Here is a 230,686-nt window from a genome sequence, read left to right as displayed (position 1 = left end):
CAGCCGCAGGGCGATGACCTCCAGCTCGCGCGCGCTCGTGCCGGGCGGGCGGCCGCGGCGGGTGCCTGTGCCTGCGGCGGGGGTGCGTTCGGTCATCCGAGTGCCGTTCCCTTCCCGGGGTTGTTTCTGGCACTACGTGACATTACTCTGCCTGATATTCGTCACAGCGTGCCGAAATCGTCTGAGTGCCAAGGGAGTCACGATGACCGAGCAGCCCGTCGAACAGCCCACCCCCGCCGAGGACACCGTGGTGGCCGAAGATCTGCTGGTCGAGGAGGTCTCGATCGACGGGATGTGCGGTGTCTACTGACCCCGGCCCGTTCGACCTGGACACGGCCTGGCGCCTCGACGAACAGGTCTCGATCCGGCCTGAGCGGTTCGGGGCGCTGCTCTACCACTTCGGCACCCGCCGCCTGTCGTTCCTCAAGAGCCCGGCGCTGCTGACCGTCGTCCGGTCCCTGGCCGAGCACCCGACCGCCCGCGCCGCGTGTGCCGGCGCGGGGGTCGGGCCGCCGGAGCTGCCCCGCTACCGCGCCGCGCTGGCCGCACTGGCCGCGTCGCGGATGATCCAGCCGAGGAGTCTCTGATGTCCCTCGTGGACGAATTCCAGTACGGGCTCGACGCGCCCATCTGCCTCACCTGGGAACTGACCTACGCCTGCAACTTGTCTTGTGTGCACTGCCTTTCCTCTTCGGGACGGCGGGACCCGCGCGAGCTCAGTACCGCCGAGTGCAAGGCGCTGATCGACGAGTTCGAGCGCATGCAGGTGTTCTACGTCAACATCGGCGGCGGTGAGCCGACCGTGCGCCCGGACTTCTGGGAGCTGGTCGACTACGCGACCGAGCACCACGTCGGGGTCAAGTTCTCCACCAACGGCATCAAGATCACGCCCGAGGTGGCCCGCCGCCTGGCCGCCAGTGACTACGTCGACGTCCAGATCTCCCTCGACGGCGCCACCGCCGAGGTCAACGACCACGTCCGCGGCCCCGGTTCGTACGCGACCGCGATCCGCGCGATGGAGCACCTCGCCGACGCGGGCTTCGAGAACTTCAAGATCTCGGTGGTGGTGACCCGGCACAACGTGGGCCAGCTCGACGAGTTCAAGGCGATCGCCGACCGCTACCGCGCCCAGCTGCGGATCACCCGGCTGCGCCCGTCCGGGCGTGGCGCCGACACCTGGGACGAGCTGCACCCGACCGCCGCCCAGCAGCGCGAGCTTTACGACTGGCTGGTCGCGAGCGGCGAGAACGTCCTCACCGGGGACTCGTTCTTCCACCTCGCGGGTTACGGCGAGGGTGACCTGCCGGGGCTGAACCTGTGCGGCGCCGGGCGGGTGGTGTGCCTGGTCGACCCGGTCGGCGACGTCTACGCGTGCCCGTTCGCCATCCACGAGACCTTTCTGGCCGGCAACGTCCGTGGCGGCGGGGGTTTCACGAGCGTGTGGCGCGAATCGGAGCTGTTCACCTCGTTGCGCAGCCCGCAGAGCGGGGGCGCGTGCACGTCGTGTTCGGCGTTCGACGCCTGCCGCGGCGGGTGCATGGCCGCGAAGTTCTTCACCGGCCTGCCGCTCGACGGGCCGGACCCGGAATGCGTGCGTGGCCACGGCGAACTTGCGCTGGCCGGCGTCACCAGCGTCCCGAAGCCGTCGCTGGACCACTCCCACCGGCGACGCCCGGTCCCGGTGACCATCGGCATGCGCCGCCCGCCGGACCGCGCCTGCGACGAGAACCCTCTCGCCGGGTTCAGGCCCTGACCGTGCGGCTCGCCGAGCTGGCCTCCCCGGACGTCGCGGAGCGTGCGGCGGCCGGGGCGATCCTGGCCGTGCCGGTCGGCGCGACCGAGCAGCACGGCCCGCACCTGCCGCTGACCACCGACACCGACATCGCGCTGGCCCTGTGCGACCGCCTCGCCGCGGCACGGGACGTCCTAGTGGCGCCCCCGGTGCCGTACGGCTCCAGCGGCGAGCACGCCGGGTTCGCCGGGACGCTGTCGATCGGCCAGGCGGCGACCGAGCTGCTCCTGGTCGAGCTCGGCCGGTCCGCGGCGGAGACGTTCCGGCGGCTGCTGTTCGTCTCCGCCCACGGCGGCAACGCCGGTCCGGTCACGCGGGCGGTCGCCCGGCTGCGGGCGGAGTCGCGTGACGTCGAGGTGTTCCGGCCGCAGTGGGCGGGCGAGCCGCACGCCGGCCACCCGGAAACGGCGCTGCAGCTGGTGTTGCGGCCCGGCAGCGTCCGGATGGACCGGGCGGTGCCGGGGGACCGGCGCCCGCTGGGCGAGCTGATGCCGCTCCTGCTCGACGGCGGCGTGCGCGCGGTGACCGGGACCGGCGTGCTCGGCGACCCGACGTCGGCGACCACGGTGGAAGGTGCGGTATTGCTCGACGAGCTGACCGCGGCGCTGGTGTCCCAGGTGGACGATTGGGGGAAACGATGACCACGCGGACCGCGCTCGTCACCGGAGCCGCCCGCGGAATCGGTGCGGCGACCGTCCTTCGCTTGGCGCGTCAGGGTTACGCGGTGCTCGCCGTGGACCTCGCCGCCGACGACCCCGCGCTCCCGTACCCGATGGGGAGCAAGGCCGAGCTGACGGCGGTCGCCGAGCAGGCGGGCGCCGAGGTCTTCGTCGCCGACGTGCGGGACTTCTCGGCGATGGAAGCCGCGGTCGCCGAAGCGGAACGGCGCTGGGGCGGGCTCGACGTGGTGGTGGCCGCCGCGGGTGTCGTCGCCGGCGGTGTCCCGTTGTGGGAGGTGCCGCCGGAGCAGGAGCGAGCGGTGCTGGAGGTCAACCTCAACGGCGTGGTCAACCTGGCCCGCGCCGCAATTCCCGCCCTGCTGCGGCGGCCGTCGCCTCGCTCCGGCCGGTTCCTCGCCGTCGCGTCGGCTGCCGCCACTCGGGGTCTGCCGATGCTCGCCGCTTACTGCGCTGCCAAAGCGGGTGTCGCCGGGTTGGTCCGCGCGCTGGGCGCCGAGCTGGGGGAGACCGGCGTGACGGCCAACGCCGTGAGTCCGGGCTCGACCGACACGCCGATCTTGGCCGAGAGCGCCCGGCTGTACGACCTGCCCGCCGCGGCTGCGTTTGCTGCTCAGCAACCGGTTCACCGGCTGCTCGACCCCGACGAGGTGGCTGCGGTGCTGGCGTTCCTGGCCGGTCCGGAGAGCGGCGCGATGACCGGTGCGGTTGTGCCGGTGGATGGGGGATTGGCGCTGTGAGGCCCTTACCCGCCGGCTTCCGGATCACCCTCGACCCCGACACCCGCCGCCTGACCGGCGAACTGATCTTCGGCGGTTCCCCGTCCCGTGTCCTCCGGCTCACCCCGGCCGGCCGGAAAGCCTGGCAGGAACTCGCCGACGGCCCGATCACCACGGCCGCCGCCGGGGCGCTCGCCCGGCGGCTCACCGACACCGGCCTCGCCCACCCGCTGCCGCCCGAACCCGGCACACCGCCGGACGTGACCATCGTGATCCCCGTCCGCGACCGGGCCGAGCTGCTCGCCCGTTGCCTCGCCGGGCTCGACGCGCGGCACCCGGTGCTCGTTGTCGACGACGGTTCCGAAGACGCCGTCGCCATCGCGGCCGTCGCCGCCGCGCACGGAGCGAAGCTCGTCCGCCGTGACGTCAACGGCGGCCCCGGTGTTGCGCGGAACACCGCTCTGGACCACGTCTTCACCGAACTCGTGGCCTTTGTGGACAGTGACTGCGTGCCGGCCGCGGACTGGGCCGACCGGCTCGTCGCGCACTTCGCCGACCCGCTCGTCGCCGCGGTCGCCCCGCGGGTGCGGGCCCTGGTGCCGGACAGCGCGGCCGGGCGTTACGCGCGTGCCGCGTCCAGCCTCGACCTCGGCGACCGGCCCGCGCGGGTCGCGCCCGGCACCCGGCTGTCGTACGTGCCGACCGCCGCGCTCGTCGCCCGGGCGGCCGTGGTGCGCGAGGCCGGCGCGTTCGACCCGGGGCTGCGGTTCGGCGAAGACGTCGACCTGGTCTGGCGGCTGCACGCCAGAGGCCTGCGCGTCCGCTACGCCCCGGACGTCACCGTCGGCCACCACGAACCCGCGTCCTGGCCGGCGCTGCTCGCCCGCCGGGCCCGGTACGGCACCTCCGCCGCCCCGCTCGCGAAGCGGCATCCGGGCGCGCTCGCCCCGCTGGTGCTGCACCCGTGGCCCACGTTGACCGTCGCCGCGCTGCTGGCCCGCCGGCCGCTGCTCGCCACGGCAGCGTTCGGCGGCTCGGTGGGCAGCATGGTCCGGACGCTGCGCGAGAACGACGTGCCCGCCGACGGTGTGGTGCGCGCGATGGCCACCGCCGTCCACCAGACCTGGCTCGGCTGCGGCCGCTACGGCACGCAGTTCGCGGCGCCGCTTCTCGCGGCCCTGCTGGTGCCCCGCGGCTGGGGGCGCCGCGCCGCTGCGGCGTCCCTGCTGCTCGGCCCGCCGCTGACCGCGTGGGCCAAGAACCGCCCCGGGCTCGATCCCGTCCGCTACACCGTCGCGGCCATCGCCGACGACGTCGCCTACGGCGCCGGCGTCTGGTCCGGCTGCCTGACCCACCGCACCCTCGAGCCGGTCCGCCCGGCGTTCGTCCGGCGCCTGCTGCGCTTCGACCCGAAGGGAAAACGATGAGCTCCACCTGGTTCGAATCGATCGCGGAGGCCCAGCGGCGCGCGAAGAAACGGCTGCCCGGCTCGGTCTACTCCGCCCTGATCGCCGGCTCTGAGAAGGGCCTCACCCTGGCCGACAACCTCGGCGCGTTCGACGAGCTCCGGTTCGCACCGCGCACCGCCGGGCTGTCAGGGCAGCGCGAGCTGGGCACCCACGTGCTCGGCCGGGACGTCGCGCTGCCGGTGCTGATCTCCCCGACCGGTGTCCAGGCGGTGCACCCCGACGGCGAGGTCGCCGTGGCGAGGGCGGCGGCCGCGCGCGGGACGTCGGTCGGCCTGAGCTCCTTCGGCAGCAAGCCGATCGAGGAGGTGGTCGCCGCCAACCCGAACACGTACTTCCAGATCTACTGGACCGGCACGCGCGACGACATCCTCCGCCGCCTGGAGCGCGCCCGGGCCGCCGGCGCGGTCGGCATCATCCTGACGCTGGACTGGTCGTTTTCGCACAGCCGCGACTGGGGCAGCCCGCACATCCCCGAACGGCTCACCTTCCGCGAGCTGCTGCGGTTCGCACCGGAAGGGCTGTCCCGGCCGGGATGGCTGCTGGACTACGCGAAGACGCGGCGGCTGCCCGACCTGAGCGTGCCGAACATGGTCGCCCCGGGGGAGGAGGCGCCGACCTTCTTCGGCGCGTACGGCCAGTGGATGCAGACACCACCGCCGTCGTGGGACGACGTGGCCTGGCTGCGTGCGCAGTGGGACGGCCCGTTCCTGCTCAAGGGCGTGATCCGGGCCGACGAGGCCCGCCGCGCGGTCGACGCGGGGGTCAGCGCGATCTCGGTGTCCAACCACGGTGGCAACAACCTCGACGGCACCCCGGCGACGATCCGCGCCCTGCCGTCGATCGCCGACGAGGTCGGCAGCCAGGTGGAAGTGCTGCTGGACGGCGGCATCCGCCGCGGCAGCGACGTCGTCAAGGCACTCGCGCTCGGCGCGAAGGCGGTGCTGATCGGCCGCGCTTACCTGTGGGGCCTGGCGGCCGGCGGCCAGGCGGGTGTGGAAAACGTCCTCGACGTCCTGCGCAACGGCATCGACTCGACGTTGCTGGCGCTGGGCAAGCGCAGTGTGCACGACCTGAGCCGGGACGACGTGATCATGCCGGCGGGGTTCGAGGCCGAGCTCGGGGTCGCCGTCGGGTGAGCCGGAAGAACACCGCCGACGCCAGGGCCAGGACCGCGGCCAGCGACACCAGGAAGATCGTGGCGCCGGTGAAGTCCAAGGGGTCGCGCACGTCCCACAGGGTGACGTCGGGCCGGTCGGGGTCGTAGCGGATGTGCAGCCGATCCCCGATCTTCAGCTGCGGCTCGCGGGGGAAGTCGTCGAGCCGGGCGGAGACCTCCCGGCCGGTCGCGGTCGTGAACTCGACCTGCAGGTTGTACCCCTGCCGGATCCGCAGGACGTCCGACACCGTCGCGGTCGCCTCCTGCCCGGCCGCGAGCAGCCGGGACTCGTACTGCCGCACGGCGACGGCCCCGAGCCCGACGGCCAAGGCCAGCACCAGGCCGGCCACGGTGACCCAGGTCCCGGCCGGCCCGCTCAGTCCCCGCCGCCGCTCGCTCATGGGTCCAGTATGGACACGGGTGTGGCCCGGGCGGACTCGCCCGGGCCACACCCGTCGAAACTCAGTAACCGTAGACGGTCTCGTAGACGCGCTGCTCCGGCGTGTTCGTCGCCGCGAGGCCGTTGGCCCACAGCGAGTTCACCCGGCTGCGCTCCGCCGAGTTGGGGACGGCGTTGGTGCAGGACGTGCCGGGGCCGCCGCCGGACATCAGCTCCGAGCACGGGCCCGAGTAGTGGTCGGGCAGCCCGAGGGCGTGCCCGGTCTCGTGCGCCGCGATGCGGGTCGGGTTGTACTGGCGGGCCTGGGTGTAGTCGATGAAGATGGTGCCGCTGCCGTGGCCGTTGGTCGAGGCGTAGGACCCGCGGGGGTCGTTGCCTTCGGTGTAGCGCAGGCTCGCGCCGGAGTTGCGCTCGACCAGTCTGACGTTGGTCACGCTGCGGTTCCAGTTGGCGGCACCGGCGTTGATCACCGAGCGGAACGTCGGCGCGCTGGCAGTGCTGTAGTACACCGTCGTGACGGCGGCTTCCTGCTGGGTGGCGGCCGTCGCGGTGCCCGCGGCGATCGGCGTGACGGCCAGGGCGAGCGCAACGGCGCCGGCCAGGGCGAACTTCCTCGACATCGGAAGACTCCTCGTGGGGACGGGGATTTGCCGGATTTGCGCGCGCTGTCGAGAAAGTTACTCGGTGTGCGCCCCCGCCGGAGCCGACTTAGGTAGGGCGGTGCAAGTGGTGATTTACCAACACTATCTGCGGGTTGACAAAAGCCGGGTCCGGCCTCCTGAGCCTCAGGCGTCCCGGGTCAGGTCGAGGAGCTGCTGTTCGAGCTTCCGCGCCGCCGCCACGTTGATGCCGACGCCCCACAGCGGGGCGGTGCTCGCCCCGTCGGCCGCCGCGACCACCAGGGTGACGACGTGGCCGGGCAACCCGTCGTTGTGGAGTTCGGTGTCCCAGCGCTCGGCGTCTGCCCGGGCGAGGTCCGCGATCTCGGGGATCGAGATCAGCTGCGCGATCAGGGCGATGTTCTCGCGCACGGCGACCTCGTCGTAGGACGTGTCGAGCGACGCCCGGACGTAGGCGCGGGTCAGCCGGCCCGGGTCGGTGTCCGCGGGGTCCAGCGCCGCGTGGACCTCGGCGCGGTAGGTGTCCAGGATGTCCTGCGCGAGCGTGCGGATCAGCGCGTCCTTGGCGGGGAAGTGGTACAGCAGCCCGCCTTTCGAGACACCGGCCGCCTTGGCGATGTCGTCGAGGGAGGCGGAGATCCCGCGGGTGCGGATCACGGTCCCGGCCGCGTCGAGCAGCGCCCGGCGGGTTTCTTCCGGGCCGCGCCCGGCTTTGCGAGGCATGCTCAGTCCTTTCCGGACGGAATCGTAGCCCAGGCGATCACCGCGGCGACGGCGGTGACGGCGGCGGCCGCGAGTGATGTCACCTGCATGGCGCCGGTGAACGCTTCCCGCGCGGTGTGGGCGAGCTCGGACGCCGAGTCGAGCACGTTCACCGCGCCGGCGAGGGAGTCGCGCACCTCACCGGGTGCCGCGGCCGGCAGGTTCGCCCGGTAGACGAGGGTGACCAGCGAGCCGAGCAGCGCGATGCCCAGCGCCGCACCGAGTTCGTAGGCCGTTTCCGAGATCGCCGACGCCGAGCCGGCCTTGTCCCGCGGGACGGCGGACAGCACCGAGTCGACGGTGAGCGTCAGCGCCAGCCCGACCCCGAGCCCGACCGGCACCAGCGTCAGGCCCAGCCACCAGTACTGCGTCGCCTGTTCGGCGATCGCGACCAGCGCGAGCCCGAGCGCGGCGACGGCGAGGGCCGCCGCGACCGCGCGGCCCCGGCCCAGCCGGCCGACGACCACCCCGACGGCGGCCACGACGACGATCGAAGCCAGCGTCGCCGGCATCTCCGCGAACCCGGCCTGCAGCGGCGAGAAGCCGCGGACGAGCTGCAGGTACTGGGAGAAGAAGAACAGCAGGCCCATCAACGCGAACACCGCGACGAAGCTGGCGAGGACGGCGCCGCTGAACGCCCCGTTGCGGAACAGCGTGACGTCGATCAGCGGGCTCTCCGCCCGCCGCTGACGGCGCACGAACAGCACACCCGAGACGACACCGGCGGCGGCCGCAACGGCGACCTGCGGGTCGATCCCCGAGCTGACGGCGTGCTTGACCGCGTAGACCAGCGGGACGATCGCGGCCATCGACAGCCCGGCCGAGAGCAGATCGAACCGGCCCGGGTGCGGATCGCGCGACTCCGGCAGCAGGAAGGCACCCGCGATCAGGAAGACGACGACGATCGGCACGTTGATCAGGAACACCGAGCCCCACCAGTAGTGCTCCAGCAGCAGCCCGCCGACGAGCGGGCCCAGCGCGATGCCGCCACCCGACCCGGCCGACCAGATCGCGACGGCGCGGGTGCGTTCGCGCGGGTCGGTGAACAGGGTGCGGATGATCGACAGCGTCGACGGCATGATCGTCGCGCCCGCGATCCCGAGCAGCAGCCGCGCGACGACGAGCACGCCGGCGGTGGGGGAGAAGGCGGCCAGCGCGGAGGCGACCCCGAACGCCGCCGTGCCGATGAGCAGCACCTTCTTGCGGCCGAAGCGGTCGGCGAGGTTCCCGGCCGTGACCAGCAGACCGGCCAGGGCGAGCGAGTAGACGTCGCCGATCCAGAGGATTTCGGTGGCGGTCGGCGCGAGCTCGCGGGTCAGCGACGGCACGGCGAGGTACAGCACGGTGCCGTCGACGGCTAGCAGCAGCACGGCGCCGACGAGCACGGCGAGCGCGGCCCAGCGGCGGCTCGAGGGCAGGTGGACGGTCTCCGGGGTCGGCAGGCTGGTGGTCATGCCGCTTACTATACCGTCCAGACGGTACAGTAAAGCTGGTGGAACTCGTCACACAACGGCGTTCGCCGAGGTCAGAGGTTCCGGTGGCCGCCCGGGGCGCGTGGGGCCAGCTCTTGGGCGAGGATCAGGTTGACGTGCACGGACGCGTGCCCCAGCGTCCGGCGGGCCACGCCGACCGCGGTCAGCAGCACGAGGACGGCCACGCTGATGAGCAGGCCGCCGACGGTGTCGCCGGGGATCACGGCGGCGACGGACGCGGCCAGCACGACCGGCGGCCACCAGCGCGCGGGCAGGGCATGTCGCGGCCGCCGGATCATCGGCCGCGCGGGGTGCCGGTGAGTGCTCATTGCCGCCTCCGCTCCACTGCTGCGCTGAGTGGTCTTGCATCATGACTGACTGGATCGTCCGGGTGACCGGCTATTCGCGTTACGTACACGATCGCCCGGAATGCACCGCCGAACGGCCTAACCCACCCGATGGGCGATGCGCTGTCGGTGGCTTCGCGTCACTAGATCGGGGCATGGTCGCCGAGGGTTCGAGGGTGCTAGCGAACAGTGATCAGAGCCACGCCGTCACTCTCGGAGCGCGCCTAGACTGGTGACATGACGGCCGAAGAGCTGATGATCGAGTTCGCCTTGACGCGCCTCGATCACCCGGACCTCGACATCGAGGAGCTGGCCGCGCTCGTCGTCCGGCGAGGCGGGCCGGAGCGCGAGCTGGAGTTCGCCTCCCGGAACTTGGCCGACCGCGGCGAGTTGCGCGGCGCAGTGTTCCCGACGGCGGTCGAGTACGTGTTGCGGGTGGTGCTGACGCTGCGCGGTCCGTCGGACTGAGCGCTGTGTAATACCCGGCTTCGCCGCCACGACTGTCCCCGGAAACGGGTGCTGAGCGGGGGGTGGCCATGGTGTCGGGTATGGAGCCGGTCCTGGCGAAGGTTGCCGGGGTCGCTGCGGAGACGATCATCAAGCGAATCCGCCGGATGGCGGCCAGGCGCGGCTATGTCAAGGACGCTGCCGTCGCCGTCACCGAGCGGAAGCTCGAAAGTCAGTACAGCGGCTACTGGCCGGCCTCGCTCATGCGGCTGCTGCCGTCCGGGCGGACACAAAAGGACATCGATCGGTTCATCCGCACGCCCGAGCTGCAGGCGTTCACGCGGCTGCTGATCGCCTCGCACATGCTCGGCGGTCGCAAAGAGCTCCGGAGCCGATTGTTCGGATCGCTTCAGGAGGCGTTGCTCGACTTCCTGCCGCCCGTCGGTGTGCCGGAGACCGGCGACCGCACGGTGAAGGACCAGCAGATAGCGCGGTACCGGAGAGCGTTGCACCGGTACGGCGAGAAGTTCTGTGAGCACCTCAGCGCCAGCTGTGCCGAGGCTGCCGAGGACATCAAGCAGCGCTCGGACGACCCCGCCACAGCTCAACGCTGGGCCTATAACGCGGTCGCTTCCGACATCCTCCAGGCCGTCGAGGATTCGCTGGCTCACCTCGCACGAGACGTCCGGCAGCGGTCCAGCCTGGACTGGGTGCCCCGGTACCGCGAGCTGTTCGTCGACTATCACCGTGAGATCGATTCACCGGACATCACGGACCGGCGGACGATCGACTACGAGGCCCTGTTCGTCGGGCCGACCGTGCTCCAGAGTGACCCGAAGACCCTGCGGCCCTACGACGACATCGACGTGCGCCAGGACGAAACGAGCTTCCGCCGGTTCTGGGCGACCCTCGACCAGTCGGTGCTCCTCGGCGACCCGGGCGCGGGCAAGTCGACGTCCAGCACGGTGGCCGCCATCGAACTGTGCCGCGGCATCGGCGTGGTGCCATTCGTCGTTGTGCTGCGCGAGCTGGCCGAGACCGACTTCTACCTGCCCGAGCTGCTCGCTGGTGTCCTGCGGCGGAAGTACGAAGTGGTGGCGTCGCCGGAATCACTGGAGAAGCTCCTCCGCGAAGGCACCTCGCTCGTGGTGTTCGACGGTCTTGACGAAATCGCCGAGACCAGCCACCGGGCGAACCTCGCGAGAAAGATCGAAGCCGTGGCCAGCGCGTACCCTTTCCTCAAGATCTTGGTCACTTGCCGCAAGGTGGGCTACCGGACGGCGGCACTCCGCGAGAACCAGTTCAGCGTCTTCCAGATCGGGCCGTTCTCCGAGGTGCAGACCGAGGAGTACGTCACCAAGTGGTTCGCCGCCCAGACCGGGCTGCGAGGCAGGGGCGTCGAGTACCCGGTCCACGACTTCCTCGCCGCGAGCAGCGAGATGCGCGACCTCACGCAGAACCCGCTTCTGCTCGCCTTCATGTGCGTGCTCTACCGCGGCCTGCGCACCATCCCGGCCGACCGCCCGGCGTTGTACGACAAGTGCGTCCAGCTGCTTCTCGGTGACCGGGACAAGCACTACGGGATCGTCAAGGACGTCCCCAGCATCGAAGACACCAAGACGGCACTGTCCCGCGTGGCGTTCGTGGAGCTGGAAGGCGAAAATCCGAACGGGCTGACCGTGTCCCAGCTCGTCGGCGATCTGGTGCCCTTCCTGTTGTCGACGGTGTTCGCCACCGAGCGCAGGGCGGACCGGTTCGTGCGCGACATGCTGACCTGGTGCCGCGGCCGGGCCTGGATGTTCACCGACTTCGGGCCGGACAAGGACCACAAGGACCTGTTCACCTTCACCCACGCGAGCTTCCGCGAGTACTTCGGCGCGCTCTACTTCGTGCGGACGAACCCCGATGTGGAAGGCGTGGTGGATCACCTCTATCCCCTGGTCAAGGAAGGCAAGTCCGAGATTTACGCGCAGGTCTGCTGCGCGCTGTTCGAGCAGGGGCGGCTGTCGGGGGCATCGACGGTCGTCACAACGATCGCGGACCGGCTGAAGGCCGATTTTCCGGTCCTGCTGGACCAGGACCTGCGGTCGATCTTTGAAGGGCGGAAACGTGACCAGGTCGACCAGGTCCGGTCGGTCGGTTCGGCGTACCTCGCCGGGATGGCCGACGGCATCCCGCTCAGCCCGGACGCGACGCGCTCCCTGGTGAAGCTGGCGCTGGAACAGACCGCACTCGGCGACAGCGCGGCCGTCGCGCGGTTGCTCGACCCGTCCTACCGGCACCACGAGTCCATCCTCGAGCTGATGGTCGAAGATCTGATCGCCAGTGTCGACGCCCTGCGCGTCGAAGCGTTCGCTCGCCGTCAGGTCTGGTTCGCCATTCACGCCCGTTACCTGCTCGCCGGAGCCGCTCAAGGCGTGCCGATCCGGCGCAAGGCGGTCGAGTCCTTGAACGGGGTCGTCAAGGCTATCGGCCCTTACCTCAAGCGGTACGACGGTGTGCTCGACATCGAGTACGCGATGCTGCTGCAGAGCGGGAACACCGATTCGGCGAACTTCGTGGAGCTCGACGGCGCGCAGTTCTGCCAGGTGTTCGCGTTCCTGTTCGAGCAGTACACCGTGCCGATCCCGGGGGTGGGTCCCAGCTCGACGATCCGGTGGGTGTTCGACTCCTTCCGCAGCGAGCATCGCGAAGCGATGCCCGTCGCTCGAGTCGCGGCCTTCCTCCGGGATTTCGGCGGTGCCATCGACGCGTGCCTCGACCGACTGTACGAGCTGCCGCTGCCCGCCCACGCGTCGATCGCGGACTTCGGCTTCGAAGCCGTGATGGCGCGGATAGTCACCTACTCGGTCGAGTGCCGGTCGACGCTGTTGTTCCTGGTGGCGGCCCAGATGGAGCTGAACGAACGGCTCGATCCGACGTCCAACTACAGCGTCGACCGTGGTGAAGTCGAGCGCTGGGCAGGGCAGGTCGGAGTGGGGGACCGGATCGGGCAGCTCCTGGCCCGGTGGGCTCGCGGCGAGATCGACCTGTGGAGCCCGCCGGCGCAGAACACCGGCTAGGCCAAGCCCGCCGCCCGGCTCAAACCCCGCCGGTCGAAGACCAGCTCCCGAGCCGTTCCCAGCGCCGTCGCGATCGCGCCCGCCAGAACCGCGTCCTCGCCGAGCTGACCCGCCACGATCTCCGGGACCACCGGAACAGTCGCCGCCAGGGCGCGGCGCATCGGTTCGGCCAGCAGGTCGGCGTTGCCGCCGATGCCACCCGCCAGCACGATCAGCCGCGGGTCCAGCACCGCCGTCACCGCCGCGATCACGTACGCCAGCTTCTCCGCCTCGTCCTCGACCACCCGCATCGCCCGCTCGTCCCCGGTGCGTGCCAGCCGGAAGACGTCCTTCGCGGACCGGGCTTTCGTGAGCCCCAGCTCGTGGGCCGCGTCGAGGACCGCCTGGCCCGAGGCCGCCGTCTCGACCGGGCCCGGGCGGTGCTCGACCGTGCCGGCCTGGAGGGGGCCGTACGGCAGGTCGGCGATCTCGCCCGCCGCGCCGTGGGCGCCGCGGAACAGCCCGCCGTTCACCAGCAGGCCCATGCCGATGCCGGTGCCGACGGTCAGGCACACCAGCACGTCGACGCCGAGCGCCGCGCCCAGCGCGTGTTCGCCGACCGCGCACAGGTTCGCGTCGTTCTCGACCACGACGTCCGAGCCGGCGACGGCCAGCGCGGCGACGAGCTCGTGCAGCAGCCCGGGCCGCTCCCAACCCGGCAGGTTGGGTGCGCGGTGCACCGTCCCGGTCGCCGGGTCGGGGACGCCGGGTGTGCCGACGACCGTCGCCACGACCTCGTGCGGGCTCAAGCCGGCCGAGGACACTGCGCGTTCGACGGATTCGCTCACCGTGCGCACCAGCGCGCTCGCCGAACGGCACCGGTTGGGCTCGTCGAACCGGGCCACGATGCTGCCTTCGAGGTCGGCCACGGCGATGCGGATCGCGCGCCGTCCGATGTCGACGCCGACGACGTGCCCGGCGTCCGGCGCGGCCTGGTAGACGACGGCCGCCCGGCCCGGGCCGGCCAGGCTGCGCCCGGTGGTTCGGACCAATCCGTGCTGCTCGAGGTCGAGGAGCGCCTGTCCCACCGTGGGTTTCGACAACCCGGTGTCGGCCGCGATCTGCGGTCGGGTCGCTTCGCCCTGCGCGCGCAGCCGGTCGAGCACCAGGCGCTGGTTCAGTGCCCGCATGCTCGCCGGGGTTCCCACCTGCGGCCCGTTTTGTCCCACGCATCCTCCTGTGTTGCCGCAAGTTTATCCACGGAACTCTTTCGACCCCGCAGGTTTTATGTTAAGAAACTTTACTAACTATCGGACGGAGGCACGCCGTGAGTTCACCCACCCGTTCAGGGGACCCCGGGCCCGCGCAGCCCACCCTTGAGCGCAAGATCGGCCCGCTGCAGGCCACCGCGATCAACATGACCCAGATGTGCGGTATCGGCCCGTTCGTCACGATCCCCTTCATGGTCGCCACCATGGGCGGGCCGCAGGCGATGTTCGGCTGGGTGATCGGGGCGATCGTCGCGCTGGCCGACGGGCTGATCTGGGCCGAACTCGGCGCCGCCATGCCGGGCGCCGGCGGCACCTACCTCTACCTGCGCGAAGCGTTCCAGTACCGCACCGGCCGGCTGATGCCGTTCCTGTTCGTCTGGAGCGCGGTGCTGTTCATCCCGCTGATCATGTCGACCGGCATCATCGGCCTCGTCCAGTACCTCGGCTACCTGATCCCCGGCGTCACCGACGACAGCGGCACCACGGCGCTGGGCAAGATCATCGGCGTCGGCATCACGCTCGTCATCGTGGCCGCGCTGTTCCGCAAGATCGGCCAGATCGGCAAGCTCACGACCGTGCTGTTCGTGGTCATGCTGATCGCCGTGCTCACCACGGTCGTCGCCGCGTTCACGCACTTCAGCGGCGCGCAGGCGTTCGCCTTCACCCCGGGCGCGTTCAGCTCCACCGGCACGGGCACCTTCTGGGGCGGCCTCGGCGCCGGCCTGATCATCGCGATCTACGACTACCTCGGGTACAACACGAGTGCCTACCTCGGCGGCGAAGTCCGCACGCCGGGCCGGACGCTCCCGCGGTCGATCCTCTTCTCGATCGTCGGCATCATGAGCCTCTACTTCCTGCTGCAGGTCGGCGTGCTCGGCTCGATCTCCCTGGAAGAGCTGAAGTCCGCCACCTCGGTCGCCTCCAGCGTGCTCGAACAGGCGTGGGGGACCACCACGGCGAAGATCGTCACGGTCTTCATCGTCGTCGCGGCCATCGGCTCGGTGTTCGCCGGCCTGCTCGGCGGCTCGCGCGTGCCGTTCGAAGCCGCGCGGGACAAGGTGTTCCTGCCGGTGTTCGCCAAGCTGCACCCGAAGCTGAACCTCCCGACCGCCGGTGTGCTCACCATGGGCGCGATCACGATCATCGGCTCGCTGTTCACGCTGACCGACGTCATCAACGCGGCCGTCGCCACCCTGGTCATCATCCAGTCGCTGGCCCAGGCCGCGGCGATCGTGACACTGCGCCGGCGCCAGCCGAACCTCAAGCGGCCGTACCGGCAATGGCTCTACCCGGTGCCGACGATCGTCGCGCTGGTCGGCTGGGTCTACATCTACGTCTCCGCGACCTGGCTCTCGATCGGGCTGTCGCTGGGCTGGATCGCCGTCGGCGCGATCGCGTACCTGGTCTACGCCAAGACCGAGCGCACCTGGCCGTTCGGACCCAAGGAGATCAAGGAAGCGTTCGCTTCCACCGAGACCGAAGGGGCTCAGGCATGACGAAGAAGCTCGCGGCGCTGGCCGCGCTGCTCCTGGTGCCGGGGGTGCTGAGCGTCGCCACGCCGGCCTCGGCGCAGGACGTCCACACCGAAGCGGCGAAACCGCACGGCCTGAGCACGATCGGCGCGCAGGGCTGGCAGGTCCTCACCACCGCGAGTGTCAAGGACGGCGGTGACAAGGTCTCCACACCCGGCTATGCCACCCGGGGCTGGCTGCCGGTGAAGCCGGACGACGCCGGCGCGCCCGGCACCGAGATCAACGCGCTGGTGCAGAACGGCAAGTGCCCCGACGTCTTCGTCTCCGACAACATGCGCAAGTGCTTCGGCTACGTCGACAAGCTCGGCCCCGTGGTGACGAAGCCGTTCTCCGATCCTTGGTGGTACCGCGCGGATTTCACGCCGGACTTCAAGAGCGGGCAGCGCGCGAAGCTGACCATCCCGGGCATCGTCGGCGAGGGTGACGTCTGGGTCAACGGCAAGCTCGTCGCGTCGAAGGACGTCGTCAGCGGCGCCTTCGCCGGGCACACCTTCGATGTCTCGAAGCTGGTCAAGCCGGGCAAGAACACGCTGGCGATCAAGGTCTACCCGAACGACCCGCTGAAGATGTACACCCTCGACCAGGTCGACTGGGGCCAGATCCCGCCGGACAACAACACCGGCATCCAGTTCCCGCCGACCCTGCAGGTGTCGGACGCGCTCACCGGCGACAACGCGCACGTCGTGCAGGACAACGCACCCGACCTGTCCAGCTCGTCGCTGACGGTGAAGGTCGACGTCACCAACAACGCGGCCGACGCCCAGACCGGAGACGTCGCGGCGACGATCACGCCGCCTTCGGGCGCGCCGATCGTCGTGAAGCGGCGTGTCACGATCCCCGCGAACACCAAGCAGACCGTCGCGTTCGCCCCGGTGAAGATCACCAAGCCGCGGGTGTGGTGGCCGTACTCGATGGGTGACCAGCCGCTGTACACGCTGACCACTGCGGTGTCGCAGGGCGGCACGCTGTCGACGTCGTCGAAGAGCACGTTCGGCATCCGCACGGTCACCTCGCGCCTGGTCGGCAAGTCCGCGCCGCTGCCCGAGGGCGCGCGGCAGTTCACCATCAACGGCAAGGACTTCGTGTTCCGCGGCGGCGGTTTTGCGCCGGACCTGTTCCTGCGTTACGACCAGGCCGACACCGCGCACCAGATCGCGCTGATCAAGAACATGGGCCTGTCCGGCGTCCGCCTCGAAGGCCACGACATGCCGCAGGACTTCTACGACCAGGCCGACCGCGCCGGGCTGCTCGTGATCGGCGGGTTCCTGTGCTGTGACGCCTGGCAGCCCGAGGACGCCTCGACGCTGACCGAGCGCGACTACCGGATCATGCACGACTCGGCGTACACGATCGCTCAGATGGAACGGAACCACCCGAGCGTCTTCAACTACGGCTGGAGCGACAACGAACCGGTGCCGCGCCAGGAGTCCGAGACGTTGAAGGCGTTCAAGGAAGCCGACTTCCAGGTGCCGGTGATCGCGTCGGCGGAGTACAAGAGCACGCCGACGCTCGGCCAGTCCGGCGAGAAGGAAGGCCCGTACGACTGGGTCCCGCCGTCCTACTGGTACGACACCTCGCACTTCGACGCGGACGACTCGTCCCGCACCAACGCGGGTGGCTCGTGGGGCTTCGCGAGTGAGCAGAGCGCCGGGCACACCGTGCCGACCCTCGACTCGATCAAGCGGTTCCTGTCGCCGACGGAACAGGCGAAGCTGTGGCAGGACCCGGCGTACAACCAGTACCACGCCAACTTCGAGCCCGGTCACGGCGGTTACGCGTTCGGCACGCTGTACACGCTGGACCAGTCGATCACCCAGCGGTACGGGAAGTGGAACTCGCTCAAGTCCTATGTGGACCTGGCGAACATCGCGAACTACGAGAACACCCGCTCGCAGTTCGAGGCGTTCCTGCACCACTCGACGGACAAGGACAACCCGGCGACCGGCGTCGTCTACTGGCAGCTGAACAAGGGCTGGCCGACGCTGCTGTGGTCGCTCTACAACGACGACGGTGACCAGGCGGGCGCGTTCTTCGGCGCCAAGAAGGCCAACAAGCCGCTGCACGCGATCTACGGTTACGACAACGGTTCCGTGACCCTGGACAACCTCGGCGCGGGCACCCAGTCCGGGCTTTCGGTGCAGGCGCGGGTGCTCGACACCGCGGGCAAGGTGCTGGACGACCAGACGGCGTCCGGGCTCTCGCTGGGTTCGCAGGGTGTGAAGACCGGCGTCCTCAAGCCGAAGGTGCCGGCCGAGACGAAGGCGCCGGCGCCGGCGCAGGTCTACTTCGTCGAGCTGCAGGTGAAGCAGGGCGGGAAGGTCGTCGACCGCAACGTCTACTGGCTCTCCACGCAGAAGGACGTCGTCGACTGGGGCAAGACGCTGGGCAACCCGCAGGCGACGCTGTCGCAGTACAGCAACCTGCAGGCGCTGCAGAACCTGCCGAAGTCGCAGGTCAGCGCGGTGGCGTCGACGCGCTCGAACGGCGGCGACAACGTCACCACGGTCACCGTGACCAACACGTCGAAGACCCCGGCGGTCGGGTTCTTCCTGCGGGCCGACGTCCGCCGCGGCACGCCGGACGGCCGCGAGGGGCCGGGCGACAACCAGCTCGTGAACGCGACCTGGGACGACAACGACATCACGCTGTGGCCGGGCCAGTCGCAGACGCTGACCGTCACCTACAAGGCGTCCGACCTGCGCGGCGCGGCGCCGGTGATCAGCGTCGACGGGTTCAACACCGGCCGGATCGTGGTGAAGGCGGCCGGCGGGTACGGCCACCACGGGGACGCGGCGGTCGCGCCGCAGATCGAGGGGACCAGGGAGTGACAGGGGAACGGATTCTCGGGATCGACTTCGGCGGCACGAAGGTGGCGCTGGGGCTCGCCGACCACGACGGGAACCTGCTGGCCACGCGCCGGCTGGACACCGACGCGCAGGCGGGGGCCGAGCAGGTGGTGGTGCGGGCGCTCGCCGGGGCGCAGGCGCTCCTGGCGGACGCGGGCGTCACCCCCACCGCGATCGGTGTGGTCAGCCCGGGGATCGTGCTGCCGGAGGAGATCCTGCTCGCGCCGAACGTCCCGGGCTGGGAGGAACTGCACCTGGCCGAGCTGGTGGCGGCCGAGTTCCCGGCCGTGCCGATCTCGGTGGGGACCGACGCGAAGGCGGCGGCACTGGCGGAATGGCGCTGGGGCGCGCTGGCCGGGGCCGACCCGGCGGTGTTCCTCTCCCTGGGCACCGGCATCGCGGCGGCGGTGCTGGTCGGCGGCCGGTTGCTGACCGGCGCCAACGGAGCTGCGGGCGAGATCGGGTACAACCTGCTCTCGCCGCAGGACACCGAGGGTTTCGCAAGCGGAGCGGCGCCGCTTGAAGAAGCCGTCGGTGGGCGTGGGCTGGGCGGCCGGGCGAGCAGTCTGCTCGGCCGCCCGGTCACCGCGGGGGAGTTGTTCGCCCTGGCCAAGGAGAACGTCGAAGCGAAGGAACTGGTGACGGCGGCGCTCGACGAGCTGTCGATGCACGTGGCGAACCTGGCGATCATGCTGGACCCGCAACGCATCGCGGTCGGCGGCGGGCTGGTGCGCTCGGCGGACGTCCTGCTGCCGGCGCTGGCGGATCGCTTGGCGCACGCCGTGCCGTTCCCGCCGGAGCTGGTGTCTGCCCGGTTCGACCAGGACGCGGCGCTGCTCGGCGCGGTGGCGCTGGCCCTCGGGGGGTAGCCGTCCGGGTGGCGTGCCGGTGCCCCGACCCGGCACGCCGCCCGGCATCAAGCGGCCTCGGCCGTCGCCAGTTCCGTGCGGCGGAAAGCTTCCGGCGAAAGCTGGAACCAGACGAGGACCGCGCTGAAGGCCTGGATCGCCGCGACCACCACCCACACGCCGCGCAGGCTCCAGTGCGCCGCGACCAGGCCGCCGGTGAGCGCGCCCAGCGGGGTCAGGCCCCAGGCCAGCGCACGGTGGCTGGTCAGCACCCGGCCCAGCAGCGGCGCCGGGGTGAAGCGCTGGCGGCTGGACTGCGAGCAGACGTTCCAGACCAGCACCGTCGAGGTCATGAAGACCAGCACCACGCCGATCAGCGGCGGCCACGGGGGCAGCACGGCCAGCAGCAGCGGCGAGACCGCGCCGAGGCTCTGCGCCCACCGCATCGACCACGAATACCCGAGCCGGTCGACGATCTTCTGCACCACGAACGACGAGGCCACCCAGCCGATCGCGAGGCAGGCGAGCAGCAGGCCGTAGCCGACCGAGCCGACGTGCAGCACCTGTGTCGCGTAGAGCACCATCATCGACTGGCCGGCACTGGCGGCGAACGAGCCCAGCGCGACGTTGATCGTGATCGACCGCAGCAGCGGTGTCCGGACCAGGTGCGTCAGCCCGGCCGACAGGTCTCGCAGCGGATGGGTGCGCGCGGCCACCACGGACGACGACGGGATGCGCCGCGCCAGCAGCAGGGCGAGCAGCGCGCAGGCGGCGGCCAGCCAGGCGGGCGCCCCGGCGGCGACCACCACGAGGAACCCGGTCAGCGGCGGCACGACGAACTGGACCACCCCGCGGTCGATCACCGTCAGCCGCGCGTTGGCGTGCGCCAGCCGATCCGGCTCGACGAGCTCGGGCACGAGCGCCCCGCTCGCGCCGTCCCCGAGCACCTGCGCGGAGGTGACGACGAAGGCGACGACGAGCAGCACGGGCAGGCTGAGCCGCCCGGCGGAAGCGACGGCGGCGAGCACCACCGCGGCCCCGGCCTGCACGGCGTAGGCCCAGGCCAGTACGGCGGTCCGCCGCACGCGGTCGATGAGCACCCCCGCGAAGAGGGAGAGCAGCAGCCAGGGCGCCTGCCCGGCGACGTTGATCAGCGAGATTTCCCGCGGATCGGTGGTGACGGAGACGGCGAGCAACGGCAGGGCCGCCAGCATCAGCCCTTCGGCGGAGGAACCGGACACCGCGACGGCTTGCAGCCGCACCCATCTGCTCGCCATGATCACCACCCTGCCAAACCGCCCGCCGAAGCCCAACCGGTTTTCCGGCGCGCGCCCGGCCGGGCCGGGGACCAATGGTCCCGGGTGACCCGGGCCCTAGGTCCCGAAATCGGCGTGAACCGTCGCGGGCGCATATTCCGGTGATATCCTTCCGGTGTCCGGACCGATCGGTTCCCGAATTCCCATCCTGGCGATTTCTCCGCCTGGCGAGATCCACCGAACGCACCTCCACGCGAACGTGCGCGTGGACCGATGTGAAGGGGAATGTCCATGAACGACACCGTTGTCGCCCAATCGGTCAACCTCAACCCGGGGCTCGCCGCGATCGGGTACGGACTCGGCGCGATCGGCCCTGGAATCGGCGTCGGCCTCATTTTCGCCGCCGTCATCAATGCGTCCGCCCGGCAGCCGGAAATGCAGGGAAAACTGAAGACGATCGGCTATTCGACCTTCGTGCTGTCGGAAGTGCTCGCGTTGATCGGTGTGGTCGTCTACTTCATCGCGTCCACTCGGTGAATGCGCGCCACTTGGAGCTTCCGCTGACCCCGCCTGCCCGGTGGGGTCAGCGGCGCACCCGGGTCGACTCTCGAACGACCAGCTCCGGCGTGAACACCACAGCCTGGTGCTCCACCGTCGTATCCGCCGTCTCCGCCAGCAGCAGCTCCGCCGCCGTCCGCCCGAGGCGCTTCGCCGGCTGCCGGACCGACGTCAACGGCACCGCCGCCGCACCCGCGAACTCGATGTCGTCGTAACCGACGATCGCCATTTCGTCCGGGACGCGGACACCCGCGCCGACCATTGCCTGCAGCACGCCCAGGGCCAGCAGGTCGTTCGCGCAGAACACCGCCGTGGGGCGGGGGCTGGCGCCGAGGAGGCGGGCGCCCGCGTCGCGGCCGGAAGACACGTCGAGGCCGATCGCCTCCAGCACCGTCAGCTCGGCCGTCGAACCGGAAAGTGCCGCGCGGACACCCTGTTCGCGGTCGCGGCACTGGGCGAGGATGGCGGGGCCGTTGACGAACGCGATCCGGTGGTGGCCGGTCTCCAGCAGGTGGCGGGCCGCGAGGGAGCCGCCCGCGATGTCGTCCACCGCCACCGAGCTCGCTTCCGACGTCGGCGCCTTGCGGTCGACGAAGACGTACGGCGTGCCGCTGCGCCGGAACGCGTGGAGGGCCTCGCCGGACGTCGCGACCGGGCTCAGCAGCACACCGCGGACGCGCTGCTCGGCGAACATCGCCAGGTACGACGCTTCGAGGTCGGACCGCTGGCTGCTGTTCGCCGTGATGACGTTGAGGCCCTCGGCGTGCGCGGCCTGCTCGGCGCCGCGGGCGACGTCGACGAAGAACGGGTTGCCGAGGTCGAGCACCAGCAGTCCCATGATCCGGCTGCGGCCCGCGCGCAACTGCCGGGCCGACTCGTCGCGGACGTAGCCCAGCTCCTCGATCACCGAGAGCACCCGGTTGCGGGTGGCCGCCGCGACCACGTGCGGCCGGTTGACCACATTGGACACCGTGCCGATCGAGACGCCGGCCCGCTTGGCGACGTCCTTGATGCCGACCACCGCACCCCCTCGCAGAGAAGGCGTGAGCCTATCACGCACGGTGAAACGTTTCAGCCAGATCCGATCTGGCGGCGCGTCTCGCACCTACCCAACGAGACGAGAGGAGGACGGCATGGACGAGACGTTGCGGGTGACGGTGCTCATCGGCAGCACCCGTGAAGGCCGCGCCGGCGGGCGCGTCGGCCGGTGGTTCACGGCCACGGCCGCCCGGCGGGCGGGGCTCGACCTCGACCCCCTCGACCTCGCCGACGCCGACCTCCCGGCGACCTACCCGGCGGCGCCGACCCCGGCACTGACCCGGTTCCGGGAACGCATCGCCCGGGCGGAGGCGTACGTCGTCGTCACGCCCGAGTACAACCGCAGCTTCCCCGGCCCGCTCAAGCAGGCCATCGACTTCGCCTACGACGAGTGGCACGCGAAGCCGGTCGGGTTCGTCTCCTACGGCTACCGCGCCCGCGGCCGCCACGCCGTCGAACAGCTGCGGGACGTCTTCCTGGAGCTGCACACCGTGACGATGCGTGACACGGTCGCCCTCGACCTGCTCGCGCCGTCGTTCGACGACGACCACGTGACCGCCCTGCTCGACGAGCTCACCTGGTGGGGGCTCGCCCTGCGCGACGCCCGCCGGACCCGCCCCTACTGCGCGTGAAAGGACCGCAGATGAACGCACCCGCGATCGAAACCACCGGACTGGTCAAGGTTTTCGGCGACACCCGCGCGGTCGACGGTGTCGACCTCGTGGTGCCGGCCGGCACCGTCTACGGCGTCCTCGGACCCAACGGCGCCGGCAAGACCACCGTCGTCCGGATGCTCGCCACCCTGGCCCGTCCCGATGGCGGCGAGGCCCGGGTCTTCGGCCACGACGTCGTCCACGAGGCCGACGCCGTCCGCACCCGGGTCAGCCTCACCGGCCAGTACGCGTCGGTGGACGAAGACCTGACCGGCAGCGAAAACCTGGTGCTGCTGGGCCGCCTGCTCGGCCACACCCGGGGCGCCGCGCGCGACCGGGCCGCGCAGCTGCTCGCCGCGTTCGGCCTCACCGAAGCCGCCGCCAAGCAGGTCAAGCACTACTCCGGCGGCATGCGGCGGCGGATCGACATCGCCGCGAGCATCCTGCACACCCCGGACCTGCTGTTCCTCGACGAGCCCACCACCGGCCTCGACCCGCGCAGCCGCAACCAGGTGTGGGACATCGTGCGCGCGATCGTCGCGCAGGGCACAACCGTGCTGCTCACGACCCAGTACCTGGACGAAGCCGACCAGCTGGCGTCGCGGATCGCGGTGATCGACCACGGCCGCGTGATCGCCGAAGGCACGAAGGGCGAGCTGAAGGCGTCGGTCGGCGCGGGCGCGATCCACCTGCGGCTGCGTGACGCGGGCCGGCGCGAGGAGGCCGGGCAGGTGCTGACCCGGGCGCTCGACGCCGCGATCCAGCACGAACCGGACCCGGTCGCGCTGACCGCGCGGCTCACCGCCGCGGCCGGCGACACGGACGCCGCGGAACAAGCCGCCCGCGCGCTGTCCGAACTGGCCGCCGCCGGGATCACCGTCGACACGTTCTCCCTCGGCCAGCCGAGCCTCGACGAGGTGTTCCTGGCCCTGACCGACCACACCGCGAGCGGAGAGGAAGCCGCATGAGCACCACCGCAGTCAAGGAGACCGAACTCGCCGCGCCGAAGGCCGAAGACCTGGCCGCGGTGCTCGTCGCCACCCGGCGGCCACCCCGGCCGGGCCCGCTTTCGACGTCGTTCACGTTCGGCTGGCGGGCGGTGCTGAAGATCAAGCACGTGCCCGAGCAGCTCTTCGACGTCACCGCGTTCCCGATCATGATGACGCTGATGTTCACCTACCTCTTCGGCGGCGCGCTGGCCGGCTCACCGGGGGAGTACCTGCAGTTCTTCCTGCCCGGCATCCTCGCCAGCAGCGTCGTGATGATCACGATGTACACCGGCCTCGCGGTCAACACCGACATCGAGAAGGGCGTCTTCGACCGCTTCCGGACGTTGCCGATCTGGCGCCCGTCGGCGATGGTCGGCTACCTGCTCGGCGACATCCTGCGCTACCTGATCGCGTCGGCGGTGATCATGGTGGTGGGCCTGGTGCTCGGCTTCCGGCCCGGCGGCGGGTTCCTCGGCGTGGCCGCGGGCGTGGCGCTGCTGATGGTGTTCTCGTTCGCGTTCTCCTGGGTGTGGACGATGTTCGGGCTGATGCTGCGCAGCGAGAAGTCGGTGATGGGCGTCAGCATGATGGTGATCTTCCCGCTGACGTTCCTGTCCAACATCTACGTCAGCCCTGCCACGATGCCCGGCTGGCTGCGGGTGTTCGTCGAGATCAACCCGATCTCGCACCTGGTCACGGGTGTGCGTTCGATGATGGCGGGCACGTGGGACGTGCCGGCGGTGCTGATCACGCTCGGTGCGTCGGCGCTGCTGGTGGCGGTGTTCGGCACGCTGACCATGCGGCTCTACAACCGCAAGTGACTGGTGAAGAGGGTGAACTCCAGCTCGTCGGGGGCGCACCGGGCGGCCTCGGCCCAGCGGGCGAGCAGGGCGCAGTACCGCTCGTAGGTCACGGCCGGCCAGGGCCCGCTGCGGTGGAGTGAGGCCCACCCGCAGCGTTCGCGCAGGGTGGTCGCGACCACCCGGTCGAGGATCAGGCACGGGTGGTCCGGCGCCCCGCCGCCGGCGAAGTACAGGAACTTCGTGAAGAAGGACGGGCCGAACGACCGGAACCTGTTGTGCCGGCCCGGGCGCAGGAGCGCGAAGGCACGCGCCGGGTCCACCAGCGACACCTCCGCCGCCTCGGTCAAGACGGCCCTGGCGGCCGGGACGTCGGCCTGGATGCTCTTCAGCCTCCGGACGTTCTGTCGCAGGTGCGACCCGGATCCCCAGGCCAGCGTCCGCCACAGCAGCGTGAACACGTCGTCGGACGGCACCCACACCTCGGCGCGGGTCAACGTCGGACCGGCCGGTCGTGCGCCCGGCAGCTCCAGCCGGTCGAGCGTTTCGCGCCACCAGTCCGCCTGGATGCGGATCCGGTGCTGCTCGACAGCCAGCCGCCGGGGAACCGTGGGCAGCGCCCACAACGGAAGCGGCAGGGCACTCAGGTCGGTCATTTTCATGCCGACCAGGTCGCTCGCCGTGCGCGGTTGTTACGGCTTCACAGCTGCCAGCGGGTTTCGGGGTCCGGGGCGTACCGGCACGACGAACCGGTCGTCACCGCCGACGTCAGGTGCTCCGCCAGCTCCGGGTGCAGATCCGTCAGCTTGCGGAGCGTGTCGCGGATCCGGGCGGTGACCGCTTTGCGGGCGCGTTCGGACTCGTCGCCGAGACGGCGGGTGCGGCCGCCCAGGCCCGCCGCCGTTCGCAGCTCCTGCAACAGGGCCTCGCGCTCGCGGTCCAGGGCGGCCGCCCGGCTGTCGTCGTCGCGAGCCGTGGCCCGGTCGATCTCCGAGTCGAGGTGGTCGAGACGACGGCGGTAGGCGGCCTTCGCCGTCTCGTCGAGGACGGGGTCACCGCCGAGGCGCCGGGCCGCGACCACCGGTTCGCCGCCTTCCGGCGACAGCAGGCGAACCGCGGGCACCTCGGAACCCGGGCTGCCGAGCAGGATGTGCAGGTCCCGCAAGCCTTTTGTGTCCGGGATTCGGACTTCGCGGCCGGCGAACCGCAGTGTCCACACCTCGGCGGTCCGGCGGAACTCGTTGTCCGGCAGCGAAACCTGGGCAGGTGGCCGGGAAGCGAGGTGCGGCATCTCCAGCTCCGCGGCCTCCGTCCGGACCGCCGCGGTCAGCGCCGCCGCCCGTTCCGCGTCACCCGGCGCGCCCCGGGCGGCTAGCACGGAAGCGAGCCGGCTGCGGATCTCGGCCGCCCAGGGCCGCATCCGCATCCGGTCCGCCGACGCGGCCGCGGCCGTCAACCGGGTGATCGCCTCGTCCCGGCGGCCGAGCGCGGCTTCGAGGAGCCCGGCCCAGAGGTCGACCGGACCGCTGATCTCACAGCCGTACAACGCCACCAGCCACTCACCGGAGTACGGCGTGAGCTCGCCCAGCAGCCGCTCACAAGCGTCCCGGTCGCCGGTCAACGCGGCCACCTGCGCCTGGCACCGCAGCCACATCGGCGCGAACTCACGGGAGTACGGCCCGATCGCTTCCCGGGCCGCGGCCGCGTCACCTCGCTGGGCGGCCGCGAGTGCGGCCAGCAGCTCCGGGTGCGGGTGGTCGCCGGCGGCCACCCGCGCGGTGTGGGCGGCCACGTCGTCGAACCGGCCCTGCAGCAGCAGGAAGCTCCAGCGCACCTGGTCGACCAGGTAGCCGAACTCGTGGCCGAACGCCGCCTCCACCTGCTCCAGATCCGCGTGCGCCTCGGCGAACCGGCCGCGCAGCGCGCGGATGATGCTGCGATCGAGCAGGCCCGCGAACTCGGCTCCGCGCAGGCCGCTGCCGGTGGTCAGCGCCTGGAACTCCCGGTACTGGTCGAGGTAGCGCGGGTCACCCTGCTCCAGCAGCGCGACCCATTTGAGCGACGACGCGAAGTACTCGTTCTCGCGATCGCCGGTCCGTCTGGCCAGCACGGCCAGCTCGTCGGTCAGCCGCTCCCGCTCCCGCGCGGTGCCCGGGCCCCAGATCAGGTCGTGCCGCGCCCAGAGCGTGAAGGACAGCTCCTGGTCGTCTTCGCCGTCGCGCGCCAGCACCGCGGCCCGCGCGGTGAGCTCCAGCGTGACGCGGTCGAGCGACAGCGGTTCGGCCGGTTTCCCCGCCAGCCGCTCGTGCGCCGTCACCAGCAGCTCCGACGTCAGCTCGAGGCGCGGCCCGGTGGGGGTGGTGCGGGACAGCGTGAGCGCGGCCCGGGCGAGCAGCGCGTCGTCGTCGAGCTCGCGCACCAGCGCGACGGCCTCTTCGAAGTGCCGCCAGGCTTCTTCCCCCTCGCCCCAGCGGCTCAGCACGGTGCCGAGGTCGAGCGCGATCACGATCCGCCGCCGCGGTTCGGCCGCTCGCTCGAGCGCCCGCCGGTAGTGGCCGATGGACTCGTCGATCGCCAGCCGCGCGCTCGCGTCACGCGCCGCGGCCACCAGCAGCTCGGCCGCGCGCCCCGGATCGACCTCGGCACCCGCGAGGTAGGCGTGGCGGGCGCGGTCGGCCGCGAACACCAGTGGCGCCAGCTCGGGTGAGGCGTCGAGCGCGTGGACGACCGCGGCATGCCGTCGCCGGACCTCTCCCGGGTCCAGATCCGCGTACCGCGACTCCCGCACGAGGTCGTGGGCGAAGGCGAACCGGCCGTCGCCGAGCGCGGTCACCAGCCGGGCCGCGGCCGCGCGGGTGAGCAGCTGGTCGACCTCCGGCACCGGCGCGCCGGTGAGTGCGGCGAGGATCCGGCGGTGGAACTCCCGGCCGAGCACCGCGGCGTCGGTCAGCAGCCGGGTGACCGGCGCCGGCAGCAGGGAAAGCCGCCGCTGCAACGCGTCCCGCACGCCGGGCGCGACCGCGGAGACCGGGCTGCCGCTGTGCCACAGCCGTGCGGTCTGCTCGACGAAGAAGGGGTTGCCGCCGGTCCGCAGGTGCACCTCGGCAGCGAGCGCGGGGTCCGGCTCGGTGCCCGCGGTGCGGCTCATCAGCTCGGCCACCTCGGCCGGCGCGAGCCCGGTCAGCGTCACCGTGGTCGCCTTCGCCACCAGCGGCAGGACGAGCTCGCGCAGCGGGTGGCCGGGCGCGTCGACCTCGACGTCGCGGTACGCGCCGACCAGCAGCAGCCGCTCGAACCAGGTGTGCCGCGCGGCGAACTCCAGCAGCCGCACCGACGCCGCGTCGGCCCAGTGCAGGTCGTCGAGCACCACGACGACCGTGCGGTCGTGGGCCGCGGCGGCCAGCGCGGTCGTGACCGCGTCGTGCAGCCGGAAGCCGTCCTCGGCCGGCGCGCCCGCCGACTCGCCGAGCAGCGCCGACAGCGTCGCCGTGTCGGCCCGCGCCCACTCCTCTTCCGGCAGCTCGCGCCGGAGCGCGCGCAAGACCTGGACCCACGGCCAGTACCCGGGTGCGCTGTCGGAGTCCCAGCAGGCGCCGGCGAGGACGAGCGCGCCACGGCGGCGCGCGTCGTCGGCCAGCCCGGTGACGAGCGTGGTCTTCCCGATCCCGGCCTCGCCGGTGACCAGGACCAGGCCGCCGTGGCTGGCGACGGCCCGGTCGAGCTCGGCCCGCAGCGCGGCGGCGGGGTGCGCCCGCCCGATGAGCGCGGCTGTCATGTCCGGTTCCTCCCGATTCCGGTGCCGAGCCTCTCACGCTTTCCCGCCGTTCGTCGCACGATTACCGCACTAGGCTGCGCAGCGGTGTGCCTGCCGCTGGGAGGAGTCCGGGTGCGGATCTTCACGATCGTCCTGTCCGTGGTGCTGACGTGGGTGCTCGCCGGGGCGGTCGCCTCGGCCGCGCCCATTGTGGAGGGCAGCACCGACAATCCCGTGACGCCGGCGCCGGCGGTCACCCGTCCGGACACCCCGCATTGCACCGTCACGCTGGCGGATGCCTTCCGTTCCAACACCACCGACGGCACCCCGCAGTTCTACGAAGGCACCCTCACGCCGCCGCCGGCCTGCGCGGGCCCGTGGGCGAAGGTCGTCATGGACCAGACCGTGACGGTCAGCGGCCGGCAGTACGACCGGATCGGCGACCTGAAGATCGGCGGCACCGAGGTCTGGTGGGGGACCACCGAGGAGCCCAGCGGCGAGGGCACCCGGCCGATCACCTACCACTTCGACAAGGACCTCACGCCCTACGCCGCGCTGCTGCGCACCCCGCAGCCCTTCCACGGCGGCATCGAGAACTACAACTCGCCGATCTACACCGGCGTCTACGCCCAGACCGTGACCCTCACCTACTACCGCGCGGACCGGAAGCACCCGGCGCCCGACACCGCCGACCACGTCGCCGGGTTCGGGCACGCCGACGCGACCCCGGCCGCGCCCACCGTCCACTTCACCGCGAAGGACCTGCCGCGCAACATCACCCGCGCCTACCTCGAAGTCACGCTCGAAGGCCACGCCTGTGACGAGCAGTGGTTCGACGACGTGCCCGACGACGTCTCGGCGAAGTACCCGGCGGCCGGGCTCTGCGGCAAGGGGCCCTACCGCGAGGCGAACTTCGCGATCGACGGGACGTCCGCCGGGAGCGCGTTCACCTTCCCGCACATCTACTCCGGCGGGATCGTGCCGCAGCTGTGGCGCCCGATCGTCGCGATCGACACCTTCAGCCTGCACGCCGAGACCTACGACGTGACGCCGTTCGCGGGTCGGCTCGTCGACGGCGGGACCCACGACCTGTCGTTCACCGTGCCGGACATCGGCGGCGAGTGGACGGTCGTGCCAACCCTGCTGCTCTACACCGACGACCACGCCGCGCAGACGTCCGGCGCGCTGACCCGGCACGACGTCGCCGCCGCGCCTTCGCGGCAGACGTCGGTCGAGGACATCAACGGCGGCGTGAACGTGACGGTCACGGCGAAGCGCCACGACGTCACCGCCGGCTACGTCGACACCTCCGCCGGGCGGGTGTACACCCGCGTCGAGCGCACCCGCGACTATCGCAACAGCGACGACGTCACCGGCGGCGGCTTCACCCAGCACGTCGTGCAGTCCGACGCGGGCCGGCAGACCTCGACGTCCACTGTGGACGGCCGGGTGCGCTCCGCCGCCCGGCACACCTGGTCCTACCCGCTCACCACGGACGCCACCGCGAACGTCACCGACGACCAGAACCTGCGGATCACCGGCTCGGCCGAGATGACGAAGGTCCTCGGCGACCTCACCGGCGACGGCCGGAGCTGGCGGCCGGTACGCGCGTCGCGGGAGTGGCTGAACTCGTCCGGCGTGCTGGCCCGCACGAACGGCGTCAACACCGAGGCCGACGGCCGGTCGAAGACGCTCTACACCGGCGCCGACGACCTCGGCCGGCCGTACTTCCACTACGTCGCGAGCGAACACGGGCTGATCACCGAGAACCGGGAGCTACCGCCGCGGAGGTGAACCCCGTCTCGCACCTGCTCACCCGATCGGGCTAGTGGGGTACTGTCGGAGACATGGGGAGTCTCCGCTCACGGGTCCTGGGCTGGGTCGGTCGCCGCTATCTCGCGCGCCAGTCGAAAAAGGGCTTCGACCTCGAGAAGATGTCGACCTTCCTGCCGGATTCGGCGCTGGTGCCGCTCAAGCGCGACGGCCTCGACCCGGTGGCGGAGATCGGCGCGCTGCGGGCCGAGGCGCCGATCAGCAAGCTCGACCTGCCGTTCGGGATGAACGCCTGGCTGGTCACGGGTTACGACGAGGCGAAGGCCGTCCTCGGCAAGGCGAACGGGTTCTCCAGCGACTTCACCAACCTGGTGGGCAGCGCGGGGGTCACCGAGGACCAGAACCCGGGCGGGCTCGGGTTTGCCGACCCGCCGGTGCACACCCGGCTGCGCAAGCTGCTCACGCCGGAGTTCACCATGCGCCGGCTCAACCGGCTGACCCCGCGGATCGACGAGATCGTCGCCGAACAGCTCGACGCGATGGCCAAGACCGAGGGCCCGGTCGACCTGTGGCAGGCGTTCGCGCTGCCGATCCCGTCGCTGACCATCTGCGAGCTGCTCGGCGTGTCCTACGAGGACCGCGAAGACTTCCAGCGGCTGAGCACCGCCCGGTTCGACCTCTTCGGCGGCGCGAGCGCGTCGCTGGGCGCGATGTCGGAGTCGCTCACCTACCTGCTCGAGATCGTGAAGAAGCAACGCGAGGAGCCCGGCGACGGCCTGCTCGGCATGCTGATCAAGGAGCACGGCGACGAGATCTCCGACCAGGAGCTGGCCGGCCTCGCCGACGGCGTGCTCACCGGCGGCCTGGAGACGACGGCCAGCATGCTCGCCCTCGGCGCTTTGGTGCTGCTGCGCGACGAGAAGGCGTTCGAAGCGGTTCGTGGGGACGACCAGTCCGTGCACCGTTTCGTCGAGGAGCTGCTGCGCTACCTGACCGTGGTCCAGATGGCGTTCCCGCGGTTCGCCAAGGAGGACATGGAGATCGGCGGCGTGCGGATCACCGAGGGCGACATCGTGCTGGTGTCGCTGTCCGCCGCGGACCGCGACCCCAAGCTGGGCGCGGACATGGAGACGTTCGACGCCGCCCGCGAGCCGACGTCACACCTGGCGTTCAGCTACGGCATCCACCGCTGCATCGGCGCCGAGCTGGCCCGGATGGAGCTGCGCACGGCGTACCCGGCCCTCGTCCGCCGCTTCCCGCAGATGCGGCTCGCGGTGCCGGCGGAGGAGCTTTCGTTCCGCAAGGTGTCCATTGTGTACGGCCTGGACGAGCTGCCGGTCCTCGTCGACTGACGCTCAGTGCGGCGGCGACCTGGCCCTGCACGATGCTCGGCCGGTCCGGGGTCGTGCGCTGCGCGTGGGCGACCGCGTCCAGGTACGCCCGCGCTTCCGGGGAAGCGGACGGGGATCGACAGCGCGCCGAGGTACCCGCCGTCCTGGTCGAGAGCGGCGAGGTTGTGCACCGGTCATGCTACGGGGATCCGGCAAGTCCTTTGTGGACGAGACCGGCCGGGTCGGTTCAGTTCACCCCGCGCGGGCGGAACTGGACGCTGATCCGCGGCCCGACCGGCTTGGCCGTCTTCGGGATCGAGTGCTCCCACGTGCGCTGGCAGCTGCCGCCCATCACGAGCAGGTCGCCGTGGCCCAGCGGGCGGGCCAGGGTTTTGCCGCCACCGCCGCGGGGGCGCAGCGCGAGGGTGCGCGCCGCGCCCACCGAGAGGATCGCGATCATCGTGTCCTCGCGGGCGCCCCGGCCGATGCGGTCGCCGTGCCAGGCCACGCTGTCACGGCCGTCGCGGTAGTAGCACAGCCCGGCCGTGCGGAACGGCTCGCGCAGCTCCCGCAGGTAGTGCTTGCTCAGCGCGTCCCGCGCCGCGGTGAGGGCGGGGTGGGGGAGCGGCACGTTCTCGCGGTAGTAGCTCAGCAACCGCGGCACGGCCACCAGCCGGTCGTACATCTTGCGCTTCTCGGCCTGCCACGGCACACCCTCGACCAGCGCGGCGAACAGCTCGTCGGCGCCCTCGAGCCAGCCGGGCTGGATGTCGACCCACGCGCCCGAGCCGAGGTCGGTCCGCTCGGGCGCGAGCGGGCGCAACGAGATCGAGCCCTGAGCGTCGAACAGCGAGGACTGGAGACCCGGGTTCATGCGCCCACCTTACACCAAGATCGAACACCTGTTCTAGTCAGTGGACGACGTCGTAGACCAGCTTCTGGATGCCGTTGCCGTAGGACTCGGTCGCCACGACCTTCAGGTTCTGCTTGTCCTTGTCGGTGTCGCTGAACAGCCGCTTGCCCGCGCCGAGCAGGACCGGGAACACCAGCAGGTGGTAGCGGTCGATCAGGCCGGCGTCGGCCAGCGCGCGGTTCAGCGTGGCGCTGCCGTTGACGATGATCGGGCCGCCCTCGGTCTCCTTGAGCGCGGCGACGTCGTCCAGCGAGCGCAGGATGGTGGTCTCGCCCCAGTTCGTCACCAGGTCGGACTCCTGGAGCGTGGTCGACACGACGTACTTCGGCATCGCGTTGTACCCGGCGAACTCCACCGTCATGCCCGGCCACACCGGCGCGAACGCCTGGTAGCTGACCCGGCCGAGCAGCAGCGCGGTGGCTTCTTCCTGCTCGCTGCCCTTCATCGCGTAGGCGGCGGGGTCGAACTCGACGTCCTTGAAGGTCCAGCCGGAGTTGCGGTAGCCCGGCTCTCCGCCGGGTCCTTCGACAACGCCGTCGAGGGAGACGAACGAGGTGGAGATCAAGGTGCGCATGGGTGCTCCTAGGTCGATCTTGCGTGCTTTCACCAGTGTGTCGAACGGCCGGCGCCGGATTCGACAGCACACGCGCGAAATCTTCCGACACACTCGGCGGGGAAGAAGTGGGACTTGTCCGTGGCCGCCCGGACTCGTACAGTCACACCCACGCCGGACAAAGGTCTGAACCTCTGTCCCGCCACCGCCGCCTCGGGTAACTCAGGAGGTTGGACGGTGCGCAGACTTCGCGGTGCGGGCGTGCTCGTGACGGTCGCGGCAGGGCTGGCGGTCCTCGCCCCGACGGCGGACGCCCAGGTCGGGACGGGTCCGTGGGTTTCGGATTCGCCGGGCTACTCGGAGCAGGAGCGGGGGTGCGGCGACGTCTCCGGCCTCACCTTCAAGCTCACCTGCTCGACGGCGAGCGGTGACCAGCGGGCGGAACGCCGGTACAACACCTACACCGGTGGCACCCACCAGTTCGAGGGCTCCTTCAAGATCACCAGCATGACCGGCTCCCGGATCAGTCTCAAGCAGACGTTCCGGGACGGCTCCAACGCGGGGCCGTACTTCATGCTGGCCGTCGAGAAGGGCGGCCGGATGTACGCCGTGGAGGGCGGGGCGACGCTGGGCAGCGGCGCGACCGTCGGCACCTCGGTGCGGGTCAACACGATCAACCAGGTCGGCAGCTCGCACAAGGTGTACCTCAACGGCTCGCTGAAGCAGACGATCTCGAGCGCGAGCGGCAGCTACTACGACAAGTTCGGCAGCTACCGCACCGCCAGCGGCGAGGGTCCGGTCACGGTGGCATGGAGCGGCGTCAAGTTCTGGCACAAGTAGGAGAGACAGGGGCCTGACCTGCTGTTTTGCAGCTGTTGATCTGGTCGGGCCGTCCCGGGATCTTCAAGCCGTGCCGCCCTCGTGTGGTGTGGCTTGAAGATCCCGTCGGCTGCCTCGGCGACGGGGGGACGCCGGCACCTGTCCTCGTGGCGACCGGGCCGCGGGCACGATGTCGGTGAGCAGAGAAGTCACGGTATCGGTGATGGTCGTCAGGTCGGTGTTGTCGTCGCTTTCCAGCCACTTGCGGTAGGCCGTGCGGAAGACCTGGCTTCCCGTACCGGCTGCCAGCTCTGCGACGTCGGGATCGACGCCACGCTCGCGGAGTGCCCGGCGGAACCCTTCGGCCATCTGGTGTTGCTTGATCAGATCGCGTTCCAGCAACCCGGAATTCGAGGCGATCAGCCGGCTTCGCCGGCGCAGGACGTCTCGTGATCCGAGTTTCTCCCAGTCGTACCCGGCCAAGGTCCGGACCACGGCCCGAAGTGGTTGCTCGAGGTCGGGCGTCTGCAGGAGTTCCTGGACGAGCGCCGCGTCGAGCAGGTCCGCGTCGGCGAAGAGGATTTCTTCCTTGTCGGGAAAGTAGCGGAAGAACGTCCGGGTGGTGACGCCGGCGCGTTCGGCGATCTGGACCGCGGTGGTGGCCTCGAAGCCTTGTTCCTCGAACAGCTCCATGGCGGACTGTTTCATCCGCTCTTCGCTGCCTTCTTCCCACCGGGGCATGGCGCCAGGGTACCCGGGTCGATGACTCGCCGTGACATCATCCCCGGAATGTGATGTCACGACGAGACATCAGTGCTACGGTGATGTCACGTCGAGACATCAGGGCGCACGATGCGCCCTCGAAAGGAGAAACATGCCTTCGGACCCCGCCGCGGCACAGACGTTCATGGTGGTCGGAACCCTCCGGGACGACACCGACCTCGCGGAATTCGCCGCGCTGAGAGAGGACGAGCACAAGCAGCTGGAGAGGTTGCGCGCACAGGGAAGGATCGGCGCCCACCACGTTTCCCCGGCGCGTCGGGCGACGTTCGTCGAAATCGTCGCCGCCGATCAGGAGCAAGTGGCGGAGACCCTGGCCACTTTGCCGTTCGCCCGGTTCTTCGATGCCGACGTCTACCCGCTCGCACCCCCGGATGCCCGCTGAAAGGACGCGATCATGAAGGAAGAGAGGAACGCTGTCGCTCCGCATGGCGTGCCGTTCATGACCGGCAGGGACACTGCGCCGGCGTACTGGGCGTTCGGTGTCCTCTGGGTCGTGCTGGCGGACTCGGGGCAGACCGGGGGAGCGTTCTCGGTGATGGAGCAATGGATGCCGGCGGATGGTGGGCCGCCGCCCCACGTGCACCCCATCGACGAGTGGTTCAACGTGCTCGAAGGCTCCATCGAATTCCGGGTCGGGGACGAGCCGCCGATGCGAGCGACGGCGGGTGACTCGGTGTGGATTCCGCGTGGAACGGTGCACAGTTTCACCACCCGGAGCGCCGCGCACGTGTTCAACGGCTACACACCGGGCGGATTCGAGCAGGTCATCATGGGGTTGGGTACTCCCGCGGAGCGGCGGGAACTGCCGCCGCCCGACCTCGGCTTCGATCCGCGCTCCGCGGCGCAGTTGATGGACAACCTGTGGTCGGCGAGCGCCGACACGGCCTGGGCCGGGAAGTGGGCCCACTGATGTCCTAGGTGCTGGCGCAAGTGACGCCCGCGGCGTCCCCGGTCCCGGCCGGGGGCGCCGCCCAGGCGGCGAGGCTGTCCCAGGCGGACAGCCGCAGCCCGCTGGTGAAGCGGCGGTGCGTCCCGGTCACCGGGTCGTCGAAGGCGAGGACCTTCGCCAGCAGCTGCAACGGTTTGGTGAAGTCGTCGAGGGGTTTCTCGCGCAGTTCCGGGTAGAAGTCGTCACCGAGGATCGGGACGCCGAGGCCGCTCAGGTGCACCCGCAGCTGGTGCGTCCGGCCGGTCGACGGCCGCAGCCGGTACCGGCCCAGGCTGTCGCGGTGCTCGACGAGCTCGACGTGCGTCTCGGCGTTCGGCGGGCCCGGCACCTCCTGCGCGGCCAGCACCCCGCGTTCCTTAACGATGCGGCTGTGCACGGTCGTCGGCAGCGCCAGCGCCGGGTCGTGCGGCGCGATCGCCTCGTACTCCTTGTGCACCTTGCGGTCCCGGAACAGCGTCTGGTACTTCCCGCGCAGCTCCGGCGTGATCACGAACATCACCAGGCCGGCGGTGACCCGGTCGAGCCGGTGCGCGGGGGAGAGGGCCGGGAGGTCGAGCTCGCGCCGCAGCCGCACCAGCGTCGTCTCGAGGATGTGCCGCCCGCGCGGGATGGTCGCCAGGAAGTGCGGCTTGTCGACGACCAGCAGGTGCTCGTCCCGGTGCACGACGGTGATGGTGAACGGCACCGGGACCTCGTCCGGTAGGTCGCGGTGGAACCAGATGAACGAGCCGGGCTCGAACGGCGAGTCGACGCCGAGCGGGCCGTCGAGGCCGTGGATGCGCTCTTCGCGCAGCATCTGCTCGATGCGGTCCGGCGTCTCGCGCGGCAGCCGGTCGACGAGGTGCGCCAGCAGGGTCGGCCACTCGCCCTCGGCGGGCATCTTCAGCCGGGCGGGCTCGAGCCCGTGGCGGGGCGGGATCGGCGGCCGGAGCTTGCGTCTCATCGTCCCCCGACTGTAGCTAACCCTCCGACGACGTCCGGTAGCGCGCGATGTAGCGGGCGGTCACGTCGGCGTTCTTCGCCTCGGCCGCCGCGGCGCGGATCCGGCGGCCGGTGTGGTGCGGGAAGCCCTGCCGGCCGAGCCGGTGCTCGATGCTCTCCTCCATGTACGCACAGGAGTAGAAGTACGCGACGAGCGCGGCCATCACGACCAGGGCGAACCGCAGCCAGAGCGAGCCGGGCATCAGCAGCCACCCGAGGCACAGCGGCGCGATGCCGACCGACCGCTGGAGCACGTACCGGGCGCGCCAGTGCTTCGCCGTCGCGTCGTGCAGTGCCCAGTCCTTGTAGCGGTCCGGGAGCCGGACGCCGACCGCGTAGCCGAACCAGCGGAGCACACCAGGTCGTTCCATGAGACTCACTGTACACTAATACTTAGTACACTAATCATTAGTGCGACCGAGGACACGGTAGGATCGACGCATGATCGACCTGGGCGAGGACCCGCTGAAGCTCGACCGGCAGGTGTGTTTTGCGCTGTCGGTGGCTTCGCGCAGCGTCATCGCGATCTACCGCCCGCTGCTGGAGCCGCACGGCCTGACCCACCCGCAGTACCTGGTGATGCTGGCGCTCTGGGAGCGGTCACCGCGGTCGGTGAAGGACCTCGGCGAGTCGCTCCGCCACGAGCCCGCGACGCTGTCGCCGCTGCTCAAGCGCCTGGAGGGGCTGGGGTACGTCACCCGGACGCGCAGCCGCGCCGACGAGCGTCAGCTGATCGTCGAGCTCACCGAAAAGGGGCGCGCGCTGCGGGCCGAAGCCGAGAAGATCCCGTACCGCGTCGTCGAGACGCTGGGTATGGACCTGCCCGAACTGGAGGCGCTGCACGCCGTCCTGACCCGGGTCATCAGCGCCACGGCCTGAGCGGCGGAATGCCCGGCCGGCTCGTGCGTTGTTGGTTGACATCGACTCTCTAGGGGGCAGTGTGCTGAAGATCAGGCTGGGTGTCGCGCCGGCGACGGGGACCGGGCCGGAAGAGTTCGCCGGGCTGGCGCAGCGGCTGGAGGAAGCCGGCGTCGACTCGCTGTGGCTGTCCGAGCTGATCTACTCGCCGGAGGTCGACCCGATGATCGGGATGACCCACGCGCTGGCGCGCACGGCCAAGCTCAAGGTCGGCACCGGCGTCGCGATCCTGCCCGGCCGGCACCCGGTGCTGGTCGCCAAGCAGCTCCTGACCTTGGCCGGCCTCGCGCCGAAGCGGGTGCTGCCGGTGTTCGGCCTCCGCCCGGCCCGCAAGGCCGAGCACGACCTGTTCCCGGTGCCCGCCGGTCGTCGCGCCGAGGTGTTCGACGAGTCACTCGTCCTGCTGCGCCGGCTGCTGGAGGAGGACGAAGTCTCGTTCGACGGCGAGTTCTTCCAGGTCGACCGGGTGCGGCTGGGTCCGCGCCCGGCCAAGCGCCTGGACGTCTGGCTGGGCGGAACGGCCCCGGCGGCCCTGACCCGGGCCGGCCGCCTCGCGGACGGCTGGCTGGGCAGCTTCCACACGCCGTCCGAGGCCCGGGACGCACGGATCGCGATCCAGAAGGCCGCGGAGGAAGCCGGCCGGGAGATCGAAGAAGACCACTTCGGGCTGAGCCTGGCGGTGGTGGACAAGGGGATGCCGGCCGAGCTGGCCGCGGTGGCGGCCCGCCGCCGCCCGGGCGTACCGGTCGAGGACCTGGTGGCGACGAGCTGGCCCGAGGCGCGGCGGCTGGTGGAGCAGCACATCGAGGCGGGCCTGTCGAAGTTCGTGATCCGGCCGGGGCACGGGGACTTCGAAGGGTTCCTGGAGAACTTCCAGGCGGAACTGATGCCGCTGCAGAACTAGCGTTGCGCTGATCGGGTGATCGTCCTCAACCGGTCACCGGGCCCGCGCGTTTCCGTCGCGACCCCGCTCGGAAACCCCGGAAGGACCTGCCGTCATGCGCCGCTTCGCCCGCCTCGGAACGATCCTCGGAATCTCGGCCCTGCTGGTGGGAGTGACCGTCGGCACCGCCGACGCGAGCCGAGCCGGTTCAGCGTCGCGGCGGTCCACGCCGCGGGCACGGGCGCGACGGCCGGGCTGCTCAGCGGCGGGATGAGCTGGTCGTCCTCCCTGAAGACCGTGACGCTGTCCGACGTCAAGCTGTTCGTCAAGGGCGGCGAGTGCATCAACTTCCAGCTCGACGGACGTCAGGGCTCGACCATCGTCGCCGGCATCAAGCGGCACCCGCCGCGCGGTGGCAACTACTGCCCGAGCGCGGACTACACGTATTCGTTCGGCACGATCGGCCTCACGGCGGACACCACGGGCGGGATCGAGTACGTCGACTTCGACATCACGGACTACGACCACGGCGTCCACGGCTGGGCCGTCTGCGACCGCGGCGCCGCCGCCTGCACCGGCGCCAACCACTGACGGGCGCTCAGAACTCCAGCTGCTCCGTCTTCCTCGGCATCAGCAGCAGCGCCACCACGGAAAGCGCCGCCACCGACGCCAACCCCACGAACACGTAGTGCGTCGCGTCCGCCAGCGCGCCGCGCACGAACGTCGCCACCGGCGAGTTGTCCGTGTGCCCGCCCAGCACCAGGCTCGTCGCGTCCACCGAAGGCGGCAGGTGCCCCGCCACCTCGGGCGGCGGTGAAGCGAAGCGAGAAGCCAGCGTCGCATTGGCGATCGCGCCGAAGACCGCGGCCCCGACCGCGCTGCCCAGCGACCGGCTGAACAGGTTCGTGCCCGTCACCACACCGCGGCGGTCCCAGCCGACCACCGACTGCACCGCCACCAGCGTCGGGCTCGACGACAACCCGAGGCCCAGCCCCAGGACGAACGCCGCGAGCGCCGCCGACCAGATCGACGAACGGGCGTCGAGCATGGCCACCAGGATGCCGCCCGCGATGATGAACACGCTGCCGATCAGGGCCGTGTCGCGGAAGCCGATGCGGAGGTAGATCTTGCCCGCCAGGGACGCCGAGAGCGGCCAGCCGACCGTCAACGCCGCCACCGCGAAGCCCGCCACCAGCGCGCCCGCGCCGAGGACACCCTGGGCGTACGTCGGCAGGTACGACGTCAGCCCCATCAGGACCGCGCCCACCACCACCGCCACCAGGTTGCCGCCCACCAACACCCGGCGCTTGAACACCCACAGCGGCAGCACCGGCTCGGCCGCGCGCCGCTCCACCAGCACGAACCCGACCAGCAGCGCCGCGCCCGCGACGAAGATCGCCACGCTCGGCAGCGACCCCCAGCCCCACGCGACACCGCCTTCGAGCAGGCCCAGGATCACCAGCGAGCAGCCCGCGGTGAGCAGTGCCGCGCCCAGGTAGTCGACCTTGTGCGGCTTGCGCTCCACCCGCTCGGCGAAGTTCCGGAGCAGCATCAGCACGGCGATCGCGCCCAGCGGCAGGTTGATGAAGAAGATCCAGCGCCAGTCCAGGTACTCCGCGAACACGCCGCCGAGCGTCGGGCCGACGACCGACGCGATGCCCCAGACGCTCGCGACGTAACCCTGCACGCGAGCGCGTTCCTCCACCGTGTAGAGGTCGCCGATCACCGTCATCGACATCGGCTGGATCGCGCCCGCGCCGATGCCCTGCACCGCGCGGGCCGCGATCAGCACCGGCATGCTCCACGCGGCGCCGCACAGCACCGAGCCGACGAGGAACGCCCCGATCCCGAAGAACATCACCGGACGGCGGCCGAGCACGTCGGCGAACTTGCCGTAGAGCGGCACCGTGACGGCCTGGGTGAGCAGGTAGATCGAGAACAGCCACGGGAACTGCGAAAACCCGCCGAGGTCGCGGACCACCGACGGGACGGCGGTCGCGATGATCGTGCTGTCCAGCGCGACCAGCGCCGTGCTGAGCATGACCGCGATCAGCACGGGGCCGCGTTCCGACCGGAAGCCGACCCCCTTCACGCTGGTGGCGGCGGGTGTCGTCATCGGCGGTGTGCTCCTCGGGACGGTCATGACCGGGGTCAACTACTTTGCAGACCTAAGCATTCCACCGGCCGACGCCGCACCCCAGCGAATTTCGGTCACAGTCCTCATCGCGGAAGATGGCTCGGATGAGCAACTGGATCCGGCCGATCGGCCAGGGCTGGGTGGTTCGCGACGCCGTGCCCGGCCCCGACGTCGACGAGTTCGCCGAGCCCGACCGCGTCGTTTCCGCGCTGGCCGCGCCGGGCGCCGCGGACAGCCTGCTGGCGGTGCAGCACCCGGCGCGCACCCCCGCGGCGCTGGCCCGCGGGCTCGACCTGGCCGACGCAGTCCCGGTCGCCCGCGCCGTGCTCGAACGGCTCCGCAAGCGGTACTACCGGGCGGTGCGCGAGATCGTCGCGCCCTACCGCATCGAAGGGCCCGACGGTGTTGCGCTCGGGCTGCTCTGCCTGGTCGACCCGGCCGCGGTGACCGACGACGGCGCCGCGCGGGTCCGGCACACCGAGGACGTCTACCCGGACGTCGTCGCCGAACGGGCCGCCGTGCTGGCCGGGCTCGGCTGCGCGACCAGCGCCGCGCTGCTCGTGCCCGCGGCCGGCGGCGAGCTGCTGACCGAGGAGGTCTCCCGGGCGTGCGACGACCTCGGCCTGCCCGATCTGTCCACTTCGGACGCGGCCGGGCGGCGGCACGAGCTGTGGGTGGTGCCCGCCGGGCCGCTGCAGGACCGGCTGCTGGCCGCGGTCGCCGGCGCCGACCTGCTGGTGGCCGACGGCAACCACCGCGTGGCCGCGGCCCGGGCGGCCGGGCACGGCGCGCTGCTCGCGCTGGTCACCGCGGGTCCGCGGCTGCGGATCGGCGCGATCCACCGGGTCCTCACCGGCACCGGCTTCGGCCCGGAAGAGCTGGTGTCCCGCTGGTGCGCGGCCGGCCTGGACGTGCGGTACGACGAGCACGCCGTGCCGGTCACCGGTGAGGTCGTGGTCCGGGCCGGCCCGGCGGTGCTGCGGATCCCGCTGCCGGCGCTCGAGGGGGCGCAGCCGGTGATCGACCACGAGGTCGTCGAGCGGATCCTGTTCGCCGAAGCGCTCGGCGTGGACCCCGACGGCCCGTGTGTCCGCCCGCTCCCGGCCGGCCGCCCGCCGCCCCCGGACGCGGACGCGGTCGTGCTGCTGGCGCCGGTGGACTACGCCGACGTCCTCGCGGTGCACGCGGCGGGCCGCCGGATGCCGCGGAAGGCCACCTACTTCACGCCGAAACCGCGCAGCGGGCTGGTGCTGGCGGCGCTCTGACGCGCGTCCCACCAGTTCAGGACCCGGGTCGCGAACAGCGTCAGCCACTTCGACGGCTTCCCGGCCGGGACGTCCACGTCGAACCACACCCGCCCCGTGTCGGTGCGTGACTGGAGCCAGGTGCCGTCGGGTTGCCGGGCCGCGCGGATCAGGTCGATCGCCTCCGCCATCCGCGGGTCCGGCCGCTCGGCGTCCCGGAAGTAGGACGCCGCGTTCAGCACGTCGTAGTGCCAGCGGAACGGGTAGGAGAACCGGCTCGCCCACGGCGCGATCGGCTCACCCGTCGAGAGCCGGCGGAACAGCTTGCGCTCCAGCAGGTACTCCTCGCCCGCCAGCCGGGCCGCGCGGGTGGCCGGTGTGCCGCCCGTCGTGGCCTCGAACGCGAGCAGGCCCTTCAACGCGTTGAGTGTCGAGTGGACCGACGAGCGCGTCGAACCCTCGACCCACTCGCAGTTCCAGCCGCCGTCGGGCAGCTGGTGCGAGACGAACCATTCGGCGATGCCCGAAACGTCCGCGCCGAGCCAGAGCCCGTTCATCAGGGTCCACGCGTTGATGCAGCAGTCGACCTCGCCACCCCAGTACGGCAGGTCTTCGTACTCCCAGCGGCTGTTCTCGGCCAGCAACTCGGCCGTGCCGCGGAGAACCGACGCGTCCAGGCCCCATTCGCGCAGGGCGTTCAACGACCACGTCGTCGCCGTCCACGGCTGGTCCTCGTCGCCGCGGAATCCCGCCGGGAAGAACGCGCCGCCCGCCCATTGGCCGTCGGGGTCCTGCAGCGCCAGCAGCCGCGCGCCGAACCCCTCCGTGGCGATCCGGGCCCGCGTCGCCTCCCAGACCTCCGGCGGCTCGCCGAGCAGGTCGCGTTCGACCTGCCAGCGCAGGGCCGGGTCGGAGTCGCACAGGTCCACTAGGCCCCCGTGACGCCGTCGATGGCCTCGCGGAGGAAGTCGGCGTGGCCGTTGTGCCGGGCGTATTCGTGGATCATGTGCAGCATCACCAGCCGCAGCGAGACGTCCTCGCCCCAGCGCGCCTGGTGGCCGGTGACGTCCAGGGACTCGGCCGCCTCTTCGATCTTGCGCGACTGCTCGACCTCGGCCTGCCACGCCTCGAAGGCCTCCGCCCGCGTCGAGGTGCTCGCGTCGTAGGCGGCCTGGAAGTCCCCTTCGGGTGACCACCGCAGCGGGACGTCCTCGGCGTTGATGACCCGCCGGAACCAGGTGCGCTCGACCTCGGCCATGTGCCGGACGAGACCGAGCAGCGACAGCGTCGACGGCGGGCTCGACGCCCGGCGCAGGTCCTCGTCGGACAGTCCGTCGCACTTCATGGCGAGGGTGGCGCGGTGGAAGTCGAGGAACGTGCGCAGCATTTCGCGCTCGCCCCCGACCAGCGGTGGTTCGGGGCGTTCAGTGGTCACGAGAGAGTGTGTATCACGCCCAGAAATGTCGGTGGGGTCAATTAGGATCGCCCGCGTGGACCTGCCCGTGATGCCGCCCGTGCGGCCGATGCTCGCGAAAGCCGTGCACGACGTGCCCCGCACGCCGGGGCTGCTGTACGAGCCCAAGTGGGACGGTTTCCGCTGCATCGTGTTCCGCGACGGCGACGAGATCGAGCTCGGCTCCCGCAACGACCGCCCGCTCACCCGGTACTTCCCGGAGCTGGTGGAGCTGCTGGCCGCCGCGCTGCCGCCGCGGTGCGTGGTCGACGGCGAGATCGTGCTGGTCACGCCGCAGGGGCTCGACTTCGAGGTGCTGCAGCTGCGGCTGCACCCCGCCGCGTCGCGGGTGCGCAAGCTCGCCGAGGAGACGCCGGCCAGTTTTGTCGCCTTCGACCTGCTCGCCCTCGGCGACACCGACCTCACCGGGGAGCCGTTCCGCGAGCGCCGCAAACAGCTGGAGAGCGTCCTGCGGACCGACGCCGAAGGGCTGCAGCGGGTCCACCTGACCCCGCTGAGCGAAGACCCGGCGCAGGCCGAGGACTGGTTCACCCGGTTCGAGGGCGCGGGTTTCGACGGGGTCATGGCCAAGCCCGCCGACCTGCCGTACGAGCAGGACAAGCGCGTCATGCTGAAGGTCAAGCACGAGCGCACGGCCGACTGCGTCGTCACCGGGTTCCGCTGGCACAAGGACGGCGCCGGTGTCGGCTCGCTGCTGCTGGGCCTGTTCGACGACGAAGGCGTCCTGCACCACGTCGGCGTGGCCAGCAGCTTCACCAAGGCGCGGCGGGCCGAGCTGGTCGAAGAGCTGGCGCCGCTGCGCGAGAACGCGCTCGAGAACCACCCGTGGCGGTCCTGGGCCGAGTACGAACCGGAGCCCGGCCGCCGGCCGGGCGCGAACAGCCGGTGGGCGCCGCAGAAGGAGCTGACCTGGGAAGCGCTGCGTCCCGAGTGGGTGGCGGAGGTGCGTTACGAGCACCTGCAGGGCGGCCGGTTCCGGCACGGCGGCCGGCTGGTCCGGTTCCGGCCCGACCGCACGCCGGAGTCGTGCACGTACGCCCAGCTCGACGAGGCGCCGCCCGCCGAGCTCGCGAAGCTGTTCGGGGAGGCGAGATGAGCGAGGCGGTGCTGCTCGACGTCGACGGCGTCGAGGTCAAGATCAGCAGCCCCGGCAAGGTCTACTTCCCCGAGCGCGGTGAGACGAAGCTCGACCTCGTCGAGTACTACCAGGCGATCGCCGGGCCGCTGCTGGCCCGGCTCGGCGGGCGTCCGCTGCTGCTGGAGCGCTACCCGGACGGCGCCGGCGGCAAGAACTGGTTCCAGAAGCGCGTGCCCAAGGGCGCGCCGCCGTGGCTGAGCACCACCGTCGTCTCGACGCCGAACGGCACGACGAGTGACGCGCTCGTGGCGAAGGACCTGGCCCACATCCTGTGGGCGGTGAACCTCGGCTGCCTCGGCTTCCACGTCTGGCCCTACCTCGCGGACACGCCCGAGGTCACCGACGAACTGCGCGTCGACCTCGACCCGTCACCCGGGATCGGTTTTGACGAACTGCGTGAGGCCGCGGTGCTGACCAGGGAGTTCCTTGCCGAGCACGGCATCGAGGGGCACCTGAAGACGTCCGGTTCGCGCGGGTTGCACCTGTACGTGATGCTCGAGCCGCGCTGGGACAGCTTCCAGGTGCGGGCCGCCGCCGTCGCACTGGCCCGGGCCTTGGAGCGGCGGCATCCGGCGAAGATCACGGCGCAGTGGTGGAAGGAAGAGCGCGGCTCGCGGGTGTTCGTCGACTTCAACCAGAACGCGCCGCACAAGACCGTGTTCGGCACCTGGTGCGTGCGGCCGCGGGTCGGCGGCCAGGTGTCCACCCCGATCGGCTGGGACGAGCTGGACACCGTCGAGCCGGCCACTTTCACGCTGAGCACGGTGCCGGCCCGGGTCGCCGAGCGAGGTGACCCGTGGGCCGGCGCGGGGGAGCGGCCGCAGTCGATCGAGCCGCTGCTGGCGATGTCCGAAGCGGACATGGCCGGCGGGCTGATGGACGCGCCGTGGCCGCCGGTGTACCCGAAGATGCCGAACGAGCCGCCGCGCGTCGCGCCGAGCCGGGCGAAGAAGGCTTGAGGTGGCCACGGTCGCGGAGTGCCCGGCCGACGACGGGCTGCTGCTGGCGCTGATGACCGCGATGACGGCCGAGCTGGTCGTCGCCCACAACCTGCCGACGGACGTGCGGCCCCCGCCGCTGGCCCCGGACAGCAGGTACCTGCTCGCCCGCGACGGCGAGCGGGCGATCGGCTGCTGCGCGGTCGAACCGGTCGAACCGGGCCTGTACGAGCTGAAGCGGATGTTCGTCGCCCCGGACGCCCGCGGGACCGAACTCCCGGGCGCGCTGGTGGCCGAGTCGGAGCGGGTCGCGCGGCGCCACGGCGGCGTCCGGATCCGGCTGGAGACGGGCGTGCCTTCGGTGATGCGCCTGTACGAGCGCGCGGGCTACCGGCGCGTCCCGAACTTCCCGCCGCACGAGAGTGATCCCGGGTCGGTCTGTTACGAGAAGGTCTTAGAGGCCGAGGTTCAGCGATAGCTGCCCGAGGTCCTCGCCCGCGGCGGCGCCGTGCAGCGTCGCCACGCACGCCGGGCACGGCGCGACCTCGGAGGTGGCCGGATCGACCGGCTTCCAGCTGCGCGACTCCCGGTCACCACAGGCCGAACGCCGGTAGCGGAGGTCGCCGGAACGGGTCATCAGGTGGGCCAGGGGGACGTCTTCGGGCAGCACGCCGACCAGGTACCAGCGTGGTGCGCTCACCGCGGTGGTCGTCATGCCGGCCAGTGTCCGTCGCGACGGACGGGACGGGAGCGCATTTGCCGATCTTCGGCGTGGCGGCCCGCTCAGTCCTCGTCGGGCAAGTACCGCAGGATGTGCAGCAGTCCGCGCTCGTCGACCACGCCGGGGTCCGGCGCCAAGCACCGCTCCAGGTCGGCGAGCACGGCCTCGGTGTCCAGGCCCGCGCCGATCAGGACCAGCTCCGTCCGCCGCGGTGCCCCGGACGGCCACGCCGAGCGCTCGAGCTGCACGAATCCGCCCACCGTGTGCAGGTGGAAGCGTGCCCGCGGGCCGACCGGGCCGAAGTCGGCCTGGCCCTTCATCCGATAGAGCCCGGCCGGCCTGCGCTCGAGGAACTCGACGAACGCCCGGGGCGCCAGCGGCGTCTCCGCGGTGAAGGTGACCGTCTCGTACGCCGCGTGCAGGTGCTGAGCGTGGTCGTCCTCGCGCAGGTCGTCGAACGACAGCTGGCCGACCCGATCACCGCGGGGTGCCGGGTCGAAGAACAGCCGCGGGTCGACCCGGCCGTGCGCGGTGACCAGCACCGGGCGGCCGGGCGCGAGCTCCTCGACGGTCGCGGTGACCTTCGCCAGCGCGTCGGCGCTCACCCGGTCGGCCTTGTTCAGCACCACGAGGTCGGCCAGCCGCACGTGGTCGGCCAGCTCGGGGTGGCGCTCGCGAGCGGCGTCGAACTCGGCGGCGTCCACCACCTCGGCCAGCCCGCCGTAGCGGATGTCCGGGTTCTCGCTGGCGATCATCAGCCGGATCAGGTCGCGCGGCTCGGCGATGCCGCTGGCCTCGACGACGATGACGTCGATGCCCGCCTCGGCCGAAGACAGCCGGCCCAGCATCGCGTCGAGCCCGCTCGCGTCGACCGCGCAGCACAGGCAGCCGTTGCCGAGCGAGACCATCGTGTCGACCTGGCCGGCCACCGCCAGCGCGTCGACGTTCACACTGCCGAAGTCGTTGACCACCACGCCGACCCGCGCGCCCTCGCGGTTCGCGAGCAGGTGGTTGAGCAGCGTCGTCTTGCCCGCGCCGAGGAACCCGGCGACGAGGACCACGGGAATCCGGCTCACCCGGCCACCCTAACGTCGTGCCCGCGCGCGTTGATACACGGGTGACCGGCGCCGGAGAAGGCCGTTCGGCGAATACCTTCGAAAAGACGCAGACGGCTGCCCGGGAAAGGATCACGCAAATTCACCGTAGGAACGTGATCGATTGACGGGAAATGCGCAGTGACATGTCCGGATAACGCTTGGTAGCAGTTATTTTTCCGGTGTTCTCCCAGGCGGAGACCGAATTCGATGATCGCCGGAACGCTGTTCCCGTCCGGTGGATTGCGTCCGGCGCGCCGTCGGGTATCCTCCCCGGCCTGGCTGGGGGTGCTGCGGTGGCAGCGACTTCCGGCCGTCGGCGTTGTCGGTGACCATCGGAGGAACGGTGAACCTTTCCGTCGGGATGCAGATCACGATTCCGGAGAGTGGGGAAGCGCGATGACGGTTACACCCGAGCGGGTGACGGCAGTGTTGCCGCTTTGCCCGCAGCGTGTCTCGGAGGAGCACGGCGTCAATTCCGCGGAAGCGGAGCAATTCCTCGACCGGATGTTCGCCGAGGGCGCCGCCGAAGAGGGGACGCGGTTCGAAACCCGGCTGGCGGAGGTCCGCGGGGAAATCGCCGAAACCGGCACCTATCGGCACACCCCGGCCGAGCTGGCGTACGGCGCGCGCGTCGCGTGGCGCAACTCGGCCCGCTGCATCGGCAGGCTGTACTGGAACAGCCTCCGGATCCGCGACCGGCGCCGGGTCACCGAACCCGCCGCGATCGCCGGCGAGTGTGTCGCCCACCTCCGCCAGGCCACCCGCGGCGGCCGGATCCGCCCGACCATCACCGTTTTCGCGCCGGACGCCCCGGCCGCGCCCGGGCCGCGCATCCACAACGAGCAGCTGATCCGCTACGCCGGGTACCGCCTGGAAGACGGCTCGATCCTCGGCGACCCGCGGTACGTCGAGTTCACCGAGCAGGTGCGAAGACTGGGCTGGCGGCCCCCGGAGCGACGAGGATCGTTCGACGTCCTCCCGCTGCTGATCGAGGCCGCGCCGGGCGATCCACGGCTGTTCACGCTCCCCGCGGACGCCGTCCTGGAGGTGCCGCTGACCCATCCCGACCACCGCTGGTTCGCCGGGCTGGGCCTGCGCTGGCACGCCGTGCCGGCGATCAGCAACATGCCGCTGGAGATCGGCGGTGTCACCTACCCCGCCACGCCGTTCAACGGCTGGTACCTCGGCACCGAGATCGGCGCCCGCAACCTCGCCGACGAGCAGCGCTACGACCTGCTGCCGGTCATCGCCGAGCTGATGGGCCTCGAGACGGCGTCGGAGCGCACGCTGTGGCGCGACCGGGCGCTGGTCGAGCTGACCCTGGCGGTGCAGCACTCGTTCGACGCCGCGGGCGTGACGATGGCCGACCACCACACCGAGTCGCAGCGGTTCCTCTCCCACCTGGACCGCGAGGAGCGGTCCGGACGCCGGTGCCCGGCCGACTGGAGCTGGATCGTGCCGCCGCTGTCCGGCGGCCAGACCGCGGTGTTCCACCGTTACTACGACGAGCCCGACCCGGCCGAGCGGCCGGCGTTCTTGCCGCCGGAGGGATCCGGCGGGTGAACCGCGGTCCGGGGAACCCACCAAGAGCAGCGTGGGAGCGCCCGTTCGGCGGATCGTGACCGGCCCACGGCGCAGCCCGGCCGGCGAAGGCCGACAATGGACCCATGCCCGCAGTCCTCGTCGCCTACGCCGGGCGCCACGGCGGAACCCGGCAGATCGCCGAGGTGATCGCCGCCGAGCTCGGCGAAGCCGGCCTGAGCGTGGACGTGCGCGACGCCGCCGACGTGGCCACCGTGGACCACTACGCCGCGGTCGTCGTGGGCAGCGCGCTCTACTACCACCGGTGGCGGCCGGAAGCCGTCCGGCTGCTGGAGCGGCACGCCCGGGAGCTCGCCGAACGCCCGGTCTGGCTGTTTCACAGCGGGCCTTGCGGCCCGGGCGCGGCCAGCCACCAGGTCAGCCTGCCGGCGAACGTGGCGCTGCTGGCCGCGCGCATCGACGCGGAGCGCACCGCCACCTTCGGCGGCAAGCTCGACCCGGCGACCGTGCGCGGGCTGATCCCGCGGCTGATGGCGTCGGGCCGGCGCGCCGGCGACTTCCGCGACTGGGACCGGATCAAGGCCTGGGCGCGCGACGTCGGCCGCCGGGTGCGCATCCGCGTCGCGCTCTGATCGACTCTTGCCCGCGCGGGGTGGTGAGTGCTAGACCGTGCCTGAGGTCTTCCGGTGAGAAACCGACGGGACGGGGCAAACGTGACGGATCGGCAGGCGGCGGCGGAACCGGCCAAGAAAGCGCTTACATCGGATCAGCGCAACGCGTTCCTCGCGGCGCTGCTCGGCTGGAGCATGGACTCGTTCGACTACTTCCTCGTCGTCTTCGTCCTGGCCGACATCGCCAAGGACAAGTCGTTCGGCGCGACGGCGACGCAGCTGGCGTTCATCACCACGGCCACCCTCGTGATGCGGCCGGTCGGCGCGCTCCTCTTCGGCCTGTGGGCCGACCGGGTGGGCCGGCGGATCCCCCTGATGGCCGACGTCCTGCTGTACTCGGTGGCCGGCCTGCTGTGCGCGTTCGCGCCGAACTTCACGGTGCTGCTGATCCTGCGGTTCGTCTACGGCATCGGCATGGGTGGCGAGTGGGGGCTGGGCGCGGCGCTGGCGATGGAGAAGATCCCGGTGGCGCGGCGCGGGTTCTTCTCGGGGTTGCTGCAGGTCGGCTACTCGATCGGGTACCTGCTGGCCGCGCTCGCGTACCTGCTGTTCCATTCGGCGCTGGACCTCGAGTGGCGCTGGATCTTCGTGCTGAGCATCTTCCCGGCGCTGATCAGCCTGCTGATCCGGGCGCGCGTCCGGGAGTCGGAGGTCTGGGAGACCACGCGGGAGAAGCTGCGCGTGACGCGGACGTCGGTCAAGGACGTGCTGCTGAACGGGAAGGTCATCCGCCGGTTCGGCTACCTGATCCTGCTGATGACGGCGTTCAACTGGATGAGCCACGGCACCCAGGACGTCTACCCGAGCTTCCTGAAGGCCCACGACAACGGCGGCGCCGGCCTCAGCGCGGCGACGAGCACGTGGATAGCGGTGGTGTACAACGTGGGCGCGATCATCGGCGGCCTGACGTTCGGCACGCTGTCCGAGCGCCTCGGCCGCCGCCGAACGATCGTCACGGCGGCGGTGCTGGGCCTCCCGGTGATCCCGATCTTCGCGGTCGACCACGGCGCGGGCATGCTGGTGCTGGGCTCGTTCCTGATGCAGGTCATGGTGCAAGGTGCGTGGGGCGTGATCCCGGCGCACCTGACGGAGATGTCTCCCGACGCGATCCGTGGTTTCTACCCGGGGGTGACTTATCAGCTGGGGAACCTGCTGGCGGCGTTGAACCTGCCCATTCAGCAGGCGATCGCGGAGTCGCACGGGTACACGTCGGCTCTGGTGTGGACGGTGGCGCCGGGGCTGGTGGCGGTCGCGGTGCTGACTGCGATCGGGAAGGAGGCTAAGGGGATCAAGTTCGGGGAGTCGGCGGTGGCGACTGCGCCGGCGAGTCCGACATCGATGGCGTAGGCCAACTGCACGGGCTTCTGACGGCCACGCCGTCAGGGGGAGTGAAGCGGGTGGGACCCGGCCAGAGGGCGGGTCCCACCCCGCATTCCTCAGCTGCAGTGCTCGAACTCGCTGTTGAAGGCCGCGCCGCCGGTCGCGCCGCCCCACTTCACGCACTTGTCCGCCGCGGCCGCCTTGACCGGGCCGGCGAACCAGGAGAACGAGCCGGAGTCGGTCTGCCGCGTCGAGCCCTGGACCTCCAGGTAGGCCGAGGTCGCCGTGGCCGTTCCGGTGGCCGCGCTCTTCATCGTGCTGACGCAGTTCTGGCCGTTGGCCGCGTTGTAGGACAGGTAAACCGTGCCCGCCGTGCCGAGCGGCTTCGAATCGAGCACGCTGAAGCCGCCACCGCACGCGGGGGCGCCGAGCGCGGCTTCGGTCACCGTGGCGTAGCGGATCGTGTCGTTGGCGTGGAGTTCCGGCCCCGCCTCGAACAGCACGCCGGCCGAGGTCTGCGACAGCTGCACCATGTCGGAGTACGCGGCGTCCTGGCCCCACACGAGCAGGCTGCCCGCGGTGCCCGTCCAGTTGGCGCCTTCGTCGAACGACGAGTGCACCCGCAGCTCCTTGCGACGGTCGCAAGTGGACGGTGCGGCGAACAGGATCCGGTTGTACTTGCCGCCGGTGTCGGTGGCGCTCATCCGAGCCGTCGAACCCTCCACGGTCGGGGCGACGAGGTCGGTGGCGAAGGCGAACTTCGAGCTGAAGGTCGCGCCGCCGTCAGAGCTGATCGCGAAGGCCCGGTTGTGCGTGCCGTCCAGCAGGCACTTGTTGCCGTCGTTCGCCTGGTTGCGCGCGGCGGCGTAGATCCGGCCGTCGTTGAGCTCGGTGACGCTGATCTCCTGCGGGTTCATCGTGCTCGCGGCCGGCTTGTCGGTGGCGCCGAGGTGCCAGCTGGTGCCGTTGTCGTCGCTGTAGACCAGCGCGCCGATGTTCGAGTAGCTCATGCCGGCGACGAGCCGTCCCTTGTGGGCGCCGCGGGTGAGCACGATCCCGTGCGACGGCCCGGTGGCCAGCCAGCTCGGCGCGGACGCGAAGCCCAGCTCGGTGGTCAGCACCTTCGGCGCGCCCCAGGTCTTCCCGTTGTCCTCGCTGATCGACACGCGCGGGACCCGGCCGCAGTCGGGGTTGGTGTAACACTGCATGGTCGACAGCAGCACAACCCGGTTGCTGCCCGGGATGACGATCGGCGCCGGGTTCCCCTTCGTGTCGCCGTTCGCCTTGATGACGGTCTGCAGCGCGCTCCACGTCTTGCCGTTGTCCGTGGAGCGCTTCAGCACGAGGTCGATGGCGCCCAGGTCGTTGCAGACGCTGGCGCCGCCGTTGCGGCCCTCGGCGAACGCGAGCAGCGCGCCGTCGTTGGCCTTGACGATGGTGGGGATGCGGTAACAGTCGTGGCCCTCGGTGTTCTTGGTGAACACCAACGTGCTGGCGACATCTGCTTGCGCCGTCGCGGTGCCGATGGCGGCCGGGACGGCGATGGCGGCGCACCCCAGCAGCCCGGCCAGCAGGCCTCTGGCGATTCGGGTGATCTTCACGGTTCTCCCTCAGGTCATCCTACGTCCTATGTCTTGGCGACAGCGTCGACCCGGCCCGTACAAGAGCCGTATAAACGGGCGTATAACGACCTATACCTGACCGGCAGGGAAACATCAGGTGAACGCGGCCAGCGTCCCGAACCCGGTCGCCAGCACCAGCAGCGTGGACAGGAGGCCCAGGAGCAGGGCCCGGCCGCCGCCGCGCAGCAGCGGGCCGAGCCGGACGGCACAGCCGAGCCCGAACAACGCGCCGGCGAGCAGCAGCGTCGACGCGGTCTTCGCGACGTCGAGCACGAACGCCGGGACGAGCCCGGTGCTGCGGACCGCGACCATCCCGAGGAACCCGAGGACGAACAGCGGCACCAGCGGCGTGGCCCCGCCGCGGCGGGTGCGTTCGGTGGCGCCGACGATCGCGACCACCGGGGCGAGCAGCACCACGCGGCTCAGCTTCACCACGATCGCGATCCCGACCGCGGCGGCGCCCGCCGGGCCGGCCGCCGCGACGACCTGGGCGACCTCGTGCACCGAGATCCCGGCCCAGCTGCCGGTCCTGGCCGCGTCCAGGCCGATCCAACGGGCGAGCAGCGGGAGCACGCCGAGGGTCAGGCTGCCGTAACAGGTGACGAGCGCGACGGCGGTCGCGACATCTTCGTCGTCGCGCTCGACCACACCCTCCATCGCGGCGATCGCCGACGCACCGCAGATGGAGAAGCCGGTGGCTACCAGCAGGGCGAGCCCGCGCGGCACCCGCGTCAGCCGGCCGAGGCCGAGCGTGCCGAGGAAGGTGACCGCGACCGTCACCACCACGGCGGCGAGCGTGCCGGGGCCGAGCGCGAGCACCGTGGGGATCGCGAGCTGGAGCCCGAGTAGGACGACTCCCGCGCGCAGCAGGCGTTTTGTGACGCGGGCGACGGCCTTCCGCTGGTCGTCGGTCAGCACCGGGGTGTTCCCGGTGGTGATGCCCAGCACCACGGCGACGGTGAGCGCGCCCAGCTCCGGCCAGGCGGAGCTCAGCACGTAGGCCGCGGCGACGCCGAGCGCGGTGATCGCCAGGCCGGGGAGGATCGGTTTCGCCGACGTCAGTGCCATGGCTCCAGCCTCGCCTTCTCGGCGTGGTGCGGGTAGCCGTCAGTCACGACGGAGGTCATAGACTGAGGCTATGACCGGACCGGATCTGGACTCCCTGCGCCTGCTGGTGCTCGTCGACGACCTCGGCAGCATCGGCCAGGCGGCGGGGGCGCTCGGCATCGCCCAGCCCTCGGCGAGCAAACGGCTGTCCACTTTGGAAAGGCAACTGGGACTGTCCCTGGTGGACCGGACCCGCCGCGGCTCGGCACTGACCCCGGACGGCCGGGTGATCGCGGGCTGGGCGCACCGCGTCCTGACCGAAGTGGACGGACTGCGCACCGGCGCGGAGGCTCTGCGCACCCAGCGCGGCGCGCAGCTGCGGGTCGCGGCGAGCATGACGCTCGCCGAGCACTTCGTCCCGGCTTGGATCGGCGAGGTCAAGCGGACCGGGCCGGACACCTACGTCGGGCTCGAGGTGGTGAACTCCGAGCACGTCGCCGAGCTCGTCCTGAACGGGCGCGTGGACCTCGGGTTCGTCGAGTCGCCGGGACCGTGGCCGGGGCTGGCCACCCGCCGTGTGGCGGTCGACCGCCTGGTGGTCGTGGTGCCGGCCGGGCACAAGTGGGCGCGCCGGCGCCGCCCGCTCGCCGCGGCCGAGCTGGCGGCGACGCCGCTGGTGGTGCGGGAGCCGGGATCGGGAACGCGCGAGACGGTCGAGGCGGCGTTGCGCCGGGCGGGCGCGGGACCGGTGCGGCCGTTGCTGGAGCTGGGGTCGGCGTCGGCCGTGCGGAACGCGGTGATCGCGGGCGCGGGGCCGGCGGTGATCAGCGACCTCGACGTGGTCCGCGAAGTCGCGGGGCGGCGGCTGGTGCCGGTGGCGGTGGACGGCGTGGAGCTGGGCCGGGTGCTGCGAGCGGTGTGGCCGGCGGGGCGGCGGTTGACCGGGCCGGCGGCGGAGTTGCTGACGTTGGCGGTGAAGTCGGGGTAGCGGCCGGGTTGGTGGTGAGGGTGCTGCCGCGTTGATGGCGCTGTCGGTCGGGGCGGGGTGAGAGGTGTTGCCGAGTTGGTGATGCTGCCTCTGGGGCTGGTGGGGCTGGTGGGGCTGGTGGGGCTGGTGGGGCTGGTGGGGCTGGTGGGGCTGGTGGGGCTGGTGGGATGTGCCGCCGCTGGGCGGTGGGGCGGGGTGAGTGGTGCTGCGCCGCTAGCGGTCGGGTGGTTGCCGCGGTGTCGGAGTCTTTGAGCAACGGGCTTGCGCGGGTGTGGCCATAAGTCGCGCCTTGCGGGCGATCCAACGGCGATATATCGTCGAAGTGTCGGCGATACGACGATGGAGGAGACCAGCATGGAGATGAGTGCCGGAGCAGGGCGGATGTTCGGCGGTTTCGGGGGCGGCGGTCCGTTCGGCGGGCCGGGGCACGGTCACGGCCACCCCGGGCACCCGGAGTTCGGCCTGGGTGGTCACGGCCGTCCGGGGCACGGGCCGGGCGACCTCGGGCACGGGCCGGGCGACCTCGGGCACGGGCCGGGCGACCTCGGGCACGGGCCGGGCGACCTCGGCCACCTGGGGCACGGGCCGGGCGATCACGGCCACTTGGGACATGGGCCGGGCGACCACGGCCACCTGGGGCACGAGCCGGGCTTGGGACATGGGCCGGGCGACTTCGGCCACCTCGGGCACGAGCCGGGCTCAGGACATGGGCCGGGCGACCTCGGGCGCGGCTTCCCCGGTCACCCGGGCCGCGAGCACGGGTTCGGTGACCACCACGAGCCGCCGGGGCACGAGGACTGGGATGGTGGCCCCGACCTGGCGCGCGGTGGGCCGCCGGGTGGGTTTCCGCCGCATCCACCTCACCCGCCGCAGCCGCCGGGGGCTCCCGGTGGCCCCGGGTTTCCCGGCTTCCCGGGCGGCCCGGGCTCGTTCGGCGGACCGGGTGGCTGGGGCGGTGGCGGGGCCGGTGCGTGGCAGCGGGTGAAGGAGTTCCGCGGCGGGCGTCCCGCGGCTCGGCCGGTGCGGCCGGCCGTGCTGGCGCTGCTGGCCGAGGAGCCGATGCACGGCTACCAGCTCATGCAGGAGATCCGCCGCCGCACGAACGAGCGGTGGCGGCCGAGCCCCGGCTCGGTGTACCCGATCCTGCAGCAGCTGGAGGACGAAGGCCTGGTCCACACGGTCGAAACCGGCGGCCGCCGGGTTGCCGAGCTGACCGACGCGGGCCGCGAGCACGTTGCCGGGCGGGAGGCCGAGTTCGCCGCCCTCTGGGAGGAGCCCGAGGAGGAGCCGGGCGCCGACCGCTTCGCCGCGCTCTGGCACGCGCTGGGCGAGCTGTCCGGCGCGGCCGCCCAGGTCGGGTACAGCGGCACGGAGGCCCAGGTCGCCGAGGTGAAGAAGATCCTCGCCGACGCGCGCCGGCGCGTCTACGCAGTGCTCGCCGACGCCGGCCTGGAGGACGACGAAGCCTGACGCGCCGGTGCGGCCGAGCCAAACCGTCCACTTCGGACGGTTTGGCCGGCCGGTAAGCTCGGCCCACATGGAAGAGAAGGACTTCGCGGCGCACCTCACCGCGACCATGACGGGCAGCGCGCTCACCATGCTGATCGGGCTCGGCCACCGCACCGGGCTGTTCGAGGCGGCCGCCCGTGGGCCCGCCACCAGCGCCGGGCTCGCCGAGCGGGCCGGGCTCGACGAACGTTACGTCCGCGAATGGCTCGGCGCGATGGTCACCGGCGGCATCTTCACCCACAACGCGGGGGAGTACACCTTCCCGCCGGAGCACGCGAAGTTCCTCCTCGGCGAAACGGCGTCGAACCTGATGCCGTCCCTGCTGACGCTGACCGCCTTCAACGGCATCCTGCCCGACCTCGAACGCTGCTTCGCCGAGGGCGGCGGCGTCCCGCGGTCGGCGTACGGGCCGCACCTCGAATCTCTCGGCGCGAAGACCGGGGACAGCTGGAAGCACATCTACCGCGAGCACCTGGTCGACGGCTTCTTCGGCGCGGTCCCCGGCCTGACCGAGAAGCTGACCGACGGCGCCCGCGTGCTCGACCTCGGCTGTGGCACCGGGCACGCGATCTCGGTCGCCGCCCGGGCTTTCCCCGCGTCACGGTTCACCGGGCTGGACATCGTGCCCCGCATCGTCGAGCAGGCGCGGGAGACGAACGCCGGGTTGGCGAATGTCGAGTTCAAGGTCGGGGACGCCGCGGACCTGACCGCCGATCCGCCCTACGACGTCATCACTGCCTTCGACGCCATCCACGACCAGGACCGCCCGGACGTCGTCCTGCGCCGGATCCGCGGCGCGCTGCCGGAAGACGGCCTGTTCTTCATGGTGGACACCAACTTCTCCAGCCACGTCGACCAGAACGTCGGCAACCCGCTCGCCGCGTTGTGCTACTCGATCAGCCTGATGTACTGCACCACGACGTCGCTGGCCGAGGGCGGCGCCGCGCTCGGTGCGATGTGGGGCACCGAAACCGCACGAGAAATGCTTGCGGACGCGGGGTTCCGGCACGTCGGTGTGCTGGAGTCCCCGCGTCCGCAGAACTGCATCTACGCGTGCCGCCCGTGACTCACTGCTGGTACGGCGCCGCGGCGGCCTTGGCGGCCGTGATGAGCGCGCCCTTGTTCTTCGGCCAGAACGTGCTGTCGACGCAGGTGTAGCGGGGCAGGAAGCCGCCGCAGGTGCCGCTCGAGCCGCCGACCTCGAACGTCACGCTGGCGACACCGAGCTCGCCGTAGGTGAAGTCGTCGGTGGTGCCGCTCGTGTCGTACCCGACGGTCTCCTCGTTGGTGCCGACGAGGTAGCCGTTCGACGCCGCGTACTTCGCGCCCAGCTTGCGGTACTGCGCGTCGTTCGGCGAGGTGGCCTGGGTGAAGCCCCACGGGATGATGATGTCGTTGCCGTAGCTGTGCAGCGTGATCATCGTGCCCTTGGCCGTCGCCGGCGCCGGGTCGTTGTTGCCGGTGCCGCGCTGGTCGGGGTAGATCGCGCGGGCCAGCTTCTCCAGCGCCTGCGTCTCGGGCTCGGAGCCGGCGCTCACGCCCTGGTAGGTCTCGGAGCAGGCGGAGTTGGAGTCGCCGCCCCACTTGAACGTCGAGTTGCGGTTGAGGTCGATGCCGATGTTGGTGCCGGTACAGCCGCCCCGGGTGTTGTTCGCGTTCTTGCGCTGCAGCTTCGGCGAGTTCCCGCCGGAGGCGACGATGTCGACGCCGTCCGGGTTCGAGATCGGCACCACCCACACCTCGGTGGTGTCCAAGATGGACTTCGCGGTGGCGTCGGTGGCGTAACCGTCGGCGAGGTAGTCGATCCAGCGCCAGGCGAGCTCGCCGGTGGACAGCTCACGCGCGTGGATCTGGGCCATCAGGAAGAACTTCGGCTTCGACGACGTCGTCGACAGCGTGCAGTCGCCGGTCTGCTTCTTCGTCAGGCAGATGGCCTGGACGTCGTGGCCGCCCTGGCCCTTCGTCTTCTTCCACGACTGGCCGATCGTGTACTTCGTGGCCAGGTCGGGGTGCGCGGCGGCGACGCTCGCGAGGTGGGCCTCGTGCGCGGTGACGGTGCGGTAGCCGCCGTAGTAGGTGTCCGCGGCCAGTGTGTTCGTCTGCGCGGGCAGGTCCTTGTAGACGGTGTCGAAGTACGAAGGCCGGTAGCCGAGCCCCTGCAGCTGCGCGGCGACAGCCTTGCCGCCGACGACGAGCACCGCCCCGGCGTCCCCCTCTTCGACGTCGAAGCCGGCTTCGGTCAAGGCGGCGGCCTGCGCGGCGGTCGCCGGCACGCGCCAGAACACCGGCGTGTCCGCGGGCTGGGCGGTGGCCGTGCCCCCGAGCAGGGTGGTGAGCAGGACACCGGTCGCCGCCAGGGCGAGCCGGGACAGGGACCTTGACGCCATCGGGGGATCTCCTCACGGCCGCACGGATGGACGACCGGCCGGCAGACCACGAGCCCACGGTCACCGGACCGGCACGCACAGTGTGTCGTCGGGGACAAACCAGCCATACCCCCGAAAGTCGCGAAACCCGTCACCGCCCGTGCCGGGGCACCGCGCTCACTATGCTCGGGAGCGGCCGGGTCCGATCTTGAACAGGAGTGTGCATGCCGATCCACGACCTCGTCTTCCGGGGGAGACGTCTCACCAGTGACCACGCGCTGGTGATGGCGATCGTCAACCGGACCCCGGACTCGTTCTACGACAACGGGGTGACGTACCTGGAGGAGCGCGCGCAGGCCGCGATCGGCCGGGCGATCGAGGACGGCGCCGCGGTGATCGACATCGGGGGAGTGCCGGCCAGCCCGGGCCCCGAGGTCACCGTCGCGGAGGAGATCAGCCGCGTCGTGCCGACCGTCGAGTGGGCCCGCGAGCACTTCCCGGACGTCGTGATCAGCGTCGACACCTACCGCGCCGAGGTCGCCGACGCGGTGTGCCGGGCCGGCGCGGACCTGATCAACGACAACTGGGCGGCCTACGAGCCGGAGATCCTCGACGTCGCCGCGGAGCACGGCGCCGGGTACATCTGCGCGCACGTCGACGGCCTCGACCCGCGCACCGACCCGGTGAAGCCGCAGTACGACGACGTCGTCGCAGCGGTCGTCGCGGACACCGCCGAGCTCGCCGAACGGGCGGTCGCGAAGGGCGTCCCGTGCGCGGGGGTCATGATCGACCCCTGCATCGACTTCTCGAAGAACACCTACCAGTCGCTGGAAATCCTGCGGAACGTCGACAAGCTGGTGGCCACCGGGTGGCCGGTGCTGATGGCGTTGTCCAACAAGGGGGTGGTGGGCGAGACGCTCGACGTCGGCATGGACGACCGCGTCACCGGGACCCTCGCGGCCACCGCGCACGCGGCCGCGCAGGGCGCCGCGATGTTCCGGGCGCATCAGGTTCGCGAGACGCGGCACGTGGCCGAGATGATCGCGAGCATCGTCGGCACCCGCCCGCCCAAGAACGCGGTGCGGTGGCTGTGATCCGCCAGATCTGGCCGGCCGAAGCCGGCCGTGAACTCGGCACGGAGGACCTCGAAGCCCTCTACCGCTTCCCCGACGTCGCGAAGTGGCTGGTGGTCAACTTCGTGTCGAGCACGGACGGCGCGATCACCGTCGCCGGCCGGTCGCGCCCGCTGTCCACCGCGCCCGACCGGGTGGTGTTCAAGCTGGGCAGTGACCTCGCCGACGTGGTCCTGCTCGGCGCCGGGACCGCGGTGATCGAGGAGTTCGACGGCGTCCACCCGGACCCGGAGACCGCGGACCGGCGCCGCCGGCACGGGCTCGAGCCGATCCCGCCGATCGCGGTGGTCACCACGGGCCGCAGCTTGCCGCCGGACTCGCCGGTGCTCACGCGGGCCGCGGTGCCGACGATCGTCCTCACCTGCGAGCGCGCGCCGGAAGACCTGCGTGCCGCCTGGAAACAGGCGGGCGCCGAGGTGGTCGTCGCGGGTGCGGACACGGTGGCGCTCGACGTCGCCGTGGCCGCGCTGACCGAACGCGGTCTCCGGCGGATCGACTGCGAAGGCGGCCCGAAACTGTTCGCGTCGCTGGCCGAAGCGGGCCTGGTCGACGAGTTCCGGCTGACCGTCGCGCCGTTCCTGGTGGCGGGGACGGCGGACCGCGCGGCCGTCGGGGGCGCGTTCGACCCGCTGGAGCTGGACCTGGCGACGGTCTTGACCGACGGCCAGAGCCTGCTGACCCGGTACCTGGTGCCGTGATGGCGGCTCGTGACGCGCTGGTCGCGGTCGCCGCGCTGCTGGCCCCGGACGTGCCGGAGGTCGCCGGGCGGGCCGCGGCGGCGCACGACGACCCCGGCGCCTACCTGGCCGCGCACGCGGATCAGCTCGACGAACGCGGCATCGACGAGCCGATTCCCGAGCTGGCCTGGATCGCGCTGGTGGACGCGCTCGCCGACCACGACCTGCTGGCCGAGGTGGACTGGAAGGAAGCGGCGGACGAAATCGTCGGCCGGCTTCAGGCGCTGCGGTCCGCGCCTCCGGACGAGGCTTGGGCGGGGCTCGCCGAGTCGGACCTGCCCACCTACGAGTTCCTGGTGCTGGCGGGGGACCGGCTGGCCGCGGCCGGAACGGCGCTCGCCGTCCTGGACATCGAGTCCGACTGCTATCCGCTGGTGCTCCTGCCGGCCGGCAGAGCCGGTGAGCTCGAAGGACTTGCCACGGCGGCCGGGTTCAAGGCCGCCATGCTGACGACGTGAGCCGGGGCCGGCCACCTCGGTGACCGGCCCCGGGACGTCAGCGCTTCAGGCCGTGTTCGATGGCCTCGATGATCCGCGGCCGCAGCTCGGCCGCGCTGATGATCGCGTCCACCGAGCCGACCTCGACCGCGCGCTGGATGCTGTGCACCCGGTCGAACTCCGCGGCGACCTCGTTCACCTTCTCCGCGCGGACCGACGATTGGAGCTCCGCCAGCTGCGCGTTGAGGGTCGCCCGGGAAGCGCCGGCCGCCGCCGAAACCTGGGCCTGGAGCTCGGTCACCCGCGGGTCGTTCGCCGTGCGGTTGTTCACCTCGCCGGCGAACACCACCGCCGCCGCCGGGGCGCCGCCCAGCACCGAAGCGAACGAGCCCTCCAGCGCCAGCACCGTCATGTTCGGGTTGAGCGTCTTGGAGAACACGACGAACGCGCCGCCGTGGTACCGCGAGATCACGGTGAACACGATCGGGCCTTCGAAGTTGACGATCGCCCGGCCGATCTCCGCGCCGTACTCCAGCTGCAGCTTGCGCAGCGACTCCGGTGAGCCGTCGAACCCGGACAGGTTCGCCAGCACGACCAGCGGCCGGTTGCCCGACGCCGCGTTGATCGCCCGCGCCGTCTTCTTCGACGACCGCGGGAACAGCGTGCCCGCGGTGTAGGTGTCCGGGCCGTCGGTGGGCGGGAACCCGCGGCGCGGCACCGACCGGGATTCGATGCCGATGAGGCAGACCGGGCGGCCGCCGATGTGCACGTCCTGCACCGCGGACGTTTCGGCGTCGGCCATGCCCGCCCAGCGCTCCAGCACCGGGTGGTCCTGGTCGGACAGCGCGCGCATCACCGTGCGGATGTCGAACGGCTTCTTGCGGTCCGGGTTGTGCTCGGCCGAGAAGATCTCCCCGACCGTCGTGAAGTCGCTGCCGACGATCGCGTGCGGGTACGGCGAGACGTCGCGGGCGGCGGGGTCGTTGGTGCTCGTCTTGCGCGGCCCGGCCTCACCCGGCACGACGTAGGTGTGGTCGTAGTGCGACATCAGCACTTCGCGGGCGGCCGGCAGGTTCGGCGCCCAGTACTGCGCCTGGCCGTTCGGGCCCATGACGCGGTCGTAACCGCCGATGCCGAAGTTGTCTTCGGCCGACACACCACCCGAGAAGTCGAGCGCCTGCTTGCCGGTGAGCACCATCGCCGAGTCCGGCGTCATGACCAGGATGCCCTTGGTGTGCATGAGCATCGTGGCTTCGGCGTTCCAGTACGGCTGGGCGCCGACGTTGATCCCGTTGACCACGATGTTGATCTCGCCGCCGTCCTGGGTGAACGTGACGATCCGCTTGAGCGCCGCGCCGACCCAGTCCATGTTCTCGGTGCCCGAGGACATCGAGATCCGCGCACCCGAGGAGAGCGCGAACCACTCCAGCGGGACGCTCATTCGCTCGGCCAGGTCGAGCGCCGCGATGACGCGCGAGCACTCCGGTTCGGACAGCGCGCCCAGCGACTTCGTCGGGTCGCCGAGCAGCACGACGCGGGTGACCCCCTCGGGGTGCCGCTCGGTCACGGTCGTGACGACGCCCGCCACGAGCGCCGCGGTGTTCTTGCCCTTCGGGCGGTCCACCGGCACCAGGACACCCGCGTCGTCGAAGTCGTGCTCGACGAAGCTGCCGTCCGGCCCGGCGAGCAGCTCGGTCAGCTCGTACGGGTAGACCGTGCCGCGGCGGGCCGCGCGCTGCACCTTCAGGCGGTACTCGTCCAGCGGCTGCACCGGCTCGGTCGACGGCGGCCCGACGTGCAGCCGCGCGCCGTTGCCCGCGTCGAGGGTGATCCGGACGGCCACCTCGGTCAGCTTGCCCGCCTCGGTGCGCCGCCGGCCCAGGAACTGGACCTCTTCCAGGCCGGCACCCACGGAGGTGGGCCGGATGCGCTGGACGAGGGTGTTCAGCTCCTCGGTGGTCAGCTCCGTCTGGGGCCAGACGTACATCATGATCCGGTTGGTGTCGAAGCGCTTGTTCTGCGGCCGCTGCGCCTGGATGTTCCGGATCGCGTCGAGGCAGGCGGTGACCGCGTCCTCGAGGGCGGGCAGGGCGACCAGCCGGCCGTCGGCCTCGCGCAGCGGGGTCAGGTCGCGGACCTGGCCCATCGCGATCAGCCGTTCGTCGGCCGGGTTGCTCTTGGCGACCGCCTTGAACAGGTAGATCTCCTCGTCCGCGGACGGCAGCCGGGTGAGGTCGAACTCGTGCAGCCGCTCCAGCTGCAACCGCTGCGCGATCTGCGGGTGCAGGCCGCGGATCAGCCTGTCCTCCGCGAAGCCCGCGCCGTCGCGCCGGAAGGTGAAGTGGTGGTGCATCACCGCGCCGCCGGTGCCGGCCACGGTGACGACGACCCGGTGCACGCTCGACGGCAGCGGCCGCTCGGCCAGCAACTCGCCGAGCCGGGCCGCGGTCGCGTCCGCGTCGGGCTGGTCCTCCCAGCGCAGGTACAGGTCGGCGACCACACCTTCGGTGGCCACCTCGCCGAGCGCGCCCAGCGCGGCGGGCAGGTCGGCGATGTCGACGGCGGTGGTGACCAGCGGCAGCACGCCGTCCGCGCGGTTCAGCTCGGCGGTCAGCCACCGCTGGCCGCCGGCCTCGCGCACGGCGACCGCCGACAGCCGCCGGTTGCCGTAGTAGCGGCGGGTCAGCACCTCCAGCAGCGGCGCGTGGTCGCGGCCGGGCCGCCCGATCCGCTGGCCGATCAGCCGGACCAGCGGCTCCGAGCCGGTGATCATCGCCTGGATCCGCTCGGCGCGGTCCGGGGCGTCCGGGTGCTGGTCGAGGTACCGCAGCTCGGTGCGGACCGCGGCGTAGACCTCGGCGCGGTGGCGGCGCAGCAGCGGCTGCGCGAACCAGCGGAAGACAACACCGCGGGCCAGGTCGGACACCGCGGGGAAGCGCACCTGCGTGGCTTCGACCAGGTGCTCCAGGGTGAGCCCGGCGCGCTCGCTGAGCGACTCCGCCGGCGGCGCCCCGGCCAGCCACTGCCGCAGCAGCTCGGAGACGACGGCGACGTCGGCCGCCATCCGCTGCTGCGTCAGGAAGATCCGGAAGACCGCGGCTTCCAGCTCCGGGGTGCGGTCGAGGTCGGTGACGCCGTAGTGCGCGAGCACGCGGCGCAGCTTCGCCTGGAAGCCCTCGGTGACGCCGGCGCGTTCGACGTCGAGGCTCTGCAGGTAGCTGTGGAAGAACTCACGCGCGCTGTGCACCGAGCTGTCCGGCTCGGTGTCGAGCTCGCCGCCCGGGGTGTTGCGGCTCAGCTCGGACAGGTCGGCGAAGACGGTGAGCAGCTCCAGCTCACCCTCGACCGGCCGGTTGCCCAGCTCGGCGCGGGCCTCTTCGTAGGCGGCGAGGAGGCGCTTGCGCTCGGCCGGGTCGACGTCGAAGCCGAGCAGCAGGCTGCGCAGGTCCTGCTGGCCGCGTTCGACGCGGACGGCGGCGGACACGTCCGGCGGCGCGGCCGGCAGATCGATCTCGACGGTCTCGCCGCTGTCGGCGGCTTCCTCTTCGGCGCCGTCGGCCAGCGGCTCGAGGCGCATCAGCGGCGCGCCGGTCTCGACCTGGCTGCCGACCGAAACCGGGCACTCGCGGACGCGAGCGCGGAACGGCGCGCGCAGCACCGTCTCCATCTTCATGCTCTCCAGCACGAGGATCGGCGCGTTCGCCTCGACCTCGTCGCCGACCGACAGCGGCGTCGCGACCACCAGCGCGGGCGCGGGGGAGCGGACCACGCCGCCCTCGTCGCGGCTGACGCGGTGGGTGACACCGTCGACCTCGACGAGGTGGATCGGGCCGTGCGTCGCGGTCACCAGGCGGAACCGCCGGCCGTTGACCAGGATCTGGCCGCTGTGGGCGTCGAACCGGTTGACCTCGACGTCGGCGTGGTGCACGTCCGAAGTGCCGGCCGAGATGCCGACGCGGAAGCGCGTCCGGCCGGCCCTGGCCACGCTGACGCGGTAACCGACCCCGCGGAGCTTCAGGTCGAGCGGGCGGCCGGTCTCGTGCTGGACCTGCGGGCGCCCGCCGTGCGCGGTGGCCAGCAGCCGCTGGACGGAGACCTCTTCCTCGTCCTGGTAGGCCTCGATGGCGGCCGCGGCGAGCGCGATCGCGGAGTGCCGGTGGGTGACCAGGCGGCCCTCGGCGCGGACGCGGTCGATCCAGCCGGTGTCGGCGCTGGCGTCGATCACCTCGGGCTGGTCGAGCAGGTCGAGCACGAAGCTCTTGTTGGTCGCGCCGCCCTCGATGATGACGGTGGTCTCGGCCATCGCGCGGCGCAGCCGGCCCAGCGCCTCGGCGCGGTCGCGGCCGTAGGCGATGATCTTGGCGATCATCGAGTCGAAGTCCGCGGGGATGGTGTCGCCTTCGCTGACCCCGGTGTCGACGCGGATGCCGGGGCCGGCGGGCAGCGCCAGCCGCGTGATGCGGCCGGGGGAGGGCGCGAAGTCGCGGTCGGGGTCTTCGGCGTTCAGCCGCGCCTCGATCGCGTGGCCGAGCTCGGCCGGCTGGTCGCCTTCGAGCTTGCCGCCGCCGGCGACGTGCAGCTGCAGCCGGACCAGGTCGGTGCCGGTGGTGATCTCGGTGATCGGGTGCTCGACCTGCAGCCGGGTGTTGACCTCGAGGAAGGCGAACAGCCGCTCGCCCGGGTGGTAGAGGAACTCGACGGTGCAGGCGCCGCGGTAGCCGACCGCGACGGCGAGCCGCTCGGCCGAAGCCTTCAGCTCGGCGGTCTGCTCGGGGCCCAGCACCGGGGAAGCGGACTCTTCGATGATCTTCTGGTTGCGCCGCTGCACCGAGCAGTCGCGGACGCCGAGCGCCCACGCCGTCGTGCCGTCGGAGATCACCTGGACCTCGACGTGCCGGGCGCCGGTGACCAGGCGCTCCAGGAACACGACGCCGGAGCCGAACGCGCGCAGCGCCTCCTGGCTGGTGCGCTCGTAGGCGTCGGCGAGGTCCTCGCCGGAGGCCACCATGCGGATGCCGCGCCCGCCACCACCCGCGGTGGCCTTGAGCATCAGCGGGTAGCCGATCCGGTCGCCGGCCCGCAGCGCGTCCTCGAGGGTCGCGACCTCGCCGCGGCTCCACGGCGCGACCGGCACGCCCACCTCTTCGGCGATCAGCTTCGCGCCGATCTTGTCCCCGAGCTTGCGCATCGCGTCGGCGCTCGGGCCGACGAAGGTGACACCGACCTTCTCGCACAGCTCCGCAAAAGCCGGGTCCTCGGCGACGAAGCCCCAGCCCACCCATGCCGCGTCGGCCTTCGTCTCGACCAGCGCCCGCTCGAGCTTGGCGAGGTCGAGGTACGGCCGGGCCGACGCCGGGCCGAGGTCGTAGGCCAGGTCGGCCTCACGGACGAACGTGGCCGTGCGGTCGGCGTCGGTGTAGAGAGCGACCGTCTCGATCCGCGTCCCGGTTTCCGCCGACAGATCCCGGACGGCGTGGATGAGCCGCATCGCGGCCTCTCCGCGGTTGACGATGGCGACACGACTGAACACCGGTTGAGCCTCCCAAGTACCCACGCGCAGAAGGCGACGCACCTGTCCTGGGGCGTCGCCTGCACCTGCCTACACCCTGCTGGATTACCGCCGGGTAGACCAATGTCCGGCATGGCGCATGCCGGGGCGGTTGTGTTGTGGGAACCCCACAAAAAGCGACCCGCGCCACACTGGCGGGACGCCGATTCTCGCGAGGCATGCCACAAAGCACACCGCGCAGCCTACGGCGGTGACGGCTAGGGAAACAGCCAGTGGGGAGAACGGTTCAGGAGGCGAGCAGGACGTCGGACTCGAGGACCTGGCCGAGCTCGCGGCGTTCGGCCGCCGACAGCGGGACGGCGGCGACCCGGCAGCGGCCGTCCGGACCGGGCGCGGTGGTGACGGCCAGCACCGGCTGCCCGTCGATTTCCTGCAGCGTGACCCGCCCGCCGCAGGAGAGGTCGACGGTGACGCCCGGCCGTTCGCGATGCCGGCCCAGCCAGCGGCCGACGAAGTCGAAGGTCATCGCGGTCTCCCCTCGGTGCAAAACGCCCTCGGCACACAGGTGCCGGTGGTTAATGCCCCGGATACGTCGTGTTCACACGCGATGGGGGGAAAATTCCGCGGGACGACGGTCGTTCACCGCGCTGAGGGCGGGCCGGCACCCCCCGACGAGGTGCCGGCCCGCCCTGGCCGCGGCTCAGCGCAGCGGCGCCTCCAGGACGTACCGCTTCGCGAGCCCCTCCCCGCAGTCGACCTCGACGGTGCGGCGGGCCACCTGGGCGCCGTCGTCCCCGCGCAGCGCGTACCCGACGGCCGTCGAGTCCGGGATCGTGCGGACCTCGGCCGGCACCCGGCCGCCGGCGGACAGGCGGCGCAGCAGCCGCTGCAGCGGGGCGTCCAGCGCTTCGTCCACAGTGGACGGCTGGCGGGCGTCCCCGCGGGCGGCCTGCGGTGCGGCGGGCGCGCTTTCGGTCAGCCGCTCGACCTCGCGGGTGGCGTCGACGATCGTGGTCACCGTGCCCGCGCCGTCGATGGCGACCCGGACCTCGCCGAGGCCGGGCGTGACCACCGGGTGGCCGTCGACCAGCTGCGTGAACACCACGTGCGTTTCGCGCACCCGCGGCTCGGCGACCTCGTCCGGCGTGCCGCCCGCGTGGTACTGGTGGCGCACCTTGTCCGCGACCAGGTCGACGCGCTCGGCCAGGCCGAACGTCTCGACGGCGTCCTGGGCGATCCGGACCGCTTCGGCGGCGCTGGGCGCGTCCCGGCCGGCGCCGTCCACCTCGGCGAACGTGATCTCGCGGACCCCGCGGTGGTCGACGGACAGCCGCGGCCCGCCCTGGCCGTCACCCAGCACGACGCCGTGCGAACCGAGCGCGGCGTCGGCCTGCCCGCCGCCGAGCCGGACGCCGTAGTGCCCGGCCAGCTCGGTCAGCTTCGCCGAGGACAGCCGCTGCGGCGCGAACCGGGCCGTCTGCGGCGAGGCCGGCAGCTCCAGGTGCGGCGCCCGGATGCTCTTGGCGGCGTCGTACCACGTCCACCACCACCAGTTCTTCGACGCGGCGGCGGTGGAGAAGGTGCCTTCGTTGAACAGCCGGTCCTGCGCCTCGGCCTGCGTCGCCCCGCACGCCACCGCCGACGGCGCCTGGTGGTGGTCGATGTCCCACGACGCGTCCAGCCACGCCTTGGTGAACTTGTGGCCGTTGCCGTTCCATTTGCTGAAGAAGAAGGCGCCGTAGTTCGGGTTGTCGACGCTGGTCGTCTCGAAGCCGAAGATCATCCGCAGCCCGAGGTTCGCCGCGTCCCACGTGCGGATCGGGCTGTTGCCGTCACCGATGCGCAGCGAAAGGCAGGTGGAGAAGAACAGGTAGCGCGCGACCTCGTTGCCGAGCCGCATGTCGTTCGAGCCCGCCCAGGCCGTGCCGCCCCAGGTGCCGCCCATCGGCATCCAGAAGACGCCGTTGCCGTCCATCGTCCCGTGCCCGGAGTGGTACTCCGCCACGCAGGCGTCGAAGCCGTAGGTGCCCTGCCAGTCGTCGTACTGCTCACCGTAGATCCAGGACAGCACCCCGCCGTCCTGGTACCAGAAGTTGGGCGCCGTGAACTGCTTGACGTAATTGTAGAAACCGGCGGCGTCGTCGTGGGTGAAGGAGAGATCGTTGATTCCGGGCGGAAAATCCTCGATCGAGCAGACGCCGTACCGGTTCGCGCCGCGGTCGGCGGTCACCCCGGTGGCGCCGAAGGGATCTCCCGAGGTCAACGGGCGTGCGGCGGCGGGTGCACCCGGCGGTGCGCTCACCGCTCCGTTCTTGAGCAAAACCATGGTTCCTCCCCGGATCCGGCTTTTGTCGAGCGCTGTGACGTTAGCTGTCGAGGCGGGCAAATCCTGCGGATACATCTTTTTGCCACACCTTCAGCGCAATTTTTTCAGCGCTGCACCGATTCCGTGGGGTATTCCCGGGTGGCCGGCCCATCCGGTCGATGTGGACATGACCGCGACCGCGAGCGCCGGGTTGGCCGCGGCGGCGGTGACCACCCGGTCGTCGGGGTGGCCGAGAAGATCCACAATGGACTCCGGGCGCAGGCCCGGGTGCCCGGCGAGCACGCGCAGGGCTTTCACCTGCGCACCGGCGAGCAGCACACGGGCGAGGTCCGCCGGGCACCGCGGGTTCGCGGCGAGGCGGGCGTACACGGGCGGTCCGTGGCGGGCGATCCGGCGCAGCTGTGCCGGGTTCAGGTCCGGGTTCGGCGCGATCATCCGGGCGACACCCGCGTCCGGGTCTTCGGTGAAGCGGGCGAGGAGGTCGGGTGGCAGGTCCGGCCGGGCCGCGGCCAGCCGTCTGACCTGCGCTGCGGGGGCGTGCAGTTCCGCTTCGGTCGCGGTGGCGACGCGCGGCACCAGCAGCCCGATCTTCGTCTCGGGCGCGAGTTCGGCGAGCAGGGCGAGCGGGATCCGGGGGTTGAGGGCGGCCGCGCGCTTCATCTCGCGGCTGGAGTCGCGGGCGAGCAGCCGCGGCAGGAACGCCACGGCGGCGGGGTTGCCCGCGAGATCCCATCGGGTGCCCGGCAGGTCGTCCTCGGCGAGCTTCGCGTAGACGTCGGCGGCGAGGTCGGTGCGGGACGCCATCTTCCAGCGGATGAGTTCGTGCGCGTCGGCAGGGAGGGCTTCCAGTGAGGTGGCGGGGTTTCCGGCCAGGGTGGCGATCAAGGTGATCGGTGCCGGGAGCGGGAACCGCGCGCTCAGCTCGCACCGGATCACCGGGTCGGGGTCGCGGGCGAGCCGGTTGAACCACGCCGGGTCGGCGTCCGGGTGCTCCAGCACGGCCGGCCCGCGCCACGGGTCCCCGAACGGGATGTCGGCCGGCGTGAGCAGGCCCCGTTCCAGCAGGGGGTACAGCACGCTCGCGCCGCACCGGGTGGCCAGGACCCGCGCTCGGGCCGTGGTCAGGTCGTCGCGCCGGGCGAGGATCGGGCCCAGGTCGTCGCCCGCCGTCGTGATCAGGTGGTCCAGCAGGTGGGCGGGTAAAGCGGGGTTGGCGGCCAGGCCGCGCATCGGCGGGGTCATCGTCTGCTCCGAACGTCCCGCTCGGTGCGGAACAGCGCAGGATCGCGGACGTTTCGCGGCGCCGCAACCCGGTTTGCGGCCATGATGGCCGGATGAAGCTCGGGCAGCTGGCGTCGACGGCACGGGACCTCTTCACCGCGAAGCTGGTCTACGGCGAACCGGTGGAGCGCGACGGGGTCGTCGTGATCCCCGCCGCGACGGTGTTCGGTGGCGGGGGTGGGGGTGGTGGTGACACCGGCGCGCTGCCGGTGCGGGAGGGCGCCGGGTTCGGGGTGTTCGCCCGGCCCGCCGGGGCGTTCGTCGTCCGCGACGGCTCGGTCACCTGGGTGCCCGCGGTCGACCTCACCCGGCTCGGGCTGGCGGCTGCCGCCACCGTCGTCGCCCTCGCGAAGATCCTCAGCCGGCGCGCGAGGTCCTGACCGGGCACCGCGGCCGCGCGCCGAAAGTTCACCGCCGGTTCTTGTCGGCGTTCGGATTGCTCCCTTAGCGTCCGGGAGGTCTTTCGATGCGGAGGTATGCATGAGTTCTGGGGACTTGAGCCGGCGCGCGCTGCTGCGCGCGAGCGGGGTGGCGGCGGCCGGGGCGGCGATGGGGATGCTGCCCGGGGTGGCGTTCGCCGACCAGCCGGGCGGCACCGGCAGCCAGACCCGGACCGTCACCGGCACCCTGAAGCCGGACGTCCCGGACTGGTACTACCTGCCCGTCGACGTCCCGCGCGGGGTGCGGCAGATCGACGTCGTCTACTCGTACGACAAGCCCCAGGTGCCCGCCGGCACCCGCGGGAACGCCTGCGACATCGGGATGTTCGGCCCGGAAGGCCACGAACTGGGCAACGCCCGCGGCTTCCGCGGCTGGTCCGGCGGCTTCCGCGACCGGTTCTCGATCAGCGCGTCCGAGGGGACGCCCGGGTACCTGGCCGGGCCGATCCGGCCCGGCCGGTGGCACGTCATCCTCGGGCCGTACACCGTCGCTCCGCAGGGCTTGAACTACAAGGTCGACATCACGCTCACCTTCGGGCCGGACGGCGCGCCGTTCAAGCCGAACCCGGCGCCCGAGACCGCGCCCGCTCGTGAAAAGGGCCGCGCCTGGTACCGCGGCGACGGCCACCTGCACACGGTCCACTCCGACGGCCGCCGCACGCCGGAGCAGCTGGTCGCCGACGCGCGCGCCGCCGGGCTCGACTTCATGATCTCGACCGACCACAACACGTCCAGCTCGCAGCTGCAGTGGGGCAACTACGCGACGGACGACCTGCTGATCCTCAACGGCGAAGAGGTGACGACGCGGTCCGGGCACTGGCCCGCCATCGGCCTGCCCGCCGGCACCTGGATCGACTGGCGCTACCGCGCGGCCGACCCGCAGGACTTCCGGCGCTTCACCGACCAGGTGCACCGCGCGGGCGGCCTGGTCACCGCGGCGCACCCGTTCGCCAACTGCTTCGGCTGCACCTACGAGTTCGCGTACGAGATCGCCGACCTCGTCGAGGTGTGGAACGGCCCGTGGACCCAGGACGACGAGGCGAGCGTCATCCACTGGGACGGCCTGCTGCGCGGCGGCCGGTTCATCCCGGCGATCGGCGACTCCGACGCGCACAACCCGGACCAGCGGGTCGCGTTGCCGCACACCGTGGTGCTCGCCGACCGCCTGCGTCGCAAAGAACTGCTGGCCGGGCTGAAGGCCGGCCGCTCGTGGCTGGCCGAGTCGTCGGCGGTCGAGCTCGACTTCACGGTCTCGGGCGGCGGCCGCACGGCGGGCATCGGCGAGCGGCTCCCGGCCGGCACCGGCACGCCGGTGACCGTTCGCGCGGTGGTCGGCGGTGTCCCGGGCACCACGGTGACGTTCCTCGACCAGCTCGGCCCGGAGCACACCGAGACCGTCGGCGACTCGGGGGCCGCCACGGTGACGTGGACCACGTACCCGCGGTACTCGCGGTGGGTGCGCGTCGAGGTGCGGCGCCCGTCCGGTGGCCCGAACACGACGTCACCCAATGCGATGGTCGCGATGTCCAACCCGATCTTCCTCAGCGCCGACCGCTGAACCCCGGCCCCTGCGCCGCGTCCTGTCTTTGGGCAGACTGGTGCGAACGGGTGACGGGGAGGCAGGGTGCGTGGATGTGGCCTGAAGGCGGCCATCTTCCTGGGCGCGGTCGTCGTGCTGACGGCCGGGGTGATCGTGGTGGTGGTGCTGACGCGCAGCCCGGTCCGGACGCCGGGCTGCACGGTGGCGCTGCCGGGGGAGAACACGTCCGCGTACACCTTCAGCCCGGAGCAGATGAACAACGCCGCGACGATCTCGGCGGTCGGCACGAAGCTGGGCCTGCCCCCGCACGCGGCGACGGTCGCGCTGGCCACGGCGCTGCAGGAGTCCAAGCTGCAGAACCTCGAAGGCGGTGACCGCGACTCGGTCGGGCTGTTCCAGCAGCGGCCCAGCCAGGGCTGGGGCACGGTCGCGCAGCTGCGTGACCCGGTCTACGCGGCGACGGCGTTCTACGAGAAGCTGGAGAAGCTGCCCGGCTGGGAGACGATGCCGATCACCGAAGCGGCTCAGTCGATCCAGCGCTCGGGCGTCCCGGACGCGTACGCGCAGTGGGAACCGCAGTCCCGCGCGATGGCGGCGGCGTTCAACGGCCAGTTCCCGGCCGCGCTGACCTGCCGCAACCTGACCCTGGCGGCCCCGCCCGACCTGGCGGCTGCCGCCACCGCGGAGCTGGGCACCGCTCAGTTGAGCGGCGCCCACCCGGCAGGGCAGGGCTGGACGTACGCTAGCTGGCTGGTGGGCCGTGCGGAGGCGCTGGGCGTGGACAAGGTGAGCTTCGCGGGCCAGACCTGGACGGCCGAGTCCGGCGCCTGGACCGAGGACGCCGCCGCCGGTCAGAATCTCTCGCTGCACCAGGCCCCGGCCGCGCAGCCGACCCAGTAGCGCCCCAATGTGGCGTTGGGTGCGTTGGACGCACCGAACGCCACATCGGGGCGTTAGGGGACCAGGATCGCGCGGCCGCGGATGCGGCCCGCGTCGAGGTCGTCGAGGGCCTCCTGGAAGTTCTCCAGCGGGTACCGCGCCGTGTGGAGCTTCACCCGGCCCTGCGCCGCCAGGACCATCAGCTCGCACAGGTCGTTGTACGAACCCACCAGGTTGCCGATCAGGTTGATCTCCGTGGAGATGACGTCGATCGTCGGGACGTTGATGTTCTCGCCGTACCCGACGACGTGGTAGTCGCCCGCCCGTCGCAGCATCGCGATGCCTTCGGAAGTCGCGCCGCCCTCGCCGACGAAGTCGATCACCGCTTCGGCGCCGTGGCCGCCGGTCAGGTCGAGGACCTCCGTCACGTGTGCGCCGCCCGCCACGACGCCGTGGTCCGCGCCGATGGACACCGCCAGTTTCACCGCGTCCGGGTTGCGGTCGACGACGATCAGCTCCGCCGCCGAGATCGCCTTGAGCACCTGGATGCCGATGTGCCCGAGCCCGCCCGCGCCGATCACGACGCACTTGTCGCCGGGACGCAGGCGCCGCGCCGCCTTGGCCGCCGCGTGGTACGCCGTCAGTCCGGCGTCGGCCAGGGCCGCGACGTCCGCCGGTTCCAGAGCGTCGTCGATCTTCACCACGCTGCGTGCCGACGTCTTGAGGTACTCCGCGTAGCCACCCGCGGTGTCGATACCCGGGAACAACGACTGTTCACAATGGACGTCGTCGCCGAAGCGGCACGCCCGGCACAGCCCGCACGTGATGAGCGGGTGCACGATCACCTTGTCACCCTCGGCGACGTTGGTCACCGCGCTGCCGACCGCGTGCACCCAGCCCGCGTTCTCGTGCCCGATCGTGTAGGGCAGCGTGACGCCGGACTTCTCCTGCCACTGCCCTTCGAGGATGTGCAGGTCGGTGCGGCAGACGCCGGCGCCGCCGATCCGCACGACGACGTCGTACGGGCCGGTCGCCTCGGGTGCGGGAACGTCGGTCAGCCGCAGCGGCTGGTGGTAACCGACAACCTGGACCGCCTTCATGATGCCTCCACAGTGGACTCGGGGTAACGGGTGCGGAGCAGGCCGCGGCAGAAGTGCGCGTTGCCCTCGATGGAAATCCGGACCGACCGCGCGAACCGCAGCCGCAGCGGGATCTCCGCACGCGGGAACGGCGTGCCGTGCTCGTCGACCAGCACCGGAGCCGACGGCTCGAGCGAGAGCCCGAGCGCCTCACGTCGCCGCAGCAGGGCGTGAGAAGCGGGGACGTCGGGCAGGTCCGCCAGCGTCACCGCGTGCAGGTCGGCCTCCGAGTCGGCCCGGACGAACCCCGTCAGCGCGCGCTCCATCGCCGCCTGGTGGGCCTTGCGCCGGAACGTCTGCCGCAGCTCCTCAAGATCCTCCTCGGCCTCGTGGCCGAACGTCCCGCGATAACCGGCGTCCAGCGCGAGGCCGCGGTTGATCAGGTCCGAGTCGTGGTGGTCGTCGAGCAGCACCACGACTTCGCTCGTCCACGGCAGCGCCGTCAGCACGTCCTTCGCATCGGACGCCATCAGGTAGGCGAAGTTCGGCGCGCAGAACGACGTCGGCAGTCGCAGGTGGACGGTCACCCGGGTGCCGTCCACGTCGACCGAGTGCACAAAACCGAGATCGGTGATCGGCTCGTCGAGCTCCGGGTCGAGAACCGCGTCCAGCGCGGTGTGGGCGTCCATCTCACGCCACCGAGACGGCCTGCGGCTCGACCGGCGCGAGCTGCAGTTCGGCCGGCACCGGGATGTTGTACATCGCCGCCGCGTTGAGGCCCAGGATCTTCTTCTTCTGATCCACGGTGAGCGGCGCGTACTCGGGCAGGTCGTCCGGGATCTGGAAGTCGACGAACCGCTCGACCAGCCAGCGCGGTGTCCAGATCGCGTAGTCGCTGGAGAACTGGATGCGGTCTTCGTCGAGCCAGTACAGCAGTTCACCGATGATCTGTGCGAAGTACTTCGGCCGGGTGTGGATGAACGGCATCGCGACGGCGAGCCCCGCGTGCACGTTCGGCTCCTGCGTGGCGATCCAGCAGAAGTCCTCCAGGCGCGGCAGCCCGCAGTGCTCCACGACGAAGTTGAGGTCGGTGAAGTCGGTGGCCGCGTGGTCGACGTCGGCGACGTCGAAGGCGTCACGATCGAGGGGCCGGATCGTCGGTCCCTTGTGGACATGGATGTTCTTGATGCCCAGTTCCTGGCAGGCTTCCAGGTACTTGTACGTCCAGGGGTCGGTCAGCTTGTAGCCGCGGGAGTCACCTTGCCACTCGGCGGTGTAGAGCTTGACACCCTTGAGGCCGAAGCGTTCCGCGTCGCGGCGCAGCTGGTCGAGCCCGGCCTGCTCGAGCCGTGGGTCGAAGTTGTGGTTGTAGGTCAGCTTGCCCGGGTGCTTTTGCGTCAGCGCGAACGCTTCCTCGGTCTGCCCGAAGCCGTTGTGGTAGAACGCGCCGAGGTGGGCGGGCTGGAAGATCGCGTGGTCGACGTAGCCGTCCTCGAACAGGTCCTTCACCAGCCGCTCGCCGCCCTGGTAGAGGTAGTCCTCGTAGCGCCACACCTCGGACTCGGGGCTGAGGTTGCGGTGGTAGTCGTAGAAGCAGTCGATGAACTGCTTGCCGTGGATGTTCCGCTGGTTCTCCGGGCGCGCGTCCCAGAGCGCCACGTGGGCGTCCACGATGAAATACGTCTCGCCGTCCTTGCTGTACATGTGTGTCCTCCGCGTTCGTGTCCGCCGTTGGCACGTGGAGGCGACGGTAGGGACGTCCGGGCTGGTCAGGGACCCACCTCGTGTCTCGATATGAGACAGCGGAGCGCGCCGGGACCGGGGCGGCCGACGTAGCCTGGGGGAGTCCGACGCAGAGCCGCGTCCCGGGAGGCCAGGTGGAGAACCCGCAGGTGCACGTCACGCGCTCGTTCGACGCGCGCGCCGCGATCGCGCCCCGGCTGCAGGCGTCCTGGCAGCGCAGCGAGCGCTACGGCGTGCCCGAGGACGAGGTCATGCCGGTGTTCTCCGGCGCGGTGGACACCGGTTCGCTGCTCTACGAATGCGGCACCGAAGTGCTGCGCGGCCTGCAGGCGACGCTGGCCAACGAGCCGATCAGCCTGATGATCACCGACAGCGAAGGCCTGGTGCTGAGCCGGCTGTGCACCGACGCCTCGATCAACCGCTCGCTCGACAAGGTGCACCTGGCACCCGGCTTCTACTTCGCGGAGAGCAACGCGGGAACCAACGGGCTCGGCCTGGCGCTCGCGGACCGGGCGCCGTCGCTGGTGCGCGCCGCCGAGCACTACTGCACCGACCTGCGCGGATACACCTGCGCGGCGGTGCCGGTGCTCGACCCGATCACCGGCGCGCTCGCCGGGAGCGTCAACCTGACCACCTGGTCGGAGCAGTCGTCCGAGCTGCTCCTGGCCCTCGCCCAAGCCGCGGCCGGGAACACCGCGGCGCTGATGCTGGCCCGGGCGTCCGGCCGGATCGCCCGGCCGACGCCGCGCGGCGAGGTGTTCCGCGTTTACGCCGACCGCGTCGACCCCGGGAACCTGCCGCGGCTGTCCTCCGCGTGGACCACCGCGGTCGCCGAGACGCAGGCGGCGCTGGCGAGTGGGCGGGTGGTGGCCGTCGTCGGCGAACCGGGAGCAGGCAAAACGGCGCTGGCCTCGCTCGCGCACCGAGCGGTGCGGCCCCGCGACCGGGTGCTCAACGCGCGCCCGCCCGCGCCCGACGACGCCGACACGTGGCTGACGCTCTGGACACCCGAACTGACCAAGGACGACACGTGCGTCATCGTGTCGGGGGTGGACGCGCTGCCCGCGTGGACTGCGTGGGAGCTGGCGCGGCTGTTCACCGAGGCGCGGCACCGGGGCGGGCCGGTCCCGTTTGTGCTCACCGCGGAGGACGGCGCGCTGTGCGCGGCGCTGAGCCCGCTGGTCGACCGGGTCGTCGAGGTGCCGGCCCTGCGGTTCCGTCCCGACGACGTCCTCCCGCTGGCCCACCACTTCGCCCGCCGGGACCGCGGCCGCGACGTCACGTTCACCTCCGCGGCGTCACGCGCGCTGATGGCCTACGACTGGCCGGAGAACGCGAAGCAGCTCCGCCGCGTGATGCGCGAAGCCGCCGCGCGATCGGATGTCATCGACACCCAGCACCTGCCGGCCGAAGTGTTCACCGGCGTCGGCCACCGGCTGAGCCGCCTGCAGGCTCTGGAACGCGACGAGATCGTGCGGTGCCTGTCGGAGCCCGGCGCGACCGTGGTGCACGCGGCCGAGAAGCTCGGGATGGGCCGCGCGACGCTCTACCGCAAGATGGCGCAGTACGGGCTCAACGCGCGGCAGCTGAAGTCGTAGCCCAGCGCACCGCGGGTCCCATCGCCCAGCCCGCGCCGAGGAAAACGGCGCCCATGAGGAGCCAGCCGGGCAGGCCCCAGCCGATGACGACGGTGCTGAGCAGCACCGGGCCGATCGCGCGGGCCACCGACGTCCCGGTGCCGAAGAACCCCTGGTACTGCCCCTGCTGGTCGGCCGGCGCGAGCGCGAAGCCGATCTCCCAGGAGCCCGCCGACTGCAGCATCTCGCCGAGCACCTGCACCAGCGCACCGGCGACGAGCACCGCGAACGCGATCCACGGCGACGTCCCCAGCGCCGAGAGCGCGAACGCCACACAGGAGGCGAACAGCAGCAGGCCGGACCGGCGCACCATCCGCGCCGCCGCGCCGATGCTCGCCAGCCGTCCGGCCACCCGGACCTGGAGCAGCACCACCACAACCGTGTTGAGCACGAACAGCGCCGACACCGTCCAGCCCGGCGCGGCCGTCCGTTCGACGATCCACAGCGGGATCGCGACGCTCAGCAGCGGCATGCGCAGCAGCAGGATCGCGTTCAGCAGCGTCACCAGCGCGTACGGCCGGTCACGCAGCACAGCCAGCTTCGGCTCGCCGGCGCGCGGAGCCGACGTCGTCACGGGAGGCAGCGCGAGCATGAGCGCCGCGGTGACCACAAAACTCACGGCGTCGAGCACGAAGACCGTCAGGTACGCCGACGCCGTGTCGGCCGAAAGTGCGAGCCCGCCCAGGCCGGCGCCGACGGCGAGCCCGGCGTTGCCCGCCGACTGCAGGTGCGCCCGGACACGCGTCCGGCGCTCCGGATCGGCGAGCGCGGCCAGCAGGGCCTGGCGCACGGCGGCCAGGCCGGTCTGGCAGCTGCCGTAGAGGCACGCGGCGAGGACGAACAGCAGCGGCGAGCGGACGAAGAGGAACGCCAGGATCGACACCGCCGTCGCCAGGGCCAGCAGCACGGCCGAGCCGCGCGCGCCGTGGCGGTCGGCGAGGTGGCCGAGCGGCACCCCCGCGACCGAGCCCACCGCCCAGCCGAGCGTGAGACCCAGCCCGACCTGCGCCGGGGTCAGCCCGACGATCCGCGTGAAGAACAGCACCGAGCAGGTCAGGAACGCGCCGTCGCCGAGCGAGCCGGCCAGCTGGGCGGCGGCGAGCAGCCGGCCGGGGCGCCGGTTCGTCGCGGCCGGGCGGTCCAAGGTCACTGTCATGGGAGTTACGGTAGGACGGAACTTGGCCCGATCCCAGATCCAATTATGGCTGGCTGGATTGGGCCAATGTAGCCTCGCCGGATGGACTTCCACGTCAGCCTGGCCGGGCGTGGCGACCTCAGCGTCCGGATCTACCGCCAGCTGCGTGACGCCGTCCTCGACGGCAGGCTGCGGGCGGGGGAGCGGCTGCCGCCGACCCGGGAGCTGGCGCGGCGCCTGGCCGTCTCGCGCAACACCGTCGCGGTCGCCTACGACCGGCTGACCGCCGACGGCTTCCTCACCGGGCGCGTCGGCGCCGGGACGTACGTCAGTGTTTTGTTGCCGGCGCCGAAACCGCGCCGGGCTCCTTCGGCACCGGGGCCGCAGCCCAAGGCGGTGTGGCAGGCGCTGCCGCCGGCGGTTGCCGCGGTCCCGCGGGCCCCGGCGTACGACTTCCGCGTCGGCATTCCCGACGCCGCGCTGTTCCCCCTCGAAACGTGGCGGCGGCTGCTCGCGCGGGAACTGCGGGACGCCGCCGGGTTCGCGCACTACGCCGACCCGGGCGGGCACCCCGGCCTGCGCGCGGCGATCGCCCGGCACGTCGGCGTCTCCCGTTCCGTGCACGCCGGTGCCGATGACGTCCTCGTCACCCAAGGCGCCCAGCAGGCCCTGGACCTGGTGTGCCGCGTGCTGCTCGAACCCGGCGACCGGGTCGCCGTCGAAGAGCCCGGCTACCGGCTGGCGAAGCTGCTCTTCACTTCTCACGGCGCCGAAGTTGTCGGAGTGCCGGTGGACGGCGAGGGCCTCGACGTCGCCGCGCTGCCACCGCGGACGAAACTGGTGTACGTCACTCCGTCGCACCAGTTTCCGCTCGGCACGCCGATGTCCCTGGCGCGGCGCACGGCGCTGCTGGCGTGGGCCGAGCGCGCGGGCGCGGTCATCGTCGAGGACGACTACGACAGTGAGTTCCGGTTCTCCGACCGGCCGCTGGAGCCGTTGCAGAGCCTGGACCGCGGCGGCCGCGTGGCCTACGTCGGATCGTTCTCGAAGACGCTGCTTCCCATGCTGCGCCTGGGTTTCCTGATCGCCCCGGCGTCATTGCGGGACGCGCTGCGCCACGCCCGCCAGCTCACGGACTGGCACGGTGACCTGCCCGCGCAGGCGGCACTGGCCCGGTTCGTCGACGAGGGTCTGTTCGCCCGCCACATCCGCCGCGCGACCCGGGTGTACGCCGAGCGCCACGAGCGGATCACCGAGACGCTGGACCGGGTGTTCGCCGGTCGCCTGCGGCTCGTGCCGTCGGCGGCGGGGCTGCACCTGTGCGCGCTCGGCGAGGCGGACCTGGAGCCGGTCGCGGCCCGCGCGGCGGCGGCCGGGGCGGCGGTTCAGACGCTTTCCGATCTGTGCGGCGGGTTTCCGGGCCACGGGCTGGTCCTGGGGTACGGCTCGATTCCCCTAGAGCGCATCAACGACGGGCTCGCGGTACTCGATCGCGCGTGGCGGACCCCGCGCTAGGCCGCAACCGCGGCGGCCGGCTCCACGTGGTGGTCGGTGCGCCGGCGTGCCGCGATCGCCAGGCCACCGGCGCTGGTGACCGCCGCGGTGACCAGCACCAGCAGCCAGCCGCGCCGGAAGTCCGCCAGATCCGGCGTCCCCGCGAAGACCGCCACCAGCACCGCCGTTCCCAGCACCGTGCCGACCTGCCGCATCGTGTTGACCATCGACGAGCCCGCACCCCAGCGGGCCGCCGGCAGGACCGTGCCGACCACACCCGAGAGGCTCGGCAGGATCAGCCCGACCCCGATGCCGGTCAGCAGCTGGCCCGGCAGCATCGCTCCCAGGTAGTCGGGTGCCGATCCCATGCGCAGCAACCAGATCAGCACGCCGGCGCCGAACGAAACCCCGCCGAGCGCGACCACCGGGCCGGGGCCGTACCGGTGCACGAACCGGCCGCCGAGGATCGACACCGGCACCACCATCAGCGGCCCGGGCGCCAGCGACAGCCCGGCCACCAGGATCGAGTCGTGCCAGATCGAGGTCAGGAACAGCACGTTGCCGAACAGCATCGCGGCGAACCCGGCCGCGAACACGCCGGTGGTCACGCACGCCAGCCACAGGGTCGGGACGCGCAGCGCCGGCAGGTCCAGCACCGGGACGGCGTGGCGCGCCGAGCGCAGCGGGACCCACACCAGCGCGACGGCGGCGACCGCGAACGCGAGCAGCACCGGCCGCGCACCCCAGCCGTGGTCGGGCGCTTCGACCAGCGCGTAGGCCAGGCCGCCGACGCCGACGAGCAGCCCGGCCGCGCCGAGCAGGTCCGGGACACCGGTGGTGGTGTCCCGCGACTCGCGCAGCACCCGCGGGCCGGCCAGCAGCGTCGCCGCGCAGATCGGCAGGTTCACCAGGAACACCCAGCGCCACGACGCCTCGACGAGCAGGCCGCCGACCGGCGGGCCGAGTGCCGCGGCGGCCGCACCCACCGACGCCCAGACGCCGACCGCCATCGGCCGCCGGTGCGCCGGGAACGCCGTGAGCAACAGCGCCAAAGACGTCGGCATGACCAGCGCGGCCCCGATCGCCTGCACCGCACGGAAGGCGATCAGCACCGGGATCGACGGCGCGGCCGCGCAGGCGGCGGAAGCGAGCGTGAACACCGCGACGCCGATGAGGAACAGCCGCTTCCGGCCGTACCGGTCGGCCAGCCGGCCCGCCGGGGCGAGGCAGGCGGCGAACAGCACGGTGTAGCCGTTGAGCACCCACGAGAGCGTCGCGAGATCGTCGCCGGGGAACGCGGCCCGGATGCCGGGGAAGGCGATGGTGACGATGAACGTGTCGAGACTGGCCAGGAAGGCCGCCGTCGAGACGACCAGCAGCACGAGGCCGGGCTTCGGCGGGGTGTCGGTCATGTCGCTCCTAGGTTTGAAAAAGCAACCTAGCTGGAGACAACGAGTCCTAACAAGAGACTGACCTGATGAGAGCGACCTAAGTCACGCGGCGGCGGCGTGCTCCTCGGCCCGGGCCTTCAGCGCGGCGAGGGTGTGTTCGATCGAGCGGACGTTGTAACCGGGCCGGTCGGCGCGGCCGGTGACCCGCGGGCCCATGAACTTCCTCACGATCCAGCTGCCGATCCGGTACCAGTTCTCGGTGACCTGGCAGCCGTCCGCGCCCGGCGCCAGCACGTACTCCCAGCGCGAAACCCGCGAGCCGAACGGCGTCCGCACGTCGAAGGCGAACCGGCGGCCCGGCTCGAACACGACCACGCGCACCCGGGTCCACCACTGCAGTTCGCCGTTGCGGTTGCGGCCGCGGAACCGCGCGCCGAGCGCCGGGCCGGTGCCGTCCAGCCAGCGGCCGCCGACGTTCTCCGGGCTCAGCTCACCCATCCGGGGCAGGTCGGTGACCCACGACCACACGGTGCTCGCGTCGACGGGGACGTCGATGCTGCGCGAAATCGTCGGTTCCACACCCCGACGGTGACAGTGTCGCCCCAGGTCGGGCAAGGGATTCCGGGGTTGTCCGCAGGGCAGGAGAGCCGCCGTGAAAAAACTGGCGGCCGGACCACGTTGCAAACGCGTACGTTCTGGGTACCTCGCGCGCGGAGGAGTCCCCGACACGGAGGGTGCGGTGATCGGCGTGATCGCGATCGAAGTGGTGGGGATGGCCGTCCCGGTGCCCGGTGAGGCGCCGTTGATGCTGCTCCGCGAGCCGGAGGGGGCCCGCCGCTGGCTGGCCATCATGATCGGGTACGGCGAGGCCGAGGCTCTCGTGCGGGCGCGGGAGCAGATCGAGCAGCCGCGGCCGGGCACGATCGAGCTGCTGGGTGACGTGCTCGCGGCGTTCGGCCAAGGCCTCGCCGCGGTGGAGCTGACCGAGGTGCGGGACGGCATCTTCTACGCCGAGCTCGTGCTGGCCTCCGGCACCCGTGTCTCGGCCCGCCCGAGTGACGCGGTCGCGCTCGGCCTGCGCCAGGGCGCCCCGATCAGCGTCGCCGAAGAGGTGCTCGACGTCGCGTCCGTGCAGCTCGAGATCGAGCAGGAGACCGAAGGCCCGGCCGCCGACGTGCTGGACACCGAGGCCGAGGTCGCGCGGTTCCGCGCCGAGCTCGACGGGCTGCGGCCGGAGGACTTCGACGACCTGTAGGCGTTTTCTCCCGCAGCGATGAGTTCCGCCCGCCGTACCGGTATACCTACCGGGGATCCGGGCGGACGGGAGAACGATGCAGGACTTCGGCACGCGCACCGAGCCGCACCGGCGTGAGCTGCTGGTGCACTGCTACCGCATGCTCGGCTCGGTGCACGAGGCCGAAGACCTGGTGCAGGACACGCTGGTCCGCGCCTGGAAGGCGTGGGCGGGTTACGACCCGGCCCGCGCGTCGGTGCGCACCTGGCTGTACCGGATCGCGACCAACGCCTGCCTGACCACACTGGAAGGGCGGGCGCGGCGGCCGCTGCCGTCCGGGCTCGGCCGGCCGAGCGAGGACCCGGACGCGCCGCTGACACCGTCGTTCGAGATCCCATGGCTGCAGCCGTTCCCGGACGCGCGCCTGGACGACCCCGGCCACCGGCTGGCCCGCCGGGGCACCCTGCGGCTGGCGTTGCTGGCGGCGATGCAGACGTTGCCGCCGAAGCAGCGTGCGGTGCTGATCCTGCGCGACGTCCTGGAGTTCAGCGCGGCGGAGGTGGCCGGCTTCCTGGACACGACGCCCGCGGCCGTCAACTCCGCTCTGCAGCGTGCTCGCGCGGGGCTCGGCGGCCTGTCGGCGGACGACGTCGCCGAACCGGACGACACCGCGGTGGCGGCGGTCCTGGACCGCTACGTCCGCGCATTCGAGCACGCCGACGTCGCGGGCCTGGTCGGGCTGCTCACCGAGGACGCGGTGCTGGAGATGCCGCCGGTGCCGCTCTGGTACCGGGGGCGCGCCGGGTACGGCGGGTTCATGACACGCCTGTTCGTGATGCGCGGCCCGGACTGGCGCATGACGCGCGTCGCCGCGAACGGCCGGCCGGCGCTGGTTGCCTACTGCCGCGACAAAACCGGCGTCCACCGCCTGCACACCTTGCAGGTGATCACGGTGCGCGGCGGGCGGGTGGCGCACAACGTCGTGTTCGCCGATCCCGCCGTGCTCGCCCTGTTCGACCTGCCGCCGGTGCTCTAGGCGCTCCGGGCTTCCGCCGGGCGGCCGTAGGTGCCGCCGTCGTTGCTGCGCTGCAGCAGGCCTTCGTCGACGAGGAAGCGGCGGAGGGCGGCGTAGTCCTCGTGGACCGCGGAGAGCTTCTCGCGGACGTCCCGCTCGGTGTAGAGCCGGCCCGGCTCGAACCGCTCGGCGAGGTGGGCGAGCAGGGCGTGGCGGAGCTTGCCCGGCCGCGGGATTGAGACCAGCCGGCCGCGGCTGAACAGCGCGTCGAGCGGATCGGCGGGGGTCTTCACGAGCGCGTCGCGGAAGACCTCGGGGACGGCGTGGTAGCGGTCGCCGGACAGGGTGACCAGACCGGCCGCGATCAGGCGCTGCGCGAGTTTCGCCGTCGGGCGGTCTTCGGCGGCGGGGAGGCCGTCGGGCGCGGTGCAGATCCGGGCGAACAGGCGCAGGCGTTCGGGGTCGGCGAGGGCGGAGACCAGCGCTTCCGGTGAAGTCATGTCCGGACGGTACTCGCGCACCGGCCCGGCGGGCACCGGTTTCCCCAGCCGGTGCTGCCGGTCACCGGCACCGGGTGGGACAGCGAGCGCCGGAACGTCTCATTTTGCCGTCCACTGTGGACACTATTCGGCGGTGACGATATGTGCGGGCGAACATGAATGCCTCTCGAATCCACCTTAAATGAATGTTAAGTATCCGGTCGCTTCCTGGTACCGTCGCCGGGGAAAGAAGTCGGTGCGAGGGCGGGAACGGGCAATCCGGTTGCCCGAACACCCGCACCCGGCAGCCCGTGAATTATGAGGAAATTGTGGGCGCCGAATTGCCGGCCCGGCGCCTGCGGGGGCGGGTGTTCGGTACGGGACGCACCCGCCGCAGGCCTCGAACCGGGCGCTGACCAGCGGATTCCGCTGCGGGAACGGGGATACCGAACCTTCGGTGCGGCGGGTCCCGCACGGCGGGTTCGGGCGGCCACGAACTTCACTCCCGGGCAAGCAGAATGCGTTGACCCTGCCGATCGGCCGTTCGTAGTCTTGCCTCGTCGTCTTCGAGTCGGACGGTTTTGTCAGACGATCGGACCTCAACGAGAAGGAGGCTTTCCATGGCCGCCATCCGAACGATTTCCCCGCTCGCCACCCACCGCGGCGACCCGCCCCGGCGCGTTTTGCCCGGACTGCGGCCCGGAATCATCGGCGACTTCGTCGAAGAGGCAGACATGCCCCTGGTCGTGCTCGGCTCCGGGCTGCGGCTGGGCGGTGCGAACGCCGCCTTCTACCGCTGGCTCGGCCGCCGGTCCGCCGAGGTGCTCGGGCAGCCGTTCCCCGAACTGGTCGCCGCCGCCCCGGCCTACCTGCGTGAGCGGTTGAGCCGCGTCGCCGAAGGCCGTGAACAGCGGTTCCGCGGCAGCGTCTCCGGCCTGGTGCCGGCCGGCGTCGACCGGGTCACGATCGTGGCCGGCCGGATGCGGGCGCCCGGCGACACGATCCTGCTGACGGTGGTGCCGGAAACCGCGCCGGCCGGGCTCGGCAGCGCGACCGCGGAAAGCTCGCGCTCGGTCTCCGGTATCGAGGCCAAGATCCTCCAGGGCATCGCCAGCGGGCTTTCGAGTGTGCAGATGGCCTCGCGGTTCTACCTGAGCCGCCAGGGCATCGACTACCACGTCGCCCGGCTGCAGCGGAAGTTCAAGGCCGGCAACCGCGTCGAGCTGATCTCGCGGGCCTTCGCGTCCGGGCTGCTGGACTCCACCACGTGGCCGCCCCGGGTGCCGGACTCTCGGCTGGCCAGTTGAGCGAGGACGGCCGTGTGGTTGCGCGGACCTGACGCTCCGGTGGCCGTCTCGCGAACGGCATCCGGGGGGTGTGCTCGTCACACTCCGGTGGCGGTGCCCGGGACACTGATTACGCAACGGCGTTGTGCGCGCAAAAACGCTCGTTTGAGCAGTTGATCTTTGAAAATCCGGTCTCAATCATGGTTTTTACTGGTGGGGGACCACATTGGTCCAGATCTTTTCCCGCTGCGACGAGCGCAGGCTCGCTCAGATGAGCAGGCCACTCGGAGTAGTGAGGGATAACCCCTGCCGGGTCCCGTCACCCTGTTCGGCAAGTCGATCACGCGATGAGATGAGAGCAGTCAGGAACCGTGCGCTCTGCGTGACGGCATCGGCTCCGACGGGAGGACGGGGAGGCAGCAGATGGTGGATCGGGAGGCCACGACGACCGGGCCGACGCTGGCCGGGCGCGACGCGGAACTGCGTTGGCTCGAAGCGCGGCTGGGCTCCGGGGCGCCCCGCCGGACCCCCACCGTCGTCGTGGTGCGCGGCCCGGTCGGCATCGGCAAGACGAGCCTGGTCGACGCCGCGCTGGCCGCCTGCGGGGACGTCGTCGTCTGCCGGACCGCCGGCACCGAAGACGGCCAGGCCTGCCGGAACCTGATCGCCGGCCTGCACGCCGCGGGCGCCCCGGTGCCCGACCCCGAACCCCACGCCTTCGAGGCGTGGTACGCGGAATTTGCGGTCTGGGCCGAAAACCGGCCCGGTGTGGTGCTCGTCGTCGACGACGTCCAGTGGTGTGACGAACCCACGCTGTGGTGGCTGAGCCTGCTGGCCCGCCGCGCGAACGGCCTGCCGCTGCGGATCGTCCTGGTCCGCGCGGGCGCCGCCGGCCCGGCCGCTGCCGCGGACCGGCTGTCGGACCTCGAATCCTCCTACCACACCGAAGTTCTCGATCTCGGCCCGCTGCCGGCGGAGGCGGTCGCCCGGCTGGCCCGCGAGGTCGCCGGCCCCGGCGCCGGGGCGTTGCTCGTCCAGCACTGCGTCGAGCAGTCCGGCGGGAACCCCTTGCTGCTGCGGGAAATGCTGGACGACCTGAACAAGGTCGCGGCCGGGACGGCGCCACTGGCCGGGGTGCCGGTCGACGCGGGCCTCGTCCGGTCGCTGTTCTCCTGCCTCCCGGCGTACGTCCGGGCCGTCGCGACGGCGGTGGCGGTGCTGGACGGCCAGGACCTGCTCCTGGTGGCGCGCCTGGCCGAAGTGCCGCTGCGCACCGCCGAAGCGGCCGTGGAAATGCTGCGGGCGCAGCACGTCCTGACCGCCGAGGGGCTGGCGTTCCGGCACGACCCGATGCGGACCGGGCTGCTCGAGGACGTCCGGCCCAGCGAGCTGGACCGGTGGCGCCGCACCGCGGCGACCCTGCTGAGCGACGCGGCCGAGCCGGCCGAAGTCGTGGCCGAGCAGGTGCTCGAGCTCGGCGCGCTGGACGCGTGGATGATCGACCTGCTGCGCGATGCCGCGAACAGCGCGTGCGACCGGGGTGCGCCCTGGGACGCCCTGCGCTTCCTCCGCCCCGCGTCGGCGGCCCGGCCCGGGGACGCCGGCTTGGCCGTGCAGCTCGCCGAGACCGTGGCGCGGATCGAGCCGGGCAGCGGCTTCGACCTGCTGCATCGGGCGCTGGAACTGCAGGAGGACCCGGTGGAGCGGGCGCGCACCGCCGTCCGGCTGGGCCGGCTGGCGCTGGTCGCCCGGCGTTGCCGCACCGCCGTGGGCGTCCTGGAAAGCGCTCTCTCCCGGCTCGGTGCCGACGCCGACCCGCAGCTGCGGCTACACCTGGAAGCGTTGCGGTGCCTGGTGGGTATCGAAGATCGGGAAAGCCTCCAGCAGCTCGGCACGTGGCTGCAGGCGGACGACGACCGCGTGCCCGACGGCGTGGTGGAGGCGGGGCACCTGGCCGTCTGCGCGATCGTCACCGCGCTCGACGGCGACCGGCTGCGGCAGGCCGCCGACTGGGCGCTGCGCGCGATCCGCGGTTACGACCTGACCGACGACGACTCGGCCGTCAGCGCGGCCGTCCTGGCGTTGCTGCTGACCGACGAGGTCGACGCGGCGCAGGACGAGCTGACCAGGGTGATCGAGCTCGTTCCCGCGCAGCGCAGCGAATACCTGGCCTTCCGCGCCCTCCTCGGGCACTGGTGCGGCGACCTGACCGCGGCCGCGGCCGACGCCGAGCGGGCCTACGCGCTCGGGCGCCGGGCCGAAGGCCGCACCGGCGGGGTCGTGCCGCGGATCGCGCTCGCGACGATCCTGGCCGAGCAGGGCGAGACCGCGGAGGCGGACCGGCTGCTGCGCGAGGCGGACACGCCGTTGTTGTGGGAGCACACGGTGATGCGGCCGTGGTTCCAGCTGGTGGACGCCCGCGTCCGCTGGGCGGCGGGTGACCACGACGCCGCGCTGGGGGAGTTCCGGCGGTGCGGGGAAAGCCTCGCCGACGTCGGCATCACCAACCCGCTGCTGGCCCCGTGGTGGTTCGAAGCGGCGTGCCTGCTGGCCGACGAAGGACACCACGAGGCGGCAGCGGAGTTCGCCGCCCAGGGTGCCGAGCCCGCGCAGCGGTGGGGCACGCCGCGAGCGGTCGGCATGGCCCGGCTCGCCGCCGGGGTCGCCGCGCCACTCGCGTCGCGGATCGGCCTGCTGGAGGAGGCGGCGGCGATCCTGGCGGGCTCGCCGGCCCGCCGCGAGGAGGCCCTGGCGGAGTTCCAGCTGGGCCGCGCACTGGTTTCGGCGGGCGACACGGCGGCGGCCCGGGCCCGGCTGCGGCGGGCGGTCGAGCTGAGCTTGCGGGGTGGGGATCGGCGATTGCTGCGGCGAGCCCAGCAGACCGCGGCGGACGCGGGGATTCCGGGCCAGGCATCGCCGTTGGCGTCGTTGAGCCCCGCTGAGCGGTTGACGGCGGGGCTTGCCGGGCGCGGGGTGAGCAACCGGGTCATCGCGGAGCGGCTGTTCGTGACGGTCCGGACGGTGGAGACCCATTTGACGAGCGTGTATCGGAAGCTGCGGATCACCGGCCGGGCAGAGCTGGCCGCGGCGTTGGGGCAGGCGGCCGACGGAGTTGTGCGGCCGGGTGCGGTGGGGGTGTCGCGGTGAGTTCGGTGCGGTGGTGGGTTGTGGCGGGTGCGGGGTGTGCTGCGGAGCGCTGGGACTGGACGGCCGGTTCGGGGGCGGAGCGTGGTGATGAGCGCGGGGCTGGCTCGGCTGCGTCGGGTGTTGAGCGCCGTGGTGAGTCGCGGGCTGAGTTGGGTGCTGAGGCGGCAGGTGCGGAATCCCGTGCCGTGCGTGGATTCCGGCCGGTTGCCGCGGGTGCTGAGGGCGGGGCTGCAGGAGCCGATCGCTCTGCTGCGCCGCGAGCCGACCTGGCTGCCGAGACAAGGGAGTCCGTTGGCAGGCGCGGAATCCCGCCGGTCGCCGTGCACACCGAGGTCGAATCGGCTGCTGCGGATGCCGCTCACCCCCAGGAACTGGGAGTCTCCCGATGAGCGCCGTCCGGCGGCTGGAAACCTCCGCCGAGCACCTCGTCGAACGGGAAACCGAACTCCGGCTCCTCACCGACCTGCTCGACGATCTCGAACGCGGCCGCGCCGGGTCCGCCTTGGTGATCGGGCCGCCCGGTAGCGGGCGCACCGCTCTGCTGGACCAAACCGCCGCGCTCGCCGAGGCGCGGGACCTGCAGGTCTTCAGCGCCCGCGGGTCGGCGACCGAGGCGGAACTGCCCTACGGGCTGCTGTCCCAGCTGCTCGCCGGTGTTCCCGAACTCGCCGCCGTGCCCTGGCTGCCCGCTCTGCTCGAAGACGGCGCGGACGTCCAGGTGCTGCACGAACTGCTCTGCCAGCGGCTGCTCGAGTCGGCCCGGCGCCGGCCGGTGCTGCTGGTCGTCGACGACATCACCCTGGTGGACGAGCGGTCCACCGCCTGGCTGTCGGCCCTGCAGCGCCGGCGCGGGCAGGCTCCGGTCCTGCTGCTCGCCGCGCACGCCGGGCTGCCGGAGCCGGGCGGTGACGAGCCCGGGCCGCTCTGCCCGGGTGAACGGCGGCAGGTCGTGCGGCTGCGGCCGCTCAGCCCGGCGGCCGTGCGCCGGGTTGTGCACGCCGTTCCGGCGCCGCGGCCGCCCGCGGGTGAGCTTTACGAGGCCACCCAAGGCAATCCGGCACTGCTGACCGAGGTGCTCACGCGCTCGGCCGCGCGGCCGGGTCGCGAGGGTGAGATCGGGGCGATCACCGCGGACGTCCGTCGCGAGGGGGTGCTGGGCCTGCTGGCGCGGCTGCCGGCCGACCTTGCCGCGCTGGTGCGGATGATCGCCGCCGTCGGCACGGTCGACGAGGCTTACCTGCGCCCGCTCGCGGGCCCGCTGGGCATGCCGATCGCGCGGGCGCTGCGCGTGCTCGCCGACTTCGGGCTGGTCGGCGCCGATCCGGACGAGCCGATGGACCCCGAGGTCGCCACCTGGGTGCTGGCCGCGACCGGCCCCGAGGAACGGGCGCGGATGCGCCGCGCCGCCGCCGAGCTCGGCCACCGCCGGGCGGCGCCCGAAGAGGAAGTCGCCGAGCTGCTGCTCGGGTCCGAGCCGGTCGGCCAGACCTGGGCGCTCGAAACCCTGCACACCGCCGCGCGCCGCCGCCGGGAGGCGGGTGACCGCGCCGGGGCGGCCCGCTACTACCGGCGGGCGCTGGCCGAGCCCGCCCCGGACGGCACGGCGGCACGGTTGCGGCTGGAGCTGGAGACGGTGGAGGCGTCGTCGTGCCCGTTCACCGGAGATCTCCGCCTGGTCCGGGCCACGCCGGTGGCCGCCGACGGCGAGTCCGTCCGAACGCGACTGTCCGCAGTGGACCTGATGCTGCTGCGCGGCAATCGTGACAACGCGTTGCGCGAGCTGGCCGGGCTGAGTGCCGCGGTGCTGGGTGCGGACGACCGCGCGAACGTCGTCGCGCTGCACTGGCTCGCCGAAGGGACCGGCCGAGGCGCCGTCACCCTCGGTGTGCCCGCGATGGCGGACGTCGACCCGGCGGTGCTGAGCCCGGCGCAGGCGGCCGCGGCGGCGTGGCTCACCACGATGGCCGGCCAGGACAGCCGGGGCGCCCGGCGGCTGGCGCGGCGGGCGGGGGAGACCTGGCCCGAACGGGTTTCGCTGTACGCGCCGCGGCTGGCGCTGGCCGCGGCCTTCGGTCAGACCGACGACGTCCTGGAGGCGCTTTCGGTCTACGACGCCGTGATCGCCGCCGGCACGGCCGCGGGCGCGCGCGTGCCGGTGGTGCTGGCCCTGACCGGCCGGGCCTGGATCCACCTGCAGCGCGGCCGTGTCCAAGCCGCCGAAGACGCGCTCGCCGAGGCGACCGCCTCGGACCCGCCCGGTGGCCGGCCGCCGACCGTGGCCGGGGCGCTGAGCACGATCGCGATCGCCGCGGCGCTCACCCGCGGCGACCTGGTGGCCGCCCAGCGCGCGGTCGACGCGGCCGGCGGGGACACCGGTTCCGGGAGCACCACGCCGTACCTGCTGTTCATGCGCGGGCTGCTGGAGCTGGACCTGAAACGCCACCAGCGCGCGCTCGGGCTGTTCCAGGAGTGCGGCCGGCGGATGCACGCGCTGGGCTGGACCAACCCCGGCATGGTGCCGTGGCGATCCCACGTGGCCATCGCCGCCCAGGCCCTCGGCGACGAGCACACCGCCGCGGCGATGATCAGCGAAGAGTGGCAGCTGGCCCAGACCTGGGGCACCCGCACCGCGATCGGGCGCACCCACCTCGGCGCCGGCGTCGCCGTCCGCTCCGAGGATGCGGTGTTCCGGCTGACCCAGGCGGTGAACGCGCTCCAGCAGTCGCCGGCCAGGGTGCTCTACGTCGAGGCGCTCTTGCTGCTCGCCGCGGCGCAGCTCAACCGCGGGCAGACCGGCGGGGTGGCCCGCCAGCTGCGCGAGGCCGAGCGGCTGGCCACCGCCTACCAGCTCGGCTGGGCGACGGCGCGGATCGCCGACCTCGGGAAACGGCTGTCGGAACGGCCGAAACCGCGGCCGAGCCACCGCGCGGCGTCCCGGCGCTGGCGGTCGCTCCCGCCCGCCGCGGCCGACCTCGTCCGCCGGGTGCTGGCGGACACGTCCAACGCCGAGCTGGCGGCCGAGCTGGGGATCAGCAAGCGTGCCGTCGAGCTGCGGCTGACCGCGATCTACCGGCAGCTCGAGGTGACCGGGCGGACCGAGCTGCGCGAGCTGTTCGCGGCGCTGGACAAGGAGCTCTGATCCGTCGTCATGATGATCGAGCGCGCTGAACAGCTGGCCGCGCTCGCCGCGGCGGTCGCCCGCGTCCGCGCGGGCGAAGGTGAATTGGTCGTCGTCCGCGGCGGGCTCGGCACGGGCCGGTCGGCCCTCCTCCACGCGGCGGGTGAAGAGGCGGCGGCCCGCGGCCTGCGGGTCGTCCGGACCGTGGCGACCCCTTCGGAGCGCGACGTCGAGCACGGTGTCGTCCGGCTGCTGCTGGACCCGCTGCTGGAGTCCGGCCGGCGGGGTGAGCTGCCCGCCGAAGTGCGGCTGGACCGCGACTTCCCGCCGCCACCCCCGTGCGGGCGCCGCGCGCACCTCGTGCTGCACGAGCTGCTGGGCCTGTTCACCAAGGTGGTGCACAACAGCGGCCCGGTGGCGCTGCTCGTGGACGACCTGCAATGGGCGGACGCGGCGTCGCTGCGCTGGCTCGCCTACCTCGCGAACCGGCTGGGGCGGATGCGGGTCCTCGTTGTGGCGACCCTGCTGGAAGGGGACAGTGGCGCGGGCGAAGTCGTCGTCGAGGACATCGTCCACGCGGCGGCGCGGCGGGTGCACGCCACGCCGCTGTCGACCGCGGGGGTGCACGCCTACCTCGCCGCCCGCTGCGGCGAACCGCCCGAGGACACGTTCGCCACGACCTGCCACAGCCGGACCGGCGGCCTGCCGATGCTGCTCGAAGCGCTCGTCAACACGATGCTCGGGCACGGCCTGCGCCCGGTCGCGTCCGCGGCCGCCGAGCTGGCTGCGCTCAGGCCGTCCCCGGCCGCGGCCCGGTTGTCGAGGTGCCTGCGTGCCCAGCCGGACGCGGTCGGCACGGTGGCCAAGGCGATGGCGGCGCTCGGGGAGGCGACCGAGGCGGAGGTGATCGCCGAGGTGGCCGGGCTCGACCTGCCGGACTTCGACGCCGTCGAGCGCACGCTGCGGCAGCTCGGGCTCGTCGAGGACCCGACCGGCAGCGGGCTGCTGCGGTTCGCCGGGGCGATGACCGGGGACCTGATCGCCGACCAGCTGACCGCGGACGAGCAGGACCGGCTGCACCTGCGCGCGGCGAACGTCTACTACCGCCACGGCCGCCCGGTGGAGCAGGTCGGGCGGCAGCTGCTGGCGACCGTCGCCGAGCCCGAGCCGTGGGCGGCCGAGGTGCTGCGGACCGCGGCCGGCGCCGCGCTGGCCAACGCCGCGCCCCGCGCCGCGGCCCAGTACCTCCGGCACGCGCTGGCGCACCCCGGCGCCGACCGCGCGGAGCTGCTGGTCGACCTCGCCGCCGTCGAACGCGGTTACGACCTGCCGGCCGCGCACCGGCACCTGCACCAGGCGCTGGGGTTGGTGTGCGACCCGGCGGACCGCGCGTTTGCGCTCGGCCTGCTGCCGGTGGTGACCGGGCCGCGGTTCGGCCCGGACGTCCGCCGGCTCAGGCGAACGCTCGAGGAGCTGCAGGCGGAGCCGGGGCCGGACGCGGCGGAGGCGGCGCTGCGGCTGGAGGCGCGCCTGCGGTACCTGGAACGGACCCAGCCCGGGTCCGGGAAGGCGGCGGCCGAGCGGTTGGCCGAGCTGGGGCCGTCGCCCGCGCAGGGTTCGTCGGCCCAGCGGGAGCTGGTGGCGGTGCTGCTGCACCTGATGACCGTCGCCGGCACCGCGCCCCGCGAGGTCGTCGCGGACCTGGCGCGGCAGGTGCTGGAACGCGAACCCGGCTCCCCGAACCAGATGTACACGACGCTGCCGCTCGTGGTGCTGGTGCTGGCCGCGGCGGACGCGCTCGAAGGTGTCGAGTCGTGGCTCGCCGCGGCTTGCGGTCCCGACGAGAACCCGGAGCTGGCGACGCTGGTCGCCTGGACCGGGCAGGCGCTGGCCGCGTACGCCGCGGGACGCCTCGGGGTGGCGCGCGACCGGGCGCTGGCCGCGCTCACCGCGGCCGGGCCCAGCCGGCTCGGCATCACGTCGACGGCGATGCGCGTGCTGACCGAGATCGCCGTCGAGCAACGGGATCCGGCGCTGGCCCGGCTGGTCGTCGAGCACTGCGAGCCGGAGCACGAGCCGTGGTTGAAGTCGTTGGCCCACGGCGGCCTCGCGTTGACCGAAGGCAACCACACGGCGGCGATCGAGTACTTCCTGGACTGCTCGCACCAGGTCGAGCGGTCCGGCCGGGCCAACAGCGTGCTGCTGCCGGTGCGCGGCAAGATCGCTCTGCTGCTGGCCGCGACCGACCAGCCGGAGCGCGCCGAGGCGATCGCGCGCGAAGAGGTCGACCGGGCGGTCGCCTGGGGCGCCCCGGTGATGGTCGGCCGCGCCCTGCGGATCCGGGCCACACTCGTCGACCGCGACGAAGAGGCCGTGCCGTTGTTGCGCGAGGCGGCGGAGGTGCTGGCCCGCTCGGCGGACCGCCTGGAGCTGGCCCGCGTCCTGCTGACGCTCGGCGAGCGCGACACCGGCCCCGACGCGCGCGAGCACCTGGAGGAGGGCCGCCGCCTGGCCACGGAGTGCGGCGCGACCTGGCTGATCCGCGCCGCCGCGGAGCCGGCCGAGCCTGCCGACGGCGGCCCGCTGACGGCGACCGAGCAGCGGGTGGTGGACCTGGCGGTGTCGGGCAGCCGCAACCGGGACATCGCGGAGCTGCTGCAGGTGACGGTGCGTGCGGTGGAGAAGCACCTGACCAGCTCGTACCGGAAGCTGGGGATTTCGGGGCGGGCCCAGTTGGCTGCGGCGATGCGGGGGCATCGGGCGGGTTGACGGCCGGGGCACGGGTCGGCGGTGAGCTCGATGGGCTGGGCCGACCTCGGCTGGCTGCCGCGATCGGGGCACCAGTTCGCGGCTGGATTTCGATCGCAGGGCTGCCGGTCCTGGGCGGCGGTTCACCGCCAGAACCTCGTGGCGTGCGGTGAGCTCGATGACTCGAGTCGCGCGCAGCCCGGCTGCCGCAATGCCGGGCGCGGGCGAGCGGCGCCCACCGCCCGGCGCCGCCCCGTAGTCAACCTCCGTCCACAGTAGATACCGGACAACGGCGCACACTTCACCGCACTGGTCCCGAAAAATTGACAGGGTTACCTGTTCAGTTTACCCTGTATATATGAGCCCCAAGACAGTTTCCCCTGCTGCAGTCACCGCGGCGCAGGCCTTGCGTGTCGTAGTGGGGCGGCTGCGGCGGCAGATGCAGGACGCGTCCGCCGTCGGTGAGCTGACCTCCGCGCAGGCATCGGCGCTGGCCCGCCTGGCGATGAGTGAGCCGTCCTCGACGAGCCTGCTCGCCGGGGCGGAGCGGGTTCGGCCGCAGTCGATGGCGGCGACCGTGGCCGCTCTGGAAAAGCTGGGCTTCGTCCGGCGTGAGGCCGACCCCGATGACGGCCGCCGCCAGCTCCTCTTCCTCACTCCCGCCGGCCGGACGTACGGGCAGGGGGCCCGCGCCTCGCGGCACGAATGGCTGGCCCGGACCCTCGCGCAGCGGCTCACCGAGCCCGAGCTGGCCGTGGTCAACGAAGCGCTGGTCCTGCTCGAACGCGTCGTGGAGTCGTGAAGAACGCTGTTCGGCGCAAGGACGGCTTCGACCGGAAACTGCTCGCCCCGCTGATTTCGGGCGCCGTGCTGAACCCGGTCAACTCGACGATCATCGCCGTTGCGCTGGTGCCGATCGGCGTGGCGTTCGGCGAACCCGCGTCGGCGACGGCGTGGCTGATCTCCTCGCTGTACCTGGCCACCGCCGTCGGGCAGCCGGTGGCCGGCCGGCTGATCGATCGGTACGGCCCGCGCCGGGTCTTCTTGCCCGCCACCGCGCTGGTCGGGGTGGCCGGCGTGATCGGCACCCTCGCACCGAATCTTGCGGTCCTCGTTGTCGCGCGCGTCGTACTCGGGTTCGGCACCTGCGCCGGTTATCCGGCGGCGATGCGGATGATCCGTGACGAGAGTGAGCGGACCGGCGAGGACAGTCCCGCGTTCGTGCTCACCGTGCTCGCGATCTCGACCCAGACCATCTCCGTGATCGGCCCGGCGCTGGGCGGCCTGCTGATCGGCGCCGGCGGCTGGCGGACGACGTTCGCCCTCAACATCCCGCTGGCGCTGTTCGCCTTCGTCCTCGGCGCGCGCCGGTTCGCCCAGCGCCCCAAGGAAACCGGGCCCAACCGCTCCTTCGACCTCGACCTGCCCGGGATGGTGCTGTTCGCCGCCGCGCTCGTTGCATTGCTGCTGTTCCTGATGCATCCCGGTGCGGGGGACTGGTACCTGCTCGTCGTCACGGCCGTCGCGGCGGTGGGCTTCACCGTTCGCGAGCTCACCCACGCCCACCCGTTCATCAACCTGCGGCTCCTCGGCCGCAACGGCCCGCTGCTGGTCACCTACGGCCGCGCGCTGCTGGCGTACGTCGTGTCCTACAGCGTCGTTTACGGCTACACCCAATGGCTCGAGCACGGCCGTGGCCTGTCCGCCGGCGAGGCCGGGCTCGCCACCTTGCCGCTGTTCGCGGCCGGGATCGTCGTGTCGCTCGTCAGCGGACGGCGCGAAGCGGTGCGCGGCAAGCTCGTCATCGCTGCAGTAGGGCAGCTCGTCGGCTGTGTCCTGCTGCTGACACTGGACTCCTCGGCCGCGGTCTGGCTGCTGATCGTCGTCGCGGTCGTGTTCGGGATCCCGCAAGGACTCAACAGCCTCGCCCTGCAGAACTCCGTCTACCGCCAGGCCGATCCCGCCGACACCGGCGCGTCGGCCGGGCTGCTGCGCACCTTCGGCTACCTCGGCGCGATCATCTCGTCCGCCCTGCAAGGCGCGTTCTACGGCCAGGCCGCCGACACCGGCGGCCTGCACCACCTCGCGCTGCTGCTCATCGGCATCGGCGCGGTCTTCCTGCTCATCACCCTGCTCGACCGATCGCTGAAGGAACAGAACCATGCCTGACGCCACGACCACCGCCCTGCTCGTGCTGGACTACCAGGACGGGATCGTCGGGCAGCTGCCCGACACCGGTCCGCTGCTCGACCGGGTTTCCACCGCCGTCAAGCACTTTCGCAGCCGCGGCGGGCACGTCGGCTGGGTCCGGGTCGCCTTCGAAGACGCGGATTTCGAAGCCATTCCCGAGACCAGCTTCTTCGGCGGGCTCGTCGCGTCCGCGGAAATGCGGTCGGCGATGCACGCCGACGCCCCCGGCACCCGGATCCACGCCGGTCTCGATCGCCGTCCCGAGGACGTCCAGGTCCGCAAGACCCGCGTCGGCGCCTTCACCACCACGGACCTCGACGAGCAGCTGCGCTCGCGGGGTGTCACCACGCTCGTCCTGGCCGGGATCAGCACCAGCGGTGTGGTGCTGTCCACCGTGCGCGAGGCGATGGACCGCGACTACCGGATCGTCGTCCTGCGCGACGCCTGCGCCGACCGCGAAGCCGAGACCCACGATTTCCTCACCCGGCAGCTGTTTCCCCGGAGTGCGCTCGTGACGGACGTGGCGGACCTCGACGCCGTCTGGGCCTGACTCAGGCCGGGATCGCCGCGGCGCCGAGGCGGCCCTGCAGCCAGGCGGCCGCCAGCTCCACCCGGGAATGGCAGCCCGTGCGCTCGAACAACGACGTCAGCCGGGCCTCGACGCGCTTTTCGCTGATCCGCAACGCCGCCGCGATCTGGCGGTTCGTGCGGCCGCTCGCGACCAGGTCGGCGATGCGGCGCTCCAGCGGGTCGAGCGCGGCGCGGTCGGTGCGGTCGCGGGGGACGGTGATCCGGCGGCGGTCCAGCAGCTCCGCCACCGGGACCATCGCGGCCGTCGCCCCCAGCCGCTTGAGCGTCCGGTGCGCTTCGAGCAGCCACGGCGCCGGCACCGGGCTCAGCTCGCCGAGCACGACGCACGCCTCGGCGACCCGGAAGACGTCGCCGGCGCGGCGGGCCAGGTCGAGGCCGGCGCGCACCGCCACCGGGTCCTCGCGCACCAGACCGCCGTACACCAGCAGCGTTTCCCGCGCCGACAGCGTGGGGTGGTGCTCGGCCAGGTCTTCGAGCTCGGCCAGCAGCCGGTCGGTGCCGGTGCGGTCCTCGACCGAGCGGGCACACCGCAGCAGCCGGGCCAGCAGGAACTCCGCGCCCGCGTGGACTCCCTGTCCCCGGCAGGCGACGTACTCCTGCCAGCCCAGCTCCACGGCCTCGCCAGGGTGGCCGGCGGACCGGCGCAGCGTGCAGCGGACCCAGGCGACGTACGCGGCCGCGACGGCGGGGAAGGGGACGCGGCGCAGCCACGCCGCGGCGCGGTCCGGTTCCCCGCGCTGCGCGCAGATCTCGGCAGCGAACACACTTGCGAACCGGTGCCGGCGCGGCGATTCCCACCACAGGCGGCCGCCTTCCACCGCACGGGCCAGTGACAGCGCGGTGTCCCAGTCGCCGGTGCGGTAGGCCTCGCGGACCGCGTGCCAGCCGGCCGTGAACCCGGTGGACGGCGCGCGGTACCGGCCGGGCAGCTGGCTCTCGAGCACACCAGGGAAGTCGAGGAGGTCGGCGGCCTCGGACACCTCGTCGGCCGCCGTGCCGGGCAGGCACGCGAACAGGACGGCGGCGCCGAGGTCGAACAGGTCGTCGTCGGCGCCGGCCAGGTCCTGGGCCGCGGCGGCCGCCGCCGTGCGGTCGGCCCGGCGGACCGCGCCGACCAGCCGGGTGGCCGCGGGGCCGAGCGCATCGGCCAGCGGCCGGACGACGTCGAGCTCGAGCAGCCGGTGTTCGTGGGCCAGCGCGGCCAGCCAGCACACCAGCGCGGTCTTCGCTTCTCCGCCCGCGAGTCCGCGGCCGGTCAGCCGCGGCGCGACGACGGTGGCGAGGTCGTCGGCGAGCAGGCCGTACACGCCGGTTGCGAAGCTGTCGGCGAGCAGCGACCGCAGGGCGGCCGGGAACCGTTCGTCGGCCGGGTCGAGCCGCCGCAAGGCGGTCACGCGGTAACGGCGCGCGGAGTCGCCCGAAGCGGCAGCCGCCCCGTCCAGCAGCACGTGGGCCGCTTCGGTGTCCAATGTGGACGGCGGGAGTTCGGCCAGGTGCCGGGCGATCGCGGCCGGCTCGAGGGCGGCCCCGGCGTGCCGCTGCGCCAGCAGGTGCCGGGCGATCCCGCCGTGCAGGGCCCGCCGCCAGCGCGCGTCCCGCTCCAGCCGCAGCCGGTCGGCCAGTGCGGGCACGGCGAACTCGACCGCGCCGTCCGCGCCGATCCGCAGGACGTCCGCCCGGACCAGCTCGTCCAGCACCCGGCCGGCGACCGGCAGGGACAGCCCGGCCGAGGCGGCCAGCCCGGTCAGGTGGTCGACCGCCGGGGTGCAGTGCTCACCGAGCACCGCGACCACGGCGGCCAGCTTCCGCGCGGTCCGGCCGAGCCGGTGCAGCCGCTGCGGCAGCGAGTGGTTCTCGGGCAGCAGGATGGGAAGCCCGGCGCCGGTCAGGCAGACGTGGTCGTCGACGACCACGAGGCGGCCGCGGGCCCGCAGCTCGGCGACCGTCGCGCGGACCGTGCCGGGATTGCCGAACAGCGGGCCGAGCGCGGTGCCCAGGGCGGCGACGAGCCCGGGGTCGCTGGCCCGGCGCCCGTCGGGGGTCGTCCAGTCCGGCAGGAGCGCGGTGGTTTCGGCGCCGGTCAGCGGCCGCAGGTCGATGGTGCCGTCGGCGACGGCGAGCAGCCGGCCGGCCGGCTCGCCGCCCTGCGCCGGTGTGGTCGCGACGGTGACGGTCCCGGCCGCGCGGGCGCCTTCGGCGACCAGCGCCAGCACCGCGGCGACGTCCGGCGGCAGCAGATCGAAGTCGTCGAACTGCAGCACGATCCGGCTGTACGGGGCGAGCGTGCCGAGGATCGTGACGAGGTCGTGGGCCACCGGCAGCGGGCGCGGCCCGGCGCCGGAGTCGAGCCGGCTGCGCAGCCACGCCACCGCGGTCAGCATGCTGACCAGCTCGGGCCGGTCGAGCGACGTGATCAGCTCGACCAGTTCGGTGGTCAGCCGGACCAGCGCGGTGTGCGGGGCGGCGCCGGCGGGCACCGCCAGCACCGCGGCGCCGGACCGGCGGCCGCGCTGGGCCATGGCCGACAACGCCGTGCTGCGCCCGGCTCCGGCCGGCCCGCGCACCAGCCACACCGCACCCGGACCGGTGAGCACACGATCGAGCGCGGCGAGCGCGTCGCCCGGCCCGGCGTCCGTGACCGCCGTGACTCCCATGTTCCTCCTCGACCGGCCCGGCGCCGGCGGCAACGGCGCGAACGGGCAGCGGTTCATCCCCCTCGTTCGAGCGTGCTGCGGGTTGTCCGGTTCGTCCAGCGGGGCCGCGGTGCCCGGTCACCTTCAGGCATCGTTGTTGCCCCGGCACACCCGGTCGACCGATCGAGAGCGCGCGGTGACTGGCGGTAGCTGGTCCACTGGACGGTATGGGCGCTGGGAAGGGGGCGCGGGCGGACGCCCGGGCCGAGGAGGTCGGCTTCCTCCGGGACGACGCGTGGCTGGGCACCACGCCGCTCACGGTCCTCGCGGGTGAACCGGGCAGCGGACGCAGCACGGTGCTCGACCGGCTCGCCGGGGAGCTCACCGGCTCGGCGACCGTGGTGGTGCTGCGGCTGGCCGAGCTCGACCGCGAACTGCCGTTCGGCGTGGTGTTCCGGCTGCTCAGCGCCCTGGAGTCGAGCCGGTCGGACGACGAGCCGTCCGCGCAGCCGGTGCTGTCGCTGCTCTCCCGGGTGAGCGCGGCGCCGGGATGGCGCCCGGAGACCGCCGCCATGGTCGCAACCGCGGTGTTCCCGGTCCTGCGCGCGCGAAGCCCGCTGGTGGTGCTGGTCGACGACGCCCAGTGGCTGGACGAGGGCACCGCGGGCCTGCTGGGGCCGTTGCTGCGCCAGTGTTCCGAGGAGACGCGGATCGGCGTGGTCGCCACCCTGCGGCTCGGTGCCGGTGCCGACGCCCCGGCTCGGGCGGCTTTCACCCGGCTGCGCGCCGAAGGCCGGGCGCGCCTGCGGCTGCTGCGGCCGCTTTCCCTGACGCAGTCCCGATCCCTGCTCGCCGGGCTGATCTCGGCGCGGCCGAGCGCAGGCCTGGTCGGCGAGCTGTACGCGGCGGGCCGCGGCAACCCGGCGGCGCTGACCGCGCTGGTCCGGGGCTACCGGTCCGCCGGGGCCATGCGGATCGTGGACCGCACCGCCTACCGCGCCGACTGGGTCGACCCGCCGGTCGCCACCGAGGCCCACCCGCTCCTGCGCGTCACGACCGACGCCGGTGACGAGGACCGGGAGGTGGCCGAGGCGATGGCGGTGCTCGCCCCGCTCGGCGAGTCCGCGGCCGGGCTCGCCGCGGCCGCGCTCGGCCGGGACGAGACCGCGGTCCGGGCAGCGGTCGAGGGGCTCGTCACCCGGCGCGTGCTGGTCCGGCACCGCGACGGCCGGTTGTGGTTCCGGGTGCCCGCCGTCCGCGACGGCCTGCTGTCGCGGCTCGGGCCCTACGCCTGGCGGAACCTGGCCGCGCACGCCGTCCACGCGGTGTGGGAAGGCGAGGTCCGGGTGCCGGACGACGACTTCCTGCTCGACCGGGTCGCCCAGGCGGGCGCGCTCGTCGACGCGCGGCGTGCCGCCACGGAACTGCTCGCCCACGGCCGGCGCGTGCTGCTCACCGACGGCGTCAAGGCCGAACGCTGGCTCAGCGCGGCGGTGGCGAGGGTGACCACCCCGGCGGAGCGGGCCGAGGCGCTGCTGCTGCTCAGCGGCGCCCGGGCACTGCACTACCGGCAGGCCGAGGCGGGGGACTGCGCACGTCGTGTGCTGCGTGACCACGTCGCGCACCTCGCGCCGCACCAGGCGCAGGAGCTGTCGATCGTGTTCATCACCGGGCTGACCGCGCGCGGGGAGTTCGGTGAGCTCGCCGAGATCGCCGCGGGTGCGTCGCCGGTGCTGCCGGCGGACCCGGCGCTGATGGTCGTCAACCAGGCGTTCGCGCTGATGATGTCCGGCCGCTGGATCGAGGCGTGCGAGCTGCTGGAGCAGCAGCGCGAAGTGTGGAGCGACAGCAACAGCGTCACCGCCGACTTCGCGATGATGTTCCTGGCCGGCGGCCGGGTGGTGCTCGGCGACTCGTCCCAGCTGTTCGAGCTCGTGGAGCACCCGGAGCGGTGGCGGTCGGGGCACCTGCCGAACCACTGGTTCGAGCAGCGCCGGTTCGAGCTGGACATGCTGCTGCAGCTGGGGGAGTACCAGCACGCGCTGCGGCGGATGGCGGACGCGGGCCTGACCGTCGAGCAGCTGTCCGGCCCGGACCGGTTCTACCTGAACTACCTCGGCGGTGACTGGCCGGAGGCGATGGAGCTCGCCCGCCGGACGCTGCTGGAGGGCACCGACCCGGCGCGCCCGATGCACAACATGATGATGGGCGGCGCGATCCGCATCCTCGGCGGGCAGGGCTGGCTCGCCCGGGCGCGGGCCCTGGCCGCCGACGGCCGCGGGATGCCGATGTCCCACGTCATCGACCACGCGGAGTTCACCGTGCTGCGCAAGCTCGGCGACGACGAGAACGCCGACGAGCTGCTGTTCGCCGCCGCCCGCAGCGCCGACCAGGCCGGTTACCTGCTCGGCACCGAGGACCTGTGGGCCGACCTGACCCGCTCGGCGCTGCTGCGCAAGAACCAGCGGGAGGCCGAGCACTGGGTGGACCGCTCGGCCCGCACGGCGATGCGCCTGGACACCGCCCGCGCCCACCTGTGCCACCACCTGGCCCGCGCGGCGGCGTACCGCGACCAGGCGGCGGCGCGGCGAGCGGTGGCGATCGCGCGCGAACGCCGCGACGTCCCGTACGAGACGGCGATGGCGTTCCTGTGGGCCGGTCTCGCCGGCTACGACACCGAGCGGCTGCTGAACGAGGCGTACGAGCTGTACGGCGAAGTGGGGGCGTGGTTCTGGCGGGCCCGGTTGCGGAAGGTGTTGCGCGACCTGGGGTTCGCGGGTCCGGGGCGGGCGGAGGCGGCAGCGGAGAACGAGCGGCTGCTGGCGATTCTGGTCGCGGAAGGGTTGAGCAACCGGCAGCTCGCAGTGGTGCTCGATACGAGCGAGAAGAGCGTCGAGGGGCGGCTGTCGAGGATGTTCGCCCGGATCGGGTACGGCTCGAGGGTCGAGCTGGCGGCGGCGATCCTGACGGGGGAGTACGTGTTCTGAGCGGAAGCCGGGCCTGGCGCGGTCTGTCTACTTCGGACTGTCCACCGGCTCGGGCTGGTCCAAGGGATTCTCGATCACCTTCGGCACCCGCCGCAGCGTTCGCAGCGCGACCACCGACAGCACCACCATCACCGCGGCGCTGCCGAGCATGCTCGTCCGGATCCCGCCCACGAAGGACTGCTCCGCCGCCAGGCGAACCGCGCTCGCCACCGGTTCCGGCAGGCCCGCCGCCACCGCCGCCGTCGCGCTGAACGACTCGTGGACCTGGGCCGCCAGCGCCGGGGGCACCCCCGCCGGGAGGGTCAGCTCCGCGTGGTACACCGCCGACAGCACACTGCCCACCACCGCGATGCCCAGCGAGCCACCGAGTTCGTACGCCGTCGCGGAGATCGCCGCGGCCGCGCCGGCCCGGTCGCGAGGGGCCGTGCCGAGGATCGTGTCGCCGGTGACCGTCAGCGTGAGGCCCGCCCCGGCGCCGAACGCCACCTGGGCGGCCAGCACCAGCGTGTACGGCGTGTCCGCCCCGACGGAGCCGAACAGGCCAAACCCGAGCGCCGCCAGGGCCAGCCCGCCGGACACCGTCGGCGCGCGGCCGAACCGGCGGACGAACTTGGCCGCCAGCACCCCGCCGGCCACGAGTGCGGCCAGCGCGCCCGGCACGAACGCCAGGCCCGAGCGCAGCGGGCTCCAGCCCAGCACGAGCTGGAAGTACTGGCTGCTGATCAGCGCGAACGCCGACATCGTGAACACCGACACCAGGTTCGAGCCGACCGACGCCGAGAACCCGCGCCGGCGGAACAGCTCCACGTCGATCAGCGGCACCTCCAGCCGCCGCTGGCGACGGAGGAACACGACCAGGCAACCGCCGCCGACCGCAAACGCACCGAGCACCTCCGGGTACCACAGCCCGGCGTAGAACGCGCCCTTCAGCCCGTACACCAGCGCGATCACCCCGACGATCGACAGCCCGACGCTGACCGCGTCGAGCTGCATCCGCCGTCCGCTGCGGGACTCCGGCACCAGCCGGGCGGCGAGCAGGATCAGCCCCGCGACCGGGACGTTGACGAGGAACACCGAGCCCCACCAGAAGTGGTCCAGCAGCACCCCGCCGACGATCGGGCCGATCGCGAACCCGGCTGCCGAGACCCCGGCCCCGGCGCCGACGGCCGCGGTCCGCGCCCGCTGGGTCGTGAACACCGCGCGCAGCAACGAAGACGTCGAAGGCAGCACGGCCGCGCCGGCCACCCCCAGCAGGGCCCGGGCGACGATGAGCAGCCCGGCGGTCGGGGCGTACGCGGCCAGCAGTGACCCCACGGCGAACGCGCTGACGCCGATGACCAGGATCCGCCGCCGGCCCAGCCGGTCACCGAGGTTGCCCATGGTCACCAGGAGCCCGCCCATCGCGAACCCGTAGACGTCGGCGATCCACAGCAGTTCCTCGGCGGACGCGCCGAGCTGGGTGGTCAGCGCGGGCACGGCCAGGTGCAGCACGGTCATGTCGATCGCGACCATCAGCTGCGCCAGGCAGGACACCAGGATCGTCGCGAGGTTGCGGACCCGGGTGCTCATGCCGCCACCGCCAGGCGCGGCCGCCGCCGCGGTTTCAGCACTTCGCGCAGGTCGGCGCGCAGCAGGGTGAACCGCCCGGTGAGCCCGGGCAGCCGGTGCAGCAGGTGGTCCGGACCGGCGACGAGGACCCGGCCGACGCCGAGCCGGGCGAACCGGTGGACCAGCTCGGGTAGCCGCACCGCGTTGACCGTCGACTCCAGCAGGAGTGACGCCGCCCCGTCGCCGGTCCGGACCGGCTCTCCGTCCTGATCGGACACGATCGGCAGGGCCGGGTCGGTGAACCCGAACCCGCCGAAGACTTCGGCCAGCTCGTCACGCAGCGGGCTCAGCGCCCGCGCGTGCGCCGCCGGCCGCATGGTGGTGAGCGCGTAGCCGCCGGCCGCGCGGACCCGCCGGACGAACTCGTCGAGCTCGCGCTCCCGCAACGTCACCAGGTGCACGTCGTCGTCGAACCGGCCGGACAGCTCGTGCCCGATCCCGTCGAGGATCTCCCCGAGCGCGGCTTCCGGTGTGCGGACGACGAACTGGCTCACCAGGTCCTGGTGCGCCCGCTCGAAGTACGCCCGCTCGCAGCGGGCGATCTGCGCGACCAGCCGGACGAGATCACCCAGCGGCAGGGCCCCGGCACGTACCACGGCGGCGCGTTCACCGAAGCTGGACCCGCCGACGGCGACCGGCGCCAGGCCGTGCTCCTGCTCGGCCCGCTCGGCCACGGCCAGCGAGGCGAGCACGAACCCGAGCTGGCTGTGCTCGGTGTACTCGTCGCCGTCGCGGGCGAGCGGGTCCAGCAGGGAATGGCCGAGCGCTTCCTCCGCCACCCCGAGCAGCTTCCGCGCCCGGGGGTCGACGACGAGGAACCGGCCCAGCTCCCCGGCCCGGGCCGGGCCCATGCCGGGGAAGAGGACGGCGTCCGCGGTGTTGTCCACTGTGTGCACCCAGTTTCGGCAGGAGGTTCAGAGCTGTTCGGCGACGGCGAACCGTTCCAGCTGCTGGCGGTCGGGTTTCCCGTTGCGGTTCAAGGGGAACTGCTCGGTGACGAGCACGCGGTTCGGCTGCTCGGCCGGCGCCAGCACCCCGTTGATCCGGTCGCGCCAGTACCGCGGGTCGCGCAGCGCGTCGTCCTGGACGACGAACACGAGGCTCGAGCCGCGCCGCTGGTCGGGCAGCGCGACGATCTTCGCCGAGCAGCCGCCTTCGGCCAGCCGGTGCTCGATGACGTCCGGGTGCAGGGTGTGGCCGTTGCGGTGCACCGCGCGCTTGCGCCCGACCACGAACAGGTTCCCGCCGGTGTCGACCCGCCCGAGGTCGCCGGTGGCGTACCAGCCGCGGTCGACCGGCGTGATGCGCCCGGTGCCGTCGAGGTAACCCTCCATCAGGTCGGGGTCGAGCACGAACAGCTCGCCGACCTCACCGGCGGGCAGCACGGTCCCGTCCTCGGCGCGCACCTCGAGCTCGAGGCCCTCGACGACGTGCCCGCAGCCGTGCGGGTTCTCCAGGCTCGCGAAAGCGACGTTGCCCATCTCGGTGCTGCCGTAGCTGTCGAGCAGCGTCAGGCCGAACAGTTCTTCACCCTGCTCGACCACGGCCCGCTCCAGCGGCGCCGCGCCACTGCACAGCATCCGCACCCGGCCGAAGTCCTCCTTCAGCGCCGGGCGCTTGGTGATGATGTTGAACAGGCTGCGGTAGGTCGACGGTGTCGCGTCGACCACCGTGGCCCCGGCCCGCCCGGCCAGGCGCAGCGCCCGGTCGGGGCGCCGGTAGGGCGCGATCACGAACTCGCAGTCCCGCAGCCACGCGATGAGCACCATCGACAGGCCGTACTGGTGGTTGAACGGCAGCAGCGGCAACAGGACGTCACCGGCGTGGTGCCCGACGAGGTCGGCGTTGCGCTCCAGGTTCTTCAGGAACTTCGCGCCGTTCTTCGCCACACCCTTGGGGACGCCGGTCGAGCCGGACGACCACATCACCAGGCTGTCCGGCAGCTTCTCCCAGACGTCGAAACGCAGGTGGACGTCGTCGGGAACGCGGTCCGCGGCGGCGACCATGATCTCGTAGGTGAACGCCGAGGGCGCGTCCGCGGGCATCGGCGCGTCGTCGTCGACCACGGCGAGCACCACCCCCGAGGTCGCGATCGTCTCGGCGGTCCGGTCGGCGTGCTCCATGTGGTCCACGAGCACGATGGACGCGCCGACGTGCATCAGCGCGAGCAGGACGGTCAGGTAGCTCAGGGTGTTTTCGGCCTTGAGCAGCACCCGGTCGCCGGAGCCGACCCCGCGGTCGCGCAGCACCTCGGCCACCCGCAGGGCCTGCTGTTCGAACGCCGCGCCCGTGGTGACCGCGTCGGGGGAATAGATCTTCGCGTACATGGGGAAGTCCTTTCCGCTCTCAGTCGAGGCTCACCGGGGCGATCTCGTCGAACAGGTCACCGGGCCCGGGGTTGTCCGGGTGTGTTCCGCCGCCGAGGTGCTCGACGACGCCCCAAACGGCGTTCAGCGCCGTGGTGACCGCGCTCTCGGAGAAGCCGGCGATCCACGCGACGTCGTCGCCGGCGAGGAAGAAGCCGCGGTGGTCCGCGGCCGCGTCGCGCTGCATGAACTGGGTGAACAGCCGCCGCTGGTAGCGGTAGCTGCCGGGCAGGCAGGACTTGAACGCGCCCTTGAAGTGCGGCTGGGTCTCCCAGGTGATCGCGATCGGCGGGCCGATCATGTGCGAGCGGATGTCGACCCCGGGGTAGATCTTGGCGAGCGCGGCCAGCATCACGTCGAGGCGCTCCTCCGCACCCAGCGACGCGACCTTCAGCGAGTCGTCGTTCCAGGTGTAGGACAGCAGCATCACGCCGGGCTCGTCAGGGCCGTTCTCGATCAGGTAGACCCCGCGCGGGAAGCGGTCGGTGAGGGTCGTGCTCATCACGTCGCGCCCGGTCGCCGGGTCCTGGTCGAGCCAGAACGGCCGGTCGGTGATGACGAACAGCTTCGACGCGCCCATGTAGTGCGTGCGCTCGAGCGCGGTCCACACCGGCTGGGGCAGCAGGTCTTCGTCGGCCTTCATGCCGGAGAGCAGGTTCCAGTTCTGCGCGGCGAAGATCGCCGCCGGGTAGGTGCGCACCCCGCGGCCGGAGTCCTCGACGGTGAACCCGCGCCCGGTCCGGTCGATGCGCACGACACCGGGCCGCGGCTCGCCGTCGTGCAGCTTCGCCAGGGAGGTGCCCACCGGCCAGTAGGTGAGGTCGGCCGGCTCGTCGGTCCACAGCCCGAGCGGCAGCTGCTGGCAGCCGCCGAGGATGCGGTGGTGCTCGTCGCTGGTGTCGGTGCAGATGACACGCAGGATTTCGAGCGCGGAGTTGGGGAAGTCGGTGTCCCAGCCGCCGCAGCCGAAGCCGACCTGGCCGAAGATCTCGCGGTGCTCGAAGGAGGAGAACAGCGGTGACGACGTCAGGAAGCCGTAGAACGACACGTTGTCGAACTTGGTCACCAGGTGGTTCCACAGTGCCTTGATCGTCGGGAAGTCGCGGCGCCGGATGGCGTCCTCCAGCAGCGACATGTCCGCCTGCTCCTGCAGCGTCTTCGTCCAGGCGTCGTTGACCTCGCGGTAGACCGGCGGCAGGTCGGCGGAGCTGCGGGCCCAGTGGCTCTCGCCGTGCAGGTTGATCACCGTGCTCGGCGACGCGGCCGACAGCGGGTTGGGGAACGGCGTGGTCTGCAGGCCGAGCCGGTTGATGTAGTGGAAGAGCGTCCCGGCCGACGGCGGGAAGCGCATCGCGCCCAGCTCCGCGACGGCGTCGGGGTACCCGTCGAGGGTGACCGAGCGCATCCGGCCGCCGAGCTGCTCGGCTTCGTAGATCACCGGCTTGAGGCCGAGCTTCATCAGCTCGTAGGCGGCCACCATCCCGGACAGGCCGCCGCCGATCACCGCGACCTCGGTGCCGTGCGCGTGCCGCGGCACGCTGCCCAGGCCGGCGGGGTGCTTGACCCAGTCGTCGTAGGCGAACGGGAAGTCGGGACACAGCATGCTCGCCGAACCCGTCCCGGCCCGCAGGCCGGGCCGCGTACGTTCTTCAACGGGGGACATGGTCATCGGCGTTACCTCCGGCTCTGGTTCTGGCGTCGCGCGGGCAACCCGTGGCCGGCCACGCCGCCGGGAAGGGAAGCCCTTCGCTGATCGCCGGACGCGGCCTCGTGCGGCCACGGGTCTCGGCGCTGAAATCCGGTTCGCCGAGGGCCACGTTAATGATTTTGTGCGGGGGCGCCCGGATACCTTTTCCACCGCCGGGTAACTGCGCCCCCCGCGACCCGGAAACCGGCCGCCGGTTACCACCGCGTGGAACAGTTCCTGCCGGTTACCGGCGCCGGCGTGGCTACCTTGGCCGCTGAGATCCCTGAGCCGGGCGACCCGAGGTGGCGAGTGCGCGCATGAGCGAGCTGGATTCCCTGCGGCGGCTGGAAGGCCGGCCACGGCCCGAGCGGCGGCGGACGCTGCTCGGCCTGGTGCGGCGGGCGACGGCGGCGGTGCTGGACGGGCCGGTGCCCGCGGTTGGCCGCACGTTCGCCGACCTGGGCTTCGACTCCCTGCTCGCGGTGCGGCTGCACGAGCGGCTGACCGCCGGGACCGGCCTGGACCTGCCGGTGACGCTGGCCTACGACCACCCGGGGCCGGAGGCGGTTGCGGCCTTCCTCGACGAATCGCTCTACGGCGAGTCGTCGGTTGACACCGCGAGTGTGTCCACAGAGGACGCCACGGAGCCGGTGGTGATCGTCGGGATCGGCTGCCGGTTCCCCGGCGGCGCCCACTCGCCGGCCGACCTGTGGTCCATCGTGGACGACGGCCGGGACGTCATCTCGGAGTTCCCGCGCGACCGCGGCTGGGACGTCGACGGCCTCTACGACCCGGCGCCGGGCACCCCGGGCCGGACCTACGTGCGCCACGGCGGTTTCCTGCACGACGCCGCCGAGTTCGACGCCGGCTTCTTCGGCGTCTCACCACGCGAGGCGCTGGCGATGGACCCGCAGCAGCGGCTCGTCCTGGAGACCGCGTGGGAGGCCCTCGAGCGGGCCGGGATCGACGCCGGGAGCCTGGCCGGCAGCCCGACCGGGGTGTTCGTCGGCGCCGAGCCGCAGGAGTACGGCACCCGGCTGGCCGACGCGCCCGACGGCCTCGACGGGCACCTGCTCACCGGCAGCGCCCCGAGTGTCGTCTCCGGCCGGATCGCCTACACCCTGGGGCTGCAGGGACCCGCGCTGACCGTCGACACCGCCTGCTCGGCATCCCTGGTCGCGCTGCACCTCGCGGTGCGTTCGTTGCGTTCCGGCGAGTGCAGCTTGGCTCTGGCCGGGGGAGTCGCGGTGCTCGGCACGCCGGGGCCGTTCGTCGCCTTCTCCCGCCAGCGTGGCCTGGCCGCGGACGGGCGCTGCAAGCCGTTCTCCGCCGCGGCCGACGGCACGGCTTGGGCCGAGGGCGCCGGGATGTTCGTGCTGGAGAAGCTCTCCGACGCGCGGCGGCACGGCCACCCGATCCTCGCCGTCGTCCGCGGCAGCGCGGTGAACTCCGACGGCGCGTCGAACGGGCTCACCGCGCCGAACGGGCCGTCGCAGCAGCGGGTGATCCGGGCCGCACTCGCCGACGCCGGACTGTCCACTTCGGACGTCGACGTCGTCGAAGCGCACGGCACCGGCACCACGCTCGGCGACCCGATCGAAGCCCAGGCCCTGCTGGCCACCTACGGCCGTGACCGCGCGGAACCACTGCGGCTCGGCTCGGTGAAGTCCAACCTCGGGCACACCCAGGCCGCGGCCGGCGCGGCCGGCGTCATCAAGCTGGTCGAAGCCTTCGGGCACGAATGGCTGCCCCGGACCCTCTACGCCGAGGTGCCCACCCCGGCCGTCGACTGGACAGCCGGCGCGGTTTCGCTGCTCACCGAGCCGGTTCCGTGGCCGCGCGGTGAAGAGCCGCGGCGCGCGGCGGTGTCGTCGTTCGGCATCTCCGGCACCAACGCCCACCTGATCCTCGAAGAGCCGCCGCTGCCGGAGCCCGCCGAGCCGGAGCCGCCGGTGCCGTCACCGATCGTGGTGGCCTTTTCCGCCGCGGATCCCGACGCCCTGCGCGCCCGGGCCGAGCAGCTCACCGATCTGGACGCTCACCCGGCCGACCTGGCCTTTTCCCTCGCCCGGACCCGCGCGACGCTGCCCGAGCGCGCGGTTGTCGTCGCCTCGGACACCGCGGGCCTCGCCGACGCGCTCCGAGCGTTCGACAGCCGTGTTCTGCGAGGCGGCCCGCTCCTGGAAGCGGCGGACCTCGCCTACCTGTTCACCGGCCAGGGCGCGCAGCGCGTCGCGATGGGGGCGGAGCTGTATAACGCCTTCGACGTTTACGCCGACGCGTTCGACGACGTCTGCGCGTATACCGACCTCCAGCTGGAGGTTCCGCTTCGGGACGTCGTCTTCGGACGGCCGGAGCTGCTGGACCGCACCGACTACGCGCAGCCCGCGCTGTTCGCCGTGGAGGTCGCGCTCTACCGCCTGCTGGAGAGCTGGGGTGTGACCCCGGCGTACCTGTGCGGGCACTCGGTGGGTGAGTTCGCCGCTGCGCACGTCGCCGGGGTGCTGTCGCTGGCCGACGCCGCGATGCTGGTCACCGCGCGCGGCCGGCTCATGCGGGAACTGCCCGCGGGTGGTGCGATGGTGTCGCTGCGGGCGTCGGAGGCGACGGCTCGCGCGCTGCTGGCGGGTCACGAAGACCGCGCCGGGATCGCCGCGGTCAACGGCGACGAGGCGGTTGTCCTGTCCGGCGACGCGGAAGTGCTGCGGACCGCCCTTGCCACGTTCGATGGGAAGACGAAGTGGCTCAACGTCAGCCACGCGTTCCACTCCCCGCTGATGCGGGACATGGTCGAGGAGTTCGGCCGGATCGCGCGGCTCGCCGACTACCACCCGGCGGTGCTTCCGATCGTCTCGACGGTCACCGGCGAGATCGGCGGCCACGACTCCGCGGACTACTGGATCGGGCACGTCGAAGCGGCCGTGCGGTTCGCCGCCGCCGCGCGCACCCTGCGAGACGCGGGTTGTGGCACCTACCTGGAACTCGGCCCGGATGGCGTCCTCTCGGCGCTGGTCGACGACGGGGTCGCCCGGCCGCTGCTGCGCCGCGACCGGCCCGAGGTCCCCGAGCTCCTCGCCGCGCTGGGCGCCGCCCACGTGCGCGGGGTGGACGTCGACTTCGCCGCCCTCGCCCCGGGAGGGCGGCGGATCGACCTCCCCACCTACCCGTTCCAGCGGTCGCGGTTCTGGCTCACGCCGGGCGGCGGCGCGGACGCGCGTGGGCTCGGCCTGCGGCGCGCCGAGCACCCGCTGCTGGGCGCGGTGGTCCCGGTCGCCGACGGCGACACCGTGTTCACCGCACGGCTGTCCGCAACCGACCAGCCGTGGCTGGCCGGGCACCGCGTCGGCGGCGAGATCCTCTTCCCGGGCACGGGTTTCCTCGAACTCGCGCTGCACGCCGGCGCCGAGACCGGCTGCCCGGTCGTCGAGGAGCTGACCCTCGGCGCGCCTCTCGTGCTGTCAGCAGCCGTTGAGGTGCAGGTTGTGGTGTCGGCCGAGGAAGATGGCCGTCGCCCGATCGCCGTCCACTCACGCCCGGAGACCGGCGACGAGTGGACTCGGCACGCCAGCGGCACCCTCACCGCGGACGTCCCGTCCGAGACGACCCGCGTGTCGTGGCCGCCGCCCGGGGAACGTCGTGAGCTGGACTACGACGACCTGCCCGGCTTCGAGTACAGCGGGGTGTTCCGCGGCCTCCGGTCCGCCTGGGTGGACGGTGACGACGTCTACGCCGAAGTCTCAGTGTCCGAAGGCGGCTTCGGGATCCACCCGGCCCTGCTGGACTCAGCCCTGCACGCACTCTTCCTGCGTGAGTCCGAGGAGTCCGCGGGCGGGCTGCCGTTCTCGTGGTCCGGCGTGCGCCTGCACGCGAGCGATGCGAAGGCGTTGCGGGTGCGGCTGTCGTTCCAGGCCGGGGACACCGTGTCGCTCGTCGCCGTCGACGACGCGGGCGATGTTGTGCTGAGTGTCGACGCCCTGGTCGTCCGTCGGCCGGCTGCGCGAAACCGGGAACTGCCGACCGGGCTGTACACCGTGGACTGGGTGCCGGTTCGGGCGGCGGAACCCGTGGAGCCGGCGGCCGTGCTGACCGTCGAGACGGATGGTGACCCGGTCACCGCTGCCCACGAGGCAACTGCCCGGGTCCTCGAAGCGCTCCAGGACTGGGTCTCCCACGACGAGTCCACTTTGGTCGTCCACACACGACGCTCCGATCCGGCCGCCGCGGCGGTTTGGGGTCTGGTCCGCAGCGCTCAGGCCGAGCACCCGGGCCGGTTCGTGCTGGTCGAGGGTGACCTCGCCGACGTGCCCCTGGCCGTGGGCACCGGTGAGCCCCAGGTCGCGGTGCGGGACGGCGTCCCGTTTGTGCCGAGGATCGCCGAGGCAGGCGGAGTGCTGCTCCCGCCCGAGGGACCGTGGCGGCTCGACAAGGCGGGCGAAGGCACGGTTGACCACCTCGTCCTCACCTCCGCCGACGAGCCGGAGCTGGGCCCCCTCGACGTCCGGATCGCGGTGCGCGCGGCCGGGCTGAACTTCCGCGACGTCCTCAACGTCCTCGGCATGTATCCCGGCGAGGCCGGGCCGCTCGGCTGCGAGGTTGCCGGCACCGTCCTCGAAACCGGCGCCGCGGTTACCGACCTCGCGCCGGGCGACCGGGTGATGGGCATGGTCCACGGCGGCATCGGCCCGGTCGCCGTCGGTGAACGGCCGATGCTCACCCGCGTCCCGGGCGGCTGGACCGACGAGCAGGCCGCGACCACACCGCTGGTCTTCCTCACCGCCTACTACGCCCTGGTTGATCTCGCGGATCTGCAGCCGGGCGAGTCGATCCTGGTCCACTCCGCCGCCGGTGGGGTCGGCATGGCCGCGACGCAGCTGGCCCAGCACCTCGGCGCCGACGTGTTCGGCACGGCGAGCGAAGGCAAGCAGCACGTCCTGCGGGAAGCCGGGATCGACGACGACCACATCGCCTCCTCCCGCACCCTGGACTTTGCGGACCAGTTCAGCGGCATCAACGTGGTGCTGAACGCGCTCGCCGGGGACTTCGTCGACGCGTCCCTGCGGACGATGGCCCCGGGCGGCCGGTTCCTCGAGATGGGCAAGACCGACATCCGCGAAGGCGCCGGCTACCGGGCGTTCGACCTCATCGAGGCCGGTCCCGGGCGGACCGCGCAGATCTGGGACGCGCTCACCGAGCTGTTCGCCTCCGGCGCCCTGAAGCCGTTGCCGGTGCGCTCCTGGGACGTCCGCGAAGCGCGTGAAGCGTTCCGGTTCCTCAGCCAGGCCAAGCACATCGGCAAGATCGCGCTCACGATCCCGCGTGCGCTCGATCCCGACCGGACGGTGCTGGTCACCGGCGGCACTGGCGGCCTGGGCGCGCTGATCGCCCGGCACCTGGTGACCACCCACGGCGTCCGGAAGCTGCTGCTGACCAGCCGACGCGGCCCGGACGCGCCGGGAGCCACCGAATTGACCGCCGAACTGACCGGGCTGGGCGCTCAGGTGGACGTCGTGGCCTGCGACGTCGCCGATCGCGACGCCGTGGCAACGCTCCTCGATGGAGTCGACCTCACCGGCGTTGTGCACACCGCCGGGGTGCTCGACGATGGCATCCTGACCGCACTCACCCCGGAGCGCCTCGCCGGGGTCCTGCGTCCCAAGGCGGACGCGGCCTGGCACCTCCACGAGCTGACGCAGACCCACGACCTCGCGCTGTTCGCGCTGTACTCCTCGGTGTCCGGCATCGTCGGCTCGCCGGGCCAGGCGTCCTACGCGGCCGCGAACACCTTCCTCGACGCCCTCGCCGAACACCGCCGGGACCAGGGTCTGCCCGCCGTCTCGCTGGCGTGGGGGCTGTGGTGTGAAGGCATGGGCAGCGGGCTGGCCGACACCGACGTCGAGCGGATGGCCCGCGAAGGGCTTCCGCCGCTCACCGCGGAGACCGGGCTCGCGCTCTTCGACGCCGCGCTGGCCGGCGGCTTGAGCACGGTGCTGCCGATCGAGCTCGACCGCGCCGCGCTGCGGGCCCACGCCCGCACCACCGAGGTCGCGCCGGTGCTGCGCGGCCTGGCGAAGGTCACCACGCGCCGGGCCGTGACCACGGCCCGCCAGGAGACCGGCCTGCGTGACCGGCTGGCGAGCCTGCCCGACGACGAACGCCGGACGGTGGTCGTCGACCTCGTGCGGCACAACGCCGCCGCGGTGCTCGGTCACGAAGCGGGTGGCGCGATCGACCCGGCCCGCGCGTTCAAGGACCTGGGTTTCGACTCGCTGACGTCGGTGGAGCTGCGCAACCGGATGAACGCCGTGACCGGCCTGCGGCTGTCGGCCACCGCGGTGTTCGACCACCCGACCGTCGCCGCGCTCGCCGCGCACCTGCTCACCGAGCTGGCACCGCCGGAGGTGGACGCCGCCGACGCGGTGCTCACCGAGCTCGACCGGCTGGAGAGCCGCCTGGCGGCCGTGGCCGACGACGGGCGGATCGCGGCGCGGATCCGGCAGCTGCTGGACGGCGTCACCACCACCGGGTCCGACGTCGGCGGCCGGCTGGAGGACGCGAGCGCCGACGAGGTGGTCGACTTCCTCGCCACCGAGCTCGGGATTTCGTGATGCCGGAGAAGGACGTCGAGCGGGTGCGGGCCGAGATCGAGGCCCTCGGCAAGAGCCTGCACGCGCTCAAGCCCAAGGACCGCAAGAAGGTCGCCAAGCCGCTGAAGAAGCTGCTGCTGGAGTACGCGGCCGGGGACGGGGACAAGGAGTTCGACGATCTGCTGTTCGACGCGGCCGTCGACAAGGTCTTCGACTTCCTTGCCGACGAGATCTTCTGACCACTGCGAGGGAATGATGGCGGACCAAGACAAGCTCCTGGACCTGCTCAAGCGGGTCACCGGAGATCTGCACCGGACCCGGGAACGGCTGCGTGACGTCGAGTCCGGCCGGCACGAACCGGTCGCGATCGTCGGCATGGCCTGCCGGTTCCCCGGCGGCGTCGACTCACCCGCGGCGCTGTGGGACCTCGTGGACGCTGGCCGCGAAGGCATCGGCGAGTTCCCGGCCGACCGCGGCTGGGACACCACGGGCCTCTTCGACGACGATCCCGACCACCGTGGCACCACCTACGTCCGCACCGGCGGGTTCCTGCCCGGCGCGGGCGGGTTCGACGCCGAGTTCTTCGGCATCTCGCCGCGCGAGGCCCTCGCGATGGAGCCGCAGCAGCGGCTGCTGCTGGAGACGTCGTGGGAAGCCGTCGAGCGGTCCGGCATCAACCCGGCCGAGCTGCGCGGCAGCAACACCGGCGTCTACGTCGGAGTGTCCGCGCAGGAGTACGGGCCGCGCCTGCACAACCCCGGTGACGCGGTGGACGGGTACCTGCTCACCGGCACCACGTGCAGTGTCCACTCCGGACGGATCGCCTACCAGCTCGGCCTGGAGGGCCCGGCGGTGTCGATCGACACGGCGTGTTCGTCGTCGCTGGTCGCCGTGCACGCGGCGGTGCGCGGGCTGCGCGCGGGGGAGTGCGGCCTCGCCCTCGCCGGCGGGGTCAACCTGATGGCGTCGCCCGGCATCTTCGTCGACTTCGCCCGCCAGCGCGGTCTTGCCCCCGACGGGCGGTGCAAGTCGTTCTCCGATGACGCCGACGGCACCGCCTGGGCCGAGGGGGTCGGCGTGCTGGTCCTCGAAAAGCTGTCCGACGCCCAGCGCAACGGCCACCGGATCCTCGCCGTGGTCCGCGGCACGGCGGTGAACTCCGACGGCGCGTCCAACGGCCTCACCGCGCCGAACGGACCCTCTCAGCAACGCGTGATCCGCGCGGCGCTGGCCGACGCCCGACTGTCCACATCGGACGTCGACGCGATCGAAGCGCACGGCACCGGGACCCGGCTGGGTGACCCGATCGAGGCCGAGGCACTGCTGGCGACCTACGGCGCCGATCGTGACCGGCCGCTGTTCCTCGGTTCGGTCAAGTCGAACTTCGGGCACGCCCAGGCCGCCGCCGGGGTGGCGGGCATCATCAAGATGGTCGAGGCGATGCGCCACGGCGTGCTGCCGCCCACGCTGAACGTCGGCACGCCGAGCCGTGAGGTCGACTGGGCCGCCGGGCCCGTGTCGCTGCTCACCGAGCGCACGCCGTGGCCGTCCGCGGGCGAGCCGCGCCGGTGTGCGGTGTCGTCGTTCGGGATCAGCGGCACCAACTCGCACGTCGTGCTGGAGCAGGCCCCCGACGCCGTGGCCGAGGAGACGCCCGCCTCACCCGCGGTCGTCCCGCTACTGCTGTCCGCAGCCACGGAACCGGCGTTGGCCGCCCAGGCCGCGCGGCTGCTGGCGGCCGGGCCGGTCGAGCCGGCCGACGCCGCGCACACCCTGGCCACGACCCGGGCCGCGCTGCCGTACCGCGCGGTTGTCACCGGTGCGGATTGGGAGACGTTGTCGGCCGGGCTGGCCGAGGTCGCCGAAGGCCGCGGGACCACCGGCCGCGTCACCGAGGGTGGGCTGGCGTTCCTGTTCACCGGTCAGGGCTCGCAGCGCGCGGGCATGGGTGCCGAGCTGTACGAAGCTTTCCCGATGTTCGCGGCCGCGTACGACGAGGTGCGCGCACTCCTGCCGGACTTCGGTGACCTGTCGCGGACCGAGTTCGCGCAGCCCGCGATCTTCGCCCTGGAAGTGGCGCTGTTCCGCCTGGTGGAGTCGTGGGGAGTGCGGCCGGACGTCCTGGCCGGACATTCGATCGGCGAGATCGCGGCGGCGCACGTGTCGGGCGTGCTGTCCCTGGAGGATGCGGCGACGTTGGTGTCGGCGCGGGGCCGGTTGATGCAGGCGCTGCCGTCCGGTGGGGTCATGGTCGCGCTGCAGGCGTCGGAGGCCGAAGTTGCCGAGCACCTCACCGACGGTGTCTCGCTGGCGGCGGTGAACGGCCCGTCGTCGGTGGTCCTGTCCGGCGCCGAGGAACCGACGCTGGCGCTGGCCGCCCGGTTCCCCGACCGCAAGACCAAGCGCCTCGACGTCTCGCACGCGTTCCACTCCGAGCTGATGGAGCCGATGCTCGACGAGTTCGGCGAGATCGTCCGCGGCCTGACGTTCCACCCGCCGCGGATCCCGATCGAGTCGACGGTCACCCCGAACGCCGACTTCACCGATCCCGTGTACTGGGTCACCCACGTTCGCGAGACCGTCCGGTTCGCGGATGCGGTCGAGCGTCTCGAAGGTGTGTCGAAGTTCCTCGAGCTGGGACCCGACGCCGTCCTCAGCGCCCTCGTGGACCACGGCGTGCCCCTCCTCCGGCGAGGCCACGACGAGGCGGTGCAGGTGGTCACCGCCGTCGGCACCCTGCACAGCCACGGCGTCCCGGTCGACTGGGCCGCGTACTTCGGCGACAGCGGGCGGTTCACCGAGTTGCCCACGTACCCGTTCCAGCACGAGCACTTCTGGCTCGCCCAGGACGACGACGTCGACGTCACGTCAGCCGGCCTGGCCGCCGCCGACCACCCGCTGCTCGGCGCCGCGGTGTCCGTCGCCGACCACGACGGCCTGCTGCTCACCGGCAAGCTTTCCCTGGATCGGCACCCGTGGCTGGCCGACCACGTGGTCGCCGGCCGGGTGCTGGTGCCGGGGACTGCTTTTGCCGAGCTGGCCGTCCGCGCCGCCGACGAAACCGGCTGCGGTGGGGTGGAAGAACTCATCCTCCAGGAGCCCCTGGTGCTCGACCCCGGCGCCGCGCCGGAGGTCCAGGTCGTGGTCGGCGCCGCGGACGACCACGGCCGCCGTCCGGTGTCGATCCACTCGCGCCTGCCGGAGCACCCGTGGGCCACCCACGCCACCGGCACCCTCGGCTCCCCGGCGGTGTCCACTGTGGACCTGCCGTGGCCGCCCGACGCCGAGGCGGTTGAACTCGGCGACGCCTACAACCGGCTCGCCGCCGCCGGGCTCGCCTACGGCCCGATGTTCCAGGGCCTGCGCCGGGTCTGGCGCCGCGGCGACGAAATCTTCGCCGAGGTCGCCCTACCCGACCCGGACCAGGCCGCGAAATTCGGCCTCCATCCGGCCCTGCTCGACGCGGCGCTCCAGGCCACCGCGGTCCCCGGGCGCGACGACCAGGGCTCGGTCCCGTTCGCCTGGCGTGACGTCGTGCTGCACGCGCGGGGCGCAACCGAGCTACGTGTCCACGCCCGCCCCACGGCTGAGGGGTTCTCCTTCGACCTCGCCGACGGCACCGGCGCGCCGGTCGCCTCGATCGGCGGCCTCAGCGTCCGCGCGGTGACACCCACGGCGGCCCCGGTGCGTGACGGCCTCTACCGCGTCGTACTGGCGCCCGTTCCGGCGAGCACCGCCGAGGTCGCGGTGGCCGACGTGTTCGAGGTGCCGGGTGCCGACCCGGTGACCGCGACGCTCCTCGCGGTCCAGGAGTTCCTGGCCGCGGACCACGACGGCGTGCTCGTCGTCTTGACGACCGGCGGCGCGGCCGACGGCCTGGTCCGCACCGCGCAGGCCGAGAACCCGGACCGGATCGTCCTGCTCCACGGCGGCCGTGCCGACATCGAAGCCGCGCTGGCCACCGGCGAGCCCGAGGTCCACGTCCAGGACGGCAAGCTCTTCGCCCCGCGCCTCGCTCGCGCCACCGCATCCGACGGGTCCACTGTGGACACCGAAGGCCCGGTGCTGGTCACCGGCGGCACCGGCGGACTGGGCGCGGAGCTGGCCCGGCACCTGGTCACGGCACACGGCGTCCGCAACCTGCTGCTCGTCAGTCGCCGCGGTCCCGAAGCTCCGGGAGCCGGCGCGCTGGCCGCCGAACTCATCGAACTCGGTGCCACCGTGCGGGTCGAAGCCACCGACGTCGCCGACCGCGACCAGGTCCGGGACCTCCTCGAGCGTGCGCCGGTGACCGGGATCGTCCACGCGGCCGGGATTCTCGACGACGGCGTCCTCACGGCCCTGACCCCCGAACGCCTCGAAGGTGTCTTCCGCGCCAAGGCCACCGCCGCGCAGGTCCTCGACGAACTCGCCGGTGACCTCGACTTCTTCGTCCTGTTCTCGTCGATCGCCGGTGTGTTCGGCTCGCCAGGCCAGGCGGCTTACTCGGCGGCCAACGCGTCTCTCGACGCTCTCGCCTGCCGGCGGCGCGCCGCCGGGAAGCCGGCCCAGTCGCTGGCCTGGGGCCTGTGGCAGCACGGCATGGGCGCCGGGCTGGCCGGCGCCGACCGCGACCGGATCGGCCGCGACGGCTTCGGCGCCCTCGACGTCACCGAAGGCCTGGCCCTGTTCGACGCCGCCCTCGCCGACGGTGGTGAGCTGCTCGTCCCGGTCCGGCTGGACCTCGGAGTGGTCCGGAAGGCCGGGAGCATCCCGCCGCTGCTGCGTGGCCTGGTCCGGGTGCGGACCCGCCGCACCGCCGCCCGCGGCGCGGAAGCGACCGGGCTGGTGGCGCGTCTGGCCGCGTTGCCCGAGGCCGACCGCGAACCGGCGCTGACCGACGTGGTCCGGGCGCGGGTCGCCGCCGTGCTCGGCCGTTCCGGTGCGGACTCAGTGGCGGCGACGCGGCCGTTCACCGAGCTCGGCTTCGACTCGCTCACCGCCGTTGAACTGCGCAACGAGCTGGCCACCGAGACCGGCGTGCGGCTGCCCGCGACGCTCGTCTTCGACCACCCGTCGCCCGCCGCGGTGGCCCGGTTCCTCACCGGCGAACTGCTCGGGGCAGAGGAGCAGGCCGTGGTGGTCGCGCCGCGCCGGGGTGCGGCCGACGAGCCGATCGCCATCGTCGCCATGGCCTGCCGTTACCCCGGCGGGGTGCGCTCGCCGGAAGACCTCTGGGACCTCGTCGACGCCGGCACGGACGCAATCTCGCGATTCCCCGGCCGGCCCGGCTGGGACGTCGACGCCCTGTACGACCCCGAGCCCGGCCTGCCCGGCAAGACCTACACGCGCCACGGCGGATTCCTGCACGACGCCGGGGAGTTCGACCCCGAGTTCTTCGGCATCTCACCGCGTGAAGCCCTGGCCATGGACCCGCAGCAGCGGCTCCTCCTGGAGGTCAGCTGGGAGGCCTTCGAGCGCGCCCGGCTCGACCCGACGTCGCTGAAGGGCAGCGCCACCGGCGTGTTCGCCGGGATCATGTACTACGACTACGCCGCCAAACTGGCCAGCGTGCCCGACAGTGTCGCGGGGTTCCTCGGCACCGGCACTTCGGCCAGCGTCCTGTCCGGCCGCGTCGCCTACACGCTCGGCCTCGAAGGCCCGGCGGTTTCGGTCGACACGGCGTGCTCGTCGTCGCTGGTCGCCTTGCACCTCGCCGCCCGTGCGCTGCGGGCGGGGGAGTGCACGATGGCACTGGCCGGCGGGGTCACCGTGATGGCCACCCCGGAGACGTTCCTCGACTTTTCCCGCCAGCGCGGGCTGTCCCCGGACGGCCGCTGCAAGTCGTTCTCCGCGGCCGCCGACGGCACCGGCTGGTCGGAAGGCGCCGGTGTCCTGGTGCTGGAACGGCTGTCCGACGCCCGCCGCAACGGCCACCCCGTGCTCGCGGTCGTCCGCGGGTCCGCGGTCAACCAGGACGGCGCGTCGAACGGCCTGACCGCGCCGAACGGGCCGTCGCAGCAGCGGGTGATCCGCGCCGCGCTCGCCGACGCCGGACTGTCCACTTCGGACGTCGACGCGGTCGAGGCGCACGGCACCGGCACCCGCCTCGGCGACCCGATCGAAGCCCAGGCGCTGATCGCGACCTACGGCGGCGAGCGGGAAGAGCCGCTGTGGTTCGGGTCCGTGAAGTCGAACCTGGGGCACACGCAGGCCGCGGCCGGGGTCGCCGGGATCATCAAGATGGTCGAGGCGATGCGCCGGGGTGTGCTGCCCCGCAGCCTCCATGCCGACGAGCTGTCGGCCGAGGTGGAGTGGGACGCGGGCGCCGTGTCACTGCTCACCGAGGCCCGGCCGTGGCCGGAGCACGGCCGGCCGCGCCGCGCCGGGGTGTCGTCGTTCGGCATCAGCGGGACCAACGCGCACGTCGTCCTGGAGCAGGTGCGGGAAGAAGCCGCGGGTGAACCGGCCACGCACGGTGTGGTGCCGTGGGTGCTCTCGGCGAAGACGGATGCGGCGCTGGCCGACCAGGCCCGTGCGTTGCTGCCGCTGGTCGGCCAGGCCGACGCCGACGTCGCGTTCTCCTTGGCGACCACGCGGACCGCGCACGAGCGTCGTGCCGCCGTCGTCGGAGACCTGCGCGCCGGCCTTGAAGCGCTCACCGAGGGACGCGGGATCGTCGGCCGCGCCCAGCCGGGGAAGCTGGCGTTCCTGTTCACCGGCCAGGGTTCGCAGCGGGCCGGCATGGGAGCCGGGCTGTACGAGGCGTTCCCGGTGTTCGCAGCCGCGTACGACGAGGTGCGGGCGCTGCTGGCGGAGGCCGGTGATCTCTCCCGGACCGAGTTCGCGCAGCCGGCGATCTTCGCGCTCGAAGTTGCGCTGTTCCGGCTGGTGGAGTCGTGGGGAGTGCGGCCGGACGTGCTGGCCGGGCATTCGATCGGCGAGATCGCGGCGGCGCACGTCGCCGGAGTGCTGTCCCTGGCCGACGCGGCGACGTTGGTGTCGGCGCGGGGCCGGTTGATGCAGGCGCTGCCGTCCGGCGGGGTCATGGTGGCGGTGCAGGCGTCCGAAGCCGAGGTTGCCGGGCACCTCACCGACGGTGTTTCGCTGGCGGCGGTCAACGGGCCTTCGTCGGTGGTCCTGTCGGGTCTCGAAGAACCGACCCTCGCGGTGGCGGCCCGGTTCGCCGACCGGAAGACCAAGCGCCTGGACGTGTCCCACGCGTTCCACTCGGTGCTGATGGAGCCGATGCTGGCCGAGTTCGGTGCGGTCGTGCGCGGGCTGACGTTCGGCGAGCCGCGGATCCCGATCGCCTCGACGGTGACCGCGGACGCCGACTTCACCGACCCGGAGTACTGGGTGACCCACGTCCGGGAGACCGTCCGGTTCTCGGATGCGCTCGAGCGCCTCGACGGGGTCACGAAGTTCCTCGAACTCGGACCCGACGCCGTGCTCAGCGCCCTCGTCGACACCGGCGTCGCCGTGCCGCTGCTGCGCAGGGACCGCGACGAAGCCACCACCGCGATGACCGCGCTGGCCACCCTGCACGTCCACGGTGTGCCGCTGGATTGGGCCGGCGTCCTGCCCGGCGCGCAGCCGGTCGCGCTCCCGACGTACCCCTTCCAGCGCAAGCACTTCTGGCTCGCCCCCTCGGGAACCTCGGACCTCGGCCAGGCCGGGCTCGAGACACCCGGGCACCCGTTGCTGGCGGCCGGTTTGCAGCTGGCCGAGGGGGACGGCACCGTCCTCACCGGACGGCTGTCTCTCGCCACCCACCCGTGGCTGGCCGGGCACGCGGTGCACGGCACCGTGCTGCTGCCCGGGGCCGCGCTCGCCGAACTGGCCGTGCGGGCCGGGGACGAGGCCGGTCGGCCGCGGCTGGCCGAGCTGACCCTGCACGCCCCGCTCGTCATCCCGCCGGCCGGCGCGGTCGAGCTGCAGGTCGCGGTGAGCGCGGCCGCGGCCGTCACGATCCACTCGCGGGTCCCGGGAGAGGCCTGGGAGCTCAACGCCTCCGGGGTGCTCGCCGAGGCGGTCCCGCCCGCGACCGGGTTCGCCTGGCCGGACAGCTTGGAGCCGGTCGACCTCGGGTCGTTCTACGACGACCTGGCCGACCGCGGTTTCGCCTACGACCCATTGTTCCAGGGCTTGCGGGCGGCTTGGCGTCAGGGCGTGGACCTCTACGCGGAAATCTCGCTGCCGGAGGAAGCGCACGACGACGCGGCGCGCTTCGGCCTGCACCCGGCGTTGTTCGACGCGGCGCTGCACGGCATGTTCCTCGGCGCCGGGGAGGAGGCCGGGGCGCTGCCGTTCAGCTGGACCGACGTCAGCCTGCACGCGAGCGGCGCCACCGCGGTCCGCGCCCGGCTGCGGTTCACCGGCCCCGGCGAGATCGCCGTCGACCTGACCGACCTCGCCGGCGCGCCGGTGCTGACGGTCGGCTCGCTGGTCGTCCGCGCGGTCACCGGCGACCAGCTGCGGGGTGGTGAGGACCGCTCGCTGTTCCGCGTCGAGCACGTCCCGGTGGACGTTCCGGCGGTGCCGCCGGTGGTGTGGACGTCCTGGGACGAGGTGACCGAACCGGTCGCGCCGGTGGTGGTCCTGCCGGCTGCGGGGGTGGGCATCCATACCGTGCTGGACGTCCTGCAGCGGTTCCTCACCGAGCCGCGGTTCTCCGGCTCCCGCCTGGTCGTGGTCACCGGCGAGGGGCTCGCCGACGCGGCCGCGTCCGGGCTCGTCCGCTCGGCCCAGGCGGAAAATCCCGGCCGGTTCGTGATCCTGGACGGCGAAGTGTCCGATGTGGACACGGCGCTGGCGCTGAACGAGCCGCGCGTCCGGATCCGCGACGGCCGGGCCGAGGTGCCCCGGTTGGTGCGGGCCGAGCCCGGCCGCAAACCTGACTGGGAGCCGGCGAGCACGGTCCTGGTCACCGGCGGCACCGGCGGGGTCGGCGCGCGGCTGGCCGAACGGCTCGTCACGCACCACGGCGTCGAGCGCCTGGTGCTCACCAGCCGTCGTGGCCCCGGCGCGCCGGGCGCCCCGGAACTGGCCGCCCGGCTGGGTGAGCTGGGTGCGGAGGTGCGGGTCGAGGCGTGCGACGTCGCCGATCGTGCCGCCGTGGCCGCGCTGCTCGCCGGGATCCCGGACCTGAAGGGCGTGGTGCACGCGGCGGGTGTGCTGGACGACGGCGTCGTCACCGCCCTGACGCCGGAGCGGCTGGACCGGGTCCTCGGCCCGAAGGCCGACGGCGCCCGGCACCTGCACGAGCTGACACGGGACCGGGAGCTGACGGAGTTCGTGCTGGTCTCGTCGGTCTCCGGGGTGCTCGGCGGCCCCGGCCAGGGCAACTACGCGGCGGCCAACGCCTACCTCGACGCGCTCGCCGAGCAGCGGCACGCGGACGGCCTGCCGGCGCGGTCGCTGGCCTACGGGCTGTGGGCCGCCGACGGCATGGGTGGCGTCCTGGACCCGGCGCTGGTCGACCGGATGCGCCGGGACGGCTTCGGCGCGTTGACGCCGGAGGAGGGTGAGGTGCTGTTCGATCTCGCGGCCGGCCCGGTGGCGGTGCCGGTCAAGCTGGACGTCGCGGGCCTGCGCGACCAGGCCCGGGCCGGAGTGCTGCCGGCGTTGTTGACGGGCTTGGTCCGGTTGCCGGTGCGCCGCTCGGCCTCGGCCACCGCGCCCGCACCCGACCTGGCGGCCTTGGCTCCGGCGGCCCGCGCCGAGGCGCTGGCCGACCTGGTCCGCACGCACACCGCGCAGGTGCTCGGCTTCGCGTCGGCGTCCGAAGTGGACCCGGAGCACGCGTTCACCGACCTCGGTTTCGATTCGTTGACCTCGGTGGAGCTGCGCAACCGCCTGGCGGCCGCGGCGGGTCGGCCGCTGGGGGCGACGGTGGTGTTCGACCACCCGACCCCGGTCGCTCTCGCGGCCCACCTGGGTGCGCTGTTGTTCCCGGAGATCGTGGTGCCGGACGAAGGTCGCTTGCGCCGGGCGCTGGCGGGGGCGTCGATCGACCGGTTCCGGGAGCTGGGGGTGCTGGAGGCGTTGCTCCGGCTGGTGGAGGAGAACACCGAGGAGGCCCCGGCCGAGGAGTCGATCGACGACCTGGACGTGGGTGACCTGATCAGCCGCGCGATGTCCACCTCCCGCGCCGACTAGCGGCAGGAGCCGCGAGCGGCACCACCCGCCGCCCAGTCCGTGAATGGCACATCAAGGGACTCAGAGTCCCTCGATGTGCCATTCACGGACTTTTGCATTGCCGGGGATGGGTCCTCGATTACCGCCAGGTGGGGCCGGGGTGGTGAAGCGCCCGCCGGAGCTGGGGCTTGCGCGCCCAGGATCGGGGCATGCCCGAGCTTCGCCCGTCTCGTCCGGTCCGGAGAATCTGATGGCGACACCCGAGGAACTGGTGACCGCGCTGCGGGAATCGGTCAAGGAGAACAACAGGCTGGCCGCGCGCAACCGGGAACTCGCCGATGCCGCGCGGGAACCCGTGGCGATCATCGGCATGGGCTGCCGGTATCCCGGTGGCGCCGACTCGCCCGAGGCGCTGTGGGACCTGGTCGCCGCCGGCCGGGACGCGGTTTCCGAGTTCCCCGCCGACCGCGGCTGGAACCTCGCCGAGCTGTTCCACCCCGACCCCGACCACCCCGGCACGTCCTACGCGCGCGAAGGCGGCTTCCTGCACGACGCCGCCGAGTTCGACGCCGAGTTCTTCGGCATCTCGCCGCGTGAGGCCCTGGCCATGGATCCGCAGCAGCGGCTCCTCCTGCAGGTCAGCTGGGAGGCCGTCGAACGCGCCGGGCTCGACGCCACCACCCTGAAGGGCAGCCCCACCGGCGTGTTCGCCGGGATCATGTACCACGACTACGGCTCCGGCGCCGGTGAGCTGCCCGAAGGCGTCGAAGGTTTCCTCGGCACCGGCACGGCCGGCAGTGTGCTCTCCGGCCGCGTCGCCTACACCTTCGGCTTCGAAGGCCCGGCCGTCTCGGTCGACACGGCGTGCTCGTCGTCGCTGGTCGCCGTCCACTTGGCCGCGCAGGCCCTGCGCACCGGCGAATGCACGCTCGCTCTCGCCGGCGGAGCGACCGTGATGGCCGTCCCCGACACGTTTGTCGAGTTCTCCCGCCAGCGCGGCCTCGCCCCGGATGGCCGCTGCAAGTCGTTCGGCGCCGGCGCCGACGGCACCGGCTGGGGTGAAGGCGCCGGCGTCCTGCTGCTGGAGAAGCTGTCCGACGCGGTCCGCAACGGTCACCCCGTGCTGGCCGTGGTCGCCGGCTCGGCGGTCAACTCCGACGGCGCGTCCAACGGCCTCACCGCCCCCAACGGCCCCTCGCAGCAGCGTGTCATCCGCGCGGCGCTGGCGAACGCCGGACTGTCCACTTCGGACGTCGACGTCGTCGAGGCGCACGGCACCGGCACCAAGCTCGGCGACCCGATCGAAGCCGACACGCTGCTGGCCACCTACGGCCGTGACCGCGACGTCCCGCTCTACCTCGGCTCGGTGAAGTCGAACCTCGGGCACACCCAGGCCGCGGCCGGGGTCGCCGGGATCATCAAGATGGTCGAGGCGCTGCGCCGCGGCGAGCTGCCGCGCACCCTGCACGCCGACGAGCCGTCACCGCACGTCGCCTGGGACTCCGGCGCCGTCGAGCTGCTCACCGGGCACCGGGCCTGGCCCGAGGTCGATCGCCCGCGCGCGGCTGCCGTGTCGTCGTTCGGCATCAGCGGCACCAACGCCCACGTCGTTCTTCGCCAGGCCCCCGAAAGCACCGCGACACAAGAGGAACGGCGTCCGCTCGCCCGGATCCCGTGGGTGCTGTCCGCGCGCAGCGAGGCCGCCCTGCCCGACCTGGCGGAGCGCCTGCGCCGGACCGAGGGTGACCCCCTGGACATCGGCTACTCCCTCGCGACCGGCCGGGCGGCCCTGCCGTTCCGGGCCGTCGTCACCGGCGCCGACCAGGACGAACTCCGTGCCGGGCTCGAAGCCCTGGTTGAAGGACGCGGCGTCACCGGCCGCGCGAGCAGCGGCAAGCTCGCCTTCCTGTGCACCGGGCAGGGTGCCCAGCGACTCGCCATGGGCAGCGAACTGGGCCACGCGTTCCCGGTCTTCGCCGAAGCCTTCGCCCAGGTCGCCGAGCGGCTCGACACACACACCGGCTACCAGCTCGCCGACGTCCTCACCTGCGGTGACGCCGCGATGATCAACCGGACCGAGGTTGCGCAGCCCGCGTTGTTCGCCTTCGAGGTCGCGACGGCCGAGCTGCTCCGCTCCTGGGGAGTCGAACCGGACTTCCTGCTCGGCCACTCGATCGGCGAACTGGCCGCGGCGCACCTCGCCGGCGTCTGGTCCCTGGACGACGCCGCCCGGCTCGTCGCCGCGCGCGGCCGGCTGATGCAGGCCCTGCCCGCGGGCGGCGCGATGGTCGCCCTGCAGGCCACCGAAGCGGAGCTCGACCTGCCCGCCGGCGTCAGCATCGCCGCGGTCAACGGGCCTGCGTCGGTGGTGCTTTCCGGTGAGGAAGCCGCGGTCGAAAAGGTGGTCGAGGCCTTCCCGGACCGGCGTGCCAAGCGCCTGGCGGTCAGCCACGCCTTCCACTCCGCGCTGATGGACGGCATGCTCGACGACTTCCGCGCCGTCGCCGAGAGCGTCACCTACGCCGAGCCGCGGATCCCGCTGGTCTCGGGTCTCACCGGCGACGTCGCCGACGTCCGCGACCCCGGCTACTGGGTGCGGCAGGTCCGTGAGGCCGTCCGGTTCGCCGACGGTGTCGGCACGTTGCACGCGCGCGGGGTCCGCCGGTTCGTCGAGATCGGCCCGGACGCCTCGCTGTCCGCTCTCGCCGCCGACTGCGTCGACGACGGAGTTTTTGTTCCCCTGCAACGCAAGGACCACAACGAGGTGGCCGCCGCGGACCTCGCGCGCGCCCGGCTCTTCACCGCCGGCGTCCGACTGGACTGGGTGCGGATCTTCGACGGCACCGGCGCCACGCGCGTCGACCTGCCGACGTACCCGTTCCGGCGCGACCGCTTCTGGCTCGCCGCCGCCGACCGGAGCAGCCCGCCGGCCCGGCGCTACGAGGTTGTCTGGCGGCCGGTCGAACCGGCACCGGCGCCGGAAGCGAGCTGGACCGTGTACGCCCCCGAAGGCCACGCTTGGGCCGAAGCCGCGGCGAAGGCCCTCGGCGCACCGCTGGTGACGGAGGTGCCGCAAGACGGCCCGGTGCTCGCCTTCCCGGCGAACGGCGCCGCGCTCGCGGCGCTCCTGCGGGACACCCCGGCGAAGATCTGGTGCGCCACCACCGATCCCGGCGTGGCCGCGGTCGGCCGGGTCGCGGCGATCGAGCAACCCCGCCGCTGGGGTGGCTGCGTCGAACTGCCCGCTCAGCCGGACGACGAAGCCGCCGCTCGTCTGCGTGCAGTGCTCGGCGGTCCCGAGGACGAAGTCGCGATCCGCGACGAAGGTGTGTACGCACGCCGGTTCGTCCCCGCGACACCGGCGTCCGCGAACTGGTCCACCTCCGGCACCGCGTTGGTCACCGGCGGCACCGGCGCGCTCGGCGCCGTCGTCGCGGAACGGCTGGTCCAGGCGGGCGCGGAACACCTGGTGCTGCTGTCCCGTCGCGGCGAGGACGCGCCGGGCGCGGCCGAACTGCGCGAGCGGCTGACTGCGCGAGGCGCCCGCGTCACCATCCACGCCTGCGACGCCGCCGACCGGGACGCACTGTCCACAGTGGTCTCCGCGCTCGACGATCTGCGGGTCGTCGTGCACACCGCCGGTGTCCTCGACGACGCCCTGCTCGACGACGCCACCCCGGAGCGCTTCGAAGCGGTCGCCCGGCCGAAGGTGGCCGCCGCGCGCCACCTGCGTGACCTCACCAACGATCTCGACGCGCTGGTGCTCTTCTCCTCGGTGGCCGGCGTCCTGGGCAACGGCGGCCAGGCCGCCTACGCGGCCGCGAACGCCGAACTCGACGCCCTCGCCACCCAGTGGCGGGCCGAGGGAGTTCCAGCGGTCTCGATCGCCTGGGGCCCGTGGGCCGAGGGCGGCATGGCCGAAGACGTCGACGTCCGCCACAAGGGCCTGCGCCCGATGACGCCGGAGGCCGCGGCGGAGGAGTTCGTCCGGGCGATCGCCGCGGGCGACCCCTGTGTCACGGTCGCCGACTTCGACTGGCCGGTGTTCTTCGAGAGCTTCCGCACCGCCCCGGCCCTGAGCGAGATCCCGCGGCCGGAAACCGTCGCCGCGGAGGCACCCGTGGCAGACCTGCGGGCTCAGCTGACCGGGTTGATCGAGCCCGAGCAGCGACGGCTGCTCCTGCAGGTGGCGCGGGAGACGGTCGCTCGGGTCCTCGGCCACCCGGACGTCAGCAAGATCGGCCCGGACCGGGCGTTCACCGAGCTCGGCTTCGACTCGCTCACCGCCGTCGAACTGCGCAACCGCCTCGACGCCGCCACCGGCCTGGCGGTGCCCGCGACGCTCGTCTTCGACCACCCGACACCGGCAGCGCTCGCCGCCTACCTCTGGCAGGAGCTGGCCGGGACCGCCGAACCGGACGACGACGTCACCGGCCTGCTCGACGGGCTGGAAGCGGCCCTGAGCCGCCTCGACCCGGCCGGCGAAGAGCACGCGCGGGCCATCGCGCGCTTGACCGACCTGGTGCGGCCCGGCTTCGCGCCGTCGTCGGACGACGAGCTCTTCGCCTTCATTGACCAGCAACTCGGCGCTTGAGCCGGGTGCACGCGACCACGACCGATGAGTGGGGACACCGTGGGTGAGAACGACAAGCTTCGCGACTACCTGACGCGAGTCACCGGCGAGCTGCAGCGCACGCGCGGCCGGCTGGCGGCGCTCGAGGACCGCGCGGCCGAGCCGATCGCGATCGTCGGGATGGGCTGCCGCTTCCCGGGCGGCGTGCGCTCCCCGGAACGGTTCTGGGAGCTGCTCTCCGCCGGGGAGCACGGCATCACCGGTTTCCCCGGCGAACGCGGCTGGGACGTCGGCGAGCTCGTCGACCCCGATCCCGACCACCTCGGCACCAGCTACGTCGACCGCGGCGGTTTCCTCGACGGCGCCGACGAGTTCGACCCGGAGTTCTTCGGCATCTCGCCGCGCGAGGCCGTCTCGATGGACCCGCAGCAGCGGCTGCTGCTCGAGACGTCGTGGGAGGCCCTGGAGCGCGGCGGCATCAATCCCGCTTCGCTGGCCGGCGGCCGCACGGGTGTCTTCGTCGGCACCAACGGCCAGGACTACGGCCGTGACCTGGCCAAGGGTGTCGAAGGGGTCGAGGGGTACCTCGGCACCGGCATCTCCGGCAGTGTCCTTTCCGGACGGATCTCCTACGTCCTCGGTGTCGAGGGCCCGTCGGTCACCGTGGACACCGCGTGCTCGGCGTCGCTGGTCACGCTGCACCTCGCCGTCCGCGCGCTGCGGGCCGGCGAGTGCGACCTCGCGCTCTCGGGCGGCGCGACGGTGATGGCGAGCCCGGACGCGTTCATCGAGTTCTCCCGCCAGCGCGGTCTCGCGCGGGACGGCCTGGTCAAGGCGTTCGCCGCCGGCGCCGACGGCACCGCCTGGGGTGAAGGCGCCGGCATGATCGTGCTGGAACGCCTGTCCGACGCCCAGCGCCACGGGCACCGCGTGCTCGCGGTGGTCCGCGGCACGGCCGTCAACTCCGACGGCGCGTCCAACGGCCTCACCGCGCCCAACGGCCCGTCGCAGCAGCGGGTCATCCGCCAGGCACTGGCCGACGCGCGGCTGTCGGCGAAGGATGTTGATGTCGTCGAAGCGCACGGCACCGGCACCACGCTCGGCGACCCGATCGAGGTCCAGGCGCTGCAGGCCACCTACGGCCGCGAGCGCGGCGGCCGCGGCCCGCTGCTGCTCGGCTCGGTCAAGTCGAACATCGGCCACACCCAGGCCGCGGCCGGTGTGGCCGGCGTGATCAAGATGGTCCTCGCCCTGCAGCACGGCCGCCTCCCCGCGAGCCTGCACATCGACGCGCCGAGCACCCAGGTCGACTGGTCACCCGGCACCGTCGAGCTGCTCACCGCCGCGCGCGAGTGGTCCTCGGAAGAGATCCGCCGCGCCGGCGTTTCGTCGTTCGGCATCAGCGGCACCAACTCCCACGTCCTGCTGGAGCAGGCGCCCGCCACCGAGCCGTCCACAGAGGACGTTCCGGCGCCGCCGGTGGTGCCATGGGTGCTGTCCGGTCGCACCGAAGCCGCGCTGCGCGCCCAGGCGCGTGCGCTGCTGGACGTCGAGGGTGACCCGGCCGGCATCGGCTGGTCCCTCGCCGCGACCCGGGCCACCTTCGAGCACCGCGCCGTGGTCACCGGCACCGGCGCGGAAGACCTGCGCGCCGGGCTGACCGCCGTCGCCGACGGCACGCCGGCGCCTGGTGTCACCACCGGCGAGGCGACCGGCGGGCAGCTCGCCGTCGCCTTCACCGGGCAGGGCTCCCAGCGGCTCGGCATGGGCCGCGAGCTGTACAACGCGTATCCGGCGTTCGCCGCGGCCTTCGACGAGGTCTGCGAGCTGCTCCCCGGCGTCCGCGAGATCGTCTTCGGCGACGACGCGGAAGCCTTGGCGGACACGGGGAACGCGCAGCCCGCGCTGTTCGCCCTCGAAGTGGCGCTCTACCGGCTCGTCGAGTCGTGGGGTGTGGTTCCCGACTTCCTGATCGGCCACTCCGTCGGTGAGCTGGCCGCCGCGCACGTCGCCGGTGTCTGGTCCCTCGCCGACGCGGCCGAGCTGGTCGCCGCGCGCGGCCGGCTGATGAGCGCGCTCCCGCGCAGCGGCGCCATGTGTGCGATCGAGGCCGACGAAGACGAGGTCCGCGCGGCCCTGGTGCCCGGCGCGGACATCGCCGCCGTCAACGGCCCGCGTGCGGTTGTCGTCTCCGGCGAGGAAGACGCCGTCCGGCAGGTGCAGGCGGTGTTCGCCGACCGCCGCACCAAGCAGCTGGCCGTCTCGCACGCGTTCCACTCCGCGCTGATGGACGGCATGCTCGCCGAGTTCGGCGAGGTCACCCGCCGGGTCACCTACCGGACACCGAAGATCGCGCTCGTCTCCAACGTCACCGGCCACATCGCCGCCACCGCCGAGATCACCGACCCGGAGTACTGGGTCCGGCACGTGCGCGAAGCCGTCCGGTTCGCCGACGGTGTCCGCGCGCTCGCCGACGCCGGCGTCACCCGGTTCCTCGAGCTCGGCCCGGACGGTGTGCTCTCGGCCGCGGGCCAGGACAGCGCCGAAGGCCTGTTCGTGCCCGCCCTGCGCCGCGACCGGCCGGAGCCCGAGACGCTCGTCGCCGCGCTGGCCGCGGTGCACGTCCACGGCGGGACCGTCGGCTGGGCCGCCCTGCTCGCCGGAGCCCGGCCGGTCGACCTGCCCACCTACCCGTTCCAGCGCGCGAGCTACTGGCTGCCCGCGTCGGCGAGCACCGGGGACGCCGCCGGGCTCGGCCTCGGCTCGATCGAGCACCCGCTGCTCGGCGCCGCGGTGTCGGTCGCCGACGCCGACGGCTTCCTGTTCACCGGGAGCCTTTCCCTGCGCACCCACCCGTGGCTGGCCGGGCACACCGTGCACGGCCAGGTGGTCGTGCCCGGCACCGCGCTCGTCGAACTGGCCGTGCGTGCCGCCGACGAGACCGGCCTGACCGCGCTCGAAGAACTGACCCTCCAGACCCCGCTGGTGCTCCCGGAGACGGGCGCGGTGCAGGTCCAGCTGTGGGCCGGCGCGCCGGAGGAGTCCGGCCGCCGCCCGCTGACCGTCCACTCGCGCCCGCACGGCGCGGGGGAGTGGACCCTGCACGCCACCGGCTCCCTCGCGGCCACCGCGGCCACCCCGGAATGGGAGCTGACGGAGTGGCCGCCGCCGGGCGCCGAAGCCGTCTCCCTCGAAGGCCGGTACGACGAGCTGGCGGCCGCGGGCCTCGGGTACGGCGAGACCTTCCAGGGCCTGCGGGCGGTGTGGCAGGACGGCGACGACACCTACGCCGAGGTCACGCTGCCGGAGGGCGCCCGCGACCAGGCGGGCCGGTTCGGCCTGCACCCGGCGCTGCTCGACGCGGCCCTGCACGCCCTCGCGGCCGGCGACGGGCCCGCGCGGCTGCCGTTCGCCTGGAGTGACGTCGTCCTGCACGCCTCGGGCGCCGCCGAACTGCGGGTGAAGCTGACGCCGTCCGGGACCGACGCCGTCTCGCTGCAGGTCGCCGACGGCACCGGTGCGCCGGTCGCCACCGTCGGTTCCCTGGTCGTGCGCCCGGTTTCGGCCGCACAGCTGCGTCCGTCGGCGAGCGTCGACGGGCTCTACGAGGTGACCTGGCAGGCGATCGCCCCCGCCGGAGACGTGCCGGGTCACGCGGACTGGCCGGAGGTCGCCGACGTTGTCGTCTTCCGTGCCACCGGTGACGACGTGCACGCGCTCACCGGCGAGACCCTCGACGTGCTCAAGACGTTCCTCGCCGACGAGCGGTACTCCGACGCCCAGCTGATCGTCCACACCGGACAGTCCGATGTGGACCCCGTGGCCGCCGCGGTGTGGGGCTTGGTGCGCAGCGCGCAGTCCGAGCACCCCGGCCGCTTCCTCCTGGCCGACACCGAAGAACTGACCGACGCCGTGCTGGCCGCCGGTGAGCCGCAGCTCGCCGTGCGGGACGGGGAACTGCGCGTCCCGCGGCTGGTCACACCCGAAGCCGCCGGACGGCTGTTGCCACCGGCCGGGAACTGGCGCCTCGGCCTCGCGGGCAAGGGCACCTTCGACCACCTGACCCTGGAGGAGGTGCCCGAGGAGCCGCTGGGTCCGCTCGGCGTGCGGGTCACCGTCCGCGCGGCCGGGCTGAACTTCCGCGACGTCCTCAACGCCCTCGGCATGTACCCGGGTGAAGCCGGTCTGCTCGGCAGCGAGTTCGCCGGGACCGTGCTCGAGGTCGGCTCCGAGGTCACGGACCTGCGCCCGGGTGACGAGGTCATGGGCCTCGTCTCGGGTGGCGCGGGCCCGGTGGCGGTCGCCGAGCGGCCGATGATCACCCGCAAGCCCGCGGACTGGACCTACGAGCAGGCCGCGACCACACCGCTGGTGTTCCTCACGGCCTACTACGCCTTGGTTGATCTGGCCGACCTGCAGGCGGGCGAGTCGATCCTCGTCCACGCCGCCGCCGGCGGGGTCGGCATGGCCGCCACCCAGCTGGCGAAGCACCTGGGCGCCGAGGTCTACGGCACCGCGAGCGAGGGCAAGCAGCACATCCTGCGGGAAGCCGGCCTCGACGACGCGCACATCGCCTCCAGCCGCACCTTGGAGTTCGAGGAGCGGTTCAGCGGCATCAACGTCGTCCTCAACGCGCTGGCGGGTGACTTCGTCGACGCGTCCCTGCGCACGATGGCGCCCGGCGGCCGGTTCCTGGAGATGGGCAAGACCGACATCCGCGAGGGCGAGGGCTACCAGGCCTTCGACCTCATCGACGCCGGTCCCGAGCGCACCGCACAGATGTGGGACGCGCTGATCGAGCTGTTCGAGTCCGGGGCGCTGACCCCCCTGCCCGTCCGGGCCTGGGACGTCCGCGAAGCGCGTGAAGCGTTCCGGTTCCTCAGCCAGGCACGGCACATCGGCAAGGTCGCGCTCACCGTTCCGCGGTCGCTCGACCCGGAGCGGACCGTGCTGGTCACCGGTGGCACCGGCGGCCTGGGCGCGTTGATCGCGCGGCACCTGGTGACGGCTCACGGTGCCCGGAAGCTGCTGCTCACCAGCCGTCGTGGCCCGGACGCGCCGGGCGCGGCCGAGCTGGCCGCCGAACTGACCGAGCTGGGCGCGCACGTCGACGTCGTCGCCTGTGATGTCGCCGACCGCGACGCCGTCGCGGCGCTGATCAACGGCGTCGAGCTGACCGGGGTGGTGCACGCCGCCGGTGTCCTCGACGACGGCACGGTCGACACGCTCACCCGGGAGCGGCTCGACTTCGTGCTGGGCCCGAAGGCCGACGCGGCCCGGCACCTGCACGAGCTGACCGGCGACCTCGACCTGTTCGTCACGTTCTCCTCGGCCGCCGGTGTCCTCGGCGCGCCCGGGCAGGGCAACTACGCCGCCGCCAACGCCTACCTCGACGCCCTCGCCGCCCACCGCCGCGCGTCGGGCCGGGCCGGGCAGTCCCTGGCCTGGGGCCCGTGGGCCGCGGGCATGGGCGAGGCGATGGGGGAGGCCCACCTGGCCCGTCTGCGCGCGGGCGGCACCCCGGCGTTGCCCGTCGAGGAAGGGCTCGCGCTGTTCGACGCGGCGCTCGCCGCGGGGTCACCGCTGGCCGTGCCGGTGAAGCTGGACCTGCCGGTGCTGGCCGCGGCCGCCGCGGCCGAGCCGCTGCCGCCGTTGCTGGGCGCACTGGTCAAGCCCGGCCGCCGGACGGCGAAGTCGGGTGGCGGCCAGGACTCGTCGCTGGCCCGGCGGCTGGCCGGGCTGACCGAGGCCGAGCAGGACCGCGAGCTCCTCGACCTCGTCCGCACGCAGGTTGCGCTGGTGCTCGGGCACGTCACCGCCGCCACGGTCGAACCCGGCCGCGGTTTCCTGGACCTCGGCTTCGACTCGCTCACCGCGGTCGAGCTGCGCAACCGCCTCGGCGCCGCGACCGGGCTGCGGCTGCCGGCGACGGTGATCTTCGACCACCCGACCCCGGTCGCGCTCGCCGGCTACGTGCGTTCCGAGCTGCTCGGCGACCTCGCCGCCGGGCCGCGCACCCGCGCCCGGGTCGCCGCCGGTGACGAGCCGATCGCCATCGTCGCGACCAGCTGCCGGTTCCCCGGCGGGGTGAACACCCCGGAAGACCTGTGGCGGCTGGTCTCGGAGGGCCGTGAAGGCATCACCGAGTTCCCGACGGACCGCGGCTGGGACCTGGCCGCGCTGTTCGACGCGACCCCGGGCAAGCAGGGGGTCTCGCACACCCGCACCGGCGGCTTCCTGCCCGCCGCGGGTGACTTCGACCCCGAGTTCTTCGGCATCTCACCGCGTGAGGCCCTTGCGATGGACCCGCAGCAGCGGCTGCTGCTGGAGATCGCCTGGGAGGCCTTCGAGCGGGCCGGCATCCCGCCCGGCACGCTGCGCGGCAGCGACACCGGCGTCTTCACCGGCGCGATCTACCACGAGTACGCGTCCCGGCTGACGAAGATCCCCGAGGAGGTCGAAGGGTTCCTCGGCACCGGCACGTCCGGCGCGATGATGGCCGGCCGCGTCTCCTACACCTTCGGCCTGGAGGGCCCGGCCGTCGCGGTCGACACGGCGTGCTCGTCGTCGCTGGTCGCGATGCACCTGGCGAGCCAGGCCCTGCGCTCCGGCGAGTGCTCGCTGGCGCTGGCCGGCGGGGTCACGATCATGGCCAACCCGGACCCGTTCGTCGACTTCAGCAAACAGAACGCGATGGCGGTCGACGGCCGCTGCAAGGCCTTCGCCAGCGGCGCCGACGGCGTCGCGTGGGGTGAAGGCGCCGGGTTCGTGCTGCTGGAGAAGCTGTCCGACGCCCGCCGTCACGGCCACCCCGTTTTGGCGCTGCTCAAGGGTTCCGCGGTCAACCAGGACGGCGCCTCCAGCGGCCTCACCGCCCCCAACGGACCCGCGCAGCAGCGCGTGATCCGCCAGGCGCTGGCCAACGGTGGACTGTCCACTTCGGACGTCGACGTGGTCGAAGCGCACGGCACCGGCACCCGGCTCGGCGACCCGATCGAGGCCCAGGCGCTGCTGGCGACCTACGGCCAGGACCGCGAAGCCGCCCTGCTGCTCGGCTCGGTGAAGTCGAACTTCGGCCACACCCAGGCCGCGGCGGGGGCGGCCGGCGTGATCAAGATGGTCGAGGCGATGCGGCACGGCGTTGTCCCGGCAACCCTGCACGTCGACGCGCCGTCAGCACAGGTCGACTGGGAGACCGGCGCCATCCGCGTCGCGACCGGCACCGAGCCGTGGCCGGAGACCGGCCGCCCGCGCCGGGCCGGCGTCTCGTCGTTCGGCTTCAGCGGCACCAACGCCCACGTCGTGCTCGAGCACGTCCCGGCCGAAGAGGCCGAACGTGAGGCTGCCGCGCCCGCGGTGCTGCCCTGGGTGCTGTCCGGCCGGTCCGAGGAGGCGCTGCGGGCGCAGGCCGCCCGGCTGGCGAACGTCACGGCCGAACCCCTGGACGTGGCGTGGTCGCTGGCCACCGCCCGCACCGCGCACGAGCGGCGCGCGGTTGTCGTCGGGACCGACCCCGCCGTGCTGCGGGCCGGGCTGGCCGCGTTCGCCGACACCGGCCGGGCGGCGAACGTCGTCACCGGCCGGGCGGTCACCGGCCGGCTCGCCGCGCTGTTCACCGGCCAGGGATCGCAGCGGCTCGGCATGGGTCACGCGCTGGCGGCGGCGTTCCCCGCGTTCGCCGAGGCCTACAACGAGGTCCGCGCGTTGCTGCCGGGCATCACCGACGTCACCGACGCTGCCGTGCTCAACCGCACCGGCACCGCGCAGCCCGCGATCTTTGCGCTGGAAGTGGCGCTGTACCGGCTCTTCGAGTCCTGGGGTGTGACCCCGGACGTGCTTGCCGGGCACTCCATCGGCGAGATCGCCGCCGCCCACGTGGCCGGCGTGTTCTCGCTGGCGGACGCGGCGAAGCTGGTCGAGGCCCGTGGCCGGCTGATGGAGGCGCTGCCCGAAGGCGGCGCGATGGTCGCGGTCCAGGCGTCGGCGGCCGAGGTTGCCGAGTTCCTGTCCGACGAGGTGTCGCTGGCTGCGGTCAACGGCCCCGAGTCCGTTGTGCTGTCCGGTGTGGACGGTGCGGTCCGCGCGGTCGCCGCCCGGTTCGCCAAGGACGGCCGCCGCACCAAGCACCTCGTGGTGTCCCACGCGTTCCACTCGGCGCTGATGGAGCCGATGCTGGCGGAGTTCGAGACCGTCGCCCGCTCGATCAGCTACGCCGAGCCGCGGATCCCGATCGTCTCCACCGTGACCGGTGACGCGGACCTGACCGACCCGGCCTACTGGGTGACCCATGTCCGCGAAACCGTCCGGTTCGCCGACGCGGTCGAGCGCCTGGCCGCCGACGGGGTCACGACGTTCCTCGAACTCGGCCCGGACGCGGTCCTCGCCGCGATGGGCCCGGACACCGCCGCGGATGCGGTGTTCGTCCCGGCCCTGCGCAAGGACCAGGAGGAGCCCCGCGCGGCCGTGTCCGCGCTGGGTGCGCTGCACGCGGCGGGTGCACCGGTCGACTGGACGCGGTACTTCGCCGGCAGTGGCGCCCGGCCGACGTCCCTGCCCACCTATCCGTTCCAGCGCCGCCGCTTCTGGCTGCTGGCCCCGCCGGGCGGTGGTGACGCCGCCGCGCTGGGCCTCGGCGCGCTCGACCACCCGCTGCTGGGGGCGGCCGTCGCGCTGCCCGAGCGCGGCGAGCTGGTGCTCACCGGCCGGCTGTCGCTGGACGAGCAGCCGTGGCTGGCCGGGCACCAGGTGCGCGGCGCGGTGCTGCTGCCCGGCACGGCGTTCGCCGAACTGGCCGTCCGGGCCGGCGACGAGGCCGGCTGCGGGGAAGTGGAAGAGCTGACCCTGCAGGCACCCCTCGTCCTGACAAACGCGCCGGTCCAGCTGCGAGTGTCCCTTTCGGACGCCGACCACAGTGGACGGCGCACCCTCGCCGTCCACTCCCGCGCCCAGGAAGCCGACACCGACTGGGACCTGCACGCCACCGGTTCACTGGTTCCCGAAGTGTCGCTTTCCCGGGAAAGTGACGGTGTGTGGCCGCCCGCGGGTGCCGAACCCGCCGAGCTGGACGGCTTCTACACCACGCTGGCCGACGCCGGGCTCGCTTACGGCGACCCGTTCCGCGGCTTGCGGGCCGCCTGGCGCCGCGGTGACGACGTCTTCGCCGAGGTCGCGCTGCCCGAAGGCACCGACGTCACCGGGTTCGGGCTGCACCCGGCCCTGCTCGACGCCGTCCTGCACGCCGTCGGCCTGACCGGCGGCCCGGCCCGGCTGCCGTTCTCGTGGACCGGGCTGCGGCTGCACGCCACCGGCGCGAGCACCCTCCGGGCGAAGCTCTCGCCCGCGGGCCAGGACGCCGTCTCGCTGTCGGTGACCGACGGCGCCGGGGCGCCGGTCCTGTCCGCGACGTCGCTGAGCCTGCGCCCGGTCGGGGACGCCCCGCTGCCGAGCGCGGCCGGGGACGCCCTGTTCACCGTGGACTGGATCCCGGTCGCTCTGCCGTCCGAAGCTCTCGAAGTCGAGGTTCTCGAAGCCACCTCGGCAGACACCGTGCTCGCCGAGCTGCAGGAGCGGCTCGCCGGTGACGGCCGGGTCGTGGTGCACCTCCCCGGTGCCACCCCGGCCGACGCCGCGGTCGCCGGGCTCGTCCGCAGCGCCCAGGCCGAGTACCCGGACCGGCTGGTGCTGGTCCACGGCACCGGTGACGTCGCCGCCGCGGCCGCCACCGGCGAGCCCGAACTCGCCTTCACCGACGACGGCCCGTGCGTCCCGCGGCTGGCCCGCGCCCGCGCCACCGGCGACCCGGACTGGACCCTCGACGGCACCGTCCTGGTCACCGGCGGCACCGGCGGGCTCGGCGCGCAGGTCGCCCGTCGGCTCGTCGAACGCCACAACGTCCAGCACCTGCTCCTGGTCGGACGCCGCGGCGCCGACGCCCCTGGCACGGACGAACTCCGGCAGGAGCTCACGGACCTCGGCGCGGAGGTCACCTTCGCGGCCTGCGACGTCGCCGACCGCGACCAGCTGGAGTCGGTCCTCTCGCTGGTCCCGGCCGAGCAGCCGCTGACCGGCGTGGTGCACGCCGCCGGTGTCCTCGACGACGGCGTCTTCGCATCGATGACCCCGGAGCGGCTCGCCGCCGTCGCCGGCCCGAAGGCGGTTGCCGCGCAGCACCTGCACGAGCTGACCGGCGACCTCGAGCTGTTCGTCACGTTCTCCTCGATCGCCGGCGCCCTCGGCGCGCCCGGCCAGGCGAACTACGCCGCCGCCAACGGGTTCCTCGACGGCCTCGCGGCCCAGCGTCGCGCGCAGGGCCTCCCGGCGACGTCGATCGCGTACGGGCTCTGGGAAACCGGCATGGGTGACGGCCGTAGCGGCTCCGGCTTCACACCGTTGCCGGTCGACGCCGGGCTGGAGCTGTTCGACCTCCTGGCCCTCGGTGCCGACCCGCGTCCGGTCGCGACCCGCCTGGACCTCCCCGCGCTGCGGGCGTCGGGCGACGTCCCGCACGTGCTGCGTGGCTTGGTCCGCACACGCCGCCGCACGGCGGGTGCCGCCGAAGCGGGCGGACTCCGGCAGCGGCTCGCCGGCCTGCCCGCCGCCGAGCAGCTCCGGCTCCTGACCGAACTGGTCCGCACCGAAGCCGCGATGGTGCTCAGCCACACCAGCCCCGACGCCGTCGAGGCCGACCGCGCCTTCGGCGACCTCGGCTTCGACTCGCTCACCGCCGTCGAATTCCGCAACCGCCTCGGCACGGTCACCGGCCTGCGGCTGCCCGCGACCCTGACGTTCGACCACCCGACGCCGCAGGCCCTCGCCGCGTTCCTGCACGCCGAGCTGCTCGGCGCGGACGACAGCCCGATGACCCCGGCGTTCACCCCGGCCCGCGCCGGCGAGGACCCGATCGTCATCGTCGGCATGGCCTGCCGTTACCCGGGCGGCGTGACGTCACCCGAGGAGCTGTGGGAGCTGGTGTCCGGCGGCCGCGACGGTGTCACGAGGTTCCCCGAGGACCGCGGCTGGGACGTCGACGGCATCTACGACCCCGACCCCGACCGGCCCGGCAAGACCTACACCCGCGAAGGCGGCTTCCTGCACGACGCCGGCGACTTCGACCCGGAGTTCTTCGGGATCTCCCCGCGCGAGGCGCTCGCAATGGACCCGCAGCAGCGGCTCCTGCTCGAGACGGCGTGGGAGGCCCTGGAGCGGTCCGGCACCGACCCGGCGTCGCTCAAGGGCAGCCCCACCGGTGTGTTCGCCGGCGTGATGTACCACGACTACGGCACCCGCCTCGGTGACGTGCCCGACGACGTCGAGGGTTTCCTCGGCACCGGCACCTCCGGCAGCGTGCTGTCCGGGCGGGTCGCCTACACACTCGGCCTGGAAGGCCCGGCGGTGTCGGTCGACACGGCGTGTTCGTCGTCGCTGGTCGCGCTGCACTGGGCGATGCAGGCCCTGCGCTCGGGTGAGTGTTCGCTCGCCCTGGCCGGCGGTGTCACCGTGATGGCCACACCGGAGACGTTCATCGGCTTCTCCCGCCAGCGCGGCCTCGCCGCCGACGGCCGGTGCAAGTCGTTCTCCTCCGACGCGGACGGCACCGGCTGGGCCGAAGGCGCGGGCATGCTCGTGCTGGAACGGCTGTCCGACGCGCGCCGCAACGGCCACCACGTCCTCGCCGTCGTCAAGGGCTCGGCGGTCAACTCCGACGGCGCGTCCAACGGCCTGACCGCACCGAACGGGCCGTCCCAGCAGCGGGTGATCCGCCAGGCTCTCGCCGCGGCGGGGGTCCAGTCGTCCACTGTGGACGCCGTCGAGGCGCACGGCACCGGCACCACGCTCGGTGACCCGATCGAAGCGCAGGCGCTGCTGGCCACCTACGGCCGCGAGCGGGACGGCGAGCCGCTCTACCTCGGCTCGGTGAAGTCCAACTTCGGCCACACCCAGGCCGCGGCCGGGGTTGCCGGCATCATCAAGATGGTCCAGGCGATGCACCACGGGGTGCTGCCGCCGACCCTGCACCTCGGTGCGCCGAGCCCGCACGTCGACTGGGAAGCCGGCGACGTCACGCTGCTGGCCGAGGGCCGCGAGTGGCCCGAAACCGGGCGGCCGCGCCGCGCGGCGGTGTCGTCGTTCGGGATCAGCGGGACCAACGCGCACGTCGTCCTCGAACAGGCGCCGGCTTCGGTGGTGGCCGAGCGCGAGATCACGACGCCCGCGCTGGTGCCCTGGGTGCTGTCCGCCCGCAGCGACGACGCCCTGCGTGAGCAGGCGGCCCGGCTGCTGGACCGCGACGGCGAGCCCGTCGACCTCGGCCTGTCGCTCGCCACGACCCGCACCGCCCAGGACCGGCGTGCCGTCGTGCTGGGCGCCACCGACGCGGAACTGCGGGCCGGACTGACCGCGCTGGCGTCCGGTGTGGACAGTGAGTCCGTGCTGACCGGGCGGGTGCTGCCCGGCCGGACCGCGTTCCTGTTCACCGGCCAGGGTTCGCAGCGGCTCGGCATGGGGGCCGGGCTGTACGACGCCTTCCCGGTGTTCGCCGCCGCCTACGATGAAGTCCTTGCGCACCTGCCCGGTGTCCGTGACGCGGTCGACGTCAACCGGACCGGCCACGCGCAACCGGCGATCTTCGCCCTGGAAGTCGCGCTGTACCGGCTCGCCGAGTCGTGGGGTGTGGTCCCCGACTTCGTCGCCGGGCACTCGATCGGCGAGATCGCCGCGGCGCACGTCGCGGGTGTGCTGTCCCTGGCGGACGCCGCGAAGCTCGTCGATGCGCGCGGCCGGCTGATGGAGGCACTGCCGTCCGGCGGGGTCATGGTCGCGGTGCAGGCGTCGGAAGACGAGGTCCGCGAACACCTGACGCTGAAGGTGTCGCTGGCCGCGGTCAACGGGCCCGACTCCGTTGTCCTTTCCGGCGCCGCGTCGCCGACGTTGAAACTGGCCAAGAAGTTCGAGAAGCTCGGCCGCCGCACCAAGCGGCTCGAGGTGTCGCACGCGTTCCACTCGGCGCTGATGGAGCCGATGCTCGACGAGTTCGCCGCCGTGGTGCGGGAGCTGGAGTTCGGCACCCCGCGCATCCCGTTCGTGTCCACTGTGGACGGCGAGCGCACCGACCGCGTGGCCGGGCCGGAGTACTGGGTCGAGCACGTCCGCGCCACCGTCCGGTTCGCCGCCGGCCTGTCCTGGCTGCGTGAGGCCGGGGTATCCCGGTTCCTCGAGGTCGGCCCGGCCGCCGTGCTGACCCCGCTGGCCGCCGAGGACGCCTTCGCCGCGTCCTTCCTGCGCAGTGACCGCGACGAGGCCACCACCGTGCTGAGCACCTTGGCCGCCGCGCACACCCGCGGCGTCCGGGTCGACTGGGCGGCGGTCTTCCGCCCCACCGGCGCGCGGGTGGTCGACCTGCCGACCACGGTGTTCGACCGCCGCCGCTTCTGGCTCGCCGCCGGGACGGGCGCGGGTGACGTCCGCGCCGCCGGGCTGCAGACCGCCGGGCACCCGCTGCTCGGCGCCGCGGCCCCGTTCGCCGACGGTGACGGCTGGCTGTTCAGCGGCCGGCTGTCCGTGGCCACCCACCCGTGGCTGGCCGGGCACGCCGCATTCGGCGAGGTTCTCGTCCCGGGCACCGGTCTTCTCGAGCTGGCCGTGCGGGCCGGTGACGACGCGGGCTGCGCCGGTGTCGAGGAGCTGACCCTGGCTGCACCGCTGGTGCTGCGTGGCTCGGTCGACGTCCAGGTGCTCGTCGGTGCCGCCGATGCCACCGGACGGCGTCCGGTCTCGGTGCACTCGCGCACCCAGGAAGGGGAGTGGACCGAGCACGCGACGGGCACCCTCACCCCGGACGCGGCCGCGGTCCCGGCCGGGCTCACCGAGTGGCCGCCCGCGGCCGAGCCGGTTCCGCTCGACGGGCTCTACGCCGACATGGCCGCCGCCGGCCTCGACTACGGGCCGCCGTTCCGCGGCCTGACCAGCGCTTGGCGGGCCGCGGACACCGTGTTCGCCGAGGTGGAACTGCCCGAGGGCACCGAGGTGGGCGGCTTCGGCCTGCACCCGGCGCTGCTGGACGCGGCTCTGCACACCCTCGGCCTGCTCCCGGGCGAGGGGACACGCCTGCCGTTCTTGTTCGGTGACGTCACCCTGCACGCGACCGGCGCCACGGCGCTGCGAGTGCGGGTCACGACGGTCGGGACGGACACCGTGTCCGTGCTGGCCACGGACACCACCGGCGCGCCGGTGGCGACGCTCGGCACCGTCACGGTCCGCACCGCCGAAGCCCCGCGGCTGCGGGATGCCGACTCGCTCTACGAGCTGACCTGGGTCGAGGTGCCCGCCGACGGCGAGTCCACCGAGGACGTCTCGGTGTTCACCGCTCCGGACGGGGAGCCGCAGGACGCCCTGGCCGCGACCCTCCGAGCCGTCCAGGAGTTCCTGGCCGACGACCAGCTCGCGGAGACGCGGCTGGTCGTGTGCACCGGCGACACCCCGGCCGGAGCGGCCGTGCGCGGCCTCGCCCGCAGTGCCGCTTCCGAGCACCCGGACCGGTTCGTCGTCCTGGAAGGTGACGACGTCGCCACCGCGCTGGCCACCGGCGAACCGCAGGTCCGCATCCGCGACGGCGTCACCGAAGCACCCAGGCTCGCCCGAGCCACGGCCGGCGACCCCGCCGTCTGGGGCGAGGGAACCGTCCTCGTCACCGGCGGCACCGGTGGCATCGGCGCCGCGATCGCCCGGCACCTCGTCACCACCCAGGGCGTCAACCTCGTCCTGACCAGCCGCCGCGGCCTCGAAGCACCCGGCGCGGCCGAACTCGCGGAAGAGCTCGGCGCCAAGGTCGTGGCCTGCGATGTCGCCGACCGGGACGCCCTGGAAACCCTGCTCGACGGGATCCCGGACCTCACCGGCATCGTGCACGCCGCCGGGGTGCTCGACGACGGTGTCCTCACCGAGCTGACCCCCGAGCGGTTCGCCGCTGTGCTGCGCCCCAAGGCCGATGCGGCCGAGGCGCTGCACGAGCTGACCCTCGACCGGCCGCTGACCCAGTTCGTCCTGCTGTCCTCGGTTTCCGGCATCCTCGGCGGCCCGGGCCAGGCGAACTACGCCGCCGCCAACGCGCTGCTCGACGACCTCGCGCGCCGCCGTCACGCCGAGGGCCTGCCCGCGACATCGCTCGCCTACGGCCTGTGGGCCGGCGGCATGGGTGAACAGTCCGATGTGGACCGTCTCGCCCGCGCCGGGTTCGGCGCGCTGAGCGAGGCCGAGGGCCTGGCCCTGTTCGACGCGGCCCTCACCACCGGGACCCCGGTCCCGGTGCCGGTCAAGCTCGACCTGCCCACCCTGCGGACGCTGGCCCGCACAACCGCACCGCCGTCCGTGCTGCGGGGGCTCGTCCGGGTGCCGAAGCGGCGGGGTGCGGCCAACGCCGCGGCTGCCGCCGGCCTGACCGCCACGCTGGCCCGGCTCTCGCCGGCCGACCAGCAGAGCCACCTCCTGGACCTGGTCCGCGGGCACGTTGCCGGCGTTCTCGGCCACGGCACCGCCTCCGTCGAGGCCGGCCGCGCGTTCACCGAGCTGGGCTTCGACTCGCTCACCGCGGTCGAGCTGCGCAACCGCCTCGGGGAGGCGACCGGGCTGCGGCTGCCCGCCACGCTCGTCTTCGACCACCCGACCCCCACGGCGCTGGCGACCTACGTCCGCACCGAGCTGGCCGGGGAAACCGTGGCCGAGACACCGGTTGTCCTGGCCCGGTCGGACGAGCCGATCGCGATCGTCGCGATGAGCTGCCGGTTCCCCGGTGACGTCAGCTCGCCCGAGGACCTGTGGCGGCTGGTCGCCGAAGGGACCGACGCCATCACGCCGTTCCCCACCGACCGCGGCTGGGACCTCGACCGCCTCTACGACCCGGACCCGGACCACGCGGGCACGTCGTACGCCCGCGAGGGCGGCTTCCTGCACAACGCCGCCGACTTCGACGCGGAGTTCTTCGGCATCTCACCGCGTGAGGCGCTCACCGTCGACCCGCAGCAGCGGCTGTTGCTGGAGACCGCGCACGAGGCGTTCGAACGCGCCGGCCTCGACCCGAAGTCGCTGAAGGGCAGCGCGACCGGGGTGTTCGCCGGCGTGATGTACGACGACTACGCCTCGCGCCTGCCCGCCACCCCGGACGGGATGGAAGGCCTGCTGGGCACCGGCAGCGCGAGCAGTGTGCTGTCCGGCCGCGTCGCCTACACCTTCGGGCTCGAGGGCCCGGCAGTTTCCGTCGACACGGCGTGCTCGTCGTCGCTGGTCGCCCTGCACTGGGCCGCGCAGGCACTGCGTTCCGGCGAGTGCTCGCTGGCCCTGGTCGGCGGTGCGGCAGTGATGTCGAGCCCCAACCCGTTCATCGAGTTCTCCCGCCAGCGCGGCCTCGCCGCCGACGGCCGCTGCAAGCCGTTCGCGGCCGCCGCCGACGGCACCGCCTGGGCCGAGGGCGCCGGGTTCCTGCTGCTGGAACGGCTGTCCGACGCCCGCCGCCACGGCCGCCGGATCCTGGCCGTGGTCAAGGGTTCCGCGGTCAACTCCGACGGTGCGTCCAACGGCCTCACCGCCCCGAACGGGCCGTCGCAGAGCCGGGTCATCCGCCGGGCGCTGGCCGCGGCCGGGGTCGAGCCGGACGGTGTGGACGCCGTCGAGGCGCACGGCACCGGCACCGCGCTGGGTGACCCGATCGAGGCGCAGGCGCTGCTGGCCACCTACGGCCAGGACCGCGAAGAGCCGCTGTGGCTCGGGTCGGTCAAGTCCAACATCGGCCACACGCAGGCCGCGGCCGGGCTCGCCGGGATCATCAAGATGGTCGAGGCCATGCGCCACGGCGTCCTGCCCGCCACGCTGCACGTCGACGAGCCGTCCCCGCACGTCGACTGGAGCGAGGGCGCGGTCCGGCTGCTCACCGAAGCGCGGCCGTGGCCGGACGCCGGCCGCCCGCGCCGCGCGGCGGTGTCGTCGTTCGGCATCAGCGGCACCAACGCCCACGTCGTCCTGGAGCAGGCACCGGAGCAGCCGACGCCCGCGCGGACCCCGGCGCCGCCCGCGCTGCTGCCGTGGGTGCTCTCCGCCCGCACCGACGAAGGGTTGCAGGCCCAGGCCGAGCGGCTGCTCGGCACCGTGGGCTTCGCCGACCCGCTGGACATCGGGTATTCCTTGGCGACCACGCGGACCGCGTTCGAACGGCGGGCGGTGCTCACCGGGGACGTCCGGGCCGGGCTGGCCGCCCTCGCCGGCGGCCGTGCCGAACCCGGTGTGGTCACCGGGCGCGCGGCCGACGGGAAGCTCGCCGTCCTGTTCACCGGCCAGGGCTCCCAGCGGCTCGGCATGGGATCCGGGCTCTACGAGGCGTTCCCGGTGTTCGCCGCCGCGTACGACGAGATCTGCGAGCTGCTGCCGGGTGTCCGTTACGTGCCGGACGCCGACGTCCTCAACCGCACCGGCACCGCGCAGCCCGCGTTGTTCGCCCTCGAGGTCGCGCTGTTCCGGCTCCTCGAATCGTGGGGCATCCGCCCCGCGTTCGTCGCCGGGCACTCGGTCGGCGAGATCGCCGCGGCGCACGTCGCCGGGGTGTTCTCCGTGGAAGACGCAGCAAAGCTCGTCGAAGCCCGCGGCCGGCTGATGCAGGCGCTGCCCGAAGGCGGCGCGATGGTCGCGGTGCAGGCCACCGAAGAAGAGGTTGCGGAGTTCCTGTCGGACGAGGTCGACCTGGCCGCCGTCAACGGCCCCGAGTCCGTTGTCCTGTCCGGTGTGGACGGTCCGGTGCACGCCGCCGCGGCCGCGCTCGCCGAACGCGGCCGCCGCACCAAGGCGCTCGTCGTCTCGCACGCCTTCCACTCCGTGCTGATGGAGCCGATGCTGGCCGAGTTCGAAGCCGTTGCCCGGTCGATCAGCTACGCCGAGCCGTCGATCCCGGTCGTCTCGAACGTCACCGGACGCCTCGCCGGCGAGCTCACCGACCCGGCCTACTGGGTGCGGCACGTGCGGGAGCCGGTGCGGTTCGCCGACGGCGTCCGCGCCCTCACCGAAGCCGGCGTGACGCGGTTCGCCGAGCTGGGCCCGGACGGCGTGCTCTCGGCCATGGGCCTGGACAGCGCACCGGACGCGGTGTTCGTGCCGGTGCTGCGCAAGGACCGCGACGAGCGGACCACGGCCGAGACGGCGTTCGCCCGGCTCGTCACGGCCGGCGTGGAGGTCGACTGGGCCGCGTTCTTCGCGGGCACCGAAGCCCGCGCGGTCCCGCTGCCGACGTACGCCTTCCAGCGTGAGCGGTTCTGGCTCGATGCGCCGGCCACCAGCGGCGACGCTGCGGAGCTGGGCCTGGCCGCGGCCGGGCACCCGCTGCTCGGCGCGACCGTGCCGACGGCGGGTGAGGACGGCCTGGTCGCCTACGGCCGGCTTTCCCGCGCGGCCCAGCCGTGGCTGGCCGACCACGCGGTGCTCGGCACCGTGCTGGTGCCCGGCGCGGCCCTGGTCGAGCTGGCCGTCCGGGCCGGCGCCGAGCTGGGCTGCGGCCGGCTGGCCGAGCTGACCCTGGCGGCGCCGGTGGTCCTGCCGGACACGGGCGGACTCGCCGTCCAGGTTGTCGTCGGCGCGCCCGACGACGACGGCCGCCGTCCGGTGTCGATCCACACGCGCCGCCCGGACGCCCCGGCCGGCGAACCGTGGACCGCACACGCGACCGGCCTGCTCGCCGGGGGTGAAGGCCACCCGGCGGCGGACAGCGGCGAGTGGCCGCCTGCCGGCGCCGAAGCCGTCGACGTCACCGACCTGTACCCGGGCCTGGCGGACGCGGGCCTGCAGTACGGCCCGGTGTTCCAGGGCCTGACGGCGGCCTGGCGCACCGGTGAGGAGGTTTACGCCGACCTCGAACTGCCCGCGGCCGCCCACCCGGATGCTGCCCAGTTCGGTCTGCACCCGGCGTTGCTCGACTCGGCGCTGCACGCCATCGGGCTGCTGCCCACCGGGGACGCGCCGGCCACCCGGCTGCCGTTCCTCTGGCGTGACGTCGTCCTGCACGCGGCCGGCGCCACCGCCGCCCGCGTCCGGGTCGCCAAGGCCGGGGACGACGCCGTCCGCCTGGAGCTCACCGACGGCGCCGGCGCTCCGGTGCTGACCGTCGGCGCGCTGCTGCTGCGGGAGGTTACCGACCTCGGCCCGGCGACGTCCGACGCGTTGTTCCGGCTCGGCTGGGCGCCGGTCACTAACGAAGCCGGACCCGTTGCGCCGCACGAAGTCCTGTCCGCGGTGCCGGACGGCGGTGCCACGCCGGTGGCCACGCACGCCCTGCTGGCGAAGACCCTCGCGAGCCTGCAGGAGTGGCTGGCCGAGGAGCGCGACACGATCCTCGTGGTGCGCACCGAGCACGCCGTCGCGGTGTCCACTTCGGACGCCGTCGACCCGGCCGCCGCGGCGGTCTGGGGCCTGGTCCGCAGTGCCCAGTCCGAGCACCCGGGACGGCTCCTCCTGCTCGACGCGGCGGAGTCCGACGTCGAGACCGCGCTCGCCACACGAGGCGACGAGACCCAGCTCGCGGTGCGTGCCGGCGTCGTCCACGCGGCCCGGCTGCTGACCGCGTCGTCGTCGACGGACCTCGTGCCGCCGTGGCACGAACCGGCCTGGCGGCTGGACAGCGTCGAGAAGGGCACCCTGGAACGGTTCACCTTCGAGCCGTACCCGGAGGCCACCGGCGAGCTGCTGCCCCACGAGGTCCGGATCGCCACCCGCGCGGCCGGCACGAACTTCCGCGACGTGCTCAACGTGCTCGGCATGTACCCGGGTGACGCCGGGCGCATCGGTTACGAGGCCGCGGGTGTGGTGGTCGAGACCGGGTCCGACGTGACCGACCTGAAGCCGGGTGACCGGGTGATGGGCCTGGTGCACGGCGGGTTCGGCCCGCTCACCTTCGCCGACCGCGACCTGCTGGCCCCGGTGCCCGACGGGTGGACGTTCGAACAGGCCGCGTCGGTGCCGCTGGTGTTCCTCACCGCCTACTACGCGCTGACGGACCTCGGCGCGCTGCGCGAAGGGGAGTCGGTGCTGATCCACGCCGCCGCGGGCGGGGTCGGCATGGCCGCCACCCAGCTGGCCCGGCACCTCGGCGCCGAAGTGTTCGGCACCGCGAGCGAGGGCAAGTGGGACGCGCTGCGCGAGGCCGGCCTCAACGACGAGCACCTCGCCTCGTCGCGGACGCTCGACTTCGAGCAGAAGTTCCTGGCCGCGACGGACGGCCGTGGGGTGGACGTCGTGCTGAACGCGCTCACGGGCGAGTTCATCGACGCCTCGATGCGCCTGTTACCGCGTGGTGGGCGGTTCGTGGAAATGGGGAAGACCGACGTCCGCCCGGACGGCGGCCCCGGCGGGCACCATCCCGGTGTGACCTACCAGGCGTTCGACGTGATCGAAGCGGGCAACCGCCGGATCGCGCAGATGTGGGAGGAGCTGATCGTGTTGTTCGACGCAGGCGCGCTCAACCCGCTGCCGGTCCGCACCTGGGACCTGCGCCGCGGCCCGGAAGCGCTGCGGTACCTCAGCCAGGCCAAGCACGTCGGCAAGGTCGTCCTGACGATCCCGCGGCGCCCGGAAGGCACCGTGCTCGTCACCGGCGGCACCGGCGGGCTCGGCGCGGTGCTGGCCAAGCACCTCGTCACCCGCCACGGTGTCACCGACCTGGTGCTCACCAGCCGGCGCGGCCCGGACGCCCCGGGCGCGGCCGAGCTGGCCGAGGAGCTGACCGGGTTGGGCGCCACCGTGCGGATCGAGGCGTGTGACGCCGCCGATCGTGCCGCGCTGGCGGCCGTGCTGGACCGGACCCCGGACCTCACCGGTGTGATCCACGCGGCCGGTGTCCTGGACGACGGCCTGCTCACCGCGCTCACCCCCGAGCGCCTCGAGAAGGTGCTGCGGCCCAAGGTCGACGCGGCCTGGAACCTGCACGAGCTGACCCGCGACCGCGATCTGGCGATGTTCGTGCTGTTCTCCTCGGCCGCCGGTGTGCTCGGCGCGCCGGGGCAGGCCAACTACGCCGCGGCCAACACGTTCCTCGACGGCCTGGCCCACCACCGCCGGTCCCTCGGGCTGCCCGCCACCTCGCTCGCCTTCGGCCTCTGGGCCGACGGCATGGGCGACACGGCGGACAGCGCGCGGATGGGCCGCGACGGCATCGGCAGCTTCGCCCCGGCCGAAGGCCTGGAGCTGTTCGACGAGGCCACCGGGCTGGCCGAACCGGTGTCCGTGCCGGTGAAGCTGGACCTGGCCGGCCTGCGGGCCGAGCCGGGCCCGGTGCCCCCGCTGCTGCGCGGGCTGGTGCGCGGCTCCGTCCGCCGCGCCGCCCCGGTGGCCGCGGCGGCGCAGGCCGACGGGCTCAAGCGCCGGCTGGCCGGGCTGTCGCAGCCGGACGCGGAGCAGGTGCTGCTCGGCGTGGTCCGCGGCCAGGCCGCCGCCGCGCTCGGGCACGCCGCCGCGGCCGCGATCGAGCCGGGCAAGGCGTTCACCGAGCTCGGCTTCGACTCGCTGACCGCGGTCGAGCTGCGCAACGGGCTCGACGCCGCCACCGGGCTGCGGCTGCCCGCGACGCTCATCTTCGACTACCCGACCCCGGACGCGCTGGCCAAGTTCCTGCAGTCCGAAGTGGTCCCTGCCACGGCCGCGGCCGAAACCGGCCTGGGCGCCGGGATCGACCGGCTCGCCGCCGAGCTGTCCACAGTGGACGTCTCGGGGGCGGACGGCGCCGCGGTCGAGGCGAAGCTGCGGCAGCTGGTCTCGCTCTGGCAGGAGCGGATCCGGCCCGACGGCGACGCCGACCTCGAAGTGGAGACCATCGACGACATGTTCGCCTTGCTGGACAACGAACTCTGACCCCGGCCCGGCCGCCGCTAGGAGGACCACCGTCATGACCACCGACGAGCGGACGCTCGAGTACTTCAAGCGGCTCACCGCCGAGCTGCGCGAGACGCGGCGCCGGCTGCAGGAGGCCGAGGACAGCGGCTCCGAGCCGCTGGCCGTGATCGGCATGGCCTGCCGGTACCCCGGCGGGGTCACCTCCCCGGAGGGGCTGTGGGACCTGGTCGCCGAGGGCGGCGACGGCATCACCGGCTTCCCGGCCGACCGCGGTTGGGACACCGAGGCGCTGTACCACCCGGACCCGGAGCACCGCGGCACCACCTACAGCGACCAGGGCGGGTTCCTGCACGACGCCGACGAGTTCGACGCGGGCTTCTTCGGCATCTCGCCGCGCGAAGCCCTGGCGATGGACCCGCAGCAGCGGCTGCTGCTGGAGGTCACCTGGGAGGCGTTCGAGCGCGCCGGGCTGGACACCGCCGCGCTCAAGGGCAGTGCCACCGGGGTGTTCGCCGGGGCCATGCGCAGTGAGTACGTCTCGGGGTTCGACGGCGCGTCCGAAGAGGTCGAAGGCTTCCTCGGCACCGGCTCGTCCAACAGCGTGCTGTCCGGCCGGCTCGCCTACACCCTCGGCCTGGAGGGCCCGGCCGTCACCATCGACACGGCGTGCTCGTCGTCGCTGGTCGCGGTGCACTTGGCGGCGCACGCGCTGCGGTCGGGGGAGTGCTCGCTCGCCCTGGCCGGCGGGGTCACGGTGATGGCCACACCGGAGACGTTCGTGGAGTTCTCCCGCCAGCGCGGGATGGCCCCGGACGGCCGGTGCAAGGCGTTCGCCGCGGGCGCCGACGGCACCGGCTGGTCCGAGGGCGCGGGCATGCTCCTGCTGGAGCGGCTGTCCGACGCGAAGCGCAACGGGCACCGGATCCTCGCCGTCATCCGCGGGTCCGCGGTCAACCAGGACGGCGCCTCCAACGGCCTCACCGCGCCCAACGGCCCCGCGCAGCAGCGGGTCATCCGGGCCGCGCTGGCCAACGCCAAGCTCACCGCGGCCGACGTCGACGCCGTCGAAGCCCACGGCACCGGCACCACGCTCGGTGACCCGATCGAGGCCCAGGCCCTGCTCGCCACCTACGGCCAGGAGCGCACCGAACCGCTGTGGCTCGGCTCGATCAAGTCGAACATCGGGCACACCCAGGCCGCGGCCGGCGCGGCCGGGATGATCAAGATGATCGAGGCGATGCGGCACGGTGTGCTGCCGTCGTCGCTGCACGTCGACGAGCCGTCGCCGCACGTCGACTGGGCGAGCGGGGCGGTGGAGCTGATCACCGAACGCCGGGAGTGGCCGGGTGCCGACCGCCCGCGTCGTGCCGGTGTCTCGTCCTTCGGGATGAGTGGCACCAACGCACACGTCATCCTCGAGCAGGCGCCCGAGACCGAAGAACCCGAAGCCGACCGGACGCCACCCGCCGTCCAGCCGTGGCTGCTGTCGGCTCGCGGCCCGGCCGCGCTCCAGGCCACCGCCCGCTCGCTGCTGTCCACGGTGGACGACGTCGACCCGCTGGACCTCGGCTGGTCCCTGGCTTCGACGCGGACCGCGCTGGAGACACGCGCCGCCGTGGTCGGCCGGACGGCCGAAGACCTCAAAGCCGGGCTGACCGCGCTCGCGAACGGCGAGCCCGCGCCGGGTGTGGTCACCGGCGAGCCGCTGCACGGCCGCACCGCGTTCCTGTTCTCCGGCATGGGCGCCCAGCGCTGCGGCATGGGCCGCGAGCTCTACGACAGCTTCCCCGCGTACCGCACCGCGTTCGACGACGCCTGTGCCGCCCTCGACACGCACCTCGACCGGCCGCTGGCCGAGATCGTCTTCGGTGCCGACCAGTCGCTGCTCGACCGGATGACCTACGCCCAGCCGGCGATGTTCGCCCTGCAGGTGGCGCTGTTCCGGCTGCTGGAGTCCTGGGGTGTCCGCCCCGACTACGTTGTCGGCCACTCGGCCGGCGAGCTGGGCGCCGCGTACGTCGCCGGCGTCTGGGACCTGGCCGACGCCGCCCGCATGATCACCGCCCGCGGCCGGCTGATGGAGGCGCAGCCGCCCGGCGGCGCGATGATCGGCATCCAGGCCACCGAGGAGGAGGTCACCGCCGAGCTGACCGACGGCCTGGCGATCGGCGCGCTCAACGCGCCCGACTCGATCGTCGTCTCCGGTGAAGAGGCTGCCGCCGAAGCGCTGGCCGCGAAGTTCGCCGAGCGTGGCCGCAAGACCAAGCGGCTCAACATCTCCCACGCGTCGCACTCGGCCCGGATGGACGGCATGCTCGCCGAGTACGGCGCGATCGCCGGGGAGATGACCTACCACGAGCCGTCGATCCCGGTGGTCTCCAACGTGACCGGCCGGCTCGCCGGACCGGACGAGGTCACCGTCCCCGGTTACTGGCCGCGGCACGTCCGCCGGCCGGTCCGGTTCGCCGACGGTGTCGAGTTCCTGCGTGGTGAAGGGGTTTCCCGGTTCGTCGAGATCGGGCCGGACTCGGTGCTGGCCGGGATGGCCGCCCGGACCCTGCCCGCCGAAGGGGTGCTGACGGTTCCCGTGCTGCGTCGCGACCGTCCCGAAGCCACCACCGCCATGGCCGTGCTGGCCGAGCTGCACGTGCGCGGCGCCCGTGTCGACTGGACGGCGTTCTACGCCGGCACCGGCGCCCGGATCGCCGACCTGCCCACCTACCCGTTCCAGCGCGACAGCTACTGGCTGCGCGGTGGCGGCGGTGCGGGCGACCCCGGCGGGCTGGGTCTCACCGACGCCGCCCACCCGCTGCTCGGCGCGGCCATGACGCTGGCCGACGGCGCCGGGATCGTGCTGACCGGCCGGATCTCCCCGGTCACCCACCCCTGGCTCACCGATCACGCCGTCGCGGGCACCGTCATCGTGCCCGGCACCGCGCTGGTCGAACTCGCCCTGCGCGCCGGGGACGAAGCCGGCTGCGCGCACCTGGAAGAGCTGACCCTGCGCGAGCCGATGGTCCTGGCCGGGGCGCTCGACGTCCAGGTCGCCGTGGCCGGGCCGGACGACACCGGCCGCCGCGCCGTCGCCATCTACTCCCGCGCCGGCGAAGGATCCTGGACGCTGCACGGCACCGGCACCCTGGCCCCGCTCGCCCCGGCCGCCGGGTTCGACCTGGCCCAGTGGCCGCCGCGCGAGGCGACCCCGATCGACCTCACCGACGTCTACCCGGCCTTCGCCGCCGCCGGCCTGGAGTACGGGCCGACCTTCCGCGGCCTCACCCACGCCTGGCGCCTCGGTGACGAGATCTTCGCCGAGACAGCGCTGCCCGAGGACGCCGGCAAGGCCGATGTCGAGCGGTTCGGCCTGCACCCGGCGCTGCTGGACGCGGGCCTGCACGCCATCGGCCTGCTCACCGGCGAAGGCGGCGGCGCGCAGCTGCCGTTCCTCTGGCAGGACGTCACCCTGCACGCGACCGGCGCTTCCCAGCTGCGGCTGCGGCTCAGCCGGGACGCCGCCGGCGCGGTCACCCTGCGCGCGGCCGACGGCACCGGCTCGCCGGTCGCCACCGTCGGCTCGCTGACCCTGCGCGAACTCACCGCGGGCCCGCTGGTCGCCCAGGCCGCGCCCGGCCTGGACGCGCTCTTCCGGCTCGACTGGGTCCCCGTCCCGGCCCCGGCGGACCCGGAGCCGGTCGGCTGGGCCTTCCATGGCCGCCTCGGCGGCGGGGACGTGCCACCGGTCGTCGTGCTGCCGGTGCTCACCGACGCGGCCGACGCCGCCGAGAGCGCGCGCCTCGCCACCCGCGAAGTCCTGGAAGTCCTGCAGCAGTGGTCGACCGAAGACCGCTTCGCCGACGCAAAACTCGTCATCGTCACCTCCGGCGCCACCAGCGGCCGGGTCGACCCGGCCGCCGCCGCGGTCTGGGGCCTCGGCCGCTCCGCGCAGAGCGAGCTGCCCGGCCGGGTGGTGCTCGTCGACAGTGACACCGGCGACCTGTCCGACACCGAGGTGGCCGCGGTCCTGGCCACCGGCGAACCCCAGCTGACCGTGCGCGACGGTGTCTTCTCGGCGCTGCGGCTCGGCCCGGTGCCCGGCCCCGACGAGCTGGCCCCGCCCGCCGAACCCGCGTGGCGCCTCGGCATGGCGGGCCGCGGCACCCTCGAGGAGCTGCGGCTGGAGCCGTGCCCGCAGGCCCTGGAACCCCTGGCGCCCGAGCACATCCGCATCGCCGTCTCGGCCGCCGGCCTCAACTTCCGCGACGCCCTCAACGTGCTCGGCATGTTCGACGGTGAGCCCGGCCCGCTCGGCAACGAGGTGGCCGGCTTCGTCCTGGAGGTCGGGTCCGATGTGGACGACCTCGCCCCGGGTGACCGGGTGATGGGCGTCGCGATCGGCGGCATCGGCACGATCACCACCGCACAGCGCTCGATGTGCGCGCGCATTCCGGAGAACTGGACGTTCGACGAAGCCGCGTCCGTGCCGCTGGTCTTCCTCACCGCCTACTTCGGGCTGAAGGAGCTGGCCGGGGTGCAGCCCGGCGAGTCGGTGCTGGTCCACGCCGGCGCCGGCGGGGTCGGCATGGCGGCGATCCAGATCGCCCGCCACCTCGGCGCCGAGGTCTACAGCACCGCGAGCCCCGGCAAGCAGCACGTGCTGCGTGAAGCCGGCCTCGACGACGCCCACATCGCCAACTCCCGGACCCTCGACTTCGAGCAGCAGTTCCTGGCCACCAGCGAAGGCCGCGGGGTCGACGTGGTGCTCGACGCGTTGACCGGCGACTTCGTGGACGCCTCGCTGCGGCTGCTGCCGCGCGGCGGCCGGTTCCTCGAGATGGGCAAGGCGGGTCTGCGTGATCCCGAAGAGGTCGCCGCGCAGCACCCCGGGGTGCACTACCGGCCGTACGACCTGATCGAGGCCGGGCCGGAGCAGTTTTCCCGCATGTGGGCCGAGGTCCTGGAGCTGTTCGCGGCCGGAACCTTCGAGCCGCTGCCGCGCCGCGTCTGGGACGTGCGCCGGGCGCCCGAGGCGTTCCGGCTGCTGAGCCAGGCCAAGCACATCGGCAAGCTGGTGCTGACCATCCCGCAGCGCCCGGACGGCACCGTCCTGATCACCGGTGGCACCGGCGGGCTCGGCGCGATGCTGGCCCGCCACCTGATCACCGAGCACGGCGTCGGCGACCTCGTGCTGACCAGCCGCCGTGGCCCGGACGCCCCGGGGGCGGCCGAACTGACCGAGGAGCTGACCGGGCTCGGCGCGACCGTCACCGTCTCCGCGTGTGACAGCTCCGACCGCGACGCCGTTGCCGCGCTGCTCGCCGGCATCCCGCGCCTGACCGGCGTCATCCACGCGGCCGGCGTCCTCGACGACGGCCCGATCGACACCCTGACCCCCGAGCGCCTCGACCGTGTCCTGTACCCCAAGGCCGACGCGGCCTGGCACCTGCACGAGCTGACCGCGGACCGCCCGCTGCGCTGGTTCGTGAACTTCTCCTCGGCCGCCGGTGTGCTCGGCAACCCGGGGCAGGGCAACTACGCCGCCGCCAACGCCTTCCTCGACGGGCTCGCCACGCGCCGCCGCGCCGACGGCCTGGCCGCGCAGTCCGTCGCCTGGGGCCTGTGGTCCGGCGGCATGCGCGGGGAGCTCGGCGACGCGGGTGAGGAACGCATGCGCCGCAGCGGGTTCCCGCCGATCGCGCCGGCCGACGGCCTGGCGATGTTCGACCGCGCGGTCGGCCTCGACCACGCCGTGCTGCTCGGCCTGAAGCTCGACCGCGCCACCGTGCGCGGCAGCGACGCCCCGATCTCGCCGCTGGTCCGCGCCCTGGTCGGCGGGTCCGCCCGCGCCAAGGCGAAGACGGCCACCGCCGAGCAGGCGGGGGAGCTGCGGCGCAAGCTCACCGGGCTGCCCGTCGCGGAGCAGGAGGAGCTGCTGCTGGACCTGGTGCGCCGCGAAGTCGCGCTGGTCCTGGGCCACGCGGACGCCGCGGGCATCGCCGCGACCCGCGCGTTCAACGAAATCGGCTTCGACTCGCTCACCGCGGTCGAGCTGCGCAACCGCCTCGGCGCCGCGACCGGCCTCCGGCTGCCCGCGACGCTCGTTTTCGACCACCCGACCCCCGCCGCGCTGAGCTCGTTCCTGCGCACCGAGGTGGTCGGGTCCGAGGAGCCGGTCCCGGCTGTGGTCACCCCCAGCGCGGCCGGGACCGGCACTCCCACCGACGACCCGGTCGTCATCGTCGGCATGGGCTGCCGCTACCCGGGCGGGGTCACCTCGCCGGGCGAGCTGTGGCAGCTGGTCGCCGAGGGCCGCGACGGTGTCGGCGACTTCCCGACCGACCGCGACTGGCCCCTCGACTCGCTGTTCCACCCGGACCCCGACCACCGCGGGACGACTTACGCGTCCGAAGGCGCCTTCCTGTACAACGCGGGCGACTTCGACCCGGAGTTCTTCGGCATCTCGCCGCGGGAAGCCCTGGCGATGGATCCTCAGCAGCGTCAGGTCCTGGAGACCACGTGGGAGGCCCTGGAGCGCGCGGGCATCAACCCGGCGACGCTGCGCGGCACCAGCACCGGTGTGTTCGCCGGCGCGCTGTCCAACGACTACGTCTCGCGGCTGAGCGCGATCCCCGAGCAGGTCGAGGGGTTCCTCGGCACGGCGTCGTTCAGCAGTGTCATCTCCGGCCGGGTCGCCTACGCGCTGGGCCTCGAAGGCCCGGCGGTGTCGGTGGACACGGCGTGCTCGTCGTCGCTGGTCGCCGTGCACCTCGCGGCCCAGTCCCTGCGGTCGGGGGAGTGCTCCCTGGCGCTGGCGGGCGGGGTCAACGTGATGGCTTCGCCGGACATGTTCGTCGAGTTCTCCCGTCAGCGCGGCCTCGCGCCGGACGGCCGGTGCAAGCCCTTCGCGGCCGCGGCCGACGGCACGAACTGGGCCGAAGGTGTCGGGATCCTCGTGCTCGAACGGCTTTCCGACGCGCGGCGGCACGGCCACCGGGTGCTGGCCGTGGTCGCCGGCTCGGCCGTCAACCAGGACGGTGCGTCCAACGGCCTCACCGCCCCGAACGGCCCGTCGCAGCAACGCGTGATCCGCGCGGCACTGGCGAACGCCGGGGTCGAGTCGGCAGGCGTGGACGTCGTCGAAGCGCACGGAACCGGGACACCGCTGGGTGACCCGATCGAGGCTCAGGCCCTGCTGGCCACCTACGGCCAGGACCGCGAGCGCCCGCTGCTGCTCGGCTCGGTGAAGTCCAACATCGGCCACACCCAGGCCGCCGCGGGTGTTGCCGGGATCATCAAGATGGTCGAGGCCATGCGCCGTGGTGTTGTCCCGGCGAGCCTGCACCTCGACGAGCCGAGCCCGCACGTCGACTGGGAAGCCGGCGACATCACCCTGCTGGCTTCGCAGGAAGCGTGGCCGGAGACCGGCCGCCCGCGCCGGTCCGGCGTCTCGTCGTTCGGCATCAGCGGCACCAACGCCCACGTGATCCTCGAACAGGCCCCCGCCGAAGCGGAGCCGGAGCCGGCGAAGCCGCTGCCGGTGCTCGCGTACCCGATCTCGGGCCGCACCCCGGCCGCCCTGGCCGCGCAGGCCGGCCGCCTGTTGTCCACTGTGGACGATCCGGCCGACGTCGGCTTCTCGCTGGCCACCACCCGCACCCAGCACGCACACCGTGCGGTGGCCGTCGGGGACGCGGCCGCCGGGCTGCAGGCCCTGGCCGACGGCGGGACGTCGGCGAACCTGGTCACCGGCGAGACCGCGCCGGGCCGGCTGGCCTTCCTGTTCACCGGCCAGGGCTCCCAGCGGGCCGGGATGGGCCGCGGCCTCTACGCCGCCTTCCCGGCATTCGCCGCGGCCTACGACAAGATCGCCGAACTGCTCCCGGCCGTGCGCGACGTCGACGACGCCGTCGCGCTCGGCCGGACCGGCCACGCCCAGCCCGCGATCTTCGCCCTCGAAGTGGCGCTCTACCGGCTCTACGAGTCCTGGGGCGTGCGGCCGGCGTTCGTCGCCGGGCACTCGATCGGCGAGATCGCCGCCGCCCACGTCGCCGGGGTGCTGTCCCTGGCGGACGCGGCGAAGCTGATCGAGGCGCGCGGCCGCCTGATGGAGGCGTTGCCCGAGGGTGGCGCGATGGTCGCCGTCCAGGCGTCGGAAGCCGAGATCGCGGAGTTCGGTGACGTGAGCATCGCCGCGGTCAACGGTCCGCAGGCCGTGGTGCTCTCCGGCGCCGAGGAACCGGTGCTGGCCGCCGCGGCGGCGCTGGAAGCCCGGGGCCGCAAGGTCAAGCGCCTCGACGTCTCGCACGCCTTCCACTCCGCGCTGATGGACCCGATGCTCGACGACTTCGCCGCCGTCGCGGGTGAACTGACCTACGCCGAGCCGTCGATCCCGGTGGTCTCCTCGCACCCCGACCTGACCGACCCGGCGCACTGGGTCCGGCACGTCCGGGAGCCGGTCCGGTTCGCCGACGCCGTCGCGACCCTGCAGTCCGAAGGCGTGACGACGTTCTTGGAGATCGGCCCGGACGCCGTGCTGTCGGCCATGGCGGCGGACGCGGGCACGGCGATCCCCGCCCTGCGCGCGGACCACGACGAGGCGACCACGGCCGTCACCGCCCTCGCGCGGCTGCACGTCCGCGGGGTCGACGTCGACTGGCCGGCGTTCTACGCCCCGGCCCGGCCGAAGGTGATCGACCTGCCCACCTACGCGTTCCAGCACGAGCGGTTCTGGCTGCGCGAGCCCGCCGTGGCCCGGGCCGCCGGCGGCCTCGGTCACCCGGTTCTGGCGAGCGCGGTCACGTCGGCCGGGGACGGTTCGGTGCTGTGCACCGGTGTCCTGCCCGCCGAGCCGTCGGACACGCTGCTCGTCGAGCTGGCCATCCGCGCCGGCGACGAGGCCGGCGCGGGCACCCTGGCCGAACTGGCCGTCGAGGCCCCGCTGACCGGGGACCGCGAGGTCCAGGTCGCCGTCGGGCCCGAAGCCGAGGGCAGGCGTCCGGTCTCGATCCACACCCGCACCGGCCGGGACTGGCAGCGGCACGCCACCGGCTTCCTGGTGAGCACTCCTGCCCCGGCGCCCGTCGCCGACGGCCCGCTCACGGAACTGACCGTGCCCGGCGCGTCCGACGACACCGCCCAGCTCTACGGCCTGCACCCCGAGCTGCTGGAGGTGCTGCTCGCCGAGCACGGCTGGCCGGCCGCGTGGCGGAACGTCACCCTGCACGCCACCGGCGCCACCACCGTCCGCGCGAGCCTGACCGACGGCAAGCTGGCCGTCTTCGACGTCTCCGGTGAACCGGTCCTGTCGGCTGAGATCACCTTCGGTGCGCGCCCGGCCGTCGCGGGCAGCGAGCAGGAACACCTGCACCGGCTGACCTGGACGCCCGTCACGCTCGGCACCGCCGAGACGGCATGGGCGCGTCGCGAAGACGTCGGCGACGAGGTACCGGCCGCGGTGGTGCTGGAACTGCCCGAATCGGACGACGTGGTCGTCACCGCGCTCACCGCCGTGCAGGAATGGCTCGGCGAGCCGAAGTTCGCCGAGAGCCGGCTGGTCGTGCTGACCGCCGGCGCGGTCGGACTGTCCGAAGAGGACGGTGCCGACCCCGCCGCGGCGGCGGTGTGGGGCCTGGTGCGCTCGGCGCAGTCCGAGCACCCGGACCGGTTCGTCCTGGTCGACGGCGACGGCGACACGACGGCCCTGGGCCGGGCGCTCGCCACCGGCGAAGGCCAGTTGCTGCTGCGCGACGGCCGGGCGTACACACCGAAGCTCGCGCCCGTCAGCGGCCCGGCCACCGAGGCGCCCGACCTGACCGGCGGCACCGTGCTCGTCACCGGCGGCACCGGCGGCCTCGGCGCCCACATCGCCCGGCACCTCGTGCGGGCGCACGGCGTCACGGACCTGGTGCTCACCAGCCGCCGCGGGCTCGACGCGCCCGGCGCGGCCGAGCTGGGCGAGGAACTCGGCGCCCGGGTCGTGGCCTGCGACGTCGCCGACCGCGGCGCGCTCGAAGCACTGCTCGCCGGGATCCCGCGCCTCACCGGAGTGGTGCACGCGGCGGGTGTCCTCGACGACGGCCTCGTCGAAGCCCAGACGCCGGAGCGCCTGGACACGGTCTTCGGCCCGAAGGCCGGCGCCGCCTGGCACCTGCACGAACTGACCAAGGGCCACGAGCTCGCCGCGTTTGTGCTGTTCTCCTCGGCCGCCGGGGTGCTCGGCAACGCCGGGCAGGGCAACTACGCCGCGGCCAACGCATTCCTCGACGGCCTGGCCGTGCACCGGCGGGCCCTCGGCCTCCCGGCCCGGTCCCTGGCCTGGGGCCGCTGGGCCGACGGCATGGGCGGTGCGCTCGACCCGGCGGCCGCACAACGGCTGAGCCGCACCGGTTTCCCCGCGCTGTCCCTCGAGGAGGGCCTCGCGCTGTTCGACCGGGCGCTGACCACCGACGTCGCCGCGCCGGTGCCGGTGAAGCTGGACCGGGCCGCGCTCGGTGCGGCGGCCGGAGCGGGCCTGCTCCCGCCGCTGCTGCGGGACCTGGCGCCCGCGGTGCGGCGCCGGGCCGCGGCCGCCGACGCCGGGCAGCTGCGCGACAAGCTCGCCGCGCAGGCCGGGCCGGAGCAGGAACGCACCCTGCTGGATCTGGTCCGCGGCCACGCCGCCACCGTGCTCGGGCACCCGGGTCCGGCTGCGATCGCCCCCGCCCGCGGTTTCCTCGACCTGGGCTTCGACTCGTTGACCGCGGTCGAGTTCCGGGCCGCCCTGGCCGCCGCGACCGGTCTCAGCCTGCCGGCGACGGTGGTCTTCGACTACCCGGCGCCGGACGCGCTGGCCAAGTACCTGCAGGCCGAGCTCGCCCCCGAGACCGGCCCCGGGGCCGCGGTGACCGAGCAGATCACCCGGCTCGAAGCCCTCCTCGACGGCGCCGACCCCGCCGACGCGGACATCGACAACCGGCTGAAGCGGCTGGTGTCGGCCTGGGCGGCCAAGAAACCCGCCCTCGCCACCGCCGACCTCGAAGCCGCGTCCCCGGACGACCTCCTCGCGCTGATCGACGACGAGTTCGGCCCGCGCTGACCGCCCTCCAGCCCCTCGGGAGCCGTGACCCATGCCTTCGGAAGAGCAGTACGTCGACTACCTCAAGCGGATGGCGGCCGACCTGCGCGAGAGCCGCCGCGAGCTGGCGGACGCGCGGGAGAAGGAGACCGAGCCCATCGCGATCGTCGCGATGAGCTGCCGCTTCCCCGGCGGCGTCCGGACCCCGGACCAGCTGTGGGACGTGGTCGCCGGCGGTGTCGACGCCATCTCGCCGTTCCCCGCCGACCGCGGCTGGGACACCGATGCCATCCACGACCTCGACGCGTCGAAGCCGGGCACCAGCTACGTCCGCGAGGGCGGCTTCCTGCACGACGCGGCCGAGTTCGACCACGAGCTGTTCGGCATCTCGCCGCGCGAGGCGGAGGCGACCGACCCCCAGCAGCGGCTGCTGCTGGAGACGGCGTGGGAGGCGGTGGAGCGGGCCGGCATCAGCCCGGCGTCGCTCAAGGGCAGCGCCACCGGCGTGTTCGCCGGGGTCGGCTTCACCGACTACGCCTCGCGGCTGACCGCGCTGCCCGAGGAGCACGAGGGGTACCTCGGCATCGGCACCTCCGGGTCCGTCGTGTCCGGCCGGGTGTCCTACGCGCTCGGCCTCGAAGGCCCGTCGGTGTCGATCGACACGGCGTGCTCGTCGTCGCTGGTCGCGGTGCACCTCGCTGCCCGCGCGCTGCGGTCGGGGGAGTGCACCCTCGCCCTGGCCGGTGGGGTCACGGTGATGGCGACTCCGGGCGCGTTTGTCGAGTTCTCGCGCCAGCGCGGGCTCGCCCCGGACGGCCGGTGCAAGCCGTTCGCGGCCGCGGCCGACGGCACGAACTGGGCCGAGGGCGCGGGCATGCTCGTGCTGGAACGGCTTTCCGACGCGCGCCGCCACGGCCACCCGGTGCTGGCGCTGGTCCGCGGCAGCGCGGTCAACTCCGACGGCGCGTCCAGCGGCCTCACCGCGCCGAACGGGCCGTCGCAGCAGCGGGTGATCCGGTCCGCGCTGGCGAACGCCGGACTGGCGGCTTCGGACGTCGACGTCGTCGAGGCGCACGGCACCGGCACCGCGCTGGGTGACCCGATCGAAGCGCAGGCGCTGCTGGCCACCTACGGCCGTGACCGCGAGACGCCGCTCTGGCTCGGCTCGGTCAAGTCCAACATCGGCCACACCCAGGCGGCGGCGGGCCTGGCCGGGATCGTCAAGCTGGTCGAGGCGATGCGCCACGGCGTGCTGCCGGCGACCCTGCACGTCGACGCGCCCTCGCCGCACGTCGACTGGTCCGCCGGTTCCGTCGAGCTGCTGGACGAGGCCCGGCCGTGGCCCGCGGACCGGCCGCGGCGGGCCGGTGTGTCGTCGTTCGGGATCAGCGGCACCAACGCGCACGTGATCCTTGAGCAGCCCGCCGACGAGCCCTCGGCGCCGCGGGAAGTCGTCGCGCCGCCGGTGGTTCCCTATGTGCTTTCGGGTGCGTCGCCGGCCGCGGTGAAGGCGCAGGCGGCCGCGCTGCTGTCCACTGTGGACGAGTCCGGCGCGGAGCCGGTCGACGTCGCGCTCTCGCTCGCCACCACCCGCGCGGCGCTGGACCACCGCGCGGTGGTCACCGGCGCCAACCGCGGCGAACTGGCCTCGGGCCTGCGGGCGCTGGCCGCGGGCGACGCGGGCGCGGTCACCGGCAGCGACACCGGCGGCCGCCTGGCGGTGCTCTTCACCGGCCAGGGCGCGCAGCGGCTCGGCATGGGCCGCCGGCTCCACGAGTGCTTCCCGGTGTTCGCCGAAGCCTTCGACGAGGTCTGTGCCCACCTGCCCGGCGTCCGCGACGTCGTGTTCGGCACCGACGCCGCCCGCCTCGACCGCACGGAGTTCGCGCAGCCCGCGCTGTTCGCGTTCGAGGTTGCGCTGTACCGGCTCGTGACGTCCTGGGGTGTCACGCCCGACTTCCTGGCCGGGCACTCGATCGGCGAGCTGGCCGCCGCGCACGTCGCCGGGGTGCTTTCCCTGGCGGATGCGGCAAAAATCGTCGAAGCGCGTGGCCGGCTCATGCAGGCGCTGCCCGAGGGCGGCGCGATGCTCGCCCTCGAAGCGACCGAGGACGAGGTCCGTCCGCACCTCTCGGACAACGTCGCCCTGGCCGCGGTCAACGGCCCTCGTGCAGTGGTGCTGTCCGGCGCCGAGGCCGCGACCCTGGCCGTTGCCGAGCAGTTCCCCGGCCGTCGTTCGACCCGGCTTTCGGTCTCCCACGCGTTCCACTCGGCGCTGATGGAGCCGATGCTCGCCGAGTTCACCGCGGTGGCCCGGACCCTGACCTTCCACGAGCCCACGATCCCGGTCGTCTCGACGCTGACCGGCGAGCTTGCCGACCGGCTCACCGATCCGGCCTACTGGGCCGAGCACGTCCGCGGCACCGTCCGGTTCGCCGACGCCGTCAAGACCCTGCACGCCCAGGGCGCAACGACGTTCCTCGAGGCCGGTCCGGACGCGGCCCTCACCCCGATGGGCCGCTCGGTCCTGCCCGATGAGATCTTCGCCGCGGCCCAGCGCAAGGACCGCGACCAGGCCGCCACGCTGGTGAGCGCGCTCGGCCTGCTGCACGCCCACGGCGCCCGTGTCGACTGGGCCGCCTACCTCGACGGCAGCGGCGCGCGTCGCGTCCCGCTGCCGACGTACCCGTTCCAGCGCAAGCGTTTCTGGCTGGAGGACCCGGGTGCCGGCACGGTGGCCGCCGAGGACAGCCGGTTCTGGTCGGTTGTCGAAACCGGGGACGTCGGCGAGTTCGCCGCCGAGCTGAAGCTGTCCGACGTCGACGCGCCGCTCGGCACGGTCCTGCCCGCCCTGACGCGCTATCGCCGCGCCCGGTCCCTCGCGGCCGAGGCGGACGCGCTGGCCTACCACGTCCGCTGGCAGCCGTTCACACCCGCGACGACCACCGCCACCGGCCGCTGGCTGCTCGTCACGTCCACTCAGGACACCTGGGTCGGCACGGCTCTCGAAGCGCTGGCGGGCGCCGACGTCCAGCGCCTGGTTGTCGACCGTCCCGATCAGGTGTCCCTGCCCGAGGAGTCGTTCGACGGCATCCTGTCCCTGCTCGCCCTCGACGAGACCGAGACCGACGGCCTGTCCTTCGGCGCCGAAGCCACGATGTCCCTCGTCCGCGAGCTGGCCGCGCGTGACCCGCAGGGTCCACTGTGGACGCTGACTCGTGGCGCCGTCTCGACCGGCCCGCACGACGCGCCGGACGCGCCCGCCCAGGCCCAGCTGTGGGGCTTCGGCCGGGCCGCGGCGCTGGAGAACCCGCAGGCCTGGGGCGGTCTGGTGGACGTCCCGGCCGAGCCGGGGGAGCGGACCGTCACCCTGCTGCGCGGGGTGCTCACCGGCCCGCGGGGTGAGGACCAGGTCGCGATCCGCGCCACCGGTGCCTTCGGCCGCCGCCTCGCCCACGCCGAACCCGCCGAGCCGGCACGTTCGTGGCAGCCGCGGGGCACCGTGCTCGTCACCGGGGGCACCGGTGGCCTGGGCGGCATCGTCGCCCGCTGGCTCGTCGAACACGGCGCCGACCACGTTGTCCTGGTGTCCCGTCAGGGCGCGGACGCCCCCGGCGCCGCGGAACTGGCCGGCGACCGCGTGACGATCGCCGCTTGCGACGTCGCCGACCGGGACGCCCTGGCCGCGGTGGTCGAGCCGATCCGCGACGACCTGCGTGCGGTGTTCCACCTGGCCGGGGTCCTCGAACTCGGCCTCATCGAGACGATGGACCGCACGCGCTACGCCGACGTCCTGCGCCCGAAGGTCGCCGGGACGCGCAACCTCGAAGAGCTGACCGCGGGCCTTGACCTGGACGCCTTTGTGCTGTTCTCGTCGATCGCCGCGTCCATCGGCAACGCCGTCCAGAGTGCTTACGGCGCCGCGAACGCGCACCTCGAAGCCGTCGCCCAGCGGCGCCGGGCCCAGGGCCTGCCCGCGACGTCGATCGCGTGGGGCCGCTGGGGCCGCGTCGGCATGGGCGTCGGCGAGGACCTCGACGAGCTGCTGAGCGGCCTCGGGGTGCCGGCCATGGCGCCGGAGACCGGGCTCGTCGCGCTGGGCCACGCGCTGGACCGCAACGAGACCGCGCTGACCGTCGCCGAGCTGACCTGGGAGAAGTTCGCGCCGCCGTTCGCCGCGCTGCGCCCCAGCCCGCTGCTGGCCGACCTGCCCGAGGTGGTCGCGATCGCCGAGGCGGAAGCCGCCCGCGCCGAGGAAGGCGCGGAGGCCGCACAGGCATGGCGGACCCGGCTCGCCGGGCTGCCGGAGGCCGAACGCGAGCGCGTCGTCACCGAACTGGTGCTGACCCACACCGCGGCCGTGCTCGGGCACACCGACGGTGTTCCGGCCGGGCAGCAGTTCACCAAGCTGGGCATCGACTCCCTGACCGCGATCGAGCTGCGCGGCCGGATCAACACCGAGACCGGCCTCGCGCTGCCGCCGACGATGGTGTTCGACCACGCCACCCCGGCCGCCCTCGCCGCGCACCTGCTGGCTTCGCTGGCACCCGGCGCTTCGGACGACCGGCCCGCGGTGACCGGCGCGCCCGCCGCAGCCGGGCAGGACGTCGCCGTGGTCGGCCTGTCCTGCCGGTTCGCCGGCGGCAGTGACACCCCCGAGCAGTTCTGGACGAACCTCGTCGAGGGCCGCGACCTCGTGCGTGAGGTGCCGCCGGACCGCTGGACCGCCGCCGACTACTACGACCCGGACCGCACCGCGCCGGGCAAGGCCTACACCCAGCAGGGTGCGTTCGTCGGCGACATCGCCGGGTGGGACGCCGGGTTCTTCGGCCTGTCACCCCAAGAGGCGCGCCGGCTCGACCCGACGTTCCGGCTGCTGATGGAGCTGGTCTGGGAGGGCATCGAGGACGCCGGGCTCACCGCCGACGAGCTGCGCGGCAGCCGCACCGGGGTGTTCGCCGGGCTGATCGACACCATGCAGTACAGCATGCGGCAGCTGGAAGCCGACGGCATCGACGCCGCCGACGACCCGTACTTCGGGCTCGGCAGCTCGCTTTCGGCCGCCGCGGGCCGGATCGCGCACCTGCTCGACCTGCGCGGGCCGTGCCTGACCGTGGACACCGCCTGCTCGTCGGCGCTGAGCGCGGCGCACCTCGCGGTGCAGAGCCTGCGCCGCGGCGAGTGCGACATCGCGATCGTCGGCGCCGCCTCGGCCATGATCAACCCGGACGTGTTCATCCAGTCCTGCAAGATGAGCATGCTCGCCGCCGACGGCCGCACGAAGACCTTCGACGAGACCGCCGACGGCTACGTCATCGGCGAAGGCGGCGGGGTTGTTGTGCTTCGCCGCGCGGGCGAGATCGGCCCGGCCGGCCGCGCGCGGGCCGTCATCCGCGGCACCTCGACCAACCAGGACGGCCGCAGCAACGGCCTCACCGCGCCCAACCGCGCCGCGCAGAACGCGGTCATCCGCGCCGCACTGGCCGACGCCGGCGTCACACCGGACGAGATCGGGTTCGTCGAGGCGCACGGCTCGGGAACCCAGCTCGGTGACGCGATCGAGTTCACCGCGCTCAAGGAGATCTTCGGCGAGCGCTCGGCGCCCGAGCCGCTCTACGTCGGCGCGGTGAAGTCGAACGTCGGCCACACCCTCGCCGCGGCGGGGATGGCCGGGCTGATCAAGACGGTGCTGTCGCTGGAACACGGCACACTGCCGGGCAATCTGCACATGAGCACACCGAACTCGGTGGTCACCGTGGACGGCCCGGTCCGCCCGGTGCCCGGCGTGCGCCCGTTCCCGGCGAACGGTGACGGGGTGCTGCGCGCGGGGGTCAGCTCCTTCGGCTGGTCCGGGTCGAACGTCCACTTCGTCCTCGACGCCGCCGCGCCCGCCCCGGTGTCGGTGCCCGGTCCCGAGTGGCAGCTGCTCACGGTGTCCGGCCACGGTGAAGCGGGGCTCCGGGCGAATGCCGAGGCTTTGGCCGACCACCTGACCGAGTCCGTCGAGCTGGCGGACGTCGCCTTCACGACGCAAGCGGGCCGCAGCGCGTTGCCGCTGCGGAAGGCGGTGCTGGTGCGTGACCACGCCGATGCGGTCACGGCGTTGCGTGCGGTCACCGGCGGCTCGGCGGTCACGGACCGGCGGCGCTTCGGCCTGCTGCTGCCGGGGACGAGCCACGCTTGGGAAGGCGCCACGGACGAGCTTCATCGCACCGAACCCGCGTTCCGCGCCGCGATCGACGAGTGTGCGGCACTGCTCGAAGGCCGGGTGGACCTGCTGGGCACGCCTGCCGACGAGCGGGCCGTCGTCTTCGCCGTCGAGTACGCCTTCACCCGGCTGCTTGCCGCGTGGGGCCTCGAACCCGCCGTCATCCTCGGCCGCGGCACCGGTGAGCACGTCGCCGCCGTTGCGGGCGGGCTCTTCAGCCTCACCGAAGGCCTCGAACTGGCCCTGGGCGGACCCGTCCCGGCCGCGCAGGCGCCCAAGATCCCGGTGATCTCCCCGCGTACCGGCGAACTCCTCACCGCGGCCGAAGCCGCCGACCCGGCCCACTGGAAGATCGCCGGGGACCGGTTCGAAGACGGCCTCCTGGCCCTCGCGAAGTACGCCGCGGTCCTGGTCGAAGCCGGCCTCGGCGAAGACGGCGCCGAAGCCGCGGGCCGCTACCTCCCGCAGACGCCCGTCGTTTCGCTGCAGCCGGTGCCCGGTGAAGGCCGACGTGCCTGGCTGGCCGCGCTCGGCGCGCTGTGGGAGCACGGCGTCCCGATCACCTGGGCCGGCGCGGACCGGAAGTTCGTCCCGCTGCCCGCCTACCGCTTCCAGCGCACCCGCTACTGGCCCGAGGTCGCCTCCCGCGGCACCGGCTGGTCGCTGACCCAGATGACCGCCCCGCAGCAGTCCGAGACCCCGGTCAAGACGGGCCTGACCGCGCACACCCCGACATGGCGCCGCGACAGCACCCGCCGGACCCCCGCGACACCGGGCGACCTCGTTCTTTTCGGCGCGTTCGACGGCTTCGCGGAAACGGCGGAAGCAGCCGGACATCGGGTGACCGTCGCGGACATCGCACCGTCCGATGTGGACGGTTACCGGCGAGTCCTGGCGGCGGTGAGCGGCGACGGGCCGCTGCGGATCGTGCACGCCCACGGCCTCACCGACAGCGGGCGCGAGTCCGGCTTCTACAGCCTCATGTGGCTCGGCCAGGCGATCGGCGCCGAGTGTGCTGGCCGCCGGGTCGACCTGCTCACCCTGGGCCGCGGCGGCTTCGACGTCCTCGGCGGGGACGCCACCGACCCCTTCGCCCCGACGATCGCCGCGATGACCGACGCCATCGCCGCCGAATACCCCCTGGTCCACACGCAGTACGCGGACCTCGACGGTGACGCGCCCGCCCAGGCGAGCCACGAGCTGGACCTGCTGGCCGCGTCCACGGTGGACACCGTGGACGGGGTCGCGGTCGCCGCCTGGCGCCACGGCCGGCGCTGGCTGCGCGACTTCGACGTCACCGAGCTGCCCGAGGTCGACGACGCGCAGGCGTGGAAACCCGGCGGCACCTACCTCATCACCGGCGGCCTCGGCGTGCTCGGCCTCGCACTGGCCCGGCGGCTCGCGCCGCTCGGCGTCAACCTCGCCCTCGCCGGCCGCACCGCGCTGCCCCCCGAGGAGATCTGGGACGACTGGATCCGCGACAACGGCGTCGACGACCGCACGAGCACGATCCTGCTGGCGGTGCGCGACCTGCGTGCCCTCGGCGCGGACGTGCTGACCGTGCAGGCCGACGTCAGCGTCCCCGGCGAGGCCGCGGCGCTGCTGGCCGAGGTCCGCGGGTACTTCGGCGGCCTGGACGGCGTCGTGCACGCCGCGGGCATCGCCGGCGGTGGCCTGCTGCAGAACAAGACCCGCGAGCAGGCGGCCGCGGTGCTCGCGCCGAAGATCGACGGCACCCTCGCCCTGGCCGAAGCGCTGCGTGTCGACCCGGTCGAGCTGCTGGTGCTGTACTCCTCGACGGTCACCCTCACCGTCGGCGTCGGCGAGACGGACTACTCCGCGGCCAACGCCTTCCTCGACGGCTTCGCGGCCGTCGAAGCGGCCTCCGGCAAGGCCGCCGAGCGGGTCGTGTCGGTGGCCTGGGGCCCGTGGCAGCTCGACGCGTGGACGTCGGCCGGGCTGTCCGGCTCGGCGGAGGCCCAGGAAGGCTCCCGCCGGTTCCGCGAGGAGTTCGGCATCGGCGCCGAAGAAGGCACCGAACTGCTGTCGCGGATCGTCGCCTCGGGGGAGTCGCAGGTGACGGTCCTGCCGCTGCCGCTGACCGACGTGCTCGCCGCCCTGGCGCAGCTGGGCTCGGTCGACGCGCTTGTCGGCGCCGACACCGCGGTCCCGTCCGGCGAGCGCTACCCGCGCCCCGACCTGCGCACCGCCATGGTCGCCCCACGCACCCCGGCCGAAGAGCGCGTCGCGGCCGCGTGGTGCGACTGCCTGGGACTGGAAGAAGTCGGGGTGCACGACCCGTTCTTCGACCTCGGCGGCACGTCGCTGATCGGCCTGGTGCTGATCGGCCGGGTCGCCAAGGAGTTCGGCGTCGAGCTGGCCCCGGCGAGCCTGTTCGAGAAACCCACCATCGCGGAGTTCGTCACCCTGCTCGGCGAACCGGGCGCGCCCACCGCAGCGCCTGCCGAACCCGCCGAAGACGTCTCCGCCCGCGGCGAACGCCGCCGCGCCCGCGCCGCGAACCTCCGCAAGCGCCCGAGCCGGACCGGAAGGTGAACCACCCCATGACCACGCAACCACGGGAGACCGGCGACGACATCGCGATCGTCGGGATGGCCGGGAACTTCCCCGGCGCGCCCGACATCGGCAAGTTCTGGGCCGACCTGTGCGCCGGGCGCGACGGCATCACCCGGATGACCCGCGCCGAGCTGCTCGCCGCCGGGGTCCCGCCCGAGGTCGCCGACGACCCCGCGTTCGTGCCCGCGGCCGGGCTGCTGCCGGACATCGACCGCTTCGACGCGGACTTCTTCGGGTACAGCCGGGCCGACGCCGAGGTGCTCGACCCGCAGCACCGGCTGTTCCTCGAGTGCGCCTGGCACGCGCTGGAGGACGCCGGGGTCGACCCGGACAAGATCGAGGGACTGGCCGGCGTGTTCGCCGGTGGCGCGCCCAGCACCTACCTGCTGTCGAACCTGCTGTCGAACGACGTCACCGCGCTGACCGTGGGCCCGGACCAGCTGATCCTGCAGAACGAGAAGGACCTGCTCGCCTCGCGGCTGTCGTTCGCGCTCGACCTGACCGGCCCGTCGGTCAGCGTGCAGAGCTGCAGCTCGACCGCGCTCGCCGCGGTCGCCCAGGGCTGCTCCAGCCTGCTCACCGGCGAGTCCGACCTGGTCGTGACCGGCTCGGTGTCGGTCGTCGTGCCGCAGGAGCCGGGGTACCTCTACCGCGAGGGCAGCCGCTTCGCCCCCGACGGGATCAACCGCATCCTCGACGCCGAGGCCAACGGCAAGGTCCCGGGCAACGGCCTCGGCGTGATCGTCCTGCGGCGCCTGGAAGACGCGCTGGCCGACGGCGACCGCGTGTACGCCGTGATCCGCGGCTGGGCCATCCACCACGAGGGCAACCGCGCGCGCCAGGGTTTCAACCTGCCGGGTGTGCCGGGCCAGGCCGCCGTCGTCGCCGAGGCGATGGCCGCCGCCGCCGTCGAGCCGGCCGAGATCGACCACGTCGAAGTGTCCACTTTGGGCACGCCGTTCGGGGACATCGCCGAGATCTCGGCGCTGCAGAAGATCTTCGACGTCGACAGCGTCGAGAAGGTCACGCTCGGCTCGATCGACGCGAACCTCGGGCACATCAACCAGGCCGGCGGCATCGCCCGGCTGATCAAGGCCGCGCTGGCCCTGCACCACGGGAAGCTGCCGCCCGCGGTCAACTTCGAGAAGCCCAACCCGCAGCTCGCGCACAGCGGTGACAAGCTGGTCGTGCAGCAGGACCTGGCCGACTGGCCACGAGGCGAGCGGCCGCGTCTCGCCGGCGTGAGCGCGTACGGCTTCGGCGGCACCGACGCACACGTCGTCATCGAAGAGGCTCCTGAGGACGTCCCCGAGCGTCCGGCCGCACGGCCGCACCACCTGCTCGTCTGGTCGGCCCGGACCGCCGAGGCGGCCGACGCGACCACGGAACGGCTCGCCGCGAACCGTCCGGAATGGACGGACCTCGCCGACGTCTCCTACACCCTGCAGGCCGGGCGCAAGGCGTTCGAGCACCGCCGGATGACCGTCGTCTCGTCCCTGGACGACGCCGGCGAGGCCTTCGCCGCCGAGACGCGCGTCGTCGCCGAAGCCGGCCCGCCGCCGCGGCAGACGGCCTTCCTGCTCGCCGGGGTCGGTGAGCAGTACCGCGGCATGGCCGGCGGGCTGTACAACTCCGAACCGGAGTTCAAGGCCGCCGTCGACGAGTGTGCCGCCCTGTTCAAGAAGCACCTGGGCACTGACCCGACGGAGAGCCTGCTCGGCGCCCGCGGGGGAGACGGTGGTGACCTGGCCCGGCTGCTCGGCCGTGCGACCGACAGCGAGGAAGCCGGCCCCGCCGTCACGCAGCCCGCGGTGTTCACCCTGGGCTACGCGCTGGGCCGGCTGCTGCGCGCCTGGGGTGTCGAGCCGGCGGTGCTCGCCGGGTACAGCGTCGGCGAGTTCGCCGCCGCCGCGCTCTCGGGCGCGCTGACCCTCGAGGAGGCGACCGCGCTGGTCGCCTTCCGCGCGAAGCTGATCGAGAAGCTGCCGCCCGGCGCGATGGCCGCCGTCCCCGTCGGGGCGGACGAACTGGCCAAGCTGGTCGGCGACGTGACGGCGTTCGGCGTTGACGTCGCCGCGGTCAACGGGCCGAGGATGATCGTGGTCTCCGGCCCCGTCGAAGGTGTCGAGAAGCTGGCCGCCGCGCTTGCCGAGCACGGTGTCCCAGCGCGGCCGCTGCGCACGACCCACGCGTTCCACTCGCGCTCCCTGCGGCCGGCCGCCGCCGAGCTGACGGCCTGGGCGCGGCAGCACCTCACGCCGCGCGAGCCGGACGTGCCCTACCTGTCCAACGTCACCGGCGCGCCGATCACCGCGAAGCAGCTCAAGGACCCCGGTTACTGGGCCGAGCACATGTGCCGCCCGGTGCGGTTCGCGGCCATGATCGAGCATCTCGCCAGTGCCGCACCTGACACGGTGGTCGTGGAGCTGGGAGCCGGGCAGTCGCTCGGTTCGATGTTCCGCGGCCACCCGGACTTCCCGCAGACGTCCTGGCCGCTGCTGGTGCCGACGTTGCCGGGCGAGGCCGATCCTCGCCCGGACACGGCGGTGCTCGCCGAGGCGCTCGGCCGGATGTGGTTGTCCGGGGTGGACCTCGACTGGCGTGCCTACCACGCCGGTCGTGAACCGCGGAAGACCACGCTGCCCGGCTACGCGTTCCAACGCGAGCGCTACTGGATCGAGCCGACGGCGACGCGGTCGGGCGCCGAGGTCGCCCTCGGCGCCCGCGCCGCGAGCACCGCGGCCGCGCCGGTCTACCTCGTCGAAGGCGAGCTGGACCGCACGGCCCGCGACCTCGCCACCCGGCTCGGCGACGAGCTGGGCGCCACGGTCCTGTTCGCCGACGAACAGCCCGGGGGAGCCGACGCCGTGCGCGCCGCCCACGGCCGGCTCGACGGGGTGCTGGACCTGACCACGAGTGAAGCCAAGGAGAAGTCATGAGCCTCGTCGGAGTCGTCGGCGCCGGTGTGATGGGCACCGGCGTCGCGCAGAACCTCGCCACCAGCGGGCACGACGTCGTGCTCGTCGACGTCGACCCGGGCAAGCTGGCCGACGCCCGCGACCGGATCGAGCTCGAGTGCCGGATGAGCCGCATGCTCGGCGGCCCGGAGCTCGACGCGGACGCCGTGCTCGGGCGGATCACCAGCGGCACCGAGCTCGAGCTGCTCGCCGAGACCGAGGTGCTGATCGAGAACATCACCGAGAACTGGGACCTCAAGGCCCGCCTGTACCCGAAGCTCGACGAGGCCTGCAAGGCCGACACGGTGTTCGTCGTCAACACCTCCGCCATCCCGATCACCAAGCTCGCCGCGCTCACCGGCCGCCCGGACAAGGTGATGGGGGTGCACTTCATGAACCCGGTGCCGATGAAGCCGGCGTGCGAGTTCATCCCCGGCTACCACACGAGTGAGTCCACGAAGGACGTCGTGCGGGACCTGCTGCTGTCGATGGGCAAGAAGCCGATCCCGGTCAACGACGCCTCGGGCTTCGTCTCCAACCGCGTCCTGATGTTGACCGTCAACGAAGCCGCGTTCCTGGTGCACGAGGGTGTCGCCGACGCCGCCACCGTCGACGAGGTGTTCCGCAGCTGCTTCGGGCACCCGATGGGCCCGCTGGAGACCGCGGACCTGATCGGCGTCGACACGATCCTCTACAGCGTCGAGGTGCTCTACGACGAGTTCAACGACAGCAAGTACCGCCCCTGCCCGCTGCTCAAGCAGATGACCGCGGCCGGGCTGCACGGCCGCAAGAGCGGCAAGGGCTTCTACAGCTACAGCGCGGCCGGCGCCGGCTGACCCCGCCGGCGCCCCCTTCCCTTACCCGAGAGAGGCTTTCCCATGTCGCAGGACGTCCGCGGCGAGATCCGCACCTTCATCGGGGCGAAGTTCCCCGGCCTGTCGTTCACCGACGAGCAGGACATCTTTGCCCTGGGCTTCGTGAACTCGCTCTTCGCGATGGAGCTCGTCATGTTCATCGAGAAGGCGTTCGCCACCCGGATCCCCAACGAGGAGCTGAAGCTGGACAACTTCCGCACCGTCGAGCGGATGACCGAGCTGGTGCAGCGGCGCACGGCCGCGGCCGCGCACTGACCGAGGAGGCGAAGTGACGGCGAGGACACGGCCGGAAGCCCCCGAGCTCGTCGTGGTCGGGCGCTTCGTCGACGACGAGGTCGGCCCGCACGCGAACGCGTGGGAGCAGGCCGAAGAGATTCCCGACGACGTCCGGCGGCGGGTCGCCGAGCTCGGCCTGTGGGCCCCGTTCCTGCCGGTGGAGTCCGGCGGCGCGGGCATGGACATGGTGACCCTCGGCCGGGTGCACGAGGAGGTCGGCCGCGGCTGTTCGTCCCTGCGCAGCCTGCTGACCGTGCACACCATGGTCACCGCCACGGTCGAGCGCTGGGGTGACGACGAGCAGCGTGAGCGGTGGCTGCCGGCCCTGGCCGCCGGCGACACCCTCGGCGCGTTCTGCCTGACCGACCCGGACTTCAGCGGCAGCGACGCCACCGCGGCCGGCACCGTTGCGGTCGCCGACCACGGCAGCTGGACGCTCACCGGCCGCAAGAAGTGGATCACCGGCGGCCGGCGGGCCGGGCTGCTGCTCGTGTTCGCCCACACGGCGAACGGGATGACCGCGTTCCTGGTGCCGGCCGACCACCCCGGCGTGCGCGTCACGCCGGTCCGGCACGTGCTGGGCACCACGGCCAGCATGCTGGCCACCATCGAGTTCGACGACGTCCGGCTCGACCCGGACGCGCTGGTCGGCCCGCCGGGCTGGGCGGCGGGCACGGTGATGACCGGCGCGCTCGACCTCGGCCGGTACAGCGTCGCCTGCGGCTCGGTCGGGATCATCCGGGGCGCGCTGGCCGCGTCCGCCGCCTACACCTCGGCGCGCTCGGCCGGCGGCGGGCTGCTGCGCGACCTGCCGCAGATCCGCGCCAAGATCAGCGACATGGTCACCGCGCGCGACGCCGCGCGGCTGCTGTGCGAGAAGGCCGGGCGGCTCAAGGACGCCGGTGACCCGGCGACGATCATGGCCACCTGGGTGGCCAAGTACTTCGCGTCCACCGCGGCCGCGCGGGCGGCGTCCGACGCCGTCCAGATCCACGGCGCGAACGGCTGCGGCCCCGACTACCCCGTCGCGCGGCTGTACCGGGACGCGAAGGTCATGGAAATCATCGAGGGCAGCACCCAGATCCAGGAGCTGACCATCGCGGACGAGGCGTATCGGGAGGTGTCGGGATGACTCGCGCGCAAAGTACTGCCGTGGCGGAGAAACCCCAGCGGGGCCGGATCAAGTGCGTGGTCTGGGACCTGGACAACACGGTGTGGGACGGCACCCTGCTGGAGGACGGCGACGTCACCGTCCGGCCGGCGGTCGTCGCCGAGATCAAGCGGCTCGACGAGCTGGGTGTGCTGCACTCGGTGGCCAGCCGCAACGACCACGACGCGGCCATGGCGCGGCTGAAGGCGGCCGGGCTCGACGAGTACTTCCTGCACCCGCAGATCAACTGGAACCCCAAGTCCGGCTCGGTCGACCGGATCGCGAAGGCGCTCAACATCGGCCTGGACGCGATCGCGTTTGTCGACGACCAGCCGTTCGAGCTGGAAGAGGTGGCGCACGCGCTGCCCGCGGTCAAGACCGTCGACGTCGCCCGGCTGGCCGAAACGCTGGCGTCGGAGGAGTTCCGGCCCAAGTTCGTCACCGACGAGTCGCGCGTCCGCCGTCAGCTCTACCGCGCCGCCGCCGAGCGGGACCAGGTGGAGGAGGAGTACGAGGGCACCAACGAAGAGTTCCTGTCCACTTTGGACATGACCTTCACGATCGCCCGGGCCCAGCGGGAGGACCTGCAGCGGGCCGAGGAGCTGACCGTCCGCACCAACCAGCTCAACTCGACCGGGCGGACCTACTCCTACGACGAGCTCGACGCGCTCCGGACCTCACCCGACCACGTGCTGCTGGTCGCGTCGCTGTCGGACAAGTACGGCGGTTACGGCAAGATCGGCCTGGCGCTCGCCGAGCGCGGCGACGAAGCCTGGCACCTGCGGATGATGCTGATGTCGTGCCGCGTGATGTCCCGCGGGGTCGGCACCGTGCTGCTCAACCACATCATGGGCCTGGCCAAGGCCGAGGGCGCCAAGCTGCGCGCCGACTTCGTCGAGACCGGCCGCAACCGCGTCATGTACGTGACCTACGCGTTCGCCGGCTTCTCCGAGATCTCCCGTGACGGCGACCGGCTCGTCCTGGAGTCCGACCTGGAGCGGATCCAGCCGCCGCCGGCCTACCTGACGCTGGAGGTGCGATGACCACGGCAACGGCACGGCCGTGGCTGCCCGGCGGGCTGCCCGAGACCGGCGCCACGAAGCTGTTCTGCTTCCCGCACGCCGGGGCGAGCGCGGCGGTCTACCGGAGCTGGACCGCCGCCGCGGGGGACGACCTGGTGGTGCTCCCAGTCCAGCCGCCCGGCCGCGCCGAGCGAGGCCGGGAACGGCCGCACGACAACGTCGAGGCGCTGGTCGACGACGCCTTCGACGGCCTGGCCGACGCGCTGACCGGGGACTTCGCGTTCTTCGGCCACAGCCTCGGTGCCCTGGTGGCCTACCTGCTGACCCGCCGGCTCGCCGAGCGCGGCGCCACCCTGCCGCGGCACCTGTTCGTGTCCGGCCGGGCCGCGCCGCAGCTGCCCGACACCCGCCCGCCGCTGCGGGCGCTGCCCGACGACCGGCTCGCCGCGGAACTGCACGCCCTCGGCGGACTGCCCGACGTCCTGCGACGGGAGCCCTCGCTGCTGGCGATGTTCCTCCCGCTGATGCGGGCCGACCTGGCGGTCAACGAGACCTACCGGCACGTGCCGGGGGAGCGGCTCCCGGTGCCGGTGACCGCGTTCGGCGGCGACCGCGACCCGCGGGCCGCCGAAGACGAGCTGGCGGCGTGGCTGGAGCTGGGCACGGACCCGGCGATGTTCACCTACGCCGGCGGCCACTTCTACCTCGAGGACCGGGTGCCGGAGCTGCTGCGGGTGATGCGGCGGAGGCTGGCGCGGTGACAACGGAGTGGTCCCCGGCGTGGCGGCAGCCGTCGGGCGCAGTGGGCGAGCGGCTACGCCCGGGCCGCGACGTCCACGTCTGGCGCATCGCCCTGGGCCGTGTGCTCGCACCGTCCGAGGTCTGCGGCCTGCTCGGCCGGCTGTCCGACGACGAGCTGCGCCGCGCGGCCCGGATCACGGTCGACGAAGAGCGCACGCGGTTCCTGGCCTCGCACGTCGCCCTGCGTGACGTCCTGGCCGGCTACGTGCCCGGTGACCTGCGGTTCACCCGCGACGGCGACCGCCCGGCCCTGGCCGGCGACACCGGGCTGGAGTTCAGCCTGTCCCGGTCCGGCGGCCTGGCACTGGTCGCCGTGGCCACCGACGTGCGCGTCGGCGTGGACGTCGAAGAGATCCGACCTGTGGACCACACCGGCCTGGCGTCCCGGACCTTGGTTCCGTCCGAAGCGGCCGACGTCCGTGAGCCGGAGACGTTCTTCCGGTACTGGACCTGCAAAGAGGCGTACCTGAAGGCCGAAGGTGTCGGCCTGGCAGGCTTGCCGGGCCCGGCGTTCACCCTCACCGGCGGCGACGTGCTGTTCCCTTCTCCGGGTGGTCCTGAATGGACGGTCACGGAGCTGAACGCCGGCCCCGGGCACGCCGCGGCGCTGGCCGTCCCCGCGCGCCCGTTAACGGTGCGCGCCTTCGACTGGCTCCCGGGCCGAGTCCCGGCCGGGGCGCACGGGAAAGGAGAGACATGACCGAGCCGCGAGCGGAGCTCGAAGAGTTCATCCAGACCAAGGAGTTCAGCTGCCTGGGCGCCCGTTCGGCGCTGAAGCGCGGCTCGATCGTCCACGGCCACTACCCGGCACTGGGCGACCCGGAGTCGGCGCGCGCCAACTACCGTGACCTGCTCGGTTACGCCCGCGGCATCCGCCCGACACTCTCGGACAAGAGCTTCCGCACGTTCGTCTCGACGTTCGAGGCACCCGGCGGAATCCTCGACGAAGAGGAGCACGAGCGCCTGCTGTGGCAGCACCTGCAACACATGCACGATATCGACAGCCGCACGTACGGCCTCGACGAAGGCGCGACGTCCGACCCGAACGAGCCCAACTTCGGCTTCCACGTGGCCGGCCACGCGTTTTTCATCGTCGGCATGCACCCGGGCGCGTCCCGGGCGAGCCGCCGGTTCGTCCGCCCGGCGATCGCGTTCAACTCGCTGATGCAGTTCATGCTGCTCGGCGACAAGTTCTTCTCGATGCAGGACGCGATCCGCAAGCGCGAGTCCACGAACAACGGCTCGGTGAACCCGAGCTTCACGACGTACGAGTACCAGATGCCGTCCAGGCACTTCGCCGGCCGGATGACCGAAGAGGACTGGAAGTGCCCGTTCAGTTCCCGGCACGAGGCATCGACGGTCAAGTACGACGCGGACGTGATGCAGCGCCCGGCCAGCTGACGGCGGGCGTGGGTGCAGGCCCGTAGCCGGTTGGCTGCGGGCCTTTCCCGTTGTTCGGTTGTTCATGCCGCGAATGGCAGGGGTTGGTGGAGGTTGTTGCGCCGGGGTTTTCGGCGTTTGTCCAGGAACACCGGGGGTAAGAACTCCGGTAGGCCGTCGGCGGCGATGCGAACTTCCCACCCGGAGCGGTGCAGCAGCCGGTGGTGATGAGCGCACATCAGGACCAGGTTGCCCAGGTCGGTGGGGCCGCCGTCGGCCCAGTGGCGAATGTGGTGCCCCTGGCAGTGTCGCGGTGGGCGGTGGCAGCCGGGGAAGGCGCATCCGCGATCCCGGAGGTAGAGGGCGCGGCGAAGTTTGAGCGGGACTAGTCGGCGTGAGCGGCCGAGATCGAGCAGTTCGCTCTTGTTGCCTAATACCGCCGGGATGAGTTTGCAGTCGCATGCGTGGATCCGGGCTTCGGCGGCGGAGATGCGGCCGGTGTCGCCGAGGGTGGCCTTGCCGATGCCAGACTGAAGGTCTTCCAGTGAGACCGCGACCATCACGTGGGCTCGTTCGCCGGCCTGCGTCGGCAGGTCCGGGGAGTTGAGGGCGAGGTTGATGGCGTCGGAGAAGGCGTCACCGTAGCGTTCCTGTGGGGAGCGAAGGTCGCCGCCGTCGTCGGCGGTGCGGCGTTGGGCGAGCGCGTCGAGGAGAGCGCTGGCGCGAGTGCCGGTCTCATCGTCGAAGCGACCGTTCAGCTCCCACACCCCGGATCTCTTGCGGCGCAGGGAAAGCTCTCGGGTGGGCACAGACGGTTCGGTCTCGTCCGGCTCAGCACCATCGGGATCGAGGTGAGCCACGATCCGTTCCCCCAGCGCTGCAACCTGCTTGTGCCCGGCGTCGGAGGAGAAGGACAGCAAGTCGCGTTCAGCATCGTCGCGGTGTTCGGCCGGAACCTGTGTCAGGGCAGCGACGATGGTGTCGATCATCGGGGTGCTCAACCGACCGTCCAGGGCGGCGACGCCGGTGGCGGGAGCAACAGCGGGAACGGTAGTGCCATCGAGATTCCGGCCGGAGTTCAGCGCCCGGGCTCGTTTGACCACAGTCTCAGCAGCAGCCTTGGGAACGTCAGCCAGGTGCTCGAACAACCGAGCAACAGACCGATACCCGAACAACTCCATCACACCACGGGACTCGATTTCCACCAGCAGCGAACCGATCTCAGCCTCAGCGGACCGCACGACGGTGAGCAGCGCGGAGATACGGTCGGCCAAGGCCACCGCATCCGCTTGCCACACCGTTTCGCCGTCCACACAACAAGATTACCGGAAGTCGAACGCGTGTTCATCACTCGATCAGGTGGAAGCGGCGGCCCGGCAGGGACACCGTTGCGTGGGGAATCGGCGCTCCCGCACCGAGCGACAAGCAACCACAGCAAGCGCCGATTTCCCACGCCCCGGCGAAGCCGCATCTTGAAAACCCAGGACGGAAAACCCACGGAGCAAGCAAAAAGTTCAGGCAGGAATCTCCGCACGAACCGGCCGCCCCACCGGCCGCCGCAGCAGCTCGGTACGCACCGCCCGCGGAATCCGCTGATAAGCCACCTCCCGCAACGCAGCCCGCCGGAAGCTGAAACCACCCTCCTCACGCTGCAGCACGTCCCGCTCCGCCAGCGCAGTCAGAGCCGAAGCGACCTCCGCCGGCGAACGGTCACACACCGAAGAAACGTCCGAAGCGTCAAAGACGTCACCAGTCAACGACGCCGCCTTCAGGACAGCCTTTTCCGTCGAGGGCAAGCTGTCCAGCAACGCCGCCAGAGTACGGCGCACCAGCGGAGGCATCGCCTGCGAAGCAAAGGGAGTCGTGCGTCCCCGGACACCGTCGGCGTAGGCATGGGCGAACCGCGGATTGCCACCGATGCGCGTGATCAGCTCGCGTTTCCCACGAGCCAAGCGGGTCGTACCCGGCAGCAGGACGTCGAGCAGACCCGCCACCGCATCGTCGGCGAGCGGGGCGAGCGTGATGGTCGTCTGTCCGGGAGAAGTGCCGGGCGATGCAAGCCGCGCTGCCGCAACCACCAGCACCGGCAGCCCCGCACAGACACCGCCCAGCCCGGCGATCGCCTCCTGCAGACCGGCTTCGTGGACGTCGTCGGCCAGCAGCACCAGCGGGCCGTACGCGGTCAGCTCGGTCGCAGCCGCGCGCAGCGCCGCGTCGTCGCCGTCGGACCGCAACCGGGCCACAGTGCGCGGGAGCAACCCAGGCGCGCCGGCGAACGTCGTGGCCAGGTCGCCGGCCGCTTCGAGCACCCGCACCTCCGGCCGCTTCGCCAGCAGCTCGCCGAACTCCGCGAGCAGCCGCGTCTTCCCGATACCGGGCTCGCCGAGCACCGTCACCCGGTGCGGGCGGCCGCCCGTCTCGACAAAGCCGAGGAAGTGATCCAGCAGGTCGAGGTCGTGGTCGCGGCCGGCGAAGGTGCCCGGGTCGGGCGTCTCGGCCACCGGGTGCGGGCGCACCGAGCCCGCCTGCCACCAGTCGGGGGAGTCGTCGGCCGCGCCGTAGACCACCGTGGGCTCGCTCGCCTCCCGCACCGCGTCCGAAACCCGGACCCGGCCGTCGGGGGCGGCCAGGGCGGACCGGACGCAGCGGTCCAGCACCGGGCCGGTGACCACCGGGCCGTCCGGGGTGACCTCGGCGAGGACGTCACCCGAGTCGACGCCGATCTGCGTGACGACACCGGCCGCGGCCAGCCGGTCGCGGATCCGCAGCGCGGTGCGGACCGCGCGCACGGCGTCGTCGTCGCGGGAGCCGGGCAGGCCGAACACCGCCAGCAGCACCGGGCCCGGCCCGCCGGGCAGGTGGGCGCCTTCGGCCTCTTCCTCGGTCACGGCACGCATCTGGGCGAGGACGTCGACGGCGTCTTCGGGGTCGTCGTCGCCGGTGGCGGCGGGCGCGATGCCGACCACGACGACCGGCTTCCGCTCGGCGTCGGCCGGCTCCGGACGCGGCCCGGCGACCGCGATCACCGGCGGCGCGGACGTGACAGGCGGAGCCGGCGAGACGGGCGCGACCGGCCGGGGCGCGGGTTCGGGTGCCGGCTCGTGGGTCAGCAGGGTGTCGTCGTGCTGCAGGATCGCGCGTTCCAGCTCACGCAGCTCCTTGCCCGGCTCCAGGCCCAGCCCGTCGGCGAGCGCGGCTCGCGTCGCGCGGAAGACCTCCAGGGCGTCGACGTGCCGGCCACAGCGGTACAGCGCCGTCATCAGCTGGCCGTTGAGCCGCTCGCGGTTCGGGTGGGCCTCGGCCAGCGCCCGCAGGTCGGTGAGCACTTCGTGGTGGCGTCCGCGGTCCAGTTCGAGGGCGAACAGCTCCTCGTGCCCGGCCAGCCGCTCGTCCTCGAGCGCGGTGAGCTCGGGCCAGGCGACGCCGGTCTCGGCGAGGTCGGCCAGCATCCGGCCGCGCCACAGCCCGAGGGCCTCGCGATAAGCCGCGACGGCGGTGTCGTCGTCGCCCGCGCTCCGGCCGGCCGCGACCAGCCGCCGGAAGCGCGCGACGTCGACCTGCTCGCTGTCGACCCGCAGCAGGTAACCGGGCGCGTGGGTGAGCAGCATCGGCTGCTCCTCCCCGGCGCCGGACCGCGCGGCGAGGGTCGTGCGCAAGCCCGACACGGCGTTCTGCACCATCTTCCGCGCGGTCGCCGGGACCCCGTCCGGCCAGAGGGCCGAGAGCAGCGTGCTGGTCGCGACGACCTCGTTGTGGTGCAGCAGGAGGAAGGCCAGCACGGCGCGCTGGGTCGCCCCCCGCAGCACGACCGGGCGTCCGTCGTGGACTACGTCGAGAGGGCCGAGAAGGTCGAAACGCACGGGTCACCGCCTTTTCCGGGCTTGCGAAGACGATCTCCACCGTGGGCCACGACCGGGGTCGCCGACAACGCCTGGGGCCCGATACTGGCGGGCTGCCAGGCCGGACCGGAACGATGCCAGTTACCGCCGGATGTGTTGACGATGACCGGGGGAACTGCTAACGGAGATTTCCGGAGAAGAGGGGAACCGGGGCTGCGCCCGGCGCGTCCGAGTGGCCGTGGTGGCGAGCCGGAGGGCCGCCCGGCCCGCGCGGTGGTCCGCGGCCCGGGCCATGGGTGCTGCTCGCAGGCACTGTCCACAAAGTACTGCGCACTCGCGCCACCACGCGCGAACGGCGCCCGGGCCGACCGGTAGGTTGCGGACCGTGTCCAGTCCGCCCGTGACCGTGCCCGAAGCGGTGCTGCGCGCCTCGATCGTGGAGCGGCTGTTCGCGCGCGCGGACGACGGCCGGCCGCTGTTCACCCACCAGGACCACACCCACGGCGCGGAGCACACGCTGACGTGGGCGGAGTTCGCCGCTCGCGTCCGGGTGGTCGCGGGTGAGCTGCGTCGGCTCGCGGAGCCGGGGGAGCGGGTGGCGATCCTCGCCGGGCAGGAGCTCGCCTACCCGCTCGCGTTCTTCGGCGCGCTCGCCGCCGGCCTGGTCGCCGTGCCGCTGATGGCGCCGTCGAACCCCGCCCAGGCCGAGCGGCTCGCCGGGATCCTCGCCGACTCCGGCGCGCGGGTCCGGCTGACGTCCAAGGCCGCGGCAGCGCGGGTGCCGGGTGACGACCTCGTCGTGGTCGACGAGCTGACCGGGCCGGGCGCCGATCCGGTGCCGGTGGACCCGGAGACACCCGCCTACCTGCAGTACACCTCGGGGTCGACGCGGGAGCCGGCCGGCGCGATGATCCCGCACCGGGCGATCGTCGCGGCGTGCTGGCAGGGCAGCCACGCCTACCACGTCGACGAGGGCACAACCTGCGCCGGCTGGATCCCGTTCTTCCACGACATGGGCCTGATCCAGCTGCTGTGCCTGCCGGTCTTCGCCGGCGGGCGCGCGGTGTTCATGGCCCCGGCCGAGTTCGTGCACCGGCCGCGGCGCTGGCTGCGGCAGCTGAGCGACTACCCCGCGGTGTTCACCGCCGCGCCGAACTTCGCCTACGACCTCGCGGCCGACGCCGGCGCCGAAGCCGACCTGGACCTGTCCGGCGTGAGCGTCGCGCTCAACGGCAGCGAACCCGTCCGGCCCCGGACGGTAGAGCGCTTTCAGGAGGTCTTCGGCCCGTACGGGTTCCGGCGCGAGGCGCATTGTCCGTCCTACGGGCTCGCCGAGGCCACTGTGTACGTCGCGAGCGCGGGGCCGGAAGGGCCGCGTGGCGCGGTGTTCGACCGGGAAATCCTCGCGCAGGGCCAGGCCGTCGAAACCGTCGACGGGCAGGAACTCGTTTCGGTGGGCCGTCCGGTCGGGCAGCTGGTGCGGATCGTCCGCGACGGCCGGGAGCAGCCCGATGGCGACGTCGGCGAGATCTGGGTGCACGGCCCCAACGTCGCCACCGGCTACTGGGGACGCGGTGACAGCACCACGTTCGGTGCCACACTCGACGGCCTCGACGGCTGGCTGCGCACCGGCGACCTCGGCGTGGTGCACCGCGGCGACCTCTACGTCACCGGCCGGCTCAAGGACCTCATCGTCATCGACGGCCGCAACTTCCACCCGCAGGACATCGAGGCGTCGGCGGGTGAGGCCCACCCCGCTGTGCGCCGCGACCGCGTCGCCGCCTTCGGCGTGTCCGACGACGAGGGGGAAGGGGCGGTGGTGGTGGCCGAATGGGCACGCGACGCCGTCGCGGACACCAAAGAGGTGACCAGAGCCGTGCTGCGTGCCGTGTCGCGGGAGCACGATCTCACGCTCCGTGCGGTACGTCTGGTCCCTTCCGGCGGACTTCCGCGCACATCGAGTGGCAAGGTCGCCCGGTCGGCCGCCAAGGCACGTTATGGTGACGGCCGTGGGTGATCACCGCGCCGAGGTCATGAAGGTCGTCTCCGACACCTTCCGGCTGGACCCGGCCCTCGTCGAGCCCGACGCCCCGCTGGAGGAGCTCGGCATCGACTCGAAGGGCCGGATCCGCCTGCTGGCGGCGCTGGAGGTCTATTACGGGGTCACGATCGACCTGGACCTGCTCGACCGCTTCACCGACGTGGGATCCGTGGCCGACGTGCTCGCGGAAGCCCTGGGAACCGAAGGAACTGAGGAGAGGCGCTGACATGAGCGGCGGGGGGTACACCGCGACGACGGAAGCGTTGTCGACGGCGTCCAAGACCATCGGGGACCTGGCGGAGCACCTGCTGGACGACAACCCGGACCTGCAGACCCCGCAGGTGACCGCGGAGGGCTTCGGCCGGGCGCACAACGCCCACGCGGCGAAGTACACCGCGGGCGCGCAGGCGCTCTGGGCCGCGGTCTCCGGGTACAGCAGCACACTGGGTTCGTTCGGCTCGAACCTCGGCACCGCCGGGTCGAGCTACAGCGCCAACGAAGACAACCAGTCGGGCGCCATCACCAACGCCGGGGGCTCGCTCTGATGGCCGACAAGAAGAAGTGGTCCGACGTCAAGGCGCTGCTCGACGACCCGAGCGTGCCCGCCGCGCAGAAGAGCGCGCTGATCAGCAGCTGGCTGCGGGAGAACCCGCCACCGCCGCCGTTCCTGGCCGACCAGGAACCGGACGACATCAAGCAGAAGCGGCAGGAAGCCGAGAAGTACGCCGGCGCCTACAACGCGAACCCGCTGTTCGCCGGGCAGTCGGTCGACGAGGCGTTCGACAAGGCCAAGTCGAGCGGTGACCAGAACTCCTACAACGAAGACCAGGAGAAGAAGGCCGTCGACGACGGCAAGGCCAAGCTGGACGGGGCCAAGCCGCCCGCCTCGGCCGACGGCGGGGGCAGCACCGGGACGAAGACGTCGGACGAGATCTTCGACGCCGCCGCGCCCGCGCTGAAGCTGTTCGAGACCTTCGGGTCGCTGCTGGCGAAGATCCCGGCCGACTGCCGCGGCAACACCCGCGCGCTCGACCTGGACAAGGACATCCGCACGCCGTTCGACGAGCAGCGGGGGATCAGCTTCGAGCACTTCGTCCAGGACGCCGCGCACTTCAAGACCGGCTCCGAGACGGTCGACCGGACGGTCGAGGACACCGGCTCCCAGCTCGGCAGCCTGTACAAGACGTGGAGCGGTGCGGGTGCGGACGCCGCGTCCGACACCTACAACGACAAGATCCAGCCCAAGGCCGCGAAGCTGTCGCAGACGCTCGGCAACGTGAGCGAGGCGACGCTTTCCACCGCGACCACGGTGTTCCAGCTGTGCAAGGGCAAGGCCGACGCGGTGGTCGGGATGTACACCGACCTGGTCGGCAAGGCCGACTACACGATGGCGCAGAAGGTCATCGCGGTCGCCAGCGGCGAGCACGGCAACGAGCAGGACCTGGCCCAGATCGCGGGCTGGATGGACCTCAACTTCGGCACCAACCTGGTCAAGACCCTCAACGACCAGGGCTGCTGCGACGGCGACGAGATCAAGAAGCACGGCCAGGACCTGGCCAAGCAGTGGATCCAGAACCAGTTCAACCCCGACATGTGGGACCGGCTGTACCAGGGCTTCGTGAAGACCTGCAAGGACACCAAGGACCTGGTCGACCAGGCGTACGACGCCCTCGACAAGGTCATGGGCGCGGTGAAGAACGAGTTCGAGGGTGTGTCGCTGCCCGGTGGTTCGGGTTCCGGGACCGGTGGTCCTGGTGCTCCGGGCGGCTCGGGTGGCGGTCCCGGTGGCTCGGGCAGCGGGTCCGGTTCGGGCACCGGTGCGCCCGGTGGGGGTTCCGGCTCGGGCTCGGGCGCGCCGGGTGGCGGTTCCGGCTCGGGCGCGGGTGCGCCCGGCGGTGGTTCCGGCTCGGGTGGCGGGGGCGGCCCGGTGCCGAACATTCCCGAGGGTGGCTCCGGCTCCGGTTCCGGCGTGCCCGGCGGTGGTGCGGGCGGAGGCTCGGGCAGTGATCTGCCCAGTGGTTCCGGTGGTTCCGGTGCGGGCGGTGTTCCCACACCGTCGGTCCCGGATCTGCCGACGGGGTCCGGTGGCGGGTCCGGCTCGGGCAGCGGTTCGGGTGCGGGTGGTGGCTCGATGCCGTCGATCCCGGACCTGTCCACGGGCTCCGGCGACAGCGGCGGCTCCGGCCTCGGCTCGGGCGGCTCGGGTTCCGGCTCGGGCGGTGGCTCCGGTTCTGGTTCCGGTGGTGACGACACGGCGCCTTCGTCGGTGCCGTCGCCGTCCGCCAGTGGCCAGGAAGCGGCGGCCGCGGCCGCCGAAGAGGCGAAGAAGAAGGCCACGGACGCGCTGAACCAGTTCAGTGGCCCCGGGATCGAGACGGAGTCCGGAGCCGGTTCGGGTGCGGGCGAAGGCCTCGGGGGTGGTTCCGGCTCGGGCGGTGCTCCCGGCCTGGGCGACACCGGTTCGGGGTCGGGCTCGGGTTCGGGCGGCGGCTCCGGGTCGGGTTCCGGTTCCGGCTCCGGTGATGACGGCAAGGCGGCGGCCGAGCAGGCCGCGGAGGAAGCGAAGCAGAAGGCGGCCGACGCGCTGAAGGAGTTCAGCGGCCCCGGGATCGAGACCGAGCCGGGCGGCAGCGGCCTGGACGGCGGCACCGGCGGGGACAAGGACGGTGACGGTAAGCCGGACAGTCTGCCCGGCGGGGACAAGGACGGTGACGGTAAGCCGGACAGCCCGCTGGGTGAAGACAAAGATGGCGACGGCAAGCCCGACGATCTCCTGGGTGCGGACAAGGACGGCGACGGCAAGCCGGACAGCCTGCTCGGTGACGACAAGGACGGCGACGACACCCCCGACACCCTGAAGGTCAAGCAGGGTGACAAGACCTTCGAGATGACCGAGCCGGACCACGACGGCAAGATGGACATCAAGGTCGGCGACGGTTCCGGCCCGTTGAAGGACTTCAAGCTCGACTGGTCCGACGACGCCAAGGCCGGCGACGGTCCACAGGGGACGGACGACGTCCACTGCCCCGGCCCGGACGGCAAGATCCACATCGAAGACGGCGGCGTGAAGATCACCGCCGAGCGGCCCGACGGCCCGACCGTCGTGACCGTCGACGACGGCAGCGGCACCCCGACCACCTACACCCTGGGCGAGGACGACAAGGACGGCCCGAAGCACCTGCTCGACGACACGCTCGGCGGCGACGACAGGAAGGACGTCCTCGGCGACACCCCGAGCTCACCCGCGCACAGCCTGAAGACCGACGACCTGCCCACCCACAGCGGCACCCTCGACGGGATCGGCGCCGGGGGCGGCGGTGGCGGCGGGCACGGACTGTCGGCGGCCGGCCTCGACCCGGTCGGCGCGGGCGCAGGCGCCGGTGTGGGTGTCGCGTCGGGCGGCGGTCTCGGCGAGGCGCCGTCGTTGTCGGAGGGCGTCCACAGCGGGGTCGGCGCGCACCAGCAGCAGCCCGTGACGGCGGGGTTCGCCCCCTCGGCCGCCGGCGCACCGGGAGCGACCGGGCAGTCGATGGGCGGCGGCATGGCGCCGATGGGTGGCATGGGCGGCGGCGGAGCCGGCGGCGGTGACCAGGAGCGGACCAACCGGGCGTACCGGATCGAGGGCGCCGTCTTCGAGCCGATGGCCGAACCCACCGGGCGCATCATGGGCTCACTGGACGACGAGGAGCCGCCGGTCATCCGCCGGCGGTGAGCGGTGGCAGAGGAGCACGCATGACCGACATGGCCGGGATGAAGGCCGAGCTGGACGGCCTGGTCCGCGAGCAGTCCGAGCGCCGCGCCCTGCGTGAACAGCGGGGCGAGGAGATCAAGGCCCGCTCGCAGGAGTACATGACCAAGCAGGTCCAGGCCGCCGAGCGTTACGTGGAGCGGCGCCGGGAGCTCGCGCAACGCAAGACGAAGTCCGGCTGGAGCACCGACCGGACCAGCGCCGAGCCCCCGTCACCCTTCGACTCCGACGCCTTCGGCAGCGAGCCCGGCACGGCGTCCCCGTTCGCCCCCTCGGCGACACCGCCGCCGTCGCCGCGGGACGAGTCACCTCGGCGCGCCCGCCGCCCCCGAGCGGCAGACGCCGAGGGTGACGACGGCTTCAACAACCCCTGGTGACACCGGCCTGAGGGTAGGGCCGGCCGCGCGGTGCCCGCTGCGCGGCCGGCCCCGACCGCCTGCGCATCCGGGGTTCACGGCGACCAGAGATCCACCGCGATCTCACCCAACCGCTCGCTGAACACCCCACCCGGACTGACCCGCCGCAGCAACTCCCGCAGCTCGGCTTCGAAAGCTGCCTGCCGCTCCCCGAACAGGTGCGGCGCCGCGCTGGACAGGGAAAACACCCCCGCCACCACCTCGTCGGCCGTGCGGGTGACCACCCGGCCCGGCACCTCGAACCGCCGCGGCCCGTGGAAGCCCGCCGCGCGGTACACCTCCGCCTCACCGCTGGCCGTGCCGTTCGGCAACGAACCCTGGCCGGCGCGCCGCACCGGGCCGAGGTAGCTCCGGACCAGCTCCGTGATCTCCGTGTGCGGCACGGATCCGTCCACACCCTGGTGCGTCGTCGCGTGCACGTGGGCGCAGAAACCGCCCGGCTCCAGCATGCCGCGCACCGTCGCCGCGACGCGGGGCCGGTCGAGCCAGTGGAACGACTGCGCGAACGTGACCAGCCGGAACCGGCCCAGTCCGGCCGGCAGGTCCTCGGCCCGCAGGTGCACCCACCGGCAGTTCCGGACCTTCCCGGCGAGCCGACGAGCCTCGAGGAGCATGTCGGCGTCCGCGTCCACCCCGACCGCCTCTTCGAACGAACCGGCCAGGAGCAGCGTCAGCGACCCGGGCCCGCAGCCGACGTCGAGCAGGCGGCCCGAACCGTCCAGGCCCGCCTCGGCGACGATCGCCGCAGCCAGCTCCGGCGGGTACGCGGCCCGCCCACGTGCGTAGTACTCGGCACTGCCCGCATACAACGTCGGATCCCCGGTCATGCCCCCACCGTAGATACTCGGGTCCATGAACGAGTGGTGGCGCGACGCCGTGGTCTACGAGGTCTACGTACGCAGCTTCGCCGACGCGGACGGCGACGGCACCGGCGACCTCGCCGGCCTGCGCTCGCGGCTCGGCCACCTGGCCGACCTCGGTGTCGACGCCGTGTGGACCACGCCGTGGTACCGCTCGCCGATGGTCGACGGCGGTTACGACGTCGAGGACCACCGCGCCGTCGACCCGCTGTTCGGCACCGACTCCGATGCGGTCGACCTCGTTGCCGAAGCGCACCGGCTCGGGCTGCGGGTGATCATCGACGTCGTCCCGAACCACACCTCCGACCACCACCGGTGGTTCCGGGCCGCGCTGGCCGCCGGCCCCGGCTCGCCCGAGCGCGCGCGGTACCACTTCCGCCCCGGGCGCGGCGAAGCGCCGCCGACGGACTGGCGCAGCGTCTTCGGCGGGCCGGCCTGGACGCGGGTGCCCGACGGCGAGTGGTACCTGCACCTGTTCGCCCCGGAGCAGCCCGACCTGAACTGGGACCACCCCGAGGTCCGCGCCGAATTCGAGGACCTGCTGCGGTTCTGGTTCACCCGCGGGGTCGACGGTGTCCGCATCGACGTCGCCCACGGCCTGCTCAAGGACCCGCGGTTCCCCGACCTCGGCTCCGACGACGAGGAGATCGTGCGGCCGCCGGACCGCGGCGCGCACCCGCACTGGGACCTCGACGGGGTGCACGACATCTACCGGGCGTGGCGGAAGGTCGCCGGTGAGTTCGGCCCCGGCCGGGTCTTCGTCGCCGAGGCGTGGGTCGACCGGCCGGACCGCCTCGCGCGGTACGTCCGCCCGGACGAGCTGCACACGGCGTTCAACTTCGAGTTCCTGCTCTGCGACTGGGACGCCGGCGCGCTGCGTGCGGTGATCGACCGGACCCTCGAGGCGTTGAACGCGGTCGGCGCACCCGCGACGTGGGTGCTGTCCAACCACGACGTCGTCCGGCACGTGACGCGGTTCGCGGGGGAGTCCGGCCTCGAACTGGGCCGGCGCCGGGCCCGTGCGGCGCTGCTGCTGATGCTGGCGCTGCCCGGCGGCGCCTACCTCTACCAGGGTGAGGAGCTGGGGCTGGAAGAGGTCGAGGACCTGCCCGAAGCGGCGCTCGCCGATCCGACGTGGGAGCGCTCCGGCCACACCCGGCGCGGGCGCGACGGCTGCCGGGTGCCGCTGCCGTGGTCGGGGACGGCGCCGCCGTTCGGGTTCACCGGCGGCGACACCCCGACGTGGCTGCCGCAGCCGGACCACTGGCGGGAGCTGACCGCGGAGAAGCAGGCGGCCGACCCGGGCTCGATGCTCGGCCTCTACCGCGCCGCGCTCGCCGTCCGCCGGGAGCACCCCGCGCTGGGGGACGGGACGCTGACGTGGCTGCCCGCGCGTGACGGCGTGCTGTCCTTCACGCGGGAGCCGGGGTTCGGGTGCGTGGTGAACCTGTCCGCCGAGCCGTGCGAGCTGCCCGAGAGCACGCGGGTGCTGTTGGCGAGCGCGCCGCTCGAGGACGGCCGGGTGCCGGTGGACGTCGCGGTGTGGCTCGTCAGGAGTTGAACCGGCGTCACCCGGAAGGGTTCAGTTGAGCGGTGTGAAAGCGGATGCGGCGGGGTATCCGGTCGCGTTCGCCGCACCGCCGATCGAGCCGGAGGTCTTCCGATGCCCGTGCGCACCGCCACTCCGCCCGCCACCGACGTGGTCGGCCTGGCGCTGAAAGTCCTTGCGGCCCAAGGCTTGACGGGCCCCGCCGCGCACGCGGCCCTGGTCGCGATGGCGCAGGAGCGGGGCCTGCCGGTCGCGCGCTGCGCGGCACTGGTCGTGGCCGCCGTCGACGGGCGGGTGGGCTGATGGCCGTCGCCGGAGGCTTTCCGCGTGCCGCGAGTGAAGACACCGCGTCGGTGGGCGGGGGTGTGCTGCTCGCCGTCGGGCTGGTCGTCGTGTTCTTCACCTGGTGGTCGTGGTGGGCGGCGGCCGGGATCGCGCTGACGGCCGCGGGCGCACTGTGGCTCGCGCTACCCCGCCGCGAGGAGTAACCGGGCCACGACGGGGAAGCCTGCGACGACATCGATCGAGGAGGCTTCCCATGGTGAAGAAGGACGAAGACGTCATCGACTTGCTGCAACGGCAGCACCGGGAGATCCGCAAGCTGTTCACGGCCCTGGAGACGGCGGAAGGCGAGCCGCGGCGGGACCTGTTCCGGGACCTCGTGCGGCTGCTGGCGGTGCACGAAACGGCGGAGGAACTGGTGGTGCACCCGGAGATCCGCCACCTGGAGAAGACGGCGGTGGCCGTCGTCGAGGCGCGGCTGGGTGAGGAGCACCGGTCGAAGGAGGTGCTGACCACCCTGCAGAAGATGGGCCCGGACGCCGACGGGTTCGACAAGCTGCTGGCGCAGCTGCGTGACGACGTGCTCGCGCACGCCAAGCGCGAGGAGCAGGAAGAGTTCCCGCTGCTGCGCACCCACCGGCCGCCGGAGCGGCTGCGGGCGATGGCGGCGACCGTCCAGGTGGCCGAAGCGCTGGCGCCGACCCGCCCGCACGCCGGGGTGGAGAGCGCGAAGGCGAACCTCCTGCTGGGCCCGCCGGCGGCGATCATGGACCGGGCGCGCGACCTCATCCGCGGTGCGCTGGGGAGCTGATCACATGACGTCCGAAGAGCCGGAACCCGTCGACCCGGAGGAGTTCGCGGAGGCGGCCGGGACCGACCCGACACCCCAAGAGGTCGACGAGTACCGGGAACTGGCGGACAAGCAGCCGCCCTGGTCCGCGCCGTCCTGAGTGGGTACCCCGACGGCATGGCAGACGTCCCGGCCCGCAAACTGCGGCGCTACCAGGAGATGCGTGACTTCGGCCGGTCGCCGGTTCGTGGTGCAGCGGCACCGGGCGCGCCGGCTGCACTACGACTTCCGGCTGGAGCTCGACGGTGTGCTGGTCAGCTGGGCGGTGCCGAAGGGACCCTCGCTGGACCCGAAAGCGCGCCGGCTGGCCGTGCACGTCGAAGATCACCCGATCGAATACGCCGACTTCGAGGGCGTGATCCCGCGCGGTGAATACGGCGGTGGTGACGTCATCGTCTGGGACCGCGGGGAGTGGCAGCCGGTCGAGCCCGATCCGGCCCGCGCGATCGAGGACGGGACACTGCACTTCGACCTCGACGGCGAGAAGCTGGCCGGGCGGTTCGTCCTCGTGCGCACCGGCGGCGGGGACAAAGAGCAGTGGTTCCTGATGCACAAGCAGGACGAGCACGCCCGGCCCGGCTGGGACGCCGAAGAGCATCCGCGCTCGGTGAAGAGCGGCCGCACGAACGACGAGGTCGCGGCCGCACCCGCGGCGCTGTGGCACGGCGACCGCCCGGCCGCCGAGGCGGCGGAGACAGTCGGCTTCGCGGCCGCGACCGCCGACGAGCTGGCGGCGCTCGACCACCTCGGCGGCAAGGGCAAGTGGTCGGTCGCGGGCCGGGAGCTCACCCTGACCAACCTGGACAAGGTGCTGTTCCCGGGCCGCGTGCCGCTCACGAAGCGGGACTTGATCCGGTACTACGTCACGGTCGGGCCGGCCATGCTGCCGTACCTGGCCGGGCGGCCGCTCAACACCCAGCGGTTCCCGCAGGGCGTCACCGAGCCGGGCTTCTACCAGAAGGAAGTCCCGCGGCACGCCCCCGGCTGGCTGACCACCTGGCGCAACGAACGCGCCGAAGCGGGCGAAAGTCAGCGGTACGTCGTGGCGGACAGCGTCGCGACCTTGGCGTGGCTGGCGAACTACGGCGCGCTGGAGCTGCACGCCTGGACCTCCCGCGGCGCCGACGTCGACCACCCGACGTGGGTGCTGTTCGACATCGACCCCGGCCCGGAGACGTCGTTCGCCGAGGTGCTGGAGCTGGCGCGGCTGCACCGGACCGCGCTGGAGCACCTCGGCCTGACCGGGCGGCCTAAGGTGACCGGGCAGCGCGGGATCCAGGTCTGGGTGCCGATCGCGCCGAGCCGGACCTTCGACGAGACCCGCGCGTGGGCGGAGACGGTGTCCAAGACCATCGGGAAGGTGCTGCCGGACCTGGTCAGCTGGGCGTGGACGAAGGACCGGCGCCGCGGCCGGGCGCGGCTCGACTACACGCAGAACGTGCTCAACAAGACCCTGGTCGCGCCGTACAGCGTGCGCCCACGGCCGGGAGCGCCGGTGTCGGTGCCGCTCGAGTGGGACGAGCTCGACGACCCCGGGCTCGCGCCGGACCGCTGGACGATCCGGGACGTGCCCGATCGGCTGGCCGAGCGCGGTGACCCGTTCGCGGCGTTGCTGGGTATGGAACAGAAGCTGCCGGGGTTGTAGCGGTCAGGCGTGGACCGCCTCGAGCTGCCGAGGCTGCAGCCGGTCCAGAGCCGGCCGGGACAGTCGCGGCCGCCCGCCCGCGTGTTCCGTCGTCGCCGCGGCCGCTGCGACCGCCAGGCAGGCCGCCGTCTCCAGCGGCCGCCGGCGGGTGAGCGCCGCGGTCAACGTGGCGACCAGGGCGTCACCCGCGCCGGTGGGGTCGACAACCTCGGTCTCGACGTCCGGCAGGAACCACGTGCCCTCCGGGCCGGCGAAGAGGTTCCCCCGTCCGGACACCTCGAGCACGACCAGCGACGGTCCGCGCCGCCGGAGGTCCGCGGCCGCGCGGGCCGCCGCGGCGACGTCCTCCACCGGTTCGCCGGTGAGCAGCTCGGCTCCGCCGGCGTCGGCGCGCACGACGTCGGCGAGAGCGAGCAAGGCCGGGTCCTGCGGCGCCCCGTCCAGCACGACGCGCGTGCCCGCCCGGTGCGCCAGCCGCGCCGCCAGCAACGCCGCCGGGGCGGGCTGCCGCAGCTGGACGATCAGCGACCCCGCCGCCGAAATCGGGGCGGACGCGGCGACAACGTCGGTCTCGGTGACCAGCGTGTCGTCCGGGATGTGCTCCAGGTAGCGGCGGCGGCCGTGCTCGTCGACCACGTCGACGATCAGCGCGGTCTCGGTGCCGGGCCGCCGGACCACATGCGTGGTGCCGATCCGGTCGGCCCGGGCCAGGGCGCACAGCGCGTCACCGGTGCTGTCCTGCCCGACGACGCCGACGAGCGACACCGACGTCCCGAGCTGCCGCAGGGCCACGGCCTGGTTGGCGCCCTGGCCGCCGAGCAGCTCCTGGTGGTGCCGCACCGGCGCCGACGAACACGCGGCGGGCGCGTCCGGGACCTCGATCACCAGGTCGCGGGCCACCTGGCCGACCACGACCACTTCGCTGAACATCACCGGTACCGCCGGTCGCTCATGACGCCTCCTCGGCTCCGAAGATCGGCTACCCCGCCGCGCGGGAGGAGCAAACCGCCCGATCGGGCGGTGCGGATCGTCACCGGCTCATCCGGAGTTGCGCCGGACGGCCGAATCCTCGCGTGGCCGGCCCCACAAACCGGTCCCCGCGGATGTGGATCACCGCGTCCTGGGGTAAATGAAGAGCACATCAGTCCAGGTGGAAGCGAGGTTCGGTGACCGAGACGTCGACGACTGCGGCCGACCGCTGGAGACCGCTGTCGGAGCTGCTGCACGCCCTGCTCGAGCGGGTCACCGGCGAGCTGCCCGGGTGCCTCGGCGCGGCGCTCACCGCGCGGCACGGCGAGCGGCCGCTGCAGGTGCTGGCGGCGACGGGGGTCGCCGAAAAGCTCCTGCCCGCCGAGCTGGCCTGCGGCGGCCCGGTCGCCGTCGCGGCCGGCACCGCGGAACCGGTGACGACCGACGACGTCTTCGCCGACGAACGCTGGCCCGCCTTCTCCGAGGATGCCGCGTTCGCGAGTGTCCGCGGAGCCGTCGCGCTGCCCGGGTTATGGGACGACAGCGGCGCTTTTGTGCTGTCCGCGATGTTCGACCGGGCCCCCGGCGCCGGCACCCTGGCGGTGCTGCGGCGCTACGAAAAGCTCACCGAGATGACCCTGGTCGTCGCCGAGACCGCCACCGCCGGCGACCCGGACCAGACGCTGGACCTGCTGGCCTCCCGCGCCGCCATCGAGCAGGCGAAAGGCGTGGTCGTGGCGGTCCGGCGGTGCTCGCCGGACGAGGCCTGGCAGACCCTGCGCCGGACCAGCCAGGAGTTCAACGTCAAGGTCCGCGAGCTGGCCGTCGCGCTCGTCGAGCACGTCGGGGGCCGGTCGGCGGGCACGCCGGAGATCCTTCCCGGCGCCCCGGCCCACCACGCGGCCGAACGGCTCTGGTCGGCCTTCACCGCAAAATAGGGTGTTTCCCGAGCGGGAGATTGGGTATCAAGACCCCGGTCCTTGATCACCTCGCTGCGACGCCGGCCCCGCGCCGGCGCGGAAGGCCTGACGAACCCGTGTCCCCCAGTTCCCCGGTCCCGTCCCGGTCCGCGCCGCTCACGGCGCGCCGGACGGAGTACCGCCCCGGTTTCCTCGTGCTGACCCTCGCCGGCGAGATCGACGCCCTGACCTTGCCGATCCTCGAACGGGAGCTGCGGGCGGCGCCACCAGGGACAACAGTGGTGGACCTGACCCAGGTGGCGTTCGTCGGCCTCGCCGGTGCTCGTGCGCTGGCCGCGGCCGCGGAACGGGCCGGCAGCGAAGGCCGCCGGTTCGGGGTGGTGGCGAACAGCCGCACGCTCGCCCGGCTGTTCCGCATCACCGGACTGGCGGCGGTGGTCCCGATGTTCGCGTCGCTGTCGGACGCGCTGCGGGAGCTGCTGTCGTCGGGCGTGCAGGTCAAGGCCGGCTGAGGTTCACCGCGGCTGCCAGCGGGCGACGAGGATCCCGGCGTCGTGCCGGAGCTCACCACCGCTGTGGCCGATCACGGCCCGCGTCACCAACCGCGCGATCTCCGGCGGCAGCGCTTCGGCACCCCGTTCGAGGTGCTCGGCGACCCGCGCGTGCCCGAACGGCTCCCCGCCTTCGTCGGTGGTCTCGACGAGCCCGGGGGAGTACACCGCGACCACGTCCCCGGGCTCGAGCCGGACCTCCGTGGCGCGCGGCCGGGCGTCCGCCGCGAACTGCCGAGGGGTGGGGCCGACCCGGGGCAGCGCCGAGCCACCGCGGACGACCACCGGCGCCGGGTGTCCGGCGTCGAGCCATTGCAGCACGCCGGTGTGCAGGTCCAGTTCGGCCACCAACCCGGCGACGGCGTGCCGGCCCGCCAGCTCCGCACCGACCGCCGCGTACTGGTCCGGCAGCGAAGCCCCGTCGCGCCGGGCGGCGCGGTGGGCGGACAGGGCGTTCACCACCGCCGAGCTCGCGTCGCCGTTGAACATCGCCAGCTGCGCCCGCCGTTCCGAGAGCGCGTAGTCGAACACCGTGCCGCGCAGGTCGTACGCGGGCTGCACACTCGCGCCGACGACGATGCGTTCCGTCGCGCCGGTGAGCGGGGGCAGGCTGTGCCACAGCAGCTCGGCGGGGGAGCCGCGGTGCCGGCGCCGCCGCTGCACGTCGAGGCCGTCGCCGTACTGGGTCGTCACGGTCACCAGGTGCCCGAGCAGCGTTGCCAGCCACTGGCACTGCTCCCGCAATATCGGGTCGTCGACGTCGGCGCCGTCGAGCGGCACCACCTCCAGCACGCCGAGCCGCTCGACACCGTCGAGGAGCACCGTCCACAAGGTGCCGTCACGGCTCACGGTTGTGCCCGCGCTGCGGAACACGTCGCCGGCCACCGAGCTGTCGATGGCCAGCTCTTCGTCGGCGCCCGGCCGCAGCGGCACCAGCAGGCGCTGGTCGTAGTCGGCGAGGTAAACGCCGATCCGGAGGTCGAGCGCGCGCCCGGCCTCGGCGACCACGGCGGGGAGCCGCTCGGGCGGCGCGCGGTGGGCGCCTTCGAGCAGGTCGACGAGCGCCTTGAGCGGGCCGCGCACGGGCCGTCCGTCGCGGACCGAGTGGCTGTAGGGCGCGCGGGCCGGCCCGGCCACTTCGTCGAGCCGTTCGTTGACGGCGTGGGCGAGCATGTCCCGGTCGACGCGGGGCAGCGTGGTCAGCCCGTTGAGGTAGGCGTCCAGCTCCAGCAGGCCCTGGCTGCCGCCGAGGGCGAAGTAGCGCATCCACAGCTGTTCCGGCGTCAGGTGGCTGCGGGCGTAACACGCGGCGAGCAGCCGCCGTTGCTGCTCCTCGGGCAGGAAGCGCATGGCCGCTCACCGCCCCCGCGGCGTGACGAGATCCGCGGCGGCTTCGGCCGGGCTGCGGCCGTGGGCGCGCGCGAGCGACAGCAGCCGGTCGAACGCGGCCTCCTCGTCAAGGCCGTCCCGGCCCATCAGGAACCCCTTCGCCATGGTGATCAGGTCCCGGTCGTGGAGGGTGTCCCGGAACTGCGCGCTCAACCGGCTCGCCCGCTCGTAGGCGCGGGCGTTGGCGACCAGGACCGCCGCCCGGTCGGCGAACTTGGCCAGTGTGTGCTCGTCGGACGGGCCGAACGCGCCGGGAGTCGTCGCGTAGATCTTGATCGCGCCCTGGCAGCCGTCTTCGGTGACGAGCGGGGTGCTCAGCACCGCGCGCACCCCCGAGCCGGCGGCCGCGGCACACCACCGCGGCCAGCGCCGTTCGGTGGTGACGTCGTCGATCCGCATCGGCGCGCACTCCGCCAGCGTGGCCAGGCAGGGGCCTTCGCCGAGCTCGTACTGGAGGGTGTCGGCGTCCCGCACGAGCGGACCGGACGCGCTCGTCGTGGCCGGGCTGCCGTCCGCCTCGAGCAGCGTCACCCCGGCACCGGCCACCGCGCTGATCGTCGTCCCGGCCAGCGAGACGATCAGCTCCAGCACCGAGTCCACGGTCTCGCGCGACAGCAGCAGCCCGGACATCCGCGCGGCGACCACCGCCAGCTCACCGTCCAGCGGCAGCGCGCCGGACGAGGCCTCTTCCGTCGACATGGCCGCTGATTACCACCGGCGGTCCACGGCAAACCCCCGTTTCCCGGACACGGCGCTCCGCGGAACGGGGTATCCGGTGCCCCGCTACTTCCGGCGGCCCAGCGCCTTGGCGCGGTCGTGGGCCCAGCCGGCGAGCACCACGCCGATGGCCGTCACCACGACGTCGCACACGAGCGTCCCGGCGAACCCCGCATTCAGCCAGCTCAGCAGGCCGAAGTGCTCGTGGTCGATCAGCAGCCGGATCGCGCCCTGGGCCCCGGCCACGGTCAGAACCGCCCCCACGATCTGCAGCACGTCGAACTTCACGGTTGTCCCCTCCCAGTTGTTGATACGACTGCATCATAACCATGGGTGACCAGTGCGGCCGGCGGCAGGGGAGCGCGGTAACGTGTCTGTGTGGCGGGGAGCCGGATCACGGTGCGGGTGGGCGAGCGGCAGCTGACGCTCTCGAACCTCGAAAAGGTGCTCTACCCGCGGCACGGGTTCACCAAGGGCGAAGTGCTCGACTACTACACGCGGATCGCGCCGCTGATGCTGCCGCACATCCGCGACCGGGCAATGACATTCGTGCGGTTCCCGGACGGCGTCGCCGGCGGCTCGTTCTTCGAGAAGAACGTCTCCCGGCACGCGCCGGACTGGGTCCGGACCGCGAGCCTGCCCGTCGGCGGCCGCGGGAAGGAGCCCGAGATCGTCGACTACCCGCTGATCAACGACCTGCCCGAGCTCGTCTGGGCGGCCAACCTCGCCGCGCTCGAACTGCACGTCCACCAGTGGACCGTCAACGGCGACGACGAGCCGAGCACCCCGGACCGGCTGGTGTTCGACCTCGACCCGGGTCCCGGGGCGACGGTGGTCGACTGCAGCCGCGTCGCCGAGCGGCTGCACGACGTGCTCACCGAGGACGGTTTCACCCCGGTGGCGAAGACCAGTGGCTCCAAGGGGATGCAGCTCTACGCGGGGGTCGTGACGACCGAAAGCACCGAGACGTCGCAGTACGCCAGGGCGCTGGCGGAGCGGCTCGCCGCCGAGACCCCGGACCGCGTCGTGGCACGCATGACAAAAACCCTGCGGCCGGGCAAGGTCTTCATCGACTGGAGCCAGAACAGTCCCTTCAAGACCACGGTCGCGCCGTACTCCCTGCGCGGGCGCGACGAGCCGACGGTGTCCACCCCGGTGACGTGGGACGAGGTCCGCGCCTGCCGCCACGTCACGCACCTGCGGTTCACCGCCGACGAGGTCCTCGAGCGCGTCGAAGACCTCGGCGACCTCTTCGCCGACCTCGAGCGGACGCGCGTCCCGATTCCTGCGTTCGGCTGAATTTCGGAAACCGCAATTCCGCGGTGAATCCCGGCCGGTTCCCGGCGTGACGACCGCGATTTCCGGGCGGATTTCCCGGACGCGGTCGCGACCAGGCGATTTGATCGTCCTTGGTGGACTGTTGCACGTGCAGACGGCCGTGTCGGTGCACGGCCCGCCGGCGGGTGATCTTTCCGTTGTGCCGCAAGCTGGACGAAGTGGGTACGGTCTACGCGTAAACCGTCACCATGAGCCGCCGGAGCCGGTCATGAGGATCCGAAAACCGCCGCGGCTTTCGCGAGCCTTCGGCCGCAGCAGGCCGGGCGCCCTGTGCGAGCCGTTCACGGTCACCACGACGTTCGCCGGTGACCGGTGCCAGGTCGTCGCGGTGGCGGGAGACATTGATCTCGCGACCGTCGCCATTCTTGTCGAATGCGTGGAAACCGCGATGAAAGCGGGCGGGGCGCTCGTCGTCGACCTCGGCGAGGTGACATTCTGTTCCGGCGCCGGCCTTCGGGCACTGAGCCGGGTGCAGCACCGCGGCGACGAAGCGGGTGTTCCCGTCGCCTGGGTGGTGCGCTCACCGCAGCTGTGGCGGTTGTTGCGGGGGACCGGCGTCCCCCGCTTCTCGTGTTACCGGGATCGGGTCCACGCGCTCGCCGCGCTCGGCTGATCCCGGCCTCCGGCCGGCAGGGTGCGCGGCCGGCGTTCCGGTGCGAAGAAAGGAAACGGGTGTCCGGCCTGATCGACACCGATCTCGAGTTCTGGTTCCAGCGCGGCCTGCGCGCGTACCTCGGCGAGGTGGCGCGAGCGCTCGGCTTCGGCCTGGAGTCCTGCACCGTGGACGTGGACGTCCCGGTGTCGGCCTACCTCGCGGTGGACTGGCGGCTGCGCCGGTTCCCCGACCGCGACGTGGCGCTGCTCTGGGACGAGGTGCACGGCTGGGCGGTCGCGGTCGAGGCGGCGTGCGGGGAGGAGATGATCGTGCTGGCCTACCTCGGCGGGGCCGACATCCTGCCGCCGCCGCGGGTGCTCGTGCGGTTCCTGGCCGCGCTGCGGGCCGGCGATGTCGCGCCGGACGGACCGGGTTCCCCGGTGCTGCGCCGCGCCGGCCGGCACCAGGAGCTGCTGCCGTTGCTGCCGGCGGGGTGACGCGCCACGTCCTGATCGTCCAGACTGAGGCTTGTTCTGGTCAGCCCGCCGCGGCCCGCGCGCACGCTGCTGCTCCATTGCAGAGTCTTGCGGCGGGCGACGGCTGAACAAGTCTCATCGGACGGCGGAGGTGGGCATGGGGACGATTCCGGAAGCCGTGGCGGCGATGCTGGCCGTCGACGGGCCGCTGCCGGACGACGACCACCACGGTTACGAGTGGAAGTGGGACGGCTTCCGCGGCTGCGCCCGGGTCGCGGACACCGGCGAAGCGCGGATCACCAGCCGCAGCGGCAGTGACCACACCCACCGGTACCCCGAGCTGCGGGACGTGTTCGGGGCCGCGCTCGGCGGCCGGTCGGCGGTGCTCGACGGCGAGGTCGTCGCGCTGAACGCGGCCGGGCGCCCGGAGTTCGTGCTGATGCAGCGCCGCGCCATGTACGAGCCGACACCGGAGCTGCGGGCCGAGGTCCCGGTCGTCTACTTCGCCTTCGACGTGCTGCGGATCGGGGACGAGTCCCTGTTGGACGTCCCGTACGAGCAGCGGCGCGCCCTGCTCGCCGAGCTGGTCCGGCCTGCCGACGGCCGGCTCGTCGTGCCGCCCTGGTACACCCGGGCCGACCTCACACCGGACCAGCTGCTGGCGACCGCGGCCGAGCACGGCATCGAGGGCGTCGTCGCGAAGCGCCTGGACGCGCCGTACCTGCCGGGCGCGCGCTCGCCGTCGTGGACAAAACACGCGCTGAGGCAGACGCGCGAGGTGGTCGTCGGCGGCTGGCGGCCCGGCTCGGGCCGCCGCGCGGGCACCCTCGGCGCGCTCCTGCTCGGCGCGTTCGACGACGAAGGCGACCTGGTGTACCTCGGCGACGTCGGCACCGGGTTCACCGACCACGCGCTCGACCACCTCACCGGCGTGCTCGCCGGGCTGGTCCGCGCGGCGAGCCCGTTCGTCACCGAGCTGCCGCGCGACCGCGCCCTCGGTGCCCAGTGGGTCGAGCCGACGCTGGTCGGCGAGGTCGTCTACCGCCGCATCACACCGGACGGGCGGTTGCGCCACACGGCGTGGCGCGGCCTGCGCCCGGACCGGACGCCGGACGAGGTGCGCGTCCCGTGAGCCCGGAACCGCCGGTGACGGCTTCGGTCCTGAGCGCGCCACCCGCCCGCATCCACCGGTCCGACGTCGTGGTCATGGAGCAGACCGCGGCCGACGAGCTGCCGGCGATCCAGGCGCTCTGGCCCGCGTTCGAGCGGGTGGTGGGCCTGCGGGGGCGCAAGATGTTCGCGCGCGCCGACGAACGGGCGGGCACCTACACCGTCTGCACGCCGGTGAAGCCCGGCGACCGCCCCGAAGAGCTCGGCCTGCGGACCGGCGTCCTGCCCGGCGGGTGGTACCTGCGCGGCACGCTCGTCGGTGCGCCGGAGCTGATCTACGGGCGGATCGCCGGCGGGATGGCCGAGCTCCGGCGGGCGGCGCCGCTCGACGAGACCCGGCCGCTCGTCGAGTTCTACCGCCGGCACGGCCACATCGAGCTGTGGTTGCCCGTCGAGGAGCACGCGTGACGGCCGTGCGGCTGGTCGAGATCACCGACGGGAACCGCGCCGCGGTGTGCGCCCTGAGGGTGCGGCCGGGCCAGGAACGGTTCGTCGCTTCGGTGACCCGGTCACTGGAGCAGGCGGCGACAACGCCCGAAGGCGAGCCCTGGTACCGGGCGGTCTACGCGGGGGACGAGCCGGTCGGCTTCGTGATGCTCAGCTGGAACGTGCCGCCCGGCCGCCCCGGTGTCCTCGGCCCGTACTTCCTGTGGCGGCTGCTCATCGACGGGCGGCACCAGGGTCGCGGGTTCGGCCGCGCGGTGCTCGACGAGGTCGTCGTGCTCGTGCGCGCCGACGGTGGCACCGAACTGCTGACGAGCCACCAGCCGGACGAAGACGGTCCCGGGCCGTTCTACCGGAAGTACGGCTTCCGGCCGACCGGCGAGGTCGACGACGGCGAAACGGTGCTCCGGCTGACGCTGTGAGCGCCGTCACGAACCGCGCTGTCACATCGGTCCGGACCGCGGAGTCGAGGGGGTGACGGCGCCGGAACCCCGGCGCCCGCGATCTCCCCGAGGAGCTCCGATGTCCACCGCTTACCTGATCGTCACCCTCGTCGGCGCCGCACTGGCCGGGTTCTCGGCCGTTTCGGTCTTCACCCGCGCGAAGTGGGTCGTCGAGCCGATCACCTCCTACGGCGTGCCCGAGTCGTGGTGGCCGTGGCTCGGCGCGGCCAAGGCGGCCGGCGCGGCAGGCCTGGTCGTCGGCCTGTTCGTGCCGCCGATCGGCATCGCCGCGGCGATCGGCCTGGTGCTGTACTTCCTCGGCGCCGTGGTCACGGTGGCCCGCGCGCGGTCGTACGGGCACCTGGTCTTCCCGGTGATCTACATGGCGCCGGCGGTGGCTTCGCTCGTGTTGCTGTGATCGGTGAGCCAGGTGAGGGCGTCGGCGGCGTGCTTCAGCACCGAGATGTGCCCGTCGCCGGCGGTGGCCCGGAACTCCGCGTCCGGGCACACCCCGGCGAGCCACGCGCTGTGCGTGGCCGGGATCATCCGGTCGTCTTCGCCGTGCACCAGCAGGACCGGCGCGGTGATCCCGGCCGGGTCGCCGCCCCAAGGGGTGACGTAGGCGAGGTCGTCGTCGATCAGGCCACCGGGCCCGGCGGCGAGCGCCGGCGGGGCGCCGGCGGCCCGCCCCGACCCCCCCCCCTTCAGCGCGGCGAAGTCGGCGGCGGTGAAGACGTCCGGGTCGAACTCGGCGGCGGCTTCGTGCTTTTCCTTGGCTGCCCGGCCTTCGGCGGCCGCCCGCAGGGACGCGGCACCGGCGTCGGCCATCCCGCCGAACCAGTCGAGCCCCTCGGCGCCGAACGGCGCGACCGCGGCGAGGCCCGCGACGGCGAGGACACGATCCGGCAGCAGCGCGGCACAAGCGAGGGCGTGTGAGCTGCCGCCGGAATGCCCCATGACGGCGAACTTCCTGACCCCCAGCGCGTCGGCGACGGCAGTCGCCCACTCGGCGGCCTGCCCGACGGTCCGGCCCGGAACGGGTGTCGAAGTGCCGTATCCGGGCCGGTCGTAGGAAATCCAGCGCACCCCGAGCCGCTCGGCGAGCGGCAGCAACGGCCCGGGCGGCGCGCCGAGGTTGGGTGTGCCGTGGTGCCAGAGGACGGTGAGCCGGGCCGGGCCGCCGGAGTCGTACACGTGCAGGGTGCGTCCGCCGGGCAGCACGAGATCGGTCTCGGTCACCATGCGGCCGAGCCTAGCGGCCGTACCACAGCGCTTGTAACGAACGGCCGGCTCCGATCGTCGGAAGAGCACAGCACCGCTACGAGGGGAGCCGCCATGCGCGCCGGGAACTACACGACGTTGGGTGAAGACCGGTACCCGTTCAACGTCTGGTACGACGAGGAGAACCGGGCGATCCACCTGACGTGCACCGATCCCCGGCTGACCGACGAGAACAAGCAGAAGCCGGGTTTCTTCACGGAGTTCAACGCCAACCCGCGGTCCGCGGACTACGACCCGGCCAACTTCAACCGGTTCGCCCGCTACCTGCGTCAGCAGGGCAAGGCCGCGCCGGACGAGGTGCCGGTCCACCCCCGGCAGCTGGCCCAGCGCGCCCGGGTGATCGAGGCGCTCGCCGCGGACGGTTAAGCCCGGGCCAGCCGGTCCGCCAGCCAGGCCAGGGAAAGCGGGTACCGGTAGTCGATGCCGCCGTGGCCGGCGTCGAACAGCTCGAACCGCACCCGCTCGTCCGGCAGGCCCGCCTCGGCCACCGCCGCCCGGAACGCCTCCGCGCCGAGATCGAGGAACCACTCGTCGCTGGTGCCCGCGTCGATCCACACCGCCCGCAGCGAGCGGACCGCCTCGGCGTGGTCCGGCACCATCCGGACCGGGTCCCAGTCCAGCCAGCGCTGCCACACCGCCGGCCGCAGCGCGCCGGTCGCCGGGTCGAACGGCAGCTCCGGCGTGCCGTCTTCGCCGGCCGAGAAGCACGCCGCGACGCCGTACAGCATCAGCAGGTTCTCGTCGGCGGGTTTCGTGAACGCCGTCCGGCTGCGGAAGTCCGCCCACCACGCCTGGATGTCCTGGTCGTAGTCGCGCAGGGCGCGGACCGCCTTGCCGAAGTCCGGGACGTAGCACATCTCGTACAGCGAGTCGCCCGCGTGCGTGGCCAGCGCGCCGAACAGGTCGGGGCGCAGCATCGGCGTGATCATCGCGCCGAAGCCGCCCGACGACTTGCCGGTGATCGCCCGGGACTCGCGGTCGGCGATGGTCCGGTAGTGCTCGTCGACCCACGGCACGATCTCGTTGCAGAGGTAGGAGTGGTAGCGGCCGGTGCCGGGCGAGTCGACGAACTGCGAGCCGCCGTACGCGGTCCACGCGTCGACGTACACCACGACGCACCCGGGGGCGCCGGCGGCGAAAACGGCGTCGGCCGTCTCCACGAACGGCTGGCGGAACGGCGTCCGGTTGGCCCACATCAAAAGGTGCCCGGTGTAACCCTGGATGACGTAGACCGCGGGGTATCGCTCGTCGCTGTCGTCGTACCCCGGCGGGACGTAGACCCACAGCGGGCGTTCGTGCGGGTCGCCGAGCGGATTGTCGCGCAGCAGCGCGGAGGTGACGGTGTGCCGGTCGAGCCGGCCGGCGAAGTCGCCGTCCCAGGGCAGCATGCGGCCCAGTCAACCACGGGTCACCGGTTGCAGGGGCTAAGCGATACCTCTTTTCCACGCGTAGCGTTGAGCCGTTCCGGCCCGACCCCCGTGTTACGGGCACGGTGGTGGCTGGGAGATGCGGGGATGACCATGAAGAGTCCGGGGCCGTTGTTCACTCTGCTCGCCGGCGTGGTGCTCGCCGGCGGGATCGGGATCGTCAACCTGGCGACCGGGACGGGCGTCGCGCCGGTCACCGGCGCCGCGAGCGCGGTGGGCGCCGCGAGCACCACGGCGGCAGCGCCACCCTCGACGTCCGCAGCGCCGAAACAGGAAGCGCCGGTGGCGGCCGCGCCCGCCCGGGCGGACTACGCCGGGCGGGTCACCGGCGGCGGCGCGTCGGTCGCGGTGTCGGTCCGCGACGGCCACGCCATCGCCTACGTCTGCGACGGCAAGAAGGTCGAAGCCTGGCTGCAGGGCGTGACGGTCGGCGGGAAGCTGGACCTCAAGGGCGCCAAGAACGCGAGCCTGACTGGCAGCTTCGACGCCAACGCGGTCTCCGGCACGGTGACGGCGGCCGGGAAGACCTACCAGTTCTCCGCGCCCACGGCGAAGAAGCCCGCGGGGCTGTACCGGGCGACACCCGCCGTCAAGGGCAAGGCGGGCAAGGTCGGCTGGATCGTGCAACCCGACGGCAGCCAGGTCGGCATCCTCACCACGGGCGAGGAGTCCGTGGCCGCGCCGGCGCTCGACGCGGCAGCCGGCACCGCGACCGTCGACGGCGCCCCGGTGACCGCCGAAGCGGTCAGCGGCCTGGCCGGGAACGGTGACTTCTGATGACCGCCCCCACGGCCGGCCACCGCGCCGCGGTCGCGCTCCTGGTCCCGCTGGCGGTCGGCGCGATCGTCTCGGTGGTGCTCGGCGTCTACGGCAGCCTGCACACCCCGACCGGCGTCGCGGTGAACGTCGCGGGCTTCTCCAGCCCACAGTCGGTGAAGGCGTGGCTGGCCACGGTCGTCGTGGTGCTGGCCGTCGTGCAGCTGTTCTCGGCGCTGGCGATGTACGGCAAGCTCGGCCGCACCACACCCGCGTGGGTCGCGCCGGTGCACCGCTGGTCGGGACGGCTGGCGTTCCTGGTGTCGATCCCGGTGGCGCTGCACTGCTTGTACGCGCTGGGGTTCCAGTCGTTCGACACGAGGGTGCTGCTGCACTCCCTGCTGGGCTGCTTCTTCTACGGCGTGTTCGTCGCGAAGATGCTGCTGCTGCGCAAGGACGGCGCGCCCGCGTGGTCGCTCCCGGTGCTCGGCGGCCTGGTCTTCACCGGGCTGGTCGGGCTTTGGCTGAGCGCGTCACTGTGGTTCTTCACCCAATTCGGCTTGACCTTCTAGGCGGAGGACGAACGTGGCGAACGACAACACCGACCCGGTGCTGGCGCGCCGGACCGCGCTCGCGGTCCTGGGCGCCGGGCTGGCGGCCGGGTGCAGCACCTACGGCGGCACCTCGGCCTCGACGCCCGCCGCACCACCGCCCGCGGCGGGCACCGAACTCGGCGCGGCCGCCGACGTGCCGGTCGGCGGCGGCAAGGTGTTCGCGGCGCAGCAGGTTGTGGTGACCCAGCCGGCGGCGGGCACCTTCGCGGCCTTCTCGGCGATCTGCACCCACCAGGGCTGCACGGTCGACGCCGTCGCCGACGGCACCATCAACTGTCCCTGCCACGGCAGCAAGTTCGCGGTCGCCGACGGCTCGGTGGCAACCGGCCCGGCGTCGCAGCCACTGGAGAAGAAGACGGTCACCGTCACCGGCGGCAAGATCCGCCTGGGCTAACTGTAGGCCTTGGTGATCGTCTTCCCCTCGATCGTCCACAGCGGACTTGACGGGTCCGGCTCGCCGTGGAGGAAGGTCCGGCCGTCCGCGCAGGCGTAGCGGGCGCCCGGCGGCGCGCGCCCGGTGACGGCGGCGCACTCCAGGCCGCCTTCCAGGGTGAGCAGGAAAGGATCGGCCGTGCCGCCGGACCGTGGTGGCGACGGCAGCGCGCCGGCGTAGGTCAGGAGCACGGCTTCGGTCGCCGAAGTCGGGCAGACGACCTGGGGCCGGGTGCCGGGCGCGGCGAAACAGGGGTCGTACGTGGTGTCCCGGGTCGAACAGTGATAGGCGTCGTGGCGGCCGGACGCCGCGGACACCCCGTCACACCCGCCGGTCACCCGCTGCGCCGGGGTGACGCTCGATGGCCGGAATCGGACGGTTTGCGTGAACCGCTGCGCGCGGCTCGTCGTCACCGGGATCTCGACCGCGGGACCCGCCGCGGCGAGGCCGTTTGTCACCGGTCCGATCCCGTCGGCGACGAACCGGCGCACGACGTCGCCGCCGTCCGGGTGGCACGGCTCGAGCGCGGCCCACATGTCGGCCGCGACCTCGGCGATCGGCCGGCCGGCGGGGTAGCGGGCCGCACCGGCGTCCGCGGCGCAGCTCAGCACGTCGGACGCCGGCCCGGGCCCGGTGGCCAGGCCGAAGAGCGTGGCCGTGCGGTGCGCCACCGCGGTGAGGCCCGTGCCGAGCGCGGGGCCGGCCTCGGCCTGACCGCGGACGGTCGCCGGCAAGCGGCCAAAAGGAACGTCGTAGGTCACGCCGGAACCGGGCCACAGCAGGTCACGCTGGCGCGGGCGGCCGGACAACTGCACGGCGGACGTGCTCGCGGCCGTGGTCCGGGTACTCGGTTCGGGCCAGCCCGGCGGCACGGTGATCCGGTAGGGCACCCGTGCGCCCGAGGTCAGGGTGACGCTCGCGTGGCCGTTGCCGGCGGTCACGCACGCCCAGACCGGTGTCCGCGGATCGGGCGCACCCAGCTCGACGGTCACCCCGGCGGAGCTCGCGGCCCGCCCGGCGCAGGCCGGCCGGGTCGGCGGCTCCGGCACGACGTCGCGGCCCAGCGCGGCGAGGTCGAGCAGCCCGCCCCAGAAGCCGCCCGGTTCCGCCAGGTCGGCGACGATGCTCCGGGTCGCGGCGTCGTAGCCGGCCGGGACGAGCCGGGTCCCGTCCACGGTGACGACCACGGGCGTGAAGCCGGCCGGCGGCGCCGCGGGCACCGGGATCCGCACCCGGGGCGGGAGGCTGCCGTCGAAGCTCAGGACCGCGCCGCCCCCGATCCGGCGCGTCATCGGCGGCGTGACGCCCGGCTCGGGCGCCGGCCGCGCCGAAACGCGAGTCCCCGCGGGCGCGGCGACCTGGATCCCGGCGACGACCAGCGTTCCGGCCGAACTCGCCGTGCCCGCGCCGGGAAACCGTTGCCGCGCCAGCACTCCCGTGCCACCCAGCAGCAGCACGACCACGGCTGTGGCGAGCGCGCGCCGGGCCCGCGTGTCGTTCGTGACCATCGCGCCTCCCGGAAACATGTGTGCTTCGCGAGTCATCGGAGGCAGCATGGTCGTTAGCCGCTGTGGCCCAACCGTGACCGGCCCCGTCCGGTTCGCCGACGGGCAGGCCCTGGTGCGCGGAGGCCGGTAACCCGGTCGCCACCACCACGCCGGTCTGGCACGATCGGACCGGTGAGCCCGGTCGAGATCGCCTGCGACGAGTCGGGCTCCGAGGGCGAGAACCTCGTCGGCGGCGAAACCGACGTCTTCGCCCACGCCGGGGTGCGGCTGACGCCGGAGGCCGCGGCCGCCTGCGTGCGGGAGATCCGCCGTCGGATCGGCTCGCCCGCCGAGGAGTACAAGGCCAACCACCTGCTGCGCGCCAAGCACCGCGCGGTCCTCGAGTGGCTGCTCGACCCGGACGGCCCGCTCGCCGGCCACGGGCACGTCCACCTGACCGACAAGACGCTCTTCGCCGTGCGGGCCGCCGTCACGCTGCTGGCCGAGGACGGCACGGACACGATGGCGCGCACCCTCCACCGCACCGGGCCGGCCGCCTTCGGCAGCGCCCGCTGGGAGTTCTTCCTCGCCGCGTTCACCAGCGTGCTGCGGCTGAAGCCCCGGCGCGGCGTGACGGCGTCGCCGGCGGAGTTCTTCGCACTGGTCGACGAGCTCGCCGCGGTCCCCGGGGAAGCCGGCGAGATCGTCGCGCGGTTCCGTGGTGGCGCCGAGCGCGTGGCCGCTTACCGTGCCCGGCTGGCGCGCGACCCGAGCTTCGTGCCGGTGCTGGATCCGCTGGTGCCCGCGGTGTTCCACACCGTCCGCCATTGGAGCGCGGACGGCACACCGGTCGCGGTGGTGCACGACGAACAGCTCGCCCTCACGCCGGAACGTGTGCTGCAGCTCAAAGCCGCCCTCGGCCACCGGCTGGCCGGCGTCCGGTTCGTCGACTCCCGCACCGACGCGCGGGTGCAGATCGCCGACTTCCTCGCCGGGGTCGCCCGCCGGATCGCCTCCGACGCGCTCAACGCCCGTGGGGACACCCGATTGACCGGCCTGCTGAAGTCCTTTGTGGACGCCGAGTCGGTCTGGGCCGCGGTCAGCAGCTGATCACCTGCGTCGCCGGGGTCGTCGTGTCGAGCCGTTTGACGTACGCGCCGCCGCTGCGCCGGGCGCACGCGGCGGCCTTGGTGGTGAACGGCCCGGCGAAGACGGCGTAGACGTCGGCGCCGTTCAGCTGCTGCCGCAGCGAGCCGCAGCCGGTGCTCGGCGCGTGCAGGTACCCCGCGCCGGGGTTCGCGGCGAGGAACTGCTGGACGTCGGCGCGGTAGCGGGCCGGGGTGACGGCGGAGCCGAGCACGACGATGTACGAGCCGTCGCACGCGGGTGTGCTCATCGGCGTCGCGAGGCCGAGGTCCGCGCTGCTCGTTACGCTGGTGGCGATCGACGTCTGGACGCTGACCTGGGTGGTGGTGACCGGCGGCGCGGTCACCGGCGGCGCCGGCGAGGTCGACGTCGGAGCCGACGGCGACGGGCTCGGTGTCGACCCCGCCTGCGACCAGGTTTCGCGGAACGTGAACCAGCCGGCGACGGCCAGGAGGGCGACGAGCGCCGCCGCGGCGACCAGCCACGGCGCCTTCGACCCGCGCCGGACCACCGTCTCCGGCGGCGGCCCGGGGACCGCGCCGACCCGCGTGGCCTGCCGGGTCGGGGGAGCGGCGGCGGACACCGGGCTGGTGCCGCCGAGCGCGGCGCGGGCCGCGTCCGCCAGCTGCGTCACGCTGCCGAACCGCTCGGCCGGGTCCTTCGCCATGCCCCGCGCGATCACGTCGTCGAACGCGGCGGGCAGGCCGGGCCGCAGCTCGCTCGGCCGGGGCGGTGGCTGGTGCAGGTGGGAGCCGATCAGCGCCACGGGCGTCGTCGCGGTGAACGGCTTGCTGCCGGTCAGGCACTGGTGCAGCACGCAGGTCAGCGAATAGACGTCGACACGGTGGTCGGCCGGCGCGTCCGTGAAGCGCTCGGGCGCCATGTAGTCGAGGGTGCCGATGGCGCCGCCGGTCGCGGTGAGCTCGGTGCCGGTGCCCGCCGCCCGGGCGATGCCGAAGTCCACGAGGTAGGCGAACCCGGTTGCGCCGACGAGCACGTTCGACGGCTTGACGTCCCGGTGCACCAGGCCTTCGGCGTGCGCGGCGGCCAGCGCCTGGGCGACCTGCCCGACCACGTCGACCGCTTCGGCCGGGGCCAGCGCGCCGCCCGCGCTCAGCTTGCCGCCGAGGTCTTCCCCGTCGACCAGCCGCATGTCGAGGTAGAGCCGGCCGTCGATCTCGCCGTAGGCGTGGATCGGGATCACGTGTGGCTCGCGCAGCCGCGCCACCGCGTGCGCCTCCCGGCGGAACCGCTCCTGGAACTCCTGGTCGGCCGCGTACTCCGGCGCGAGCAGCTTCAAGGCGACAACGCGGTCGTGGCGCGTATCGTAGGCGCGCACGACCTCGCCCATGCCGCCGCGGGCGATCAGCGATTCCACGCGGTACGGCCCGAACTGCCAGCTCACGCGTTTCCCTCCACCAGGGGCCCGGACACGGTGGAGTCGTCCACCGCGCACCGGGACGTTACAGGCCGCCGCGCTGCTCGCGCCGCTGTCCGGCGGGCCGCGCACCCGGCTCGGTTCGAGAAGCACCTGCCAAGTCCACGTACCCTGGCTGAGTGCGGACCCGACCCACCCTGACCTGGACCTCGGCGGACGAGCCGCTGCCGCGGACGTCCAGCCTCGACGAAGTCGCCGACGTCGTCGCGCGGCGCCGGGTCGCCGTGCTCAGCGGCGCCGGCCTGTCCACCGAGTCCGGGATCCCCGACTACCGCGGCGAGTCCGGCAGCCTGCGCCGGCACACACCGATGACCTACGACGAGTTCGTGACCAGCGCCGAAGGGCGGCAGCGGTACTGGGCGCGCAGCCACCTCGGCTGGCGCACGATCGCCCGCGCCGACCCCAACGACGGCCACCGCGCGGTCGCGGCGCTGCGCGACGGCGGGTACGTCTCCGGCGTGATCACGCAGAACGTCGACGGCCTGCACCAGGCCGCGGGCACCGCGGACGCCGTCGAGCTGCACGGCAGCCTGGACCGGGTGATCTGCCTGGACTGCCGCCGCACCAGCCCGCGCGCGGAACTCGACCGGCGGCTGCGGGCGGCCAACCCGGGCTTCGAGGGGACGGCCACCCGGATCAACCCGGACGGCGACGTCGAGCTGCCCGAAGCGGTGGTGCGGCAGTTCACGCCGGTGCCGTGCGAGGACTGCGCGTCCGGGGTGCTGAAGCCGGACGTGGTGTTCTTCGGCGAGAACGTGCCGCGCCCGCGGGTCGAGCAGTGCTACCGCCTGGTCGACGACGCGGACGCGCTGCTGGTGCTGGGCTCGTCGCTGACGGTGATGTCCGGCCTGCGTTTCGTCCGGCACGCGGCGGCCGCGGGGAAGCCGGTGGTGATCGTCAACCGCGGCGAGACCCGCGGTGACCGGCATGCGTCGGTCCGGGTGGACCTGCCGCTGGGGCAGGCGCTGCCGGCGCTGGCCGCACGGCTGGGCTGCGGGGATCGCGGCCGAACCGGGTGAGCAGCCGGTCCTGACGGCCGGCGCCCGGTGCGCCGGGCGGCGGGTCGGCGAAGAACCCCGGGCCCACCGCGAGACCGGCGAAGATCGAGTCGAAGTCTTCGTCGATCCACGCGACCAGGCCCGGGTCGAGGGTGTCGTCCGCGCCGAGGGCCCGGGCCAGGTCCCAGGTGTGCACCGTGCTGTCCGTCGTGCGCACGGCCAGGGCGCGCCGCCCGGTCAGCTCGCCCAGCGGGTAGTCGACAACGCGGTCCAGCGCGCCCACTTCGGCGAACGCTTCGGCGCACACGCGGACCGAGTCGGTGAACGCCGCGACCGGGTCGGTCCCGAGCGCGTCGGCGTCGCGGGCGGCCAGGAACTCCGCGCGGCTGCCGCCGTGCAGGAGCGCGACGTAGTTGAGGTTGCCGCGGGTCATGTGGTTCACCAGCGCCCGGACGTCCCACGCGGAACACGGCGTCGGAGCGCCCCACGCGTCCGGCGCGACCGTGCGGAGGTGGTGCTCGAAACCCTTGCTGGCGAGCAGGAAACGGTCGAGGAGCGTCATGCCCGCAGTCTGGCCGGGCACCGGCCGCGGTGCTCGCGGGAATCGGCCGTCGTGGACGAGCCGGGCCGGGCGAGTTGGGGGGAGACGCGCCCGGACCGGCTCTGCGGCGGACCTCCACAGCCGGCCGCTGCCCACAAGACGCGGCGGCCTCCCGGGTCGTTACACCGGTTGCAGCCCGTCCCACGACCAGTGCGGCATCACCAGGCCCGCCGGGACATCGTCGGCCGGACCCGGGTAGGTGAGCACCTCGGCCACCGCCCACTCCATGTAGGCCCGCAGCGCGGCGCGGAACTCCGCGTCGGCGGGCAGGCCCGCGTCGTCGGCCGCCTGCACGAAGCACGTCACGAACCGGCGCCCGAGATCGCTCATGTCGCCGTTGCCGGCGTGCATCTTCAGCACGGCCGAATGGTCGCTGCACTCGGCGGAGAACCGCGGCGGCCCGCCCAGCACCTCGGCCCAGTACCGGGCCAGCCGTTCGACGTGCTGCGGGTGCTGCCCCGGGTGCGAGAACGGGTGGTTCAGCTCGGGGTCGGCGAGGCAGCGCTCGTGGTGGGCGGCGGCCAGCGCGAGGAACGCGGGGTCACCGCCGGCGAATTCGTACAGCGTCGGGCGCATCCGCCGAGCCTGGCACGCGCGCCCGCCGAAAGCCAGGACGTCAGCGGGTTCCGGCGGCGGCACGTTCCGCGGCGGGGGAGAAGCCGCCGAACGCGTCGACCGCCCGCCGCACGTCCTCGGCGACGAGGTCGTGGTTCAGCGCGCCCGCGGCGGCCGCACCCTGGGCCGCGGCGATGATCACGGTCGCCCGCGCGTCGACGACGTTCCCGGCCGCCCACACCCCCGGCACGCTGGTCTTGCCCATGGCGTCGACGGCCACGACGTCCTCGTCGGTGACGGCGCAGCCGAGCCCGCGCAGCACGTCGTCGTGCGGGACCGTCCGGGTCCGGACGAACAGCGCCACCCGCGGCACGAACCGTTCGCCGAGCTCGATCCCGGTGAGGCGCCCGTTTTCCCTTCGCAGCGCGGTGACGAGGCCGTCGACAACACGGATGCCCCGCGCGTCGAGCCGTTCACGGTCCTCTTCGGACGGTGGCGCGGTGTGCCCGAAGTACACGACGTCCGGCGACCACTGGCGCACCAGCAGCGCGTGCTCGACGCTCGCGGGCTCGGTGCCGAGCACCCCGAGCGGCTGGTCGCGCACCTCGTAGCCGTGGCAGTAGGGGCAGGTCACCGCGTCGGTGCCCCAGCTTTCGCGCAGGCCCGGGATGGCGGCCAGGTCGTCGTGGACGCCGGTCGCGACGAGGACGCGCCGCGCGGTCAGCTCCCGGCCGCTCGCGAGGTGCGCGGTGAAGCCGGGGTCGAGCCGGGTGACCTGGTCTTCGAGGATGTCGACGCCGTAACCGGCGAGCTCCTCGCGGCCGATCTTGAGCAGTTCGGACGGCGGCAGGCCGTCGCGGGAGAGGAAGCCGTGCATGTGCGACGCGGGCGCGTTGCGGGGCGCGCCGCCGTCGACGACCGCGACGCGCCGCCGCGCCCGGCCCAGCATCAGGGCGGCGCTGAGGCCCGCGGCGCCGCCACCCACCACCAGTACGTCATAGCTGTTTTCGGTCATGCGGCCACCATGAACCCGCCATCGCGATTCCGACAACAAATGTTGCCGTTTCCGGGACGAGCGGGTTTCCTGGGAGCATGACGGACGCGATCACCCAGGCCCTGGCCGAGGTCGGCCCCCGGCTCAAGCGGGTCCGCACGCAGCGGCGGGTCACCCTGGCCGACCTGTCGACGGCGACGGGCATCTCGAAGAGCACGCTGTCCCGGCTGGAGTCCGGCCAGCGCAAGCCGAGCCTCGAGCTGCTGCTGCCGATCGCGCAGGCCCACCAGGTCCCGCTGGACGAGCTGGTCGGCGCCCCGGAGGTCGGCGACCCTCGGGTCCGCCTGACCGCCCGCCGCATCCCCCGCCACAACGGCGCGACGATGACGGTGCTCCCGCTCACCCGCCAGCCGGGCGCACCCCAGGCGTTCAAGATGATCCTGGAACCGGAGACGGGCGAGCCCGACCCCCAGGTCCACGAGGGGTACGAGTGGCTGTACGTGCTGTCGGGCCGCTTGCGCCTGGTCCTGGCCGACCGCGACATGACACTGGGCCCGGGCGAGGCGGCGGAGTTCGACACCCGGCTGCCGCACTGGTTCGGCGCGGTGGACCGGCCGGCGGAGATCCTCAGCCTGTTCGGGAAACAGGGGGAGCGGCTGCATCTGCGGGCCAAGTCCCGCTGATTCTTCTGGACTTGCCGGTCCATTTCTTTCGGAGTTACGTGGAATCCGCACCAGTTCCCGCCCGAGAGAAGGTTCCCCGATGCACGCGGTCTTCATCCGTGACCACGGCGGCCCGGAAGTCATGACCTGGACCGAGTTCCCCGACCCCGTCCCCGCCCCCGGCGAAGCCCTGGTCCGCCTCCGGATCGCCGGCGTGAACTTCATGGACACCGGCGTCCGGAGGATGCCCCTGCCGACTTGGTCCGTGCCTGCCGTGCTGGGTGTCGAAGGTGTCGGCACCGTGACGGCGCTGGGAAAGGACGTCACCGATCTCGCCGTCGGTGACCGCGTCGCCTGGTACTACCACCAGGGCAGTTACGCCGAGCAGCTCGCGATTCCCGCGGACTCGCTGGTGAAGGTCCCCGACGACATCGGCGACGAGACGGCCGCCGCCGTCATGATGCAGGGGCTGACCGCCAACCACTTCACCACCGAGACCTACGCGATCCGGCCCGGTGACACCGCCGTTGTGCACGCCGCCGCGGGTGGGGTCGGGGCGGCGCTGACCCAGCTGGTCAAGGCCCGCGGTGGCACCGTGATCGGCCTGGTGTCCCGTGAGGACAAGGTTCCGGTGGCGAAGGAAGCCGGCGCCGACCACGTTCTCGTCTCGAGCGGTGGCGGGTTCGAGGACCAGGTCAAGGAGCTCACCGGCGGTGCAGGCGCGGATGTCGTGTACGACGGCGCCGGGTCGTCGACGTACCGCTCGTCGCAGCTGGCCCTGCGCCGCCACGGCGTCCACGCCTACTACGGCGTGCTGATCGGCAACAATCCGACGTTCAGCCCGATGGACCTGCCGAACAGCATCCTGCTGTCGTACCCGGCCGTCGCCGATCACGTGCCGACCCGGGAAGCCCTGGTCCGGCGGACGAACGAGATCTTCAAGTTCGTCCGAAGTGGACAGTTTGCGCCGCGCATCGGGCAGCGTTACGCCCTGGCCGACGCCGCGCAGGCGCACCGGGACCTCGAATCCCGGCTCACGACGGGGAAGCTGCTGCTGATCCCGTGAGGCCGGTCGTCAGCCGAGTTCGCGCTGCATCAGCAGGGTGTCGAGCCAGCGGTCGTGCTTGAACCCGACGCGGCGCAGCACACCCGCGTCGGTGAACCCGGCCGCGCGGTGCAGGTTCCGCGACGCGGGGCTGCCCGAGTCGACGACCACCGCGATCGCCTGCCGCGCCCCGGCTTCGCCGCACTGCTTCAGCAGGTCGTCGAGCAGCCGCCGGCCGTGACCCCGGCCGGTGGCGCCCGCCGCGAGGTAGATCGTCGTCTCGACCGAGAACCGGTACGCCGGCTTCGGCCGCCACGGCGTGGCGAGCGCGTAGCCCAGGACGTCGTTTTCCCGCGCCAAGACCAGGAACGGCAGCTCGGCGGCGCGGATCTTGGCGCGCCACTGGTCCGCGGTCGGCGGCGTCGTCTCGAACGTGACAACCGAGCCGGTGACGTACGGCGCGAAGACGGCCGCAACACCCTCGGCGTCAGCCTCGGTCGCCGCCCGCACTTCCTCTATAGTGGACATGGAAGGTATTATAGAGGAATGATTGATCCCCTGGTCCTCGGCCGCCGCCTGCACGACCTGCGGGCCGATCGTGGCCTGGCGCTGAGCGCGCTGGCGAAAGCGGCCGGGGTCAGCGTCAGCATGCTCTCGGCCATCGAGCGTGGTGAGAAGACGCCGACGGTCGTGGTGCTCTCGCGGATCGCTGACGGCCTCGGGCTGTCACTTTCGCGGCTGCTGGCCGACCTGGAGACCGACCGCGTGATCCTCCGCCGCGCCGCCGAGCAGCAGCACGTCGCCGAGCCCGGCGGCTGGCACCGCACCGTGCTGACGCCGGTCGTCCCCGGTGTCAACTTCGAATGGATCCGCACCACCCTGCCGCCGCACTGCGACGCTGGCACGTTTCCCGCGTACGCGCCGGGTTCCCACGAGTTCGTCGCCGTCGAGGCGGGCACGCTGCACCTCGGCGTCGGCGACGCGGAGTACGTCCTGACGGCGGGGGATTCACTCTACTTTCCCGCCGACGCGGCACATTCCTACGCCAATCGCGGTGACGAGCCGTGCGAGTACCACGTCGCCGCGCTGGTGATGCGCCCGCGTTCCTAGGAAAACCCGATGACACGGCGGCCGTCGCCGTGCGACTCTTCCCGGCATGTTCCCCGTGTCCGATCGCGCGACGCTCGCAGGCGTGTCCCTGCCGAGCGCCGGTTCGGCACGGCTGAGCGGCGCTCGAAGCTGACCCTTCCCCGATTCCCCTGTCCTGTCGCGGAACCGCCGGGGGAGGGTCGACGCGCTCCGCCGGTTTCGCGCATTCCGCTTCAGCACAGGGAAAAGTCATGACCAAGCAGCAGTACGTGCGGACCAAGCCGCACCTCAACATCGGCACGATGGGGCACGTCGACCACGGCAAGACCACGCTCACCGCGGCCATCACCAAGGTGCTCGCGGAGCAGGGAGGCGCCAACCGCTACGTCGCCTTCGACCGCATCGACCGCGCGCCGGAGGAGATCGAGCGCGGCATCACCATCAACATCGCGCACGTCGAGTACGAGACGCCGACCCGGCACTACGCGCACGTCGACATGCCGGGGCACGCCGACTACGTCAAGAACATGATCACCGGCGCGGCCCAGCTGGACGGCGCGGTGCTGGTGGTTTCGGCGCAGGACGGCGCGATGCCGCAGACGCGCGAGCACGTCGTGCTGGCGCGCCGGATCGGCGTCGAGCACCTGGTGGTGGCGCTCAACAAGGCCGACCTCGCCGACGACGAGGACCTGCTCGACCTGGTCGAGCTGGAGGTCCGGGAGCTGCTGACCCGCTACGGGTTCGACGGTGACCGCGTGCCGGTGGTCCGCGTTTCGGGGCTGCGCGCGCTCGAGGGCGACCCGGTGTGGACGGAGCGGATCCTCGACCTGCTCGCGGCCGTCGACGAGCACGTGCCGATCCCGCCGCGGCGGCTCGACCTGCCGTTCCTGATGCCGATCGAGAACGTCCTGACGATCACCGGCCGCGGCACCGTCGTCACCGGCGCGGTCGAGCAGGGCACCCTGGCCGTCGGTGACGCGGTCGAGGTGATCGGGCTCGGCCCCGCGGTGTCCACTGTGGCCACCGGGCTCGAGACGTTCGGCAAGCCGATGGAGCGAGCGGAGGCGGGCGACAACGCGGCGGTGCTGCTGCGCGGCGTGAAGCGCGGCGAGGTCCGCCGCGGCCAGGTCGTCTGCCTGCCGGGCAGCGTCCGGCCGCACACGCGGTTCCGCGCGGACGTCCACGTGCTGTCGGCGGCCGAGGGTGGCAGGCGCACGCCGTTCGCGGCGAACTACCGGCCGCAGTTCCACTTCCGCACCAGTGACGTTGTCGGAGTGGTCGCCCTCGCGCCGGGCGTGACGGTGGTCCGGCCGGGCGAGGCCGCGTCGCTGACGGTGGAGCTGGGCCAGCCGGTGGCGATGAGCCCGGGTCTCGGTTTCGCGATGCGCGAAGGCCGCCTGACGGTGGCGGCCGGCACGGTCACCGAGGTGCTGGACTGAAGAGCGGGCCCGTCCCTTCGTGGGGGCGGGCCCGCTCCGGTTTTGCCGTTCGCGGGATTTGTGCGGTTGGCGCTGCTAGCGTCCTGAAGGTGCGAATGTGGTGGTGCGGTCCGGTTCTGGCGGTCGCCTTGGCGGCGACGGCCTGCGCGGGCGCGCGGTCGGGCAGCGGCCAGGTGGTGCCCCCGACCACAACCACGCCGATCACGACCACCGCACCGGCCACAACGGACTCCCCGGTGACAACGACAACCTCACCCGGGACGACCCAGACCCGCGCGCACACCCCGACGGCGACGACCAAGAAGCCGACGACTCCGCGCCGGAGCACCACCACTCGCCGCCGGCCTCGCTGAGCCGGATCCCGGATTGCGGTTCGGGTGGCTGGTAGTGCTGCTCGTAGCGGGCGCAGCGATCGCGGCGTGCGACGCGGCCCCGCCGGCCTCACGCGCACCGATTGTGCCCGTCACCAGCGAATCGGTGCGTTACGCCGACGTCCAGCGTTCCGGTTACCCCGGCGCCCGCGCCGGCCACGAAGAAGGCCCCGGTCCGCAAGACGCCGACCCGGAAACCGCCGCAGTACGGCTACCAGTGCCGGGACGGCGACGAGCTGAAGTACGACGTCTGTGCGGGCCACAAGGCGTGGGTCGACGGGCAGCGCGAGTTCACCGACTGCCTCGACGGCGGAGGCACCTGGGACCAGGCCGCCCAGCGCTGCGTCCGCCCCTGACGTCAGCGGCCCCGCAGCTCCGGCCGCGCCAGCCCCAGCCCCGCCAGCACCATCAACGCCACCGCCAGCACCGCGACGATCACCTCCAGGACCGGCGCACCCGCCGCCATCGTCAGCGTGACGATGCTCGACACCAGCAGCAGCACCCCCGCCGCCATGCTGAGCCAGCACAGCGGCGCGGTCCTCGGGATCACGTGCCAGTGGTTCCGCTCGGCCATCGGACCTCCTCGATCGGTTCCCCCGAGAGCTGCCCGGATCCGGAGTCGATCAAACCGGCGGGAATCCGGCCCGGCGGATACGTTCCACTGAGCGGAACAGCAGGCTGTCCCGCGCCACAACGACAGTGCGACGGTCGGACCATGGCTCCCGTGATGGCGGCGATCGTCGGCCCCGGCAACATCGGCACCGATTTGCTGGCGAAGCTGCGACGCAGTGAAGTACTCGAAGTCGGTTACGTGGTCGGTGTGGTCGAGTCCGACGGGCTCGAGCGCGCCCGCGCGCAGGGGATCGCGACGTCCGCCGAGGGGGTCGACTGGCTGCTGCGCCAGGATCCCCTGCCGGAGCTGGTGTTCGAAGCGACGTCGGCGAAGGCGCACGCCGCGAACGCCCCGCGCTACGAGGCGGCCGGCATCCAGGCGATCGACCTGACCCCGGCACACCTCGGCCCGATGGTGTGCCCGCCGGTGAACCTCGGCGCGCACCTCGACGCACCCAACGTTTCGATGATCACCTGCGGCGGCCAGGCCACGATTCCCATGGTGCACGCGGTTTCCCGGGTGACGCCGGTGCCGTACGCGGAGATCGTCGCGTCGGTGGCGTCCCGCGGCGCGGGCCCCGGCACACGCGCGAACATCGACGAATTCACCCGCACGACGTCCAGTGCCGTCGCCGAAATCGGCGGTGCCGGGCGCGGCAAGGCGATCATCATCCTCAACCCGGTGGAACCGCCGATGATCATGCGGGACACGGTGTTCTGCGCGATCGGGCTCGACGCCGACCGCGACGCGATCACCGCGTCCATCCACGAAATGGTCGACGAGGTCCGCAAATACGTCCCCGGTTACTCGCTGCGCGCCGACCCTCAGTTCGACGACGCGCGCGAGGAGTGGGACGGCAATGCGCGCGTCGGGATCTTCCTCGAGGTCCGCGGCAACGGCGACTACCTGCCCGAGTACGCCGGGAACCTCGACATCATGACCGCCGCGGCCGCTCGCGTCGGCGAGCTGATGGCGCGCGCGAAGCAGGAGGTGCCGGCATGACCCGCCCCGAACTGAAGCACGACGTCCGGATCGTCGACACGACCCTGCGCGACGGCAGCCACGCGATGGCGCACCGCTTCACCGAACAACAGGTGCGCGACACCGTGCGCGCGCTCGACCGCGCCGGCGTCGAGGTGATCGAGGTGACCCACGGCGACGGCCTCGGCGGCTCGTCGTTCACCTACGGGTTCTCCGCCGTCGACGAACTGAAGCTGATCGCCGCGGCCCGCGAAGAGGCGAAGCAGGCGAAGATCGCCGTGCTGCTCGTGCCCGGCATCGGCACCGCGGAAGACCTCCAGCGCGCCTTCGACGCGGGCGCCGAGATGGTGCGGGTGGCGACCCACTGCACCGAAGCCGACGTTTCGCCGCAGCACTTCGGCCTCGCGCGTGAGCTGGGGATGGAGACCGCCGGCTTCCTCATGATGGCGCACCGGACCCCGCCGGAGGACCTGGCGAAACAGGCCAGGATCATGGTCGACGCGGGCTGCCAGACGGCCTACGTGACGGACTCGGCCGGCGCGCTGCTGATGCACGAAGCCCGCCAACGGTTCGAAGCGCTGGTCGCCGAGGTCGGCGACACGGCGTGGGTCGGTTACCACGGGCACCAGAACCTCTCACTCGGCGTCGCGAACTCCGTGCTGGCCTACGAAGCCGGCGTCCGCTACATCGACGGGTCGCTCTGCGCCCTCGGCGCGGGCGCCGGGAATTCGCCGACTGAGGTCCTCGCGGCGGTGTTCGACCGGCTGGAGATCACCACCGGCCTCAACGTCGGCGGCCTGCTCGATGCGGCCGAGGAGGTGGTCCGCCCGTACCTGCAGCGCTGGCCGAAGATGGACCGCAACGCGATCGTCCAGGGCTGGGCCGGGGTGTACTCGAGCTTCCTGCTGCACGCGGAGCGCGCGGCGGAGCGCTACGGCGTCCCGGCCCAGGCGATCCTCCGCCGCTGCGGCGAGCTCGCACTGGTCGGCGGCCAGGAGGACATGATCATCGACGTCGCCGTGCAGCTGGCGGCCGAAGGGTAGGCAACCGCAAGGCGGCCTCTGCGACGCTCCCCGGTGGCAGCGGATCTGGGCGATCATGCCCGACCTTGCGCTCTTCGACGCGATCCCGGGGTCAGCCGGCGAACCGGTCCAAGGCGGCGAGCTTCCAGGCGCGTTTGACATCGCTGGCGCGGTGCCCGGAATGGTCGTCGACGAGCAGTTCGGCCCCCGGCCACGCCTCGGCCAGCTCCCACGCCGTCGTCACCGGGCAGCTGAGGTCGAGCCGGCCGTGGATGAGCACACCCGGGATGCCGGCGAGCCGCCCGGCGTCCCGGATGACGGCGCCTTCCGCCAGCCAGCCGGCGTGGGCGTAGTAGTGCGTGGTGAGCCGGACGAACGCGAGCGCGGCGTCGTCCAGCGGCTCGTCCCGCACCGGGGGAGCGCCGGGCTCGAGCGAGAGCACCACATCCTCCCAGCGGCTCCACGCGGCGGCGGCCCGGTGCCGGACCGCCGCGTCCGGGTCGGCCATCAGCCGCGCGTAGGCCCCGACGACGTCCTCGGCGCCCGGGCTGAACTTCGCCCATTCCTCCGGGAAGAAGCGTCCGGCGCCGCGGTAGAGCCAGTCGATCTCGGAACGCCGGGTGGTGCTGATCGCGCTGACCACGATCTCCGACACCCGGTGCGGAAAGCGCTCGGCGTACACCAGCGCGAGGGTGGTGCCCCACGAGCCACCGGTCACCAGCCACCGCTCGATGCCGAGGCGCTCCCGCAGTCGTTCGAGGTCGGCGACCAAGTGGTCGGTGGTGTTGTGCCGCAAGGACGTCACGGGATGGGCGGCGTGCGGACGGCTCCGGCCGCAGCCACGCTGGTCGAGCAACACGACCCGGTACCGGGCGGGGTCGAACATCCGGCGCATCCCGGGCGCGCAGCCCTGCCCGGGCCCGCCGTGCAGCACCACCGCCGGCTTGCCGCCGGGGTTCCCGCAGGTCTCCCAGTAGACGTGGTGCCCGTCGCCGACGTTGAGCAGCCCGTGGTCGTAGGGCTCGATCGGCGGGAACAGCTCGATCATCGAACAGGTTCGCCGAACCACTTGTTCAGCGCGTCGTCCAAACCCGTGGTCGTGCCGTCTTCGTGTGCCCAGGCGATGTGCCCGTCCGGCCGGATCAGGACCCCGGTCAGCGCCGGCTCGCTGACGCACTTCGCGCTCAGCACGGTGACACGATCAGCCCAGCCCGCGGCCGTTTCGCCGATGCTGTCGCCGAGGTCCAGCAGGAGCGCCTTGCCGTCCTGGAGGTGCTCACCGAGCCGGGTGCCGTCGGCGAACACGAAGTCCGGCGCGGCGCGGCCGGTGAGGTCGTGCTCGCCCTCGATCGGGTACCGGTGCAGCACGCCGGAGAGCTTCTTGGCGAGGTACGTCGCGCCGCCGCCGGTGCGCAGGAGATCGGTGACGACCTGGCGCAGCGCCTTGGTCCGGACGTCCGTGCGCATCAGCGCGACCTGGGCCCGTGTCCACTCGAGCACCCATTCGCCGATCGGGTGCCGTTCGGTGGTGTAGCTGTCGAGGAGGCCGTCGGGCGCCCAGCCGTGGATGGTCGCCGCGAGCTTCCAGCCGAGGTTGACGGCGTCGCCGATGCCGAGGTTGAGCCCCTGCCCGCCGAAGGGGGAGTGGACGTGCGCTGCGTCGCCGGCCAGCAGGACGCGGCCCTGGCGGTAGGTGGTCGCCTGGCGGGCGTTGTCGGTGAAGCGCGTGGCGCTGTGGACCTTGGTAACGCGGACGTCGGCGCCCGAAACCCGCCGGAAGCTGTCTTCCAGTTCCTGCGCGGTGACCGGGGCGTCCCGGTCCGCGGGCGGCCCGTCGAACTCGACGGTGAGGATCCGCCCGGGCATCGGCCCGTGGACGAAGAGGCCGCCGGTGCCGTGCTGCCAGCCGCCGGGGAGCGCGTCGGCGCCGGTGAGCTCGACGAGCGCCTGCCGGCCGGTGATCGCCGGATCGGTCCCCGGAAACTCGAAGCCGGCTTGCTTGCGGACGAGGCTGCGCCCACCGTCGCAGCCGACAAGCCAGCCCGCGCGGACGGTTTCTTCGGTTTTGTCGGTGAGGTGCACGGTGACGCCGTCGTCGTCGGCGTCGAACCCGGTCACCTCGACACTGCGCCGGATCTCGACACCCAGTTCTTGCGCCCGCTCGGCGAGGATGGCCTCAACGGCCTGCTGCTGGATCACAACGACGCGAGCCGCGGGCCCGACGTCCCGGAAGTCGGGATCCTCGAAGTCAACGCCGGTCGAAGCGACCATGATCCCGGCGAAGTGCCCCACCGGCATCGCGGGCTTCGGCCCGCCCCCACCCCGTGACTTCAGGAACTCTTGGATCCGCTCGAAGTTCTGCCGCACGTTCTCGTCCAGCGCAGGCAGCATGCCGCGCCGGTAGAAGGCCTCGGCCGACGGCAGGTTGATCGACCCCGCCTTGATCGTCTGGTCCGGCTCGGGCAGCCGCTCGACAACAAGCACGTCCACGCCGCTGAGCCGAAGTTCGCACGCGAGCATCAACCCGACCGGCCCGCCCCCGGAGATCACCACATCCCTGTTCATGACTCCGATGATGCCGCGAAACTTTTACCGAGTCAAACTTTGTGTCCGGTCTATACTCTCGGCTCATGGTGGATCACGGACTGCGCGAGCGGAAGAAGCGGGCAACACGCCAGCTGATCTCGAACGTGGCATCGGGCCTCTTCATCGAGCGAGGCTTCGACGAGGTGACGGTGGCCGAGGTGGCTGAGGCAGCGGGCGTCTCGAAGATGACGGTGTTCAACTACTTCCCGCGCAAGGAAGATCTCTTCCTGGACCGCCATGCTGACCGCCTGGCCGACTTGGTGTCGGTGGTGACATCACGCCCTGCGGGGACTTCGGCGGTGGCTGCTTTGCGGCGTCACCAGCACTCGCTCTTGGCTTCCGGCCACCCGCTGTCGGGAGCCATTGCGGGTGGGCCGGGGTTTTGGTGGGTTCTCAAGTCGAGTCCGGCTTTGATGGCTCGATGGTATGAGCAGGAGCGGGAGATCGCGGATGCGCTGGCTGAGGTGTTCGTTGCGGAGACTGGAGATGCGTTTCGGTCTCGGATGGTGGCTGGTCTGCTGACTACGGCGATCACGACGATCTTTACGCATGCGATGAGCCGGATTGTGGCTGGGGATGATGCTGAGGTGGTTCGGGGGGAGCAGGTCGGGTTCATTGATCAGGCTTTTGACCTGGTGGAACACGGGGTGGAGGAGTTCCCGGGCGTGTCCGGCTGAGCGGACCGGCTGATTCGCCCGAGTGGTCGTTTGGCTGGGGAGTAGCGACCGCGTACCCGACGAGCAGTTCGGCGACAGTCGCAGGTTCGCTGTCGCTGCCTGATCGGACGTACCGCTGGTCCGAGTTTTTGGTTGTGTGCATTCCGCGGCTTCAAGGCTGGATAGGCGATTGAACCGTTCGCAGTCGAACTGCTGCGTGTCGGAGGACGATCTTGCTCACTATCTACACGCCTACCCTTGCCTTAAGAGAAGCCAACCTTCCCCGGCAACATTCTTCTAGATCTCCGACGAGCGACTGACGTCGGCGACGCCAAGACATCAACGATATTTCGATAGATGGTGCTCACAGAGGTACAGAGTGAGACCTTCCGGTGTCATTGTGCGGGAAAGCCCGCCCCACCTCTCATCAGGGTCGAGCTTCAATAGCATAGCTCGCAATGTCCGAAAGTCAGCTTCGGAGCTTGCACGCTGTTGCTCAAGGCCAATGCCGCCCGAAATCGTGTCGATCCCAGCATCCTCTTGCCGAACCTCTGACGGAAGTTGATTGACTAACTCCTTCATCAAGTCACAGTCGGCCTTAGTCTGTTGACTGAGCACCTGAACACTCATTCCAAGAATCGGACCAGCAAGCGGAGCTGCATGCTTAAGAGCAAGAAGAAGATATTGTAGATAAGGACCAAGTTTTCTCAGCCACTCAGCCGGTTTCGTTATCGCATAGACACCTTGACTGTCAGGTAATCGATGCCAGGAGCCAGGCTCTTCACAGTAAAGATGGATCTCGTAGGCGGCACCCGAAAGGCGGCGGCGCCCAGAGGGAACTACAGCGAAGACACTCGGACACCTAGCCTCTTGTTGCACTTGAGCAAGTCGCTGCAGCCTAAGAAACATTCGCTGCACGTAGTCGCCCTGCTCACTCAATCGATCACCTAACTGCGTGAGAGTCCTCGAAAATTGCTCAATACTTGCTCTCGTCGCGTCGCGCTCAGATGGCGCAAGACCCAACAACAACTGAAGGACTGATACAAGATTTCCTGAGCGATGACATTCGATCTCATGGCGAGGCGGAGAAAGTGCGAGCCTTGAACGCAAGTTGTCGTAGTTGAATAGTTCACCGCACCCCTCCTCGCACGGACAGGGCACTTGACGAATAATGTCAAGCCCAGGAAATCGGTCCAAAGTGAGATTCAAACCGTCATCAAGAACCATAAAGAACCCAGCGGGCGAAGGGCCCCGAACCGATAATTCAACGACGTTACGATGACGATCCGCATTTACTAGAGCAAGATGCTGCCCGTCACTGTGACCCAGCAGGGCACCCGTTCGCCAATGTATCTTCTTGCTGAAACGATGAGATCTGGCAATAAACCAAGTGGGAATTCCCGGCGGCATTGTATTAAGTCGATATATAACCTTAATCTCTTTGACGCCCGACTGATTTCCGACACGCTCCCATTCCTCTTGATATGCAGGATACTCCCACTGAAGGCGCTCTACTACCAGGCTAATATCGCCACTCACAGAGCTGTCAATTCTATACGACAGGTCATACCGGTCCATCATGCCGAGAAGATGGTCACGAATTCCTCGATCTAGATCTCCCCAAAGGTCGTCCAGATGCTGGCGTGTCAAAATCCCACGTCGCTCATCGACCTCGTCACTATCCAACACTTTACTAATATAGTCGTTCACCCAAGATGGTCGGAGAACGACGATTTGATTCAGTTCCGGATCGTCATCATAAAAAAGAATGTCGCCAAGCTCATGAAGGGCGCGAGCGATGTACTTTTGCTGACGACCATCGGCTACACCGCTGGTGGCCATGACCTGCCACATTCGCTGCGGCGAGATATAATTTTCAGCTTCAGCACGTAAGGCGTTAGCGGCAGCCAGCCATGTTATTGGCCACTCGGAACCCATAAGTGGCAACTGAGACGCATGCAGTCTCAACAGTTCAAGCAGCTCTACCACTCCTTGCCTTGTCGCGTTATCAACATTGATATCAGCCACGATCAGCGGATATTTCTTGCGCAGCTCACCGAGCGGCAGATCGACCGGACGATCATGGATATGAGTTGCGACAAGTATGATAGGCGACATTGGGGCGCGAGCCGTAATTATGTCTAGCCAGTAGTGCAGTTTTCCTTGTTCCCATCCAAGTCGAGAATTCCACAACAGCAAGAAAAGAGAACGATTAGTCAAGAAGAATTGATGCGTGGCATGATATATTTCCTGGCCACCGAAATCCCATGCTCCCAGCTTCATCTCCACATTCTCAATTTGGGGATGTTCTAGGATTAGCTCCCTGATTGTCAGCCCATGTGTCGATGGCTCATGCGGGTCATGCTGGTCGGCCAACATTGCCTTTACAAGAGAAGTTTTGCCGACGCCTCCTTCCCCAACTACGAGCAATTTTGATGCCCACTGCGCATCACTTCCCTCTCTGCGAGCACGAATGAATGCCAGCACTGAATCCGAGCCGCCGGCGGCTATCTCCGGCGGCGGGCTGGAGAGAGGATTGCCAACAACCGAGAGCAGCTTAAGCGCAGGCAGATCAGTGAGCCAGTCGGGAAGTGAAGATAACTTGTTACCTGCTACCTCTAACAGGGTTAGCTTGGTAAGCGTTGCCATCTCGTCTGGCAAGCCAGTCAGACTGTTATCGTCAAGGTCCAGCTTCGCCATGAATCGGAGGTTCGAGATATGATCAGGAAGACTCGTGATTCTATTTGCACTCGCATAAAGACTAGTGAGCCTGACGAGATCAACAAAGCTATCCGGCAGTGTGGATATTTTGTTCGCCGAGATGACCAGTGAATCGAGATTCAAAAGTTTGCCGAAAGATTCAGGCAGCCGTTCCAACAGGTTGCCATTAAGATGTAAAGTTTCTAACCGCCGCAGATTGCCAAAGTTTGACGGCAGATCAGTGATCTGATTTTCAGAAAGGTCTAGGTATTCGAGATTGCTCAAGCTTGGGAACCACTCCTGTAAGCTGGATATTTGGTTTCCGCTCACATAGAGTGTCGAAAGATTGGCCAGCGAAGAGCAACTTTCGGGTATGGCGGACAACTCGCAATCGGAGATGTCCAGCTCCGTTAGTCGCGATAGCTGACTGAAGTCAGTTCGCAAGAATTTGAATGGATTGCCCTGGACAGAAAGTTCGGTGAGTAACCGCAGGTTACTCACTTCCTCCGGCAACTCAGACAATCCATTCTTATCTAACTCAAGGTTACTCAGGCGACTAAATTCTGAAAGCCAATTCGGCAGTTGCTGTACATGCATGTTGCCGATTCTGAGCACCTCTAATTGGCGTAGTTGAGTAAGGCTCCTTGGCAAAACTTCTATCTTGTTCCCAGTGAGCGAAAGTTCCTTAAGGTGCTTAAGTCGAGTCAGCTGTTCTGGCACTTCAGTAATCTTATTATTGCGCAACCGAAGAAAAGTGAGCTGGGAGAGCTCGCCAATCCAATTAGGAACTTCAGAGATTCGGTTGTTGCTCGCAAAAATGCCGGTCAACCGAGGAAGCTTCCGCATCCATTCAGGTAATACTTCTTGGCGGCACTCGTCGAAGGCTAGGCTAGTAAGATTGGGAAGATCGCCAAGCCAGGCAGGAAGCACGGTAAGGCGGTTCCCGCTGACCCAAAGCGACCGCATGGAACGCAACCCTGCAAGCGACTCCGGAAGCGACTCCAGCGCATTATTCTGGATTGACAGGAAACTCAAGAAGCGGAGCTCATCCAACCAGTGTGGAAGCTGAGTTATTCCGTTATAGTCGATTCGCACCGCAACAAGTTTCTTAGCGTTCCTCAGAGATTCGGGGAACTCTACCAAACCGTTCCGATCAAGGTATATTAGATGCAGATTGGAAAGCTTGGAGAGCCATTCCGGAGCGGTTTTAAGTCCACAGTTGGCAACTCCCAAGCGAGTCAAGCCACTCAAAGTTCCTATCCAGTCTGGCAATCCTGAAAGGCGATTATTGTCCAGGTATAGATCGGAAAGATTTACGAGTGCGCTCAGATCAGGAAGGCTGGCAATCGAGTTTCCGTCAAGATTGATTTCAACAAGCTTAGTCAATCGCGAGAAAGACTCTGGTATTTCTCTAATGCGGTTGTCATTAAGCTGGACTCGGACCAGTTCAGTTAGATTCACGAGCCATTGAGGCGCAGACGTCAACTGGCAGCCAGCCAAGGAGAACTGGCGAAGTTGCGTCATCCCTCCGAGCCACTCAGGCAGCCCATCAAGGTGATTATTGTCGATTTGCAGGCTGATGAGACCAGGCAGGCCCGTAATGCACTCAGGAAGGTCTTCAATCTGATTGGACGATAGATTTAGGTAGCTAATGTGCGGCAAAGAAGATGCAAGCCATTCAGGAACTCGTCGAATGTCGCAATCGTTGACCGCCAAGACGCGCAGTTGCGTGAGGCCGGCAAGCCAATCCGGTATTTCACCGATTCTATTATTCGAAAGCTTGAGCGTGGTGAGCGTACCCAAAGACGAAAGAACAGAAGGCGCCTCAGGTAGCCAGTTCGCGTTGAGATCGAGTTCAAAAAGGCTGCTTAGCCTTCCAAATGAAGTGGGCAGGTCCACCAGTCGATTACCGTCGAGATCCAAGCGAGTTAAGTCATGTAACCTACCGAACGATGAAGGAAGCTTCCCTAAAAGGTTGTTATTGAGATAAGCCTCGCTCAAAGTGTTCAGCTGGGAAAACCATTCCGGCAGCTCGGTAAGTTCGTTGTCGTTCAAGTGCAGCTCTGACAACTCAGTGAAGTTGCGAAGCCACTCGGGAACCACAGTGAGACG

Annotated in this window: 160 protein-coding genes and 1 pseudogene (1 of these 161 cut by a window edge); 102 read left to right on the top strand and 59 right to left on the bottom strand. The window is 72.4% G+C overall.

The window, feature by feature from the left end; all coding sequences use genetic code 11:
- Positions 1 to 96 carry the 5' portion of a mycofactocin system transcriptional regulator gene (gene mftR, locus ACIA5G_RS12300; RefSeq protein WP_395922746.1) on the bottom strand. 552 nt of this gene lie to the left of the window's left edge, so only the first 96 of its 648 coding nucleotides appear in the window; its start codon is at positions 94 to 96; its stop codon lies beyond the left edge, outside the window.
- 106 nt (positions 97 to 202) lie between these two features.
- Here mftR and mftA point away from each other — a divergent pair, with 106 nt between their 5' ends.
- Genes mftA through mftD form a run of 7 tightly spaced genes read left to right on the top strand, consistent with a single transcriptional unit; the run spans position 203 to position 5,793 of the window.
- A complete protein-coding gene (gene mftA, locus ACIA5G_RS12295) occupies positions 203 to 310 on the top strand; it encodes a mycofactocin precursor MftA (protein WP_395922745.1) in 108 nt (35 codons plus the stop codon).
- Complete coding sequence (gene mftB, locus ACIA5G_RS12290) at positions 300 to 587, top strand: mycofactocin biosynthesis chaperone MftB (RefSeq protein ID WP_395922743.1); 288 nt, start codon at positions 300 to 302, stop codon at positions 585 to 587. Before mftA ends, mftB begins: the two co-directional genes overlap by 11 nt.
- Complete coding sequence (mftC, locus tag ACIA5G_RS12285) at positions 587 to 1,753, top strand: mycofactocin radical SAM maturase (protein ID WP_395922741.1); 1,167 nt, start codon at positions 587 to 589, stop codon at positions 1,751 to 1,753. Before mftB ends, mftC begins: the two co-directional genes overlap by 1 nt.
- Before the next feature lie 2 nt (positions 1,754 to 1,755).
- Positions 1,756 to 2,433, top strand: a complete 678-nt coding sequence (gene mftE, locus ACIA5G_RS12280) for a mycofactocin biosynthesis peptidyl-dipeptidase MftE (RefSeq protein WP_395922739.1) — start codon at positions 1,756 to 1,758, stop codon at positions 2,431 to 2,433.
- On the top strand, positions 2,430 to 3,209 hold the full coding sequence (locus ACIA5G_RS12275) for a mycofactocin-coupled SDR family oxidoreductase (RefSeq protein WP_395922738.1): 780 nt from the start codon (positions 2,430 to 2,432) through the stop codon (positions 3,207 to 3,209). Before mftE ends, ACIA5G_RS12275 begins: the two co-directional genes overlap by 4 nt.
- A complete protein-coding gene (gene mftF, locus ACIA5G_RS12270) occupies positions 3,206 to 4,615 on the top strand; it encodes a mycofactocin biosynthesis glycosyltransferase MftF (protein ID WP_395922737.1) in 1,410 nt (469 codons plus the stop codon). The genes ACIA5G_RS12275 and mftF overlap by 4 nt, the downstream gene beginning before the upstream one ends.
- A complete protein-coding gene (gene mftD, locus ACIA5G_RS12265; protein WP_395922735.1) occupies positions 4,612 to 5,793 on the top strand; it encodes a pre-mycofactocin synthase MftD in 1,182 nt (393 codons plus the stop codon). The genes mftF and mftD overlap by 4 nt, the downstream gene beginning before the upstream one ends.
- Here the strand turns inward: mftD and ACIA5G_RS12260 are convergent.
- The 5 genes from ACIA5G_RS12260 to ACIA5G_RS12240 all read right to left on the bottom strand — a co-directional run bounded on the left by ACIA5G_RS12260 (position 5,747) and on the right by ACIA5G_RS12240 (position 9,396).
- Positions 5,747 to 6,214: a DUF3592 domain-containing protein gene (locus ACIA5G_RS12260; protein WP_395922734.1), complete on the bottom strand. Its 468-nt coding sequence runs from the start codon at positions 6,212 to 6,214 to the stop codon at positions 5,747 to 5,749. The genes mftD and ACIA5G_RS12260 overlap by 47 nt on opposite strands.
- A gap of 61 nt (positions 6,215 to 6,275) precedes the next feature.
- Positions 6,276 to 6,833 carry a snapalysin family zinc-dependent metalloprotease gene (locus ACIA5G_RS12255; protein WP_395922733.1) on the bottom strand — a complete coding sequence of 186 codons (558 nt, stop codon included), beginning with the start codon at positions 6,831 to 6,833 and terminating at the stop codon, positions 6,276 to 6,278.
- A 165-nt stretch (positions 6,834 to 6,998) separates the two neighbouring features.
- Positions 6,999 to 7,556: a TetR/AcrR family transcriptional regulator gene (locus ACIA5G_RS12250; RefSeq protein WP_395922732.1), complete on the bottom strand. Its 558-nt coding sequence runs from the start codon at positions 7,554 to 7,556 to the stop codon at positions 6,999 to 7,001.
- Between the two features lie 2 nt (positions 7,557 to 7,558).
- Positions 7,559 to 9,049, bottom strand: coding sequence for an MFS transporter (locus tag ACIA5G_RS12245; RefSeq protein ID WP_395922731.1), 1,491 nt, complete (start codon positions 9,047 to 9,049; stop codon positions 7,559 to 7,561).
- Positions 9,050 to 9,120: 71 nt separating this feature from the next.
- Entirely contained in the window at positions 9,121 to 9,396 is a 276-nt protein-coding gene (locus tag ACIA5G_RS12240; RefSeq protein ID WP_395922730.1) for a hypothetical protein, read from the bottom strand.
- A 255-nt stretch (positions 9,397 to 9,651) separates the two neighbouring features.
- Between ACIA5G_RS12240 and ACIA5G_RS12235 the strand changes: the two genes are divergently transcribed.
- Both ACIA5G_RS12235 and ACIA5G_RS12230 read left to right on the top strand, forming a co-directional pair.
- Positions 9,652 to 9,882: a hypothetical protein gene (locus ACIA5G_RS12235; RefSeq protein WP_395922729.1), complete on the top strand. Its 231-nt coding sequence runs from the start codon at positions 9,652 to 9,654 to the stop codon at positions 9,880 to 9,882.
- Between the two features lie 80 nt (positions 9,883 to 9,962).
- On the top strand, positions 9,963 to 12,923 hold the full coding sequence (locus ACIA5G_RS12230) for an NACHT domain-containing protein (protein WP_395922728.1): 2,961 nt from the start codon (positions 9,963 to 9,965) through the stop codon (positions 12,921 to 12,923).
- Here the strand turns inward: ACIA5G_RS12230 and ACIA5G_RS12225 are convergent.
- On the bottom strand, positions 12,920 to 14,092 hold the full coding sequence (locus tag ACIA5G_RS12225) for an ROK family protein (protein WP_395923510.1): 1,173 nt from the start codon (positions 14,090 to 14,092) through the stop codon (positions 12,920 to 12,922). The genes ACIA5G_RS12230 and ACIA5G_RS12225 overlap by 4 nt on opposite strands.
- Positions 14,093 to 14,229: 137 nt before the next feature.
- Here ACIA5G_RS12225 and ACIA5G_RS12220 point away from each other — a divergent pair, with 137 nt between their 5' ends.
- Genes ACIA5G_RS12220 through ACIA5G_RS12210 form a run of 3 tightly spaced genes read left to right on the top strand, consistent with a single transcriptional unit; the run spans position 14,230 to position 19,420 of the window.
- Entirely contained in the window at positions 14,230 to 15,669 is a 1,440-nt protein-coding gene (locus ACIA5G_RS12220; RefSeq protein ID WP_395922727.1) for an APC family permease, read from the top strand.
- A complete protein-coding gene (locus ACIA5G_RS12215; RefSeq protein WP_395922726.1) occupies positions 15,666 to 18,533 on the top strand; it encodes a glycosyl hydrolase 2 galactose-binding domain-containing protein in 2,868 nt (955 codons plus the stop codon). Before ACIA5G_RS12220 ends, ACIA5G_RS12215 begins: the two co-directional genes overlap by 4 nt.
- A complete protein-coding gene (locus ACIA5G_RS12210; RefSeq protein ID WP_395922725.1) occupies positions 18,530 to 19,420 on the top strand; it encodes an ROK family protein in 891 nt (296 codons plus the stop codon). Before ACIA5G_RS12215 ends, ACIA5G_RS12210 begins: the two co-directional genes overlap by 4 nt.
- Before the next feature lie 47 nt (positions 19,421 to 19,467).
- Here the strand turns inward: ACIA5G_RS12210 and ACIA5G_RS12205 are convergent, their stop codons facing one another.
- A complete protein-coding gene (locus ACIA5G_RS12205) occupies positions 19,468 to 20,676 on the bottom strand; it encodes an MFS transporter (protein ID WP_395922724.1) in 1,209 nt (402 codons plus the stop codon).
- A 270-nt stretch (positions 20,677 to 20,946) separates the two neighbouring features.
- Between ACIA5G_RS12205 and ACIA5G_RS12200 the strand changes: the two genes are divergently transcribed.
- Entirely contained in the window at positions 20,947 to 21,192 is a 246-nt protein-coding gene (locus ACIA5G_RS12200) for an ATP F0F1 synthase subunit C (RefSeq protein ID WP_395922723.1), read from the top strand.
- Between the two features lie 46 nt (positions 21,193 to 21,238).
- Here ACIA5G_RS12200 and ACIA5G_RS12195 read toward each other — a convergent pair whose 3' ends face one another.
- On the bottom strand, positions 21,239 to 22,234 hold the full coding sequence (locus ACIA5G_RS12195) for a LacI family DNA-binding transcriptional regulator (RefSeq protein ID WP_395922722.1): 996 nt from the start codon (positions 22,232 to 22,234) through the stop codon (positions 21,239 to 21,241).
- Between the two features lie 112 nt (positions 22,235 to 22,346).
- Between ACIA5G_RS12195 and ACIA5G_RS12190 the strand changes: the two genes are divergently transcribed.
- The 3 genes from ACIA5G_RS12190 to ACIA5G_RS12180 are packed head-to-tail and all read left to right on the top strand — an operon-like array spanning position 22,347 to position 24,714.
- Entirely contained in the window at positions 22,347 to 22,883 is a 537-nt protein-coding gene (locus ACIA5G_RS12190; protein ID WP_395922721.1) for an NADPH-dependent FMN reductase, read from the top strand.
- Between the two features lie 11 nt (positions 22,884 to 22,894).
- Positions 22,895 to 23,872 (top strand): ATP-binding cassette domain-containing protein, encoded by a 978-nt coding sequence (locus tag ACIA5G_RS12185; RefSeq protein WP_395922719.1) that lies wholly within the window; start codon positions 22,895 to 22,897, stop codon positions 23,870 to 23,872.
- The gene (locus ACIA5G_RS12180; RefSeq protein ID WP_395922718.1) at positions 23,869 to 24,714 is read left to right on the top strand and encodes an ABC transporter permease; all 846 of its coding nucleotides are present in this window, start codon (positions 23,869 to 23,871) and stop codon (positions 24,712 to 24,714) included. Before ACIA5G_RS12185 ends, ACIA5G_RS12180 begins: the two co-directional genes overlap by 4 nt.
- Here the strand turns inward: ACIA5G_RS12180 and ACIA5G_RS12175 are convergent.
- Together ACIA5G_RS12175 and ACIA5G_RS12170 are read right to left on the bottom strand one after the other, a co-directional pair.
- Positions 24,699 to 25,355 carry a hypothetical protein gene (locus ACIA5G_RS12175; RefSeq protein ID WP_395922716.1) on the bottom strand — a complete coding sequence of 219 codons (657 nt, stop codon included), beginning with the start codon at positions 25,353 to 25,355 and terminating at the stop codon, positions 24,699 to 24,701. The genes ACIA5G_RS12180 and ACIA5G_RS12175 overlap by 16 nt on opposite strands.
- Before the next feature lie 38 nt (positions 25,356 to 25,393).
- On the bottom strand, positions 25,394 to 28,468 hold the full coding sequence (locus ACIA5G_RS12170; RefSeq protein ID WP_395922715.1) for an ATP-binding protein: 3,075 nt from the start codon (positions 28,466 to 28,468) through the stop codon (positions 25,394 to 25,396).
- A gap of 111 nt (positions 28,469 to 28,579) precedes the next feature.
- Between ACIA5G_RS12170 and ACIA5G_RS12165 the strand changes: the two genes are divergently transcribed.
- A complete protein-coding gene (locus ACIA5G_RS12165; protein ID WP_395922714.1) occupies positions 28,580 to 30,241 on the top strand; it encodes a peptide-N4-asparagine amidase in 1,662 nt (553 codons plus the stop codon).
- Between the two features lie 53 nt (positions 30,242 to 30,294).
- Positions 30,295 to 31,572: a cytochrome P450 gene (locus ACIA5G_RS12160; RefSeq protein WP_395922713.1), complete on the top strand. Its 1,278-nt coding sequence runs from the start codon at positions 30,295 to 30,297 to the stop codon at positions 31,570 to 31,572.
- 226 nt (positions 31,573 to 31,798) lie between these two features.
- On the opposite strand, the gene ACIA5G_RS12155 is transcribed toward ACIA5G_RS12160, so the two are convergent.
- Together ACIA5G_RS12155 and ACIA5G_RS12150 are read right to left on the bottom strand one after the other, a co-directional pair.
- Positions 31,799 to 32,425 (bottom strand): alpha-ketoglutarate-dependent dioxygenase AlkB, encoded by a 627-nt coding sequence (locus ACIA5G_RS12155; protein WP_395922712.1) that lies wholly within the window; start codon positions 32,423 to 32,425, stop codon positions 31,799 to 31,801.
- A 37-nt stretch (positions 32,426 to 32,462) separates the two neighbouring features.
- A complete protein-coding gene (locus ACIA5G_RS12150) occupies positions 32,463 to 33,038 on the bottom strand; it encodes a dihydrofolate reductase family protein (protein WP_395922711.1) in 576 nt (191 codons plus the stop codon).
- A gap of 216 nt (positions 33,039 to 33,254) precedes the next feature.
- On the opposite strand from ACIA5G_RS12150, the gene ACIA5G_RS12145 reads away from it, so the two are divergent.
- A complete protein-coding gene (locus ACIA5G_RS12145) occupies positions 33,255 to 33,857 on the top strand; it encodes a hypothetical protein (protein ID WP_395922709.1) in 603 nt (200 codons plus the stop codon).
- 63 nt (positions 33,858 to 33,920) lie between these two features.
- Here ACIA5G_RS12145 and ACIA5G_RS12140 read toward each other — a convergent pair whose 3' ends face one another.
- Positions 33,921 to 34,577 (bottom strand): TetR family transcriptional regulator, encoded by a 657-nt coding sequence (locus ACIA5G_RS12140; RefSeq protein WP_395922708.1) that lies wholly within the window; start codon positions 34,575 to 34,577, stop codon positions 33,921 to 33,923.
- 133 nt (positions 34,578 to 34,710) lie between these two features.
- On the opposite strand from ACIA5G_RS12140, the gene ACIA5G_RS12135 reads away from it, so the two are divergent.
- Both ACIA5G_RS12135 and ACIA5G_RS12130 read left to right on the top strand, forming a co-directional pair.
- Entirely contained in the window at positions 34,711 to 35,001 is a 291-nt protein-coding gene (locus ACIA5G_RS12135; RefSeq protein ID WP_395922707.1) for a muconolactone Delta-isomerase family protein, read from the top strand.
- Between the two features lie 57 nt (positions 35,002 to 35,058).
- Positions 35,059 to 35,529 carry a cupin domain-containing protein gene (locus tag ACIA5G_RS12130; protein ID WP_395922705.1) on the top strand — a complete coding sequence of 157 codons (471 nt, stop codon included), beginning with the start codon at positions 35,059 to 35,061 and terminating at the stop codon, positions 35,527 to 35,529.
- 4 nt (positions 35,530 to 35,533) lie between these two features.
- Here the strand turns inward: ACIA5G_RS12130 and ACIA5G_RS12125 are convergent, their stop codons facing one another.
- Complete coding sequence (locus tag ACIA5G_RS12125) at positions 35,534 to 36,511, bottom strand: RluA family pseudouridine synthase (RefSeq protein ID WP_395922703.1); 978 nt, start codon at positions 36,509 to 36,511, stop codon at positions 35,534 to 35,536.
- Positions 36,512 to 36,527: 16 nt separating this feature from the next.
- Positions 36,528 to 36,920: a DUF5313 domain-containing protein gene (locus ACIA5G_RS12120; RefSeq protein ID WP_395922701.1), complete on the bottom strand. Its 393-nt coding sequence runs from the start codon at positions 36,918 to 36,920 to the stop codon at positions 36,528 to 36,530.
- 70 nt (positions 36,921 to 36,990) lie between these two features.
- Here ACIA5G_RS12120 and ACIA5G_RS12115 point away from each other — a divergent pair, with 70 nt between their 5' ends.
- The 3 genes from ACIA5G_RS12115 to ACIA5G_RS12105 all read left to right on the top strand — a co-directional run bounded on the left by ACIA5G_RS12115 (position 36,991) and on the right by ACIA5G_RS12105 (position 38,941).
- Entirely contained in the window at positions 36,991 to 37,428 is a 438-nt protein-coding gene (locus ACIA5G_RS12115; RefSeq protein WP_395922700.1) for a MarR family winged helix-turn-helix transcriptional regulator, read from the top strand.
- A gap of 61 nt (positions 37,429 to 37,489) precedes the next feature.
- Positions 37,490 to 38,371 carry a TIGR03854 family LLM class F420-dependent oxidoreductase gene (locus ACIA5G_RS12110; protein ID WP_395922698.1) on the top strand — a complete coding sequence of 294 codons (882 nt, stop codon included), beginning with the start codon at positions 37,490 to 37,492 and terminating at the stop codon, positions 38,369 to 38,371.
- A 249-nt stretch (positions 38,372 to 38,620) separates the two neighbouring features.
- Positions 38,621 to 38,941, top strand: a complete 321-nt coding sequence (locus ACIA5G_RS12105) for a hypothetical protein (protein WP_395922696.1) — start codon at positions 38,621 to 38,623, stop codon at positions 38,939 to 38,941.
- Positions 38,942 to 38,948: 7 nt separating this feature from the next.
- On the opposite strand, the gene ACIA5G_RS12100 is transcribed toward ACIA5G_RS12105, so the two are convergent.
- Entirely contained in the window at positions 38,949 to 40,466 is a 1,518-nt protein-coding gene (locus ACIA5G_RS12100; RefSeq protein ID WP_395922695.1) for an MDR family MFS transporter, read from the bottom strand.
- A 125-nt stretch (positions 40,467 to 40,591) separates the two neighbouring features.
- Here ACIA5G_RS12100 and ACIA5G_RS12095 point away from each other — a divergent pair, with 125 nt between their 5' ends.
- Positions 40,592 to 41,752: a DUF1015 family protein gene (locus ACIA5G_RS12095; protein ID WP_395922693.1), complete on the top strand. Its 1,161-nt coding sequence runs from the start codon at positions 40,592 to 40,594 to the stop codon at positions 41,750 to 41,752.
- Here ACIA5G_RS12095 and ACIA5G_RS12090 read toward each other — a convergent pair.
- Positions 41,704 to 42,660: a squalene cyclase gene (locus ACIA5G_RS12090; RefSeq protein WP_395922692.1), complete on the bottom strand. Its 957-nt coding sequence runs from the start codon at positions 42,658 to 42,660 to the stop codon at positions 41,704 to 41,706. The two genes, ACIA5G_RS12095 and ACIA5G_RS12090, sit on opposite strands and share 49 nt — an antisense overlap.
- Positions 42,660 to 43,166: a DinB family protein gene (locus ACIA5G_RS12085; protein WP_395922690.1), complete on the bottom strand. Its 507-nt coding sequence runs from the start codon at positions 43,164 to 43,166 to the stop codon at positions 42,660 to 42,662. The genes ACIA5G_RS12090 and ACIA5G_RS12085 overlap by 1 nt, the downstream gene beginning before the upstream one ends.
- Before the next feature lie 55 nt (positions 43,167 to 43,221).
- Between ACIA5G_RS12085 and ACIA5G_RS12080 the strand changes: the two genes are divergently transcribed.
- From ACIA5G_RS12080 to ACIA5G_RS12070, 3 genes are read left to right on the top strand one after another with little or no spacing between them, the layout of a single operon-like run.
- On the top strand, positions 43,222 to 44,301 hold the full coding sequence (locus ACIA5G_RS12080; protein WP_395922689.1) for an ATP-dependent DNA ligase: 1,080 nt from the start codon (positions 43,222 to 43,224) through the stop codon (positions 44,299 to 44,301).
- Complete coding sequence (ligD, locus tag ACIA5G_RS12075) at positions 44,298 to 45,302, top strand: non-homologous end-joining DNA ligase (protein WP_395922688.1); 1,005 nt, start codon at positions 44,298 to 44,300, stop codon at positions 45,300 to 45,302. Before ACIA5G_RS12080 ends, ligD (ACIA5G_RS12075) begins: the two co-directional genes overlap by 4 nt.
- Before the next feature lies 1 nt (position 45,303).
- Positions 45,304 to 45,759 carry a GNAT family N-acetyltransferase gene (locus tag ACIA5G_RS12070; protein WP_395922686.1) on the top strand — a complete coding sequence of 152 codons (456 nt, stop codon included), beginning with the start codon at positions 45,304 to 45,306 and terminating at the stop codon, positions 45,757 to 45,759.
- Here ACIA5G_RS12070 and ACIA5G_RS12065 read toward each other — a convergent pair.
- Positions 45,736 to 45,996 carry a hypothetical protein gene (locus ACIA5G_RS12065; protein ID WP_395922685.1) on the bottom strand — a complete coding sequence of 87 codons (261 nt, stop codon included), beginning with the start codon at positions 45,994 to 45,996 and terminating at the stop codon, positions 45,736 to 45,738. The genes ACIA5G_RS12070 and ACIA5G_RS12065 overlap by 24 nt on opposite strands.
- A gap of 68 nt (positions 45,997 to 46,064) precedes the next feature.
- Entirely contained in the window at positions 46,065 to 47,078 is a 1,014-nt protein-coding gene (locus ACIA5G_RS12060; protein WP_395922683.1) for a CobW family GTP-binding protein, read from the bottom strand.
- Positions 47,079 to 47,516: 438 nt separating this feature from the next.
- Between ACIA5G_RS12060 and ACIA5G_RS12055 the strand changes: the two genes are divergently transcribed.
- The 3 genes from ACIA5G_RS12055 (at position 47,517) to ACIA5G_RS12045 (ending at position 50,659) form a co-directional block, all read left to right on the top strand.
- Positions 47,517 to 48,662: a nitric oxide synthase oxygenase gene (locus ACIA5G_RS12055; RefSeq protein WP_395922682.1), complete on the top strand. Its 1,146-nt coding sequence runs from the start codon at positions 47,517 to 47,519 to the stop codon at positions 48,660 to 48,662.
- 104 nt (positions 48,663 to 48,766) lie between these two features.
- Positions 48,767 to 49,273 carry a flavodoxin domain-containing protein gene (locus tag ACIA5G_RS12050; RefSeq protein ID WP_395922681.1) on the top strand — a complete coding sequence of 169 codons (507 nt, stop codon included), beginning with the start codon at positions 48,767 to 48,769 and terminating at the stop codon, positions 49,271 to 49,273.
- 81 nt (positions 49,274 to 49,354) lie between these two features.
- The gene (locus ACIA5G_RS12045) at positions 49,355 to 50,659 is read left to right on the top strand and encodes an MFS transporter (protein WP_395922680.1); all 1,305 of its coding nucleotides are present in this window, start codon (positions 49,355 to 49,357) and stop codon (positions 50,657 to 50,659) included.
- Between the two features lie 89 nt (positions 50,660 to 50,748).
- On the opposite strand, the gene ACIA5G_RS12040 is transcribed toward ACIA5G_RS12045, so the two are convergent.
- A complete protein-coding gene (locus ACIA5G_RS12040) occupies positions 50,749 to 52,233 on the bottom strand; it encodes an exo-alpha-sialidase (protein ID WP_395922679.1) in 1,485 nt (494 codons plus the stop codon).
- 114 nt (positions 52,234 to 52,347) lie between these two features.
- Positions 52,348 to 53,322 (bottom strand): YeiH family protein, encoded by a 975-nt coding sequence (locus ACIA5G_RS12035; protein ID WP_395922678.1) that lies wholly within the window; start codon positions 53,320 to 53,322, stop codon positions 52,348 to 52,350.
- A 70-nt stretch (positions 53,323 to 53,392) separates the two neighbouring features.
- Between ACIA5G_RS12035 and ACIA5G_RS12030 the strand changes: the two genes are divergently transcribed.
- The 3 genes from ACIA5G_RS12030 to ACIA5G_RS12020 all read left to right on the top strand — a co-directional run bounded on the left by ACIA5G_RS12030 (position 53,393) and on the right by ACIA5G_RS12020 (position 56,864).
- Positions 53,393 to 54,289: a LysR substrate-binding domain-containing protein gene (locus ACIA5G_RS12030; protein WP_395922676.1), complete on the top strand. Its 897-nt coding sequence runs from the start codon at positions 53,393 to 53,395 to the stop codon at positions 54,287 to 54,289.
- A gap of 354 nt (positions 54,290 to 54,643) precedes the next feature.
- Positions 54,644 to 55,759, top strand: a complete 1,116-nt coding sequence (locus tag ACIA5G_RS12025; protein ID WP_395922675.1) for a PadR family transcriptional regulator — start codon at positions 54,644 to 54,646, stop codon at positions 55,757 to 55,759.
- A 67-nt stretch (positions 55,760 to 55,826) separates the two neighbouring features.
- A complete protein-coding gene (locus ACIA5G_RS12020; RefSeq protein ID WP_395922673.1) occupies positions 55,827 to 56,864 on the top strand; it encodes a class I SAM-dependent methyltransferase in 1,038 nt (345 codons plus the stop codon).
- Position 56,865: 1 nt separating this feature from the next.
- Here the strand turns inward: ACIA5G_RS12020 and ACIA5G_RS12015 are convergent, their stop codons facing one another.
- The gene (locus tag ACIA5G_RS12015) at positions 56,866 to 58,185 is read right to left on the bottom strand and encodes a M14 family zinc carboxypeptidase (protein ID WP_395922671.1); all 1,320 of its coding nucleotides are present in this window, start codon (positions 58,183 to 58,185) and stop codon (positions 56,866 to 56,868) included.
- Positions 58,186 to 58,388: 203 nt separating this feature from the next.
- On the opposite strand from ACIA5G_RS12015, the gene folP reads away from it, so the two are divergent.
- Genes folP through ACIA5G_RS12000 form a run of 3 tightly spaced genes read left to right on the top strand, consistent with a single transcriptional unit; the run spans position 58,389 to position 60,492 of the window.
- The gene (gene folP, locus ACIA5G_RS12010; protein WP_395922670.1) at positions 58,389 to 59,258 is read left to right on the top strand and encodes a dihydropteroate synthase; all 870 of its coding nucleotides are present in this window, start codon (positions 58,389 to 58,391) and stop codon (positions 59,256 to 59,258) included.
- Positions 59,255 to 59,995, top strand: coding sequence for a pyrimidine reductase family protein (locus ACIA5G_RS12005; RefSeq protein ID WP_395923509.1), 741 nt, complete (start codon positions 59,255 to 59,257; stop codon positions 59,993 to 59,995). Before folP ends, ACIA5G_RS12005 begins: the two co-directional genes overlap by 4 nt.
- Positions 59,995 to 60,492 carry a DUF6630 family protein gene (locus ACIA5G_RS12000; RefSeq protein WP_395922669.1) on the top strand — a complete coding sequence of 166 codons (498 nt, stop codon included), beginning with the start codon at positions 59,995 to 59,997 and terminating at the stop codon, positions 60,490 to 60,492. The genes ACIA5G_RS12005 and ACIA5G_RS12000 overlap by 1 nt, the downstream gene beginning before the upstream one ends.
- A gap of 37 nt (positions 60,493 to 60,529) precedes the next feature.
- Here the strand turns inward: ACIA5G_RS12000 and ACIA5G_RS11995 are convergent, their stop codons facing one another.
- The 4 genes from ACIA5G_RS11995 to ACIA5G_RS11980 form a co-directional block, all read right to left on the bottom strand.
- The gene (locus ACIA5G_RS11995) at positions 60,530 to 66,001 is read right to left on the bottom strand and encodes a biotin carboxylase N-terminal domain-containing protein (protein ID WP_395922668.1); all 5,472 of its coding nucleotides are present in this window, start codon (positions 65,999 to 66,001) and stop codon (positions 60,530 to 60,532) included.
- A gap of 265 nt (positions 66,002 to 66,266) precedes the next feature.
- Positions 66,267 to 66,506 carry a hypothetical protein gene (locus ACIA5G_RS11990; RefSeq protein ID WP_395922667.1) on the bottom strand — a complete coding sequence of 80 codons (240 nt, stop codon included), beginning with the start codon at positions 66,504 to 66,506 and terminating at the stop codon, positions 66,267 to 66,269.
- 174 nt (positions 66,507 to 66,680) lie between these two features.
- Positions 66,681 to 68,306 (bottom strand): DUF6345 domain-containing protein, encoded by a 1,626-nt coding sequence (locus ACIA5G_RS11985; RefSeq protein WP_395922666.1) that lies wholly within the window; start codon positions 68,304 to 68,306, stop codon positions 66,681 to 66,683.
- Between the two features lie 90 nt (positions 68,307 to 68,396).
- Entirely contained in the window at positions 68,397 to 69,548 is a 1,152-nt protein-coding gene (locus ACIA5G_RS11980) for a hypothetical protein (RefSeq protein ID WP_395922665.1), read from the bottom strand.
- A gap of 92 nt (positions 69,549 to 69,640) precedes the next feature.
- Between ACIA5G_RS11980 and ACIA5G_RS11975 the strand changes: the two genes are divergently transcribed.
- The 3 genes from ACIA5G_RS11975 (at position 69,641) to ACIA5G_RS11965 (ending at position 72,467) form a co-directional block, all read left to right on the top strand.
- Complete coding sequence (locus ACIA5G_RS11975; RefSeq protein WP_395922663.1) at positions 69,641 to 69,967, top strand: hypothetical protein; 327 nt, start codon at positions 69,641 to 69,643, stop codon at positions 69,965 to 69,967.
- Positions 69,968 to 70,067: 100 nt separating this feature from the next.
- Positions 70,068 to 71,585, top strand: a complete 1,518-nt coding sequence (locus tag ACIA5G_RS11970) for a CehA/McbA family metallohydrolase (RefSeq protein ID WP_395922662.1) — start codon at positions 70,068 to 70,070, stop codon at positions 71,583 to 71,585.
- A 93-nt stretch (positions 71,586 to 71,678) separates the two neighbouring features.
- Positions 71,679 to 72,467, top strand: coding sequence for a hypothetical protein (locus ACIA5G_RS11965; RefSeq protein ID WP_395923508.1), 789 nt, complete (start codon positions 71,679 to 71,681; stop codon positions 72,465 to 72,467).
- A 53-nt stretch (positions 72,468 to 72,520) separates the two neighbouring features.
- Here the strand turns inward: ACIA5G_RS11965 and ACIA5G_RS11960 are convergent, their stop codons facing one another.
- Genes ACIA5G_RS11960 through ACIA5G_RS11950 form a run of 3 tightly spaced genes read right to left on the bottom strand, consistent with a single transcriptional unit; the run spans position 72,521 to position 75,229 of the window.
- Positions 72,521 to 73,546, bottom strand: a complete 1,026-nt coding sequence (locus ACIA5G_RS11960; RefSeq protein ID WP_395922661.1) for an NAD(P)-dependent alcohol dehydrogenase — start codon at positions 73,544 to 73,546, stop codon at positions 72,521 to 72,523.
- Positions 73,543 to 74,214 (bottom strand): iron-sulfur cluster assembly protein, encoded by a 672-nt coding sequence (locus ACIA5G_RS11955; RefSeq protein ID WP_395922660.1) that lies wholly within the window; start codon positions 74,212 to 74,214, stop codon positions 73,543 to 73,545. Before ACIA5G_RS11955 ends, ACIA5G_RS11960 begins: the two co-directional genes overlap by 4 nt.
- Position 74,215: 1 nt before the next feature.
- Complete coding sequence (locus ACIA5G_RS11950; RefSeq protein ID WP_395922658.1) at positions 74,216 to 75,229, bottom strand: amidohydrolase family protein; 1,014 nt, start codon at positions 75,227 to 75,229, stop codon at positions 74,216 to 74,218.
- A gap of 173 nt (positions 75,230 to 75,402) precedes the next feature.
- Here ACIA5G_RS11950 and ACIA5G_RS11945 point away from each other — a divergent pair, with 173 nt between their 5' ends.
- Positions 75,403 to 76,866, top strand: coding sequence for a helix-turn-helix domain-containing protein (locus ACIA5G_RS11945; protein ID WP_395922657.1), 1,464 nt, complete (start codon positions 75,403 to 75,405; stop codon positions 76,864 to 76,866).
- Here the strand turns inward: ACIA5G_RS11945 and ACIA5G_RS11940 are convergent.
- Positions 76,841 to 78,061 carry an MFS transporter gene (locus ACIA5G_RS11940; RefSeq protein ID WP_395922656.1) on the bottom strand — a complete coding sequence of 407 codons (1,221 nt, stop codon included), beginning with the start codon at positions 78,059 to 78,061 and terminating at the stop codon, positions 76,841 to 76,843. The genes ACIA5G_RS11945 and ACIA5G_RS11940 overlap by 26 nt on opposite strands.
- An 81-nt stretch (positions 78,062 to 78,142) precedes the next feature.
- On the opposite strand from ACIA5G_RS11940, the gene ACIA5G_RS11935 reads away from it, so the two are divergent.
- Positions 78,143 to 79,555 (top strand): PLP-dependent aminotransferase family protein, encoded by a 1,413-nt coding sequence (locus ACIA5G_RS11935; RefSeq protein WP_395922655.1) that lies wholly within the window; start codon positions 78,143 to 78,145, stop codon positions 79,553 to 79,555.
- Here ACIA5G_RS11935 and ACIA5G_RS11930 read toward each other — a convergent pair.
- Positions 79,552 to 80,946: an MFS transporter gene (locus ACIA5G_RS11930; protein ID WP_395922654.1), complete on the bottom strand. Its 1,395-nt coding sequence runs from the start codon at positions 80,944 to 80,946 to the stop codon at positions 79,552 to 79,554. The genes ACIA5G_RS11935 and ACIA5G_RS11930 overlap by 4 nt on opposite strands.
- An 81-nt stretch (positions 80,947 to 81,027) precedes the next feature.
- Entirely contained in the window at positions 81,028 to 81,504 is a 477-nt protein-coding gene (locus ACIA5G_RS11925) for an SRPBCC family protein (RefSeq protein ID WP_395922652.1), read from the bottom strand.
- A gap of 160 nt (positions 81,505 to 81,664) precedes the next feature.
- On the opposite strand from ACIA5G_RS11925, the gene ACIA5G_RS11920 reads away from it, so the two are divergent.
- On the top strand, positions 81,665 to 82,180 hold the full coding sequence (locus ACIA5G_RS11920; RefSeq protein WP_395922651.1) for a bifunctional nuclease family protein: 516 nt from the start codon (positions 81,665 to 81,667) through the stop codon (positions 82,178 to 82,180).
- 76 nt (positions 82,181 to 82,256) lie between these two features.
- Positions 82,257 to 83,195, top strand: a complete 939-nt coding sequence (locus ACIA5G_RS11915) for a sigma-70 family RNA polymerase sigma factor (RefSeq protein ID WP_395922649.1) — start codon at positions 82,257 to 82,259, stop codon at positions 83,193 to 83,195.
- Here the strand turns inward: ACIA5G_RS11915 and ACIA5G_RS11910 are convergent.
- Positions 83,192 to 83,674, bottom strand: a complete 483-nt coding sequence (locus ACIA5G_RS11910; RefSeq protein ID WP_395922648.1) for a DUF2087 domain-containing protein — start codon at positions 83,672 to 83,674, stop codon at positions 83,192 to 83,194. The two genes, ACIA5G_RS11915 and ACIA5G_RS11910, sit on opposite strands and share 4 nt — an antisense overlap.
- 599 nt (positions 83,675 to 84,273) lie before the next feature.
- Here ACIA5G_RS11910 and ACIA5G_RS11905 point away from each other — a divergent pair.
- The 7 genes from ACIA5G_RS11905 (at position 84,274) to ACIA5G_RS11875 (ending at position 96,692) form a co-directional block, all read left to right on the top strand.
- A complete protein-coding gene (locus ACIA5G_RS11905) occupies positions 84,274 to 84,960 on the top strand; it encodes a LuxR C-terminal-related transcriptional regulator (RefSeq protein ID WP_395922647.1) in 687 nt (228 codons plus the stop codon).
- A gap of 402 nt (positions 84,961 to 85,362) precedes the next feature.
- A complete protein-coding gene (locus ACIA5G_RS11900; protein ID WP_395922646.1) occupies positions 85,363 to 88,086 on the top strand; it encodes an AAA family ATPase in 2,724 nt (907 codons plus the stop codon).
- A 385-nt stretch (positions 88,087 to 88,471) separates the two neighbouring features.
- Entirely contained in the window at positions 88,472 to 91,225 is a 2,754-nt protein-coding gene (locus tag ACIA5G_RS11895; protein ID WP_395922644.1) for an AAA family ATPase, read from the top strand.
- Positions 91,226 to 91,234: 9 nt separating this feature from the next.
- Positions 91,235 to 93,973 (top strand): AAA family ATPase, encoded by a 2,739-nt coding sequence (locus tag ACIA5G_RS11890; protein WP_395922642.1) that lies wholly within the window; start codon positions 91,235 to 91,237, stop codon positions 93,971 to 93,973.
- 337 nt (positions 93,974 to 94,310) lie between these two features.
- The gene (locus tag ACIA5G_RS11885; protein WP_395922641.1) at positions 94,311 to 94,754 is read left to right on the top strand and encodes a MarR family winged helix-turn-helix transcriptional regulator; all 444 of its coding nucleotides are present in this window, start codon (positions 94,311 to 94,313) and stop codon (positions 94,752 to 94,754) included.
- Entirely contained in the window at positions 94,751 to 96,121 is a 1,371-nt protein-coding gene (locus tag ACIA5G_RS11880; RefSeq protein ID WP_395922640.1) for an MFS transporter, read from the top strand. Before ACIA5G_RS11885 ends, ACIA5G_RS11880 begins: the two co-directional genes overlap by 4 nt.
- Entirely contained in the window at positions 96,114 to 96,692 is a 579-nt protein-coding gene (locus ACIA5G_RS11875) for a cysteine hydrolase (RefSeq protein ID WP_395922639.1), read from the top strand. Before ACIA5G_RS11880 ends, ACIA5G_RS11875 begins: the two co-directional genes overlap by 8 nt.
- Position 96,693: 1 nt before the next feature.
- On the opposite strand, the gene ACIA5G_RS11870 is transcribed toward ACIA5G_RS11875, so the two are convergent.
- The gene (locus ACIA5G_RS11870) at positions 96,694 to 99,387 is read right to left on the bottom strand and encodes a LuxR C-terminal-related transcriptional regulator (protein WP_395922638.1); all 2,694 of its coding nucleotides are present in this window, start codon (positions 99,385 to 99,387) and stop codon (positions 96,694 to 96,696) included.
- Positions 99,388 to 99,593: 206 nt separating this feature from the next.
- On the opposite strand from ACIA5G_RS11870, the gene ACIA5G_RS11865 reads away from it, so the two are divergent.
- Positions 99,594 to 102,353 (top strand): AAA family ATPase, encoded by a 2,760-nt coding sequence (locus ACIA5G_RS11865; protein WP_395922637.1) that lies wholly within the window; start codon positions 99,594 to 99,596, stop codon positions 102,351 to 102,353.
- A 27-nt stretch (positions 102,354 to 102,380) separates the two neighbouring features.
- Here ACIA5G_RS11865 and ACIA5G_RS11860 read toward each other — a convergent pair whose 3' ends face one another.
- The 4 genes from ACIA5G_RS11860 to ACIA5G_RS11845 are packed head-to-tail and all read right to left on the bottom strand — an operon-like array spanning position 102,381 to position 107,996.
- Positions 102,381 to 103,922, bottom strand: coding sequence for an MFS transporter (locus ACIA5G_RS11860; protein WP_395922635.1), 1,542 nt, complete (start codon positions 103,920 to 103,922; stop codon positions 102,381 to 102,383).
- Positions 103,919 to 104,848, bottom strand: a complete 930-nt coding sequence (locus ACIA5G_RS11855) for an ACP S-malonyltransferase (protein WP_395922633.1) — start codon at positions 104,846 to 104,848, stop codon at positions 103,919 to 103,921. Before ACIA5G_RS11855 ends, ACIA5G_RS11860 begins: the two co-directional genes overlap by 4 nt.
- Before the next feature lie 27 nt (positions 104,849 to 104,875).
- The gene (locus ACIA5G_RS11850; protein WP_395922632.1) at positions 104,876 to 106,288 is read right to left on the bottom strand and encodes a class I adenylate-forming enzyme family protein; all 1,413 of its coding nucleotides are present in this window, start codon (positions 106,286 to 106,288) and stop codon (positions 104,876 to 104,878) included.
- A gap of 19 nt (positions 106,289 to 106,307) precedes the next feature.
- Complete coding sequence (locus tag ACIA5G_RS11845; protein ID WP_395922630.1) at positions 106,308 to 107,996, bottom strand: flavin monoamine oxidase family protein; 1,689 nt, start codon at positions 107,994 to 107,996, stop codon at positions 106,308 to 106,310.
- Between the two features lie 335 nt (positions 107,997 to 108,331).
- Between ACIA5G_RS11845 and ACIA5G_RS11840 the strand changes: the two genes are divergently transcribed.
- From ACIA5G_RS11840 to gntA, 15 genes are all read left to right on the top strand, one after another.
- The gene (locus ACIA5G_RS11840; protein ID WP_395922629.1) at positions 108,332 to 114,619 is read left to right on the top strand and encodes an SDR family NAD(P)-dependent oxidoreductase; all 6,288 of its coding nucleotides are present in this window, start codon (positions 108,332 to 108,334) and stop codon (positions 114,617 to 114,619) included.
- Positions 114,619 to 114,837, top strand: coding sequence for a hypothetical protein (locus ACIA5G_RS11835; protein ID WP_395922628.1), 219 nt, complete (start codon positions 114,619 to 114,621; stop codon positions 114,835 to 114,837). The genes ACIA5G_RS11840 and ACIA5G_RS11835 overlap by 1 nt, the downstream gene beginning before the upstream one ends.
- Positions 114,838 to 114,853: 16 nt before the next feature.
- Positions 114,854 to 124,738, top strand: coding sequence for an SDR family NAD(P)-dependent oxidoreductase (locus ACIA5G_RS11830; RefSeq protein ID WP_395922627.1), 9,885 nt, complete (start codon positions 114,854 to 114,856; stop codon positions 124,736 to 124,738).
- Between the two features lie 229 nt (positions 124,739 to 124,967).
- Positions 124,968 to 129,311, top strand: a complete 4,344-nt coding sequence (locus ACIA5G_RS11825) for a type I polyketide synthase (protein ID WP_395922626.1) — start codon at positions 124,968 to 124,970, stop codon at positions 129,309 to 129,311.
- A 39-nt stretch (positions 129,312 to 129,350) separates the two neighbouring features.
- Positions 129,351 to 151,160 carry an SDR family NAD(P)-dependent oxidoreductase gene (locus ACIA5G_RS11820; protein WP_395922625.1) on the top strand — a complete coding sequence of 7,270 codons (21,810 nt, stop codon included), beginning with the start codon at positions 129,351 to 129,353 and terminating at the stop codon, positions 151,158 to 151,160.
- 34 nt (positions 151,161 to 151,194) lie between these two features.
- Positions 151,195 to 162,213: an SDR family NAD(P)-dependent oxidoreductase gene (locus ACIA5G_RS11815; RefSeq protein ID WP_395922623.1), complete on the top strand. Its 11,019-nt coding sequence runs from the start codon at positions 151,195 to 151,197 to the stop codon at positions 162,211 to 162,213.
- Positions 162,214 to 162,244: 31 nt separating this feature from the next.
- Positions 162,245 to 170,956 (top strand): type I polyketide synthase, encoded by an 8,712-nt coding sequence (locus ACIA5G_RS11810; protein WP_395922622.1) that lies wholly within the window; start codon positions 162,245 to 162,247, stop codon positions 170,954 to 170,956.
- Positions 170,957 to 170,964: 8 nt separating this feature from the next.
- The gene (locus ACIA5G_RS11805; protein ID WP_395922621.1) at positions 170,965 to 173,916 is read left to right on the top strand and encodes a type I polyketide synthase; all 2,952 of its coding nucleotides are present in this window, start codon (positions 170,965 to 170,967) and stop codon (positions 173,914 to 173,916) included.
- On the top strand, positions 173,913 to 174,770 hold the full coding sequence (locus ACIA5G_RS11800) for a 3-hydroxyacyl-CoA dehydrogenase family protein (RefSeq protein WP_395922620.1): 858 nt from the start codon (positions 173,913 to 173,915) through the stop codon (positions 174,768 to 174,770). Before ACIA5G_RS11805 ends, ACIA5G_RS11800 begins: the two co-directional genes overlap by 4 nt.
- Positions 174,771 to 174,812: 42 nt before the next feature.
- Positions 174,813 to 175,064: an acyl carrier protein gene (locus ACIA5G_RS11795; RefSeq protein WP_395922619.1), complete on the top strand. Its 252-nt coding sequence runs from the start codon at positions 174,813 to 174,815 to the stop codon at positions 175,062 to 175,064.
- Positions 175,065 to 175,077: 13 nt separating this feature from the next.
- Positions 175,078 to 176,217 (top strand): acyl-CoA dehydrogenase family protein, encoded by a 1,140-nt coding sequence (locus ACIA5G_RS11790; RefSeq protein WP_395922618.1) that lies wholly within the window; start codon positions 175,078 to 175,080, stop codon positions 176,215 to 176,217.
- The gene (locus ACIA5G_RS11785; RefSeq protein ID WP_395922617.1) at positions 176,214 to 177,278 is read left to right on the top strand and encodes an HAD-IIIC family phosphatase; all 1,065 of its coding nucleotides are present in this window, start codon (positions 176,214 to 176,216) and stop codon (positions 177,276 to 177,278) included. Before ACIA5G_RS11790 ends, ACIA5G_RS11785 begins: the two co-directional genes overlap by 4 nt.
- The gene (locus tag ACIA5G_RS11780; RefSeq protein ID WP_395922615.1) at positions 177,275 to 178,018 is read left to right on the top strand and encodes a thioesterase II family protein; all 744 of its coding nucleotides are present in this window, start codon (positions 177,275 to 177,277) and stop codon (positions 178,016 to 178,018) included. The genes ACIA5G_RS11785 and ACIA5G_RS11780 overlap by 4 nt, the downstream gene beginning before the upstream one ends.
- Positions 178,015 to 178,758 (top strand): 4'-phosphopantetheinyl transferase family protein, encoded by a 744-nt coding sequence (locus ACIA5G_RS11775; protein WP_395922613.1) that lies wholly within the window; start codon positions 178,015 to 178,017, stop codon positions 178,756 to 178,758. The genes ACIA5G_RS11780 and ACIA5G_RS11775 overlap by 4 nt, the downstream gene beginning before the upstream one ends.
- The gene (gntA, locus tag ACIA5G_RS11770) at positions 178,755 to 179,459 is read left to right on the top strand and encodes a guanitoxin biosynthesis heme-dependent pre-guanitoxin N-hydroxylase GntA (protein WP_395922611.1); all 705 of its coding nucleotides are present in this window, start codon (positions 178,755 to 178,757) and stop codon (positions 179,457 to 179,459) included. Before ACIA5G_RS11775 ends, gntA begins: the two co-directional genes overlap by 4 nt.
- Before the next feature lie 62 nt (positions 179,460 to 179,521).
- Here gntA and ACIA5G_RS11765 read toward each other — a convergent pair whose 3' ends face one another.
- Together ACIA5G_RS11765 and ACIA5G_RS11760 are read right to left on the bottom strand one after the other, a co-directional pair.
- A complete protein-coding gene (locus tag ACIA5G_RS11765) occupies positions 179,522 to 180,751 on the bottom strand; it encodes a DUF222 domain-containing protein (RefSeq protein ID WP_395922609.1) in 1,230 nt (409 codons plus the stop codon).
- A 201-nt stretch (positions 180,752 to 180,952) separates the two neighbouring features.
- Complete coding sequence (locus ACIA5G_RS11760; protein ID WP_395922607.1) at positions 180,953 to 183,298, bottom strand: BTAD domain-containing putative transcriptional regulator; 2,346 nt, start codon at positions 183,296 to 183,298, stop codon at positions 180,953 to 180,955.
- 379 nt (positions 183,299 to 183,677) lie between these two features.
- Between ACIA5G_RS11760 and ACIA5G_RS11755 the strand changes: the two genes are divergently transcribed.
- The 5 genes from ACIA5G_RS11755 to ACIA5G_RS11735 are packed head-to-tail and all read left to right on the top strand — an operon-like array spanning position 183,678 to position 189,443.
- On the top strand, positions 183,678 to 185,294 hold the full coding sequence (locus tag ACIA5G_RS11755; protein ID WP_395923507.1) for a fatty acyl-AMP ligase: 1,617 nt from the start codon (positions 183,678 to 183,680) through the stop codon (positions 185,292 to 185,294).
- Positions 185,275 to 185,544 (top strand): acyl carrier protein, encoded by a 270-nt coding sequence (locus tag ACIA5G_RS11750; RefSeq protein WP_395922606.1) that lies wholly within the window; start codon positions 185,275 to 185,277, stop codon positions 185,542 to 185,544. The genes ACIA5G_RS11755 and ACIA5G_RS11750 overlap by 20 nt, the downstream gene beginning before the upstream one ends.
- Before the next feature lies 1 nt (position 185,545).
- On the top strand, positions 185,546 to 185,863 hold the full coding sequence (locus ACIA5G_RS11745) for a hypothetical protein (protein WP_395922605.1): 318 nt from the start codon (positions 185,546 to 185,548) through the stop codon (positions 185,861 to 185,863).
- Positions 185,863 to 189,030 (top strand): WXG100 family type VII secretion target, encoded by a 3,168-nt coding sequence (locus tag ACIA5G_RS11740; RefSeq protein ID WP_395922604.1) that lies wholly within the window; start codon positions 185,863 to 185,865, stop codon positions 189,028 to 189,030. Before ACIA5G_RS11745 ends, ACIA5G_RS11740 begins: the two co-directional genes overlap by 1 nt.
- A 20-nt stretch (positions 189,031 to 189,050) precedes the next feature.
- Positions 189,051 to 189,443, top strand: a complete 393-nt coding sequence (locus ACIA5G_RS11735) for a hypothetical protein (RefSeq protein WP_395922603.1) — start codon at positions 189,051 to 189,053, stop codon at positions 189,441 to 189,443.
- Between the two features lie 74 nt (positions 189,444 to 189,517).
- On the opposite strand, the gene ACIA5G_RS11730 is transcribed toward ACIA5G_RS11735, so the two are convergent.
- The gene (locus ACIA5G_RS11730; protein WP_395922601.1) at positions 189,518 to 190,309 is read right to left on the bottom strand and encodes a class I SAM-dependent methyltransferase; all 792 of its coding nucleotides are present in this window, start codon (positions 190,307 to 190,309) and stop codon (positions 189,518 to 189,520) included.
- 25 nt (positions 190,310 to 190,334) lie between these two features.
- On the opposite strand from ACIA5G_RS11730, the gene ACIA5G_RS11725 reads away from it, so the two are divergent.
- From ACIA5G_RS11725 to ligD (ACIA5G_RS11700), 6 genes are all read left to right on the top strand, one after another.
- Positions 190,335 to 191,903: a glycoside hydrolase family 13 protein gene (locus tag ACIA5G_RS11725; RefSeq protein WP_395922599.1), complete on the top strand. Its 1,569-nt coding sequence runs from the start codon at positions 190,335 to 190,337 to the stop codon at positions 191,901 to 191,903.
- A 102-nt stretch (positions 191,904 to 192,005) separates the two neighbouring features.
- Positions 192,006 to 192,194 (top strand): hypothetical protein, encoded by a 189-nt coding sequence (locus ACIA5G_RS11720; protein WP_395922597.1) that lies wholly within the window; start codon positions 192,006 to 192,008, stop codon positions 192,192 to 192,194.
- Entirely contained in the window at positions 192,194 to 192,379 is a 186-nt protein-coding gene (locus tag ACIA5G_RS11715) for a hypothetical protein (RefSeq protein ID WP_395922596.1), read from the top strand. Before ACIA5G_RS11720 ends, ACIA5G_RS11715 begins: the two co-directional genes overlap by 1 nt.
- A 50-nt stretch (positions 192,380 to 192,429) precedes the next feature.
- Entirely contained in the window at positions 192,430 to 192,984 is a 555-nt protein-coding gene (locus ACIA5G_RS11710; RefSeq protein WP_395922594.1) for a hemerythrin domain-containing protein, read from the top strand.
- Between the two features lie 4 nt (positions 192,985 to 192,988).
- Positions 192,989 to 193,123, top strand: coding sequence for a hypothetical protein (locus ACIA5G_RS11705; RefSeq protein WP_395922592.1), 135 nt, complete (start codon positions 192,989 to 192,991; stop codon positions 193,121 to 193,123).
- Positions 193,124 to 193,186: 63 nt separating this feature from the next.
- On the top strand, positions 193,187 to 194,668 hold the full coding sequence (gene ligD, locus ACIA5G_RS11700; RefSeq protein ID WP_395922591.1) for a non-homologous end-joining DNA ligase: 1,482 nt from the start codon (positions 193,187 to 193,189) through the stop codon (positions 194,666 to 194,668).
- A gap of 3 nt (positions 194,669 to 194,671) precedes the next feature.
- Here the strand turns inward: ligD (ACIA5G_RS11700) and ACIA5G_RS11695 are convergent, their stop codons facing one another.
- Positions 194,672 to 195,598: a PfkB family carbohydrate kinase gene (locus ACIA5G_RS11695; protein ID WP_395922589.1), complete on the bottom strand. Its 927-nt coding sequence runs from the start codon at positions 195,596 to 195,598 to the stop codon at positions 194,672 to 194,674.
- 236 nt (positions 195,599 to 195,834) lie between these two features.
- Between ACIA5G_RS11695 and ACIA5G_RS11690 the strand changes: the two genes are divergently transcribed.
- Both ACIA5G_RS11690 and ACIA5G_RS11685 read left to right on the top strand, forming a co-directional pair.
- Positions 195,835 to 196,575 carry an ANTAR domain-containing protein gene (locus tag ACIA5G_RS11690; protein WP_395922588.1) on the top strand — a complete coding sequence of 247 codons (741 nt, stop codon included), beginning with the start codon at positions 195,835 to 195,837 and terminating at the stop codon, positions 196,573 to 196,575.
- Between the two features lie 98 nt (positions 196,576 to 196,673).
- A complete protein-coding gene (locus ACIA5G_RS11685; RefSeq protein ID WP_395922587.1) occupies positions 196,674 to 197,069 on the top strand; it encodes an STAS domain-containing protein in 396 nt (131 codons plus the stop codon).
- A gap of 3 nt (positions 197,070 to 197,072) precedes the next feature.
- Here ACIA5G_RS11685 and ACIA5G_RS11680 read toward each other — a convergent pair whose 3' ends face one another.
- From ACIA5G_RS11680 to ACIA5G_RS11670, 3 genes are all read right to left on the bottom strand, one after another.
- A complete protein-coding gene (locus ACIA5G_RS11680; protein ID WP_395922585.1) occupies positions 197,073 to 198,458 on the bottom strand; it encodes a PP2C family protein-serine/threonine phosphatase in 1,386 nt (461 codons plus the stop codon).
- Between the two features lie 6 nt (positions 198,459 to 198,464).
- Positions 198,465 to 199,196: an ANTAR domain-containing protein gene (locus ACIA5G_RS11675; RefSeq protein ID WP_395922583.1), complete on the bottom strand. Its 732-nt coding sequence runs from the start codon at positions 199,194 to 199,196 to the stop codon at positions 198,465 to 198,467.
- 84 nt (positions 199,197 to 199,280) lie between these two features.
- A complete protein-coding gene (locus tag ACIA5G_RS11670) occupies positions 199,281 to 199,502 on the bottom strand; it encodes a hypothetical protein (protein WP_395922581.1) in 222 nt (73 codons plus the stop codon).
- Positions 199,503 to 199,592: 90 nt separating this feature from the next.
- Here ACIA5G_RS11670 and ligD (ACIA5G_RS11665) point away from each other — a divergent pair, with 90 nt between their 5' ends.
- From ligD (ACIA5G_RS11665) to ACIA5G_RS11635, 7 genes are all read left to right on the top strand, one after another.
- Positions 199,593 to 200,513: a non-homologous end-joining DNA ligase gene (gene ligD / locus ACIA5G_RS11665; protein WP_395922580.1), complete on the top strand. Its 921-nt coding sequence runs from the start codon at positions 199,593 to 199,595 to the stop codon at positions 200,511 to 200,513.
- A 247-nt stretch (positions 200,514 to 200,760) separates the two neighbouring features.
- On the top strand, positions 200,761 to 201,165 hold the full coding sequence (locus ACIA5G_RS11660; protein ID WP_395922578.1) for an STAS domain-containing protein: 405 nt from the start codon (positions 200,761 to 200,763) through the stop codon (positions 201,163 to 201,165).
- A gap of 59 nt (positions 201,166 to 201,224) precedes the next feature.
- Positions 201,225 to 201,644, top strand: coding sequence for a DUF6292 family protein (locus ACIA5G_RS11655; protein ID WP_395922576.1), 420 nt, complete (start codon positions 201,225 to 201,227; stop codon positions 201,642 to 201,644).
- A gap of 136 nt (positions 201,645 to 201,780) precedes the next feature.
- Positions 201,781 to 202,755, top strand: a complete 975-nt coding sequence (gene ligD, locus ACIA5G_RS11650; protein ID WP_395922574.1) for a non-homologous end-joining DNA ligase — start codon at positions 201,781 to 201,783, stop codon at positions 202,753 to 202,755.
- Complete coding sequence (locus ACIA5G_RS11645) at positions 202,752 to 203,201, top strand: GyrI-like domain-containing protein (RefSeq protein WP_395922572.1); 450 nt, start codon at positions 202,752 to 202,754, stop codon at positions 203,199 to 203,201. Before ligD (ACIA5G_RS11650) ends, ACIA5G_RS11645 begins: the two co-directional genes overlap by 4 nt.
- A complete protein-coding gene (locus tag ACIA5G_RS11640) occupies positions 203,198 to 203,659 on the top strand; it encodes a GNAT family N-acetyltransferase (RefSeq protein WP_395922571.1) in 462 nt (153 codons plus the stop codon). Before ACIA5G_RS11645 ends, ACIA5G_RS11640 begins: the two co-directional genes overlap by 4 nt.
- A 100-nt stretch (positions 203,660 to 203,759) precedes the next feature.
- Positions 203,760 to 204,098, top strand: coding sequence for a DoxX family protein (locus tag ACIA5G_RS11635; protein WP_395922569.1), 339 nt, complete (start codon positions 203,760 to 203,762; stop codon positions 204,096 to 204,098).
- On the opposite strand, the gene ACIA5G_RS11630 is transcribed toward ACIA5G_RS11635, so the two are convergent.
- Positions 204,059 to 204,922 (bottom strand): alpha/beta fold hydrolase, encoded by an 864-nt coding sequence (locus tag ACIA5G_RS11630; RefSeq protein ID WP_395922567.1) that lies wholly within the window; start codon positions 204,920 to 204,922, stop codon positions 204,059 to 204,061. The two genes, ACIA5G_RS11635 and ACIA5G_RS11630, sit on opposite strands and share 40 nt — an antisense overlap.
- 93 nt (positions 204,923 to 205,015) lie before the next feature.
- Here ACIA5G_RS11630 and ACIA5G_RS11625 point away from each other — a divergent pair, with 93 nt between their 5' ends.
- Positions 205,016 to 205,327: a hypothetical protein gene (locus ACIA5G_RS11625; RefSeq protein ID WP_395922566.1), complete on the top strand. Its 312-nt coding sequence runs from the start codon at positions 205,016 to 205,018 to the stop codon at positions 205,325 to 205,327.
- Here ACIA5G_RS11625 and ACIA5G_RS11620 read toward each other — a convergent pair.
- Positions 205,324 to 206,349 (bottom strand): alpha/beta hydrolase, encoded by a 1,026-nt coding sequence (locus ACIA5G_RS11620; RefSeq protein ID WP_395922565.1) that lies wholly within the window; start codon positions 206,347 to 206,349, stop codon positions 205,324 to 205,326. The two genes, ACIA5G_RS11625 and ACIA5G_RS11620, sit on opposite strands and share 4 nt — an antisense overlap.
- 126 nt (positions 206,350 to 206,475) lie before the next feature.
- Between ACIA5G_RS11620 and ACIA5G_RS11615 the strand changes: the two genes are divergently transcribed.
- The 3 genes from ACIA5G_RS11615 to ACIA5G_RS11605 are packed head-to-tail and all read left to right on the top strand — an operon-like array spanning position 206,476 to position 208,152.
- On the top strand, positions 206,476 to 207,165 hold the full coding sequence (locus ACIA5G_RS11615) for a hypothetical protein (protein WP_395922564.1): 690 nt from the start codon (positions 206,476 to 206,478) through the stop codon (positions 207,163 to 207,165).
- Positions 207,165 to 207,716 (top strand): DUF6529 family protein, encoded by a 552-nt coding sequence (locus ACIA5G_RS11610; RefSeq protein ID WP_395922563.1) that lies wholly within the window; start codon positions 207,165 to 207,167, stop codon positions 207,714 to 207,716. Before ACIA5G_RS11615 ends, ACIA5G_RS11610 begins: the two co-directional genes overlap by 1 nt.
- A 13-nt stretch (positions 207,717 to 207,729) precedes the next feature.
- Positions 207,730 to 208,152, top strand: coding sequence for a Rieske (2Fe-2S) protein (locus ACIA5G_RS11605; RefSeq protein ID WP_395922562.1), 423 nt, complete (start codon positions 207,730 to 207,732; stop codon positions 208,150 to 208,152).
- Here ACIA5G_RS11605 and ACIA5G_RS11600 read toward each other — a convergent pair.
- Positions 208,149 to 209,699 carry a hypothetical protein gene (locus ACIA5G_RS11600; RefSeq protein WP_395922560.1) on the bottom strand — a complete coding sequence of 517 codons (1,551 nt, stop codon included), beginning with the start codon at positions 209,697 to 209,699 and terminating at the stop codon, positions 208,149 to 208,151. The genes ACIA5G_RS11605 and ACIA5G_RS11600 overlap by 4 nt on opposite strands.
- A 171-nt stretch (positions 209,700 to 209,870) precedes the next feature.
- Here ACIA5G_RS11600 and ACIA5G_RS11595 point away from each other — a divergent pair, with 171 nt between their 5' ends.
- Entirely contained in the window at positions 209,871 to 210,788 is a 918-nt protein-coding gene (locus ACIA5G_RS11595; protein ID WP_395922558.1) for a DUF3800 domain-containing protein, read from the top strand.
- On the opposite strand, the gene ACIA5G_RS11590 is transcribed toward ACIA5G_RS11595, so the two are convergent.
- Positions 210,778 to 212,229 carry a serine/threonine-protein kinase gene (locus ACIA5G_RS11590; protein WP_395922557.1) on the bottom strand — a complete coding sequence of 484 codons (1,452 nt, stop codon included), beginning with the start codon at positions 212,227 to 212,229 and terminating at the stop codon, positions 210,778 to 210,780. The two genes, ACIA5G_RS11595 and ACIA5G_RS11590, sit on opposite strands and share 11 nt — an antisense overlap.
- 152 nt (positions 212,230 to 212,381) lie before the next feature.
- Between ACIA5G_RS11590 and ACIA5G_RS11585 the strand changes: the two genes are divergently transcribed.
- Complete coding sequence (locus ACIA5G_RS11585) at positions 212,382 to 213,281, top strand: NAD-dependent protein deacetylase (protein ID WP_395922555.1); 900 nt, start codon at positions 212,382 to 212,384, stop codon at positions 213,279 to 213,281.
- Between the two features lie 7 nt (positions 213,282 to 213,288).
- On the opposite strand, the pseudogene ACIA5G_RS11580 reads toward ACIA5G_RS11585, so the two are convergent.
- From ACIA5G_RS11580 to ACIA5G_RS11570, 3 genes and pseudogenes are all read right to left on the bottom strand, one after another.
- Positions 213,289 to 213,822 (bottom strand): annotated as a pseudogene (locus ACIA5G_RS11580) (TIGR03086 family metal-binding protein); the annotation flags it as partial.
- A gap of 159 nt (positions 213,823 to 213,981) precedes the next feature.
- Positions 213,982 to 214,437 (bottom strand): group II truncated hemoglobin, encoded by a 456-nt coding sequence (locus ACIA5G_RS11575; RefSeq protein ID WP_395922554.1) that lies wholly within the window; start codon positions 214,435 to 214,437, stop codon positions 213,982 to 213,984.
- 40 nt (positions 214,438 to 214,477) lie between these two features.
- Positions 214,478 to 215,431: an NAD(P)/FAD-dependent oxidoreductase gene (locus ACIA5G_RS11570; RefSeq protein WP_395922552.1), complete on the bottom strand. Its 954-nt coding sequence runs from the start codon at positions 215,429 to 215,431 to the stop codon at positions 214,478 to 214,480.
- Between the two features lie 77 nt (positions 215,432 to 215,508).
- Between ACIA5G_RS11570 and ACIA5G_RS11565 the strand changes: the two genes are divergently transcribed.
- Together ACIA5G_RS11565 and ACIA5G_RS11560 are read left to right on the top strand one after the other, a co-directional pair.
- Positions 215,509 to 216,093 (top strand): helix-turn-helix domain-containing protein, encoded by a 585-nt coding sequence (locus ACIA5G_RS11565; RefSeq protein WP_395922551.1) that lies wholly within the window; start codon positions 215,509 to 215,511, stop codon positions 216,091 to 216,093.
- A 79-nt stretch (positions 216,094 to 216,172) separates the two neighbouring features.
- Positions 216,173 to 217,138: a quinone oxidoreductase family protein gene (locus tag ACIA5G_RS11560; RefSeq protein ID WP_395922549.1), complete on the top strand. Its 966-nt coding sequence runs from the start codon at positions 216,173 to 216,175 to the stop codon at positions 217,136 to 217,138.
- 9 nt (positions 217,139 to 217,147) lie between these two features.
- On the opposite strand, the gene ACIA5G_RS11555 is transcribed toward ACIA5G_RS11560, so the two are convergent.
- Positions 217,148 to 217,645 carry a GNAT family N-acetyltransferase gene (locus tag ACIA5G_RS11555; protein WP_395922548.1) on the bottom strand — a complete coding sequence of 166 codons (498 nt, stop codon included), beginning with the start codon at positions 217,643 to 217,645 and terminating at the stop codon, positions 217,148 to 217,150.
- Positions 217,646 to 217,663: 18 nt separating this feature from the next.
- On the opposite strand from ACIA5G_RS11555, the gene ACIA5G_RS11550 reads away from it, so the two are divergent.
- From ACIA5G_RS11550 to ACIA5G_RS11535, 4 genes are all read left to right on the top strand, one after another.
- Positions 217,664 to 218,227: a helix-turn-helix domain-containing protein gene (locus tag ACIA5G_RS11550; RefSeq protein ID WP_395922546.1), complete on the top strand. Its 564-nt coding sequence runs from the start codon at positions 217,664 to 217,666 to the stop codon at positions 218,225 to 218,227.
- 230 nt (positions 218,228 to 218,457) lie between these two features.
- Complete coding sequence (tuf, locus tag ACIA5G_RS11545) at positions 218,458 to 219,645, top strand: elongation factor Tu (RefSeq protein ID WP_395922544.1); 1,188 nt, start codon at positions 218,458 to 218,460, stop codon at positions 219,643 to 219,645.
- Between the two features lie 103 nt (positions 219,646 to 219,748).
- Entirely contained in the window at positions 219,749 to 220,033 is a 285-nt protein-coding gene (locus ACIA5G_RS11540) for a hypothetical protein (RefSeq protein ID WP_395922543.1), read from the top strand.
- A gap of 66 nt (positions 220,034 to 220,099) precedes the next feature.
- Positions 220,100 to 220,372 (top strand): hypothetical protein, encoded by a 273-nt coding sequence (locus ACIA5G_RS11535; RefSeq protein ID WP_395922541.1) that lies wholly within the window; start codon positions 220,100 to 220,102, stop codon positions 220,370 to 220,372.
- 2 nt (positions 220,373 to 220,374) lie between these two features.
- Here ACIA5G_RS11535 and ACIA5G_RS11530 read toward each other — a convergent pair whose 3' ends face one another.
- Entirely contained in the window at positions 220,375 to 220,590 is a 216-nt protein-coding gene (locus ACIA5G_RS11530; protein WP_395922540.1) for a hypothetical protein, read from the bottom strand.
- A gap of 141 nt (positions 220,591 to 220,731) precedes the next feature.
- Between ACIA5G_RS11530 and ACIA5G_RS11525 the strand changes: the two genes are divergently transcribed.
- Both ACIA5G_RS11525 and dmpG read left to right on the top strand, forming a co-directional pair.
- Complete coding sequence (locus ACIA5G_RS11525; RefSeq protein ID WP_395922538.1) at positions 220,732 to 221,631, top strand: acetaldehyde dehydrogenase (acetylating); 900 nt, start codon at positions 220,732 to 220,734, stop codon at positions 221,629 to 221,631.
- Positions 221,628 to 222,653: a 4-hydroxy-2-oxovalerate aldolase gene (gene dmpG / locus ACIA5G_RS11520; RefSeq protein WP_395922537.1), complete on the top strand. Its 1,026-nt coding sequence runs from the start codon at positions 221,628 to 221,630 to the stop codon at positions 222,651 to 222,653. Before ACIA5G_RS11525 ends, dmpG begins: the two co-directional genes overlap by 4 nt.
- Positions 222,654 to 222,744: 91 nt before the next feature.
- Here the strand turns inward: dmpG and pip are convergent, their stop codons facing one another.
- Both pip and ACIA5G_RS11510 read right to left on the bottom strand, forming a co-directional pair.
- Entirely contained in the window at positions 222,745 to 223,680 is a 936-nt protein-coding gene (gene pip, locus ACIA5G_RS11515; protein WP_395922536.1) for a prolyl aminopeptidase, read from the bottom strand.
- Complete coding sequence (locus ACIA5G_RS11510) at positions 223,677 to 225,197, bottom strand: FAD-dependent monooxygenase (RefSeq protein ID WP_395922535.1); 1,521 nt, start codon at positions 225,195 to 225,197, stop codon at positions 223,677 to 223,679. Before ACIA5G_RS11510 ends, pip begins: the two co-directional genes overlap by 4 nt.
- A 65-nt stretch (positions 225,198 to 225,262) precedes the next feature.
- Here ACIA5G_RS11510 and ACIA5G_RS11505 point away from each other — a divergent pair, with 65 nt between their 5' ends.
- A complete protein-coding gene (locus ACIA5G_RS11505; RefSeq protein WP_395922534.1) occupies positions 225,263 to 225,895 on the top strand; it encodes a TetR/AcrR family transcriptional regulator in 633 nt (210 codons plus the stop codon).
- Positions 225,896 to 226,213: 318 nt separating this feature from the next.
- Here the strand turns inward: ACIA5G_RS11505 and ACIA5G_RS11500 are convergent, their stop codons facing one another.
- Entirely contained in the window at positions 226,214 to 230,644 is a 4,431-nt protein-coding gene (locus tag ACIA5G_RS11500; protein ID WP_395922533.1) for a leucine-rich repeat protein, read from the bottom strand.
- Positions 230,645 to 230,686: the final 42 nt, after the last annotated feature.

Source organism: Amycolatopsis sp. NPDC051758 (assembly GCF_044453095.1).
In the GTDB taxonomy this organism is placed as follows: domain Bacteria; phylum Actinomycetota; class Actinomycetes; order Mycobacteriales; family Pseudonocardiaceae; genus Amycolatopsis.
Note: the sequence above shows the minus strand (reverse complement) of the source record. Positions and strands in the feature narration are given on the sequence as shown.

Bases quoted from the DNA above. Each gene is read 5' to 3' on its own strand.
- mftA (WP_395922745.1), top strand. From the start codon at position 203: ATGACCGAGCAGCCCGTCGAACAGCCCACCCCCGCCGAGGACACCGTG.
- mftC (WP_395922741.1), top strand. From the start codon at position 587: ATGTCCCTCGTGGACGAATTCCAGTACGGGCTCGACGCGCCCATCTGC.
- ACIA5G_RS12275 (WP_395922738.1), top strand. From the start codon at position 2,430: ATGACCACGCGGACCGCGCTCGTCACCGGAGCCGCCCGCGGAATCGGT.
- mftD (WP_395922735.1), top strand. From the start codon at position 4,612: ATGAGCTCCACCTGGTTCGAATCGATCGCGGAGGCCCAGCGGCGCGCG.
- ACIA5G_RS12260 (WP_395922734.1), bottom strand. From the start codon at position 6,214: ATGAGCGAGCGGCGGCGGGGACTGAGCGGGCCGGCCGGGACCTGGGTC.
- ACIA5G_RS12255 (WP_395922733.1), bottom strand. From the start codon at position 6,833: ATGTCGAGGAAGTTCGCCCTGGCCGGCGCCGTTGCGCTCGCCCTGGCC.
- ACIA5G_RS12250 (WP_395922732.1), bottom strand. From the start codon at position 7,556: ATGCCTCGCAAAGCCGGGCGCGGCCCGGAAGAAACCCGCCGGGCGCTG.
- ACIA5G_RS12245 (WP_395922731.1), bottom strand. From the start codon at position 9,049: ATGACCACCAGCCTGCCGACCCCGGAGACCGTCCACCTGCCCTCGAGC.
- ACIA5G_RS12240 (WP_395922730.1), bottom strand. From the start codon at position 9,396: ATGAGCACTCACCGGCACCCCGCGCGGCCGATGATCCGGCGGCCGCGA.
- ACIA5G_RS12235 (WP_395922729.1), top strand. From the start codon at position 9,652: ATGACGGCCGAAGAGCTGATGATCGAGTTCGCCTTGACGCGCCTCGAT.
- ACIA5G_RS12230 (WP_395922728.1), top strand. From the start codon at position 9,963: ATGGAGCCGGTCCTGGCGAAGGTTGCCGGGGTCGCTGCGGAGACGATC.
- ACIA5G_RS12225 (WP_395923510.1), bottom strand. From the start codon at position 14,092: ATGCGGGCACTGAACCAGCGCCTGGTGCTCGACCGGCTGCGCGCGCAG.
- ACIA5G_RS12215 (WP_395922726.1), top strand. From the start codon at position 15,666: ATGACGAAGAAGCTCGCGGCGCTGGCCGCGCTGCTCCTGGTGCCGGGG.
- ACIA5G_RS12205 (WP_395922724.1), bottom strand. From the start codon at position 20,676: ATGGCGAGCAGATGGGTGCGGCTGCAAGCCGTCGCGGTGTCCGGTTCC.
- ACIA5G_RS12200 (WP_395922723.1), top strand. From the start codon at position 20,947: ATGAACGACACCGTTGTCGCCCAATCGGTCAACCTCAACCCGGGGCTC.
- ACIA5G_RS12190 (WP_395922721.1), top strand. From the start codon at position 22,347: ATGGACGAGACGTTGCGGGTGACGGTGCTCATCGGCAGCACCCGTGAA.
- ACIA5G_RS12185 (WP_395922719.1), top strand. From the start codon at position 22,895: ATGAACGCACCCGCGATCGAAACCACCGGACTGGTCAAGGTTTTCGGC.
- ACIA5G_RS12180 (WP_395922718.1), top strand. From the start codon at position 23,869: ATGAGCACCACCGCAGTCAAGGAGACCGAACTCGCCGCGCCGAAGGCC.
- ACIA5G_RS12175 (WP_395922716.1), bottom strand. From the start codon at position 25,355: ATGAAAATGACCGACCTGAGTGCCCTGCCGCTTCCGTTGTGGGCGCTG.
- ACIA5G_RS12170 (WP_395922715.1), bottom strand. From the start codon at position 28,468: ATGACAGCCGCGCTCATCGGGCGGGCGCACCCCGCCGCCGCGCTGCGG.
- ACIA5G_RS12160 (WP_395922713.1), top strand. From the start codon at position 30,295: ATGGGGAGTCTCCGCTCACGGGTCCTGGGCTGGGTCGGTCGCCGCTAT.
- ACIA5G_RS12155 (WP_395922712.1), bottom strand. From the start codon at position 32,425: ATGAACCCGGGTCTCCAGTCCTCGCTGTTCGACGCTCAGGGCTCGATC.
- ACIA5G_RS12150 (WP_395922711.1), bottom strand. From the start codon at position 33,038: ATGCGCACCTTGATCTCCACCTCGTTCGTCTCCCTCGACGGCGTTGTC.
- ACIA5G_RS12140 (WP_395922708.1), bottom strand. From the start codon at position 34,577: ATGCCCCGGTGGGAAGAAGGCAGCGAAGAGCGGATGAAACAGTCCGCC.
- ACIA5G_RS12135 (WP_395922707.1), top strand. From the start codon at position 34,711: ATGCCTTCGGACCCCGCCGCGGCACAGACGTTCATGGTGGTCGGAACC.
- ACIA5G_RS12130 (WP_395922705.1), top strand. From the start codon at position 35,059: ATGACCGGCAGGGACACTGCGCCGGCGTACTGGGCGTTCGGTGTCCTC.
- ACIA5G_RS12125 (WP_395922703.1), bottom strand. From the start codon at position 36,511: ATGAGACGCAAGCTCCGGCCGCCGATCCCGCCCCGCCACGGGCTCGAG.
- ACIA5G_RS12120 (WP_395922701.1), bottom strand. From the start codon at position 36,920: ATGGAACGACCTGGTGTGCTCCGCTGGTTCGGCTACGCGGTCGGCGTC.
- ACIA5G_RS12115 (WP_395922700.1), top strand. From the start codon at position 36,991: ATGATCGACCTGGGCGAGGACCCGCTGAAGCTCGACCGGCAGGTGTGT.
- ACIA5G_RS12105 (WP_395922696.1), top strand. From the start codon at position 38,621: ATGAGCTGGTCGTCCTCCCTGAAGACCGTGACGCTGTCCGACGTCAAG.
- ACIA5G_RS12100 (WP_395922695.1), bottom strand. From the start codon at position 40,466: ATGACGACACCCGCCGCCACCAGCGTGAAGGGGGTCGGCTTCCGGTCG.
- ACIA5G_RS12095 (WP_395922693.1), top strand. From the start codon at position 40,592: ATGAGCAACTGGATCCGGCCGATCGGCCAGGGCTGGGTGGTTCGCGAC.
- ligD (WP_395922688.1), top strand. From the start codon at position 44,298: ATGAGCGAGGCGGTGCTGCTCGACGTCGACGGCGTCGAGGTCAAGATC.
- ACIA5G_RS12065 (WP_395922685.1), bottom strand. From the start codon at position 45,996: ATGACGACCACCGCGGTGAGCGCACCACGCTGGTACCTGGTCGGCGTG.
- ACIA5G_RS12050 (WP_395922681.1), top strand. From the start codon at position 48,767: ATGCCCGCAGTCCTCGTCGCCTACGCCGGGCGCCACGGCGGAACCCGG.
- ACIA5G_RS12035 (WP_395922678.1), bottom strand. From the start codon at position 53,322: ATGGCACTGACGTCGGCGAAACCGATCCTCCCCGGCCTGGCGATCACC.
- ACIA5G_RS12030 (WP_395922676.1), top strand. From the start codon at position 53,393: ATGACCGGACCGGATCTGGACTCCCTGCGCCTGCTGGTGCTCGTCGAC.
- ACIA5G_RS12025 (WP_395922675.1), top strand. From the start codon at position 54,644: ATGGAGATGAGTGCCGGAGCAGGGCGGATGTTCGGCGGTTTCGGGGGC.
- ACIA5G_RS12020 (WP_395922673.1), top strand. From the start codon at position 55,827: ATGGAAGAGAAGGACTTCGCGGCGCACCTCACCGCGACCATGACGGGC.
- ACIA5G_RS12015 (WP_395922671.1), bottom strand. From the start codon at position 58,185: ATGGCGTCAAGGTCCCTGTCCCGGCTCGCCCTGGCGGCGACCGGTGTC.
- folP (WP_395922670.1), top strand. From the start codon at position 58,389: ATGCCGATCCACGACCTCGTCTTCCGGGGGAGACGTCTCACCAGTGAC.
- ACIA5G_RS12000 (WP_395922669.1), top strand. From the start codon at position 59,995: ATGGCGGCTCGTGACGCGCTGGTCGCGGTCGCCGCGCTGCTGGCCCCG.
- ACIA5G_RS11990 (WP_395922667.1), bottom strand. From the start codon at position 66,506: ATGACCTTCGACTTCGTCGGCCGCTGGCTGGGCCGGCATCGCGAACGG.
- ACIA5G_RS11985 (WP_395922666.1), bottom strand. From the start codon at position 68,306: ATGGTTTTGCTCAAGAACGGAGCGGTGAGCGCACCGCCGGGTGCACCC.
- ACIA5G_RS11980 (WP_395922665.1), bottom strand. From the start codon at position 69,548: ATGACCCCGCCGATGCGCGGCCTGGCCGCCAACCCCGCTTTACCCGCC.
- ACIA5G_RS11975 (WP_395922663.1), top strand. From the start codon at position 69,641: ATGAAGCTCGGGCAGCTGGCGTCGACGGCACGGGACCTCTTCACCGCG.
- ACIA5G_RS11970 (WP_395922662.1), top strand. From the start codon at position 70,068: ATGAGTTCTGGGGACTTGAGCCGGCGCGCGCTGCTGCGCGCGAGCGGG.
- ACIA5G_RS11960 (WP_395922661.1), bottom strand. From the start codon at position 73,546: ATGAAGGCGGTCCAGGTTGTCGGTTACCACCAGCCGCTGCGGCTGACC.
- ACIA5G_RS11955 (WP_395922660.1), bottom strand. From the start codon at position 74,214: ATGGACGCCCACACCGCGCTGGACGCGGTTCTCGACCCGGAGCTCGAC.
- ACIA5G_RS11950 (WP_395922658.1), bottom strand. From the start codon at position 75,229: ATGTACAGCAAGGACGGCGAGACGTATTTCATCGTGGACGCCCACGTG.
- ACIA5G_RS11940 (WP_395922656.1), bottom strand. From the start codon at position 78,061: ATGACAGTGACCTTGGACCGCCCGGCCGCGACGAACCGGCGCCCCGGC.
- ACIA5G_RS11935 (WP_395922655.1), top strand. From the start codon at position 78,143: ATGGACTTCCACGTCAGCCTGGCCGGGCGTGGCGACCTCAGCGTCCGG.
- ACIA5G_RS11930 (WP_395922654.1), bottom strand. From the start codon at position 80,946: ATGACCGACACCCCGCCGAAGCCCGGCCTCGTGCTGCTGGTCGTCTCG.
- ACIA5G_RS11915 (WP_395922649.1), top strand. From the start codon at position 82,257: ATGCAGGACTTCGGCACGCGCACCGAGCCGCACCGGCGTGAGCTGCTG.
- ACIA5G_RS11910 (WP_395922648.1), bottom strand. From the start codon at position 83,674: ATGACTTCACCGGAAGCGCTGGTCTCCGCCCTCGCCGACCCCGAACGC.
- ACIA5G_RS11905 (WP_395922647.1), top strand. From the start codon at position 84,274: ATGGCCGCCATCCGAACGATTTCCCCGCTCGCCACCCACCGCGGCGAC.
- ACIA5G_RS11900 (WP_395922646.1), top strand. From the start codon at position 85,363: ATGGTGGATCGGGAGGCCACGACGACCGGGCCGACGCTGGCCGGGCGC.
- ACIA5G_RS11895 (WP_395922644.1), top strand. From the start codon at position 88,472: ATGAGCGCCGTCCGGCGGCTGGAAACCTCCGCCGAGCACCTCGTCGAA.
- ACIA5G_RS11890 (WP_395922642.1), top strand. From the start codon at position 91,235: ATGATGATCGAGCGCGCTGAACAGCTGGCCGCGCTCGCCGCGGCGGTC.
- ACIA5G_RS11885 (WP_395922641.1), top strand. From the start codon at position 94,311: ATGAGCCCCAAGACAGTTTCCCCTGCTGCAGTCACCGCGGCGCAGGCC.
- ACIA5G_RS11875 (WP_395922639.1), top strand. From the start codon at position 96,114: ATGCCTGACGCCACGACCACCGCCCTGCTCGTGCTGGACTACCAGGAC.
- ACIA5G_RS11870 (WP_395922638.1), bottom strand. From the start codon at position 99,387: ATGGGAGTCACGGCGGTCACGGACGCCGGGCCGGGCGACGCGCTCGCC.
- ACIA5G_RS11865 (WP_395922637.1), top strand. From the start codon at position 99,594: ATGGGCGCTGGGAAGGGGGCGCGGGCGGACGCCCGGGCCGAGGAGGTC.
- ACIA5G_RS11860 (WP_395922635.1), bottom strand. From the start codon at position 103,922: ATGAGCACCCGGGTCCGCAACCTCGCGACGATCCTGGTGTCCTGCCTG.
- ACIA5G_RS11850 (WP_395922632.1), bottom strand. From the start codon at position 106,288: ATGTACGCGAAGATCTATTCCCCCGACGCGGTCACCACGGGCGCGGCG.
- ACIA5G_RS11845 (WP_395922630.1), bottom strand. From the start codon at position 107,996: ATGACCATGTCCCCCGTTGAAGAACGTACGCGGCCCGGCCTGCGGGCC.
- ACIA5G_RS11840 (WP_395922629.1), top strand. From the start codon at position 108,332: ATGAGCGAGCTGGATTCCCTGCGGCGGCTGGAAGGCCGGCCACGGCCC.
- ACIA5G_RS11835 (WP_395922628.1), top strand. From the start codon at position 114,619: ATGCCGGAGAAGGACGTCGAGCGGGTGCGGGCCGAGATCGAGGCCCTC.
- ACIA5G_RS11830 (WP_395922627.1), top strand. From the start codon at position 114,854: ATGGCGGACCAAGACAAGCTCCTGGACCTGCTCAAGCGGGTCACCGGA.
- ACIA5G_RS11825 (WP_395922626.1), top strand. From the start codon at position 124,968: ATGGCGACACCCGAGGAACTGGTGACCGCGCTGCGGGAATCGGTCAAG.
- ACIA5G_RS11815 (WP_395922623.1), top strand. From the start codon at position 151,195: ATGACCACCGACGAGCGGACGCTCGAGTACTTCAAGCGGCTCACCGCC.
- ACIA5G_RS11810 (WP_395922622.1), top strand. From the start codon at position 162,245: ATGCCTTCGGAAGAGCAGTACGTCGACTACCTCAAGCGGATGGCGGCC.
- ACIA5G_RS11805 (WP_395922621.1), top strand. From the start codon at position 170,965: ATGACCACGCAACCACGGGAGACCGGCGACGACATCGCGATCGTCGGG.
- ACIA5G_RS11800 (WP_395922620.1), top strand. From the start codon at position 173,913: ATGAGCCTCGTCGGAGTCGTCGGCGCCGGTGTGATGGGCACCGGCGTC.
- ACIA5G_RS11795 (WP_395922619.1), top strand. From the start codon at position 174,813: ATGTCGCAGGACGTCCGCGGCGAGATCCGCACCTTCATCGGGGCGAAG.
- ACIA5G_RS11785 (WP_395922617.1), top strand. From the start codon at position 176,214: ATGACTCGCGCGCAAAGTACTGCCGTGGCGGAGAAACCCCAGCGGGGC.
- ACIA5G_RS11780 (WP_395922615.1), top strand. From the start codon at position 177,275: ATGACCACGGCAACGGCACGGCCGTGGCTGCCCGGCGGGCTGCCCGAG.
- gntA (WP_395922611.1), top strand. From the start codon at position 178,755: ATGACCGAGCCGCGAGCGGAGCTCGAAGAGTTCATCCAGACCAAGGAG.
- ACIA5G_RS11750 (WP_395922606.1), top strand. From the start codon at position 185,275: ATGGTGACGGCCGTGGGTGATCACCGCGCCGAGGTCATGAAGGTCGTC.
- ACIA5G_RS11745 (WP_395922605.1), top strand. From the start codon at position 185,546: ATGAGCGGCGGGGGGTACACCGCGACGACGGAAGCGTTGTCGACGGCG.
- ACIA5G_RS11740 (WP_395922604.1), top strand. From the start codon at position 185,863: ATGGCCGACAAGAAGAAGTGGTCCGACGTCAAGGCGCTGCTCGACGAC.
- ACIA5G_RS11735 (WP_395922603.1), top strand. From the start codon at position 189,051: ATGACCGACATGGCCGGGATGAAGGCCGAGCTGGACGGCCTGGTCCGC.
- ACIA5G_RS11730 (WP_395922601.1), bottom strand. From the start codon at position 190,309: ATGACCGGGGATCCGACGTTGTATGCGGGCAGTGCCGAGTACTACGCA.
- ACIA5G_RS11725 (WP_395922599.1), top strand. From the start codon at position 190,335: ATGAACGAGTGGTGGCGCGACGCCGTGGTCTACGAGGTCTACGTACGC.
- ACIA5G_RS11720 (WP_395922597.1), top strand. From the start codon at position 192,006: ATGCCCGTGCGCACCGCCACTCCGCCCGCCACCGACGTGGTCGGCCTG.
- ACIA5G_RS11715 (WP_395922596.1), top strand. From the start codon at position 192,194: ATGGCCGTCGCCGGAGGCTTTCCGCGTGCCGCGAGTGAAGACACCGCG.
- ACIA5G_RS11710 (WP_395922594.1), top strand. From the start codon at position 192,430: ATGGTGAAGAAGGACGAAGACGTCATCGACTTGCTGCAACGGCAGCAC.
- ACIA5G_RS11705 (WP_395922592.1), top strand. From the start codon at position 192,989: ATGACGTCCGAAGAGCCGGAACCCGTCGACCCGGAGGAGTTCGCGGAG.
- ACIA5G_RS11695 (WP_395922589.1), bottom strand. From the start codon at position 195,598: ATGTTCAGCGAAGTGGTCGTGGTCGGCCAGGTGGCCCGCGACCTGGTG.
- ACIA5G_RS11680 (WP_395922585.1), bottom strand. From the start codon at position 198,458: ATGCGCTTCCTGCCCGAGGAGCAGCAACGGCGGCTGCTCGCCGCGTGT.
- ACIA5G_RS11675 (WP_395922583.1), bottom strand. From the start codon at position 199,196: ATGTCGACGGAAGAGGCCTCGTCCGGCGCGCTGCCGCTGGACGGTGAG.
- ACIA5G_RS11660 (WP_395922578.1), top strand. From the start codon at position 200,761: ATGAGGATCCGAAAACCGCCGCGGCTTTCGCGAGCCTTCGGCCGCAGC.
- ligD (WP_395922574.1), top strand. From the start codon at position 201,781: ATGGGGACGATTCCGGAAGCCGTGGCGGCGATGCTGGCCGTCGACGGG.
- ACIA5G_RS11635 (WP_395922569.1), top strand. From the start codon at position 203,760: ATGTCCACCGCTTACCTGATCGTCACCCTCGTCGGCGCCGCACTGGCC.
- ACIA5G_RS11630 (WP_395922567.1), bottom strand. From the start codon at position 204,922: ATGGTGACCGAGACCGATCTCGTGCTGCCCGGCGGACGCACCCTGCAC.
- ACIA5G_RS11625 (WP_395922566.1), top strand. From the start codon at position 205,016: ATGCGCGCCGGGAACTACACGACGTTGGGTGAAGACCGGTACCCGTTC.
- ACIA5G_RS11620 (WP_395922565.1), bottom strand. From the start codon at position 206,349: ATGCTGCCCTGGGACGGCGACTTCGCCGGCCGGCTCGACCGGCACACC.
- ACIA5G_RS11615 (WP_395922564.1), top strand. From the start codon at position 206,476: ATGACCATGAAGAGTCCGGGGCCGTTGTTCACTCTGCTCGCCGGCGTG.
- ACIA5G_RS11610 (WP_395922563.1), top strand. From the start codon at position 207,165: ATGACCGCCCCCACGGCCGGCCACCGCGCCGCGGTCGCGCTCCTGGTC.
- ACIA5G_RS11600 (WP_395922560.1), bottom strand. From the start codon at position 209,699: ATGGTCACGAACGACACGCGGGCCCGGCGCGCGCTCGCCACAGCCGTG.
- ACIA5G_RS11575 (WP_395922554.1), bottom strand. From the start codon at position 214,437: ATGCGCCCGACGCTGTACGAATTCGCCGGCGGTGACCCCGCGTTCCTC.
- ACIA5G_RS11570 (WP_395922552.1), bottom strand. From the start codon at position 215,431: ATGACCGAAAACAGCTATGACGTACTGGTGGTGGGTGGCGGCGCCGCG.
- ACIA5G_RS11565 (WP_395922551.1), top strand. From the start codon at position 215,509: ATGACGGACGCGATCACCCAGGCCCTGGCCGAGGTCGGCCCCCGGCTC.
- ACIA5G_RS11560 (WP_395922549.1), top strand. From the start codon at position 216,173: ATGCACGCGGTCTTCATCCGTGACCACGGCGGCCCGGAAGTCATGACC.
- ACIA5G_RS11555 (WP_395922548.1), bottom strand. From the start codon at position 217,645: ATGTCCACTATAGAGGAAGTGCGGGCGGCGACCGAGGCTGACGCCGAG.
- ACIA5G_RS11550 (WP_395922546.1), top strand. From the start codon at position 217,664: ATGATTGATCCCCTGGTCCTCGGCCGCCGCCTGCACGACCTGCGGGCC.
- tuf (WP_395922544.1), top strand. From the start codon at position 218,458: ATGACCAAGCAGCAGTACGTGCGGACCAAGCCGCACCTCAACATCGGC.
- ACIA5G_RS11530 (WP_395922540.1), bottom strand. From the start codon at position 220,590: ATGGCCGAGCGGAACCACTGGCACGTGATCCCGAGGACCGCGCCGCTG.
- ACIA5G_RS11525 (WP_395922538.1), top strand. From the start codon at position 220,732: ATGGCTCCCGTGATGGCGGCGATCGTCGGCCCCGGCAACATCGGCACC.
- dmpG (WP_395922537.1), top strand. From the start codon at position 221,628: ATGACCCGCCCCGAACTGAAGCACGACGTCCGGATCGTCGACACGACC.
- pip (WP_395922536.1), bottom strand. From the start codon at position 223,680: ATGATCGAGCTGTTCCCGCCGATCGAGCCCTACGACCACGGGCTGCTC.
- ACIA5G_RS11510 (WP_395922535.1), bottom strand. From the start codon at position 225,197: ATGAACAGGGATGTGGTGATCTCCGGGGGCGGGCCGGTCGGGTTGATG.
- ACIA5G_RS11505 (WP_395922534.1), top strand. From the start codon at position 225,263: ATGGTGGATCACGGACTGCGCGAGCGGAAGAAGCGGGCAACACGCCAG.